Origin of the sequence: Pseudomonas sp. nanlin1, from assembly GCF_045571515.1 — a bacterium.
Lineage (GTDB): Bacteria > Pseudomonadota > Gammaproteobacteria > Pseudomonadales > Pseudomonadaceae > Aquipseudomonas.
Window position 1 is genome coordinate 2,001,359 of record NZ_CP124218.1, and the last position, 226,227, is coordinate 2,227,585.

The window sequence follows — 226,227 nt, forward strand, 5'->3', positions numbered from 1 at the left end:
TGTGTCTGACATTCGGCGCTATGTCGCCATGGCCGCGAGCCAATGGAGCCGCACGGATTATGCCCACAACGAGTGGTTTTTTGGTGCATCCGAGCTGCCGAGATGGTTGGGTTATTCACTCGGATTCCAGCTGGTTAAAAGATATCTGCTGGAGCATAAGGGCAGCAGCTCTGCCAGCCTGGTGGAGATGGAAGCAGAGGCATTTCGGGGGATGCTCGGAATTATCTAGATACTGCCCGCGTCGCTACACCGGCAGTTTCCGTAACTCTCCACCTTCCTGTTCTAAACGTTGCAGATACGCCGAGGCCCCCAAGACTTCGGCAGAAGCCTACCGAGTATTAGTTTTGAATCCTGCACACTTTGCGTTTTTCTCTCACACCAATGTGAAAGCGCTTTTTGACCACCCGCGCACAATCGACGACGAACAAATATTCGCCTGTGCCCGCCAAGGTGGGGTGATTGGGCTGACGGGTATAGGCCTATTCTTAGGTGACGCATCCGCTTCTGTGAACGCCTACATTCGACAAATCGACTATCTGGCAGAACGCATTGGCACAAGCCATATTGGGATAGGTCTGGACACCGAGTTGCACCCCGAGCATAAGGATTTGCCAGAAGGTGAAGAGGAGGGCGATTGGTGGCCGATTGAGCGCTATGGCCAGATGAATGGGCATACTCAGTTGCAGCCTGAGGCACTGGGCGAGGTCGCGCGACAATTAACGCGCTTGGGTTATTCCGATGCGGATATCCACGCGATCTACGGCAATAATTTTATGCGTATTGCAAAGGCAACTTGGCCTCGACCTTCACCATGAATGAATCGCTTCATGGGTGATTCCTGTGGGTGCATTCAGATAAATCTGGGTTTTTGACCTTCGGCTAAGCATCGGCGGTCCACCCTAGACAAAAAGCAGCGCTCAAGCGCTTAGGGTATGTCCACTAGGAACACTCATCATGAACGATCCTTTCAATCTCTCTCGATTTGTTGATGCACAGCGCCCGGTTTTCAGCCGAGTCATGGATGAGCTGCACGCAGGCCGTAAGACGAGCCACTGGATGTGGTTTGTATTTCCACAGCTAAAGGGGCTGGGCATGAGCGAAACGGCGATGCGCTTCGGCATCACTGATAGCTTAGAGGCTCAAGCTTATCTGGAGCACCCGGTGCTCGGGCCGCGCCTTGTGGAGTGTGTCCAAGCTCTGCTCAAGCATGGCGATTCCAGCGCCCTGCAGATTCTCGGCTCGCCTGATGATCTTAAGCTGCGCTCGTGCCTGACATTGTTCAACGATGTCCAACCTCTACTACCGTTGTTTCAGCGGGCGCTTGATCAGTTCTTTGGGGGGAGGCAGGACGACAGAACAATTCAGTTGCTGCGTGGGCTTGGGTAGTGATTTTGCAGAGCCTCAACGGCGTTGCTGATTGTCAGCAGTCCTAGCTATCAGCCCGCATGCTGATTTTTCATAGAAGCGTTGACCCAATTTTTCAACATGATCGATCGACTTCTGCCGGTCGAGATACATTCAATGCATTTCCTTCGTAAGCGGATGGCGAACACACCTAGGGGAGAGCGCACGTTCGGCGACTAATCGGCCTGATGAAGCGATTTGCGGACATAACCTTGGGCTCGACGTGGGAAGATGGTTATCTGAGCTCTGAGAGCTTTCTGTCGTCGAGCGCGGGATTCCAGCGTGGCCGCCCCTCATCAATCATTGAGCTTAAATCCCAGATGCATTCGTCGCCGACATCCGCCATTCAGAAATGGCAAATAGAATTTTCCAAAAATGGTCGCGTAAAGTGTTGGACGCTAATGGAGCGCTCGACTTGGCAATTGCTGGAGGCGGGGGGCCTGCTTACATGCCCCATCGGCGAAGCTAACGACGACCCGAGCTTTCAGAACGCATATGCCTGGATGAAGGACTCGATGGCCAGCGCTGGGATACTTGCACCCGAGCCGGGCATATCTCCCTGGTGGTGCTGGGTAAGGCGTGAGGAGAACCATCCCGAGCCTTACATTGAGGACACGGAAGGTCTACATGATCCGGTGGTGCTTGAGCTGTCTGTTCCATCAGAAGAGATCGTGCTGTCGTGCTTCGACCTTTGGCATTTTGTACTCAACAAGTGCTACGTCTCGGCGTCGGAGCTTGATGAGCAGGGTTTTGATCAGGCTCAGGAGCGTGCAGAGGAGGGCTCCGATGCGGCGCTGCAACTCCAACGGCGGATGCGGAAATCGTGGTCGGCAGTATTTGAGCTTGACCAAAACGCGGTGGACATGGGCGCGTTTGAAGCGAAGAGTATCCAAGGTTGCTTTTGGACTCTGAGGTTATCCGACGTGACGTCCATCGTGGAGCGAGACGTTCTCTCGTCAAATTACCAACCTTAAGTTTTCTGGGTAATCTGGTTACGACATCTTGGGCGGGCTTCGAGAGAGAGGCACTCACGAAAACATCGTAACCTTCCGGCCAAGTCATCTACGTGAGCAAGTAGGCCCGTAGTTGGTAAGCGTCCAGCCAACACGTATTCCGAACTCGCATATTCGAGACCGACGGCGTCCGCACATGCACCTAAGGGCGATATGAGATTTGAAAGACGTTCTTACGCGTTTGCCGACGCAGATGGCGAGTGAAATTTACGAACTGCTGCCGCATAAGTGGCATTTGGTTTACTCTCGCAAGGCATAATGCCTGGTCGCACACGATCGGGGGAGGTATCCGTAGTAACTACATCGTTACCGCTGAATGACACCAATGCCTGCATGGCCGCCGGTATGGCGGTGTTAGGGGCATCCACCCGAGCCCAGGACGCTTTCGGTGATGTACATGCAAGAGTGTCACCTTAGTGTTCGTGTCCACGCGTCTGTGGATTGGTTGATGGAGCACTCGGCAGCATATTCTCATGTGCGGCCGTAACCAGTTGGCGGCGTGCCTCCAATCGCTTGCGTGTTATACGACGGCTTCATCGGTGATCGTTGTGCCTGCGATGGTTTCTGCGAAATCACCGCCGAACAACCGCGCGGCAGTTTCAAAACCCGCCTGCCGTTCACCCTCCATTACCCGCCGCGCCGCTTCCACTGCGGCGACAGGGGTAAACGAATAGCCGTTGACGGTTTCGATCCGCGAACGCGCGATTTCGCCGTAGGCCCCTACAACTTCCGCAACTGCGCGGGCTCTGTGCGCATCTCGATGTGCAACGTCGGGCCCGTCAGCCAACTGCGCGAGATCACCCTCTGGAAAGGCCTCGCCGGAAATATGTACGTACATGGCGATATTGGCGATGCCTGTGGAGCGCCATGCAGTCACCAGATCACCAAAAGGCAACGGTGCACAGAGCACGGGTCCGTCGCCAAAATCGAAGTAACGAGGTTGTATTTCTGGCGTTAAAACGAGTTCGCCGTCCACTCGCGACAACTGGCCCGCGCCGATAATTTCGCTGACGCTTTTAGCAGAACCACGCGACATGGAGCCAGGTACTTGCAACGCTATGCTCAGGGTGTGAGGCTTAGCGACCCGTGCCGCGACATGCACAGCCAAGCTGTCGGTCGTCACAACGTCCCAGCCAACGCCAGGCAGCAACATGACACCGGACTTTGCCGCCTTGGCACCAAGCCGTTGCGCAAGGCGGTAAACGTTGATCTCTGCGGTGATATCCAGATAGTCGATGCCAGAGTTGATGCAGGCATTCATTAGGGCCTCTGCTGTTTGCGCGAATGGCCCCGCGAAGTTCAGCAGAACAGAGATGCTGTCCAAATACCGTTCGGGTTGGTCATTGAGGGTGAATACCCTGTACGGTACGTCTAGCTGTGTAGAAAACGCCTTCAAGGGCTCGGCGTTACGCCCAGCGATTTCGAAATTCAGTCCCAACGCCTTAGCGCGTTCTGCCGCCATGCGGCCGGTATAGCCAGTGGCTCCGTAGATTAAAAGTGTGCCCATGAGGGTGACTCCGCTGTGGTTTAGATGAGCTACCACAGTAGAGCGTGGCGTGGGCGCGGGCGAAGGCATTCCTACCCCGGACTTGCCTGTTCCTACCTTTCGCTTATTACGCAAAAAACGACGGAGATCACCATGTTGGCCAAGGACACACCACTGAACGAGCTGCGACGCCTAGCTTCGAAGGCAGAGAACCGTATGACTGAAACGGGCATTCCCCGCGTCTCGATGATTCAGGGGGATGTTCCCAAGCATTTGCTGGCTGCCGTTTACGCGCCCATGATCAACTTCATTTTGCAGGGCAGCAAAGCGATGACCGTTGGCGAGCGCACTTTGCGCTACGACCCGGCCACGTACTTTGTGATGTCAGTCGATTTGCCCGCCGTGGGCACCTTGCATCCTGCACCAACGGGGGAACCGTACCTCGCTGTTAGCCTGACACTCGATCTGACGGTGCTTTCCACATTGATGTCTGATCTGCCAAAAAGCACCGAGATTTTCGAAGACAACGCAGGGTTTTCAGTCGCAGCCGTTACGCCGAAATTGATGGATGCGTGGGTACGGATGTTGGGCTTGATGGAGACACCTGATGAGGTCGCGGCCCTGGCCCCGATTTACGAGCGTGAAATTCTCTTTCGGGTGTTACAAGGGCCTCACGGCTGGATGTTACGAGACATCGCTGCACCGGACACCGCTATGGCTAAGGTCAGTGTGGCGATTCAGCACATACGCAACGACTTTGCCGACCCTATCCGCGTAGAGAGCCTTGCCAGCAAAGCCGCCATGAGCGTGTCGGCGTTTCATCGCCACTTCAAATCCATCACCACCCTAAGCCCATTGCAGTATCAGAAGCGGGTTCGGTTACTTCAGGCGCGAACCCTGATGATGACCAACCCCGGCAGCGTCAGCAGCGCCGCTTTCGAAGTGGGTTATGAAAGTGTCAGCCAATTTACCCGTGATTACACGCGTGTTTTCGGTCTGCCGCCTGCGCGAGATACCGCCAGAATTCAAGCCGAGGTCAAGCCGTTCAGGGCTGAGTGAGTGATACAGGCGTACCGCGAAAAAAGTGCGCGATGATCCATAACGAGCCGCACAAAGTTCCCGCTGCGCCAACCCAAACGGCGCTCGTCAAGCCGTAATTATCGACGGTGATTCCGCCAACTAATGCCCCAGCGCCCATAAATAACTGGCCCATGGAGACGAATAGCGCCGCAGCACTTTCCAAGTGATTAGGCGCAGCGTTGAAAATCCAGCTCTGGATCGCGATAGGTAGCATCCCAAAGCCGAAGCCCCACATCACGACTGCGAAGGTGACAACTGCTGGATTTTTTCCTAGGGCCGCTAACAACAGCATCGAACAGCCCAGAACCAATGATGTACTCAATACTGCCAGGCGCAGATTTCGTCCGACCCACCAACCGCAAAACAGATTGCCGAGAATCCCGGCAATGCCGTAGGTGAGAAGTAGCACACTGAGTGCGCTGGGTTCAACGCCGCTCACCTCTCCCAAGTATGCGGCGAAATAGGTGTAAGCGCAGAACTGCCCGGTAAAAATCAGCGCCACGGCCACCAGACCAAGTTGCACGTTAGGTATCTTCAATACGCTTGGAACGTGCTTTAACCCTGATGACGGCTCGGGACGGATAGCTGGAAGAAGCCTAACCAGTGCCAACACCAGCAACGCGGCTAAAACAGCTGACACCGCAAAACTCATGCGCCATCCAAACAAAGCACCAAGCATCGTTCCCGCTGGTACGCCGACAACAGTGCCCAACGTAACGCCTGAAAAAACGATGGATGTCGCTTTCCCCACCGCGTCAGGCCGTAGCCGCGCACCGAGCGAAACACCAATTGTCCAAAAGCCACCGACTGCAATACCCAGCACAACACGGCCTAGCAACAGTAACGGCAAACCATTTGCGCAGGCGATAAGCGAGTTGGAAACGACGAGCAAACTGAGCAATACCCAGAGGACATGGCGGCGGTCAAAGGCGTTGGTAAGACCGATGGTCAACAACGCAGAGCAGGCAGCCACCACACCGGGAATAGTGATCATGAGACCTGCCTGTCCCTGCGTTATCCCCAGATCGTTGGCGATTTGCGGCAGTAAGCCCACGGGCAGGAACTCCGCCGTGACCAGCGCAAAAGCGCCAATGCCGATGGCGGCCACTGCACTCCATGGTGCCGGAGCAGGTGGTAATGCTGAGGTGGTGTTTGAATCCACCAGAACTATTTGGGTCATGATTGAAGCCTTTTGGTAATACAGGCGCACACGGGTTGCGCCTGATGCGTATAAGGGGGCCGTTAGTAACCAACCCCACGCACGCCACCCGATGCTCGGATCGATTCACCAGTAACCCAGTGCGAATCCTCGGACGCCAGGAACACGGCCAATGGCGCGATATCTTCAGGCTCGCCAAAGCGGCCTAGCGGCGTGCCGGCGATCAGTTTTTCGCCAAACTCACCGTCGAAATTGCCTTTGGTGAGCGGGGTATTGGTGTGACCAGGCAGGATAGAATTGACGCGGATGCCTTTCGCGCCGAGTTCACGCGCCAAGGCAAAGGTCAACGTGTCCACAGCCCCCTTGGTTGCCGAATAGACGCTTGATGCCAAGTACGGATCGGTGCTGAGGATAGAGCTGATATTGATGACGCTGCCCTTGCCGTCAAACAATTTCACTGCCTCACGGACTGCTAGCAGATAACCCAAAACGTTGACGTTGAATTGATGATGGAACGCGTCCTCGGTAAGGTCTTCAATCATCTGAAACACCGCAACACCCGCGTTATTTACCAGAATATCCAGGGTGCCGAACTCAGTGGCAACAGTTTCGAACAAGCGCGTTACATCAGCGCCTTTGCTCATGTCCGCTTGAACTGCGATGGCTGTGCCGCCGTTCTCTTGGATGAAAGCAACAACTGCGTCTGCCTCCGGCTTGCTTGAAGCGTAATTGATAACAACCGTAGCGCCTTGCGCGGCTAATGCTTTTGCGATACCTGCGCCGATACCTTTGGAGGCGCCGGTGACAACGGCAATTTTTCCTTCAAGTTTCATGGGGTGACCTTCTTAGGTTGACTGATGATTTGCAAAGCTCGCGACGGTTAAGGGTTCAGCCCTTTCCGCCTACCAACAGTATTCAGTCAACGTCCGATCAAACCTTTGCCGGTTCCTATCCAATCCTTGCCTGTTCTTATCAGCGCGCTTGCGCGATGCTCGGGGATACGCCATGTTGCGACCATGACTAATCCTCTCATCACACCCATGGATGAACTGCGCAGCATCGTCATGCGTGCGCAACACACCTGGACTGAAACCGGCCTGCCGCGCGTGGCCATGGTCAAAGCAGAAGCATGTGCCAGTAGGGTTTACCAGCCCATGCTGCACATTGTTCTTCAAGGCGAAAAAACGCTGACTATCGGTGACCGAGTTCTGAACTACGGCGAGGCGACCTACTTCGTGGTGCCGGTGGACGTGCCAGCTACCGGTGAGATTTACCCGAGCGGGCCGCAGCAGCCTTACCTGGCACTGAGTTTGGACTTGAACACAACAGTTATTGCGTCTCTGATGGAAGGCAGTAGTACAGAAGCCGCGCAAGTGCCGGCCAAGTGCTTTGCACCTGTGCCCGCATCGTCAGACATGATCGACGCTTGGCTGCGTATGCTGCGGCTGATTGATCGCCCGAATGAGGCTGCGGTTCTAGCACCGATGATTGAGCGTGAAATTCTATTCCGCGCATTGCAGGGCCCACTGGGTGCGGTGTTGCGTGAACTCGCTCGTCCTGAAGGACGCCTTGTGCAAATTCGCCGCGCCACCCAATGGATTCGCGAGCACTACACCGAGCCCTTTCGCGTGGAGCCGCTCGCCGCCATGGCCGATATGAGCGTGGCAGCCTTTTATCGACATTTCAAAGCTGTCACGACGATGACGCCCATCCAGTACCAAAAAAAACTGCGTTTGCTAAAAGCGCGCTGGCTGCTGCTGTTTGAAACCCAAAATGCCTCCTCCATCGCATTTACCGTTGGCTATGAAAGCGCTTCACAATTTAGTCGGGAATACACTCGTTTATTTGGTTTTCCTCCAGCTCGAGATGCAGCCAGATTCAGATCGCCAACAGATGGGATCAACGTAGACACGACGCAAATGCCGTAAGCTAGCTGATGACACATGGTCTTGTGCGTCGGCGCAAGGTTGGCTCTAAATAATGTCTACCCTTGACGCACTATCAGTCCTTCACATCGCGGCTACCGGCCAAAAGTGTTTAAAAATCTTCGCCAAAATTGATTTGCGCGAGCCTGTGCTAAATCTGACATTCATCGGCACTACACAGTCTCTTTGGGACTGAGTCGCTAAGGTATTGCCTAGCCTAAACTTTGGCTAGATGACTTTGCCGGACGCATACGCGGGTGCTGGATCTCAACGCAGATATTCGACGATGCAGCTTGCGAGTTTGCTCCGGCCAGCTGCATGGGTAACGGAATAAATGCGGGTTGCAGCGCCGTGCTTTTCTGCGCCTGCACCCGAATCCATTTATGGACGAGGTTTGCATTGAGGCTATGGCTGAGTGCGATGCTGGCAATCGAAGCGCCGGGCTGGACACACTCTTGAATGACCTGAGCCTTGAAGGATTTGGAATAGGAACGGCGTGTTGGCTGCATGAAATATTTGCTTAAAAGTCTAGAACTGGTGCCCACTTAAATTTAAGTGCACACCATGTCTTGGCTTTGCGGGGCTGGGTAGATGAGTTGCCCGGACGGTTACTGACATTGTTCAACGACCGCACGCTGATTTTGCATAGAAGCGTTGACCCAATTTTTCAACATGATCGATCGACTTCTGCCGGTCGAGGCACATTCAATGCAATTCCCTGAACAGACTTAACCTGAAACCAGTGCAATGCATATGCCGTAGAGGCGCTCAGAGTGCCTGAAACTGCTCAAGCAGCAGGTCTTCTTCCGCGCGCTTATCCACTAGCGATGCGTCGAGCTCTGAGTTAATGCCAGCTAGCATCTTGCTTCGATTCACACCCAGCACGTCGGCCTTATCAACCAGGTACACCGCCATGGTGGAGATAATACCTGTGGCCGCCCCGACGATGACTGCGGTAGCGGTGTCGGCAAATGGTACGAGGAAGGGGACCATCATCATCGACTTGCTGACAGCTTCTTCCAGCAGCACGCCACCTACGATGATGCCGCCCCCCACTAGCACCTTAGATGCCTCGTGGATGCCCTCTCGAAGCCCCATCCCCTCAGGCCGGACAATCAAAGCTTTGCAAGCCCCAACCAAAGCATTGCCACCTTCGCGGATCATACGAACAGCCCGCTTGGCAGTGGTCAGAAAAGCATTGATCAGTACAGTGACAAGGTTCGCCAGGAAGCCGCTGATAAAACCTCCAGCTGCGGCAGAAAGCACAGCTTTCCATTGCTTAGCCACTCTTAGCCCGATCCGCTTTAGGCGGCGCTTGAGTTCAGCGAATACTGAATTGCCATCGGCTCGGCCGTTGTTGTACCAGTCCTTGACCTCATCAAATATCCCGGCAAACAATTCGACCAGGATGGCCCCCATGGCGGCCTGAAATGCCGCGCGGCCACCGGCAGTAACGCTGGTCTTCAAGCAGTCATTTCGAAATTTTGGGCTCCGATAGTAGGCGTCGTTGATCTTCTTCTCGTTGGCCGCCCGCGCCTTCCTATCAGCCTCAAGCAACAGCTCCGGATTTGCAGCAATCTTTTCTTGCTCTTTGAGCTTGGCGAGTTCGTCTTTTTGCTTTTGGCTCATAGGCTCGCCGGCATCTGCCTTCGCCTGTAGCCTTGCTTGTTTCTTGGCTCGCTTTTCTTTCGTCTGTTCTAGCCACTGCACGTATTCAGTGGCTGTTTTGGTGCCCATGGCCGAGTTTGTTGAGTACGAAGTGATCTGCAGGTTTGTGGATGAGTTCGCCAGGTCTACGCCATCCAATCCTGCAAGGATTCTGCCGGCATCGTTGTGAATTTCTTCGGCGGCGATGACATGGTCAATGCTATGGCTGTCACTACGCTGGGAGCTCATTTGCTCGCCGGTGTAAGCATCCGTCACATTGCCTTCCACCCGATCGCGCGTGCTGTCCTGGCTCATCTTTTTATACGCTGGGTCACGGTGGTGATAGTCCTCCTTAACCCTCTGGGTGTACTCACCCCTGTCCGCGTACTTCTGAGCGGCCTCATCAGTGGCATACACGCCAGCCCGGGCGTTGTGGACCGTATCCACAGTGCCGCCAGTCTTATCGTAGGCACTGAGCATTTTCCCAACGCCAAAAGGCCCAGCGATTGCCTGGAGCGCTGATCGACGCGTGTCAGAGAAAAGACGCTCTATGCGCTGTGAGTGAAAGGCAAGCTCAAGCTCGGAGAGTCTCGCTGAAACTGCAGTTTCGGCAACATCAGTGAGAGCAAAAAAGACAGGCTCCTTGAGGAATGCATGGGCGAGGAACCGTTCATCTACTGGCGCACTCAGGACCCTCTGCGAGTCAGATGGGGAGGGCAGGGCAACAAGTGAAGTAGCACTACGGATTTGTGCAAGCAACGCTTGGGTCAAGCGGAATCGGTCGGCACTTACGCTCATCAGCCAGGCCTCAACCAATGGATCGCAGCAGATGCCATTCCGAACGGAATGATGAATGGGTTTGCGCGTTGGCCAAGTGCTTGGTCTGCATGACCAGGTCTACGAGCTCATCGAACAGCTTCCAGTTTTCGGCTGAGCCGACCTTAGCGGCAAGGGCATAGGCGGTGTTGATAGATTGAGGGGAGGCTATGGCCTCTTGAATCTTGATCCGCACAAAGCCTGGCATATAGGCCTCGGAAACACCGAGGAGGTATGCCTTAATCATAGCTACGTCATCATCGTTGACAGGCCCGAATGTGGCCGCGCAGGCAACGCCGATGGTGACGCAGGCGAGGGTGATCTTGTGGCCCCTTTGGGACTCAGCGTATTTGGCCAGCATTTCTGCTGTAGCCACTTTATTTTTCTGCCGCAATATTTCCTGGCGAGCCTTCTCTGCGGCCTCACCTTTTGCTTGGCCGGCGTCGTGGGCGCTCTTATTGGCGCTTCGGTTCAACCAAAGCATGGAGGGTACCGTCACACAGGCGGCAACGGCCGCTCCACCCACTATCAAAGCAACCTTGCCAGCAGCTTGAGCGACCATGACCAATCCGATGAATGATGAGATGGGCCACTATCTCACCATTCTGAGCCATTGAATAGCCACTATCTGGCGGCTAAATCCAAGACTAAAACCTTAAGCACGCCTATTGCTCGGTTAGCCGCTTTTTAGTCAATGGTGTGCATCTGGTTACCAGGAGTATTTGACGCTGGTTAGCAGCGTACGCCGCATCCCTGGGTAGCACTCATAAGAATCGTCACAGGTGGCCACATACTCGGTGTCCAACAGGTTTTGTGCATTGACCGAGACGGTCACGTTTTTGTTGATCGGGTAGCTGGCGCCCGCATCGAACAGCGTGTAGTTGTCGATGTGGTAGGTATTGCCGTTGTCGCCATATAGCACGCCGGTGTAACGGGCACCGCCGCCCAGGCTCAAGCCTTTGAGGGGGCTCTCGTTGAAGGTGTAGTTCAACCAGGTGGACGCCATGTGCCTGGGCACGTTGGCCGGGCGTTTGCCTTCGTCGCCGCTATTGCTCTTAGTGATTTCGGCGTGGGTGTAGGTGTAGGACGCGATCAGATCCCAGTGCTGATCAAGCCGTGCCTTGATCTCGGCTTCGATGCCGCGCGATTCTTGTTCGCCCGACGCAACGGTGAAGCGGGTATTCACGCCGCCGACGATTTCCGTCGTCAGCACATTGGTCTTGGTCAGGTCGTAAGCGGCCAGCGTCATCAGGATGGCATCGGTGGGCTGGTACTTCACCCCCACTTCCCATTGATGCGCCATGCTTGGATCGAACGCATTGCGGTTGCGGTCCGTGCCGGTGTTGGGGGTAAACGACTCGGCGTAGCTGACGTAGGGGGCCAGGCCGAACTCGGTGAGATAGGTCAGGCCTAAGCGACCGGTGAAGGCAGTGTCTTTCTGGTTGGAGGGGTCGCCTAAATGGTTGTCCAGGGCGTTGCGAACATAGTCATAGCGCCCCCCGGCCGTGACGATCCAATGGTCGTCGAACTTGATCTGATCTTGAATATAACCGCCGACCTGTTCGACGGTCTGGTCGTAATCAATCGAGTTCAGGCTGTTGGCGGCGTTGGGGCGAGTGATCGCCAGGCCATACTGTGGCGCGTTCAGGTTCAGGTCTGGGGCTTGGGTGCGCCAGCGCGAGATATCGGCGTCTTGCCAGGTGTAGTCGACGCCCATCAACAGGGTGTGGCTGAGCGGGCCGGTGGTGAAGTCGGCCTGCAATTGGTTGTCCAGGTTGAACGTGTCCATGTGCTGGTCGAAGCGGTCGGCGACCCGCGTCACGTTGCCGGTGTTGGTGTCGACGGCGGTGGGTAGCAGATTCTGGAAGATCAGGTCGACCTGTCCGTAGCGGGCGTTCTGACGGAACTCCCAGGTGTCGTCCAGCCGATGGCGGAACTCGTAGCCCAGGCTGAATTGTTCTTGGTCCAGATGGTTGAAGCTGTGATCGCCCATCAGCGTATTGGTGGTGTGGCCGTTCGGCGTGCTGTAGGCGAACAGCGAACCGCCGTTCGAATCGCGCATGAAGTCACTGCGCAGGATCAGGCTGGTGTCTTCATCCGGCGCCCAGGTGAGGGACGGCGCGATATACAAGCGGTCGTCTTTCAGCGCGTGGCCGTCCGCATAGTCCACTTGGGTATCGGCTTCTCGGGCCAGGCCGACCACTCGGTAGAGCAGGTGTTGATCGTCACTCAGCACACCACCGATATCAAACTGGGCTTGCAGGCGATCATGGTTGCCGCCGGTCAACTGCACTTCGTTGACGTGATCGGCCTCGGGTTTCTTGCTGACCCGGTTGACGATGCCGCCCGCATCCCCTTGGCCGAACAGGCTGGAGGCCGGGCCACGTACGACGTCTATGCGGTCCAGTGAGTAGGGTTCGCTGCGGAAAAATGCGTAGCTGTTGTTTTGCTGACGCAGCCCATTGAGGTAGTCACTGCTGGCCTGGCCGTTGAAACCGCGAATATACAACCAGTCAAAACCCTTGGGGTCCAGGCCGTAGGCCTCCACCTTGACACCGGGTACGTAGCGCAACGCGTCGGTGACGGTCTGCGCGCCCTGGGCCTGCATTTGCTGGCGGGTTATCACCGAGATCGATTGTGGGATTTCGATGATCGGTGTATCGGTTTTGGTACCTGCGCTGCTGCGGGTGGCCACGTAACCGTCCACTGGACCGGCCGCGGACTCAATCGATTTGCCGGTGATGTTCGTGGGGTCCAATTGAACTGTTGCGTCGACGACAGGGATCAGCGAGTAGCTGCCATTACTCAGCAGCACGGCCTGCAATTTGCTGCCGGCCAGCAGCTGGCGCAAGCCTGAGTCGACTGTGTAGGCCCCGTGTAAACCAGGCGAGCGTTGCCCTTGTGCTTGGGCAGGGTCGAACGAAATATTGACTTGCGCCTGGGCTGCAAACTGCGCCAGTGCGGTGTTGACCGAGCCGGAAGGGATATCGAACTGGCGGGTCGCGGCCGTCTGCGCCCAGGCGGGCTCGGTAACCGTGATTAAGGTCAGCGGGGCCCCCAGGGCCATACCGAGCAGCGTGCGGCGCACGATACGGGTCAGTGAAGGCGGTCGTTGAGTGGTTGGCTTGTGTACGGACATACCGTTTCCTTTCGCCCAGTGGCAGTAGAGTGAGAGCGGCGTCTGATACGCCTCTATCTACCAAGTCGAATGAGAACTTGAATCAACAACCCCTGCCGAGCATTTATTTTCTGACGCTTGTTCAGACCGACTCCACACGCGTCCAATAGCGACTCAATTGGCGGATGCGCACAGGCAGGGTAGAGGACAGGTTTTCCAGGATCGTATCGATATTGTTCAAATGAAACGCCCCCGAGATACGCAGTGCCGCGACCTGCGCCTGGCAGCCCAGGTGCCCAGGACGGTAGCGTTGGAGTTCCAGGATCAAATCCTCCAGGCGCCAGTTGTTGACCACCAACATGCCGTGGGTCCAGGCATCGGCGTTGGGGCTCGCAGGCTGCACGTCACCCATTTGGCCCTGGCTGAACCACACCTGCTGGCCCGCCTCCACCCGCACTGACGGCGTGCGTGTTGCGCTGCGCACTTGGACGGCATGTTCAAGCACACAGACCCGGGTTTGAGCGTCTTCGCGACGTACAATAAAGCGTGTACCCAACGCGTGGATACTGCCTTCGCGGGTGTGCACCACAAAGGGCCGAGCCTGGGTATCACGCGCGGTTTCTACAAGGATTTCCCCGCTAAGCAATTGCAGTTCGCGAAGGCTTGGGCTGAAGTGAATATTCATCGCGGTGGCGGTATTGAGGCGTACCTGGCTGCCATCTTCCAGGTACAGGCTTTTGCTTTCACCTGTGACGGTGCGCTGGTCTGCCACTAGTGACGGCAGTGCAGTGTTGCGCCAGGCAAACGTGCCGGTACCACCGGCCGCAAGCAATAGCGACAGTACCTTGAGCACTTCACGCCGCTTGACCCGTGCGCTGTTGAGCGTCTGCCGAGCGAAACCGGGGCCGACCCGATCAAAGCGTTCCTGCAGTTGGATCAGCCGTTCCCAGGCCTGACGATGCCCGGGCGCACCCTCAAGCCAGCGCCGATGCGCTTCCTGCGTGGCCTCATCGGCGTCATCACATCGCAATTCGACGTACCAGCGCGCGGCGGCTTCAAGGGTCGCGTGATCCAGTGCCACGCCTTACTCCTCAGTGGCCAGCAGGCAGTGCATCAACGCGCGAACCGCGTGTTTCTTCACGGTGTTGACTGATACGCGCAGCTGTCGGCCGATCTCCACATAGCTCAAGCCATCCAATTGGGCCATCAGGAAAATCTGCCGAGTGCGAGCGCCCAGACCATTCAAGATCCGGTCGATCTCCAGCAAGGTTTCAATGATCAGAAGGCGTGTTTCCGGCGAGATATCCAGCGCTTCGGGTCGGGATGCCAGAGTTTCCAAATACGCCTGTTCTACCGTCCGGCGCCGGAACATATCGATCATCAGACTGCGCGCGATGGTGCTCAAATACGCACGTGGCTCGCGCAAATCAGGCGCCTTGCGTTGGTTCAGTACCCGCATGAAAGTATCTTGAGCCATGTCCGCAGCGTGATCGACACAGCCCAGGCGTTTTCGCAGCCAGCCACACAGCCAGCGATGATGATCGGCGTAAAGGGTATGTACGGTCTGTTGATGCAGGCGGTCGACGGAGGACATGGCTGAAACCTGGAGAGGCTTATATGATAATCAATCTCATTTTCATGTTTGCTGGATGATTTTGCAAGGTTAGAAATGGGGCGGGCTTCGTCGTTGCGGCTCAATGGCCACGATCCGTACGCGTATCGTATCCGTCCGGCCAAGTCATCTACCTAGCCCTGCGAGATCAAGGTATGCATCCGTGGAAGTCACTTTGTGTGACCTCGACGGGTATCAGCTGATGCGGCAAAGATTGATAATCTCACTGGCTGGCTACGCTCGGGTCATCTCAAATCAGCTTGAATCTCCCAACAATCCCACTCAAATCCTCAGCCAGTCGCGACAACTCATGGCTAGCACTGGTCGTCTGTGAGGCACCCTGTGATGACTTGATCGATAGATCACGAATATTTACCAAGTTCCGATCAACTTCCCGAGCGACATGCGCTTGTTCTTGTGAGGCGCTAGCTATAACTAAATTCAGCCCGTTTATTTCGCTGACAGCCGCGTTAATTTTGCTGAGGGCTTCGTTCGCGCCTTCTGCAATGACTAATGTACTGGCGGCCAGCTCCGTATTCCCTTGCATAGAGCCCACGGCTCGGTCAGTTCCGTTCTGGATACCGTTGACCAAGCGTTCGATTTCGCTAGTCGATTGTTGTGTCCGATGGGCCAACGCACGGACTTCATCGGCTACAACGGCAAAGCCTCGGCCCGCTTCGCCCGCTCGCGCCGCCTCGATGGCAGCGTTAAGCGCTAACAAGTTGGTTTGTTCGGCAAGGCCACGAATAACGTCCAGCACTTTTCCTATGTCACGGGACTGATCGGCTAACTCGCCAATCAGTTGAGAGGTTTTACCTATATCCGCACCCATATTGTCGATAGCCGTGACAGTTTTTTTGACCAGGGCGGAGCCCTCTTCGGCAGCAGCAGTAGCGCTACTGGAAGAGTGTGAAGTGTGCTCGGCGTTGCGAGCAACTTCTTCTACGGCACTGGTCATTTGATTGACGGCAGTGGCTGCCATGTCAATCTCATTTGCTTGTTTTTGCAGGCCATTGGCACCTTCTAGAGTGACGCTAGTGAGTTGGCCTGAGGCTATCGAGAGTTGGTTGGCCGATGAGGCGATCTCCTTCAAGGTTTGGCGCAGTTGCTGTTGCATGTTGCCGACAGCTGCGGCCACGCTGCTTTTGTCGCCTGCAACCACTTCGATGTGATTACTAAGGTCGCCTTGAGCGATTATGCGGGTAAAGTCAGCCACTGTACTGGGCTCGCCGCCAATAGACCGCAGGATACTGCGCGTGGTCATCAGTGTAACGATTACGCCTATGACGGAGATAAGCAGCGTCACGACGATGGCGATATTGCGCGTTTGACTGGCGTAGGCTACCTGCTCCTGAAACCGAAGCTCTGCCTGGCTCTTGCCCCGTTCGCGCAGTTGCTGGAGCGTCCCAAAGACCTGTTCGGCAAACGGTTTAACTTCCTCGCGATTGACTTTGGCTGCGGCGGGGATGTCGCCTGACTCGATGACGGTTGTCTGATGGCGCATTCCGTCCCGCAATTTTCTATAGTCGCTCTGTAGTTTTTCGAATGAGTCGCCCCCTGTTGTCTTGCTTCCCTCGGCAATTAATTTGTCGGTCAGTGTATCGATGCGGGCAAAGGCACTTTCGTTCTGTGCTTTCCATTGGGGGATCTGCACCGGGTCGCCGATGGCGATCATGCGCAGGATATTGATGTCTACGCGAGTCAACGCACCGTCAATACTGTTTACCACTTCCGTAGCCAGAAAGTCCTTATTAAATAAATCACCGACATTGTCGGTAGACTTTTTGAGGGCCTGGATCATGAAAACAGACAATGCGAAAAATACGAGAATTATGGCAAATGTCGAAATCATAAGGCGTCTTTTGACGCTAAAGCTTGCGCTAACGTCAACTTTCTGATTGATCATGGGGTGCCCCTGATAACAGACATGTAATTGCGGAGGATGCCTTGGCGGCATTATTAGCGAGTATCGGCTAGCGAGCACTGATCTTGAGGAGACCTGGCGTAGAAAACTTGCCAGTCCAACATCAATCAGTTAGCTGCCCCACTGATGTGGCAGCAGTTGTCCAATTCCACTCGCCCGTTGCGTCGGCAGAAGCGTGAGAACGTCATTCAAGTGAGCGTATGGGGCATGCCCGTTGATTTTGGCCGACTGGATAAGGCTCATCACCGCAGACGCGCGTTTACGTCGTAGGTGAGCACCACTTCGCGCAGCGCATCAACCAGCAGTTGCAACGGCACAGCACAGGCGCCAACCCACTGGGCCAGGGGCGAGCGAGGGATGGCAAAACCAGCCCGGCCAAAGATTCTTTCCTAGCGATACAGCGGCAAATGATCACCGTATTTGGCAACAACTACTGAAGCCAGCAGCCCGGCGGTGGGGATGCCTTTGTCGATGATCTGCGCTGGGACGGGCGCCTGGATCAGCGTTTCGCAGTCATCACAGACCCATTTGCCACGAGATTACCGACCTACTGCCGCACAGGTGGATGAGCATTTAACGATGCAGCCTCTGACGGGGCGCCGTACCAAAATCTGCCTAGTCGCCCGAATTGACGGCATTACCGTTAACCCGGACATAATAATTATCGAATTCGCCGCTTTCGACGAACAAGAAGCCATGGCGAGTGTAAAAGCGATTTGAAGCGCTTTCCTTGAGAGCACCAACCTTGATGGGTCGCCCGATCTCATCAGCCTCTCTGAAAATCTGAGTTAGAACTTCAGAACCGATTCCTGCTCCTTGAGCACTGGGTATCACATACAAGTGGTCAAGCAGAAGCTCGGTCTGATGGTCTTTGATAACGACAAAACCGACCAGATCACCTGATACTTCTATGCGGCGTGTGCTTTTAGCGTCGAATCCACCAAGAAATCGTTCGCGCGCACGATCTGGGTCGAATCGTCCAATCCGTTCAAGGCTCTCACGCATGGCCTCAAGCCTGATGGCTACCAGATCTTCCAGGTCGTTATTGGAAGCCGCGCATAAAACGATAGTGGAGTTTTGATCAGCGGAGGCTGGCATAACAAGCACCCTAAACATGGCCGGTTAGTCATTATAGAGAACAGAATCTGCATAACCACTACGACCTCTCTGCAATGGAGGCGATGGCTACATATCAGCTTGAGGGGGACTTGTTCGCCGGACGCTTGCTTACGAGTAACGTCTAAGTACTGGTTGAACCGAGCGCAACTCCGTTCGGCGACCCTCCCGTGCACAGCTCCCCGGCAATAGTGCAATCCAGCGAGCGGACACCAACTTCCAGCCGTCGCTGGCTCACTCCACATTCAATCCCAGCAAGGCTAATGATCATGTGGGAGTTGGGCAAGGACTGTATATCTCGAGCTCGTCGACTTTTTCGTTGATGACTCGAATGATAAACCCAGCCTGTAATACAGTCTTCTTCTCGACCTTTCTACCGGTCGGACGCTGAAAATTCCCTTCAGTGCCAACGAAGCTGCGTTGACCTCTGCTGTGTAGGTAATCGAAAAGCCGTGCGTTGAAACGCGTATTGATTTCGTCTTGGTCAGCCTGTAGTGGACCCAGCATTAAAGCTTCATTTTTGGTGAAGGCAAACAAAACGCCTTCCGCAGCTATGCCACCTTGGATTGACGTGCAGACCACATCTAGAGACTTGAGGGTGCGCGCTGCGACGTATCTTCCCTCGACCAAGTTAGCCATTACCAAGCCGTCAGGGGTCAGGACTCCAACTCCTTTTTCAGGCTGGCAACCAGGGACGCTACCGTAAGGATGGACACACCAGTTCATTCGGGAGGAGTCCAAGATAGTCGCCAGCGACAAGTCCTGCCTAATCCTCTCCTGCGCCTCTGGCGTGTCATGGCGCATGCTTGTGCAAGCTGTGAGGAGGGCGGCTACTGCTATCATCATCAGCGCTCGCATCACTGCTCACCCCCCAACTCAGACTGAGCCTGCTGCAGCAACGCATCCTCAAACGGCACCGGTACCGACTTTACCGCGCCATACAGATCCCGATAGCGCCAATAGCTCCCGCTATTTGCCAATACATACCCGCGTTCGACCACGCGGCGGCCGTCCAGCACGTACCTGAGTGTCTGCTGAGACGCGACGGCGGGGTCGGGGAGGGTCATGTCGGCGGCCAGTAGGCGCATGGCTTCGTCGATGCATTGGTCGAGGGCGGCGGTGACTTGGGGTAGGGCGAGGGTGCCGTCGTCGATGCACTGTTTGCCGCAGCGCCGGATCGGCTGGCTGGTGACTTCGATGCGCATGCGGTACAGGGCCGAGCCGGCGATGTCTTGCAGTTGCACTTGATTGACCAGTACGAAGCTGCCGCGATCGGGCGTGAGCATCAGTTTGGGCTCGATGGAAAGGCGGGCGCTGATGTTGCTGCTGGCCTGCTTTAGCCCAGCCGCCTGGGTGGCTTGCTGGAAGCGCTGTTGCAGGCGCTCCTGCAATTGCACGCCTGCCAGCAGGTCAGCCAGTGGCCGCGACTCTTTGATGGCTGCGTTTTCGGCGTCGCGTTGCAGGGCGCCACTGCCCATTTGCGTGTTGATCAGGCTGGCGACCAGCAGGCCGGCGAGCCCCGCGCCCGTGCCAGAAGCCGCGACCAGGTTGTGGCTTGACGACGCGGCCCGTTGAGCGGCCTCGGGGTCGACCACGGTGCTGGCGCCGACAAAGTTGCGCGGCAACTGCAGGTCCACTTTGACCCCGTGCGCTTCGACGTAAGTCACGGCGTCGCGGGATTTGAAACCGGCGGGGGCAGCCGGTTTCTGCGCGCAACCGGCGAGTGTCAGCAATATGAGCGCAGCCAGCGCTGTCGATGAAGGCCTCATTGTTCGAAGGGCGCGATCAGCTGTTGCCGGCTGCTGTCCATGGCCTGGTAAAAGGCGTTGGTCAGGTTGGCGTAGGTCGGCTCGTCCCATTCACCCTGAGCGGCCTGGAGGGTTGCAAATGGTTTGAACCACAACAATTTGTTGTCGGTAAGGTCGGCCACCATAGCTTGGCCACTGACTTGGGCCATGGGTACGCTGGTGGGTATCATGCCGTAATAGCTGCGGGTTGCGCCGGTGGCCATGACGTTGATCAGTAACAGACGATCAACGCCGTAAGTGGCTTTGATCGATGACAGGTCGCGTGCGATATAGCCTTCGCGGAAGGTGGTTTCCTTGTAAACGCTCAGGTTGACGGGCTCATTGATGCGCTTGGCTTTGTAGCCTTTGGCTTTCAACTTGGCGACGATGACATCCGGCAGTGTGTTGAGGTCGTTGACCTGCCACTTCTCGACATTGCCGCGCAGGCTGCTATTCATGCCGTTGTTGACGGCTAGGTCGAGCCACCCCTGATTGCCTGTCAGTGCCAGCCCAGGTGGCGGCACTGCCGTGGTCGCGACGCCGATGGTCTGCTCTTTGGCATCCCAGAACTCTGGGCCCAGTGCTACTGGAGGTTGCACGTGGGCGCAGCCGGTGAGGGTCAGGCAGGCCAGTAAAGTCAGGGCTGCCAAGGTACGCAAAGTGGGAAAAAGCATCTATCAAGTCCTTATGATTAAAAACGACGCTTGCTGTATCGGCAGCCTCGTGTTTTACACCAGTAACTAAATGATAAATTTGCGTTTTTTCCCACCGTGCTACTTACCGCTGATGTACCAACCCCCCCGCCGCATAAGTACGCTCTACCGTCCGATCGTCCCCCAGGGTCAACAACACAAACAGCACCTCGGCGAAGTCCCTTGCCTGGCTGAGGCGGTATTGCAACAGCGGCGTGGCGTGGTAATCCAGCACCACGAAGTCGGCGTCGCTGCCTGCTTGCAAGGTGCCGATGCGGTCCTCCAGGCGCAGGGCGCGGGCGCCGCCGAGGGTGGCCAGGTAGAACGACTTGAACGGGTCGAGTTTATGGCCTTGCAGCTGCATTACCTTGTAGGCCTCGTTCAGGGTTTGCAGCAGGGAGAAGCTGGTGCCGCCGCCGACGTCGGTGCCCAGGCCGACGTTGACCTTGAAGCGCTCAGCCTGGGGCAGGTTGAACAGCCCGCTGCCCAGGAACAAGTTGGAGGTGGGGCAGAAGGCGATGGCCGAGCCGGTTTCGGCCAGGCGTTGGCATTCTTCGTCGCACAGGTGCACACCATGGGCCAATACCGAGCGCTCGCCCAGTAGTTGGTAGTGGTCGTACACGTCCAAGTAGTTTTTGCGCTCGGGGAACAGGGCTTTGACCCACTCGATTTCTTTGAGGTTTTCGCTGAGGTGGGTTTGCAGGTACAGGCCGGGGTATTCCTCCAGCAGTTGGCCGGCCAGTGTGAGTTGCGCGGGGCTGCTGGTGGGGGCGAAGCGTGGGGTGACGGCGTAGTGCAGGCGGCCCTTGCCGTGCCAACGCTCGATCAGCGCCTTGCTTTGCTGGTAGCCGCTGTCGGCGGTGTCGGTGAGGTAGTCCGGGGCGTTGCGATCCATCAGCACCTTGCCGGCGATCAGGCGCAGGTCGCGTTTGTGCGCAGCGGCGAATAGCGCTTCTACCGATTCGGGGTGCACGCTGGCGAAGACCAGCGCCGTGGTGGTGCCGTTGCGCAGCAGTTCGTCGAGGAAGATTTCTGCCACGGTTTCAGCGTGGGCCGCGTCGGCGAATTGGCTTTCACAGGGGAAGGTGTAGTTGTTCAGCCAGTCCAGCAGTTGCTCGCCGTAGGCGCCGACCATGCCGGTTTGCGGAAAGTGGATATGGGTGTCGACGAAACCGGGGGTGATCAGGCCGTGGGGGAAGTGCTCCACCATCACGTCGCTGGGCAGTTGCGCGAGCAGTTCCGGGGCTGGGCCGATGGCGCTGATCAGGCCATTCTCGACGACCAGCAGGCCGTCGGCGAAGTATTCGTAGGAGGCGTCTATGCCCACTTCGGCCGGGTCGCCGAGGCTGTGTAAAAGGGCGGCGCGATAGGCCTTGGCAGTTGTCATTGCAGGTCTCATTGAGGGGTTTGGCTGCGCCGCGAGAGTGGCAGCAGTTGCGCCACGCTGTCGGTGCTGGCGCTGCCTTGGCCGAAATGGGCGTTGTAGGTGGCGATGATTTCAGCGGCGATGGACACGGCGATCTCGATCGGCAGCTTGCCTTTGACCTCGGCCAGGCCCATGGGGCAGCGCATGCGTTGGATCACCCCGGGGGCCAGGCCCCGGTCGCGCAAGCGGTGCTCGAACTTCATGCGTTTAGTGTTGGAGCCGATCAGGCCGAACCAGGTGAAGTCGTTGCGCTTGAGAATGGCGGCGGTGAGTTCCAGGTCGAGCTGATGGTTGTGGGTCATCACCAAGCAATAGCTGCCGGTGGGCAGGCGCTCGACTTCTTCCAGCGGGTCGTCGCTGTCGACCCGGGTCACCCCAGGCGGAATCAGTGCGGGAAATTCCTGCTCGCGCGAGTCGACCCAGCGCACCCGGCAGGGCAGGCTGGCCAACAGCGGCACCAGGGCGCGGGCGACGTGGCCGGCACCGAACACGGTGATCTGCGCCTGCACGTGGCCCATGGGCTCGAACAGCAGCACCGTGGCGCCGCCGCAGCATTGGCCCAGGCTGGCGCCGAGGCTGAAGCGCTCCAGGCGGGTTTGTTGGCTACCGCTGGCGAGCATCTCGCGGGCGATGTGCAAGGCTTTGTATTCCAGGTGGCCGCCGCCGATGGTGTCGTACAGCGCGCTGGCGCTGACGACCATCTTCGAGCCGGCATTGCGTGGGGTTGAGCCGCGGTCTTCGATGATGGTCACCAACACGCTGGCTTCGCCGCGCTGTTGCAGGTCGGCGAGGGCGCTGATCCAGTTGTTCATGCTAGGCCACCTCGGTTGGCGTGCTGGGCACCGGGCTGGGCGCCATGGCCTGGCGCATCTGCTCGCAGCCCCACAGCACCCGCTCCGGGGTGGCCGGGGCGTCGATGGCCGGTTGCAGGCGGTAGTCGGCCAGGCTGGCCACGGCGTCCTTGAGCGCGCACCAGGCGGCGATGCCCAGCATAAAGGGCGGCTCGCCTACGGCTTTGGAGTGGAACACGGTGTCTTCCGGGTTTTTGCGGTTCTCTACCAGCTTGATGCGCAGGTCCAGCGGCATGTCGGCCACGGCCGGGATCTTGTAGCTGGCCGGGCCGCTGGTGAGCAGCTTGCCTTTGCTGTCCCACACCAGTTCCTCGGTGGTCAGCCACCCCAGGCCTTGGATAAACCCGCCTTCCACCTGGCCGATGTCGATGGCCGGGTTTAGCGAGGCGCCGACGTCGTGCAGGATGTCCGCGCGCAGGGTTTTGTATTCGCCGGTGAGGGTGTCGACGATCACCTCCACGCAGGCCGCGCCGTAGGCGAAGTAATAGAAGGGGCGGCCGCGGGCCTGGGTGCGGTCGTAGTAAATCTTTGGCGTTTTGTAGTAGCCGGTGCTGGACAGCGACACCTGGCCGACATAGGCCTGTTGCACCAGCCCGGCAAAGCTGACGAAGGTGTCGCGCACGCGCACGTGACCATTGCGAAACTCTACGTCTTCTTCGCTGACTTGGTAGTAGCGTGCGGCGAACTCCACCAGGCGCTGCTTGAGGGTCAGTGCGGCATTCTGCGCGGCCTTACCATTGAGGTCGGCGCCACTGGAAGCGGCCGTGGGCGAGGTGTTGGGGACTTTGTCGGTGTTGGTGGCGGTGATCTGTATGCGCTCGATATCCACTTGGAACACCTCGGCCACCACCTGCGCCACTTTGACGTTGAGGCCCTGGCCCATCTCGGTGCCGCCATGGTTCAAGTGGATACTGCCGTCGGTGTAGATATGGATCAGCGCGCCGGCCTGGTTGAGAAAGCTGGCGGTGAAGGAAATACCGAACTTGACCGGAGTCAGCGCCAGGCCCTTCTTGAGGATAGGGCTGTGTGCGTTGAATCGCCGAATGGACTCACGGCGCCCAGCGTAATCGCTGCTGGCCTCCAATTCGGCGGTCATTTCTTCCAGCAGGTTGTGTTCCACGGTCTGGTAGTAATGGGTGACGTTGCGCTCGGTCTTGCCGTAATAGTTGGCCTTGCGCACCGCCAGCGGGTCCAGGCCCAAATGGCGGGCGATGCGGTCCATCACTTCTTCGATGGCGACCATGCCCTGGGGGCCGCCGAAACCCCGGTAGGCGGTGTTGGAGGCGGTGTGGGTCTTGCACCGGTGGCCGTTGATGGTGGCATCGCCCAGGTAGTAGGCGTTGTCGGCATGGAACATGGCGCGGTCGACGATCGACGCCGACAGGTCGGGGGAGTAGCCACAGTTAGCCGCCAGGTCCAGGGCAATGCCGTGCAGGCGGCCGTTGGCGTCGAAGCCGACGTCGTATTCGATATAAAACGGGTGGCGCTTGCCGGTCATCAGCATGTCTTCCACCCTCGGCAGGCGCATTTTAGTCGGCTGGCCGGTGAGGTGCGCGATCACCGCGCACAGGCAGGCCGGGCTGGCGGCCTGGGTTTCCTTACCGCCAAAGCCGCCGCCCATGCGGCGCATGTCCACCACCACTTTGTTCATCGACAGGTTCAGCACTTCGGCGACCAGTTTTTGTATCTCAGTGGGGTTTTGCGTGGAGCAATACACCAGCATGCCGCCGTCTTCGGTGGGCATTACCGACGACACCTGGGTCTCCAGGTAGAAATGCTCCTGGCCACCGATGTGCAGCTGGCCTTGCAGGCGCTGCGGGGCACTGGCCAGGGCCGTGGCTGAGTCGCCACGCTGGTGGGTGTGGCTGTCGAGTACAAAATGCTTGGCGCGCAGGGCTTGCACCACGTCCAGCACGGGGTCCAGGTCTTCGTATTCGATCACGGCGGCCAGGGCGGCTTGGCGCGCCGTGGCCAGGTCGGCTGCGGCCACGGCCAGCACCGGTTGGCCGACGAACTCCACCAAGTCGATGGCCAGCAACGGGTCGCCCGGCAGCAGCGGGCCGATGTCTTTCAGGCCGGGGATGTCTTGGTGGGTAATGGCGATGCGCACGCCGGGAAATTGGTAGCAGGGGCCGGTGTCGATGCTGAGGATGCGTGCATGGGCGCGGTCGGACAGGCGCGCATAGACATGCAACTGGTTGGGAAACTCCAGGCGGTCGTCGATATACACCGCCTCGCCCGAGACATGCTTATCGGCGCTGTCGTGCTTGACGCTGCGGCCGACCCCGCTGGTCAGGCCCTGGGCGAATAACTCGGCCAGCTCGGCCTGAGTACGTGGTGTCGCAAGGATATTAGACATAGGCGCTCACCCGGGTTTGCACGTGGGGCGTTTGCAGCTCGATAAAGTATTTGCGCAGCAGGTTCTGCGCCGTGAGCAGGCGGTAGGCCTTGCTGGCGCGAAAGTCCGACAGCGGGGTGAAATCCGCCGCCAGGGCAGCGCAAGCGCGCTCGATGCTGGCCTGCGCCCAGGGCTGACCGAGCAGTGCGGCCTCGCAGGCCTTGGCGCGCTTGGGGGTGGCGGCCATGCCGCCGAAGGCGATACGGGCGTCGCGTACAATGCCCTGTTCGATGTGCAGATTGAAGGCCGCGCACACGGCGGAAATGTCGTCGTCCAGGCGCTTGGACACCTTGTAGGCGCGAAAGGCCCGGGCTGGGTCCGCCCGGGGCACGATGACTTTCTCGATAAACTCGCCCGGCTGGCGCACGGTGATGCGGTAGTCGATGAAATAGTCTTGCAGGGCCACGGTGCGGGTGTTTGCGCCCTGGCGCAGGCGCACCTGGGCGCCCAAGGCGATCAGCAGCGGTGGCGAGTCGCCGATGGGCGATGCATTGCCGATATTGCCGCCCAGGGTGCCCTGGTTGCGGATTTGCAGCGAGGCAAAGCGCTGCAGCAGGGCGCCGAAGTCGGGGTATTCGGCGTTCAGCGCGCTGTAGCAGTCGGTGAGCGGGGTGGCCGCGCCGATCTCCACGCGGTCGGCAAACACTTCGATGCCGTTGAGCTCGGCGACATTGCCCAGGTAAATCATCAAGGGCAATTCGCGGTGCTGCTGGGTGACTTCCAGGGCCAGGTCAGTGCCGCCCGCCAGCAGCCGCGCCTCGGGGTGGGCGCTGTACAGCTCGGCCAGCTCGGCCAGGTGGGTGGGCACCAGGCAGCGCTTGTGGCCGTCGTTCAATTCGGCGCTGGCACTGGTGGCAAGCGCCTGCAAGCGCGCGATGGTCTGCGCCTGGGCCGCGTCGAACTGGTCAGCCGGGCGCTGCGGCGCGCACGCTTGTTCGGCGGCGGCCAGGATCGGCCGGTAGCCCGTGCAGCGGCACAGGTTGCCCGCCAGGGCTTCATGGGCCTGCCCGGCATCAGCCTGGCAGGTGTTTTTTTGCAGGGCAAACAGCGACATGACAAAACCCGGCGTGCAGAAACCGCACTGCGAGCCGTGGCAGTCGACCATGGCCTGCTGCACGCTGTGCAGTTGGCCCTGGTGCTTGAGGTCTTCGACACTGAGCAGTTGCTTGCCCTGCAGGGCGCTGACGAAGGTCAGGCACGCATTCAGGCTGCGATAGCGCAGGGCGCCCTCGTGTAATTCGCCGACCACTACGGTGCACGCCCCGCAATCGCCGCTGGCGCAGCCTTCCTTGGTACCCGGCTTGCCCGCGTGGTTGCGCAGGTAGTCCAGCACCGTGAGGTTGGGGTCCAGGTTGTGCTCATGGCGCAACGTCTGGTTCAAAAGAAACTGAATCACGGTAAGGCCTCGCGACACATATTTTAATAGGCGGCAGTGGGGTTGAATTTAGACAGCTGGGGCGGGGCGGTCAAATTTTTCTTGACCCCGCAGTCAGAAAGATCCCATTAGCGGGCGGTGATTGGCTCGGGGTTTACTGAAAAGATCGCAAGATCAGCGCTTGGGCCCTATTCGGCGGGGGTATCGCACGGCGGTTTTGCGCTACACTGCGGCGCTTTCATCGTTGACAGATTCCCGAAGGACCACCATGACGTTCAAGGCGCCGGACAGTCTCTCCGAGCAGATCGCCCATTACCTTGCCGACCGCATCATCCGCGGCGAACTCGCGCCCGGTGAGCGTATACAGGAGCAAAAGGTTACCCAGGCGTTGAACGTCAGCCGCGGCTCGGTGCGTGAAGCGTTGCTGATCCTCGAACGCCGCCATTTGATCACCATCTTGCCGCGCCGTGGCGCCCAGGTCACCGAGCTGACCCCGCACAAGGTGTTCAGCCTTTGCGCGTTGATGAGCGAAATGTACATCTTGCTCGGCCATGCGGTGGCCCAGGGGTGGCAGACCCTGGCCGACCTCGCGCCGTTCGTCGAGATCCAGCAGCGCTTGCAGGCCAGTTATCAGCGCCAGGACACCAAGGCTTTTGTCGATGAAAGTTTTAACGTGATGCGCGCCGCGTATCCGTTCGCCAATAACCCGTACCTGCAGGAAACCGTCGACAACTTGCAGCCGGCCATGAGCCGTGCCTACTACCTGGCCTTGGACCAGCGGCAGGCGTCCATGGATGAATACCTGGTGTTTTTCGACCGCTTGCTCGACGCGGTCATGGCCCGTGACACCGGCCAAGTGCGCGAGGTGCTCAGCGCCTACTGTCGACGCAGTTCGGAGCTGGTGCTCGCCGCTCTGGCGGCGCGTTAAGCATGCGCCTCAAATGCATTCGCCTGGCCGGGTTCAAGTCTTTCGTCGACCCCACCACGGTTAACTTCCCCAGCAATATGGCGGCCGTGGTCGGCCCCAATGGCTGTGGCAAGTCCAATATCATCGATGCGGTGCGTTGGGTGATGGGCGAAAGCTCGGCAAAGAACCTGCGTGGCGAATCGATGACCGACGTCATCTTCAACGGCTCCACCAGCCGCAAGCCGGTCAGCCAGGCCAGCATCGAGTTGGTGTTCGACAATTCCGACAGCACCCTGCTGGGGGAGTACGCGGCCTACGCGGAAATTTCCATTCGGCGCAAAGTCACCCGGGAAAGCCAGAACACCTATTACCTCAATGGCACTAAGTGTCGACGCCGGGACATCACCGATATTTTCCTCGGCACCGGCCTGGGGCCGCGTAGTTACTCGATCATCGAGCAGGGCATGATCAGCAAGCTGATCGAAGCGCGGCCCGAAGACCTGCGCAATTTTATCGAAGAAGCCGCCGGTATCTCCAAGTACAAGGAGCGCCGCCGCGAAACCGAAAACCGCATTCGCCGCACCCACGAGAACCTCGAGCGCCTGACCGACCTGCGTGAAGAGCTGGAGCGCCAGTTGGAGCGCCTGCACCGTCAGGCCCAGGCGGCCGAGAAGTACCAGGAATACAAAGCCGAGGAGCGCCAGCTCAAGGCGCAATTGGCGGCCCTGCGTTGGCAAGCCCTGAACGAGCAAGTGGCCCAGCGCGAGGCGGTGATCGGCGACCAGGAAGTGGCCTTCGAAGCTCTGGTGGCCGAGCAGCGCAACGCCGACGCCAGCATCGAGCGCTTGCGCGACGGCCACCATGACCTGTCCGAGCGTTTCAACCTGGTGCAAGGGCGCTTTTACTCGGTGGGCGGGGACATCGCCCGGGTCGAGCAGAGCATTCAGCACGGCCAGCAGCGCCTGCGCCAGTTGCAGGATGACCTCAAAGAAGCCGAACGCGCGCGCCTGGAAACCGAATCCCACCTGGGCCACGACACCACCTTGCTCGCGACCCTGGGCGAAGAGCTGGCCATGCTCGAGCCCGAGCAGGCTCTCACCAGCGCCGCCGCTGAAGAAGCCGCCGCGGCGCTGGAAGAGGCCGAAACCACCCAGCATGCCTGGCAAGAACAGTGGGACGCCTTTACCGCGCGGGCGGCCGAGCCGCTGCGCCTGGCCGAGGTGCAGCAGGCGCGTATCGCCCAGTTGGAGCAGTCCATGGAGCGCCTTGCCGAACGCCAACGGCGCTTGGGCGAAGAACACGCCCTGCTGGCGTCGGGCCCGGAAGACGCGGCGATTCTCGACCTTAGCGAACAATTGGCTAGCAGCGAGCTGCAGTTGGAAGAACTCAGCTATGCAGAACAGCAGCAGGTCGAGCAGTTGGAGCAATTGCGCACAGCCTTGCAGCAGGCCAACCAGGACCAGCAACAAGCCCAGGGCGAACTGCAACGCCTGAACGGGCGGCTGGCCTCGCTGGAGGCCTTGCAACAGGCCGCGCTGGACCCCGGCACCGGCACTAGCGAATGGCTCCGCGAGCAGCGACTCGAAGGCCGCCCACGCCTGGCCGAAGGCCTGCAGGTAGAGCCCGGTTGGGAGTTGGCCGTCGAAACGGTGCTGGGCGCCGACCTGCAGGCGGTGTTGGTCGATGATTTCGCCGGGCTGGACCTGGCCACGTTCAGCCAGGGTGACCTGCGCCTGCTCAGCGCCGGCCATGCCGGGCTGAGCCAGGCGGGCAGCCTGCTCGACAAAGTCGACAGCCCGGTGGATTTATCGCCCTGGCTGGGCCAGGTGAAACCGGTCGCCGACCTCGACAGCGCCCTGGCCCTGCGCAGCCAACTGCAGCCAGGTGAAAGCCTGGTCAGCCAGGACGGCTACTGGGTCGGCCGGCATTTTCTTAGGGTCAGCCGGGCCAGCGACGCCCACAGTGGGGTATTGGCCCGCGCCCAGGAATTGCAGGCCCTGGAGCTGGAACTGGCCAGCCGCGAAAGCGCCCTGGCTAGCCTGGAAGAACAGTTGCAGGCGTTGCGCGAACGCCAGGATGACGCCGAGCAGCAACGCGAGGCGCTGCGCCGCCGGCTGCAAGAAGAAGCCCGTCAGCAAGGCGAACTGAAAGCCCAATTGTCGGCCGCCAAAGCCAAGGTCGAACAACTCACCCTGCGCCGCAGCCGCCTGACCGAAGAGCTGGCCGAACTCGCCGAGCAACGCGCCCTGGAGCATGAAGAACTGGGCGAGTCGCGCCTGCACCTGCAAGATGCCCTCGACGCCATGGCCAACGACACCCAGCAGCGCGAGGCGCTGATCAGCGAACGCGAGGGCCTGCGTAGCGGCCTGGAACGCTTGCGCCAGGACGCCCGCCAGCATCAGGAGCGTGCCCATCAACTGGCAGTGCGCTTGGGCTCCCTGCGCGCCCAGCACGATTCCACCCAGCAGGCCCTGGAGCGCCTGGCGTTGCAGTCCGAACGCCTGAATGAAAAGCGCGAACAATTGAGCCTGGGCCTGGAAGAGGGCGAAGCGCCCCTCGAAGAGCTGCGCTTGAAGCTTGAAGAGCTGCTCGAACGGCGCATGAGCGTCGATGAAGAAATGCGTGCCGCGCGTATCCACCTGGAAGATGCCGACCGCGAGCTGCGCGACGTGGAAAAACGCCGCACCCAGGCCGAGCAACAGGCCCAACTGCTGCGCGGCCAGCGCGAGCAGCATCGTATGGAATGGCAGGCCTTGAGCGTGCGCCGTACCGCCCTGCAAGAGCAACTGCGCGAAGACGGCTATGACCTGCAGGGTGTGCTGGCCACCCTGGACGCCCTGGCCAACGAGAAAGAGGCCGAAGAAGAGTTGCAGCGCATCGACGCCCGGGTTCAGCGCCTGGGCGCGATCAACCTGGCTGCCATCGACGAGTACCGCCAGCAATCGGAGCGCAAAAACTACCTCGACGCGCAAAACGCCGACCTGGTCGAAGCCCTGGATACCCTGGAAAATGTCATCCGCAAGATCGACAAGGAGACCCGGCAGCGCTTCAAAGACACCTTCGATCAGATAAATGCGGGTATTCAGGCCCTTTTTCCAAAAGTTTTTGGCGGTGGCAGCGCCTATTTGGAACTGACAGGCGAAGATTTACTCGATACAGGGGTCACAATTATGGCGCGGCCCCCTGGCAAGAAGAACAGCACCATCCATTTGCTGTCCGGTGGTGAAAAAGCATTGACCGCCCTGGCGCTGGTCTTTGCCATCTTCAAGCTGAACCCGGCGCCGTTTTGTATGCTCGACGAGGTGGATGCGCCGCTGGATGACGCTAACGTAGGGCGTTACGCACGGCTGGTGAAGGAGATGTCGCAGACTGTGCAGTTCATCTACATCACCCACAACAAGATCGCCATGGAAATGGCAGATCAACTGATGGGGGTGACCATGCACGAGCCCGGTTGCTCGCGCCTGGTGGCGGTGGACGTCGAGGAAGCCATGGCCTTGGTCGACGCCTGACGAACAGGCAATAAACGCGGGGATTACGACAGACGGTGTAAAGTTTTCGTAGGGCGTGCTAGCTTAATGTAACTATTTCGTATGCGTGGGTAAAACGCCTGTCAGAACATAGAGTTGGCGCCACGTTTTAAAGGGGTTTAAACCCTTTATTTTTCAGCATTTTTTATAGAGGCACAGGATTAAATGGAAGTCGGTCTGCGCGAGTGGCTGATCCTCATCGGCATCATTGTCATTGCCGGTATTATTTTCGATGGCTTCCGCCGCATGCGCGGTGGCAAGGGCAAGCTCAAGTTTCGCCTTGATCGCAGTTTCTCCAACGTGCCCGACGACGACGCCGGCAGCACCGAAGTGCTCGGCCCGCCGCGGGTATTGGATGACCAGCATAAAGAGCCGCAGCTCGACGAGCAGGACCTGCCGTCCATGAGCGCGCCCGCCCGCGAAGCCCAGCCCAAGCGCGGCAAGCGCGAGCCAGGGCAGGGCGATATGAACTTCAAGCTGGACCTCGGCGAGCCCAGCTTTTCCAGCCGCGACAACGACTTCCCCGACGAAGACAAAGCGCCGAGCTTCAGCAGCAGCCCCGATAAAGATCTGCCGCCAGTCGAAGAAGTGCTGGTGATTAGCGTGATTTCCCGCAGCGAAACCGGCTTCAAAGGCCCGGCTTTGTTGCAGAATATTTTGGAAAGCGGCCTGCGTTTCGGCGAGATGGACATTTTCCATCGTCACGAAAGCATGGCCGGCAACGGTGAGGTGCTGTTCTCCATGGCCAACGCGGTCAAACCGGGCATTTTCGACCTGGACGACATCGACCACTTCAGTACCCGTGCTGTCAGCTTCTTCCTTGGCCTGCCCGGCCCGCGCCATCCCAAGCAGGCGTTTGACGTGATGGTCGCCGCCGCGCGTAAGTTGGCCCACGAGCTGGACGGCGAACTGAAAGACGACCAACGCAGCGTTCTCACCGCGCAGACCATCGAACACTACCGCCAGCGCATCGTCGAGTTCGAGCGCCGGGCGATGACCCACCGGCGTTAAGCGTCGTCCTTGTATTAATGAACAACAAAGGGCAGCTGCGGCTGCTCTTTTGCTTTTTATAGAGAACCCGCCCCATGAACGCCCAACAACGCATTCTCGAACTGCGTGCCGAACTCGACCTGCACAACTACCGTTACCACGTACTCGACGAGCCGAGCATTCCCGACGTCGAATACGACCGGCTGTTTCACGAACTTAAGGCCCTGGAAAGCGAGCACCCAGAGCTGGTCACCGCCGACTCGCCGACCCAGCGTGTGGGCAATGTCGCTTTGACGGCGTTCAGCCAAGTGCGCCACGAAATCCCCATGCTCAGCCTGGGCAATGCCTTCGAAGATGACGAACTGCGCGAATTCGACCGCCGCGTCACCGACGGCCTCGACCTGCCCAGCGGCGACCTGTTCGCCGCCGCAGCCGTGGAATACAGCTGCGAGCCCAAGCTCGACGGCCTGGCCGTCAGCCTGTTGTACCAAGACGGCGCCCTGGTGCGCGGCGCTACCCGCGGCGACGGCACCACCGGCGAAGACATCAGCGTCAACGTGCGCACCATCCGCAATGTGCCGCTGAAGCTGCAGGGCACAGGCTGGCCCGCGGTGCTGGAAGTGCGCGGTGAGGTGTACATGTCCAAGGCCGGCTTCGAGCGCCTCAACGCGGCGCAACTGGAAGTGGGCGGCAAAACCTTCGCCAACCCGCGTAACGCCGCTGCCGGCAGCTTGCGCCAGCTCGACTCGAAGATCACCGCCAGTCGCCCCTTGGAATTCTGCTGCTACGGCATCGGCCAGGTGTCCCACGACATCGCCAGCACCCACATCGGTAACCTGGAGCAGCTGAAAAAGTGGGGTATGCCCATCAGCCGCGAGCTGAAAGTGGCCAAGAACATTGAGCAATGCCTGGAATACTACCGCGACATCGGCGCGCGCCGAGCAGCCTTGCCCTATGAAATCGACGGCGTGGTGTTCAAGGTCAACAGCCTCGGTGCGCAGCGCGAACTGGGTTTTCGCGCCCGTGAGCCGCGCTGGGCCATCGCCCACAAATTCCCGGCCATGGAAGAGCTCACTGAGCTGCTCGACGTCGAGTTTCAAGTGGGCCGCACCGGCGCGGTGACCCCAGTGGCGCGCCTCAAACCGGTGAAAGTCGCGGGCGTGACCGTGGCCAACGCCACCTTGCACAACATGGACGAAGTGGCCCGGCTGGGCTTGATGATCGGCGATACGGTGGTTATCCGCCGCGCCGGTGATGTGATTCCGCAGGTCATGCAGGTGGTGCTCGAGCGCCGCCCCGCCGAGGCCCGCGCGGTACAGATTCCAGACGCTTGCCCGGTGTGCGGTTCCCAGGTGGAGCGCACGCAACTGGTCAAACGCAGCAAGGGCAAAGAGACCGTCAGCGAAGGCGCGGTGTACCGCTGCGTCGGCCGCCTGGCCTGCGGGGCCCAGTTGAAGCAGGCGATCATCCACTTCGTTTCGCGGCGCGCCATGGACATCGACGGCCTCGGCGAAAAAAGCGTCGAGCAACTGGTGGACGAGGGCCTAGTGGCCTCGCCTGCGGACCTCTATACCCTCGACTACGAGGCCGTGGTGGCCCTGGAAGGCTTCGCTGAGCTGTCGAGCAAGAACCTGCTGGCGGCTATCGATAACAGCAAGCGCCCCAGCCTGGCGCGGTTTATCTATGCCCTGGGCATCCCCGACGTAGGGGAAGAAACCGCCAAGGTGCTGGCGCGCGCGCTGGGCTCATTGCAGCGGGTCGGCGAAGCCTTGCCGCCGGTGCTGACCTACCTGCCTGACGTCGGCATGGAAGTGGCCTACGAAATACACCGATTCTTCGAGGACGAACACAACCGTACTGTGATCGCCCAGTTGCTCGAGCGCGGCCTGCAGTTGCAAGACGAAGGCGAGGTGCACCCCGAGTACGCCGCCAGCACCAGCCTGGCGGGGATGATCGCCAAGTTGGACATCCCCTTCGTCGGCCCCACGGGCGCGCAAAAACTGGTGGCCAAGCTCGACAGCCTGGAAAAGATCATCAGTGCCGACGGTATCGACCTGCGCCAGGCCTTGGCGGCCAGACAGGCTGATGCGGTGCGCGAGTATTTCCTGGTCCCTGAAAACGCGGCCCAGGCCCGCGCCGTAGAGGCGCAGTTACTGGCCTTCGGTATGCACTGGACCAGCAGCAAACGGGTGGTCGAAGGCCTGCCGTTGACCGGCCAGACCTGGGTACTGACCGGCTCGCTGGAGCAAATGAGCCGTGACGTGGCCAAGGAAAAGCTGGAAAGCTTTGGCGCCAAGGTCGCTGGGTCCGTGTCGGCCAAGACCCATTGCGTGGTCGCCGGGCCAGGTGCCGGCTCCAAACTGGCCAAGGCCAACGAGCTAGGGCTCAAAGTGTTGGACGAAGACCAGTTCCTCAGCTTCCTTCAGACCCTTTGAGCCCCGTGCGGGGGGGCGTGCTCCCCGCTATCTGACCCTTCATCTCACCACCCAGCACGCCGATGAAACCTTTTTCACACGGCCAGGCTCTAGTCTTCAGGCCGCCCTGGAGATCACCATGTATCAGTATTTCGAACAAATCAGCACCCGTATCGCAGCACCCTTCACCAAACCTGAAAACCGCCACAGCAAGGTTTGGGAATGCCAGTGTGGGCAGTCGATCTTCTTCCGTAACACCCAATGCCTGGCGTGCAATGCCGGCCTGGGTTACTGGCCTGAAGGCAACCTGTTGTCCGCCCTGGTCGCCGGCCCAGAAGTGGATACTTGGTCCCTAAGTGCTCGGCCCGACGCCGGAACATTCCGCCGCTGCGCCAACCTGCAAACCCCAGCCGCGTGCAATTGGCTGGTGCCCCATAGCGCCGGTGAAGGCGCGCTGTGCCTGGCCTGCAACCTGAACCGCACCATCCCTGACCTGAGCGTCGCGGAAAACCCCGAGCGCTGGTGCAAGGTGGAGACCGCCAAGCGGCGCCTGGTGGCCCAGTTGGTCAACCTCGGCTTGCCGGTGGTGTCGAAGAAGCAGGACGAGGCCACCGGCCTTGCTTTTGACTTTATCGGCATCGACCTGGAGGGCAACCTGCCCACCACCGGCCACGCCGAGGGCTTGATCACCCTGGACATCAAGGAAGCCGACGACGCCCATCGGGAAAAAGTTCGCGTACAAATGCGCGAACCGTACCGCACCTTGCTCGGCCATTTCCGTCATGAAGTGGGCCATTACTACTGGGACCGGCTGATCGCCGACACCCATTGGCAAGATGACTTCCGCCGCCTGTTTGGTGACGAAACCTACAGCTACGCCGACGCCCTGGAGCGCCACTACCAAGAGGGCGCCCCGGCCGACTGGCAGCAAGGCTACGTCAGCGCCTACGCCACCATGCACCCCTGGGAAGACTGGGCCGAAACCTGGGCCCACTACCTGCACATGATGGACGCAGTCGACACGGCGCTGGGCTTTGGCATGAGTGCACGGGAAATGGACCTCGACTACCTGCCATTCCCCCTCGAGACGCTCTACAACCCGCAACACCCCAGCGGCCCGGCGTTCCTTTCGTTCGTCAACGCCTGGATCGAGCTGGCCGGGATGCTCAACGAGCTGTCACGCGCCATGGGCCAGCCGGACTTTTACCCGTTCGTGTTGCCACCGGCGGTCATCGCCAAGCTGCACTTCATTCACCTGGTGATCCAGGAGAAGGGTGGCCGGGCTGACGAGGTGTTGCAGGCTTAAGGCGTTCGCCTACCTGGGCGTTTAGCTAGGTAGGCAACTCTAGCGTAGGACGTTTCAATCTCCCAAGGCCGTGGTGGGCATGGTCGTGGGGCTCAGCTGCAAGCTTGCAGCCAAGGAGATTGTGATGTCTAACAACGGCGCAACGTTGATCGACCATACCGATTTTGAAAAATTTCCCAATGAACCCTATAACGGCTGGGTTACCAAAAATGTCGGCTGGAAGTTGGAGCGCAAAACGGATGCCGGCGACACCTTTCTGAAGTTCAAAGAAGATTCCGAAGGCCCCATGTTGGCCCAATTACTGGAAAAGCCTTTCAGAGGCCTGATAATCGGGCGCAAGTATCGACTGGAAGTCAGGACCAAGGCACTGGTGGTCCCGAATGCTCACCCCACCCGGTTGGAATTTCGCCGCAAAGGCGGGGCGGATTGGTTTCTGAGGGGCGCCTCTGTAACCAATCCACTGTGGCACATCGTCGAGGGCACATTTACCGCTGACGCTGCCGAGGAGACTTTGAACATTGATGTGAGTAATGGATGGGACCCTGAGCTCCCTTATTCAAAAAAATTCTATTACCCTGCATTTTATTCAATTGAATTGTATTTAGAGCCCGCCTAAGGTCAGCGTCAGCCGCCGCTCGAAGCCAATTCGGCCACGATAGGCTTCGCCGGTGTCTTGCCAACCCAGAGCGGTGTACAAGCCCAAGGCGGCCGGGTTGTGGGCATCCACGGAGAGCTGCACGTAGCGAACGTCTGGCCACAGTTGCCGGACCACCCCCGGCAGCCCCTCCAAGCAAGCCCGGCCAATACCCTGACGCTGCACCCGCTGGTCCACCTGCAACGCATGCAAGGTACAGGCGCGCGGGTCGGCCCAGCCCGGCAGGTAGATCCCCCGTTTCAGCAAAAAGAACCCCCGTGGCACCCCGTCGGCCAGCAACACCAGCCCGCGCATCTCGTCCGGCTTGGCGGAGCTGAGGGTGTACAACGCACTGTAGATATCCCCGGAAAACGCCAGCTGCTCAGCGCTCACCTCTAAAGCCAGCAACTGCTCGTGCTCAAAGGCAGACAACTCGCTGTAGTCGCGTAAAACCGTGTGCATACCGACTGTAACTCCACTCATGCAAAGGCCTAAGCTGCCAGTTTTGCGGTCAGGCGGCAACTGGTGGGTGGCCGAGGGTCAAGAGCTCGGGGGCAAGGCCCCCTCCTACGGGATGTGTACGACGTCGCGTAGGAGGGGGCTTGCCCCCGATCTTCTACCCCACCCACCGGCCCAGCGCCTTATCAACCTGGCCCAACACCCCACACGCGTCTTCCAACAACAACTGCGCCGCCTCGGCCACCGGCCGTAAATCACAGGTGTCCGCACCTTCCAGGCTGGCCAATAGATTTCGCGCCAGGCGCAGGCGTTGTTCGGTGCATTGGAGAAGATCGGGGAGGGGGGCGTGGGTGTCGATATGCAGGACATTGAGCTTGCCGAATTCGGCATCAAGCGGGCAAAACCGGCCATCAGGCATGATGAAACTCCTGTAAGAGTCTTGGCCGCCACCTGTCGCTTCCACACAACGGGTGGCAGCTGTGCACAGGTGTGGAAGACCGGGTACAGGAACCGGCGCACCCGAAGGTGCCCTGCACACAGCCGCCATAGAACAGACACACCAACGCTGAGAAATGCGTTGGCGTGCTGATTGACGGTCATGCGCCTGTACCGGGCTTCCACACCCGATCGCTGATGAGCAGCGACGCCGGGACTATAAGCCCACAGCCAGTCCCAAGCAACCAGAGCCTAAGCCAAGTGCTTGATCCCCCATCAGATTTTTATCTGTAGTCAAAGGTTGTAACTTCTCGCCAGACCGGTACAATGGCCCCGCTCGCTGCCAAGCGAGTGGCGTTATGGTGACCCCACCGGTCCCCCCGCATCGATTACCCGTCAACCTGGTCAGATCCGGAAGGAAGCAGCCACAGCGGGAACATTGAGTGCCGGGGTGTGGCTGGTGGGGTTGCCTCCATCAAGCAAGCTGTTGAATTCCAAAGGCTTTCTCAGTAAAAAATCTCGAAGTGTGACAGCTTTTGAGTACACTTAAGTGGTGCACCGTAAGCGGCATGCTATCTCGTGCTAATTCTATATCCAATTCTTCAATGTCCTGTCCGCTTCTGACCGATATTTCAATTTGACGGTGAGCGCGCTGCTGCTTGATCCCGCACCCTAGTCCATGCGTCGTCTACAGGTCGCTTGATGGCAAAATGATTCGTATCCCGGTATTGTTAGGTCTAGACCTGACTGTCATCGAGGGAATGATGAGATTTTCTGAGCATTTCAAGCTTGGGCTGACGCAGCCCTATTTAGATTTTGTCGATATTCGTTTGGATACTGACGTTCCTGTATTCTTGGAGCCAACTGCAATCAAGTCTTTAAGTAGTCCATGGGGTAATGAATTATCATCCCTCCTCCAGACTTTCTTTGAAGAAGTTTTAACATTAATCCGCTCCGGAAATAATGATAAAGCACAAAAGCTACTTTCATCACTGAATGAACGAAATGAGTTCCATTTGGGCTACTCGGCAAATGAGTCTCGAGGGCATGGGTTTGGAAGTGGATCGGCCAAGAGCGTCTGGGGTGCCCTCAGTCAAAGTGAGGCTGTAAAAACCGGCTTGCTGAGAGACCTTGAGGACACCGCATTGCTCATTCCGGGCATAGGGACAGACATGATATCTGATGCAGTGTGCAATATTTTGCGTGGACCGCTTATAAGATATACGCAGGATATGTGTTCCTTTTACAGTGTCCCTTTAACTCCTGGTGTTGATTCTGGTCCTATATGGAATGCGGAGGCGGGGAAGTGGGAAACGGCTCTCGTTCCTTTGCCAATCACACCTTATGGAAAAGTGATTTTGGTTCCTAAGCTTCTAGTTCGTCAGCGCCTTAGCTACCGATTTGATGAATACTACCGAACCTATTTGCTACCTCAGATGCAGCAGGAACACTTAAGTGCAAGGTCAAGTCTTGTAGAGGTTTTGAGTAATGGTAGGGAGCGAGTTACGAAAAAGGCTCTTATGGAAAAATATGGACGTGATAAGTTGGCTGCTGTAAGAGAGACCCAGCTGCGTCCTAGGGTTCTGGATGAATATAGGGAGTTCAAAGAAAGTAACGTTTCCCCACCGTTGTCTCATGAGCAGCTTTCCGAGGTTGAGGGGGTTGAACCTCCTAATCTGGATTTGTTGGTGCTTGAAATGAAAGCCTTGGCTCCGGGGAGAAATGATGCGGACGCTTACGAAAAAGTAATCGAAAAAATCTTCTCTGTTATTTTCTATCCTTCTCTTTGTAATCCTAAGAAACAAGCTGTTTTGCACCAAGGTCGGAAACGGGTTGATATCACGTATAGCAATGAGGCAAAGAGTGGATTTTTTGCATGGCTGTCTCTTCATTACTGTGCTCCTTTGATATTTGTTGAGTGTAAGAACTACGGAAAGGAAGTCGGAAATCCTGAAGTTGATCAACTTTCCTCTAGGTTTGGGCCAAGTAGAGGGGAAGTCGGTATTCTGGTATGTCGGTCTCTCGATGATAGGTCGCTATTGCTGGAAAGATGCAAAGATACTGCTAAGGATAGGCGGGGTTATATACTTGTGTTAGAAGATAATGATATCGAAATTCTGGTGGGGATTTATAATAATGAGCGTGATAATATTTTTGAAGGCTTTAGGCGGCAGTGGAGTGATTTGATAAATTGATGCCCACGCTGTCTCCGATGGTGGACGGTAAAGTGGGTGATGCGGCTTCGGATTGCTAAAACGCTATATTTTCTAGTGTTCGGGGAGTTTGATGCCTGAAATACGAGGTGTGGCATGGCAAAGATTTCAGGAAATAGATACCTATATCGTATTATGAGGTTTGACCACGCTGTGCAGGTGCTAAAGGGCGAGCTTTTTTTTTCGCACCCGTCTCAGTGGGAAGACCCGTATGAAACGCATGTGAAACATAGCTATGATCATGCGATTTTTGCTCAGTGCTGGACTACAGCCAGTATGTCTGATGCAATGTGGAGGATATACTCACCTAATTTTCTTGGCGTTCGTCTTCGTACTAAGGTGGGGACGCTAACTCAAGCTATGCAAGCCTACACTGCGAACAATAAAGGTTTCAAAAGGAGGTTGGAAAAGGTTAGATACCTAGCGCAAGTGGATTATAAGAAAGAAACTGCCCAGGTCGAGGCTCTCATGGATGACAGTGAATTTAGCAGTCCTTCTCTAGGTGCTGATTTACTGTGCATCAAAAGATCGGCTTTTGAGCACGAAAGTGAAGTGAGGGCAATTCTATTCGATTCGAATGCCGACAGAGACGGTAGTGGTGTGTTGAAAGGGATAGTTGTCAATTTCGAAGGTGTTGATCTGATTGAATCAATATTGTTTGATCCTAGAGCTCCGGATGAACTTTGTAATGCCATGCGTCACTATATTCAAGATGTCTTAGGGTTTAAGGGTACGATTAGGAAGTCGAAGCTTTATACTGTTAAGTCTCGTTGAAAGAACTAAGGGTGTTGCTGAATGGCAAACCTGCGGAATGGTACGGTTTGTATGTGTAAATATGCATAACCGGTTCTAACGATATTAATTCATAAGTTATATTGAAGTTGGGTGCCGCATGATGGAGCAGGGAATGGTAAAGTTTGGGCACGATTTCACTAAATTTATCGATCCAAATTATTACGCTGACATCATTGCTAATAATGACGACGTTGGCAGTATTCTCCGCCTTCAACTCATTTCAGAAAGATTCCTAGAGGTGTATCTGTCAGAAAGAATACCTGATGAGAGCAAAAAATTTTTCCCAAAGGATAGGCGTGGTACGTGCCTAAAATACTTTAACGAAAAACTTATGGTTGCAATCGCATACGGACTACCTGCTCAGCTCGGTGAATCGCTGAAGTATCTGAATAAAGTCAGAAATGATTTCGGACATGATTTCGAAAAGAAGCTCAGTCAGTCAGAGCTTGATAACTATATCGTTCTAGCCGACAACTTTAAGCATAAAGCCGCCGTGCCGTACCTAGGAGAAGGACCCATTAAAGAAACGGTGATCCAATCTGATGGAAAGCGACTGACCATTGCTGATGGGTTGGCAGTTGGCTTTGTAATAGCTACATTTTGCTTAATGACCAAAGCGGGGCTATGGTTGGTAAGCGATCTCCAAGCGCGAGGAGAACTGAAGCTCGGCTAATGCTTGGAGTCACCCATCTTCTTCTTGGATTGTGAGCGCCGGTACTCTCAACGCCGTGACCATCATACAGCTTGACGGGTAGGGCAAAAGTAAGCTAAACAACAACGCGACAATTATGAAAATAAGTTGAGAAGCTTCGAGGTTCTGATGCAGAAACCATTAAAATAATGCTCTGGAGTCCCTGGTCTATGCCCTTCAGAAACTGCGGTTAGGATAGCTCTACACCTTCAAGTGCATGTTATCTTGCTGTGACCCACTGACAACGGAATATCTTATGTCTACTGTCTTCGATAAAATCATTCGCTATAAAGCTCGTAAGCTGGCTCGGGCTCACATTAAACGGGCTGTGGATGGCTTGAGGTACGGCGGGCATTTCAATTTCGAAGAATGCCAACGGGAAGTCGATAACAACTATTGGCAGCGGAAAAGTGTCAATCTCGTTTTCGACATGGCGTATGATGGCCCATGGTATCTGCTCGGGGCTAATGATGCCGTGAAGGGGCGGAGAAGGTTCGATGTTCCGGCGTATCTGAAGGGCTGGAGGAGCCAAATTGCGGACTTTAGTTTTGATGGGTGGGTAAATCCCAGAATCATTCAGCAATACGGCTGGATCGATCAAACGATTGGACAACAGTACATAAACACCAAGTACCAGCTTGACCAGTTGGATTGGGAATCTGCTCCCTACGACAAGAAAAACCGTGCTGGATAGAAACCTTGCCCCGCCGCCAGAAAAGTAGTGCGCTTGAGTTGGTGGTTGGTCCGTTGACTGGAAAAATAATTTTGGTGATTTTGCCTAACCCGCTAAGGTGCGAGGGGGCCTAATGAGCGCCGCCGCTTTCTGAAAATAACCTTCGGTGCTCAGGTGTCACAGTACCCGATTTGGACTGCAGAGACAGCACAGGTATCCAATCACGGCGCATTCGATTCTTTCTTGATCCTATACACCTTGGCTACACCACAGTCTGCCAGCTTGGCAATCTTGTTAGCAGACATGGTTGGATTCTTCTGCATTAGAGTTTGTACCTTCGCCCAGTTGGCAGCGTTCCGTCCTTTACCTGTTGGCTTCCAGCTAGGATCAGCTCTCTTCTTGTTCTCCAATCCCTGCCTGATAGGCTCCACGCGCTTCTCTCGATCCAGTAGTGCCATTGTTGCCATCAGATCGATCAGCATGTTGTTGATCACATCCATGATCTGCGTAGCGATTCCATTCGCTTCAACTAGCATGTGGCTGGTAGGTAAATCAGCAACTACCAGACTCAACCCTTTGGCCTTGCACCAATTGGGAAATGCAGAGAGTTTACGGAGCCCTTGTTCACCGTTACCGCAGAGATCCTCTTGTACTTGCCAGCCGACTCGACAACCTTTCGCAAACTCTTACCTTCGAACTCAGGGCGTAGGCCGAAGTGTTGAGGGCATCGGCTCAAACACTCTTTCAGCAGTCGTGCTTGCTGTGCGTCGAAGGCTTCAACAGGCATGTCGCCCATCAGTTCGAGCAAATCTCGTAATGAGCGTTCGACTTCGTGCGTGCTGACCTCACGCCACGCACCGCCACATTTCCCTTCATCTATATACCGCGACGACATGGTAGACAGAGCCGGACCATCAGCGATTGATTTCGCAGGCTTCGTTATGGGGTGGTGTGGGAGATTTATTAAGGGTATGGTTGGGCACCTATCTCGCCATTCAGTACAGCGCCTACGCAGCATTAGGATGTCTGTCAGAGGGTGCTCATACAGGTAGTTGTGTACTGGCTGGGCCAGCGAACTGGCGAGGAATAATGCAGTCTGACTGCTCTCGCAAGTTCAGGCACATACGCAAGGTGCGACGGTTTGGAAATAGATGTTTTGGCAATCGAAGGTTTAGGCAGTAGACCGGTTGGCGGCGGGCAATAGGCTATGGGTGGGGCACCAACGTGGATCAATGCTTGCCGCGCCTTGCGTTTTAAATGCTCGTGCAGTGCGTTCGCCCGGTAGACATCTTGCAACCTCAAAAGCCTGAAAGCCTTGTTACACAAGGTCCGCAACGATCAGCGGGCATGCTTGCATGGTCAGATCCGGAAGGAAGCAGCCACAGCGGGAACATTGAGTGCCGGGGTGTGGCTGGTGGGGTTGCCTCCATTCTGCTAAACCCCTTCCAATCCAAACTAATCCTGACTCTTTCACCCAGCGGTGATGCAAAGAGTGGTCAGCCCTGTTCCCGTTCTTGTCCTACCCGACTGCCACGATAGCAGGCCCCTGCGCGCGAGGCGTTCATGTTACGCCCGGCGATATGGCAAAAGGCTTACACGCCTTTCAGTGAATCAGCACTGTACGATTTTCTTACACTAGCGCAATCTAGCCACATCAACCGCAGCGCAGGAAGTGCCGCGGAGGTCAAGGATGATCACCATAGCCGGGATGGCTACCGACAGGATGTTGGAATGGTATTGATGAAAAAAATGACCCGCCTCGGCGGGTTTTTTTTGGTCGATACTTTTGTACTTAGCCTCAGCGCATTGCAGTGCTCGATTAGGCCGGCAGCGGCCCACAGTCACGATAGGCATCGATCAGAGTGTCAAACAGCGAGATGTCCGCGCGGCTTCTGGCAATCAGTTGAGCACCCGCTACGGCCGAAAATATCGCGCGCGCGCGGGTGTCGCTAGTGCTGGGCTCGCAGACCTTCGCCGCTACCAGCAGCTTGCTCAACCAGGCCACATTGACCTCTGTGAACGTTTGTATTTCCCGCGCCATCTCGGCGGGTAAATTATCGGTTTCGGCCCCCACGAAGCTGCCTAGGCACAGCCGGTTGTCCGCTTCCAGCGAGCGGCGAAAGATCTCCGGAAAACGCCCCAGCGCTTGCAAAGGGTCCGGGGTTTGCTCCGATATCGTCGCAAGCGCCGCTGCACCGTCTTCCCAGTAGCGCCTGGCGACGGCCACGCCGAGGTCAGCCTTGCTGGGAAAGTGGTAATAAATGCTCGCGGGTTTAATGCCCACTTGCTGAGCCAGGTCGCGAAAGTTCAGGCCGTTGTAACCCTGGGACTGGGCAATATTACGGGCGGCCATGAGGATGGCCTCCCGGGCATTGATGCTCATCGTTTTACCTTAATTGCTTTAGACGCCGTGTGCAGGATTATGCAGTGGGGCCGTCCAGTTCGGGTAGGCCGCTGCTGCGATCAGCGTAAGCCGCCTGAAAGCTTGGGCGTTTTTTCCAACGCTGCCAGTAGGTATCCAGGTGCTCGAAGCGCTCGTCCAGCGGGGTGGCGTTGACCGGGAATTTCGAGAAGGCAATGGCGGTGGCCAGGGTAATGTCAGCAAACGTGGGGTTGGCGCCGCCCAGCAGCCACTCACGGCCATCGGCCAAATGGCGATTGACCAGCGCGGCGTGGGTCAGTGCTTCTTTGCGGCAGTGCTCGCCCCAGGCCTCGTTTTTGGTCAATTCAAGCTTGAAGCCGAGGCCGGTGTGTAACACATGAAAAGCCGTAACGATGCGGTACAGGATGTGCACCCAAACACGGTTATCCCACATGTTGTCGAGGCCTTGCTCCAAAGCATCTTCACCCATGATTTTGCGACCCGGATAGGACTGATCCAGATAGCGCACGATCGCCGGGGTCTCCGATATAAAGCTGCCATCCGCAAGTTTTAGGGTCGGTGTTTCACCCCAAGGGTTCATATTCAAATGACGCCACCCGCGCTGCTCACCTCCAGGCGCCATGTCGTAGATCACTTCATCGAACTGCTCGGCAATGCCTTTTTCATGCAGGAACAGGCGTAGCCGCTGCGGGTTGGGAAATGCCGAAGGGGAGGTGAAGAGCTGCAGTTTGGAAGTCATGGCCATCTCCAGATGTTGGAATATCTAGCTAACGGTTGTTAGGTAGACAAACCATAGAGGCTCGATTGACTGCGGTCAATAGCCTACCTAACGGTTGTTAGGTGGTTCCGCTCAACGGTCATTTAGCCGGGAGCATCGCCTCGCTCCTCAATGCCCTTGCAAAAAAGCCCCGGCCTGGTCCAGCAACGCCAGCGGATCCGCCGCCTTGTGAATGTCCACCGACAGCAACTGGCGAAACTTACGCGCCCCGGGAAAGCCCAGGCCAAGCCCCAGCATGTGTCGAGTCACATGGTGCATATTGCCGCCACTGGCAATGTGCGCGGCGATATAGGGGCGCATTTGCAGCAACACGCCTTGGCGCGACGGCACCGGCTCTGTGCTGCCAAACAACAGCGGGTCGACTTGAGCCAGGAGATAGGGGTTGTGATAAGCCTCGCGGCCTAGCATTACCCCGTCGAACGTTTGCAGGTGCGTCTTGCAGTCTTCGAGGGTCTTGATACCGCCGTTGAGCACGATTTCCAGGTCGGGAAAGTCATCCTTCAAGCGCGCCACCACGTCGTAGCGCAGCGGCGGCACGTCGCGGTTTTCTTTCGGCGAGAGGCCTTCGAGAATGGCGATCCGCGCATGCACGGTAAAACTGCGGCACCCTGCGTCCCGCACCTGGCCGACGAAATCACACAACTGCTCGTAGCTGTCCCGGCCATTGATGCCAATGCGGTGCTTGACCGTGATCGGAATCGCCACGGCATCCACCATCGCCTTCACACAGTCGGCAACCAAGCCCGGATGGCCCATCAGGCAGGCGCCGATCATATTGTTCTGCACCCGATCACTGGGGCAGCCCACGTTCAGGTTCACCTCGTCATACCCCGCCTGCTCGGCCAGCTTGGCACAAGCGGCCAAGTCCCCTGGCGTGCTGCCGCCCAGTTGCAGCGCGATCGGGTGCTCGGTTTCGTCGTAGCCGAGAAAGCGCTGACGGTCGCCATGCAGCAGGGCGCCGGTGGTGATCATCTCGGTGTAGAGCAGGGTGTGGCGCGAGAGCAGGCGCAGGAAGTACCGGCAGTGGCGATCGGTCCAGTCCATCATGGGGGCAACGCTAAAGCGGCGGGACAGGGCTTGCGGTGGCGCTATGTCTGAGGGCATTGGGATCTGGGACGGAGATTGCGAAGGTTTAGCAGTTTATCAGAAATGGGTTAGAGGGGCTGGGGTAGATCGTGCGAGGCTAGATCAATATTAAATAAATCTGTCCCCTTTCCTCATGTAATGGCTGTACTAGGCCGGATTAACAAACGGTGGGAAGGGGCACATGCGCTCAGCAAGCGTGCCCGCAAACCCGGATTGGGGTATGCGCCGAGAAATGATAAGTCAGAGCTATACCACCAAGCTTGGTCAACTATGGACTGTGATCTGTCGATAGTCGGATTTATGTCCGCAATAGCTTTGCTGAGCAATCTGTCAGTATTTCAAATGTGGGTGAAGATGAATTAGTGGATGCCAAGTATATCTCTTCTATATGCAGTGAATGCCTCCCCAAGGAAAACTAATAGTGATTCTGTGGATTTGATTAGATTTTCACGTTTGACGGTAGTTCTTTTAAAGTTTTGGTGGGTGAGGGAGTGCCTTAGTTCTGCAAGAGACTCCATTGCAGTACTTTTAAATGCTAGTGTTTTTTTGTCCCGTTCCTCTCGGCTACAGTCAGGCGGGAGGTTGAAGGCTTCTCCAGAAAGTATCTCTGCGAAGCGTGTCCCAGAATACTTTAGCGCGGCACGAGCGCCAGTATTGTGGTTCATGTTCCAACTGAGTTGCGTTCGACAGTTTTCTAATAGCTCCAGTGGTGCTCCAGGGTAAGCGATTTGGTTTTTTAAATTAAAGATGTTTGCGATTGGGAAGAAAAACTCTAATAGTCTGTATAGCTCTAGGTACAGGTTTTCGTGTCGTTTAGATGTTATCAGTGAAAGTAATTGGAAGAAAAGCCAGTTGTGATCGGTTTCGGGAATAAGGAGTGCAAGTGCTATTAGCTCATCTTTGAAGATAAAGCTAGGGGATTCTGGGGGCTCGGCAGCTAGTACGACTCTGATGTATGTGGCTAGTAAATATTCTCTGGTGTTGTCTTCCGCGAGTCGAAATGCAGTTATCTTCGGGAAAAATTTCTGCAAGTCATCCTCAAATGTATCACCGTTTAATAGTCGGCTTGGGATGGGTCTTTTAAGTTTGAAGTCGCTGATGACTAAAAAGGCTGAGCTCTGTAAGAAATGTAGTTCTGTTTCAATAAGACCAAAGGCTGTCGGATCATATGTCTCAAAAAGTTGGTCGCTACTGGATATGCAGAAATAATTTTCATCATTAAGCTTGAAGTTTGACAAGAAAATTCCATCCAGTCTTTCAGCATCGCCCCAGTAGCAATTTTGAAAAAGCCGTACACCATTGTTACACAGCTCTCGAAAATCTGCGGATTCTCGATCACAAGGCACAGGCCAGAAAGCATCTATAATGCCTTCGTCAGAGTTTTTTTTGAGCCACTCCAAAAGAGGGCCCTTGATAAAAGTTATTGGGTTTCTCGTCATGCTGTCCGCCAGCATGGGTACATGCTGCCATTTTCAATTATACGATCAACATGTTTGAACAAAAATGAGAATGCGCGCAGGTAAAAATTTCGTTCAACTTCACCTATTCGGCTCGTTTTACCCCTGCCTGCATGAACTTCATTTAGAGTTTCGAAGTCTATAAAGTTTGCAAGATCTTGGGGTTCAAGGCTACTCATGAATTTGATAAGGGTATCCGCGTTACCCTTGACCTTTTCCATCCGCTCTCTAGCCTCGGAAACATCATAATCGAAGCCTGCGATACCTAAAACAGCTTCAGCTACGGCAACAATAAATCCAATTGATGCAGGGGCGGATGTAAAGATGTCTCGGCCAACTTTAATTCTATACTCTTCACTTGCTTCGATTACACCGCGTGAGACTCTGTCGAACTGTGCATCCATATCGACAAGCAAAGTTAATGCACTCAAGAAAAGAGGGAAATATTCTTCGTTAGACGCAGCATCAGTAATGTCAATCTTGGCGAACTCGTCAGCCATTTTGTCTTTTATGTCAACATCTATAGATCTTGATGTGAATGCGAGAAAGAGCTCAACCACTCTGGAACTTTTGTATGTTCCAGCTTGAGACCGTCTTGATGTATCCCCATTTGCAATAACGCGGATGTCAGCGATTTGCTCGCCGACTTTTTTGAGCAGTGGCTTGTAAAGCACGTCTAGTTGTCGTTTTAAATCCCAAGGTACTTGACCGGTGTTGAGCACAAGCATGCGATAAATTAAGCTGTCGACTTTATGAGATAGCCATATTTCAACTCGAACCAAGGCATCGTCTACTTTGGCTTCTTTTAAGGCTGTAGTTCTCTGCATGCCATCAATAATGCTGACGTCAAGGCTTTTGTCTTTAATAGTCGATATGAGGGTGTCAGAGTCATCAAGAACACTTAAAAAGTCATAGTCTTCAGGTGAGCAAACTACCCCGATAACAACTGGAGGAATAACCGCGCCTTGGCTAATGTCACGAACCAATCGATTCCTAATTTTGAGTCCAGACTTCGATTTTATCGCGGGTCGCTGACCGTCTAATCCACCGTCTTTATCGTAAGAGGCTTCAACCAAGTCCAAATATGAGCGGGAATTTACGGTAACCATAATGGACCAGCATTCGCTTCTGCCGTCCTTTAATTTGACTGCTGGTGTAGACATCTTGCCATCCTGTCTAGGTGTCGGTCGATTGAGTTAGAGCACAATCCTACGCTAGGTCAAAAGCAACAATCTAGCCGGCATCGGGTGAAAATGCGTCGTTGTCGATGGATGTAGCTCCCGGTTTAAGCTTTTTCTGTGTCTTGCTATCGGATTTCTGTTGAGAGTCGCCTCAAAAATGCTGTGAAGCGCTATGGGGCAGGCGAGACAGAATATGCTTAAAGTTTGCTAGAAGGACAGCGATCAAGTGTTTCGCGAGTAATGATTCTGGGAGGCAAGCAGAGTTCTATGTCCAATCCATCATGGGCGCAACGCTAAAGCGTCTGGAGGGCTCAGGCCCCGTGTTTACTGGGCTGTAGCGGAGTTTGTGTACCATTTTTCTCGACGTTTTTTAGTGCGTTTTAGGGCGTTTTCAGGCCGTTTTTAAGGCTCGGTGGTACGATGTACCACTTAAAAACTGATATGTACCACTTTCGATTAGGCGACCGTCGGGGAAAGAAAACTGGCTGATGGATCTGTGAGCTATAGGTCTCAGATCCGAATCAAGCGCAACGGGGTGCGAGTTTACCAAGAGAGCCAAATCTTCGCCCGAAAACAAGCCGCTCCGGCCTGACCGCGTAAGCGCGAGTCGCTGCTGGATGAGGCTGGCGCGGCCCAGCGGGCCAACACCACGGTTCACATCGTGCGGGTGATGATCATTCACCACCTCTTTGAGTGCGCCAAGGTTAAGCCGATGGGGCGCCGGAGCATACTTAATCGAGCACGTAAGCCTCAGCGTATTTGCTGGTCACGGTTGATCGCTCAGCGCTGGCCTGTGCCACGTAAATACCAGAAGCCGCAGAAATCTGGGGGCTTCTAGTATTTTGAGGGTTGATATTGCATGTGCTACGTCTGGGCATCAGCGCGGTAACGTTGTTCGGCCTTAGACTTTCTGAGCCAGTAGGCCGGGAGTCCAATCGCGGCGACGATATAAACCGTGAAATTCCAGAAATTCATCGCCAGTTGAAGAATGTCTCTGCGCCTCAGCGGCGCGTCACTCCGTCCAAACTGGATGACGTCCCAGCAACTGATTAGCACCACGGTGACGCACACAATGATGACGGTGAACCTAAACGTGTACGTACTCATCGCCCGTACATGAGCCAGCGCCTCGGCTCTCTTTTCAGGATTAGTATTTACCCACGCCAACAGCACGCCGAACCCGCTAACCACCGCAAAAATAGCCGCAACGGCAGTGAAAATAAAATTGGCTGTATTCATTACGTCAATCCTCCCTGAGAACTCAGCAGTATCGCATCCCAGGAGTTGCAAATGACAAGTGAACAACAGGCCCTGTTTGACATGCCCATCTGCCTTGCAGTCGTCTTCTCAGGAGGGGAACAGCCCCGAGCCGTTAAACCTCGCGCAAGCCCTGCGCCGTACTCAGATCAGTAACCAACACATCCACAAACCCGCCCTTGAGCGCGCCGCGAATCGCTTGAATCTTGCGCTGGCCGCCGGCCAGGGCCAGCACTCGCGGTACGTCGTGCAGCTTGGGCAGGGACATTGACACCACGAACTCTTCATCTTCATCGAGCACCGGTTGGCCGTTGGCGTCGAAGTAGCGCAGGCAGATATCGCCCACCGCGCCGCGTTCGGCGAGTACGCGCAGCATGTCTTCGGTGTAGTAGTTGCCGCTGTTGCGCAGCAACTGCGAAGGCTCCAGTTCGCCGATGCCGACGATGGCCAGGGTGACGCTGTCGAAGCGTTCGATGACTTCGCGCACTTCGTCCATTTGCATGATGCGTTCGCGGCTTTGCACCGATTGTTCGATGCTTTGCGACGGTAGCAGGTAGGCAGGGCAGTTGAGCAGGGTGGCCAGGCGCTGGGTCAGCAGGGTGGCTTCGAAGGCTCCCTTGTTGCCTACGCCGCCGAGCAGTTGCACCACTTCCCGGGCGGCCTGGCGGCTGGGTGGGCTGTGCAGGTGGCCGACCATGGCGCGAATGGTCGAGCTCCAGGATGAAATGCCGATGCTGTCGTCGGCATTCAAAGTGGTTTCCAAATAGTGAGCGGCGGCTGAGCCGATGGCCTGTTTGATGCTTTCTTCGTCGTCGGGCACGGTCGCTTCGACCACGATGACCCGGCGCACGCCGTAGCGCTGTTGCAGTTCGCGCTCCAGCTCCAGTTGCAGGCCTTGCGGGCGCATCACCGTGATCTTGACCACGCCCTCTTGCAGGGCGCGCTGCAGGGCACGGCTGATGAAGGATTGCGAGAGGTCGAGCTGGGCCGAGATCTGCGACTGTTTCAAGCCTTCCTCATAGTAGAGGCTGGCGATCTTGGTAATCAGACGTAGTTCTTCGATCTGGCTCATGACTCTCTCGATGACGGGCTTTACAGTACCAACAGTGCACTGCCGCCGGCATCATAACAAATACGCGGTGGCGGGCAGCGGCCACGGCTTAGGACATGATCAACCCGCCGTCGATATTGATCGCTTGGCCGGTCAGGTAAGCGGCGTCGTCGCTGGCGAGAAACGCCACCAACCCGGCCACGTCTTCGGGTTTGCCGGCGCGGCGCATGGGGATATTGCCGACCCATTCGGCCATCAACTCGCCCTTGGCGTACTGCTTGTCCTCGGTGCTGAGGATTTGCCCCCACACGCGGTCGTTGTAGTCCCACATCTCGCTTTCGATGATGCCGGGGCAGAAGGCGTTGACGGTGATGCCATGGCGCGCCAGTTCCAGGGCCAGGCTTTGGGTGATGCCGATCACGCCCATTTTGCTCGCCGCGTAATGGGGCGTGTAAATGAAGCCCTGGCGGCCCTGGCCGGACGAGGTGTTGATCAGTCGCCCGCTGCCTTGCTTGACCATGTACTTGGCCGCTTCCCGGCAGCACAGCCAGACGGCGGTGGTGTTGACCTGTAGCACTTTGTCGAAGTCGGCGCGCGGCATGCTGTCGAAGTGATCGATGGTGATGATCCCGGCGTTCTGCACCGATACGTCGATGCTGCCGAAACGTTCGAAGGCGGCGGCGTACAGCTCTATCACTTGCGCTTCGTCGGTGACGTCGACCGCCCGGGTCAGGGTCTGTACGCCGTGGCGGTTGGCGATTTGCTCGGCGGTGGCGGCCAGCCGCGCTGCGTCGTTGGACACCAGCACCAGGTTGGCCCCTTCCTGGGCGAAGCGTTCAGCGATGCCGGCGCCGATGCCGCGGCAGGCGCCGGTGATGACGAGGGTCTTGCCGGTGAATCGTTGTGACATGTCGCGCACTCCTGAGTGGGCTTACCAGCAGACGAAGCCACCGTCGACGATCAGGTCGACGCCGGTGCAGAACGATGCCGCCTGGCTGGCGAGAAAAATCGCCGGGCCGACCATTTCCTCAACGGTGGCCATGCGCCCCATCGGCGTGGTTTGCTCGAAGATTTTTACCTGTTCGGCCACTTCCGGGCGGCTGTTCATGGGCGTGGCGGTGTAGCCGGGGCTGATGCAGTTGACCCGCAGGCCCTTGTCGGCCCATTCCATGGCCAGGCTCTTGCTGAGGTGGATCACCCCGGCCTTGGACGTGTTGTAGTGGGCCTGCAGCAGGCCGCGGTTGACGATGCTGCCGGACATCGAGGCAATGTTGACAATGGCGCCCTTGCCGCGCGGCAGCATGACCGCCGCTTGCGCCTGGCAGCTGAGGAAAATGCCCGTGAGGTTGACGTCGAGCATGGTTTGCCAACGTTGCAGTTCCAGCGCTTCGGCCGCCTGGGCGTTGGCGATGCCCGCGCAGTTGACCGCCACGCTCAAGTCGCCAAGCTGCTGTTCGCAACTGGCCACGGCGGCGTCCAGGCTGGCTTTGTCGGTGACCGTGCCGCTCAGGGCCACGGCGCGCCGGCCCAGGGCCTGGATACGCTCTACGGTCTGGGCCACCCCGGCGCTGTTCGGCAGGTCGAAGCACGCCACGTCGGCGCCAGCCTGGGCCAGGCCCACGGCGATGGCCTGGCCGATGCCGCTGCCGGCACCGGTGACGAACGCCGTTTGCCCATCGAGACGAAAAATTTGCATACAGGCTCCGTTATTGTTGGATGTTGTTTAGCGGGTGCCGTGGGGCTTTAGCCCCTTAGGCGGTGGCCAGCTCCATGACCGTGACAGGTGTGGCTTCGCCGCGTTGCAAAATGCCCATTTGCCGGCCGCGGCTCATCACCATGACCCGATGGGACAAGCCCAGCACTTCGTCGAGGTCGGAACTGACCACGATCACGGCCATGCCGGTGGCGGCGAGCTCGGCGATCACTTCATAGATGGCGGCGCGGGCACCGACATCGATGCCACGGGTCGGCTCATCGAGAATGAACACCTTGGGGTTGCGCGCCAGCCATTTGGCAATGATGACCTTCTGCTGGTTACCACCGGAGAGGTTCGACACCGCCTGCTCGGGCTGGCCCTTGACGCCCAGGCGCGCGACAGCCTTGAGCGCGAAGTCGCGCAGGCTGGCCGGCATCACCCAGCCCTTGCCTTCGATCAGGTCGGTGTTGCCGTAGGCCAGGTTGTCTTCGATGCGGTGGCTGACGATCACGCCTTGTTGCTTGCGGTCTTCAGGCACCAGCACCACGCCGGCCTGGATCGCCTGATTGGGGTTGCTGAAGTGGCGATCCTCGCCCTCAAGCTGCAGGTGGCCCTGGATATTGTCCGCTGCCCCGGCAATCGCCCGCACCAACTCGGTACGCCCGGCGCCGACCACACCGGCAATGCCGAACACTTCACCGGCGCGCACGCTGAAGTCGATGTCGTGCAGGGCAAACTCGCGGCAGGTGAGGTTTTTCACCTGCAGCACCACCCGTGCGGACGGTTCACTCAATGTTGGGAAAATCCGCTCCAGGCTGCGCCCCACCATTTCCTCCACCAACTGGCGCACCGGAAGTTGCGCCGTGGCATGCACGGCGATCTGCCGGCCGTCGCGCAGCACCAGCACGCGGTCGGCGATACGGGCGATTTCTTCCAGGCGGTGGCTGATGTAGATAAAGGACACGCCCTCGGCTCTGAGTCGCTCGACCTGCTTGAACAACAGTTCGGTTTCTTCCCCGCCCAGAGCAGCGGTAGGTTCGTCGAGAATCAGCAGCCGCGCCTTGAGGGTCAATGCCTTGGCGATTTCCACCAGTTGCTGGGCCGCTACACTCAGGCCGGCCACCTTGCGCGACGCCGACACATCCAGGCCCAGGCGTTGCAGTTGCTTGTCGGCTTGGGCCTCGATGTACTCGCGGTCGACCCGGCCGTTGCGCATGGGCAACCGGCCGACAAACATGTTCTCGGCAATCGACAGCTCGGGCAACAGGCGAATTTCCTGGTGGATCAGGCCGATCCCGGCGTCCAGTGCCGCACCCGGCGTGGCCGGGGCATAGGGCTGGCCCAGCCAGGTCATGCTACCGCCTGCGTCCGGCTGCACCACGCCAGCAATGATCGAGGACAGCGTCGACTTGCCGGCGCCGTTCTCCCCCAGCAGGGCAAGCACTTCGCCGGGCTGGATGTCGGCATTGATGCCGCCCAGTACCTGTACACCCGCATAGTTTTTGCCGATGTTGCGCAGGCACAGGGCGGCCTCGCTGGCCGCCGGTGGTTCAGGAACGTTGGCTGTTAGCGCGTGCATGGTCACCGTCCGGCTCAAGGGTGCTGTTGGATGAAGGGCGCGACGTTGTCCTTGGTGGTCAGCACGGCAGGCAGCAGTTGTTCCTTGGGCACGGTCTTGCCAGCCTTGAAGTCGATGGCCGACGCCACGGCCAAGCGGCCCATGGCCTGAGTCTGCTGGGTCATGGTGGCCTGCAGCACGCCGCTGGACACCGCCTTGAGTGCGGCCGTGTCACCGTCGAAGCCGACGATGGTCACCGGGTGGTCGAGGTTACCCACTTTGACCGCCTGGGCGGCGCCAAGAGCCATGGCATCGGCGCGCCCGAAAAACACCGTGATGTTGGGGTCACGCTGGAGCATGTCCTGGGCCACCGCAAAGCCTTTGTCCTGGGCCCACTCGGCCGGCTGCTGAGCAACTACTTTGAGGTCGGGGAAGGCTTTGAGGCCTTCGTTAAAGCCTTTGGCGCGGTCGTTCTCCGGCGTGGTGCCGATCTGCCCTTGCAAGATCGCCACGCGGCCCTTGCCCTGGGTGACTTTGCCCACGTACTCGGCCAGGGCCTTGGCACCGGCCACGCTGTCGCTGGCGATAAAGGTGTCGCCCGGTGCGTCGGGGGCGTTGCGGTCGACGGCGATCACCGGGATACCCGCGGCCTTGGCCGCCTTGACGGGTACGCCAGCGGCGGTGGCGCCGGCCGGAATATAGATGAGCACGTCGATCTGGCGGGTGATCAAGTCTTCGATCTGGCTGACTTGGGTGGAGGAGTTGCCCTGGGCATCGACGGTAATGACCTTGACCCCCTTGGCCTTGCCCTCGGCTTCCACCGACTGCTTGATCTGGTTGAAGAAGTCGGCCTGCAGGTTGGCGACCGCCAGGCCGATGGTCAGGTCCTTGGCCTGGGCCCCACCGGTGATGGCGAGCGTGGCAGCGGATAGGGCGCACGCGAGCAGCAATTTACGGGTCTTGAACATGGCAATGACTCCTGGTTTTTATTGTGATGCTACGGGTATGAAGCGACGCTTAGGTGCGGCCATTACGGCGGCGTAGGGTGTCGAGGGTGACGGCCAAGGCGATGACCACACCGATCACCACTTGCTGAATGAACGGCGAGACGCCCAGCAGGTTGAGGCCATTGCGCAGCACGCCGATGATCAATACGCCGACCAGGGTACCGCCGATGCTGCCTACGCCGCCGCTCAGGCTGGCGCCGCCAATGACCACGGCAGCGATGGCGTCCAGCTCCATGGTCAGGCCAGCGCTGGGTTGTGAGGAGTCCAGACGCGCGGCCATGGTCACCGCAGCGATCCCCGCCAGGGCACCGCTGAGCGCGTACACCCAAAGGGTGATCTTGCGCACCTTGATGCCCGACAGCCGCGCCACTTCGGCACTGCCGCCGATGGCGTAGAGGTTACGCCCGCCGGCACGGTAGCGCAGGTACACCCAGGTACCGGCGGCGAGCAGCAGAAACAGGCCGACGGTGGCGGACATAAAGCCGAAATGGCGGACCGTTGCCAGTGAGGTGAACCACTCCGGAAAGCCAACGATCTGCTGGCCTTCGGTGAGAATATTGGCCAGCCCGCGCGCCACCGACATCATGGTCAGGGTGGCGATGAAGGCGGGCAGGCGGGCGTAGGAAATCAACAGGCCGGACACCAGCCCCGCCAGCATGCCGGTGCCAATGGCCAGGGGGATGGCCAGGCCCAGTGGCAAGCCGACGTCCTGATAGAGCCAGCCGAGCATCATCATGGAAAACGCCAGCACCGAGCCGACCGACAGGTCGATGCCGCCGATCACGATGACCGCCGTCATGCCCAAGGCAAGAATGCCCAGCACGGTGACTTGGTCGAGGATATTCAGGCCGTTGCGCACCGAGAAGAAGTAGTCGGAGCTGAAGGAAAAGACCAGTACCAGCAAAGCCAAGCCAATCAGCGGGCCGCCGATGTTGTTGGGCAGCAGTTTGACCAGGCGTGAGCCTTTGGCGCGTTTGCCGGCCGATGCGGGGTTGTCGGACTGAGGGACCGAAACGTTGCCATCCACAGGGTGTTCTCCTGATTATTTTTTTTGGAGTACGTGTGCTGGGTGCCTGCCGCGCCATTCAGAGGAGTGGTTTTGCCACTCATGAATAAATATGCGCAACTGAATTTAGATTCAGGTTCGGCTCGCCGTGCGTGATTGTCAAGCAATTTAATTATCGGCGCAGCCCCTTGACCGTCGGAGAAAAACGGCGGCTAAATACAAATATATTTGCAGCCGTGAATAAATATTCAAATAAAGCGATCCTGTTGCCACTCCCGCAAGGCAGCTCACGAGGGACAGTTCATGAATGCTTTCCAGTACGACGCCACACAGATCCGCGAGCGTGCCCGGTTGATTCGGCGGCACATCATCACCCTGAATGCCAACTCGCCGGCCGGTGGCCACACCGGTGCCGACTTGTCCGAAGCGGACATTCTCGCCACCTTGTACTTTCGGATACTCGACATAGCGCCCGAGCGCACCCAGGACCCTGAGCGCGATATCTACATCCAGAGTAAAGGCCACGGTGTCGGCGGCCTGTACTGCACCCTGGCAGAAGCGGGCTACATTCCGCTGGACTGGCTGGCAACCTATCAGCATTTCAACTCGCACTTGCCGGGCCACCCCGTGCGTCAGAAAACCCCTGGCATCGAACTCAACACAGGCGCCCTGGGCCATGGTTTACCGGTGGCGGTGGGGCTGGCGTTAGCGGCGAAAATGTCGGGCAGCCGGCGGCGCATCTATGTGCTGACCGGCGATGGCGAGCTGGCTGAAGGTTCTAATTGGGAAGCGGCCATGTGCGCGGCCAAGTACAAGCTCGACAACCTGTTCGTGATCGTCGACAAGAACAAACTGCAACTGGCGGGCTTGACTGCCGATATCATGCCGCTCGACCCGCTGGAGGTGAAATGGCAGGCGTTTGGCTTCAATGTCAGCGAGTGCGACGGCCACGACCCAGCACAGTTGATCGAGCAATTGGAGGCTATGCAGGGGCGCAGCGGTGCGCCGCAGGTGCTGATTGCCCATACCATCAAGGGTAGAGGCGTTTCGTTTATAGAGGCGCGCCCAGAATGGCACCACCGGGTGCCCAAGGGCGATGAAATCGCCGCTGCGCTGGAGGAGCTGAGCCATGTCTGAAGCCGAGCATTTCGCAAGTGTCATGACCGACGCTTTTATCGCCGCAGTCGACGCCGGAATCGACCTGGTACCGGTGGTCAGCGATTCCACCTCGACGGCCAAGATCAGCCCCTTCGTCAAACGCTTTCCCGAGCGCTTGGTCAACGTCGGCATTGCCGAACAGGCGCTGGTCGGCGTGGCGGCTGGGTTGGCCTTGGGCGGCAAGGTGGCAGCGACCTGCAACGCCGCGCCTTTTCTGATCTCCCGCGCCAACGAGCAAATCAAGGTGGACGTGTGCTACAACCAGGCCAACGTCAAGATGTTCGGCCTCAACGCCGGGGCTAGCTACGGCCCGTTGGCCAGCACCCACCACAGCATTGACGATATCTCGGTAATGCGCGGTTTTGGCCACGTGCAGATCTTCGCCCCGGCCGACCCCCTGGAATGCCGGCAGATCACCGACTACGCGTTGCGCCATGTCGGCCCGGTGTATATCCGCCTGGATGGCAAACCCCTACGCCCCCTGCATAACGCTGATTACCAGTTCGTCCCGGGTCAGGTCGATGTCTTGCGCCAGGGCGCCGATGTAACCTTGGTCGCCCTGGGCTCAGTGGTCCACGAGGCGTTCGATGCGGCCCAGTTGCTCGCTGAACAGGGTGTCGCGGCGCAGGTACTCAACTTGTCGTCGATCCGTCCGCTCAACCGCGAGGCGTTGCTTGAGGCCCTTAGCGGCAAAGGCGGGGTGGTCACCGTCGAGGAGCACAATATCAATGGCGGGGTCGGCAGCGTGGTCGCCGAAATACTCGCCGAAGCCGGGCTGGGCGTACCCCTGATTCGCCTCGGCATCGCCGACGGTGAGTACGCGGCGGCGGGTGGGCGCGAAGCTACCCGCGCCTTGCACGGCATCGACGCCGCAGGCATCGCTGCCGCCGCGTTGCGCTTGCGCTGAGGGCCGGGCCATGAGTGATCGCACGCCCTTGATTCTGGCCATCGATGAAGGCACCAGCAACGCCAAGGCGGTGCTGGTCAACCAAAGCGGTCAAGTCGTGGCGCGGGCCTCGCGGCCCTTGAGCCTGACCCATCCGCAGCCAGGTTTTTCCGAGCAGGACCCCGAGGCGATCTGGGCCGCCACCCTGGCCAGCATCGAGGAATGCCTAGGCCAGGTGGCGCGCCCCATCGATGCCGTGGCCATCAGCAATCAACGTGAGTCGGTGCTGGCCTGGAGCCGGCAGACCGGCGCCGCGCTGGCCCCGTGCATCAGCTGGCAGTGCCGCCGTTCCCTGCCGTTGTGCCGCGAATTGCACGCCCAGGGCCATGAGGCAGGCGTGCTGGCCAAGACCGGCCTGACCCTGGACCCGATGTTTTCTGCCGGCAAGATGCGCTGGCTGCTCGACCACCTCCCCGATGGCCACGCCCGGGCCGCTGCCGGGGAAATCTGCCTGGGCACCATGGACAGTTGGCTGCTGTGGAAACTCAGCGGCGGCCAAACCTTTGCCACCGACCCCTCCAACGCCGCGCGAACTCAGCTCTATAACCTGCACAGCGGTGACTGGGATAACGAGCTGCTGGCGTTGTTCGGTATTCCCCGCCAGGCGCTGGCGAAGATTCTGCCCAGCGCAGGGTGGTTCGCCGACACCGTGGCGCTGGGCCGGTTGCCGGCCCAGGTGCCGGTGCTGTCCATGATTGGAGATTCCCATGCCGCCCTGTACGGGCAGGGCGGTTTTCTGCCGGGGCGGGTCAAGGCCACGTTGGGCACCGGCTCGTCGTTGATGACGCCCATGGCGGGCCCGTTGGCGTCGGCCCATGGCTTGTCGACCACTCTGGCCTGGCACGACGGCACGGCGCCGACCTTCGCCATGGAGGGCAATATCGTCCACACCGGCGCGGCCGTGCAGTGGGCGGCCAACCTCTTGGCCGGCGCCGAGCCCCTGGACGCGCTGGCCGAGCAGGCCGCCGCGTTGCCCGACAACGGCGGCGTGTATTTCGTACCGGCGCTGTCCGGGCTTGGCGCGCCCCATTGGCAGGCCCAGGCCCGTGGGGTGATCTGCGGCCTGACCGAGGCCAGCTCGCGAGCGCATATCATGCGCGCGTCATTGGAGTCGATTGGTTATCAGATCCGCGATGTGTTCGAGGCCATGGAGCAGGACATCGGCGAGCCGCTCAAAGAGCTCTGGGTCGACGGCGGCGCCACGCGCAACCGCTGGCTCATGCAGTTTCTGGCCGACCTGTTGCAACGTCCGGTGATCCGCAGCCTGTCGCCGGAAGTCTCGGCCCTGGGCGCCGCCCACCTGGCCGGCAAAGCGTTGGACCTGTGGGCCGACGCACAGGCCTTATTGGAACTAGAGCGGCCCCGTGAGCGCTTCGAGCCTGATGCGCAGCGGCTGTTGCACGGGCAATATGAAGCTTGGCAACTTGCGCTGCGGCGGGCGTTGGTTGCATAGAGGCAGCATTGAGGTGTAATGGGTTTTCTCTGTGCTAGTAAGGCCCGCGGGCAATACCCAATTCGGTCACCACTTAGAGCGAGGCCGCTGCCTAGTATGAAACACTCCAAGTATTTGCAGACGATCACCCCGAACCCTATAGGGAATCAAATAAGACCATTTAGGCACAGCCCACTCTAGCGTGTTTTTGACCCGGCCCTCACGGCCCATCGTAGGAAATTGCGCGAGGTGGTCGACGCTCGCGAATATTGCATCTGAGAAATCATCTGCAGCCTTTGGATTTTCAAGTGCGATGTAGTTAGCTTCTTCTTCCAGATTTTTAAGGGCTTTCTCTAGCCACTCAACCCGCATCCGGCCCCCTGCGCCGAGCGCGCATTTCGGCAACTTGGGCATCGCTCGCGAACTTACCTTCGTCTGCTTCCTTCACCGCTTGTTCGATCTGCGCGGTCAAAGTCTTTTCATGCTCGATGTAGTCACGAAGAACATCCATTGCGAGAAAGCTCGCGCTCTGGCCGTGGGTCCTGGCGAGGTCAGCGAGAGAGTTAGATAGGTCTTCCGGAAGGTTCAGCGATATACCGGTCATGACAACCTCGGCTGTAAATGGGTGGTGATGGGGTATGTTACACCGTCAATTCCCATTGGGAACCGACAGGATGTCGCCTAATATCTCCGAAGCCGATCAGCAAGCAGCTATCACCGCAACAACCCCTCCATCCCCGCAAAAATTTGCGCCATGGCCTGCAGGTCGCGGCCAGGGCCGCCGGCGCAGTGGCCCCAGTCCGATTGCAGTACCTGCACGCGGGCGCCTTTGATCAGGCTGGCTTCATGCCGTGCGTCCTCGACGGTAAAGTACAGGTCGCTGCTGCCGGGCATGCTCAGGGTGCGTGCGCGGATGCAGGCGAGGGCGCTGGCCAGGCTGGCGCCGTTCGCCGGTGCGGCGTCTTGCCAGGTGCGCAGGGTGCACAGCAGATCGTTGGCGTCTTGTGCCAGGTGGTCGCTCTCCCAGTACTCGAGCAGCGCCTCGACAGTGTTGAAGCCCAGCTCACGGTACAGGCCGTTACGAAAGAAGGCCTGAGAGTAGGCCCACCCCGCATAGACCCGGCCAAACGCACGTAGCCCTGCGCGTGGCGGCTCGCTATAGCGCCCGCGTTGCCACTGGCTGTCGGCGCACAATGCAGCTCTGACGCCTTCGAGAAATACCCAGTTGTGCGGCCAGCATTGCGCCGTTGCGCAGATCGGTAAAATACGCTCGACCCGTTCCGGGTAGCGCATCGCCCACTGCAGGGCCTGCATGCCGCCCATGGACCAGCCGCACACCAACGCCAGCCGCCATTCGCCAAATAAAGCGTCCAGCAGGCGGTGCTGCGCGTCGACGTTATCGGCCAGGCTGACCCGCGGAAAATCCGCACCGCGTTGGCCTGCCTTGGCATTGCTCGGGGAGCTCGACCAACCGGCGCCAAACAGGTTGGTCAGCACCACGCAATAATCGCCGCTGGCCAATGGGCTGCCCGCACCAAGCAAGGGCAAGCTGCCCCAATGCGTACCACCGTAATAGCTCGGGATCAGCACAATGTTGTCGCCGGCCGAGTTCGCGCGGCCCACGACTTGATAACACAACCGGGCGTCTTCGATCACCTGGCCATTTTGCAGGGGCAGGTCGCCCAGGCTCATGAAGTTCTTTTCTGCTATCAACTCAATCATTTAGCTCATTCCTCTATGCGTCACGGGCGCTGCACGCCCGGTTCAGCCAGGCCTGGCCGGCCGATTATATATACACGCTGGCATGTATATTGAATGAAGGAATCGTGCCAAGGCGCCTGACGCCACGACCTTATTAGCGGAGATAGCCTGCAATGAGCCACAGCCCGGAAGCGCAAAAGCTGAAAAACACCCTCTTGGCCAAAGGGGTGAAATACGCCATGGCCAGCTACGTCGACCTGCATGGCGTGATCAAAGGCAAATTCGTCCCGCTCGCGCACCTGGGGCAGATGCTCAACGGTTCAGAGTTGTACACCGGCGCGGCATTGGATGGTGTGCCCCAAGACATCAGCGACAACGAAGTGGCGGCCATGCCCGATCCGGCCAGCGCCATTCAGTGTGCCTGGAATAAAGAACTGGCCTGGTTCGCCAGTGACCTCTACCTGGACGGCAAACCCTTCAGCGCTTGCTCGCGCGGCGCGCTCAAGCGCCAGACCGACGCTGCCGCAGCCATGGGTTACACCTTCAACCTGGGCATCGAGACCGAATTTTTCCTGTATAAGGACACCGCTGACGGCGGCTTCGAACCCCTCAGCCAGCGCGACAATCTGGCCAAGCCTTGCTACGACCCGCGCGGGCTGATGGACAACCTGCACATTGTTGGCGAACTGGTCGAGGCGCTCAACGACATCGGTATGGATGTCTACTCCTTCGATCACGAAGACGCGAACGGCCAGTTCGAGACCGATTTCAAATACGCCGACGCCCTGACCATGGCCGACCGCTTCGTCTTCTTCCGCCTGCTGGCCAACGAAATCGCCCGCAAGCATGGGGCCTTCGCCAGCTTTATGCCCAAGCCGTCGGCTGATCGTACCGGCAGCGGTGCGCACTACAATATGTCGCTGGCCGACCGCGAAACCGGGCGCAATCTGTTCGAGCCCGACGGCGACGATGTCCATGCATGCGGCGTCAGCCAACTGGGCTATCACTTTATTGCCGGGGTTCTCAAGCATGCGCAGGCCATCTGCGCGGTCATTGCGCCCACGGTCAACAGCTACAAGCGCCTGGTGCGCAAGGGCAGTATGTCGGGGTCGACCTGGGCGCCGGTGTTCGTCTGCTATGGCAACAACAACCGCACCAACATGCTGCGCATTCCTTCCCAAGGCAGCCGCGTCGAGTGCCGGGCGGCGGACATCGCCTGCAACCCTTACCTGGGCGCGGCGTTAATCCTGGCGGCGGGTCTTGAAGGCATTCGCGACAAGCTCGACCCCGGTTTGCCGCACCGCGAGAACATGTACAACTACAGCGAAGCACAGGTGGCCGAAATGGACATCGAATGCCTGCCGCGCAATCTCGATGAGGCTATCGACGCCTTCGAAGCTGACCCTTTGTCGCGCGAGGTTTTTGGCGACGATCTGTTCCGTGCCTTCATCGACTTCAAGCGTGATGAATGGACGGCGTACCACACCCATGTTTCCGATTGGGAAATACAGCGCTACCTGAAGTTCTTCTAAATCGAACGAGGTCAGACCATGTCCATCAAGCCCCTGAAGACGCTGCTCTGTGCAATCAGCCTGGTGATGGTCGGCAGCCTGCCGATCACTGCCAGCGCCGAAGCTAAACAACAGTTCAACCTGGCATGGAGCATCTATGCCGGCTGGATGCCTTGGAAGTATGCCGATGAGTCCGGGATCATGAAAAAGTGGGCGGATAAATACGGCATCAAAGTGAACATCACCCAGATCAATGACTATGTCGAATCGATCAACCAATACACCGCCGGCAAGTACGACGCGGTGGTGCTGACCAGTATGGACGCGTTGTCCATTCCTGCGGCGGGCGGGGTCGACAGTACGGCGCTGATCGTGGGTGACTATTCCAACGGCAACGATGGCATGGTCATGAAAGACAGCGCCGATATGAAGACCCTCAAGGGGCAGAAGATTAACCTGGTGGAGTTATCTGTCTCGCACTACTTGCTGGCCCATGCATTGGAAAGCGTCGGCCTGAGCGAAAAAGATGTGAAGGTGGTCAATACCTCGGATGCCGACATCGTCGGCAGCTTTGCCAGCGAGGATGTGCGCAACGTAGTGACCTGGAACCCGCTGCTCGACCAGGTCGCCGCCGTACCGGGCGTGCATCGAGTCTTCGACTCCAGCCAGATCCCCGGCCACATCAAGGACCTGACCTTGGCCAACAGTAAGACCCTGGCCGACAACCCAGCGTTGGGTAAAGCGTTGGTCGGCGCTTGGTACGAGGTGATGGGCATTATCGCCAGCCAAACGCCGGAGGGTGGCAAAGCCCGTGCGTTCCTGGGCGAGGCGTCCGGTACGGATCAGGCCGGCTACGAGTCGCAACTCAAGGGCATGAAAATGTTCTGGACCCCGGCCGACTCGCTGGCCTTTATTGAAAGCCAGCAAGCCTACAAAGCGATGGACAGCGTCAGGCAGTTCTCTTTCGCCCATGGGCTGCTCGGACAGGGCGCGGCGAACGCTGACTTTATTGGTATTAGCCTGCCCAATGGCAAGTTGCTCGGCGATGCCAACAACGTCAAACTGCGTTTCGATACCACCTACATGCAAATGGCCAACGACAAAAAGCTGTAGGTTGAGCCTGCCACGGCGGTGTCACTGCGCCGTGGCCATGCCCTTGAGCCGATGAAGAGTCTTAATGCGCCGAACCAAAGAAGATGCCGAAACCACCCGCCTGAAAGTCATCGAAGCGGCGCTTGAATTGTTCAGCCAACACGGTTATTCCCACACCACCTTGGCCATGATCGCCAATGCCGCAGGCTTTAGCCGTGGGCCGATTTATTGGCACTTTAAAAACAAAGACGAACTGTATGAAGCGGTGCTGCATTATTCCCAGGCACCCCTGGAGCAATTGGTCGCGCAAAGTTTGGCCCTAGAGGCAACCCCCATGGATGCGTTGCGCTATTTCTGCGAGCAATGGTTCACGTTGCTCCTGGAGAACCGCTGGCACCGCCAGTCGTTCGAGATTCTGCTGAACAAAACCGAACTCACCGCGCAGATGTCGGGCACGGTGCGCCGTGAGCGCAAGCTTACCCGCAAGATCGTCAGCAGCCTGGAACGCTTGATTGCTCACGCGCAAGACTCAAAGCAACTGCCCGCACAGAACAGCGAACAAAGCGCCGTACTGTTGTACACCGCGTTAATGGGCGTGACCCATACCTGGTTGGTCGACGCCAAGTTATTCAGTTTGAAAAAGAATGCACCGGAGTTCAGCGAGCGATTGTTAAGGTTGTTGCATTAATGTTCTCTTCGTCCGTAGGAGCGAGCTTGCTCGCGAAAAACCTCAACCATAACGCTGATTTCCAGAAAGAACGCGGCGCCTGTTAGGTTTTCGCGAGCAAGCTCGCTCCTACAGCAGGGGGCAGCGGCGTATGCGGGGGCAAAATTTTTTTGTTCCTGGCCGGCAAAATACTTCAGTTACCCCATTGCTTGCCGAAAACAAAATTTAACGACCCTCACTCTGTACAGGATTTGCCGTGAACTCATTACTCGGCTCCGTAAAAGGCATGTTGTTGCTCTTGGTGCTGGCTTGCAGCGTGGGGTTTGCTGCCATTTTTGTTGGCGGTGTCACGGCCTTCGGGCAAATGGACCGGGCCGCCGTGCTGATGGGGCAGGGTAAGGACGTGGTGGCCGATATCCTCCCACCGCCGTTGTACGTCATCGAAGCGCACCTGACGGTTTATCAATTAATTCGCCACGACATCAGCCTGGCGGAAGGTCTGGCCAAGCTGCGGGCACTGAGAACGGATTTTGATACGCGCAACGCTTACTGGCTCAGCTCTAATCTTGACCCCACCGTAAAGAACAGCCTGCTGGGCGAGCAAAAACAGGCGTCCGACGCTTACTTCAGCCGCCTCGAAAGCAACTTTATTCCCGCCCTGCAACAGGGCGATGAGGCCGCCGCCGCCAAGGCCTTCGATCAACTCAAACTGGCTTACGATCAGCACCGCACTGGCGTCGACAAGACTGTGCAAGTGGCCAACGCTTATGCCAACGCACAACTGGAGGACATGAGTACGACGTCCAGCAATGCGCGCTGGGTACTGGGGCTGGTGGGTGGGTTAAGTACCTTGATCGCCTGGTTGATTTACCTGTTCGTCGCCCGTCGAGTCAAAACCATGCTGGGGGCCGAGCCTGCCGAATTGCTAGCGGAAATGGCCCGCTTTGCGTCGAGCGATCTACGCAACAGCGCTCGCCCAGCGATTGCCGGCAGTGTGCTCGGTGGGCTCGCCGAAGCCCGGGCGCGTATTCGCGGCCTGGTCGCCGATACCTCTGCCGGGGCGGAGTCGCTCGATATTCAGATCAGCAGCGTCAGTGCCGCGCTCAGGCAGCAAAAGGCCAATTCGGTGCGCTTGGCCGAATCGGTGGTCACCACCGGCAACGCCATGGAACACATCACCGGCACCATCGGGCACATCGCTAAACAGGCCGCTGCGGCGCAAAACTCGGTAGGCGAGGCCGACCACCAGGCACGCGCCGGCGACAGCGCGCGCCTGGAAAGCCTGGAAAGTGTGCAGCGTCTGGCCGTTTCCAGCCGGGAAACCCAAGCGTCGGTCACCGACCTTGGCGATCAGTCGGACAAAGTCAGCGGCATCGTGCAGACCATTCGTGACATTGCCGGGCAAACCAACTTGCTAGCCCTCAACGCCGCGATTGAAGCCGCCCGCGCCGGCGAGCAAGGCCGAGGCTTTGCCGTGGTGGCGGATGAAGTTCGTCGGCTGGCGGCAAGCACCACGGTGGCGACCCGGGAGATCGAAGCCTTGATCGATTCGATCCGCGCCAGCATCGAAGGCGCCGTGCAATCGATCCACAACAGCGAGGGCGACGTGGGCCTGGGCATCGACACCGTGGTCGCGGCCGGGGAGGCGCTGGTGGGTGTGCAAGAGCGGATCGCGGTCGCGAGCGGCTCGATGCTCGACATCGTGGCAGCCACCAGCGAGGTCACCGATGCTTCGCGTCAGGTCACCGACAGTATGGAAGAAGTCGCGCAGCTGGCCGAAGCCGGTAACCGCTCGGCGGCCGATACGGCCGTGGCGGGCGAGGCGCTACAGAATGTCTCGCAGCGATTACGTTCGGCGATGAAGGCGTTTGTATTTTAAGCTGCAGCCGGTCGCATCCTACCAGAAGGTCAAACGCTCATGAGTCAAGCCCTGAGCCCAATTGCGCTGATCATTCTTGACGTTCAGGACGCTATCGATCGGCCGAACTGGAACGCAAAGAACAACCCCGGCTACCTTGGCGTGATCCAGCGCTTGCTGGCCTTCTGGCGCTCGAAGGGCTGGCCAGTCTTGCATATCAAACACGATGAACAAGCGCCTAGCTCCAGCTATTACGCCCACGGTCCCTGGAATGCAATCAAGCGAGAAGTAGCGCCGCTAGCGGGGGAACCGGTCATCGTCAAACAGCAAAACTGCGCCTTTATCGGTACCCAATTGCACGCCACGCTCACGCAGATGCGGGTTAAACGTTTTGTGCTGGCGGGGGTGGTGATTCACAACAGTATGGACGCCACTGTCCGTGCCGGAAAAGCGTTGGGGTACAACATCGTCTTACCCTCGGACGCCACGACAGCAGTACCTGTGGTCGGTGCGGATGGAAAGTCTTGGGACGCGCAAACTGTCTATGAACTGACCCTGGCAATCCTCGGTGATGAGTACGCTGATGTCGTGTCGGCTGAAGAACTGATTGACCAACTTGCCTAGTGGGCAAAAAGATCGGGCGCATGGGTAGGAGGGGGGGGCCGCGAGGCCGCAACAGCGGCCGTTTTCGGCCGCGGTACTGATTTTGGCTGCTGCAGGCGGATACCAAGGAACCACATCTGCTCTCGAACCACTCAGGGAGCACTCTCTCTCGGTTCACAGAGGCCATCCCATGCAGGTCAATCGTCCCCCCAGCCCCCTGGTGCCCCACTCACTCCAGACTGGCGCCACCCAAACTGCCGCGACCTCCAGAACCCGGGGTACGGAGGCGTCAACCCAGTCTAAGCTGCAAGATAAGCTGACCCCCCGCAGCAAAGACTACCTCGCCCGGCTGCGCAGCCATGGCACGTTGCAGCAGCGCGCCATGGCCAATGCCGCCCACCTGGCGCTGGAGAAGGACGCGTTCATGGCCAACCCGGGCCGGGACAAGCCGGTTTCCCAGTTCGGCACCAGCATGACGCTGGACGGTAACCCAGGGCTGCTGCTGGCCAATTTTATGCCCCATGACGACAAGCTTGAGCTGGCAGCCCTGGCTTTTCGTGCGCTGCGTCTGTTCGAAACCAACGTTAAAGACATGCCCAGGGTGGCGCTTGAGCACGCTCGCGAATTGCCCGAAGCGTCGGTCCAAGCACAGCCCAATCCATCGGCGGGAAAAGCCCCGGTGGAACGTTCGCCGGAGCGTCCCCAGGGCGATATCGCGGCAGAACAGAAAGCCTTGAAAAAAGAGATCGATCGCTTTCAGAGCCAAACCATGCACCGGCAGATGGCAAGCAAGTTGGCGGATATGCGGGTCGATGACGGCCGTTCAACCAGCCGTATGACGGCATTGCCGGTGGCCCATGCCACCGTCTTGGGCGCGACGGTGAAACAGCTGGTCACTTCGCCATTCAAGCAAATGGCAGGCAAACGTGCAGAAGCGCCAGCCTATCAGCCGCCAGTTGCGTCCGGTGCCGCCGGTGAGGGTGCGCCGAGCATTCCTAAAGATCAGCAATATCAGTTCAGTAACGAGGAGTTCGCCAACTTCTATGAGGACCACTGGCTGCAAGACCCGAAGAACTCTGGGGAAGAAGCCGAGGCCCAAGCGCCTAGCCCTGCGCAGGCCAGTGCGCGTGCCGCGCCGCAGGCGGCCGATAACGGGCGAGCGGCGCGGCGCCACGGGCAACTGTTCGGTAATGACCTGGCCGCGCAACTGCACGCCCAGTTGAGTCAACTTGAGCAGCCATCCTCGGCTTCCACAGAAACGCTGCCGCCAAGCCGGCGACATGGGAAAGTCTTCGAGGCCAACACCGTGCAGGGGTTGAACGAGGCGCTCAAGCGCGATGAATTCGCCAGTGGCCGGCGCACCCCGCCGACGCCCCCGCCTAAAGACTAAGCCAGGCGCGCTAGGCTATTCTGCACGTCTGCTTACTCTCCAGGACCTTGTCGAATGCTTTGCGCAACACGCTTGAACGGCAAGCCGCTGTCGAGTGAACACTCAGGCGTGGTGGTGCCGTGGTGGAGTTTTACCAAAACGGTGCTGGCAGCGGCTGCGCTGACTTTGGTACGGGACGGCCTGATCGAACTCGATGCATGTATCGAGCAAAGGCCGTTTACCCTGCGCCAGTTGCTCAAGCACCAGGCCGGGCTGGCGGATTACTCGGAGCTGGCGGCGTACCACGCAGCCGTCGCTGAAAAGCAGGCGCCATGGCCCGCCGCCGACATGCTCCAGCGCCTAGACGCTGACACCTTGCGCTACCCACCGGGTGCGGGCTGGCGCTATTCCAATGTGGGTTATCTGCTGATTGCCCAACTGATCGAGCGAGTCACGGGCCTGGAGATCGAACAGGCATTGGCCGAACGGATTTTTTTACCCTTGGGCTTGGCCCATGTGCGGCTCGCCAGAACCCCGCTGGACCTGGCTAACGTTTATCCAAGCGCCATGGCTTCCTATGATCCCGGCTGGGTCTATCACGGGCTACTGGTCGGGCCCCTCGCAGAGGCGGCCGCGTTACTGGACTTACTGTTGGCCGGGCCACTGCTCCCGGCGTCGCTATTGGACGCAATGCAAGAGGCTATTGTCCTAGGTGGCCCGCTGCCGGGCAGGCCGTGGGCGGCGCCGGGTTACGGCTTGGGTTTGATGATCGGCGCTAGCCATGCCGGGCCCAAGCTTACGGGGCATACGGGCGTAGGGCCGGGCGGGGTGATTGCGGTCTACCAGTGCACGCTGGGGCATAACACGGCGACCTGTGCAGTGTTCAGTGCTGAGCATCAAGAAGGCGAAGTCGAGGCCCAGGCGCTCAAGCGGTTGCTGGCCGTTTTGGGCCACGTTAGCCAGGGTGCAAACCCCAGTGCTTGAATCAATCACCCTGCAATCTGCCTGCAGCGCGGACATTCCCGAACTCCTGAGCTTCGTCCAGGCGGCTCGGGAACAGATGTTTCCCAAGCTGCATGACACGCCCATGCCCGCTGACCTTGCCGCGTTCGAGCAGGTGTACGTGACGGGCCCAGGGTATTTCTTAGTGGCCCGCCGTGCCGATAGTGTGGTCGGCGTGATCGGCTATCTACCCTACGACCGGCGTTTTGCAGGCATCGACTATGTCGGGCTGAACGCCGTAGAAGTGGTACGCCTGTTTGTCTTGCCCGAATACCGCCGCGTTGGGCTGGCGAGGGCGCTGTACCAGGCGCTGCAGGCCCACGCCCGGCAGAGCGGGGTCGAGGTGATCTACCTGCACACCCACCCGTTTCTCGCCGGCGCCGTTGAGTTCTGGTATCGGCAGGGTTTCGAGCTGATCAGGGTCGACCCTGATAGGCTGTGGCAGACCACGCACATGCAGGTCAGGGTAGCGATCTGATCGAGCCGCGATCCGCGCACCAAGCGTCGCTTTCACCCGCGCTGCAACCACGCCTTGGCAATCTCTTCCCGAGTGGTGAACCATACCCCTCCCTGTTGTTGCGCATACTCAATAAACCGCTTGATCGCGCGGACTCGGCCGGGCCGGCCGACCATGCGCGGGTGCAGCCCGATGGACATCATGCGCAGGCCGTCGGCGGCTTCTTCGTAGAGCACATCGAAGCTTTCTTTCATGTATTCGAGAAAGTCCGAGGCCTGGGACAGGCCCGGCGAGTTCCAGTAGCGGAAATCATTGACGTCGCTGGTGTAGGGCACCACCAAGTGTTGCTTGCCTTGTACTTCGACGAAGTAGGGGACGTCGTCGTTGTAGGCGTCGGAGTCATACAGAAAGCCGCCTTCCTCGGCCACCAGGCGGCGGGTATGCACGCTGGCGCCATAGCGGCAATACCAGCCCACTGGGCGCTTGCCGCAGGTACGTTCGAACGACTCGATGGCCAGGCGAATATGCTCGCGTTCCTGTGCTTCGGTCAGGCGGAACACTTCTTCCCATCGGTAACCGTGGCTGCAGATCTCATGGCCGAGGGCGACCGCGGCCTTGGCCACCTCAGGGTTTTGTTCGAACGCCACTGCGCAGGCATGGAAGGTGGCCGGTACCTTGGCCTGTTCGAGGATGTCGAGAATGCGCCAGATCCCGACCCGCGCGCCGTATTCGTACATCGACTCCATGGCCAGGTTGCGCACGCCTTCGGGGAATTGATAACTGCCCCATTCGGTCATGCTCTCTTGGTCAGGGTCGCCCATGGCCAGTGAGCGTTCGGAGCCTTCTTCGTAGTTGATCACGAAGTTGATCGCCAGCCGCGCGCCATTGGGCCAGGTACCTTGGGGGCGTTGCCGGCCATAGCCGACCAGATCGCGTTGGGGGAACGCCATAAGAACAGTCTCCTGCACAGTCACTGAGGTTGGGGTAACCGCTGAGCCTTGCTCAGCAGTCGATATGTTTCAGGGCTTCGTGATCGGGGCCGTCGAGGGTCTGGCCGTCGCGAAACGCCAGGCCCATGGCCAGGGTCTGCGCGACACAGAACGCGGCGGTTAGCGAGCGAAAACCCAACAGTTCGGCGTCGTTGACCTCGATCATCACACTGGCCTTTTGCCCAATAGGGCTAAGAATGCTGTCGGTCAGCGCCACAATAGGCGTGCCAGCGGCCACCGCCTGCTGGCACGCCTCCACGGTTTCCGTGGCATAGGGTGGAAAGCTCACGGCAATCAGCACATCGTCACTGTGCAAGGCGCCGACCTGCTCCCGCAGGCTGCCGCCCAGGCCGCTGATATGAATGGCCCGGCGGCCCACCCGGCTTAAGGCATAGCTCAGGTACGCGGCCATCGGAAAGGAGCGGCGCATGCCCACCACAAAAATGCTCCGGGCCTGCTGCAGCAAGGCGATGGAGCGCTCCAGCGCTTCCACTTGCTGACCCTCGGCCAGGTGCTCCAGCGAGACAATATTGGCCCGGCTGAACGCCGCGAGCATGGCGCCGACGTCGGTGGGGTCGTCCAACAGCTGTTCGCCGCGATAGTGGCGTATGCGCTCTTTGAAACTGCTTCGCCCGGCCTGCTGCAACGGTTGCTTGAACAGCTTCTGCAGGTCGCTGAAACCGGCAAAGCCCAGGGCTTGGGCCAGGCGAATAAAAGCCGAGGAGGGGATCCCCGCCTGCTTGGCCAACGCCGCCACCGTGTTCAAGGCCACCTCATGGGGGTGCTCGGTGAGGAAATGCGCGGCATCACGCTGCCGAGCCGTGAGGCGGTCCTGCTGTTCAACGATGACCGAACGCAGCTCGGCAAGGGTTTGCGGTAAAGGCATAAAAGGCTCGACAAAATCAGTGGGCAAGCAAGTCGTTGATCGCCTGGTCGAGGTGTTCGACCAGCCGATGCAGCTCATCAGCACTGTTGTAGTGGGCGATCGAAACCCGCACTACGCCGCCATAGGGCGCCAGGCCTAACTGTTCGATCAGCCTGCGCGCATAGAAGTCACCAAATCGGATGCCCATGCGGTGCTCGTCGACGCGCCGCACGATGGCTTCGGACTGCACGCCCTCGACCACAAAGCTGATGGTCGGCACTCGCTCGCCGTCGCTGACGCGGGCTTTGCCGATGATACGCACGCCGGGTTTGGCCCGCAGGAAACTCAGCAGGATTTCGGCGAGTAAGTCTTCTTGGCGTTCAAAAGCATCAAATGCGGCCTGCATCTGTTCACGCGGGCTGCCACTGGCCCCCAGGCGCTCGCCGATGTCCACCAGGTAGTCGCTGATGCCGATGCAGCCGTAGGAGAGTTCGTAGTTAAGGTTGCCCGGTTGCAGCTTGTATGGGATCACCTCCTGGCCGATGAAAAAATGGTTCAGGCTGGGCAGCGCCAGCAGGGCGTCGCGCTGGCCCCACAGCACGGCGAAGTGCGGGCCAAAGGTTTTATAAAAGCTGAATACGTAATAGTCGGCGCCGCTGGCCTGTACGTCCACCAACCGATGCGGCGCATAGGCCACAGCGTCGACACACAGTTTGCCGCCCACGGCATGCACCCTGCGCGCGACTTCGGCCACCGGGTTGACGCTGCCCAGGATGTTCGAGGCATGGGTCATGGCCACGTAGCGGGTGTTCGGAGTCAGCAGCCGGTCCAGGTCATCGAGCAGCAAATCCATGCTGTGGGGGTTGACCGACCACACCTTCAAGGTTGCACCGCGCTCTTGGCACAGGCGCAGCCATGGGCCGATATTGGCTTCGTGGTCGCAATTGGTGACGATGATTTCATCACCGGGGTTGATCGAAGGCGCGATAGCGCGGCAGAGGATCTGTAACAGGTGGGTGGTCGAGCCGCCCATGACACATTCTTCCGGGTACTGCGCGTTGATCAGTTGGGCGACCGATTGGCGCGCCTGCATCACCTTCTCGCCGGCAGCCACCGACTCGCTGTAGGACGCACCCAGTTGCACGGCGCTGCTGAGCAGATAGTCGCTGATGCGTTCGGCGACGGGGCGTAGCACGGCCGAGCCGCCGGCATTGTCGAGGAAGGCATACCCGTCGCGCAGCGCCGGAAACTGGCTACGCACGTAATCGATGTCCAAGGCATTTAACGTGTCATTCAAGGGTTAGCACTCCAGAGTCTGATCAGTGGTGCAGGATGGCTTGCAAAAACGCTTGGGTTCTCGGCTCTTGCGGGGCCGTGAAGAACGCCTGCGGGTTGTTCTGTTCGACGATGCGGCCGTTTTCCATAAAAATCACCCGGTCGGCCACTTTGCGCGCAAAGCCCATTTCGTGGGTGACCACCACCATGGTGACGCCCGAGCGCGCAAGGTTCTGCATCACATCCAGTACCTCACCGACCATTTCCGGGTCCAGCGCCGAGGTCGGCTCGTCGAACAGAATCACCTGCGGTTCCATGGCCATGGTGCGGGCAATGGCCACCCGCTGCTGCTGGCCGCCCGACAACTGGCTGGGGTACTTGTGGGCGTGGGCGGCCATGCCGACTTTCTCCAACAGCACCCGGGCACGCGCTTCGGCGTCGCGGCGGGCCATGTGGCGCACCCGCACAGGCGCCAGCGCAACATTGGCCAGCACCGTCAGGTGGGGGTACAGGTTGAAGTTCTGGAAGACCATGCCCACTTCGCAGCGAATACTGGCCAGCCGGGCCCCGGCTTCGACCCGTTGCTTGCTGACTCGAATTTCGCCGTCCTGGTATTGCTCCAGCAGGTTGATGCAGCGAATCAAGGTCGACTTGCCCGAGCCCGAGGGCCCCAGAATCACCACCACTTCGCCCTGTTCCACGCTCAGGTTGATATTGTCCAACGCCTGGAAGGCCCCATAGAACTTGGACATGCCTTCTATTTCGATCACCGCACTCATGGCTGGGTCCTCTGCGAGCTGTTACGCCGCTCGACCCAACTGACCAGTTGCACCAACGGCAGCAACAGCAGCAGGTACATTACGGCGGCGCCTACCAAGGGCGTCGGGTTGGCCGCCAGCGCCTGGGCCTGGGTGGCCTGCTTGAGCAAGTCAGGCATAGCGACCACCGACGCCAGGGCGGTGTCCTTCATTACGTTGATGCAATTGCTGGTCATCGGCGGCATGACGATGCGCAGGGCCTGGGGCAGGATCACATCACGCATGGTGTTGAAAAAACTCATGCCTTGGGCGGCGGCGGCTTCGAACTGGCCGCAGGGTATTGCCTCGATGCCTGAACGAAAAATCTCCGCCGAATAGGCGCAAGACACCAGGGACAAGGCCGCTGCGGCGGCCGCAAACGACGACAAGCGGATGCCCACGAAGGGCAGCGCGTAATAGATCAGTACCAGCAGCACCAGTAACGGGATCGAGCGCAGCACATCGATATACACCCGTGCCAACCAGCGCACCGGCGCGTAGCCGTACAAGCGCAGCATGGCCAACAGCAAACCGCCCAGCAAACCCAAGACGATGCTCACCACCCCCAGCAGGACCGTCACGCCCAGGCCACGGAGCATCATGGGCAACGCATCGACGAACACCTTCCAGTTGAAGAAAGTTTCTAGCAACTCCATCGTGATTCCTTGTGGCTAACGGCGGTGAGGGCGGGCTGAGCGGCGCTGCTTATCTAAGGACCGGCACCACTTTCACGGTGCTGGAATCAGCGCCGGCATCGGCGCCAAACCATTTCTTGTGCAAGTCGGCAATCACGCCTTCTTTCTTCATGGCGCTGATGATGTCGTTCACCTGGTCGGCCGCCGCCCAGCCCTTGGCATGCATCAACGAATATTTCTCACCGGTGGGGATACGCGCCACAACCTTGTACTGCGGCTTGTCCTTGATGTAGTACAGCACCGCCGGAATGTCGCTGACGTAGCCGTCCATGCGCCCCGAGGCCAGGTCGAGCATGGCGGGCGACAGCCCTTCGTAACGGGACACGTCGCCGAACTTGTACTCGGCCTGATGGGCGGCCACCCACATGTCACCGGTAGAGCCGGTGTCGACCCCGACCACTTTGCCCTGCATGTCTTGCAAGCCTTTGATCTTCGACTTGGTGAGCACCGACAACGACTGATCGCTGTCGTAGTACGGCTGCGCGAACGCCACCGACTCCAAGCGCTTGGGCGTGATGGTGATGGAAGAAATGGCGATGTCCGCCCGCTTGGACTGCACGGCGCTGAACAACCCGTTGAAGGGGATGTTGATGAACTCGACGCTCTTACCGGCGCGCTTGGCGACTTCTTTCACGACATCGACTTCGAAGCCGACGATATCGCCTTTGGCGTCCTGGAACTCCCAAGGCACGTTGCCCACATTGGCCCCTACGGTCCAGTCGGCAGCCCAGGTAGAGGCGGAAAAGGCGGTGGCCACGGCCATGCTCAAGAGTACTTTCACGTTCATGTATTGCTCCCCGATAGTCAGTGAATCCAACAAGGCGCCGCGCAGCGTGAGCCGGCCATTGGGGATTCAGACTAGGGCTGTGAATCATATAATTCAAGTTTTTATTTTATTGAATTAAATGCTTCAGAGTGGTGCGTGGCGGGGTTATTTTGGTGCATAGGCCGGGTGGCTGGCACATGTGGCGCGATTTATAAGAATCGCGCCAAAAATCGCGCCAAAGCCTGGCGCGATTCTATAAATCGCGCCAAAATCGCGCCATGTGTCTAGGAGTTGCGCCGTCACCATGCCGAATACTGAAGAACTCCGAGCTGTAATCCAGCAAGCGCCCCAGGGGCTGACCGTGGCTGAAATACTCACACAGCTCCCTCACTTGGCCCGCCGCACGGTACAACGGCTGCTCAGCCAGATGATCGATCACGGAATTATCGCGGCCCATGGCGAAGCCCGTGCGCGCCGCTATCTGGCCGCTGGCGTGAACTACGTGGCTGAGGAGCCCGATAGTTTTCCGGCCGCTATTGCGCTTTCCGCCGACAGTGCCGATATTCTGGCTTACATCGACCAACCGGTTTCTTCGCGGACCCCCGTGGGGTATCAGCGCGAATTCCTCGACGCCTACCTGCCCAACCGTACTTGGTATTTATCGGAATCGCTGAGGCGGCGGTTGCACAACATCGGCCGCACCTCTGATCAACCAGCACCTGCCGGGACCTATAGCCGGGCCATTCTGAACAGACTGTTGATCGACCTTTCATGGGCCTCCAGCCACTTGGAAGGCAACACTTACTCCCGGTTGGATACCCGCGAGCTGATTGAGCATGCTCGAGCGGCGCAGGGTAAGTCAGCGCTTGAAACGCAGATGATCCTGAATCACAAAGCTGCGATCGAATTACTGGTGGAAAACGTCGATACGGTTGAATTCAATCGCTACACGCTGATGAACCTGCACAGCGCCTTGGCTGAAAACCTGCTGCCCAATGCCGCCGATGAAGGGCGTGTACGGCAGCATGCCGTGGATATCAGCCAAAGCGCCTATCGCCCATTGTCGGCTGCGCAACCTATTGAGCATTTGCTCAGCGAAGTGCTGGAGAAAGCAGAGCAGATCAATGACCCGTTCGAGCAGTCGTTTTTTGTGATGGTGCATTTGCCTTATCTTCAGCCTTTCGCCGATATCAATAAGCGCACCTCGCGTTTGGCGGCCAACCTGCCGCTGTTCCGCGCCAACCTTTGCCCATTGACTTTCCTGGACGTGCCAGAGGTTGCCTACAGCCGCGCTATTTTGGGCGTATACGAGATGACCCGAGTGGAGCTGCTTCGCGATCTGTATGTCTGGGCCTATGAGCGCTCAGCACAAGAGTATCTGGTGATACGCCAGGAGCTGGCAGAGCCCGATCCGATTCGCCTGCTATGGCGCGAGCTGATCAAAAGCATTGTTCATGAGGTCGTGTCGCAGCCTGAAGAAGACCCGCTGGGTATCATCCAGCAGGCGGTCGCGATCAAGGTGCCCGAGGCCGAGCGAGGAGGGGTGAGCGCGGTGATCGTCGAGGAGTTGCAGCGCCTGCATGAAGGCGTATTGGCGCGCTACCGCCTCAGGCCTTCGCAACTGGTGACGTGGCGTAATCGGCAGGGGTTTAATGGGTAGGAGAGCCCCCTAGCTCTCCTCCGGCCAGCCCCCGTTCCAATAAGCCATCCCAAGCAGCCATCACGTGCGTCACCGCCGCGTCTATCTTCTCCAACGGCACCCCGTCGCGGGCCAGTACCGAAATGCCCAGCATAAAGCTGTCGAACACAGTCGCCAACGCATCAGCGACCACGCTGGGGGGCAGCTCGCCACTGGCGATGGCCCGTTCCACGCAGGCCACGATGCCAGCACGGTTGATGGCGCGGGCCTGAGCCAGCGGCGCGGAAATGGCGGCGCTCTCGGCTGAACAGGCGCTTAGCAGGCCCAGCGCGACCAGGCATCCTTTGGGATGGTCGGTTTCACACTGCATCTTCGCCGAGCGCCGCAGCGTGAGTTCGATCGCTTGCCTAGGGGGCAGGCGCGTATCGAACAGGGCGTCGGTCACCCGGCCATGGGTCTGCAGATAGCGTTGCATGACCTCTTCGAACAACGCCTGCTTGGAGCCAAACGCCGCATAAAAACTCGGTGCGGTGATGCCCCCGCCGATGCTGGCCTTGAGTTGGCTGAGCGACGTCGCGTCGTAGCCGTGCTGCCAAAACACGTGCATGGCTTGGGTGATCGCGACGTCACGGTCAAAGGTGCGCGGGCGTCCCATCTGGGCCATAGATACCTCCTAGTGGATGAAATAGATACTAGTCGATACATAAATCATTGACCAGCCAGCAATGCGCGCTTACATTTATACCGATCAGTATATTAATCGGAGCATGTCAATGAGCACAAACGAGCAGCCAGGCACGCAGTTGCCTGTCGGCGCCTTGCTGGCACTGGCGATGACCGGATTTATCTGCATTGTCACGGAAACCTTGCCAGCGGGTTTATTGCCCGAAATCGGCGCCGGCTTGGGTATCTCGGCGTCTTTGGCAGGGCAGATGGTGACCGTCTATGCATTGGGCTCGCTGCTCGCGGCGATCCCGCTGACCATCGCGACCCAGGGCTGGCGGCGGCGAACGGTGCTGCTGCTGACCATCGTCGGTTTTCTGTTATTCAATTCCATCACGGCCTTGTCTTCCCACTACTGGCTAACGCTGGTCGCGCGATTTTTCGCGGGGGTGTCAGCGGGATTGGCCTGGAGCCTGATCGCGGGTTACGCACGGCGCATGGTCATTCCCTCTTTGCAGGGGCGCGCGTTGGCATTGGCCATGGTGGGAACCCCCATCGCCCTGTCACTGGGTGTGCCGTTGGGCACCTGGCTGGGCGGGCTTATGGGGTGGCGCATGGCTTTTGCGTTGATGTCCGGGTTGACCGTGGTCTTGATCGGTTGGGTGCTGGTTAAGGTGCCGGATTACCCTGGCCAGGCTGCGTCTGCGCGGATGGCGTTACGAGAGGTACTGTGGAGCCCCGGCGTCGGCGCAGTGTTAGGCGTGGTCTTCACTTGGATGCTGGCCCACAACGTTCTTTACACCTATATCGCCCCTTTTGTGTCCATCGCCGGGCTGGCCGGTGACGTCGACTTGGTACTGCTGGCATTTGGCGTGGCCGCGCTGGCGGGGATCTGGATCACTGGGCATCTGGTCGACCGGCACCTGCGCATCAGCGTGCTGATCAGCCTGGCCGTGTTCGCGGCGGTGGCATTGATGTTCGGTCTGCTACCGGGGTCGGGCGTAGCGGTGTACATCGGTGTCTTCATTTGGGGGCTGACGTTCGGCGGCGCCGCTACGCTGCTGCAAACGGCACTCGCCGACGCCGCCGGGGCGGGCGCAGATGTGGCGCTGTCGATGAATGTGGTGGTCTGGAACAGCGCGATCGCTGGCGGTGGGCTGCTGGGCGGAGTGCTGCTCGGGCACTGGGGCGTCGTGGCATTTCCATGGGTGTTGCTGGCCTTGCTCTTGAGCAGCCTGGCCATTGCCCTGCGGGCACGGCGCCATGGTTTTGTTCAGGGCCAGCGGCGTGGGGCTCAGGGGTGAGGGCGCTGGGTAAGCCGGCTATGTTTACATTCAAGCCATTGACTGCGGGCTCGCAGCCTTTGAGGCGAGGCGTTTCTCCATGAATACACTATTGGGATCGTCTGTGTATTTATCGAATGGCCCACAACTCTGATAGCCACTGCGCTGATAGAACGCGATGGCTTCGTGTTGCAGGTAGCCAGTTTCGAGCATCAGGTGTAGGCAGTCTTGCCGGCGTGCTTCGTCTTCCAACGCTGCCAGCAGCTTTCTGGCCAAACCCTGCCCTCGGTAGTGCGGTTTTGTAAACATTCGTTTTAGCTCGCCGTGGGTCGGGTGCATGACCAATGCCCCGCATGCCACGGCTGCTCCATCCGTGGCGCGTGCAACCGCGAACAGCACATGGGGCGCGCACAGGGCGGCGAGGTCGATGCCGTGGTGGCTCTCTGCTGGGTACAGCGGGGTCTGGTAAGCGTCGAGCTCTTCAATAAGGGCGGTCACTTCTGGCTGGTCAGGGGATTCCAGGGAAATGGATGGGGCTACGCTCAAAAGGCCTGTGCTCCTCTTCGACCTCATAATTCACAAGACGCCTATACGATGTTGATTTACAACAGTTGCGCTTGCCGATTGCACATCCCCTAGGCCCATGGCAGTGACCAAAACGATCATAGTCAAATGATGAGGCCCGAGAGCTTTTGCAACCAGGCCATTCGGACAAGCGGATTCCGCGGCGCCGCTGCTGAAGTTATTGCACTGGTCAATACAGTAGGCGTTCGAGCAATTGTACAAAGCCATCTGGCGCTCACTTCGGCAGCGCAGCGCTGACGCTGGTCGCATCATCACGAACGCGACTGAACTGTACAGGCTGTGCGCTGACACAACCTAACACCCTATGAAGGAGTAACCCATGACTAACGAACCGTCCAATCAGCTCGACGCCGGGCAGTTGCACCAGCAAGTAGCCGAGCAGTTGGGCATCACAGCGCAAGAGCTGACCACCTGGATGATCAACGACATTGAGCGGGTGACCGAGGGTGGCGAAGACGTAGGCCATATGGTGGTGTTCCGTGAGTCGACCCCACCTGAGGTGCTGGACAAGGTCCAGCACAAGCAAAGCCAATTCACCGCGATGACCGGGGTGATCAAATCGTAGGAGGCAGGTGACAACCCGATCTCTTCATCTTCACGCCAGAACAGCGCGATACCCAAAGCCGGCCGCAGCGCGCCCAGGCACGTGGGGTAGGATGGGGGCTTGCCCCCGATCTTTTGATCTTCGCGCCAGAACAAGCGCCGCGATACCCGAAGCCGGCCGCAGCGCGGCCTCTCGGGGCCGAGGCCCCTCCTACGGGCGTGTGCGGGCGGTCTTTTTTTCGATGATCGTTGAGGCTTCGCTATAGGCGCTTTGGAAGGCCTGGCTGCCGATCCAATCCACCGCCGTGCTTTCCTCTTCGTCGTGGTAGATCCCACGGTAGGTGATGAGCAAGCCCATCATAAAGTCAGTCGCCGCGTCTTCGGACTCTTCAGAGACCACCAGCTCCAGCACGGGGTACTGCAGGAACACCAAGCACATCGCCAACAGGCTGATGTTTTCGCCTACCTTCATTGCCTCGAATAAGTCGTCGAAGTGCGCGGGGTCGAAGCCGTTTTCTTCGATGTCTTTGAAGTCGAACGTGCTCAGGTCGATCTCGACGTCATCGAACGGCTCGTTGATCAGCGGGTTGGCCAGTAACGGATGCACCCCGTTGGGCTTGGCTCTGCCCGAGCGGTTTTGCTTGGCCTTGGCTTTAGCGCGCTGGGCGCGTTTGTGTTGTTTGTCCGGGGAGGCCATGGGGCGTTCCTTTTTGGCGGCGCCATTTGTGTGGCGGGTGATAAGCGGCCGGTATTGTATTTAATCTTGAAGGTCGCCGGTGATCCGGCATATTTTATTTTCTAGCCTGTCCGCCCAGGCTTACTCTAACGGGGACTCAATCCCCGAAGGATAAAACGCCTGATGAAATACGCTTGGCTCATAACCTCAGCTCTATTGATGGCCGCTTGCAGTTCAGCGCCGTCTACTCCGAGCAAACCCAACGCCCAGGACGCCTCGCCGTTCTATGGCCGCTGGCAGGTGGCGGGGGTCGCCGTCTCTAACAGTGGAATACAGGCGCTGACCGATAACGACCCAAGCCTGATGGGCCAGCGCCTAAGCGTCAGTGAAGCGCTGTTGGCCTGGGAGCAACCGGTGGTCACCGGCGATACCTGCAGCAAACCGAGGTTTATCCAGACCGCCGCGCTGCCGTCGCTTGAACAGCAGGAGCGGCTCGCCAAGCTTGGCATGCAACCGGCCATCGCCTATGCAGTGGCGTGTCAGTCGGGCGATTGGGGGCCCGAGGGTCAGGGCAGCCCGACGTTTTTCCTCACCTCGCGCGGTGAGCTGGGCTTGTCCTGGTACGACGGCGGCATGCTCAAGCTGACACGTTCTAAATGACTGCCCAATAGCCGGGCGCCAGGTGCGCGCGTGCTATTGAGTCATCAAGTCACGCACCCGGCCGGCCAGGGTGTCGATCGCGAACGGCTTGGTCAGCACGTGCATGCCCGTTTCCAGATGACCTTCGCCGATGGCGGCATTTTCGGCGTAGCCGGTGATGAACAGGGTTTTCAAACCCGGCCGGACCTCCCGCGCCGCATCGGCCATTTGCCGACCGTTCATGCCGCCCGGGAGGCCGACGTCGGACACCAGCAGGTCGATGCGCACTGACGAGCGCAGCACCTTGAGCCCGGCCACGCTGTCTGCCGCTTCCAGCACCACATAGCCCTGGTCGCTGAGGATGTCGGCCAGGAGCATGCGCACCGAAGGCTCGTCATCGACTACTAGAATGGTTTCGCCAACGCCCGTAGAGACTGCGATGGTCTTGTCCTTGGCAGCGTCTGCCGTGACCGCAGCGCCCGCATACCTGGGCAGGTAAATGCACAAGGTCGTGCCTTGGCCGACCTCTGAGGTAATGCGCACCTGGCCACCCGACTGTTTCGCGAATCCATAGATCATCGACAACCCGAGGCCAGTGCCCTGGCCAATCGGTTTGGTGGTGAAGAACGGGTCGAACGCCTTGGCCACCACATCGGGGGGCATACCGCTACCGTTGTCACTGACGCTCAGCGTGAGGTAGTCGCCCTCGGGCACATCCAGCGCCCGGGCCGCCAGGGCATCCACCCAGTGGTTCGCCGTGGTGATGGTGATCTGCCCACCATTGTGCATGGCGTCACGGGAATTGATGCACAGGTTGAGCAGGGCGTTTTCCAGCTGGCTGGGGTCCACCAGGGCCGGCCATAGGTCATCGGCGCCGTGGGTGGCCAATGAAATGCTGGGGCCGACGGTGCGTTGGATCAGTTCGCTCATGCCCTCGATCAAGGCATTGACCTGGGTGGGGCGCGGGTCCAGGGTCTGGCGCCGCGAGAACGCCAGCAACCGATGGGTCAACGCGGCCGCCCGTTTAGCCGCGCCTTGAGCAGTTAGCAGATAGCGGTCAACGTCCATCAGGCGGCCCTGGGCGATCCGTGCACCCATAAGCTCCAAGGCTCCTGAAATCCCCGCCAGCAGGTTATTGAAGTCGTGGGCCAGGCCCCCGGTCAGTTGGCCGACGGCCTCCATCTTTTGCGACTGGCGCAGCTTCTCTTCAGCTTGCATCAGCTCTGCGGTGCGCTCGGCCACCCGCTGTTCGAGCGTGTCATTGAGGCTACGCAAAGCAGCGATGGCACGGTCGCGCTGGGCCTCGACCGAGCGGCGTTCTTCAACATCGATCAGCACGCCGGGAAAATTGACCGGGGTGCCGTCGGCCGCATGGTCGACGCGCCCGTTGGCCTCGATCCAGTAATACTTGCCGTCGACCCGACGTACCCGGTACTGGTGGGCGTAGGCGCCGCCTCTGGCGATGACTTCGTTGATGGCGGCGATCAGCCCGGCCTTGTCCTCGGGGTGGACGGTGGCGATCACCTGATCCAGGCTCAGGCCGGCGTGCCCCAGGGCGGGATCCAGCCCGAAGGCCCGGGCGAAGGCCTCGTCTACGGTGAAGCTGTCTTGGGTCAGGTCCCAGTGCCAGGTGCCGAAGATCGCGCCAGCGGCCAGCGCCAGTTGCACGCGCTCGACGTTTTCCCGTGCGATGATCTCGCTGCGGCGCAGGCGTTCTTCGTCGGCGCGGCGGCCGGTCACGTCGCTGAATAGGATCGCCAACTGGCGGTCGGCCCGTTCGCCCACCGGCACTGCGCGCACGTCGAACCAGCGCCCGAAGGCCTCGGCGTAACTTTCGAAACTGGCCGGGATGCCCGTCTTGGCCACTCTGCCATAGGTGTCGAACCAGAATTGTTCCAGATCCGGCGCGAACTCGGTGACCCACTTACCTCGCAGATTCACCCCGGCCTGCCGTTCGAAGGCCGGGTTGGCCTCCAGAAAACGGTAGTCGATGGGCTTATCATCGGCGTCGTATTTAACCTGCACGATGGCAAACGCGGCGTCGATCGTCTCAAGGATGGTCCGAAAACGATCCTCGGTCTGACGCAGCGCGGCTTCGGCCGTACGCAGGCGGGTAAGCTCGAGCATCGCCCCGATCATGCGCACTGCTTTACCCTTCTCGTCACGGATGACATGGCCGCGGTCCAGAACCTCGGCAAAGGAGCCATCGACCCGCTCGAAGCGGTACTCCTCGGTCCAGGACGATTCAACGCCCTCGATGACGGCGTGGATCGAGGCGTACACCCGCGCCCGGTCATCGGCGTGGATGTGCGCGAGCCACCATTGGCCAGTCATTTCCACCGTCGCTAACGGGTGGCCGTAAGCCTCTTCCAGGGCATCGTTCCACTGCACCAGGTTGGCGCTCAGGTCCCAATCCCAGATAGCGTCATTGGTGGCTTTGACCACCAGCCGGTAGCGCGCCTGCGCTTCTTCGAAGACTGCGCGCTGGTGGGCGTCTTCGCTGGGTAACGCGCGCCGGCTTTCCTGCAGATGTGCCTGGGCAACCTTCAACTCCGCGCGCAGGCGATCGTTTTCAGCTTGGAGTTGTTCAAGGGATAGAGGATTCAGGATGTCACCTAACCGAGCAGCGTAGCGTTTCTGCGCGGAAAATAGCATTTTTACAGGGCGCTGCCTAAGGAGTTCTCAAGGGGCGCGTAACCAACCGCCGGACGGCTCGTAGGGGTGTCCACGCCGACCCGCAGACCCCACCAGGCCCGTTGCGGCCAAGCCTACGTCTGCAAGCTCAGCCGGCGCTTCACGCGACCCGCGTGACCGTCAACACCACGGCCGCAATGCGTTCGGCATTGGCGTAGGTTTCGGTGTCTAATTCTTCGCCGAACACATCAGGGTCGACCTCTCGGTAGGACCAGGCAAACTCCGGCCGATCCACCACGGGCAGGGCGTGGGCGAGGAACAGGTCGACGCCGTCTACACAAGGCGCGCCGGTATAGAGCAGCAGGGTGCCGCCTAAAGTCAGGCGCGCCACCGCGGCTTCAGCGATACGTACGGACAACTCCGAACCCATACGCTCGCCGCCATGACGGTAAGCCCGTTGCAGGGTGTCCTGCATATAGGGCGGGTTGGCGACGATCAGGTCGAAGTCGCCGCCGACCCCCGTGAGAATATCGCTGTGCCAGGCCGATACGTTGGTCACCTCGGCCAGGGCAGCGTTCACCGCGGTGAAACGCAGGGCCGTCGGGTTGATATCTACCGCCGATACTTGCGCCTCGCGCCGCGCCCTGCCAATCAGAATCGCGCCCATGCCGCTGCCACAGCCGATGTCCACGGCAGTGCGAATAGGGTGCACGCAGTGGCTCAGGTGCTGCTCGATGGCTTGGGCATAGCGGTAGGTGTCCGGCCCGAAGAACACAGCGTCGTGGCCGACCGTGGGGAACGCCGAATGCACGAAGAGCAGGTCTTGCAGGCTGGACCAACGCACTGTGCTGCGCCACAGGCCGCCCTCGGCGCTGATTACGCCCCTGCTGGCCAGAGCGTCCAGCTCGGTTTTGGATAGCAGGTCAGCTTCGAATGGGCGGCTCCAACCGAACACATCCCGCAGGTTGCGCGCGCGGCGGTTGCCTGGGCGCGCGTTATTGCGCTCGTGGCTCAGGGGCGTGACGGTGACAAAGTGGTAGGCGTCCGCTTGCAGGCGGCGGCCCAGTTGCACCAGCGCCAGATCATGCCCGGCGTCATCGGTCCGGGCTGCAAAGTCAAAGCTAGCAGGCGAGATAGGCGTGTTCATAAAGCAAACCCACCTTTGCTCAAGGTGCCCGCAAATAGCCGAGTTGCTTCCAGCCCGCCGGGCGTTGGGTGCAAGGCGGGCGAGAGCTGAGGCAGCAATGTCGCCAGCAGCGGCGGGTGGCTCGGCAAATCGGCAGTGGCCACGGGCGTGTCGTTACGGTTGCGAAAACGGGCACGGAACGGGTTGTTGGGTTTGCCTGGGGCTTCGGCGCTCCAGCTGCCGGCGATCCAGTCGCGCAACAGCTGCATTTCGTAGCCGCTGAACACACCGAACATGGCCGCGCCTGGCCCAGCAATCAATTGCCAGAACCGGCACAGCTCGGGGTCCTGGTCGCGTTTGATCCAGCCTTTGTTTTCCAGGGTACGCAGAAATTCCGGGATCTGCCCGGGGGTGGCCAGCCACTCATTGACGGTGCGGCCTTCGAGCCGGCAATAGTCGGAGTGCATGTGCTGGCCGAAGCTGCGTTTGCGCTCGAGCATTTGCACCACTTCATGCTCAAGGTCGAAGCTGTCGATGATGGCCTTGGTGCCCACGCCCAGTTCGTTGAGGCGATAACCCGCGCGCACGCGCTGCAGAAATTCGTGCGGGTCGTCGGCCGCGAGCATAAAAGCCTCCACGGCCTGCACGGCTTTCTGCGCATGGCCCGTACTGGCGTTGTCGATGGTAACGTGCAAGGTGAAGTAGTAAGGGTCGATGCCCAGCTCGTTCAGTTCGAACGCGGTGATCAACAGATGCAGAGGCAACTGTTCATAGCCGAGGTTATAGCCGATCACCTCGGGCAAGAAATCTTCGCCCGCATAGGCTAGGGCCAACTGCACGGCACCGGCTACGTACAGCTCGTCGTCCAGGCCATGGGTGGGCGCACAGTCGTGCTCGGCGAGCAGGCTGCGGTACAGGGAAATATGATTGAGGCCCGGATCGCCGTCGCCCAGCTCTTCCAGGTAAGTGCGAATAAGCCCGTGGTAACGCAGGTCTTCAGCGTGTTTGAGGGTGCTGTACAGCCAGGCGCCATCCACTAATTTGGTTGGGGCTACGCGCTGCAAAAAGTACAGGGCATGGGCCGTATTACGGAAGAACTGTCGGGGTGCGCCGGCCCGCCTGGCCTGCAGATACTCGCCGTACTGGTCGGCCACCTGGGTAACGTTCGCCGCCACCCAGGCCGCGAAATCCGCCGGGTTTTGCGGTAGATCACAGGGCAAACCTTCGGTTGCGCGTAACTGCCCGCGCAAATACTCAGCCACATCGTAGCTGTCGAGCGGCCATCGGCCGGTACTCGTCAGCAACGCATGGTAGAGCGCAGCGGCGGTGGTGGGCTGCGTTGCAGCGCGGACGTCGGTGCGGGTCGGGGCGAAGCGGGTGAGGGCAGACATAAGCGCAACCGTGGTTTTCTAGGTATGTCACTTGGAGCCAGCGGCGCTGCGAGAAATTCCCGAAAATAAATTGCCAGGTACGAACGGTAGGCTTTGCGCGTTAGGCCGGCGCTCAGGCAAACGCCGCCACTTCATCCAAATGGTTCAGCAGGTCCAGCGCATCGTCGTAAACGCGCAACGCCCCGGCGCGCTCCAGTTCGCTGACATCGTAGCCGCCCGACAGCAAACCAATGCCGATGGCTTTGCCGCGGCGGGCGGCGAGCATGTCCCAGATGGCGTCGCCGATCACCAGGCACTCCGCCATGGGCGCGCCCAGCTTGTCGGCGGCGGCGATAAACAGGCTCGGGTCAGGTTTGCCCTGGCTGACGTCGTCGCGGGTGATCAGGTTGATGTCAGCCGGCTTCAGGCCTAGGGCCTTGAGGTTGATCTCGGCTGTGTGCATTTCGCCGCTGGTGGCGATGCACCAGCTCAGGCCTTCGCGGGTCAATGTATCCAACAGCGCGTTGGCGCCGGGCAGGGCGATGATCTGGTGCTGCAAGCGTTCATAGGCCTGGTCGTGCCGTTCACTGAGGCGCTGGGCTTGTGCTTCGCTGATGTCGATCCCGGTCTCGCGGGCCAGGCTTTTCAGCATCAGGCCACCGCTCATGCCGATTTTGCGGTGAATGCGCCACATGGCCAGGGGGATCTTTTCGGCGTCGAGGGCTTCTTTCCAGGCGGCGACGTTTTGGTAAACACTGTCGGTGAGCGTGCCGTCGAGGTCGAAGATAAAAGAGGTTTTTTCGCGCATGGGGAGGGCTTCCGAACGTGGCTTAGAGGCCAGTAGAGGACGCCAGGGATCCAATGGTTCCTGCTATTACCCGTGGGCCCTCATACGCGCACCCACCGTTGCCGCGCCCAACCGCTCAACAGGTCGACCGCCAACACCAACACCAGCATGCTCAGGATCACTGTGCTGGCCTGGGCCTCCTGGAACAGGCTGAGGTTGACGTAAAGCATCTGGCCCAGGCCGCCAGCGCCGACGAACCCGAGGATACTGGCCATGCGGATATTGTTTTCCCAGCGGTACAAGGTGTACGCCAGCAGTTGCGCCCAGAGGTTGGGCAAGGTCCCGTAACAGAATGCCATCCAGGCACTGGCGCCCTGCAAGCGCAGGGCGGCGGCGGGCCCGGGTGGGGTGTTTTGCAGCGCTTCGGCGAACAGCCGGCCCAGCACGCCGGCGGTGTGCAGCGCCAGGGCTAGGGTGCCGGCATTGGGGCCGAGCCCGGCGGCCAACACCATCAACACCGCCCAGACCAGTTCGGGAATCGCCCGCAGGGCGTTGAGCAGCAGTTGGGTCAGGCCTTGCAGGGGCCAGCCGCAGCGGCCAGCGGCCGGCAGCGCGAGAAACAACCCCAGCGCGGCCGCCAGTAAGGTACCTAAGGCTGACATCGCCAGGGTTTCCAGGGCGCCGTGGCCGATGGCGTGCAGGTGCGCTGCGCTTAAGTCCGGCTGGGCAAAGCGTAAGGCGTAGGCGCCCATCTGCGCCAGGCTGGCGCTGTCGGCCAGGGTGCGCAGGTCCAGGCCCAGGTAAACGAACGAGCTGACCACGGCCAGGCCAATGGCGCTCAGTACCGTGAGTGTGGCCAGGCGTTTCATGCCCACCTCGTGCGCAGCGCGCGGCTGAGCTGGTCGGCCAATAGCACCAGGACGAGAAAGGTCAGCAACATGCTGGCCACTTCAGCCCCGGCGAACATGCGCATGGACAGGTCGATCTGTTGACCAAGCCCGCCAGCGCCGACGAAACCCATCACCACCGAGGCGCGCACCGCGCATTCCCAGCGGTACACCGTGTAGGAGGTCAACTCGGCGCTGGCGCTGGGCATGATGCCGTACAGAAATGCCCCCAGGCGCCCGCTGCCGGACTGCAGCAACGCGTGGGCGGGGCGCTGGTCCACCGACTCGAAGATCTCGGCATAGACCTTGCCCAGCATGCCGGCATAGGTCAGGGCGATGGCCAGCACGCCCGCCGTGGGTCCCAGCCCCACGGCGCGCACAAACAGTAGAGCCCAGACGATTTCCGGCACGCTGCGCAGCACGATCAGCAGCCCGCGCACCGGCCAGCGCAGGCTGCGCCCCAGCCCGTTAGGCCGGCCGCCATGGGAGGCAGCCGACAACGACAGCGCGCGGCTGGCCAGCAGGCTCGCGGGAACCGCCAGCAACAGCGCCAAGGCCATACCGGCGGTGGCGATGGCCAGGGTTTGCAAGGTGGCATCGCCCAGCAACCGCAAGAACTCGGCATCGTGGGCCGGGGGCCAGAAACCGGCGACGAAGCTGCCCATGGCGCGCGTGCTGTCGGGCTGCAACAAGACCCACGGGTTCAACTCGGCCAACTGGATGCCCGGCCACAACAGGGCGATGGCCAACAGGCTGAGCAGCCCGCGCGGGACGGCCGCGGGGTCGCGCGGCGTGGCCTTCAGCATCGCGGCAAGCCTGGCGTGGGGTGGCTTTGGCTGGCGGCCGTGGGGGTCAGGTGTTCATTGGCATACAGCGCGTCCAACTGGCGCGGGTCGACCTCGGCGGTGGGCAAGTCGAACAGCACCCGCCCATCGCGCAAGCCGATGATGCGGGGGAAAAAAGCCAGTGCCAGGTCTACCGTGTGCAGGCTGGCCACCAGGGTCACCCCATGCTGCACGGCGTGTTCACACAGCAGGCTGAGGGTGTGTTCGGCCAGGCGCGGGTCCATGGCCGAGACCGGTTCGTCGGCCAGCAGCAATTCGGGCGCCTGGTACAGCACGCGGGCGATACCGACCCGCTGCAATTGCCCACCGGACAATTGCTGGCAGTGATCGAACAGCTTATCCGCCAGGTCGAGGCGCGCAAGCACCGCCTGGGCGCCGGCAATGTCCACCGGGTGGAGCAGGTTGAGCAGGCTTTTACCCAGCCCCCACTGGCCCAATTGCCCGGCCAACACGGCGGTTACCACGCGCTGGCGCGGTGGCAGCGGCGGTGCCTGATGGATCAGGCCGATACGGGCGCGCAAGCGCTGGCGCTGGCGGCTGGACAGCTGCCAAGGGCGCTGGCCGAGCACGTCCAGTTGGCCCGCACTGGGGGCGAAGGCGGTGGCGAACAGGTTCAACAGGCTCGACTTACCCGCGCCCGACGGGCCGATGATCGCCACCCGTTCGCCAGGGGCGATGTTCAGGTCCACGTGGTGCAGGGCCTGGGCACCGTTGCGATGGCGCAGGGCGATGGCGTCCAGGCGCAGGGTCATTTCAGCAGGTCGGCGGCGCGGGCGGCTTCTTCGATGCCTGTGTAGTTGCTCGGCTGGGTCTCGATAAAGCGGCTGGCGGCCTGCAGGTCGAGGATCGCCTTTTGCTCGGGGTTGGCCGGGTCGAGGGCGAGGAACGCGCGCTTGATCTTCTGCGCCAGGGCGGGGTCGAGGTTGCCACGCACGGTCCAGTTGTAGTCGAAGTAGGTGGGGGTGGTAGCGAACACCCGCACCTTGCTGGTGTCGACCTTGCCGCTGGCGACCAACTTGTCCCACACGCTGGCATTGAGTACCCCGGCGTCGACCTTGCCGGCCTGGACCCAGGCGGCGGTGGCGTCGTGGGCACCGGAGTAGGCGACGCGGCTGAAGAAGGTTTCCGGCTTGATGTTGTCTTGCAGCATAAAATAACGCGGCATCAAGCTGCCCGAAGTCGAGGACACCGAACCGAACGCAAAGGTCTTGCCCTTGAGGTCGGCCAGAGACTTCACACTGGGGTCGCTGGTGATGAATTTACTGGTGAATTTGGCGTCTTGTTCGCGCTGCACCAACGGCAGCGCGTTACCGGTCTTGAGGTTCACCTGAACGAAAGTGAAACCGCCCAGCCAGGCCATGTCCAGGCGATCAGTGGCCAGCGCCTCGACCACTGCCGGGTAGTCCGCGACAGGGACGAACTCGACCTTCATGCCCAACTGCTGCTCCAGGTATGCCCCCAGCGGCTTGAACTTGCGCAGCAATTCGGTCGGCGCTTCGTCCGGAATGGCAGACACCCGCAACACATCCGCCGCAAGGCTGGACAGGGCACACACGGACAAGGCAATACCAGCGGCCAGCGACAGAGCGCGCTTGAGCATGGGGTTCTCCAAGGGTAGTGGGGAAAAGTGTGGCGATTATAAGACCCCGGGCTGGAAAGGCCAGCATGGCAAGGTGAACCTGACATTCAACACCCGCACTTATGCGGTGGTGAAGGCTCACCCAGTTGTACGGTTTGTTTCTTGGCGATAGCTAGAGGGGCTGGCGCATCCGTCAGCAGAGGTGGGGCCTGTTGAAGTCCAACAGGTCAGGATTTTTTGATTCCATTAGTTGCTCGAACGCGCGCCACCCCTGTTGTTTAACAAACGCTGATTCGGTTTCATACAGTGGTATTAGCCAAACTAATACGGTTGGAGGCTCAGTCTCACCTAATAAATGCAGGTCGTCTGGAAATATAACTGGAATAGCCGCATATACTGAATTCATCATTGTGCCCGCGAATATAGGGACACTGGGCCCGACGACATCCCCTCTTAGCAAGGGTTGATGTTTGGAAAGCATAAATTCACAGAACGTTAAAATAGACGATGAAATGTGCTCTGGGTTTGCATCGTTCCAGCTGCAAAAGATGATTTCTTGTCTAATATCGCGCCCATCCGGCATTCGCAATGGATGATGGCTTAGGCCAAGTGTTACATAGGATATTGCCCCTTCGAATGGTTGGTCAGGAAACAGCGCTATTTGTATAGCTTCAGTCCTATCGGTCAGGTGCCGCACGCTTGATATCTTGTCGAGGTGCGTCACTAGCTGCTCAATCAAATTCATCGAAGTCTTGCTCCTGCGCGGCGATGAAAATATCCATTCTATAATCTGCCAACGGCTCGCTGGCTGTCACTACGCCATGCGCCACATCATCCCAAGTGTCTTTGAACGGACCCTCTCTGAACCAGACAGACTAGGCTAGAATTGCCCCCCGTTGCCAGCCTGCCGAGAATTGCCATGAACGAGCCCATACGCCTGACCCAATACAGCCACGGTGCCGGTTGCGGTTGCAAGATCTCCCCGCAGGTGCTGGACGTGATCCTGGCCGGTAGCGGTGCGCAGAACCTCGACCCCAAGCTGTGGGTGGGCAATGCCTCGCGCGACGATGCGGCTGTGTACGCCTTGGACGACGAGCGCGGGGTGGTGTCGACCACTGATTTTTTTATGCCGATCGTCGATGACCCATTCGACTTCGGCCGTATCGCCGCCACCAACGCCATCAGCGATATCTATGCGATGGGTGGCGATCCCTTGATGGCCATTGCGATTCTGGGCTGGCCGGTCAACCTGTTGCCGCCCGAGGTCGCGCGTGAGGTGATCCGTGGTGGCCGGGCGGTGTGCGACGCGGCGGGTATTCCCTTGGCTGGCGGGCATTCGATTGACGCCCCCGAGCCTATTTTCGGCCTGGCGGTCACCGGCGTAGTGCTGAAAAAACACCTGAAGCGCAACGACACCGCCTGCGCGGGTGACACCCTGTACCTGACCAAACCCTTGGGCATCGGCATCCTCACCACCGCAGAAAAAAAGGCCAAGTTGCGCGCCGAAGACATCGGCCTGGCGCGGGACTGGATGTGCACCTTGAATAAACCCGGTAGCCGCTTCGGCAAGCTGGCCGGGGTGAACGCCATGACGGACGTGACCGGCTTCGGCCTGCTCGGCCACCTGGTGGAAATGGCCGACGGTGCGGGCCTGACCGCGCGCCTGGAATATCAAGCGGTGCCGCGCCTACCGGGGGTCGACCACTACCTGGCCGAGGGCTGCGTGCCCGGCGGCACCCTGCGCAATTTCGCCAGTTACGGCGACAAGATCGCCGCCCTCACCGACGAACAGCGTGATGTGCTCTGCGACCCGCAAACCAGCGGCGGCCTGCTCGTGGCGGTCAGTGCCGAAGGGTTGGTGGAGTTCCTCGGCGTGGCTGCCGAGTTGGGCCTGGAGCTGACCCCTATCGGCACCCTGGTCGAGCGACAGACCTACGCGGTCGAGGTGTTCTGATGCGCGGCAACAGCAGCGACTACCGCGAGATTTTCCTCAACGATGTGCCGATGATGGACGCCCGCGCGCCGATAGAATTCGCCAAGGGCGCATTCCCTGGGGTGCACAACCTGCCGCTGATGAACGACCTGGAGCGGCAGAAAGTGGGCACCTGCTACAAGCAACACGGCCAGGACCAAGCGATCCGCCTGGGGCACCAGTTGGTCTCGGGCCAAACCAAGGCCCAACGCATCGAAGCCTGGCTGGCGTTCACCCAGGCCAATCCCCATGGCTACCTGTATTGCTTTCGTGGCGGCCTGCGTTCACAGATCGTCCAGCAGTGGTTGCAAGAGGCGGGCGTGCAATACCCGCGCGTGCTCGGCGGCTACAAAGCCTTGCGCACGTTTTTGCTGGAGACCCTCGACCAAGCCGTGGCCCAGTGCCAATTCATCGTGGTCGGTGGCATGACCGGCACGGGCAAAACCGACGTGTTGGCGCAATTGCCCAATCCGCTGGACCTCGAAGGGCATGCCAACCACCGCGGTTCCAGCTTCGGCAAGCGCGCCAGTGGGCAACCTGGGCAGATCGATTTCGAGAATAGCCTGGCCATCGACCTGCTGAAGAAGCGTGCAGCCGGTATCGAGCAATTCGTGGTCGAGGACGAAAGCCGTCTGGTGGGCAGTTGCAACGTGCCGCTGGCCTTGCATCAAGGCATGCAGCGCTACCCGATGGTGTGGCTGGAGGACCGCTTCGACAGCCGGGTCGAGCGCATTCTGCGTGATTATGTGGTGGACCTGTGCGGCGAGTTCGTGGCGCAGCAGGGGCTTGAGCAGGGCTTCGATGGGTTCGCCGAGCGCCTGCTGCAGAGCCTCGACCGCATCAGCAAGCGCCTGGGCGGGGCGCGCCATCAGGCGCTGCGGGCGATCATGCAGGAGGCCTTGCTCGAACAGCGGCGCAGCGGCGCCGTGGATGCGCACCGGGCATGGATCGAAGGCCTGCTGCGCGAGTATTACGACCCTATGTACGCCTACCAACGGCAAAGCAAAGAGGCCCGTATCGAGTTCGCCGGCGAGCAGGATGCGGTGCTCGCGTACCTGGCCCAGCGGCGCCGTAACTAAGGGCTGAGCCCGCCGCTGGGTTCAGCCCGCCATTGCCGCAGGTGCATGGACAAACGCCGCGATTGGCCCCGGCCGGCCCAGCAGATACCCCTGGGCCAGCGGGATGCCCAGGGCCTGCACCAGTTCCAGGTCTTCCGGCAGTTCCACCCCTTCGCACAGCACCTGCAGGTTGAACGCTTGGCCCAATGCCAGCAGTGCCGCCAGCACCTGACGGCGTTGTACGGGATCGCGAATCAACAACACCCCACGGTCGATTTTCAACCACTGGAAAGGTAGTTGCAGCAGGTAGGTCAGGTTGGCATACCCGGAGCCGAAGTCGTCCAAGGCTAAGCGGATGCCATGCTGGCGCAGGCGGGCGAAATTGCTTTGCAGTGCCGAGTCGATCCGCAATGACACCCCCTCGGTGACCTCAAGCACCAGGCGCGTGGGCGCCAGGCCGCTGCGGGCAAGGGTGTCCAGCAAGCGTTCGACAAAGGCCGGGTCGTCGAACTGGCGCGGCGAGATATTCACCGCGATGAATGTGTCGCCGGGCCATTGACTCGCCTGTGAACAGGCTTCATTGAGCACCCAATCGCCCAGTTCAGTGATCAGCCCGCAAGCCTCGGCCAACGGAATGAAGCTGGCGGGCGGGATGTTGCCATAGCGCGGATGCTGCCAGCGCAGCAGGCTTTCATAGCCCACCAAACGCTTGCCGTTATCGGCAAAGATAGGCTGCAGGTGCAGGTGAAACTGGCGCTGCCGCGCTGCATGCTCCAGGTCATGGGGCATTAATTGGTCGAGGTGTTCGAGGGTCGAGGTGGTATCCGCCAAGGGCTCCACCAGGCCCTGGCGGAACTGGTCGCGGCCGTGCCGTTTCGCGCTGTACAGGGCGCGGTCGGCAGAGTCCAGTAGGGCTTGGGCCGAATCGATACCGGGCAGGCCGCGCCAGGCGATGCCGATGCTCAGGGTCAAGTGGCGTTTGCCGTCCTGGCGGCCCAGGTGGGGAATGGCCAGGGCGCCAATACTCTCCAGCATTTGCTCGGCCAGGCGTTGCGTGGCTTGCGGGGTCGCGTTTTGCAGAATCACGATGAACTCTTCCCCGCCGAAGCGGGCGATCAACTGGCCGGGCGGCACCGCGCGCCTGAGGGCGCTGGCCACGAGGCAAAGGCACTCATCACCGGCGATATGGCCGTAGCGGTCGTTGTAAGCCTTGAAATAGTCGACGTCGAGTAACAACACCGCGGGCCCGCAGGCGCCGGCCGGCTGCTCGGCCCACAGCGACTCAAGGTATGGCCACAGGTGTCTGCGGTTGGCCAGGCCGGTCAGCGAGTCGGTCTCGGACAACTGCTGGAGGTTACGATTGGCCGTGCTCAAGTGTTCACTGCGCAATAGCTCGCGCAGGCTGTACAGGTAGCTGCGACGCTCCTGGCGGTGCAGCCAGTGGTTGGCCAACATGGAAAAGAACGCGGTGGCGCACGCGCTGGAAAAAATCAGGCTGAACAGGCTGGATGGCGCGTTGACCAGTAACAGGATCGAGCCCACCGTCAGCAGCATAAACCCATTGAAGATCAGCACCAGGCGCAGCGGGCTCTTAAGGCAGGTGTTGACGAAGATCAAAATCAGCGGCCAGCTGAACACCACCATAATGCGGTCCGCTTGTTGCGACGCCAGCACCGCGATGAATGCCGTGGCCAGGGCGACATAGAAGGGCACCAGGGCGATCAACTCGCGCAATGCTGGCCTGATTTTGCGGCGTAAAAGCATGACGGTGGCCAATGCGACCGGGGTGGCTACCCCTACGGATAGCGCAACGCTGACCGCGAAGGCGTCATTGAGGATCAGCCAGACCCAGTACAGAAAGCCGTTGTAACTGCAAACCCCGATCAGCAGAGCCAGGCTCAAGTGGCGTCGCCGGGACTCATCGATATCTTGCTGGTAGCGTGACTCAAGCAGGGCGGGAAACTGGCCGGCGCGTAGCGGCCCAGCAATCTCGGACTCAACGAGCTGGGCGAGGTGGGATCGGGTATTCATTAATGTCCTGGATGTGGGCAGAGGGGTCATCGGCGCATGCCACATCCAGGTGAGAGGGCGCCCTATTTAAAGCATTAACATCATAATGCCATCATCTAAATGAACTCAAATAGGGGGGGCTTCAGGCGCCCGACGAGCGGTCAGGCGCCCCGGCCCGACCGGCTCTTCAAGATTAACGCGGTTCGTGCAGCGGGCAGCCGTTGTGCCGCTCGCGAAACTTCGATGACAACTCGTAAGACGGTTTGCGCACGCGCATGATCCCACCCAGGGGGCGGTGGTCGGTGATGCCGTGCCAAGGGCTGAAAGCCATGGCTTCATCGATCTCCTGCTGGTTGTGCGCCGACCAGCTGTCTTGCGCCGCCACCTCTATGCGCGCCACGGTCACGAACGGGCTGAGGTCCTCGGGCCACACTACAGAGGCGTCTTCGATGGGTATTTTCTCAAGGTCGGTGGCCAATTGGATACGCAACTCCCACGCAGCGCCTTGTTCGCCAAAGTAAGCCTGGATTGCCTCGCGCAGGCCATCTGGGTGGCCGTCGAGGTCCACCGGCTGGTCAGTCAGGGCGGTCAAGGACGGCGACACCGGCACCACCGCCAGCTTGGCGTAGTAGCGCCCGTACAAAAAGGGCACAACGCTGTAATAGGTCTCGCCGAGGGGGTGGGTCATGGGGTGACCGCCCAGAGCCTTGAGCGTACCGCTTTCCCCACCTACTGCCTCCACCACCGATTCGGCCCCGCGTAACACGGCCGACAGCGCCTTCTTCAGCCCAGGCACCTTGTCGGTGGTCTTGGCCAGCATCTTCAGGGTTTTTAGAAAATCTTTCGGGGTGGCGGCGGTGAAAGCCTTGGCGTTTTGCATGACGAAGTCTTGGGTGACCTGGCCGGTACTGCCCGGCAGGCGCTCACCGCTGACGCCAACCAGCTTGATCGCCAGGCCTCGGGGGGTAGAAACCTTGTCATCGAGCAGGTCGCCGGGGTTGGTGGAGAAGCGCATGAACAATGGCAGGCTACCCGGCTTGGCGAAAACCCCTTGGGCAAGGGCCGGCGGCAGGTTGTCGAGGATATCGATCTGCCCGCGCAGCAGGCCGTGTGCCTTGGCGTGGACGCTGCGGATGGCGTGGCCGTTATCTGCGTAAGTCTTGTCGAGAATGCTCTGCATGGCCTCAGCCAATTCCTGGCTGGTCTGCGCTTCGTCGTCGGGCACCTGCTCGAAACTGGGGTCGAAAGGTAGGGGGACTGCTGCGGGAGTGGGGGCGTTCATTGGGTATCTCCAGGCATTGGCTCAATCACGGGGAATCGCCGATGCGCTGTTTATTTTGACCATCGGCTTAAATAGCTGACGCCATGGCTGAAACCCGGTTCCGCAGGGAGGACCAGCGGCTACTGGCCCTCGGGCGCCGCCCCTTTAGGCCTTGTGCAATGTCACCGGTATCGCTTTGGCGGCCGGTACTTTGCTGCGTTCAGCGTGGTGCCACAGGGGGACCAATGGGTTGCATTCTGGGTAGTAGGCCGCCGTGCAGCCTTCGGGAATGTCATACGCGACGATCTGCATGGGCCCCACCTCGCGGCGGATTTCAGGCTCGACGGCAGTGCGCAGCATGACCCAGTCGCCTGCGGCCAGGCCCAGGCGGGCGAGGTCGTTGGCATTGGCGAACACCACGCTGCGGGTGCCCTGTACACCTCGGAAGCGGTCGTTGTACCCATAGATGGTGGTATTGAATTGGTCGTTGCTGCGCATGGTCATCAGTTGCAGCACGTCACGTCGCTCAGCGTCACCTGGCAGCGCGCGGGGGGGCAAATCGTCATTCTCGTCCAGCCCTCGCGGCGCGACGAATTGCGCCCTGCCGGTTGCCGTTGGCCATTGCCGCTGACGGGCGGGCAGAGGGCGTTGGAAGCCGCCGGGTTGCCACATGCGGGTTTCCATGTCGTGGAAGATTTCCGGGTATGCCTGGGCGATGGCGGCGCGGGTCAGGGCGCTGTCGCGCCGCCAAGCCTGCCAGGGTATCTGCGAGCCCTGGCCCAAGGTGGCCTCAGCCAGGCCAGCGATGATCGCCACTTCCGAACGCAAGGTATCGGCGGCAGGCTCCGTGGTGCCCTGCCACGCGCGGATAAACCCGGTGCTGTCCTCGGTGGTGTAAACCTGCGCGATACCTTCCTGGCGGTCGATTTCGATCTTGCCCAGGCACGGCAACAGCCAACCGTTCTGCCCGGGAACCAGGTGCGTGCGGTTGAGTTTGGTTGCCACTTGGACGTTAAGGGCCAAGTCGGCCCAGGCCGCTTCCATGCGCTGGGAATCGGGCACGGCCCGCAGAAAATTACCGCCCAGGCTGATAAAACCTTTCACGCTGCCGTCCATGACACCTTGGCACGCGTCCACCGTAGCCAGGCCCATGCGCTCTGGCACTTTGAAGTGGAACAAGGCTTCCAGCTTGGCCACCGGGACTTTGCTGGGGTCTTCGGTGATGCCCACAGTGCGTTGGCCCTGCACATTGGAGTGGCCGCGCACCGGGCAGATCCCGGCGCCTTGCTTGCCAATATTGCCCCTGAGTAACAACAGGTTGACCAGCATCTGCACGTTTTCCACGCCGTGACGGTGCTGGGTAATGCCCATGCCGTAGATCAGCAGCACCCGCTGACTGCTGGCGTAAACCGTCGCAGCGGCTTCCATTGCCGTGCGGCTAAGCCCTGAACGGCGCTCGATGGCCGCCCACGGCTGCGCTTCTACGGCGCGGGTAAAGGTCTCGAAGCCCTGGGTGTGCTCGGCGATAAACCGGTGATCGAGTACGCTTGGCTTGCCCTCGGCCACGGCCTGCCGTTCCAACTGCAATAGATGCTTGGCAATGCCCATGACCGCTGCCGTGTCGCCGCCGATCGCCAACTGATGGTATTGCGTGCTGATTTGCGTCGACTCCGGGCCGAGCATCTCCCGTGGCGATTGTGGGTTGACGAAGCGTTCCAGGCCGCGCTCGCGCAGCGGGTTAAAGGTGATGATTGGCACGTGGCGTTTACGTGCTTCTTGCAACGGGTGGAGCATGCGCGGGCTGTTGCTGCCAACGTTCTGGCCGAAAAACAAGATGCAGTCGGTATGCTCGAAGTCATCCAGGGTCACCGTGCCGACCGGCACCCCAATGCTTTCCTGCAGCCCCACCGAGGTGCTCTCGTGGCACATGTTGGAGCTGTCCGGCAGGTTGTTGGTGCCGTAGGCACGCGCGAACAGTTGGTACATGAACGACGCTTCCAGCGAGGCCCGGCCCGAGGCATAAAACACCACTTGGTCGGGCTCCAGGCTCTGCAACTGTTGGGCGATCTGCCCATAAGCTTGTTCCCAGGTCGTGACCTGGTAGCGATCAGTCGCGGCGTCGTAGCGCATGGGGTGAGTGAGCCGGCCCTGTTTTTCCAGGTCATGGTCACTCCAGGTGCGCAGCTCGCTCAGGGTATGCTTGGCGAACAGCGGGGGCCCGGCCCTGAAGCGGGTCAGCTCCCAGGCCGTGGCCTTAGCGCCGTTCTCACAAAATTCGAGGGCATGGGGGTTGCCCGGTTTGGCCCACGCGCAACTGACGCACGCGAAGCCCTTGGCTTTGTTCTGACGCAGCAGCGCCAGCCCGCCCTTGTCTAGGGTTTGCTGGCGCCACAGGATATTCATCACCGAATGGGCTGAACCCCAGCCGCCCGATGCATGGTGGTAAGGCTTGTAACGGGCGGAGGGGTAAAGAAGCTGCACAGGGTGGTTCCTTGGCTGGATGTCAGGCGATGGCGGCGCCGGTGAAGGTGTCTGGAATGGGCGCTTCGATGGTCGGGCTACCCGGCGTCAGGATGACTTTGCGGCAGTCTTCCTGTTTCTTGTCGAAGATCTTGTAGCCTTCAGCCGCCTGCTCCAGCGACATGCGATGGGTCACGATCGCCTCCGGAGCCAGTTTGCCGGTCTCGATGTACTCCAGCAGTTCGGGCAAGTAGCGCTGCACGTGGGTCTGGCCCATGCGGAAGGTCAGGCCCTTGTCGAAGGCATCACCGAACAGGAAACCATGGATAAACCCGGCGTACACGCCCGGCACGCTGACCACGCCACCGCGCCTTACCGCCGCGATGCATTGGCGCAGTGCTTTGCCGCTGCTGCCTTCGATCTTCAGCGCGGTGAGGACCGTTTCAGTGGTGCTGCCCTTGGCTTCGAAACCCACCGCATCGACCACGCCGTCGACGCCGCGCATGCCCGGGGTCTGGCGGATGATGGTGTCAGCTGGATCATCGTCTTCGTCGAAGTTGATCGGGATCACACCGTAGGTCTGTTGGGCATAGGCCAGGCGGTAGGGGTGGTGGTCCACCATGAAAATGCGAGTGGCGCCGAGCATCTTGGCGACCGCCGCGCACAACAGGCCCACCGGCCCTGCACCATAAATGGCGATGCTGGAACCTTCGCCGATTTCGGTGTTTTTCACCGCCTGGAACGCGGTGGGCAGAATGTCGGAAAGGAACAGTACCTTTTCGTCCGCCAGCGTACCCGGCACCTTGAAGGGCCCGGTATTGCCTTTCGGCACACGCACGTATTCGGCCTGCCCGCCGGGGATACCGCCATACAGATGGCTGAAGCCGAACAGTGCCGCACCCGGTGGAATGGACTTTTTGTTAAGGATCGCGCCGCGCCCGGTGTTGGTGGTTTCGCAGGCGGCGAATTGGTCCAGCTGGCAGAAAAAGCAGCTGCCGCAGGCGATGACGAATGGAATCACCACACGGTCGCCCGGGCTCACGGCGGTAACGGCTGAGCCCACTTCTTCGACGACACCCATGAACTCGTGGCCAAAGATATCGCCGTGTTCGACGGTGGGGATCTTGCCTCGATAGAGGTGCAGGTCAGAACCGCAGATGGCGGTGGCGGTGACCCGCAGAATGATGTCGTCGGCGTCCTGCAAAGTCGGGTCGGGTACGGTATCAACTTTCACATCGTTGGCACCGTGGTACGTAAGGGCTCGCATGGCAATCTCCTGATTTGCGTGGCAGGTGCTGTGAGTAAAATGCCTAATCGCCAGTGGGCGACATTACGCACAGCACCTAGTGTTAAAAAGAGGGATAGCGGCGCGGGTTAGTTCAAGCCAAGTTACCGATGGCTAAACGCAGCCGGCGCAGACCTCATTGCGGCCATTCGCCCTGCCACATCAATTCTTCGACTTCCGGGCTCAACTGGTTGATAGCGCCCAGGTACTCGATCAATTCTGCGGCACGGCTGCCGCGCAAGCCGGCCGTGGTGACCTGGCCATCGGCAACGTAGGTGTAGATCCCCGAAACAGCGAAGGCTTTCAGTTGCGCGATATGCTGCGCTTGCTGAGCAAGACTGGCCTGGAACCGCGCTGAAGCGAAGAACTGGCGGCGGGCGATAGGGTTGAGAAAGGCGATTTCAGCGACGGCCAGGCGCTCACGGGCCGGGACGGCGATATGGTTCACATTGGGTGCAGGCGGGTGTTGGCCGTCATTGACCAACGGCGCGCACAGGTGCAAGCGCACTTTGATGATGCCCTCGGCGGCTGCGAGCATTTCCTGAAAGTCACCGGTCAGGTACTGCTGCAGATCGTCAAGGCTTTCTCGGGGGCTCAGATGCAGGTGAATCCGGTCGAAGTTATCCAGGCCGTTTTGCTGTTCATCCTGGCTGCGGTTGAGCAGGGTCAGGGAGCCCGCCGGCAGGTCATAGGCCAGGGTCTCCTCGAACATGTTCTGCTCGTCGCTGAACAGGATCGGGCTGGCGTCCTGGAAGACTTTCTGGTCTTGGGCGTTGGCAAAGCCGATCTCCACGCCGCCGTCGAGTTCGTAGTCCGTGAACTCGCTGATGCCATCGGCCAGCGGCCACAAGTGGGCGTCTTGTTCACGGTCGAAGTGGTGCTGAATGTACAGCCCCAGCCGCGGCAGGCGCGCGCACAGCGGGCCGTGAACGTCGCGCCAGTAGTGGGCAAAAATAGCGTGGGGGACGCGCTCGCGGCGCTTAACCGTGGTGTAGCTGTTCAGGGTGATCATGTAAGCCTCGGGCACGTGGGTCTGATTGCGAATAATTGGGATCAGCCTCGGGTGCCAGGGTTCAGCCGGATTCGATGACAAAGCGAACTGAGGTAAGATTTGCCATTCCTTACCGCTACCAGCAAGGGCGCCCATGGCCAACTCTGATCTGACCTTTATCCCTGACCCCGATGCGACATCCATTTCGTCCGATGTCGCCGGTTTCGCTGGCTTGTTGGTGTCCACCCAGGTGCCGACCCATGCCGACGGTAGCTTGAACCTGGGCAGCATCACCGAGCAGAGCGAGTGCACCCTGCAAGCGCTAAAGGTGGCCCTGGAAAAAGCCGGAAGCGGGCTGGACCGGGTGCTGCACTTGACCATCTACCTCACCGACATGGCCGACCGTGGCGCCTTCAACGAGGTTTACCAGCGCTTCTTCAGCCAACCGTGGCCGGTTCGCGCCGCAGTTGGCGTGGCCGCCCTGGCCGTGGAAGGTATGCGCGTCGAAGTGACGGCCATGGCGGCCAAAAGGTAGCCGCGCCCCCGTTAGTTCTGCACGGCCTGGACCGAGCCGCCGTCGACGCGTAGGTTGCTGCCGTTGATAAACGAGCCGCGCTCGGACACCAGCAGCGCAATGGCCGCTGCCACTTCCTCTACTTGGCCACGGCGTTTCTGCACGATGCCGGGGCGTTCCTCGTCAAGGAAGCTGGCGACCGCTTCTTCGAACGAAACGCCCAGTTGTTCGGCGCGCTGCTTCATCATGCCGTCGGTCATCGCGGTTTCGATAAACGCAGGCGACACGGTGTTGCACAGCACACCATGAGCGGCTTCTTTGTAGGAGAGGTTTTTCACAAACGCGGCCAGCGCGGCTTTGGCCACGTTGTAGACTGCCTCTTCCCAGTAGGGCTGCACGGCGTTTTCAGAGGTGATGCAGACCAGGCGCCCCCACTTTCGTGTGCGCATTTGCGGCACGGTGGCGCGGGCAATGCGTACCGCTGAGAAAAAATCGGTGCTCCAGGCTTCTTCATAGTCGGCATCGGCCAACGTCAGGGGGTCGCCCTTGGCGCCGGTGACGCCAGCGGTGTGCACCACGATGTCCACTTGGCCGAAGCGAGCTTCGGCCTGTTTGACCAGTTGGTCGACCTCATTCTGAACGGTCATGTCCGCAGCCAACAGCAACGGCTCGCCGGGCAGCCCTGCGCAGCTTTTTTCCAGGCTGTGCAGGTCGAGGTCGGTCAGGACCAAGCGTACGCCTTCTTCACCCAATAGCTTGGCCGTGGCCAGGCCGATGCCGCCACTGGCGCCGGTGATCAGCGCGACGCGCCCCTTGATTCGCAGATCCATACACACCTCGTTGACAGGCTTAAGAATATGGCCGCCGTGCGGCCTACCCGTGTCTGACCCGTGCCCGCAGAAGAGGCTCCGGGCACTCGACGAAAGGTGTTACAGCGTTTTGGCGAAGTCCAGAATCAGCGTGGCTAGGGCTTGCGGCGTCTGCAAGGGCATCAGGTGGCCAGCGCCGGGGATGACCGCCAGACGCCCGTTGGTAAACGCTGCCAGGGTGGTCCGGCGTTGTTCATCAGGGCCGGGCACTTGCTGATCATCGGCGCCGCACACCAGTAACACGGGATAGTCCAGTGTGCCCAGGCGCTGGCTCCAGTCTTCGCGGCTGCCGTGGTCGACCCAGGCGCGCCAGGCGTTCAGGTTGAGCCGTTGCGCATCGGCGATAGCGACCTCGCGGACGTTGTCAGGCAGGCGGTGGGCGCTGGATTGGTCGATGAACGCTTCGGCTTCGGCGCGGGACTTGCCATAGCCGCGCTGCTGATCGCGGTCAGCCTCGCTCATGGGCTGCGGCCCCGGCGGGGAGGGGGCCACCAGCACCAAGCCGGCCAGGTAGTCAGGTTGCCGCGCGGCGAGCACCGCAGCGACCTTGCCGGTCATGGAGTGGCCGACCAATACACACCGATCAACACCGAGTTCGCGCAGCGTCGCGTCCACTTGGTCGGCCATGGCGCTGACGCTATAGCCGTCCTGGTCAGCGGCATCACCGAAGCCTGGGGTGTTCAAAGCAATACAGCGGTGCTGGCCGTCCAGGTAGGGCAGGGTGGGGAACCAGGTGCGGTGTGAGCCGCCAAGAAAGTGCATCAACACCAGGGTGGGTGAGCCTTGGCCTTGTTGGCTATGGGCAAGCATAGGGTTTCCTCAAGAGGGGGTGGAAAGTGGAGAGCGTGGGCGCTGCTGAAGTTCCTGTAACTTGCGGCACTGAAGTACTGCGCCATGGAATTTTTTTCACGCCCCGCCACTGGCCGCGCTGGCCATGGGCGGCTAATCTTTCCCCCTGGGCTCGCGCCCAACCGGATGAGGCGATAATAAACGCGTCAGGTCCCACACCTTCTGGGTGTCGGCAATCTGATTGCCATCGATTTCTTTTATTGTGGCTCGGCCCGCGGGGCCGGCCTGATAAATGGATGCACACGACCAAGGGTACAGAACCATGTCAACTGAATCGAAATGCCCGTTCAACCATGCGGCGGGCGGCGGTACGACGAACCGCGACTGGTGGCCGAACCAACTGAATCTGAAAATCCTGCATCAACACTCCAGCCTGAGCGACCCAATGGGCGAGGGCTTCGACTACGCCAAGGCTTTCAAGAGCCTGGACATCGCCGCCGTCAAGCGTGACCTGCACGCGCTGATGACTGACTCCCAAGACTGGTGGCCGGCAGACTTCGGCCATTACGGGCCGTTCTTCGTACGCATGGCCTGGCACAGTGCAGGTACCTACCGCACCGCCGATGGCCGCGGTGGCGCGGGTGCCGGCCAACAGCGTTTCGCACCGCTCAACAGCTGGCCCGATAACGTAAGCCTGGACAAAGCCCGGCGGCTGATTTGGCCGATCAAACAGAAGTACGGCCGGGCCATCTCCTGGGCTGACTTGATTATCCTCACCGGTAACGTTGCCCTTGAGTCGATGAACTTCAAAACCTTCGGCTACTCCGGCGGCCGCGCCGATGTCTGGGAGCCCGAAGAGGACGTCTACTGGGGTGAGGAGACCACCTGGCTGGGCGGCGCTGAACGCTATGGCAAGCAAGGCGCCCAGGCACCGGGCGAGGGTACCTTGGTAGCCGAACCGGCACTGCATGGCAGCGAAGAAGGCCGCACCGACAGCCAGGGCCGCCATTTGGAGAATCCGCTGGCGGCCGTGCAGATGGGCTTGATCTACGTGAACCCCGAAGGCCCTGAAGGCCACCCGGACCCAGTAGCCTCAGCCAAAGACATCCGCGAGACCTTCGGCCGCATGGCCATGAACGACGAAGAAACCGTGGCCCTCATCGCCGGCGGCCATGCCTTCGGCAAGACCCACGGCGCCGGCCCGGCCGACCATGTGGGCGCCGAGCCGGAAGCGGCGGGGCTGGAAGAGCAGGGCTTGGGCTGGAAGAGCAGCTTTGGCTCTGGCAAGGGCGCTGACGCCATCACCAGCGGCCTGGAAGTGACCTGGACGTCCACCCCCACCCAGTGGAGCAACGAGTACCTGGAAAATATGTTCCGCTTTGACTGGGAACTGACCAAAAGCCCTGCCGGCGCTCACCAGTGGACGCCGAAAAACCATGACGGCTCCGCCAGCGTGCCGGACGCCCATGACCCCAGCAAACGGCATGCGCCGTCCATGTTGACGTCCGATTTGGCCCTGCGCTTCGACCCCGCTTACGAGCAGATCGCGCGCCGCTTCCTGGCCCACCCAGAACAATTGGCCGATGCCTTCGCCCGCGCCTGGTACAAGCTGACCCACCGTGACATGGGCCCGCTGTCGCGTTATCTGGGGCCTGAAATGCCCGCAGAAGAGCTGCTCTGGCAAGATCCTCTGCCCGAGCGCAACTACCCGTTGGTGGATGCCCAGGACATCGCAGCCCTTAAGGCTCAGGTACAGGCCAGCGGCCTCAGTGTGGCGCAATTGGTGGCTACCGCCTGGGCATCGGCTTCGACCTTCCGCGGCTCCGACAAGCGCGGCGGCGCCAATGGCGCTCGCCTGCGCCTGGCCCCGCAAAAGGACTGGGCGGTCAACCAGCCCGCTGAACTGGCGAGCGTGCTAAACACCCTGGAAGGCATTCAAGCGGCATTCAACCGTAGCGCCACGGCGGGCAAGCAGGTATCGCTGGCCGACCTTATCGTCCTGGCCGGTTGCGTAGGCGTGGAACAGGCAGCGAAAAACGCGGGCCATGCGCTCAGCGTGCCCTTCACCCCAGGTCGCACGGACGCCTCCCAGGAGCAGACGGACGTGGAGTCCTTCGACTTCCTGGAGCCTGCCGCCGACGGTTTCCGCAATTACCTCAAGGGCAACTACCGCGTCAGCGCTGAAGCGCTGCTGGTGGACAAGGCGCAGTTGCTGACCCTGACTGCACCGGAAATGACCGTGCTGTTAGGCGGCCTGCGGGTGCTGGACATTAACGCCGGGCACAGCCAGCAAGGGGTATTCACCCAACGCCCGGGGGTGTTGAGCAATGACTTCTTCGTCAACCTGCTCGACATGGGCACCCAGTGGGCGCCGGTGTCGGCGGCTAACGACGCATTCGAGGGGCGTGACCGCAAAACCGGCCAAGTGCGTTGGACCGCGAGCCGGGTAGACCTGGTGTTCGGTTCCCACGCGCAACTGCGAGCGATTGCCGAAGTCTATGCCAGCGCTGATGCGCAGGAGAAATTCGTGCGTGACTTCGTCGCTGTGTGGGCGAAGGTTATGGACCTGGATCGCTTCGATTTGGCCTAAAAAGATCGGGGGCGTAGGAGGGGCCTTGGCCCCGATCTTTTGATCTTCGGCCGGCAATCTTTGTGTGGGCGAGAAGATCGGGGCCAAGGCCCTCTCCTACATGCTTTTCAATACCTCCATCGCGCGTGTCGCATCGGCCTTGGCCACGAAAATGTGGTCGTGGTAGTGCCCGGCGACCACGTTACAGCTGATTTGCGCCTGGCCCAGGGCGCTGGCAAACGCCGCCGTCAGCCCCACCGCCGACAGCGCGGAGTGCACGTTGAGGGTGATCCACGCCGCGACGTAATCGAAGGGCAGCCCTAATTGCTCGGCATAGCCGTGCTCGACGATCACTGATAGGCCTTCGGCCTCACGGATGCTGGAGATCAATTGGTGCGGGTCTAGAACGCTGGGATCACTGACTGTGCTAAACACATATTCGCCAGGATTGAGCTGCGGGCTCATGTGTTCTAGCAGGTGCGCTAAGGAAGTTTCACCGTTCATAGGGCTCGTCGGAGTGGCTGAATGAAGCGCTGAAGCTTGCCATGCTTGCACGGGTTTGGCGTTGATTTGAGCCTATGACCCATTAGCGCAACTGATAACCATAGGGCACTGGAAATCAGCAGGCGGTAGGGTGTGGATTGTTAAGAGCTCGGGGGCAAGACCCCCTCCTACAACCAGTATCGCCGACCGTAGGAGGGGGGGGTGCCCCTGAGCTCGTGACCCTCTAACAGCCATCACAGCAGCTTTTCCAGCGCCGTGCTTAGCTGTGCAATGGTGAACGGTTTGCCTACGCATTGGTGGTGTGCCCAGGCCTCTGGCACGGCGCGCTGGCCGTAACCTGAGCAGAAAATAAACGGAATACCGCGCTGGTCTAGCACAGCTGCGACGGGGAAAGAGTTGCCGCCGATAATATTGATATCCAGTACGGCCATCTCATACTGCCCAGTCGAGGCTAGCGCTAGGGCCTCAGGTAGGCCGCTGGCATGGGCGACGATGGCATAGCCCAGCTCATCAAGCATGTCTTCGAGCAGCATCGCCACCAGGGTTTCGTCTTCGATGATCAGCACGCGTTGGCGGCAGTTTGCTGTGTGTTGTGCGGTCATGGGAGGCTCGTGGTGCGGTGCAGCCAAGGTATGAGGATCGAGCAGCGTAAGCCCGTGGCGGCAAAGTCCATATCGGCCACGCCGTTCAGTTCGCGCTCGATACTGCGTTGAATGAGGCGCAGGCCCACGCCTTTGTTCGGCGTATGAGCAACCACGGGCCCGAGGCGTTCGGTCCAGACCAGGCTGAACGTGGGTGGGGCGTCGGTCAGGTTCAGCGTCGAGTGAATCGTGACCTGGCCTGATGGGGTGGTAAACGCGCCGTGGTGCAGCGCGTTGCTCATGAGCTCATGCAGAACCATCGCTACCGTCAGCGATACCTTGGGCGTCAGCGCCACATCATCGCCCTGCAAGGTCACCCTGGCGGCACCGCAGACCGCGCGAGCCTGGTCTACCAGTTCGAATAGCTGAATGGACACCCAGGCTGTGCGTGAAAGCGAATCGTGGGCCTGGCTCAACGCCTGCATGCGCGCGTCGAAACGTGTGCGGAAGGACGCCAGGGAGTCTGAGCTGTAAGCGGTCAGTGTCGCAATTGCCTGAACCGTGGCCAGGGTGTTCTTTACCCGGTGGTTCAATTCATTTAGTAGCGTCCCACGGCCTGGATCGGCCTGCGCGAGCGCTTGCGGGCTATTATCAACAACCCGTGTCGCCTGTTTGCGCTGTTTCAGCGGGTGGCTATATTGCTCGTTGAGCGGCCCTACGTAGCGCTCCAGCCTGAAGCTGAAACGGCTGCCGGCGCCGGCTTCGCTGTGGGCCCAGAGCGCCCCACCGTGTGCTTCGATGATGCCGCGGGAGATGTACAGCCCCAGCCCATTGCCCCGGGAATTGCCTTCCTTGACCGACCAATAGCGCTGGAAAATATGCGGCAGGTGTTCAGCGGCGATCCCGACTCCATTATCGACAACGTTGAACAGCACGCTGTTCTCTTCGCCGATGACGTCGATATCGATGCGGCCCCCGTCTGCAGTGAACTTGATGGCGTTGCCAAGGAGGTTGGACAGCACCTGAAAAATTCGTTCGGCATCGGCATTGATGATTAAGCCCGGCGCGACTGTGCAATTGAGTTCTATGTTTTTTTGTGCAGTGAGGCTGACCAGCAATGCGCAAGCGTCCTCCAGCAGCGGTGCGACCTCCAGAGGCACGCAGGTCAAATGGTAGCGGCCTGCGTCGATCTTGGCGGTGTCGAGCAAATCTTCCAGCAGGCTGCTCATGCGTGTGGTCGCCATCTCTATGGTCCCCAAGGCGCGCTGGATACGGCGGTTTTCTACCAGAGCGTCGCTAACCGCCCATTTCTGCATCATGCCGCACTGCATGATGATGATCGACATCGGGTTGCGCAGGTCGTGGGACACCACCGCAACGATCTCATCGCGCAGACGCACCGCTTCTCGCTCGCGCTGTACCTGACGTGCCAGGTCGTTTTCCAGCGACGAGCGGCGCAGATCTTCGGCGGCGTACAAGTCAGCCCGTGACCAAGGCAGGGCGATACCGCTAACCTGCTGCTGCCACACCGCGAACGATTGGCGTGGGTGCAAACGATGGCTGGCCGTGCCCACACCGCTATGGCTGACATGGTGCTGTGGGTTGCCGCCCCAACTCATAGGTGATGCCAGTTGCGGGCGGAACCACATCACTGCGTTGTCCACCGGCTTGGGCAAAGTGAACGCAATTACGCCGCTGGCGACGCCCATGTAGTGGGCGCTGGCCGGGTAGTCGGCCTGCATTGAGTCGCCGTGGAAGATGCCTAGCCCCTGCATGCCTTGGACGTGTTCTTTCAATGCCTGGCGCGGCAGACCAACGTCCCGGATCCACACATGCAATGCGCGTACTTGGCCAGGCGTTGGGCATTTGCCGAACAAGTGCAGGCGGCCCTCGATTAGCACGGCGGCACCCTGGGCATTGGTCAGGGACAGCAGCCATTCGGGCCGGTTAACTAGTCCGTCGAATACATCACCCTTGGCCGTGACCATGGACAAAGACAGCTGTTTGAGCACATTGACTTTTACCTCTCGCTCCAACTGGGTTTGCGTGGCCACGATGGCCGTGATCTGCGCCGACAGCAATTGCCCGATCAGTGCACAGGCCTCGCGTATCTCCCGGGTGATCCATAGCGGGCGAGGGTGGCCGCAGGCGATCAGGCCCCACAGTGCGTTTTTACTGATAAGCGATATGCTCATCGATGAGCGCACGCCCATGTTTTTCAGGTATTCACAGTGCACCGGCGAGACACTGCGCAGGGTCGCGCTGCTCAGGTCCAGGGGCTGGCCCGTATCAGGTCGGTGGGGCGGGATCAGCGGGGCGGGGGTGTACTGGGTATCAGGAATGACGCGGACCCAGTTCTGCCGGTACAGCTCACGGGCCTGGGCAGGAATGTCCGAGCCGGGGAAGTTCAGGCCCAGGTAGTCGGGTAACTCGTCGCCTACCAGCGCTTGCCCAATGACCTGGCCATGGCCTTGGGGCTCTAAACGGTAAATCATCACGCGGTCAAAGCCGGTCAAGGCCTGGATTTCATGCACGCTAATATCGAACAGCGACTCCAGGGTGGTGGCAGCCTGCAGGTTACGCAATACCCGGGCAATCATTCTGGGCTGATCGCGCACAGGCTCGACAATCGGCTCCAGTTCCATGATCAGGATATCGTCGAGCCTATGCAGCGCCGCGCCCAATTGCCGCGTGCCGACGCTGACCTGCAGCGGCTCATGGTCGATGGCCAGTGGGCGGCTTATGGCCTGCTTTACCTGGTCCAGGTGCTGCGGCTGGAGCAGCACGGCCAAGGGTTGCCCCAACAGCGCCTGGGCGGGTTGGCCCAACAAGTCTATGCAGTTGGCACTGACCTGTTCGATCTGCAGGGTATCGGCCCTGAGAGTGAGCAGCACGCCATGGGGTTGGATAGCCCCCGGAATGCGGATCGGCTCATCGGCGCAACTGGCCAGGGCCGCTTCAAGATCAGGGACGGGTTGCTGCTCCGGTGTGTGATGACTCACTGGGCGACTCCATGCTCAATCACACGGGAGCAGCCGAGTGCCGCTCGCCGGGGCGTGCAGAATGAGTAACAAGTAGGTTCAAGCCCAGAGCGGGCGCGCGAGGGGCTGCGCTGATGCCGGGAAAGTCCGGCGTGAAGGCTAGAGTGGCTGCGGGTTACCCGCGCACATCATTCAACATAACAGGTGTGCATGCCCAAAGGGGGGTTAATCACAGATGCCTGGTGCGTTCAGCCGACCTGTCGGATTTTAAGCAGGCTAAGAAGCAGCTCGTGGTATCTGAAATTCAGAAGACAGGCCCTCTGATAATAGATCTTCCCAAGGGGGTAGACCTCATCCTACCGTTGCCCAGGTGAAGTAATTTGCGTGGGAGTACCGGTGATGCAGGCAGTGGATTTCAATTCGGACATGGGTGAAAGTTTTGGGCCCTGGAGCATTGGTGATGGGGTCGATAACGAACTGATGGGCTTTATCAGTTCGGCCAATATCGCCACCGGCTTCCATGCGGGCGACCCAGGGACCATGCGCCGCACGGTCGAGCAGGCCAAGCGCCGTGGGGTTGCCATCGGTGCCCACCCCGGTTTTCGCGACTTGGTCGGCTTTGGTCGGCGGCACATTGACGCCTCAGCCCAGGAGCTGGTCGACGATATGCTTTATCAGCTCGGTGCTTTGCGGGAAATCGCGCGGGTGCAGGGCGTCTCTTTGCAGCACCTCAAACCCCATGGTGCGCTTTATATGCATCTGGCTCGAGACGAGCAAGCGGCGCGCCTGCTGGTGGAAAATTTACAGCGCCTGGAGCCTGAACTGCTGCTGTATTGCATGCCCGATTCGGTGATATGGCACGTGGCAAAAGAACTGGGGCAACCGGCGGTGCGCGAGTTCTACGCCGACCGCGACTACGACCTCAGCGGCTCCATTGTATTCACCCGCCAAGTCCGGGCGCTGGACCCCGCCACGGTTGCGGCGAAAGTGCTGCGCGCCTGTCAGACCGGCCTGGTGCGCACGGTCGAGGGGGAGGATCTGGCCATTGAGTTCGATTCCATCTGCCTGCACAGCGACACCCCTGGGGCGCTGGACTTGGTCGAAGCGACCCGCTGGGCGCTGGATCAAGCGGGTATCGCGGTGCGTGCACCGCGCTGATCGCCCCCTGTGCTGCACCCTTGACCAATGGCTGGCGGCACGCCGCTGCGGAGATGATTGAGCATGAATAGGCCTGTGCGTTACAGCTTTGGTGCCGATGAGCACTTGTTCGCCGAAGTCAGCGAGAGCATGTCACTGGAGGCCTTTTTCAAGGGCATGGCAATCACCCGCGCCGTCGAGCAATTGCAACTCGATGGCGTACTCGACGTTTGCCTGGCCAACGCCTCGTTCCAGATTCGCTTCGACCCCGACCGCATCGCCCCCATGGCGTTGCTCGAGGCGGTCAAGGCTGCCGAGGCGGGCGCGGTCGCCGAACGCACTTTGCAAACGCGGATCATCGAGATCCCGGTGCTGTACAACGACCCGTGGACCCACGAGACCCTGATGCGCTTTCGTGACCGCCACCAAGACCCTGACGCCACTGACCTTGAATACGCGGCACGGATCAACGGTCTAGCCGGCGTCGAGGCATTTATCGCAGCGCACAGCGGCGCGCCCTGGTTCGTTTCGATGGTGGGGTTTGTCGCCGGTCTGCCCTTCATGTTTCAAATGGTCGAGCGCGAGCGCCAATTGCAGGTCCCCAAGTACCTGCGCCCGCGCACAGACACGCCTAAGTTGACCCTCGGCCATGGTGGCTGTTTCGGCTGTATCTATTCGGTACGCGGTGCCGGTGGCTACCAGATGTTTGGCGTGACCCCCGCGCCCATCTACGATCCCGAACAAAGCCTGGCCTACCTGAAAGCGCACATGGTGTTCTTTCGCCCCGGCGATATCGTCCAGTTCAAACCCATCGATCGTGAAACCTACGACCAGGCGGTCGCTGAGGTAGAAGCCGGGCGTTTCGACCTGCGTATTCGGCCGTTGGAGTTTTCCCTGGACGCCTTTCTCGCCGACCCCATCGGTTATCCCAAGTCGCTGCAGGAGGTGCTGGCATGATCAAGGTTATCAAACCGGGTTTGGCTACCTCTGTGCAGGACTTAGGCCGCGAAGGTTACTACCACTTGGGCATTCCGCCGTCGGGCGCTTTGGACCAGTACGCCCTCAGCGCGGCCAATCAGCTGGTTGGGAACCCCGCGGGAGCTGCGGGGTTGGAGTGCACATTGGTGGGCCCAGAATTGGCGTTTGCCATCGACACTTTAGTAGCGGTGTGTGGCGCCCATATGAGGCCCAAGGTCGATGGCGTCCACCAGCACCTGGACACTGCCTTTGTGGTGAAGGCAGGGCAGGTGCTGAGTTTCGATTTTCCCACAGTCGGCGCGCGTGCCTACCTGGCCGTGGCCGGTGGCATCGACGTGCCCCAGGTGCTTGGCAGCCGCTCGACCTACACCCTAGGTGCCTTAGGCGGTTTCCACGGGCGCCGGCTTGAAGCCGGAGACCAACTGCCGGTGGGCGAGGCCGGCGGTAAGGGCCGGGTGGGCGCGAGCCTGCCAATGGCCTTGCGCCGCACCCTCGGCGGTGCGGTGACCTTGCGGATGGTGCCGGGGCTGTACTACGAGCGTTTGAGCGATGCCGCCAAGTCGAGTTTTTTTTCCGAAGCCTGGACGGTGGGTTCCGAGGCCGACCGCATCGGCTACCGCTTCAAGGGCGGCAGCGCGCTGGCGTTCAAACCCCGCGAACAGCCTTTTGGTGCCGGCTCTGACCCGTCGAATATTGTCGACAGTTGCTACCCTATTGGCTCTATTCAGGTGCCGGCGGGCCTCGAACCCATCGTGCTGCACCGCGATGCAGTGTCCGGCGGCGGCTATGCCATGATCGGTACGGTGATCAGCGCCGACTTGGACCTGATCGGGCAAATGCAACCCAACCAGCGAGCCGGTTTTGTTGCGGTGACCCTGGAGCAAGCGCTGGAGGCGCGGCGTTCCTATAAGAAAAGGCTTGCGTGCCTGGCGCAGCTGTTCGCTTCCTGATTACCCCAGGGGCGGGCGCGCCGCCCCCTGTCGGTGGGCCTGGGATCCGCTCCCAGGCAGCCGCTGCGGTATTTCTATACCATCGTCTATCAAGCCGTCCCCCGTCAGGTCGATAAGCTGGCTATAGAGCCACGCCTTCCTGGGCGTTAGCCGCTGTTCGCGCATTTCTTGAGACTCTTCATGGATACCCTTTCCGCCAACGATCGTACTCAGGTGCTGCAGGACGCCACGCGCCAATTCTGGACCCACATTACCCCCATCGTGAAAATCGCGTTCGCACTTCACGTGGTGTTTTTTCTGCTGTTTCTGGTGCTGGATGTCACTGCGTTACTGGTGACCAACCTGTTCAGCATGCCGGCTTACGTCGCCTGTCTGGCTTGCATTCGCCGCAAGCATTACCGCCTGGCGGGTATGATCATGAGCGTGGAGATCATCGTGCACGCCTGTGTGGCGACGTGGATCCTGGGTTGGGAAAGTAATTTTTATCTTTATGTATTTTGCCTGTTGCCCATCGTGGCGTTCAGTTTTCAAACGGCGCCGGTCAGGCGCATTGGTCTAAACCTGGCGATTGTTACGATGGTGGTCAGCAGCTACATCCTGCGCGATCGTATGCACCGCGACACAGGGATTAGCCCGGCATTGTTGAACGGGTTTGGTATCGCTAACGTATTGACGGCCAGTTGCCTGCTGATCCATGCCACCACGCTGTCGGTGCGTTTTACCCTGAGCATGCAATACAGCCTGTTTCATTCGGCCTATCGCGACAGTCTGACCAACCTCTATACCCGGCGCCGGGTGCTGCAGCGGGTGCGGCAATTGGCTGAGCGGCCCAGTGGCAAGTCTATTGCGATCGTGCTGTTGGACGTGGATCACTTCAAACTGATCAACGACCGTCACGGGCATGACTATGGCGACGTTATCCTGCAGCGCGTGGCCGATGTAGTGATGACACAGGTGCGCAGCACTGACCTGGCGGCCCGGTGGGGTGGCGAGGAATTTTTGATTCTCATGCCCGATACCTCGTTGGACGAGGCCCTGCAGATCGCCGATCGTGTGCTGCAGCGCACGCGCGAGTGGGCGGGCCAGGTCGATAAAGATCCACACGAGGTGACCGCCACCCTGGCAGTGGTCACAATCGAGCCGGGCCAGTCTTTCCGCGATGCTTTGAATCAAAGTGACCGCTTGTTGTATTTGGGCAAGCAGCAGGGGCGAGATCGGGTCATGTCGATCAGGCAAGCGTATGGCGCGCCGTAAGCCTGGTTGCGCTGAGCCGGTGGTAAAAAAACGAAGCAAATCAAATGGAACCTCGTTTGGTCTGGATGGCCGAAGCTGCATATCCATTGCCCTAACGGAGTGACCCGCTGTGCTCAAATCCCTCGCCTATTCCCTGATGATCGCCGCTTCCCTTGGCCTGGCGGCTTGTGACAACAAAGCCGAGCAGAAAGCCCAGGACGCCCAGCAGCACGCCGAAAAGGCCGATGAAAAAATGGATGCCGCCCACGACAACATGCAGGAGGCAGCTGAGCACGATGCCAAGGCCAAGGACGCGGCGACGGCGGCCCATAAGGCACAAGCCGAAGAATCGCAGAAGTTCGTCCCTGACAGCACCGTGCCCAAGTCCATCGATTCCCCTGAGAAGAAGTGACCCTTCTGGTCTTTTACGGTAATAGTTTCTGCGGGTAAGACTTTCCACGGGCCCACGGTGCCGATGCTAATATTCGCCGCTTGTGTAACGTGGGCCTGGAGTCTGTATGTCGAACCCCGCAAACCGCTCGCAGGCCACTGGCTCGCTGGCGTTCATCAGCCGTTTTTTTGCCGCTGAGGCGGCCGGTGGCTTAGTACTAATGGGCGCGGCCCTGGCCGCCTTGATCGTCGCCAACTCACCGTTGGCGGCTGCCTATTTCGCCACACTGCACTTCAAGCTGGCAGGCTTGTCGGTCGAGCATTGGATCAACGATGGCTTGATGGCCGTGTTCTTCATGCTGGTCGGTTTGGAGATCAAGCGCGAAATGCTGGTGGGGCAATTGGCCTCGTGGAGCCAGCGTGCATTGCCCGGGTTCGCCGCGCTAGGTGGCATGCTAGTACCGGCGTTGATCTATGTGGCGTTCAATGCCGACAACCCGCAGACCCTGGGCGGCTGGGCGATCCCAGCGGCTACCGATATTGCCTTTGCTCTGGGTGTGCTGTCGTTACTGGGCAAGCGGGTGCCGGTGTCTTTGAAGATCTTTCTCTCGGCCCTGGCCATTCTCGACGACCTCGGCGCAGTGGTGATCATTGCGTTGTTCTACACCAGCGGATTGTCTGTGCCGATGCTGCTGGCGGCCGTGGGGGTCGTGGTGCTCCTGGTGTTGCTGAACCGGTCGGGGGTCAAACGGTTGTTGCCTTATCTATTGCTGGGCGCCGTGTTGTGGTTTTGCATGCTGCAATCGGGTATCCATGCCACGTTGGCGGGGGTCATCCTTGCACTGTGCATTCCACTGGGCGATCCCGACGCGCCGGGTCGCTCGCCACTGCAGTTCCTTGAAGAAAAGCTGCACCCCTGGGTGGCATTCGCGGTGGTGCCGATTTTCGGTTTTGCCAACGCCGGGGTCGCCCTTGGGGGCATCCGCCCCGCTGACCTGCTCGACCCTGTGCCATTGGGCGTGGCCCTGGGGCTGCTGGTGGGCAAGCAGGTGGGTATATTTGCCCTGGCCGTTCTGGCGATCCGAGCCGGGCTGGCACGGCTACCGGAAGGCAGTAGCTGGTTGCAGCTCTACGGTGTCGCCGCGCTATGCGGGATAGGCTTTACCATGAGCTTATTCATCGGCGCCTTGGCCTTCCCCGGCAGCCCCCACCTGATCGACGAGGTGAAGGTCGGTGTGCTGATGGGCTCTATCCTGGCGGCATTGCTGGGCGTCGTCATCCTACGCAGGGCAGGGCGCACAACCGGCTAACGACCTACACCATCGCGTAGGAGGGGGCTCGCCCCCGATCTTTTCCTTCTGCAAACAGCAATTTTTGCATACACCGCAAAACGGGCCGTCAGAAGGGCTGTGGTTCCCGTTTGAGCAGGTAGGTGTCCATGATCCAGCCGTGCTGCTGGCGTGCCTGCTCGCGGGTGCGGGCGATGCGTTCGGCGACTTCGTCCAGGGGGCCGGCGATCAGCAGCTCATCGGCCGTCCCCAAATAAGCGCCCCAGTAGATATGCAAGCCTTGCCCCAGCAGGTGCAGATACGCGTCGCGGGCATCGAGCATGACCAGCGTGCTGTCGCCCAGGGCCTGCGCCGAGGCAGCCAGGCGGCGGCCGGTGGTGATGGTGACCGCACCGGCGAGCTCGTTGAGGGGCACCTGGTGGCACGCAGTCAGTGCTTGCAGGCTGCTGATGCCTGGAATCACCTCCACCTCGAATGCCCCCGGGGCGTCGGCCAATAGGCCATCCAGAATACGCAGGGTGCTGTCATACAGCGTTGGGTCGCCCCACACCAAAAAAGCCCCACACTCGTTCACCCCCAACTGGTCGATCAATTGGCCGAACAGCGCTTGCTTGTCCTCGTTCAACGCCTCCACGGCGGCGCAGTAGTCATCGCTGCCGCGCGCCCATTCCGGGCTCTGCGCTTCAATCAAACGGTAAGCTCGATCCTGCACATGTTCGCGACAAAGTTGCCGCCGCAGGTCGGTCAAAAGTGATTTCTGCGGGCCTTTGTCGAGCAGAAAGAACGCATCGGCGCGGTTCATTGCCTTGACCGCCTGCAACGTCAAATGGTCGGGGTTGCCGGCACCAATACCAATCACGAGGATGCGTTTCATAGGGGCTCCATGGCGCGGCCGGTCAACCCAACGCCGTGTCCATAAACATCATGACGGCGAAACCTAGCATCAAGCCGAGCGTCGCTGGGGTCTGATGGCCGTTGCGATGGGTTTCAGGGATCACCTCGTGGGATACCACAAAAATCATCGCCCCCGCCGCCAGGCCCATGCTGATAGGGTAGGAGAGGGTGAAGCCGGTGGACAGGCCCAGGCCGATCAATGAGCCCAGCGGCTCCATCAACCCCGAGCCAACAGCCACCAGTGAGGCGCGCCCCGCACTCAGCCCGGTAGCGCGCAGCGACAGCGCCACCGCCAGGCCTTCGGGAATATCCTGCAGCAGGATCGCCAGGGTCAACGGCAGACCCACCGCCAGGTCGCCGTTGGACAGGCTCACACCAATGGCCATGCCCTCTGGCAAGTTGTGCAGAGTAATGGCCAATACGAACAGCCAGACTCGATGGATGCGCTGGGCATCCGGGCCCTGGCGGCCGCTGTTCTCGTGTTCGTGGGGCACGATGTTATCCAGGGCTAGCATCAGCAGCACGCCCAGGCCCAAGCCGATCACCACCACCGCCGCCGCCATCGGGCCGCTGCTGGTGTGTTCTTTTGCCGCTGCCAGCCCCGGCAACAGCAGGGAGAAGGAACTGGCCGCTAACATCATGCCGCCAGCAAAACCCAGCATGACGTCTTGGGTACGCGCCGCAATGCTTTTCATCAACACCGCAACAAGGGCGCCCAAGGCCGTGGCAACGAAGCCGCCCAGGCCGCCCAACAGTGCATAGCGGGTGTGCTGGGCATCGACGTGCACCAGCGCGTTATAGATGCTCCAGAGCATGATGACCAGCGCTATGGCTACCAGCAACGTAGCGCCGCTCCACAGCAGCGGATGGGTACGGAAACGGTCATTCCAGCTATGCGGGGTTGCGGGCGAAGCGTCTGAGGGCATGGGTAAGTCCATCGAGTTCGAGTGAGGTGAATAAGGTGGACCCTAACAGGGCGCCGAGGTTGCGGCGAGGTTGGATGTGGCTGCATGGCGCTACCCAATTGACGTCAAACCTATGGAATAGATAGACGTTTGTGTAGTGGCTTTCACCAGAAAAGTTCTTTTTAAATGATGCCCTGAAGGAAATTTATCGACGAACGGTCAGATAGCTGTAACGCTTTTGTACCGGGCGTTCCCAACTATTAGCGTACTAATTTATGGCATTGAGCCTTCATCCGTTGGCCGGAAAGCCATTCACAAATGCGAATACGACCTATATAAGTTCCTCGCCTTTCTGAACACTTGCGCGTGTTCAGATCCGTCAACCGATATGCAAAAGGCCGTCGAATGATCGATCTCGCAGTGTGGAATCTAAGCATTCCCGTAGGCTCACCGCCCAAGACCATTGAAACGCCCCGGCTCAAAGCGGGCTTTGAAGGCAAGTACTTCAATTCCGACGGCGGTAAGTTGTACTTCTGGACGCCTGTGACCGGCTCCACCACTGAAAACGCCAAATACCCCCGTACTGAACTTCGCGAAACCGACAAAACCGGTGCATTACGCAACTGGAAATATGGCGACGCCGACAGTAGTTTGACCGCGAACCTGGAAGTCACCCAGGTGCCTTCCTCGGGCAAGATCGTGATTGGCCAGATCCACGCGTATGAAAGCACCAAGCCAATGCTTAAGCTGGAGTACCAATACAGTGACGACCGCAAGACCGGCAAAATCGTCGCCAAGCTGCGCCGCACGCCGACGGTGTCCAAGAGTAAGGTGATCCTGATCGCCAACGACGTGCCGCTCAATACCCGCTTCAACTACAAAATCCACTTGAGCCCTAAAGGCGCATTGGGGATCAGCGCGCGGGGCGAGAGTTGGACATCCAAGGTCAGTTCCAAATGGAAAGACCGCTTGCTTTACTTCAAGGCTGGCGTCTACGCCCAGGATCACACTGGGTACACCAGCGAAGGCGGTCAGGTGACGTTTTATAAGCTTAAGATCAAGCACGAAAGTTAGTCGAACCAAAGTGTTCTGCAGTGGCTCGAACCCCAGAGCCCCTCGGAAACTGAGCCATGTCTGCGACCCCCCGTATCAAGCCGCTGCGTATTGGTGTACTGACCCACATAAAACACCCTATCCGCCAGCCCTTCGCGGGTGGGCTCGAAGCTTTTACCTGGGACGTCACCGTGGGTCTGCGCGAGTTAGGCCATGCGGTGACGCTCTTTGCCTGTGGCGCCAGCGCGCCAGAGCTGGACGCCGTGGAGGTGTGGTCGGGCGAGCATTACCGGGACGGGCGACGGCAATGCCTGAGCTCCGAATATATAGAAGAGCACCATGCTTATCTGAAGGTCATGCAGGGCATCGACGACTACGGCTTTGACGTAATCTTCAATAACAGCCTGCACTATGTTCCCGTGACCATGGCGTCGTTGATCCGCACGCCCATGCTCACGGTGTTGCACACCCCACCGTTTTTCGAACTGATCAATGCTTGCGCCGACGGCCGTCGCCGCGGGCGGTTTTGTACGGTATCGGCTGCCAATGCGCGCAATTGGCAGGCAGTGGTGCCCGGGTGCGACGTGGTGCCTAATGGCATCGACCTGCAAGCCTGGGCTCCACGGGGGGAAGTGGGCCAGCACGGCTTTTGGTCCGGGCGCCTGGTCGCTGATAAAGGCGCCCACTTGGCTATCGATGCCGCTCGCCAGGCCGGGTTGCCGCTGCGCCTGGCCGGGCAAGCCGTCGATCCGGCCTATTTCAAGGCGCAGATCGCCCCGCGCCTGGGGCCTGGGGTGGAATATCTAGGGCACCTCACACGCGAGGCCCTGGCCCTGGAATTGGCCGCAGCCGCCGTCGCCCTGGTGACGCCTTGCTGGGAAGAACCCTTCGGGCTGGTGATTGCTGAAGCGCTGGCCTGCGGTACACCCGTGGCAGCGTTCGATCGTGGCGCAGTGGCTGACTTGCTGACTGCCGAGACCGGCGCGCTGGCGCAGGCCGACGACGTTGCTGACCTGGCGCGAGCGATTGGCGTGGCCTTGGGCAAGTCCCGCAGTGCTTGCCGAGCACAGGCCGAGTTGCATTGGAGCCAGGCCCGCATGCTCGGGCAATACGAGCAACTGCTGGCCGAAGTGGCAGGCCAGCATGTCTGAACCGCATATCGGCTATTACGTCCACCATCAGGGCGCCGGGCACGCAACCCGGGCGCTGGCCATCGCCCGAGAGCTAAGTGGGCCCGTAACGCTGATCGGCTCGCACCTGCCTGACGGGCCGCTGCCAAGCCATATCGAACGGCTGTATCTGCCGGCTGATACCGCGCCGGGGATGCGTGTCGAGCAGTTCGACAGCCTCCATTACGCGCCGTTGGGCGTGCCAGGCCTGCGCCAGCGGGCCGTGTTATTGACCCAATGGATGCGTGACCACTGGCCGTGCCTGCTGGTGGTGGACGTGTCGGTGGAAGTGGCCTTGCTGGCGCGGCTGTGCGGGGTACCGACGATTTATATGCGCCAGCATGGCCAGCGCGATGACGCTGCCCACCTACAGGCCTACGCGTGCGCCGCTGTGCTGCTGGCGCCTTATCCGCCAATGATGGAAAGCCCGCTGACGTGCGCGACGGTGCGTGGCAATAGCCGCTATAGCGGCTGGATTTCCCGTTACGCGGGGGCTCCAGCGGCGCCAGCGCAGCGCGGTCAGGTACTGGTGATCAACGGCCATGGCGGCACGGCGTTCACTCACCAAGCCCTGGGCGAGCTGGCCGATGCGTGCCCTGACCAGCAGTTTCGCGTAGCCGGGCAGGTCAGTGGTGAGCCGCTGCCAAGGCCCAACCTGACTTACCTGGGCCCTGTGCCTGAGCCGTTGGCCGAGCTGCAGCGGGCCCATGTGGTGATTGGCAGTGCCGGGGACAGCCTGGTGTCAGAAGCCGCTTCATTGGGTTGTCGCTACATTGCTGTCGCCGAACAGCGGCCCTTTGCGGAACAGCAACAGCAAGCCCGTCGCCTGGATGAGTTGGGCCTGGCCGTGGGCTTAGAAGCCTGGCCTGAGGCCGCGCAGTGGCCAGCTTTACTCGCCCGAGCTCAAGCCCTCGACGGCCTGGCCTGGCAGCAGTGGGCTGACGCGCAGAGTGCGCGCAGAGCAGCGGCGATCCTGCAAGGCACGCTCAATGAGCTGTTCAGAAGCCCTGGTGGGCTTGGTTGAGGCAGGCCTGGGTTTCTTCCGGCAGGGGTGGCCTGAGGACGTCGAGGCGGTCGTCGTGCCAGGCGATCAAGCCACGCTCGGCAAAGTCTGCCAGCCAGCCTTCCATGGGCCATAACTGCCAGCGCGCATAGAAGCGCCGCGCATTGGCTACAATCGCCGCGAAATGATTGAGCGGCGGGTCATAGGCATCATGGTACTGGTGAAACGCCAGGGCGTCGGCGGCTCGTAGGGCCACGCCGCGCTTGCGGGCGCGAAATGCAAAGTCGGTGTCTTCGCCGCCATAGCCCACATAAGCCTCGTCGAAACCGCCTATGCGTTCGAACACCGCGCCACGGCAGGCGAAGTTAAGCGACCAGAACAAGTGGTGGGCCATGGGCTCGCCGGGCGCAGGGCGGTATTGACTCAAGGGGTGGCGAGCCGCCCGTTCGAGCAGGGCCGCTTCATCCCAAGGCATGTCAGCGCCGCCGGGGGGCAGGTAGCGCACCTCACCCATGTGCAACGCCTCGGGGTAAGCCTGCAAGGCTTGTCGATAATGCTCGAGCAAGCCGCTGGAGGCGATGCAGTCGACGTCGAGGAACACCCACGGGGCGTCGTCTTGCAACGGCCGCAGGCTATTTCTAGCCATGGCCAGGGGCAGCGCCTTACCGTGTTCGCCCACTTCCAGGGTGTGAATCGGGAAGGCGCTGCTGCTCAATGGCTGAGTAGGTTGGTTCATGAACACCACCCATAGCGCGTCGGGCCGCAGAGTCGAACCCTCCAGGCCGCGGATCAAGTTGCGCAAGTGTTCTTCACGGCCATGCACCAGGGTGACGACGTTCATGAGGCCAGTGTACCGAGCCCGCGCAAATAATCGCCGAAGCCTTCGCGGGCGCGGCAATCCAGGCGCGCGCTAGTGCGTACGCGCACCGAGCAGCTCCAGGCGATGCGCGCGCCGACGGCCTCCAGGCGGCGCACCAAGTGGACGTCTTCATGGCAGGTGAGGGCGGGGAAACCGCCCGCCAATAGGTACGCGTGGCTGGCAATGCCGAGGTTGGCGCCATGAATGTGCTGGTGGTTTTCCTGATCGAAGTAGGCCGCTTCGTAACGGCTGCGCACGTCTGCTGAATGCAGGCTCCAGTCATCGACTTCCACCACACCGCACACCGCATCTGCGCCGTAAGCCAGTTGGTTGGCCAGCCAGTTGCTGCTGACTTCGCTGTCGGCATCGGTGCAGGCGATCCAACGTGCGCCTTCTTCGATCAGGTAGCTGGCCCCGGTCGCCCGAGCGACCCCCACATTGCGCGCGGTAACCACCAGGACCTGTGTCAGGTAGCGTTCGGCGATCAATTGGGTGCCGTCATCACAGCTATCGAGTACCACCACGATCCGCACCGGCTCGCCACCCAGAATAGGGTGCTCGGCGGCTTGCAACACGCTACGCAGGCAGCGCTCCAAGTTGTCTTGCTCGTTGTGGGCAGGAATGACGACACCAATCATGGGAGTCCCTCTTTGGCTTAATCCGTAGCGCTTGTCCCATGCTGGCTTGCTTGGGCTCAATCGGCACAAGTCGGCCTCGTGCGATAGAGTCGACCTGTGGGATTCGGCAGAGGTTTCAAATGGATGATGAAGGGTCGTGCTTTTGGATCGCAAAGTGGCCAGGTGGCGCTAATGCGCCCAGCGTCAGGTCGGGCAAGTCACTAGGCCATTGTCCAGCCCCTGGCGGTCATTTCGGCTAAGCAGGCTGGCTTTGCCGTCACGCCAGGTCAGTTGCACGACATACACTGAGTCGAAGTCTGATGAGGCCCAGTCTTCGGTGATGACCAGTTTTTCACCGATAGCGCGGCGCGCCACGGTGTTGATCAACTCAGGCAGGTAGCCACTGGACCAGGCGGTGTAGACCACGGCATTGTGGTATTTGTCGCGCAGCAGTTCGTCGGCCAGGGCGCCGGTGTCGTTGGCGCCGTATTCGATGTTGACCGGTAAACCCAGTTTGATCGCGCTGGGGGTGATGGTCAGCAGCGGGCGTATATAACTGTAGGCATCGTCCGCAGCGCCTTCGGCGACGTGCCGGCCCGGGTCTGCGGCAAATACATAGTCGGCCTTGCCATACTTCTCTGGCAGCACCGTGGCCAGGTCGATGGAGCGGTTCAAGCCCTGGCAGTTAAGCTGGCCCAGGCCCTCGGCGGGCTTCTCGGCATGGCGCAGGAAAACCAAGGTCTGTAGCCCATCCTTGGTTGGCGCTTGCGCACGGTCGGTGAATGACAGCGCCATGGCGCTGCTGGCCAGCAGAACCGGCACGAAGATAAAGGCGTAGCGTCGAATAGCGTTCACGTAGGCCTGGGTCCCGGGCTGAAAAGGGGGTGAGGCGCTTCTCAGAGTGTGAATCACTCGTTCGGTTCGCCGCAGTGACCGAATCAGTGTAAGAGGGCATTACGGCTGCTTGATGACAGCCTGGTTCAGCTTTTCAAAGGCTGTGCGCGTGTGCTCGACCACGGTGTCCGGGGTCGCCAGGCTGAAGGCGAAGTAAAGGCCGTTGGCGAGTTCATCCAGGGTATAGACCCGCTCCAGGTCCTCGAACGCGATATGCATTTCATCGCACATGTGCCGCGCTTCGCGTTCGGGCATCGGGATCAGGTCAACCTGATGATTGAGCAGGCGGCGGAAGTTGTCGGGGTTGTTGGCTGACACCACCATTCGGCTAAACCCGCGGCTTTGCAGGTATTCCTGGCGTGAGTCGTCACGGACCACGCCAATGATGTACTGATGACCCTCTTGCAGGGTCTGCATATGCACGTGAGTGCGGTCGCGCAGGCGGTACAGGTATTGCTCGATGCGGTCCAGTTGCCCACCCCATTTGAATAGTTTTTCCCGGGCCGGGGTGCGCACGATAGGGTAGATCAGCACGCTTGCTTCACGCTGGGCGATGGCGTAGGCGCGGGCCCAGGGGTACAGGGTGATGTGGTAATCGGCGATCCCGGCGGCCTTGAGGCTGGCTTCGACCTGCTCGGTCGCCGAGCCTATTATTTTGCCGTCATGCATATAGCTGTAGGACGAGTCTTCGGTCACCACCTCCAATGACGCCGCCAGGCAGCCCCATGGGCTTAGGGCCCAGGTAAGCAAAAGCATGGCCGCCCGGTTCATTGCGCGACCCTGTCGCGGCCTTGCTGCTTGGCGCGATAAAGCGCCTGGTCGGCCCTTTGCAGCAGTGAGTCGAAATGCGTCATGTGCGCCTCCTCCAGTTGTGCCACGCCAATGCTAACGGTGATCCAGGGCGAGACCGGGGAGGCGCCATGGGGTAGCTGCCGCTGGTCCAGGGCCGTGCGCAAGCGCTCGGCAGCCTGTAACGCACCCGACAGGTCCGCGCCGGGCAGCAGTACCGCAAATTCTTCGCCACCCAAACGCGCGATCAGTTCACCAGAGCGGTTGAAGGTGCCTTTGAGTGTCTCGGCGATCTGCCGCAGGCATTCATCGCCGCCGGCATGGCCATGGCTGTCGTTGTAGCGCTTGAAATAATCGACGTCGCACATCAGCACCGCCAAGGGCTGCTGTTGGCGCCGGGCGCGTTCGAATTCAATATTTTTCAGCTCGTCGAAATGGCGCCGATTGGCCAAGCCTGTCAGCGGGTCGTGGCGCGACAAGCGTTCCAGGCGTTGATTGGCCGCCTGCAGTTCAGCCGTGCGCGCCTGCACCAGATCGGCCAGGTGGTCGCGGCTTGCGGCCAGGGCCCGCTCGGCTTCGCGCTGGCCGTCCAGGTAGGTGACCAGTTTGTCTTGCAGCGCGTTGACCCCGCTCTCCAACAGGGCCAGCTCGTCATTGGTTTTGCGCGACCGATCCAACAGCAGGCGCCGGCGCAGCGAGCGCGGGGACAGTTGGCTGAGGTGTTCGGCGATGTGTTGCACGTGCACCGTGACGGTACGGTTGAACATGGCCATGATCATTCCCGCCAGGGCCAGTGACTGGGCCACCTGGGTGATGATGATACTGGCGACGTCTTGCCATAAGCGTTGCCAGAGAATGTTCTCATCACCTTCGATGAGCAGCGAGCCGACCGTTTCGATCGAGCCAGGGTAGGGATGTACCACAAGGTTGCGTTGCAGCACGGGGGCGTAGCGGGAGGTATTGAAGTCGCTGCGCACCCGTTCGAGTATTTCCGGCTTGCGTCCTTCATTGATGATGCGCAGCTCCACGCGCCCGACCGGGGCGGCCTGGGCGACATTGTCCAGTTGGGTGAGCAACGACTCGCGGTCCACCTCCCAGACCGCCTTGCCCAGGGTGTATTGAAAGACTTGGTCGATCAGCCCCAGTTCGGTGTTCATGGTGGTCAGGTTGCTCTGCCAGGCAAACCAGGTGCGTGCTGCGGCCCCGACGAGGGTGAACAGCAAGGAAAACACCAGGGTTGCCAATACCAGCCGCCGCCCCAGCGAGCGCTCTCGCCAGCGCGGTCGAGGGCGTAGTGGGCCGGCGGTTTTTATAGCCATTTGCGCGCAATGGCAGCGTAGGTACCGTTGGCTCGCACGGTATCGAGGGCGTGCCGCAAGCGCTCGACTGTGGCGATGGGGGTGCCGAGGCTCACGGCCAGGTACATCCCATCACCGCCGCCGAGCTCCGGCAGGTTGAGGGCCTCGCTAATCAGATCGTCGGGGTTGTCGCCTGCTGCGCGGACGATATAGCGGGCGTTGAGTTCGTTGGCGATCCAAAGGTCGACGTGGCCCTGCTTGAGCTTCTCGTAGTTCAACTCGTAGCGGGTATTGGATTGCAGGCTAACGCCCAAAGCAAAATGGTGGGCCAGTAAAAACTGTTCGCCGGCGTCCTCTTTGACGGTCGCGACCTGATAGCGCCGGGCATCTTCCAGGCTGCGCAGCTCAATGGGGCGGCGGGCCAGGGTGAACAGCGCCCAGCGCGTCGGCGCAATCACCCCGACCCAATGGAACAGCGGCTCGCGCTGTGGGGTACGGACGATGGAATAGATCAGCACGTTGCTGTTGTGCTGCGCCAGGTCGTAGGCACGCGCCCACGGCATCGAGCGCAGAGGGGCTTCAAGGGCAGCCTGATGCAATACCGCTTGCACCACCTCGGTGGCCATGCCGGTGACTTCGCCGTTTTGAGTCATGTTGAACGGCGGCATCTCTTCCGTCACCCCGCGCAGCGCAGCCACGGCGCTGCTCGACGCGCTGGCACAGGCGAGAAACAGCAAGGCCACTAGGCGGTAGCGAACGATACGCAGTGAGGTCCATGTCATAAGGTGTCCTTTTGGACAACGGGGTGGTGATACGGGCCACTGGACCCTGCGATGTATGGCAGGCCTGTTCAACTGGCATGATAAGTATCGGCCTGGATCCATTAACCTTGAGAAGCGCTGCAAAGCAGGTAAGTGTGGACGTTTTTTAACAATTTTCCGCCGTTCGTCCATAGGAAATGGAATTTTCTGGCGTCCTGTCGTTCACACTCAAGTAACAGCACTACGGTCGTTCCCGCGACGGGTCGACAGCCGACGGATTATTATCATGAGTTCATTATTGATGGAACAAAAGGGTCCCGCGGGACCGCTGGTGCTTGTCGTCGAAGACGAGCCAGTCATTCGGGAATTCGTGTGTGAAATTCTCACGGATGAGGGGTATAAAACCCACTCTTTGGAGTCGGCTGACGAGGCTAAGCGCTTTCTTGAGCAAAATGCCCAAAGTGTTTCGTTACTGCTGACCGATATCCTGATGCCAGGCACAATGAACGGTGCTGACCTTTCCAACTGGTCGGGTGATACCTGGCCGCAAATTCCTATCCTGGTAATGTCCGGGCATGAAACGCCGGAAAGCTCGGGCGTAAGGCATAAAGTCGAATTCGTGCGCAAGCCCTGGAGTTTCGGCCAGATGATCGACGGGGTAGAAGCGGCTTTGAAACGTGGCAAGCAGCGCATTCAGGCCGGTGACCAGCCCCAGGCTGAGCTTACTCGCTGAAATCTTTCAGTGGGCCTCGGCCCAGAGGTCGGCCTGGCGTTCTTCAAGGCACTCAGGCCCACCCATCTCAAACTCCCGGCAAATCCACGGCCTTAGCTCGTAAATGCTGCAGCGCATGGTGTGCCGGTCCAGGGCTGCGCACCAACCGTCGTCCAGGCGGGCCATGGTCAACGAGCCCCATGCATCCTCCTCGATAAACCGCTCCGGCACCCCGGTGTCGCTGATCAGCATGACTTCCAGGCGACAGCATTTGGCGCTGCACGTGTCGCAGCTAACGCTGGCATCGTGCTCGGCTGAGGGAGCACTAAGGGGCAGGGCCTTAAGCGGGATCAAAGGTTCACCCATGGGCAATGATTGAAGGCCAGAGGGTACCGGTAGTCACGCCGTTCACAAAGCCTGGGCTGCACCCAAACCTACCGTTCATCGCACTTTTTCGTTTTTTGCCGCTCTATGCAATGGCAGGATGCGCCGCTCACGGGCATCCCCTTGCTTGAGTCGAGCCTCGATGCCCTCTGCGTTGTATTCCCCTGCCCGGCGTTTGCGCCACCGTCACTGGCTGGCCTGTGCCTTGGTCTGGCTGGTCAGTGGCTGCACTCAGCAGCAAGGCCAGGACATTGCCAACCAATTTAGCAAAGGGCGGCCTGAAGAGTTCTTTCAAACCAGTGTCGACCGCATGGCGACCTTGGAGATGCGCGATAACTTATCGAGCCTCTACTTATTGATGAACAAGCTCTACCAGCGCAACCCATCCCAATGGCGCAAGTCCGGCTTTTTACAGGCCAGCGAAGCCGAGCGCGAAGTGCGTCAGGCGATCGAGCAACAAAGGCCCATGCCTACCCTGGGTGGGCGCCGCGACCTTGCGGCCTTGAGCTATGCGCTGAGCCCGGATTTCAAAGGCGACCGCGTCGGCGCTTTTATCTATGCCATCGGTAGCATGTTGGTCACCGCCCATGGCGGGCGCACCGAGTTCTACATCACCGACACCATCGACCCCAAGTTCGTTAGCAATGCCGCGCGCAACATCGAGAAAGCCACTTGGTTACTCAGCCAACGGCAAAACAGCCAGGGCGAGCCTCTGCTGTTTTCCAATGAAATATCCGAAGAGGGCAGTAATCTGAGTTTCGCCGTGGAGTTTGGAAAAATCGTCGCGCGCCTCGACTTGCTGGCGCAAATGCTCGACGAACGCTACCGGCGTATCGGTCTCAACTACGCGCAAAGCCTGCTGTTTATGAACTTCTTGCCCGTGCAGTAGGCTCGCGCCCGCCAGCGCTATAGCCAATCGCTTACATGAACTGCGGCGTTCGGCTCTATGCACGGATGCCGGCAACCCCGTAATCTAGCCCCATCAACTGCAGAGCGGGAAGCTCGGCAGGATCAAGGAAGATCGACCATGGCCTGGAAGGCCGCCGACAGGGAGTTGGAATGGTCTTGGAAAAAACCCGCTTCGGCGGGTTTTTTGGTTTCTGCCCTGTGGAGGCAGAAGATCGAAAGGCTCAACTATTGCGCCCCCCGCCAGAATGACAGCTACCGTCATCGACGATGCCCGCGCTATACCGAGCGCCCTTTTCAGCCCGCTCAAGTAACCAACGCCGCTGCCGATACAGTAGGCGCACCTAGGTTACACCGAGGATGGGCGCTTGCATCGCGCTGTGCTCATTCGTTCACGTTCATTGAATGCCATGGAGGCCATCAATCTTGCAAGAGGCTGACCCTCGTGAAAAAAACCATCAGATTGTCTGTTTTTGCCGTTGGACTCCTATCAGCCCAGGTTGGGCTCGCCAGTAATTCTAGTTGGACGCAAACCCTCGCGGCGCCTAGCGTTTACGCTGCTGGCACTGAAAATTCCAACTTCTTTCCTACCTCTATTTCCATTCCCACGGAGGCTCTAGTGTCTTCCATCCGTTGGGAGGTTGGACTATACAAGAACGGTGCGACGAGGCACGAGTACCGCATCTGTTACGCGACACGTTATTCCACCACCTATGTTAAATGTTGGAACCTGTCGGGAAATTTGGCAGGGTCGACTGATTTTTTTAATGGTTTAGATGCGAGGGGTAGGTTTAAGATCACTGGAGTGCTAGCGGGGGGGACGTACCCTGTTCATCCAACGCATCGCAACACCCTGACTGTTAACTATCAGTACTGATAGCGCGTTGATTAATCGCCCATGGATGTAGTTCAGGCGATTTTAATTCCAAGGAGAGAATTGTGATCACACTTAATAATTCAATATCTCATTTGCCTACTTCGACACTCTCTAATAAAGTGGGTGCCACTCGGGTCAGCTCAGACATCGCGGAAGAATCCGCGACAGCGACCGCCGAGGACGCACAAATCTCCAGTTCTGCGATAGTTCTGTCATCTCTGTATGCCGTTGCTAGCGACTATATAAAAAATGAACATCTCACAGCCTATTCAGGCGCGGTGAACGGTAACGTTACTCCCGGCGCCTATATTGACGTAGGAAAATATAACGACTACTTATTCGAAAAAGCGGCTATGACCATGGTTGTCGCCGCTAAAGAAAAGGGCTTGGACTTGGCAAAAGAGGATGTTCTAGCACAGCTGAAAGATGAACATTCTGACATTGCCAGCATTCGCTTGGATGAGGCGAACCGTCAAAAAAAGCTGGGTGGGGATAATGTCTACTCAGATTTAACGACAGCCGACCTTGATAATTTTACCAAGGCGTTTATTGCGGCTAAAGAGAATGACCTTGATATCAACGAAGTCGAGGGGCTAGCTTTGCAGCGAGGTATACAGAACCGTTGTGGAAGTACTCTACAGGCCGGCGATCTCTACCCCTACGACTGGGACTTTAGCGAGACTGACCCAGAAAAAATCGCCGCCGCAAAAAACATCATGCCGGAGTCGATAATTCTTAAAGCCGAAGAGCTGAGGGCTAAACTTCAGGGAGATCTTGGCTTGGGAAGGGATTTTATAGAGTTCTTATTGAACCCGAGAATCGGACTGCGTGGTGCGACTGATGATTCGCTGACGTTTCTATCTAAGTTGGCCGATATCTATAACAGCAAATAGCTCGGCGTATCATTTTGGGCCTTAGCACCTCAAAATTTATCAGAAAGTGTGCTTTGATGAAAGCCACACTTTCCTGATATAGCAAATGAGACAGATTTTTATCCGTTTAACTTCATTGAATGCCATGGAGGCCATATCCCGCTAAAGGACCGCCTGCCGCTCTGCTGCGGGCGTGAAATTCCAAGGAGAATAGCATGGTCACTATCAATACCTTTAGTTCCTATACGCGCACGTCTCTTCCGGCTACCCAGGTTGATCCTATGGGTGTGGGCAGAGGAATGGTCGAGGGCAGTGCAAAAACGCCAGCCTCCATTGCCAGTGATACTCAGATATCAGGGCAAGCAAAACTGCTTTCATCGTTGTACGCGTCCGCAAGTGATTACTTGAAAGAAGAGTACCTCGAAGCCTACGCGGGGCCGGTCAAAGGTCATCACAGCCCAGGCGCTTATATCGATGTTGGCAAATACAATGACTACCTATTCGATAAGGCGGCTACAACGATGGTCGCGGCGGCCAGGGATCAAGGGGTTGCCCTGGAGAAGGCGGATGTCCTGGCGCAGTTAAAAAGCGACCATATAGACATGGTTAATATCAGAATGGATGATGCCAGTCGAAAGCAGAAACTTGGCGCAACTGTTGATTTTGCTTACTTGACAGATTCCGATATTGATAATTTTACCAAGACTTATATTACGGCCAAAGAGAACGGGCTTGATCTTGCTGAGGTTCAGGTCCTGGCGTCAAATCGAGGTCACCAAAATCGTCATGGAAGCGCTTTACAAGCTGGGGATATTTACCCCTACGACTGGGACTTCAGCGAGACTGACCCAGAAAAAATCGCTGCTGCAAAAAACATCATGCCGGAGTCGATCACCCTAAAAGCCGAGGAACTCAGAAGTAAGCTTCAGGGCGATCTCGGTTTGGGAAGCGACTTTATAGAGTTCTTGTTGAACCCAAGAATTGGCCTGCGTAGCGCCACCGATGCTTCGTTGACGTTTTTATCCCGCCTGGCGGATATCCATAGTCAACAAAAATAGATCAATAGGGCCGTGCCGATGAGCCCGGCCCGCCCAACCCAGCAGAGTTTGCACCCTTAAGTTGCTGGGGCAGGCGGGACCCAAAGGTTATTGCGGCAGCGCGGCGCCCTTGGGCCACAGCAACCACACTTGCCCCTCTTGTTTCATATTGCCCGCCAGCTCTCCCGCGGCATCGCCTGTGCCCCAAAACAAGTCTGCGCGCACTTCGCCGTTGATCGCACCGCCGGTGTCCTGGGCGGCGACCGGGCGTACCACGGGGCTGCCGTCCGGGCGTGTGGTGGAGAGCCAAAGCAGGCTGCCCAAGGGGATTACCTTGCGGTCGATGGCCACGCTGTAGCCGGGGGTCAAGGGTACATTGAGGGAGCCACGGGGGCCTTCGTTGCTGCTGGGGCGCAGGCTGAAGAATACATAGCTGGGGTTGCTCGCCAGCAGCTCGGGCACTCGTTGTGGGTTAGCGATGGCCCAGTCGCGGATGCGCCCCATGGACACCTCTTCTTTCTTCAACTGGCCCTGTTCCACCAACCAACGGCCCACGGGTTTATAGGGGTGGCCGTTTTGGTCGGCATAACCGATGCGCAGTTGCTCACCGTCATCGAGCTGGATTCGGCCCGAGCCTTGGATTTGCAAGAATTGCAGGTCCATCGGGTCGCTCAACCTTTTCAGCTCGCTCAAGTAACCAACGCCGCTGCCGATACAATAGGCGTACCTAGGTTACACCGAGGATGAGCGCTTTCTTCGCGCTGTGCTCATTCGTTCACGTTCATTGAATGCCATGGAGGCCATCAATCTTGCAAGAGGCTGACCCTCGTGAAAAAAACCATCAGATTGTCTGTTTTTGCCGTTGCAGTACTATCAGCCCAGGTTGGGCTTGCGAATCCGTCTAGTTGGACGCAGACACTCCTGGCGCCCAAAGTCTACGCAGCGGATACTGAAAACTCTAACTTTTTCCAAACCCCTACATCAATTCCCACGGGGAGCGTTGTATCGTCCGTCGCATGGAATATTGGCCTTTATGCAAACGGCGCTACGGTTCAGGCATTCCAAGTTTGTTATGCAACTCGCTACTCCTCAGCCTATGTCAAATGCTGGGATGCGTCCGCCAACCGGGTGGGATCCACCGAGTTTTTCAAAGGTGTAGACGCGAAAGGTAGATTCAAGATCACAGGCATAATGGTAGGGGGGACCTATCCGGTTTATCCGAGACACAGTAATACGATCACGGTGCATTACTCGTATTGATAGAACATTAAAAAACCTTTGGTTCTATGTCAGAGATTTTGTATCTTCAGGGAGAAGGTCGTGATCAACCTAAATACTTCGATGCCCCATTCGCACGCTTCTACGGTGAGTGCTGAGATTCACACGAATCGACGTGACTCGAACATCGCTGTTCACGCAAGCGTTGCGCAAAATTCAGCCAATGCTACGCAGATCTCAGAATCTGCAAAATTGCTTTCCTCTTTGTATGCCACTGCAAATGAATATGTGAAAGATGAGCATCTTCCCGCTTTTACCGGGCCGGTCCAAGGTAATATGCCGCCCAGTGGTTACGTAAATGTAGGTAAATATAACGATTATCTTTTTGATAAGGCGGCGTCGACGATGATTGCGGCGGCTAAGGACAGTGGCATTAGTTTGGATAAGGCCGATGTCGTCGCCCAGTTAAAAAGTGATAATGCTGAAATCGCAAGTATTAAGCTGGATAATGCAAGTCGCGTGCATAAATTAGGCTCTGGTAGTGTGATGGCGGACCTGACATTATCAGATCTGGATAATTTAACCGAAACTTATATTGCTGCCAAAGAGCATGGGCTTGATCTGGCTGAGGTCGGGGGGCTGGCGCTGAGGCGAGGTATTCAGAATCATTATGGAAGCACGCTACAAGCCGCAGACGTATTCCCTTACGACTGGGATTTTGCCGAGACTGACCCAGAAAAAATCGCTGCTGCAAAAAACATCATGCCGGAGTCGATCACCCTAAAAGCCGAGGAACTCAGAGGTAAGCTTCAGGGCGATCTCGGTTTGGGAAGCGACTTTATCGAGTTCTTGTTGAACCCAAGAATCGGCCTACGTAGCGCCACCGATGCTTCGTTGACGTTTTTATCCCGCCTGGCGGATATCCATAGTCAACAAAAATAGATCAATAGGGCCGGGCCGATGAGCCCGGCCCGCCCAACCCAGCAGAGTTTGCACCCTTAAGTTGCTGGGGCAGGCGGGACCCAAAGGTTATTGCGGCAGCGCGGCTCCCTTGGGCCAGAGCAACCACACTTGCCCCTCTTGTTTCATATTGCCCGCCAGCTCTCCCGCGGCATCGCCTGTGCCCCAAAACAAGTCTGCGCGCACTTCGCCGTTGATCGCGCCGCCGGTGTCCTGGGCGGCGACCGGGCGTACCACGGGGCTGCCGTCTGGGCGTGTGGTGGAGAGCCAGAGCAGGCTACCCAGGGGGATCACCTTGCGGTCGATGGCCACGCTGTAGCCGGGGGTCAAGGGCACGTTGAGGGAGCCACGGGGGCCTTCGTTGCTGCTGGGGCGCAGGCTGAAGAATACATAGCTGGGGTTGCTCGCCAGCAGCTCGGGCACTCGTTGTGGGTTAGCGATGGCCCAGTCGCGGATGCGCCCCATGGACACCTCTTCTTTCTTCAACTGGCCCTGTTCCACCAACCAACGGCCCACGGGTTTATAGGGGTGGCCGTTTTGGTCGGCATAACCGATGCGCAGTTGCTCACCGTCATCGAGCTGGATTCGGCCCGAGCCTTGGATTTGCAAGAATTGCAGGTCCATCGGGTCGCTCAACCAGGCCACCACCGGCGCGTTTACGCCTTGGCGGGCAATCGTAGCGGCGTCATCGTAGGGCTTGAGGGTACGGCCTTCGACCCGGCCGCGCAGGCGCTTGCCTTTGAGCTCCGGGTATAGACTGTCCAGTGCGACCACCACTAGGTCGTCCGGCACACCGTAGACCGGCACGTTATCGCGCTCGCTGCGGGTGTGGCTGCCGCGGTAGACCGGCTCGTAATAGCCGGTTATCAGGCCATGGGCGCCTTTTTCCGCTGAGCGCAAGCCGTATACCTGCAGTTGTGCCTCGAGAAACCCGCGTACCGCCTGGGGTGTGCTGTCGACGGTGCTGGCAGCGGCGCAGGGGGCTTTCCAGATGGCGTCGTTGGCCAGGCGTTGGCAGGCTGAGCGCCAGGCGGCGAAACCAGCCAGCAGGTCGGCGTCGCTCACGGCGGGAAGGTCCTTCCAGCTGGCCGGGGCGTAAGTTGCCACCGGTTTGACTTCGGGTTTCGGCGCGCCGCCATCGCAGGCTGCGAGCAGAACAAGGGCCGGGACTGCGCACAACAGCAGTTTGCGCCAGGGGCTACGGGGTTCGGACACCTAAGGGTTCCTCGCAAGAAGTCGTTGTTAAAAGGGCGTTAGCTTGGTGAAACTCGACGACCCCGTCAAACCCCAGTGCTCGATTCACCTGCGCGCCCGGCGGCATTGCCCGGTAGAATCGCCCTTCGGATAGGCAGTGGAGTCGACAGCGGTGGAGTTACGACAGGGCTTCCTTTTGACCCGGCACTGGCGCGATACGCCGGCGGGCACGGAAGTCGAATTTTGGCTGGCCACTGACCAGGGGCCGCAACGCTTGCGGGTGCCGTTGCAAACCGCCGTGGCGTTTATCCCGGCCGAACAGCGCAGTGTGGCCGAGGCGGCGTTGCAGGGTGAGCGCGACATCGAACTGCGCCGCCTGGCCCTGCGCGACTTCCAGCAGCGGCCGGTGCTGGGCCTGTACTGCCGCCAGCAACGCCTGGCGCAGCATGCTGAAACCACCCTGCGGGCCGCCGGGGTCGAGGTGTACGAAGCGGATATTCGGCCCCCCGAGCGCTACCTGATGGAGCGGTTCATCACCGCCCCCGTGCAGTTTCATGGGCAGCCGGGGGAGGGCGGCCTGCTGCTCGAGGCGCAGATCAAGCCTGCGCCCCACTACCGGCCAACGTTGAAACTGTGCTCGCTGGACATCGAGACCAGTGAGCGCGGCGAACTTTATTGCATCGGCCTGCAAGGCTGTGGCCAGCGCCAGGTGTACATGCTCGGGCCGACCCCGGCAACGCCACCAGATGTGGATTTCCAGCTGACTTACTGCGATACCCGGGTGCAATTGCTCGAGAGCCTTAACCAATGGCTGGCACAGCACGACCCGGACGCCATCATTGGCTGGAACGTGATCCAGTTCGACCTGCGCGTGTTGCACCAGCAGGCCACCAGCCTAGGCGTGCCTCTGCGTCTGGGGCGCGGCGGCGAAGTGATGACCTGGCGCGAACAGGCTTCAGGCAAGCATTACTTCGCCGGTGCCGCCGGGCGTTTGCTGATCGATGGTATCGAGGCGCTGCGCTCGGCGACTTGGAGTTTCCCCTCGTTCAGCCTGGAGTCGGTGGCCCAGACGCTACTGGGCGAGGGCAAGGCCATCGACAATCCGTACCAGCGGATGGATTCGATCAACCGCATGTTCGCCGAGGACAAACCGGCACTGGCCCGCTACAACATTACAGACTGCGAACTGGTCACGCGGATCTTCGCCCACACTCAGCTGCTGACCTTCCTGCTGGAACGGGCCAGCGTGACCGGCTTGCCGGCCGATCGCAGCGGCGGTTCGGTGGCAGCGTTCAGCCACTTGTACCTGCCACTGATGCACCGCCAGGGCTTCGTTGCGCCCAATCTGGGTGAGCGTGCGCCCGAAGCCAGCCCGGGCGGCTTTGTCATGGACTCGCGGCCCGGGCTGTACGAGTCGGTTTTGGTGCTGGACTACAAAAGCCTCTATCCCTCGATCATTCGTACCTTTTTGATCGACCCTATCGGCTTGGTCGAAGGCCTGCGCGAACCGGATGACGCCAGCTCGGTGCCAGGGTTTCGCGGTGCCCGGTTTTCCCGCACCCGGCATTGCTTGCCAGCCATCGTCGAAAGCGTCTGGCAAGGCCGCGAAGCCGCCAAGCGCGAGCACAATGCCCCGCTGTCGCAGGCGTTGAAGATCATCATGAACGCGTTCTACGGGGTATTGGGTTCCAGCGGTTGCCGCTTCTTCGACCCGCGCCTGGCCTCGTCGATCACCCTGCGCGGGCACCAGATCATGCGGCAAACCCGCCAGTTGATCGAAGACCGCGGCTATCAGGTGATCTATGGCGATACCGATTCCACCTTTGTCTGGCTCGGCCGCGCCCATGGTCAGCAGGAGGCCGCGCAGATCGGCCAGGGGCTGGTGCAAGCGGTCAATCAGTGGTGGGTCGAGCATCTGCAGGCTGAATACGGCCTGGCCAGTGCTTTGGAACTGCAGTATGAGACGCACTTTCGGCGCTTTCTCATGCCGACCATTCGAGGTGCCGAGGAGGGCAGCAAGAAACGCTATGCCGGTTTGGTCACCCGCGCCGACGGCAGCGACGAGATGGTCTACAAAGGCTTGGAAACCGTCCGCACCGACTGGTCGCCCCTGGCGCGGCAGTTCCAACAGGCGTTGTACTTGCGTATTTTTCAGCGCAAACCGTACCAGGATTACCTGCGCGACTATGTTCGCCAGACCTTGGCCGGCGAATTGGACGCGCTGTTGGTTTACCGTAAACGCCTGCGCCGGCCCCTGGACGACTACCAACGCAATGTCCCGCCCCACGTCCGTGCCGCGCGCCTGGCGGACGCCTACAACGACCGCCACGGCAGGGCCCGGCAGTACCAGAACGGCGGTTGGATCAGCTATGTGATCACCCTGGCCGGGCCCGAACCGCTGGAAGCGCGACAGTCGCCGATCGACTACGACCACTATATAAGCCGCCAACTACAACCCGTCGCCGATGGCATTCTGCCGTTCGTGGACGACGACTTCGCGACTTTGGTGGGTGGCCAGATGGGCCTGTTCTAGTGGTGGGCCACCACCGCCTGATTACGCCCCTGCGCCTTGGCGCGGTACAGGGCTTTGTCGGCGCTGTTGAGCAGGCTGTGCAGGTCGCCGTCTGCCGTTAGGCTAGCCACGCCAAGGCTGGCCGTAACCCGGTGGACGGTTTCGGTTTCCAGGCTGGCGATGGTCTGCACCAAGCGTTCGGCCAAGGCCTGGGCGGCGTCAATTGAGGTATCGGGCAGCAGCATGGCGAACTCTTCGCCACCCAGCCTGCCGCACACGTGCCCGTTACGACAGGCACTGGTGATCACCCGGCCCATCTGCCGCAGCACCTGGTCGCCGACCTGGTGGCCGTAGGTGTCGTTAATGTGTTTGAAGTGGTCCATGTCTAGCATCAGCGCGCACAACGGCAGCCGGTTGCGCCGGCAGTGCTCATACAAAGGTTCGGCCAACGCGAAGAACGCTCGGCGATTGTTAAGTCCCGTGAGCTCATCGGTTTGCGCGGCGTAGTGGGAGCGCTGATGCGCCTGCTCCATTTCACGGGTCAGGCGGAAGGCTTTCTCCAGGGCTTTGGACAGCTTGCGCGCGGCGCCGGCGACGAACGAGGCAAACACCAGGGTGGCAAAGCCAATGCCCATGGGCATGGGCGTGCCCTGCAACAACAGCCACAAGGTGCACGGCAGTAACACCAGCGCCATGGACACCAAGGTCATATAGCGGTACGCCGAATAACAAGATACCGCCGCCACCGACATGCCCACCGTGAACAGCATGACCAACGCCTGGGACGCCAGGTCGCCGGAAGGAATCAGCGCCAGCGCGCCCAGGCCCCAGATACCGGCAGACACCACCAGGCTGACCCAATAGGTGCGTTCCCAGCGCTGCGGGGTGCGCTCGCGCTCATGGCTGCGAAAATAGCTCAGGAACATCGCGCTGCGCAGCAGCGTCGAGGCGGTGAGCAGGGCCAGCCAGGTCAGCATGGTGCTGCGGTCGAGGCGGTTCCAGCACAGCCAGCAGAGCATCAGCGCAGCCAGGAAACTACCCAACACGGCCGAATAGGACTGGCGGAACAGCTGCTGCAGGCGGTCCGTGTGCACTTGCTCGGCAATGGACACAGTCAAGGGGTGTACGGGGTCAACGCGATCCATTGGGTCCGCCTGGGTGCTGCCGAAAAAAAGCGCGATTGTGGCAGCACGCCACTAGCGCGAAAAGCGGAATTTCGCCCGCAAATGCGCGTCGCTTGGCAATTTTTTCATACAACCCTTGGCAATGTTCGCTGAAGTACCTTGAAACGTATCCCTCGGAACAAGCCCAAGCAGCGTCGAGTCGGTATTGCTAGCCCATTACCCAGACGAGCCTACTCGCCAATGATCGATACTCGCCCCCATGAACTCCTGTTCGACCACTATGATCCGGCCGACGAACCACGCCGCCAGGCGCTGTTTGCTTTGGGTAATGGGGTGCTCTCCTGGCGCGCGGGCGCGGTGGATGCCCCGGGCCATTATCAGGGCCTTTACCATGCAGGTTGGTACGACAACGCGCCGCGCCAGGTCAACGGCACAAGCGTCGGCCTTGAGGCACTGGTCAATCTGCCGGATCCGTTTGGTTTGAGTGTGTCCGTAGAGGGTGAGCAGTGGTTCGACCTGGACCAGGTGCCGTTACTGGGCTACCGGCAGACGTTGAACCTGGACCTGGGCGAAGTGCACCGCAGCCTGGAGTTTCTTCTGGGTGACCAACTCGTGCAGGTGAACGAGACTCGCCTGGTGAGCATGCACCAGCCTGACCTGCTACTGCTGCGCTGGGAAGTGCGCGCGCCCTCGGCAGACGTTGATCTGCACGTGCGCAGTGTCCTCAACGGCGGGGTCGTCAACGGGCTGGTCGAGCGTGATCAGGCTTATGAAGGGCAGCGCTTGCAAGGGCTGGTTTTCAGCCATGACGCCGCAGGTCACGCCGCCGTGGTCGCCCACTTGCACGAGCCGCAGCGCAAGGTGCAAGTGCAGCGGCAAATCGACCTGTCACTGGCGCATACGCCCTGGCAGACTACCGTGGAACCGCGCCGAGTGGTGCAGCACAGCCGTTGCCGGGTCGCCCAAGGGCAGGCGTTAACCATTGATTTGTACGCTCAGGTCACGCTCGATGGTGCGCCCGCGCAGCCCCGGCGCGGCCAGTTCGCTGATTTGCGCGATGCGCACTGGCAGGCCTGGCAGGCGTTGTGGCGGCAGATGCCGCTGCGCCTCGACGACCCGGCGCTGGAGCGGACGCTGAATTTCGCCGCCTTCCACTTGCTGCAAACGACTTCACCGCTGAGCGTCGGCCGCGACCAAGGCTTCCCGGCTCGGGGTTGGCAGGAAGGCTATTTTGGCCAGATATTCTGGGACGAAATCCTCGCCTTTGGGTTTCTGGGCAGCCACTTTCCGGAACTGGCGAGCCACCTGCTGACCTATCGCTATAAACGCCTGGACAGTGCCCGTCAGGCAGCCCGTGCCGCCGGCTACCAGGGGGCCATGTACCCCTGGCGCAGCGCGATCGACGGCACCGAGCAGACCCCGCCGTTCCAGTACAACCCCCTTTCGGGCCGCTGGATGGCCGACCCTACCTACTTGCAGCGGCATGTGGGCGCGGCGATAGCCTACGATGTCTGGACGTTGTTCCTGGCCACTGGCGACACCCAACTGCTCGCGGGCATGGGCGGCGAGATCCTGTTGGAGGTGGCGCGCTTTTGGAGCAGCATTGCCGAGTACGACCCGGGCCGTGACCGTTATGTCATCCGCGGCATTATCGGCCCTGACGAGTATCACACCGCTTACCCGGGCGCCACGCAACCGGGCCTCGACAACAATGCCTACACCAACGTCATGGCGGCCTGGACGCTGCACCGCGCGCTTGACTGCCTGCAGTTGCTGCCCGCCAGCGACGCTGCCGCGTTGTCCGCGCGTCTGGGCCTGAGCACTGAGGAAACCCGCCACTGGACCACGCTGACTCGGCGCCTGTACGTGCCCTTTATGGACGACGGTGTGATGAACCTGTTCGAGGGCTACGAAAAGCTTGCACGGGCCCCCGCCGGTTGGTCCGAAGACGGCATGCCACGCCTGGACTGGCTACTTGAAAAACGCGAAGACAGTTGCAACCACTACCAGCTCACCAAGCAGGCAGATGTACTGATGTTGCTGCACCTGTTCGCACCCGCTGATTTGATCGGCCTGCTGGGGCACCTGGGCTATGCGTTCGATCTTGATGCCTGTGAGCGCACGGCGCGTTTTCACATGGAGCGTATTACCCATGAGTCGAGCCTATCGGCCATGGTCTGCGCGGGCGCCTTGACCCACTACGCGCCTGAAGAGTCTTGGGCGAATTTTCGCCAATGCCTGAGCACCGACCTGCATGCACCCTCCGACAGCGGCACGGTGGAGGGCGTGCACCTGGGCTCCATGGCCGGGTCGCTGGACGTGCTGCAGCGTCACTACCTGGGGCTACGCCCAGCGCTGGATGGCCTGCATGTATTTCCGGCACCCCCGGCGGGGCTTCAGCGCGCCGAGGTGCGCGTGCAATACCGCGGCAGCGGCGTGTACGTGCAATTGCAAGGGGAGCGCCTGCGCCTGACCCTGGACGCCGAGGCGGCCAGTATTGATATCGTTTACCACGAGGGCCGCCATACCCTGCAGGCAGGGGCCAGCCTGGAGCTGGCTGGTTTTCGTCAGCCTGGGTGACGTTGAAAAGATCGGGGGCAAGGCCCCCTCCTACGGGCGGCGGCACATCTGCCCCCAATCTTTTGCTCTAAATAGCCTAACGCTGGGCTGACTTGTATTTCAGGCAGCCGTCTAAAAAGCTCTGGCGCACGGCGGCGGGTTTGGCTTTCGAATGGCTGTCGTAGGTCTGCTCGGTGATGCCCATGGCCATCATGTGCATCCAGGACTTGCTGAATTTATAGCTGTGCAGCTTCTGCCTGGCGGCGTACAGGGACACGCCCGAGAGTTTCAATTCCTGCGCTCTGGCAGCGGTGCCAGCGCCCCAACTGCACACGTAGCGATCGTTGGCTTTTAATTCTTTGGCTTGCACGGCTGCCGCGCTGCACGCCAGGGCGACGGAAAACAGTACGATCCACTCACTGCGCATTGATTCAAGCCCTAAGCGTCTGAAAATGAAGCGATTTTGACGACGCTCTGCGCGGTTCGGGGCCAGTATATTGCCTTCTCTGCAAAAAAGATTTTCGCCAGGCTCCAGGGCGACTGTTTGACGTTTGCCGGGCGCTGCTGTCCAACCCCCCATCATCATCAGCCACAGGGGTCGGCATGAATAGTTTGCCTGAGGGGTACCGCGCGTTGGTCATTGGTGCGACCGGCACCATTGGCGCCGCCTTCGTCGAGTTGCTGAGCGCGGACCCACGCTGTGCGCAGGTGGTTCGCCTGGGCCGTAAAACCGCGCCGGCATTGGACCTGACCTTGCCCGAGAGTATCGCGGCGGCAGCCCACGCTTGGGCTCAAGGGCCTGGTTTCGACTTGATCGTGCTGGCCACTGGCATTCTGCACAGGGCTGAGTTCATGCCCGAAAAAAGTCTCGAAGCCCTGAACCCGCAGCAGCTCCTCGATACCTTCCAAATCAATACCGTCGGCCCGGCGCTGGTGCTCCAGCACTTTTTGCCGTTGCTGCGGGGCGACGGCCTGATGGCGGTGCTGTCGGCTAAAGTCGGCAGCATCGACGACAACCGCCTGGGCGGCTGGTACAGCTACCGGGCGTCCAAGGCCGCGCTGAATATGCTGGTCAAGACGGCTTCCATCGAAGTGGCTCGGCGTTGGCCGGGCAAGCGCCTGGTGGCCCTGCATCCGGGCACCGTGACCTCGCCGTTGTCCAAGCCCTTCCGCCCCGAAGCCCGCCCGCCACGGGAGGCAGTGGCTGACATGCTGGCGGTGTTGGACGGTCTGGTTGCGACCGACAATGGCGGGTTCTTCAGTTATGCAGGTGAGCGTTTACCCTGGTAGCCATCACCCCAAGCGTTGGACCGCCACAGCACCGAACACCTCCACCGGTTCCTGTAAATTCCCCAGATAGCGCGGGTGAAACAGGCACAAGTCGACCGAGGGCCGGAAGTCGGCCACGTTGACCTCTTCCAGGTGGTCCAGGTGGCGACTGTTGGCCAGCAGCGGCGCGGGCACTAAGCCCAGGCCCTGGCCGTTGGCGACCAGGCCCAGTTGCAGGTCGGTGCCGAAGGTTTCCAGGTTGATCTGCAGCGCTAATCCCTGTTCGGCCAAAGCCCGTTGCAGGCCGGCGCGGAAGCCGCAGCCGTCCGGGTTGAGTACCCAGCCGCGCTGGTAACAGTCTTTGAGTTTGTAGGTGCGTTTAGGCGCACTGCCTTTGGCGGCCACCACCCGTAATGGCATGCGCCCGATGGTGCGGCTGGTAATGCCTTCGGGGAATATTTTGCCCGCCGGGAACAGCGCGGCGGCGGCATCCAATTCGCCGTTTTCCATCTTGGCAATCAGGTGGCTGCCCCAGCCACTGATGACCTGGGTACGCAGGGCTGGGTATGCCGTACGAATCTGCCCCAGGGCTTCGAGCAGAATGACGTCGCCGAGGGTCTGCGGCACGCCTAGGCGCAACACCCCGCTGGGGGCGCCGTCATTGGCCACCAGTTCGCGGAGCGAGTCGATCTCGCGCAGGATCGCTTTGCATTGCTCGTACACGCGCAGGCCCATGGGCGTGGGCTTGAGCGGTTTGGTCTGGCGGTCGAGCAGGGTGGTGCCCAGGTCCTGCTCGAAATTCTGCAAGCGCCGGGTGATCGCCGGCTGGGTCAGTTGCAGGGCCTCGGCCGCCAGGTTGGTGGATTGGCAGCGGATGACGGCGACAAAGGCGTCCATGTCATCGATTTTCATGGTCAGAACTCACAGAGGGCGACGGTGGATCATGCTCATATAACATAATCCTGCCGCCCGATCATGTGTAGCCTGCAATTGCGGTCATTCCGCCAGGGACGGTTTCTCCCAAAGATTGATACCGCCTTCCTGGGCAAACCCATCGATTTCGGCCAGCTCTTGCGCGGTGAACGCCAGGTTGTCCAATGCTTTGACGTTTTCCACTATCTGTTCCGGGCGGCTGGCACCGATCAGCGCCGAGGTCACCCGCGGGTCGCGCAGGGTCCAGGCCAGGGCCATTTGCGCCAGGCTTTGGCCGCGGCGCTGGGCGATCTCGTTCAAGGCGCGCACGTGGGCCAGGTTTTGCTCGCTCAGGTGCGAGGCCTGTAACGAGCCGCCGCCGGGCCGGTTAACCCGCGAGTCTTGGGGCGTGCCGTTGAGGTATTTGTCGGTTAATAGGCCCTGGGCCAGGGCCGTGAACACAATGACCCCGGCGCCGCTGGCGTCGGTGGCGTCCAACAGGTCGCGCTCGATCCAGCGGTTGAGCATGTTGTAAGCCGGCTGGTGGATCAGCAGCGGTACTTTCCATTCACGCAGTAGCGCGACCATTTCCAGGGTTTTGGCCCCGGAATAGGAGGAAATGCCGATGTACAAGGCCTTGCCTTGTTGCACGGCGGTGGCCAGAGCGCTGGCGGTTTCTTCGAGGGGGGTGAGGGGGTCGAAGCGGTGCGAATAGAAGATATCGACGTAGCTCAGGCCCATGCGCTGCAGGCTCTGGTCGAGGCTGGCCAACACGTATTTGCGCGAGCCGCCGCCCTGGCCGTAGGGGCCCGGCCACATGTCCCAGCCGGCCTTGGTGGAGATGATCAACTCATCGCGGTACTGGCTGAAGTCTTCGCGCAACAGCCGGCCAAAATTGCTCTCGGCGCTGCCGTAGGGTGGGCCGTAATTGTTCGCCAGGTCGAAATGATTGATCCCCAGATCGAACGCAGTTCGTAACATGGCGCGCTGGGTGTCGAGGGGGGTGCTGTCGCCGAAGTTGTGCCACAGCCCCAAGGACAGGGCAGGGAGTACCAAGCCGCTGCGCCCAACCGGGCGATAGGGCATTTTTTCATAACGTTGGCTGTCGGCCAGATAGGTCATGGGAGTTCCGTGCTGACGATTGGGTTGGCCTTGAAGCATAGATGATGCGTGAATCAGCGGGCGAAAAAGATCATAGTAGCTGGCCGCTGCCGCCCTAGGGGTGTCGATCAGGCGCCACGGAACGCCCGCACTGGCGGCGACTCAAAACAATTCAAAGCGACCAGCAGAGCTACTATTAGGCCATGAGTGAAAAACCAGCGGATACACCGTTCGACGTTCCTGGGCTGATGGGTGTAAGCACTCCGGACGCGGCGGAGCGACTGCAGTTGGCCCTGGACGCGGGTGCGATCATCGGCACGTGGGTTTGGCACATCCCCAGTGACCAGATCTGGGCCGATGAACGTTTCGCCCGAGCGTTTGGCTTGTCGCCCCTGGAATGCGCACAAGGCTTGTCCTTGCAGCAGGTGACCGCCTCGATTCATCCCGACGACCTGCACCGGGTCAACAGCGGTGTCGAGGAGGCCTTGAGCCGCCTTGGTGCTTACCGCTGCGAGTATCGGGTGCTGCACCGTGATGGCATCTACCGCTGGGTAGAGGCCAATGGGCGGGTCGAGACCGACGCACAAGGCCAGCCGCTGCGCTTTCCGGGGATACTGATCGACATCGAGAGCCGACGCAGCGCCGAAGCCGACCGCGATCGCGTCACCGAGCTGTTGCACACCTTTAGCGCCGCCATCCCTGGGGTGGTGTACGCCAAGGACCTGCAAGGGCGCATGTTGGTGGCGAACCAGGGCACCACTGCGCTGATCGGCAAACCGGCGGAGTTCTACCTAGGCAAGACTGACCTGGAATTTCTCGACGACCCCGAGCAGGCCCGGGCGATCATGGCAACCGACCGGCGCATCATGGACTCGGGCATTGCCGAGCAGGTGGAGGAAGAGGTGACTTTACCGGACGGTTCGGTCGCCACGTGGTTGTCGGTCAAGGCCCCACTGATCAATGAAGTCGGCGAACGGGTCGGCCTGATTGGCTCCTCCATGGACGTGACCTTGCGCAAACAGGCCGAAGCGGCGGTCAAGGAGCTCAATCAGACCCTGGAGCAGCGCATCGTAACGGCCATTCGCGAGCGTGAAGTGGTCGAAGAAGCGCTGCGCCAATCGCAAAAAATGGAGGCGGTGGGCCAATTGACCGGTGGCATCGCCCATGATTTCAATAACCTCTTGGCGGGTATTTCGGGCAGCCTGGAGTTGGCCAAGATGCGCATGGGCCAAGGCCGGGTGGAGGACGTCGAGCGTTATCTCACTGTGGCCCAAGGTGCCGTGCAGCGTGCGGCGGCACTGACCCATCGATTACTCGCATTCTCACGTCGGCAGGCCTTGGCGCCGCAGTTGACCGACGTCAATGCTTTGATCGATGGCATGGAGGAGCTGGTGCGCCGCAGTGTCGGCCCGGCCATCGACCTGCAGGTACATGCGGCCCCCGATCTATGGGCCACTCTGATCGACCCGGCGCAGTTGGAAAACGCCCTGCTGAACCTGTGCATCAATGCCCGTGACGCCATGCCCGAGGGCGGTCGGATCAGCATCGCGACCTGCAACGAATGGGTCGAGCCCTGCGGGGGCGGCGAGGATGACCTGACACCGGGCGAATACGTGGGCATCCGCGTCACAGACACGGGCACGGGGATGAGCTGCGAGGTCGTGGCCAAAGCGTTCGAGCCGTTTTTTACCACCAAACCGGTGGGCGCCGGCTCCGGGCTTGGGTTGTCGATGATCTATGGCTTTGCCCGTCAATCCGGTGGGCAGGTGAGAATCGTCTCAGCGCCCGGTGCAGGTACGTGCGTGTGTTTGCACTTGCCGCGCCACGCGGCGAGTCTCCAGCCAGCGGCGCCGCTGGGCGCAGACTTCGCCCCGCCGCTAGACGGGCAGGGTGAGACGGTGCTGGTGGTCGATGACGAAGCGTCCGTCCGCATGCTGGTGGTCGAGGTGCTGGAGGGCATGGGCTACCGCACCCTGGAGGCCGCCGATAGCCAGAGCGGGCTGCGCGCCTTGCAGTCGGATGCGCGCATCGACTTGCTGATCACCGACCTCGGCCTGCCGGGCGGTATGAACGGCCGACAGATGGCCGAGGCGGGGCGAGTCGGGCGAACCAGCTTGCCAGTGCTGTTCATTACCGGCTACGCCGAAACCTCGGTGCTCGACCAATGTCACCTGCAACCGCGCACCCAAGTACTGACCAAACCGTTCTCGTTGCAAGACCTGGCCGCCCGCATCAGCACCTTGATCACAACACGCTGAAGGCTCTGGAACGGCCCTTAGCGAATGTTTTTTTGAAAAAAAAGGCCGGCTGGTAGCGATCCGCCACGCTGTTCCTGTTACCATCCCGCCCCCAACGCAACACTGCGCTAACGTGTCGCGTTGACGGGCATTCGGTATCCAGCGTCATGCACGCTGCGCAGGCCCCCTCTTGAAAGGCACGCTGCTGCCGATACAAAGCCCGATGGCGCTCTCATGACCTGGATCAAGATAAATTGCGTCTGCATGTGTCTTGGGTCTCGGGTCGGTCGTCGAAGGCTGTGCCGGAGGGGTTTGATCGAGTGGTTCGGCTGGGCGGGCAGCCCCGTTCACCGAGCGAGCCTGATTGACGTAAGAAAAAAGCACCACCTGAATCAATGTTACTCAAGCAGCTGAAGCCAATGACCAACAACAAACTCAGCTCGGCAGGGACATGAAAGTGAGGCCGCAGGCAGTGCCGCGGCCTTGTAGGTCCACCCAGCAGTCCTGCGAAGTGCGGGGAACCACGGCGCTGCCGTGGCCAGGGCACTTCGTGGCAAGAACGGCGGGCGGATGACCTTCTATCCTATGGATGACACACATGTTTAAGAAACTGACGGTACTGCTGGGCGTGGCCGTGGCGATGGGGCTCAACCCCGCGCTGGCCGCTGAGACAAAGAAAGTCGACGTGCTGCTGATCGGTGGCGGGATCATGAGTTCGACCCTGGGCGTTTGGCTCAATGAGCTGGAACCCGGCTGGTCGATGGAAATGGTCGAGCGCCTGGACGGTGTCGCTGAAGAGAGCTCCAACGGCTGGAACAACGCCGGTACTGGCCACTCCGCCCTGGCTGAGCTGAACTACACTCCCGAGAACAAAGATGGCCAGGTCGAAATCCCTAAGGCTATCGAAATCAACGAAGCCTTCCAGATCTCCCGCCAGTTCTGGTCGTGGCAGGTCAAGAACGGCGTCTTGAAAAACCCACGTTCGTTCATCAATTCCACCCCGCACATGAGCTTTGTCTGGGGCGATGACAACATCAAGTTCCTCAAGAAGCGCTACGAAGCGCTGAAGGCGAGCCCGTTGTTCGCCGGCATGCAGTACTCCGAAGACCCTGAGCAAATCAAGCAGTGGGTCCCACTGATGATGGAAGGGCGTGATCCGAAGCAAAAGATCGCGGCCACCTGGAGCCCGATCGGTACCGACGTCAACTTTGGTGAGATCACTCGCCAGTTCGTCGCGCACCTGCAGAAGCAGCCTAACTTCGACCTGAAGCTGTCCAGCGAAGTGCAGGACATCACCCGTAACGAAGACGGCTCGTGGCGCGTCTCGTACAAGAACTTGAAAGACGGTACCAAGACTGAAACCGACGCCAAGTTCCTGTTCATCGGCGCCGGCGGTGGTGCTTTGCACCTGCTGCAGAAGTCGGGTATCGCTGAAGCCAAGGAATACGCGGGCTTCCCAGTGGGCGGTTCGTTCCTGGTTACCGACAACCCGTCGATTGCCGAGCAGCATTTGGCTAAAGCCTACGGCAAAGCCTCGGTTGGCGCGCCGCCGATGTCCGTACCGCACTTGGACACCCGTGTGCTGGACGGCAAGCGCGTGATCCTGTTTGGGCCATTCGCAACCTTCTCGACCAAGTTCCTTAAAGAAGGTTCTTACCTCGACCTGCTGACCACCACCACCACCCACAACATTTGGCCGATGACCAAAGTGGGCGTGCGTGAGTACCCGCTGGTCGAGTACCTGGCAGGCCAACTGATGCTGTCGGACGATGACCGCATGGCGGCGTTGAAAGAGTACTTCCCGAACGCCAAGAAAGAAGACTGGCGTCTGTGGCAAGCCGGCCAGCGCGTGCAGATCATCAAGCGTGACGAAGAGAAGGGCGGCGTGCTGAAACTGGGTACCGAAATCGTCGCTTCCAAGGACGGCAGCATCGCCGGCCTGTTGGGCGCCTCGCCAGGTGCATCCACCGCCGCGCCGATCATGCTCAACGTGCTTGAGAAGATCTTCAAAGACAAAGTCGCTACCCCTGAGTGGCAGACCCGTCTGAAAGAAATCGTGCCGAGCTATGGCACTCAGCTCAACGGTTCGCCTGACCGCGTTTACCAAGAGTGGAGCTACACCAGCCAAGTGCTGCAACTGACCCCGCCACCAGTAATTGGCCAGGGCGCAACCGCTGCACCTCAGGCGCCGGCAGCTGCTAAACCTGCTGCCCCGCGTGAAAGCAACGCGGCGCAAGACATGGCGCTGTAAGCCTACGCGGTAAACTGAAGCCCCACCTGGTTATGCCAGGTGGGGCTTTTTTTTGAGGCCGGCCCCCGCTAACGACACCCACCATTGATCGCTTCTATGGGCGTAATAGACAAATGCGCTGAACATTTTCTCTCAGCCTTGGGTCGACTGTTTAGACGCTGGTGATGGCCGTACAGCGATCACCCTTATGTGACCCTATGATTGGAGATCTACAATGTCGGTAGCTAACGTCAAGCAAGAACTCAAAACCGTTTCGAACGTGAAAGCCAAGGCCCATAAAGGCGAAGACACCCGCATCGAAAACCAGGCCGAAGTTGGCCAGGCCCTCGCTGTGCTGCTGTCGGATGTGTTCGCGTTGTACATCAAGACCAAGAATTACCACTGGCACATGAAGGGGTCGCATTTCCGCGACTACCACCTGCTGCTGGACGAGCAGGCTGCGCAGTTGTATGCAATCACCGATATGATTGCTGAGCGTGCCCGCAAGATCGGCGAGCCGACCATTCGCTCCCTGGAGCAGATGGTGCAACTCAAGCGTTTGGCGAGCAGTGAAGCCACTGAGCTGACCGCCGAGCAAATGCTCACCGAGCTGCACGACGACAACCAGTCCCTGGCCGCCTACATGCGCTCCACGCACACCATCACTGATGAGGCCAACGATATTTCTACCACTAGCCTGTTGGAAGAGTGGGTAGACCAGGCCGAAGAGCGTGCATGGTTCTTGGGCCAGACCATCGGCCAGTAACCAGCACTAAGCAGTACCTGGAAGAGGGGCAGGGCAGCGATGCCCATGCCCCTTTTTTTATGCTCGTAGCTGCGGCGCAACATTAAAAGATCGGGGGCAAGCGGAACGCCGCCCGGCCCCCTCGTACCAGTGTATGGCGGCACCCAAATATCGAATATGCCGCTGACCGTAGGAGGGGGCCTTGCCCCCGAGCTCTTGATCTATACCAGGATATCCGCAGCCGAGCGGATCTCGGCCTTTATGCGGGTACCCGTAGCAGCTTCCTCGTTGGAGAACCCGTCGTATTCGCTGAGCACGCCAAAGTCCAACCCGGTCAGCTGTTCGATCGAGCGGATGCTGCGTTGATAGGTACGGAACCGCCCAAAGATGATGTCCAGTTGGCCCAACTCGCTGGATTGATCGATCATATAACCGGTCGCCGATGGCCGGCCGTCGTCGTTCATGAACGCGATGACTTTCCAATACGCCTCAGCAATACCCACCCCACGATACGTTCGATCACCTTCGCCAAACACAGGCCCGGTGATGACGGAAATTCGGCTTTTGGCCACTCGGGCGTTTTCCAGCACGAAGTCTTCCAGGCTTAGCCAGGTCTTTTGGTTGAACGCCGACATCTGTGGGGCGCAGTTGGTGAAATGGAAGGTGTCTTCATTGGCTTGCTCGGCCAGTTCACCCCAATTGGGGTCCTGGCGCCGCACCAAATGGCCGCGGTCGAGTAGATTGTCGGCGTACAGTTCTTCCCCCAACTGCGCTTCCTGGGGGATACGGCCGTCGTAGAACCAGCGGTCATTGCTGCGCTCCACGGCCACTAGTGACTGCCCCTCAATGTTCACTGCAACAAACATTGCCATCTTGCGTGAGCGTGACATCACCACCGAGAAGTGCGTGTAGTCCAGCCGGTTATCGGGGCTGCCGGGTATGGGCAACACATCGGCAGTGGGTTGCGGTAAGGGCACCTCGAAGGTGTCGAGAAATGCCGAGTCATAGCCTTGCCGCCCCGCGAAATGGGTCGGCTCGTGGGTGCGCCCGGCCGCGCGGGCGAGGGTGGCGGTGGGGCGTGGGCCGAGCAGCCGATACATGTCGGCCAGGCGTGTAGGTGTGGGCATGCGAGGCACTCCAGTAAGGGTTACTGGAGTGTAGTGCAGGGTGATGACAGTTCAAAAGATCGGGGCAGCGGCGGCGATCTTTACCCTATCGGCAGTTCGCCGGTTACGATGGCGGTAACGATAAAAATGGCGAACATCGGCAGTGACCACTTGAAGAACTCTTTTTGGTACTCGCCAAATGTCATTTCAGTGCGGTTCATCAACAAAAACAGCCACGCCACGGTGGGGCTCGCGTAGCGCAGCGCCTGGCCCATGAACGACGCCACGCCGATCTCCGTGGGGGTGATGCCGAACTGGTAGGCGATGGGCGCCACCACCGGCAGGATGCCGAAGTAGTAGGCATCCACCGGTAGCGCATAGCAAGCCAGCGCGCCCAGAAAGGCGAAGATCAGCGCCGTATGACTGCCCATGGATTCCGGGATCAGACTAGCCATGTGCTGAGCAACGGCGCTGGACATGCCGCTGCCATTGAAGATGCCCAAGAAACACCCCGCCGCCAGGATGATCGAGGCGACCGCGATAGCGTCACCACCGTTGGCGGTGATGCGTTCGCGTTGCTCCACGGCGCTGTAGTTGACCGTCAGCGCCAGCGCGGTGCCCAGCATAAACACGATGGCGCCACTGGCCCAGCCGGCGATCAGGATCACCAGCATGCCTAGGGTCAGCGCCAAGTTGAACAGAAACAGCTTGGGCCGTTTCAGTTCTTTGTCGTGTTCTTCGATCACCGTGACCATCTCGGCGATCTGCTCGGGGGTTACGATGGCTTTCTCGCCATGCACGAAGCCCAGGCGTTTGCGCTCCTGCATACCCATCAGGTAGGCCATGAAGAACACGTAGATAAACGACACGCCCAAAATTGGCAAAATCGCCACGAACAGCGTGTTCACTTCCAAATTCAATACCGCCGCCGCTCGAGCCAGCGGGCCGCCCCATGGCAGGCAGTTGCCCAGCCCACAGGGGAGGATGATAAGCATGGCCAGGTTGGACAGTTTCATGCCCATCTGGCGGTACAACGGCAGGAACGCGGTGGTGATAATCAAGATGGTGGTAGTGCCGTCGCCATCCAGGGTTACCACGGCAGAGGTCAGCGCCGTGACCAGAATGATCTTCAGCGGGTCGCCGTTGGCCTTGCGAATCAAGTAGGTGCATAACGGGTCGAACAGCCCGACGTTCATCATCAGGCTGAAGTACAGCACCGCGAACAGGATCATCACGGTGGGGTTCACCGTGCCGATGGACACCTTGCCGTTGCTGCCTTGCGAGTAAAACAGGCCTTCGCGGATCCAGGTGACCAACGTGTCGACCGGCACGCCACTCCACAGGCAGGCCATGAGGCCCGCTACCAGCGACACCACGATCAGGCCGGTGAACGGCGAGAGTTTTTGCTTGATGACCAGTAGCAAAAACGCTGTGATCAAGCCATAGCCCAAGACTGTCAGCATCTGAATGTCTCCACTTTTTTGTTTTTATAGTGAGTGCAGCGGTACAGCACGGGGCCAGTGCCGGCCCCGCTATGGCGGTTCAGCGGCCTTCGAGCAGCTCAGTCACCCATGCCGGGGCCAGCGGCGGTAGGGGTTCACCGCTGGCGCGGCAGCGGGCGTATTCGTCGATGACCGCCCGGCGCTGGGTTTCGTAGGCGTTTTTCTTCTCCGAGGCCTGCAGCACTTCTTCCAGGCGTGCCCGAGGCACGACCGTGACGCCGTCGTAGTCACCGAAAACCAGGTCGCCCGGCGCCACCTCGACCCCGGCACAGGTCACGGGGCTATTGATTTTGCCAGGGCCTTGCTTGGCCGGGCTGCGTTGCATGATGCCCTTGGCGTAAACAGGTATCGACAACCGGGCCAGGCCGAGTTTGTCCCGTACACAGCCGTCGATCACCAGCCCGCTGAGGCCTACGGCTTCGGCCGCACCGGCCATAAGGTCGCCAATATAGGCTCGGCCGGGGTAGGCCTTGCCCGCAACCACCAGCACATAGCCCGGCTGGCCCTGGTAAATGGCCACGTGAATGGGAAAGTTGTCGCCGTCTTCGGTGTCCACGGTGTAGGCGGTGCCGAGCATGACTTTGCTTTCATCCAGGGGCATCAAGCTGGCGTCCATGCAGCCGTTGCGGGGGATCCCCAGGCTCTGCATGCCGTCGCACAGTTGCGCCGGGCTGAGGGCGCGCAAGCGTTCGAGCAGGTGCTCGGGGATCAGCTCGGGCAGGGCGTGGTAGTGTTCGGTATTCATGGCAGTAACCTCAGGCGTGATTGGCAAGGTGCTTGATCGCGGCGGCGTAGCCCATGTCGCTGGCATCGGCGCCGAGCAGGCTGTGCCAGTTGTGCTGGGCGAGTGCCGCGAGCCGCGCTTGGGTCGCTTGCGACAGGCTGGCGTCGACCCCTAGGGCCTGTAGGGTGGTGACCACGTCGGCCATTTCGGCGCTGCGCCGCTCAGCGTGCAGCAGGGTCCGGGCGCAGAAGGTGTTGGCTAACTGTTCCACAGTCTTGCCATTGAGCGAGTCACCCAATGTGGTAACCAGGCTGTCCAGTACGCCAAAGCGTTCTGCGGCCACGAACGATTCCAGCAGCAACTGAGGCAGGCCTTTCATCACCACGCTTTTGAGCATCTTTAACGCTGAAGCCGCGCCGGGCTCGGCGTCCAGCACGCTCAGGCGCATGCCCAGCGGGGTGAAGCGTGCAGCGAAGGCGGCGGCGCCGCTGCCGGCCAGGAGCATCGGTACGGTATGGCCGTTGCCGGGTACCGTGCCCATAACGGCACAGTCGCAAAAACCTACGCCGCTGGCCCGCGGTAGTTGCTCGATGGACTGCTTGACGGTGGGGGCGGCCGAGTTCATATCGACGTAGGTCTGGCCTGGGCGTAACAGCGGCATCAGGCCCTGGGCAACCGCCAACGCGCTGCTGGCGCTGGTCAGGCAGACGACAAAACGCGCATCCGCGCAGGCCTGTTGCGCGCTATCGAACAGGCTGACGCCTAATTCGGCGGCGCGTTGGCGAATCAGGGGGCCCTTAGCCGGGTGCTGTGCGTTGGCATCATAAGCGCCGAGGCTGATATCGCCTGTTGAGCGCAACCCTCGGCTGATGTGATAGGCGGCTTCGCCGAAGCCAATAAAGACCAGTTCCATGGGCGTTCCTGTTTTGTGATTGTTATGCAGGAGCTAGAGCAAGGGCTGTGCCAGCAACGCCATCATGGCGCTTTGAGGTGCTGTCAACCAGGTTAAATTCTTTACATATCAATGGGTTGATTAATTAACTGGGGCTCTGTGCGTGCGGGCAGGGGCGAAACATTTGGCGTAGCGCTATTGCAAAACATTGCATTGCATTTCACTCGAGGAATAGCATCGCAATGAATACCCAATAATAAGGTTCGCCATGCAGGGCAAAATCGCTGTTATATCGCCCTCGACCCAACTCACCGCCCGCTTTGAAGCCTTGCTACGTCATCGTGGCATTCCCTTGATGCTGGTTCAGGCTTCGCAAACCACGGCGGTAGCGTTGGCGCGGCAGCTGATAGACGACGGCGCCCGGGTGATCATCAGCAGGGGCAGGACCGCGCAGTTGCTCCGTGAGCAGTTGCGCGTGCCCATCGTTGAGGTCCGGCATACGTTTTTCGATTGCGTGAACGCCTACCGCGAGGCCCGCCAGGTCTCGGCCAAGGTGGCCTTTCTGGCCACCTCGCAGGGTTACTTGAGTATTTTGCAAAAGTCCAAGGCGTTCCTGGATGAGGTCACCCTCTGCGCCATCGACCCCTTCGATAGCCTTGCCGCCACCGAGGCCAAACTCGACGCGTTGCAGGCGCAGGGCATCGAAGTCGCCATTGGTGGGCTTTCGTTGCAACAGGCGGTGGTGGCGCGGGGGATCCACTACATCATGTCCGATGCCGACACCGACGCGGTCAACGACGCCATCGACGAAGCCTCGCATCTGTTGCAGATCGAAATCGAACGCGGGCAAAAAAGCCTGGAGCTGCAAAGCCGCTACGAGATGACCCGGTCGATCCTTGACTGCGTCTCTGAAGGCATCTTCAGCATCGACCTGGACGGCGTGATCACCAACCTCAATAGCGTGGCGACCGCCTACCTGGGCAGCCTGGCCGTTGGCGATACAGTGCACGAGCTGATCGGGCGCGATTACTTCACGCCGGTGCTGGCCGGGGGCAAGCCGTTGCGCGGCGGCTTGATCAAGCTCGGCCGCCACTCGCTCACCCTGAGCATCGCGCCGATCACGCTGGGCGAGCAGGTGATCGGCGCGGTCGCGACCTTACAGACCCAGACCGAGATTCAGCACATCGAGCAAAAGATGCGCCGGCTGCTGGCCCGTACCCACCGGGCGGAACGAACCTTCGACGATATCATCGGTAGCAGCCCGGCCCTGGCGCGGGCCAAGGCCTTGGCCCTGCGCTACGCCGCCGTGGACAGCACGGTGATGATCGAAGGGGAAACCGGTACCGGCAAAGAACTGTTTGCCCAGAGTATCCATAATGCCTCGAAGCGCCGCCATGCCCCGTTCGTGGCGATCAACTGTGCAGCCTTCGCCCCCAGTGTTTTGGAGAGCGAGCTGTTTGGCTACGTCAAAGGCGCCTTCACCGGGGCCCTGGCCGAGGGCAAGGCCGGTATCTTCGAATTGGCCCACACCGGGACCATCCTGCTCGACGAGATCAGCGAAACCTCCGCCGATATCCAGCTCAAATTGCTGCGCACCTTGCAGGAGCGCAAGGTGATCCGCATGGGCGACGACAAAGTCACCCCCATCGATATCCGTATCATCACCGCCAGCAATAAACGCCTGCCGGCCCTGGTGGCTCAAGGGCTGTTCAGAGAAGACTTTTACTACCGTATCTGTGTTCTAAAACTGACCCTGCCTGCGCTACGCGAGCGCCGCGAGGACATTCCTGAGTTGTTGCCGGTGCTGCTCAAAGGGCTGCAACTGCCTGATTGCCGCCTGGCCCCCGGAGCCCTGGCGCGGCTTGCCGATTACCCCTGGCCGGGGAATATTCGCCAGCTGAGCAACATTGCCGAGCGCTTGGCGGTGATGAGTGACGACGGCCAGGTGGACGAAGCGCTGGTGGCTGAAACCCTCGACGATACTTTCCCCGACCCTGCGGGGCGAGCCATGCCGGCCGCACCCTTGGGCGAGCAGGCCAGGTTACTGCGGGCGTTGGCCAATGCCCGGGGTAACCGTCGCCAGGCCGCCCAGGCCTTGAGCATCAGCACCACGACCCTATGGCGCTGGATGAAAAAATATAACGTTGACGGCGGGCGATGAATGGCAGTGATTGCGATTTAATATCATGTAGCCTCGGTCGATAGATTGGTAACGCGCCTACATTCCCATAGGCGCCTTATCACGAGGTTTATCATGCTTAAAACGTCACTGAGGGCCCAGGTACTGGCATTACTGGGTGGTGGCCTTTTGATTCTGCTGTTGATTGCCCTGGGCAGCTTCAAGTTTCTGTCGGGCGGCTTGGCCGACTACAGTGCTTTGGTGGCAGGCCCCCTGAAGGCAACGGAGCTGGTCGACCGCGCCAACGTTCAGTTCAAAACCCAAGTGCAGGAATGGAAGAACGTCCTGTTGCGTGGCAAGGACCCCAAGGCGCTGGATAAATACTGGGGCCAGTTCGAACAGGAGGAGCGCGACGTCCAAGCCACCTTGGCTGAGTTGGCCGCACTGGCGGGTGTGCCGGCCGATATCCAGGCCAGTGCAGGCAAGCTGCGCAGCGAACATGCCAGCCTGGGTGCCGCTTACCGCAAGGGCCGGGATGCCTTTGTCGCCAGCGGTGCCGACGCCGCGGCCGGTGACCGTGCGGTGGCCGGTGTAGACCGGGCCACCAGCGAGCAGCTCAATGGTTTGGTCCAGACCCTGCGTAAACAAGCCGATGAGCAATCGGCGCTGATTAACGCGCACGGCGCGCAGACTATTACCCTGGGCATCACCATCATGCTGGTATCCGGTGTGCTGGTGGGCTTGTTCAGCCTGTGGTTGATCAACCGTAATCTGGTCACGCCGATTCGCAACTTGATCGACTACGTGGCCCGCCTGAGCGAGGGTCGCTTCGGCGAAAGCGTGGTCAGCCACCGCCAGGATGAATTAGGGCGCCTGGCGTTGGCGGCCAACACCCTGCGCGACTTCCTCGCCGACACCTTCAACCGCCTGCAGCGCAGCACCTCGGACCTGGACAAAGCCAGCGGCGAGCTCAACACCATTGCGGCTGTCATGTACCAAGGCACCCAAGAGCAGTTCGAGCGCACCGACCAAGTGGCCACTGCCATGCAGGAAATGTCTGCCACCGCCCAGGAAGTGGCGCGTCACGCGGCCAGTGCGGCGACGGCCGCCGATGAAGCGGATCAGTCTGCTCGCCTCGGTGAGAGCGCCATGCAGGCGACCATTGGCACCATCACCAGCATGCGTGGCGAAATTGTCGCGACCGGTGATGTGATTCGCCAGCTGCGCAACGACAGCGGCCGCATCGGTAAGGTGCTAGAAGTGATTCGCGGCATCGCCGACCAGACTAACCTGTTGGCCCTCAACGCGGCTATTGAAGCGGCTCGAGCCGGGGACGCCGGGCGGGGCTTTGCAGTGGTGGCCGATGAAGTGCGTACATTGGCGCTACGTACCGCGTCGTCCACGGCGGAGATCCATCAAATCATCGACACCGTGCAGACCGGCGCCGTGAACGCGGTGCGCGCTATCGAGACGGGGCAGGCGCGCAGTGACGAAGGCGTGGATCAGGTGGTCAAGGCCGGTGCGGTATTGAACCGCATCACCCTGGCGGTGGAGGCGATCCGCGACATGAACCGCCAGATCGCCACCGCCGCCGAAGAGCAGAACGCTGTGGTCGAAGACATCTCGCACAACCTGGTGGAGATCACCGCGATTGCTCACACCAACCAAGACAACGTTGGCCGCACCAAGGCGGCCAGTGAGCACCTGCATGGGTTGTCTGGGCAGCTTTCCGAGGTCACCGCACGCATGAGCGCTTAAAGCGATAACTCGCGGTCTTTGATGTCCGCGATGGGCCCTAGGACCGATCCGTCGAACTCGGCCAGGGGCTGCTGCGCGCGGACCTTCGCGGGTAGGTCTGGGTTGGCCAGGGCGCCTTTACCGATGGCAATCAGGTCGGCGCCATCGTCCAGCGACGCGCTGGCGCGGTCTGGTTCGTGCAGGGCGCCGTTGGCGATGAGGGTGACGCCAGGCGCATAGCGCCGCGCCAGGTTGACCAGGCTGGCGTCACCGCCCGGGAAGGCCGGGGCCCAGGCTTTGTGCTCGGTAATATGGATAAAGTCGACGCCGGCGCCTGCTACACCGCTGAAGATGATTTCGGCGGCGCGTTCGGCTTCGGGCCATTTGTGTTCCAGGTCATTCACTTTGCCCTGGGACAAGCGCACACCCAGCGGAACATGCGGCCCTATCTTAGCCCGTACCGCTGCGATGACCTCCAGCACCAGAGTCAGCCGCCCTTGCAGCCCCTGGCCCCAAGCGTCGTCGCGCAGGTTGGTGTAGTCGGTGAGAAACTGGTCAAGCAGGTAGCCGTTGGCGCCGTGCAGTTCGATGCCGTCGAACCCGGCAATGTCGATGGCCCGCGCCGCCGCTTGGGCAAAGCTGCTAAGCACCGTGGCGATGTCGTCCGCGCCCATGGCCTGGGGCACCGGGTAGCGCCCGCTGCCATGGTAGAAGCCCAGTTGTTCACCCTTGGGCTGGACCGCCGAGGGCGCCTGGGTGTGGTCTTTGAAACGGTTGTGCTGAGTCAGGGCGCCGGCATGCATAAGCTGCGCGAACATCAACGCCGAGCCTGCGTGGACCCGCTGCAACACGGGCTGCCAGGCCCGGGCCTGGGCGTCGTCGCTAAGGCCCGGTTGGCCTTGGTAGCCCTGGGAATAAGCCTGGTCGATGTACACCCCTTCACTGATCAGCAAGCCGAAGCCGCCTTGGGCGAAGCGCTCGTAATAGGCGGCCATACGCTCGGTGGCGCTGCCCTCGAGGGTGGCGCTGATGCGGGTCATGGGGGCCAGCACGAAGCGGTTGGGGATGTTCGCCGTGTTGATCGTCCAGGGGCTGAAAAGCTTGCTGTGTCGTTCGTTCATGGATCGCTCCCAAGGGGTCGCTGCCGCAGCGGCGGGGGTTGGCGAGTCGCTGTCGCGCGCCAGGTTAGCAATAGATGACCCAGCAGCGGCCGCCCAGTTCAGTCAAAAAAAGTATCACCCGCGGTCTGTTATCGTGCTGGCAGGCCAGGGCGCTATCCGCGTAAGGTGCGCCCTACAATAAAACCCAGCGAAGGATTTTTGACATGAGCCTACCCCGCGCAATGGTCTTCGGCGAAGCCTTGACCGATATCGTCCAGGGTGTCCCGGGGCAGTGGCAGGGCTTTCCCGGCGGTGCGCCATGGAACGTGGCGCGGGGCCTCGCCCGCTTGGGTGTGCGCAGCGCATTCGGTGGCTCCATCAGCTGCGACTCCCTGGGTGACGAGATCGCCTGGCAATCGGAAACCGCAGGCTTGGACCTGCGTTTTCTGCAACGGGTCGACGCAGATCCGCTGGTGGCGATCGTGCCGTCGAGCCGCCCCCCACGGTATTTTTTCGCGGGCGAGGCCGATCTGCATTTCGACCCGAGCCAGTTACCCGAGGGCTGGCTCGGCGCTGCGCAATTGTGCCATTTCAGTTGTATCAGCCTGGCGCGCGAACCGTTGGCGGCCAGATTAGTGGCGCTGGCCGAGCGGGCCAAAGCGGCGGGCAAGGTGATCAGCTACGACCCGAACTGGCGCAACCTGATGGATGAGCGCTATCGCCGCGACACCTTCCCGCGCATGGTGGCCCTGGCCGACGATTTAAAACTGTCCGACGAAGACCTCAAGCACATCTACCCGGGTTTGGACGAGGCGCAGGCTTTGGCTGAACTGCGCCAGCTCAACCCGCTCGCGCAAATTCTGTTCACCCGGGGCGAAAAGGGCCTGGTGCTGTACACCCCTGAGGGCCAGGTGTACCAGCAAGCCGCGATTGCCGTGGACGTAGTCGACACCGTCGGCGCCGGCGATGCCTGCATGGCCGGCTGGTTGGCGTCTGGCTTGCTGGACATTCAGGGCTTGCCTGAGCGCTTGCGCTTCGCTGCGGCCTGCGCGTCGATTTCGTGCCGCAACGCCGGCGCCTATGCGCCGGCGCGGGTGGATGTCGAGGCGTTGCTAGAACAGCTTGGCCAGGCGTAGATTGAGCCGCGCGTTTTCCTTGAAGCCTTGTTCGACATCGAGATCGCGGCCCAGCACTGCTTGCACTTGCACCGACGGTGTCAGCCAGTGGGTCAAGCTGAGCCGTACATAGGTGCTGCTCAACGCATCGTCCTGGCGGGTCCCATCCACGCTGCTGCGCGCGCCATGAATATGGCCGCCGCCTAGGCCTACCTGGGTGCCGGGCAGCATGCTGTAGCGCAGGTACGCTTGGTACTCGTAGCGGGCCTGCTGCTTTTGCGCAGTGCCGCCCGCGCCGAAATCATCGTTGCGGCTGAACCAGGAAACGTCGGCGGCGCTGTCCAGGGCCCAGCGCTCATTGAAGTGATGGATATACGCCGCCTGGAGCAATAAGCGCCAGCGGTTTTCCCCGAGGTTCAACGAGTCATCGCGCTGGTAACTGCCGGTAGGTAGATAAACATAGGGGCCCAGGGAAAATACGTCGGCGTTGGCCGTGGCCAGGCTCCATTTGATGGGTGCGCCCAGGATCAAGTCGCCGCTGCCGGTGGTTTGCCCCAAGCCGCTGGCGTCGCCGCCCGCGTGCAAATGGCCATAGGGCAAAATGAACTGCGGCTCGATGACCGTCTTGTCGCCTAGCGCAATGGAGTGGATATAGCGCAGCAGGCTCACGTCACTTCTAAGGCGAAAATCTGAGCTGCGCTGGCCATCGCGATAGAACGCTGAACTCTGTGCGTGTTGGTAGTACAGCAGCCATGCATGGGTGCCCGCTGGCAAGGGCTCATAATCACCTGGGCTGATTTCCAGGGCGCTGGCGCCGCTGCTATAGGCCCATGCACCGGCGGCCACAAGGTGCGCCGCGAGCCGAAAATTGGACAGTCGAGTCATGCTGGCAGTCCTCAGGCGCGGCCGATCAGGCCGGTGGCGGGGTGGCAGTTCAGGTATTCGAAGTACTGGGCGGCGGCCGGGATCACGGCGACTTCGTGGTACAGCCGCAGCTGGATATCGAAGTTCAGGGTCTGCACGTACTGCATGAAGCCGCCAAAGATCGCCACGTGGGTCGGATGGGTCTTGGCCCAGCTTTCCAACTGGGCCAGCTCCTGGAAGTAGGCCAGGCCAAAGGTTTTCTCCAGTGGGGTGCCGGTTTGTGGGTCCAGCACCTGCATGAAGCGGCAGTTGAGGCAGCCAATGGCGCCGCCTTCATCGCGCAGGAAGGTCATGCCTTTTGCCAATGTGGGCTGCACCTCGCCGAGGTAGAGGTGGCGCTCGTGGCCGGTGGTGGCCGACCAGTCCTGCCCGGAGCGGATCAGGCACAGATTGTCGCGCCCGCTGACGCGTACGCGTCGGCCGCTGGGCGCTGGCATCGGCACGTGGCTGCCCGCCAACTCCTCGCGTTGGGCAATGGCCAGGCGATCCCGGGCGCTGCCCCAGTAGCCGTGTTCAACGATAGGCGCACTCAAATGGCTGGCGAGGTGGCCAATGCCTTCGGTGACTTGGGCGGACGAAAATACGGTCTCGAAGCGATCGGCCGTCGGGCATACCACTTCGATAAACCAGCCCAGGGGGCCGGTTTCCCGCGCGCTGTCCTGCCACCAGCGGTTGAAGCCTGACCCTTCACGCCAGCGCTCGAAGGCTTGTATGTCAGCCCAATAGGCAATCGCGACGGTGTTGTGGTAGCCCGCGGCATCGGTACAGCAGGCGGCGTCCCAGTGCCCAGGGGCGTTATCGCCACGCAAGCGTGTGGTGACCTCGGCCAACGCGCTGAGTGGCACCGGTTGCTCGCCTTGCACGCCGAAATATGCCATCACCACTTGACCGATCAGCGGGTCAAAACGAGCCGCCCAGGCCGGGTAGGGCGGTTGGTAGTGGGCAGGGGTGGCGGCCGGGTGCAAACGAGGTTGTTGCAAGTGCTTGGGGATGGCGGATTCCACGTTACACCTCCAGGTCTACGGCATCTGCCGGGTCTTCCATCGCGACGACGAGCGCGGGGCTGGCCATGGGCGGGCTGGCAAAAGGCACGACGCAGGGGTTGGGTGTGCGATTGAGCATCAGCCGAGTGACGTCGGGCCGGGAGTAGTGCCCGGCAGGGTCGGCGGCGGTCTTGGCAGAAATCAGCGCGGCCGGGTCCAGGGTGGCGAACAATAGACCTTCCTCGTGTTCGCCCAAGGCAGGGGCCAGGTCGCTGCCATCCGGGCCGAAGATGCGCGCATGACCACCACCGGCCTGCAGCAGGCTATGCTTGGCATCGCTGTCGCACAGCAGCTCAATCATCTCAGCGGAAACCAGGGCGCAGGGCGCGAGTACAAAACACTGGCCTTCGGCGGCGTATACCCTGGAGGCGGCGATGTTGACCTCTGGGCCCAGGGCCGCGGTTGCCTGGCGATACAGGCTGAAGCTGGGCCAGGCCGCCACATGAATCTGTTCGTTCTGCGCGTACAAGGCGTATTTGGACAGGGGTTGCAGGTGCTCCCAGCAGCACAACGCCCCCAACATGCCTAATGGCGTGGGGTAGACGTTGAGCGATGCGCCGTCCCCCTCGCCGAACAACGTGCGTTCGACATGGGTGGCTTTGAGTTTGCGGCGTACGCCAACGGTTGCCCCTTGGTCATCGATGATCCACTGGCCGATGTATAGGCTGCCCTGGGCCCGCTCACTGTAACCGAGTACCACGTAGATACCGGCCTGGCGCGCGGCGTCGCTGATTCGTTGCGCTTGCGCACTGCCCAGGACCAGCGAGCTGTGATGATAACGATGGATCAGCGGCATATTCCAGGCGGGGGCATCGAGCCAGAGAAACCATGGGTAGCCGGGGATCCAGGTTTCCGGGAACGCGATCAATTGCGCCCCGGCAGCGGCGGCTTGTTCGATCAGGGCAATGGTTTTATCGACCGTGGCATCCAGGTCGAGAAAGACCGGGGCGGCCTGTACGCAGGCGACTTTGACGGGTTCATGCATGGCTAAAGGCTCAGGTTGGCGGGGAGTTACAGGCTAAATCGAGGGCTTTATCCGCCAGTAGGACCAGACGGAACGGATACTTGTCTGGTTGCGCCAAGCTACCGAGCCTGGTGTTGGAATTGCATGGGCTGTTGCCTTAAGCGATCAAACCGTTTCCAAGCCGCGCAGCGAGGGCCTCCCGTGACCATGCATTTCCATACCGATAGCGTCGCGGTGGGTGAGCGCCTGGCATTCTGGCAAGAGGTCGTCTGCAACACGTTTGTCGAGCTTGACTGCAGTTTCCCCAGCCCGGGCCATTTCCACGGCCACTTGCAAACCCACGCGGTGGGCGGCCTGTCGGTGGTCGAGGTGGGCGCGGCCGCGCAACGGGTCACTCGCGATGCGCGGCGCATTGCCCGCAGCGACGACGAATACGTCTTGGTCAGCCTGGCCCTAGAGGGCCGCGCCAGGGTGATGCAGGAGGATCGCGAAGCGGCGCTGGAGGTGGGTGATTTCGCCATTTACGATACACGCAGGCCTTATCAACTGCACTTTGACGGTGCGTTTCGGCAAACCGTGGTGCAGATCCCTCGGGCTCGGTTGCAAGCACGGCTGGGGCATTTGGAATACCTGACGGCCCTGCCGATGTCGCGCGGTAACCCGCTGGAACGCCTGGTGTTCGATTTGTTAGGCGGCTTAGCCGGCGTGGAGGGCCGCCTGGCCGCGCCGCAACAGGAGCGTTTGGCCGAGCAAAGCCTTGACCTGCTGGCTATGGCCCTGGGCGAGCGCAGTTGCGGTGGGCTGGCGCAAGCGTCGCGGCGCTCGGCGCTGTTGCTGCGCATCAAGGACCATATCCAGGCCCACCTGGGGGACAGTGAGCTGGACTTGGCCAGTGTCAGCCGCAAGTTTGCTGTCAGCGTGCGTTATATCAGCCGACTGTTCCAAGACGACGACACGACGTTTGGGCGCTACCTGCTGCACCAGCGTTTGCAGCGTTGCGCCCGTGACCTGCGCGACCCTGGCCAGGCCATGCGGCAGATCAGTGAGCTGGCCTACCGTTGGGGCTTCACCGATATGGCCTATTTCAGCCGGGTCTTCCGAGCCAGGTATGCCGCGAGTGCCAGGGAGTATCGGGCCGATATCGCAACGCGCTAGCCCGCGAAAGCGGGCAAAAGAGTGTTCCTGCAGGCTCGACAGTGGTAAATTCCGCGCCCATGAACCTTGTCCGAACCCACCGCGTGCGCATTGCCTGGATGCTGTTTGCTTTCATCCTGTTCAATGGGCTCGTCTGCAGTTTCGGCCATGGGCAGATGCTCGCTGGGTTAGCCAATAAAGCGTCTCCCGTCGAGCACGCGGGTATGCAGCACGGCGCCATGCATCACGGCGATCATTCAGCCATGCCCGGCATGGCCCACAGCATGGACATGTCCTCCAGTCTGAAATCGCTGTCAGGCGACTGTGCGTTCGCTGGCACCTTGCCGCTGGCGTTGGTCTGCTTCGTCGCTCTGGCCTGGCTGTTGCGCAGCCGCCGCGCGCCAGTGCCGTGCTTGCCCACGGGCTGCACGCGGCCGCCACGGGCGATCTTGCCGACACTCAACCCGCAAGCCCCCTGATAGGCCCCAGTGGCCACGCGGGCGTTGCTCGCGTTGAACAAAAACCTATCGACCCTGCACCTTGGCGCGGCTGTTCTGTGCCGGGTGCATAGCTGTTTGGTGAGACCTCATGTCAGATACCCCTCGCGCGCCACTGCCACCTGCGGCAGGCGCCTTGACGGCGTTGCTGCGCCGTCTGCATTTTTACATTGGCCTATTCGTAGGCCCGTTTATTCTGGTGGCTGCCCTCAGCGGCGTGCTCTATGCGCTGACCCCGCAGATCGAAAACCAGTTGTATGCCCGAGCCCTGCACACCGATAGCCGTGGCCCCGCCTTGAGCCTGGCCGAGCAAGTAGACATCGCCCGGCAATACGTCGGCCCAGACCTCGGCGTGGCCGCGGTGCGCCCGGCCCCCGCCGCAGGCGACACCACGCGGGTGATGTTCAGTGCCCCGGCGTTGGGCGACTCGGCCCATCGGGCGGTATTTATTGACCCGGCCAGTGGTGCCGTGCGCGGCGATCTACCGGTGTACGGCACCAGCGGCGTACTGCCGTTGCGTACCTGGATCGACTATTTCCACCGTGAGTTGCTGTTGGGCGATATCGGCCGCTTGTACAGCGAACTGGCCGCGTCCTGGCTATGGGTGGCGGCACTCGGCGGCGTGGTGTTATGGGCCGCTCGTCGCCGCCGAGGTCGCGCGCGAGGTTTGCGCGCCGTGCATTCGAGCCTGGGGCTGGGCCTGTTACTCGGCTTGTTGTTTTTTTCCGCCACCGGGCTGACGTGGTCGCAGTACGCAGGGGGCAACATCGGAGTACTGCGCGCCCACTACGGTTGGTCGACGCCCAGCGTGGCCACCGCATTGGCGCCGGGGCAAGGGATGTCCATGCCTATGGGCGAGCACGCCGAGCATCACATGGGGGCAGCGCCCACGGCTGCGGTGGCTCTCGATTCAACGCTGTTCGACCGGGTTCTGGCCAAGGCGCGTAGCGCAAATATCGAGGCGGCCAAGCTGGAAATTCGCCCGGCCTCGCGCAGCGACAAAGCGTGGGTCGTGGCAGAGATCGACCGCAGCTGGCCCAGCCAGGTCGACGCGATTGCCATCGATCCCAGCAACCTGGCGGTGGTGGACCAGGTCGAGTTCGCCCAGTATTCTTTGCCCGCGAAACTGACCCGATGGGGCATCGATGCGCACATGGGGGTCTTGTTTGGTTTGGCCAACCAACTGGTGTTGGTGGCGTTGGCCAGCGGTTTGCTGGTGATGGTGGCGCTCGGTTACCTGATGTGGTGGCGGCGCCGGCCAACCCTGGCCAAGCAACCGACCTTATTGGATGCGTGGCGCCAGTTGAGCCGAGTGGCTCAGGCCGGGGTGCTGCTGGTCGCGCTGGCGCTGGGGCTGGCATTGCCCGTCTTGGGCTGGAGTTTGTTGGCGTTGCTGGTCTGGGACGTTCTGCTGAGCAGGCGCGCCAATGGCCGCAGCGCCTCGGTCAGCGGCCTCGGCGCACAGGGGCCGGGGCCTTTATAAACCGCGAAAGAACTGCGCTACGCGACCCGCTGGCAGGTCATCGATGCTGGCGGGGTTCCAGCGTGGGGCTTTGTCCTTGTCCACCAGCATGGCGCGCACGCCTTCGATCAGTTCGCCTTCAGCGAACCATTGATGATCCAGGTGCAGTTCCATGGCGAAGCAGTCTTCGAGGCTGCAATGGCGGCCGCGGCGCAGCAGCTCCAGGCTGACGGCCATCGCCAGGGGGGAGCGGGCACGCATGATCATCGCGGTCTTGCGCGCCCACTCCTGGCTGTCGGCGACGGCGACTTCCTGCAATTGTTCGATCATGCTGGCGATGTCTGGCAGGCCGAAAAAATGGTCGATGGCCGAGCGCAGGCGGTCGATGGGTGGGCGCGGCAGGGCTTGTACGCCGATCTTGGCCAGCAGACCCTGCAGGTCTTTCAAAGGGAAGTCGGTCCACACCACGCGGTCCAGACGCTCGTCAAGCAAAGCTAGGCGTTCGCTGTCGACGTACCAGTCGGCCAACCGACAGTACAGCGCGTCGGCCGCTTCGATTTGCGCCCCGGTCAACCCTAGGTAAGTGCCCAGTTCGCCAGGTACCCGAGACAGGAAGTAGCTGGCGCCGACATCGGGAAAATAACCGATGGCCGTTTCCGGCATGGCCAGACGGCTGCGCTCGGTGACGATGCGCAGCTCGGCGGCCTGAGCCAGGCCCATACCGCCGCCGAGGGTCAAGCCGTCCATCAAAGCTAGTACGGGTTTGCGATAGTGATGCAGGCACAGGTCCAGCGCATATTCTTCAACGAAGAAGGTCTCGTGCAGGGTGCCGCCACTGGTGTAACTCTGGTGCAGGCTGCGCACGTCGCCGCCGGCGCAAAACGCTTTGTCACCGGCACCGCGCAAGACCACCGCATTGATATGCGGGTCCAGGGCCCAGGCATCCAGATAACCGCGCATAGCCCGGACCATGTCCAGGCTCAACGCATTGAGCGCTTCGGGGCGGTTCAGGGTCAGGTGGCCGACACGGTTGCGCACCTCACCGTAGACCTGGGCGTCCAACTTGATCGGCGCTGGCTGGCACGCTGGAAAAGCCTCTGCAATCATCACTAAGTCCCTGTTTATTTTGAATTTTCCATTAATTAGCGCAAAACCTGGGCGATCCTGACAGCCGCTACGGTAACTTTCAATGGATAAATTCGCCTGTCCTGACTGCAAAAATTCTTGTTCAGCCGGTAGACCTGCGTTTCAGGCCATGGTTCGACCTGTATGCCTCAGTAGCTCGGCAAATTCAGTCGCCCTGTGGCACTGAAACGCGAAGTCCCGAACAACCCGCCCGCCAGCTTGCCATTTAACTCATAGGGTAAATCGTTGAGGCTCTGGCCAGGGTTCAGGCCCACGGCCTGGCGCAATGCCGAGAACGCCGAAATACTCACAGGCACCACCAGGACCGCCTCGGAGAAACGCTCGATGCGCCCCTCTTGATCACTGACCCCGGACGCCAGGGCGTGGCCATTGACATCCAGACTCAGAGCGATGCCGGTGTAGTCGATGGCCGTTTCATTGGGGTTCTGCAGGCGCAGCTTCACAGCAAAGCGCACTTCCAGTTCCTGAGCGGGCAATGGCTGGATGCCCACCACGGTGATGTTCACCGGATCATGGGGGCTGAACGACGCGCAGGCGCCCAACGCAAGGCTTAATAAAACGGCGAGGCAAGGGCGGAGGAGGGTACGCATAGTCGCTCTCTAATCTGAGGTGGTGTGGGCCGATAAGCGTCGGACCGCGCGGTCTGCGGCGCGTTCGTTTACATAGGGCAGGCGAATCGGTGAGTGCTGTTGTTACATACTGAATTATCTTGCCGGGTAAAGCCGTTGACCAATAGAACCCTCGCCGAGCTAGGCTATCCAACGACCATCGACCTAGGCCACGGGGGAGCGTTATTGATGATTGCGCCATTTGCAGGCCTGGCAATTGCCCTGTTGTTCAGTGCGGGCCTGGCGGCTGAGCCGTCGCCCGTTGCGGCCGGGCTACTGGCCGCCAGCGATACGTCCAACCCTTATAACAGCCCTATCCGGCGCAGCAACCCCAACAGTCGCCAGGGCACCGCACCCAGCACGCCGCCGGTGCGTGGCGTGAACCCGCAATTGACTAACCCGCGCCCACCCACCCTGGAAAACCGCGGTATCGGTAATGGCGAGAACTTGCGGCGCGCGCCGGGGAGTACGTCCAGCCCCAAATCTACCGATAACCGCTCCCCTCGGCAGACGCCCTGAATGGCCGGGCGCGGCTGAATTCCCTTCGATCCTGCAAAAAGGAAAGCTGCATGTTGCGAAAAACCCTGTTGGCCACGCTTTGTGCCACTGCTTTGTTGAGTAGTTCCTGGGCGACCGTCGCTACGGCGGCCGTCGCCTCGGCTACGGTCGAAAAGGCCGATAGTGAATTGGGCCGTCTGAACATCACCACGGTCGCCAAAGACCTCGAATACCCTTGGGGCCTGGCCTTTCTGCCCGACGCCAAAGGCATGCTGGTCACCGAGAAAACCGGCAATCTGCGGGTGATTGGCGCAGACGGTAAGGTCTCCGCACCCCTGACCGGTACCCCGAAAGTGTGGGCGCAGAAGCAGGGTGGTTTGCTCGACGTGGTGCTGTCACCGGACTTCAAACAGGACCGCATGGTCTACCTCTCGTTCGCCGAAGGCGGCGGCGAAGGTGGCAAGGCTGGCACCGCAGTAGGGCGTGGGCGCCTGGCTGAAGACCTGAGTGGGTTGAGCAATTTCCAGGTGATCTTCCGTCAAGAGCCCAAGTTATCCGTGGGTAACCACTTTGGTTCCCGGCTGGTGTTCGACCGCAACGGCTACCTGTTCATCGCCTTGGGTGAGAACAACGACCGGCCGACTTCGCAAGACCTGGACAAACTGCAGGGCAAAATCGTGCGCCTGTTTCCTGATGGCAAAATCCCTGACGACAACCCCTTTGTTGGCAAAGAGGGCGTGCGCCCTGAGATCTGGTCGTTCGGCCACCGCAACCAGCAGGGCGCCGCGCTCAACCCCTGGACCGGCACCCTTTGGACCCACGAGCATGGGCCCAAAGGCGGAGATGAGTTGAACATCGTGGTGCGCGGCGGCAATTTTGGCTGGCCCCTGGCGACCCACGGTATCAACTACGACGGCAATCCCATCCCCGAAGCCAAAGGTAAAACCGTCGCGGGGACGGTGCAGCCCCATCATGTGTGGGAAAAATCTCCGGGCATCAGCGGCATGGCTTTTTACGACAATGACCGCTTCAAAGCCTGGCAGCACAACTTGTTCATTGGTGGCTTGGCCTCTGAAGACCTGATTCGCTTGCAGTTCGACGGGGACAAAGTGGTGCACGAAGAGCGCCTGCTGGCCGACCGCAAAGAGCGGATTCGCGACGTGCGCCAGGGCCCGGATGGCTTTCTCTACGTGCTGACCGATGCCAAGGACGGTGAACTGCTGAAGATCGGCCTGGAGTAAACTGGCGGATTGATCGCTGAGCGACCTTTCCGATGCCCGAGCCCCTCGATTCGCCCCTGGCTGCCTACCGGCGCGCGTGCCAACAGCCAGGCTTTCACCCCGACCCGGCGCAATCCCGGGCGGTCGACGCCCTGCAGAGTTGTTTCGCGGCCCTGAGCCTAGGGCCGGCCCAGGGCGTCTACCTGTGGGGCCCCGTAGGGCGCGGCAAGACCTGGCTGATGGACGCCTTTTACCAGTGCTTAACGGTCCCTGCCAGGCGCCAGCATTTTCATCATTTTATGGGCGACGTGCACCGCCGCCTGGCCTTGCTCCACGGCACGCCGGAGCCATTGGCGGCGTTGGCAGCGCAATTGGCGGTGGAAATCCGCGTGCTGTGTTTCGATGAGTTTTTTGTCAGTGACATCGCCGATGCGATCATTCTCGGGCGATTGCTCCAGGCAATGTTTGCGGCCGGCGTAACGGTGGTACTGACCTCCAACCAAGCGCCCCGGCAGCTGTACGCCGATGGCTTCAACCGCGAGCGTTTTCTCCCAGCGATTGCCGCGATTGAACGGCATATGCTTGCGGTGGCCGTGGATGGCGAGCAGGACCACAGGCTGCACCCCGGTGCGCCGATCCAACGCTACTGGCAACGCCCGCCTGGCCAGCCCAGTAAGTTCGCTGAGCTGTTTGCCGAACTCAATACCGAGCAGCTATGCAGCACCGGCCCCTTGGCCGTTGGCCACCGCCTGCTACAGGTCGAGCGCGCGGGCCAGCGGGTGCTGTGGTGCCAATTCGCCGAACTGTGCCAGCGACCCTTTGCTGCCATGGACTTTATGCAATTGTGCGATCGCTTTGAGGTCATCCTCCTCAGCAGCGTGCCATGCCTGAGCGCCGAGCCGCGCCCGGCGAAGATCGCCCGAGGCACTGAGGATGCCGCCCTGCGCGTGGCGGCGGGCGACCGAGCGCTGCCGGCCCTTTCGGTGCATGACGACAGCGTACGGCGGTTTATCGCGCTGGTTGACGAATGCTATGACCGCCGGGTGCCGCTGTACCTGGAGGCCGAGGTGGCCCTGCCAGCCCTGTACAGCGAGGGCTACCTGGCCTTTGCGTTTCGTCGCACGCTCAGCCGCTTGCAGGAGATGCAAAGCGGGCGATTCGCTTCAGCCCAGTACCCGTAGCGGCGTACCCGCATGCCAGTGCTGGATGTCTTCGATCATCTGGCTATAGAACAGCTGGTAATTGTTGTGGCTGACATAGCCGATATGCGGTGTGGCCAATACATTGGGTAATTGCCTGAAAGGGTGTGCCAGGGGCAACGGCTCCTCATCGAAGACATCCAGCCCCGCACCCGCTAGGCGCCCGGCGCGTAGGGCCGCCACCAGCGCGGTTTCATCGACGATGGGCCCGCGTGCGGTGTTGATCAACAATGCCGAAGGCTTCATCCACGCCAAGGCCTGGGCGTCGACCAGGCCGCGGCTGCGTTCACTTAGCACCAGGTGCACCGACAGCACGTCGGCGCGTTCGAACAACTGCTGCTTGCTGACCCGCTGTACGCCCACCTGATCGGCGCGTTCCTGGGTCAGGTTCTCGCTCCAGGCAATCACCTGCATGCCAAACGCCAGGCCAAACTTTGCGACTTTTTCGCCAATACTGCCCAGGCCTAGTACCGCGAGGGTCTTACCATGCAGGTCGCCACCCAGGCCTAGCTGCCAACCGCCATTGCGCAGGTCGGCGGCTTCGCTGGGGATCTGCCGCACCAACGCCATCAGCAGCGCCCAGGTCAGTTCGGGCGCGGCGTGTTTATAGCTGTCGGTGCCACACACCGCCACGCCCAGACGCTTGGCCGTGGCCAAGTCGAGGGCGGCGTTGCGCATGCCGCCGGTGACCAGCAACTTGAGGTTCGGCAGGCCCAGCAGCAGGGCTTCGTCGAACCGGGTGCGTTCGCGCATCACGCAGATGACGTCGAACCGCGCCAGACGTTCGATCAGCGTGGCAGTGTCGGCCGGGTAGTCGCGCAGAAAACTGACCAAGCCAATGCTCGCCAGGGGCGACCAGTCCACTACCGATTGCGCCACGCCTTGCCAATCGTCGATTACCGCAATATGCAGAGCCACCCGTGCCTCCAGAACCTAGTTAGGATTGAGCCAGCGTAGCAGCGCTAGATGAAAACGCTCAGGGTCTTCCATCTGTGGCGCGTGGCCTAGGCCTGGAAACTCCACCAGCGTGCTATTAGGTATCTGCGCCTTGGCCTGTTTGCCCAGCACTTTGTAGTTGCCCAGCCGCGCCTTGAGCTCCGGGCTGGCGATGTCGCTGCCGATGGCGGTGGTGTCGGCATCGCCGATCAACAGCAGGGTAGGGACCCGCAGGTCTTTGAATTCGTAGACCACTGGTTGGGTGAAGATCATGTCGTAGATCAACGCCGAGTTCCAGGCCACCTGGTTGTGCCCTGGGCCGCGATTAAGGCCGGCGAGCATGTCGACCCAGCGGTCGTACTCGGGCTTCCAGCGGCCGCCGTAGTAAGTGCTGCGCTCATACTTGCGAATACCTTCGGCGGTGACCTGACTCTCTCGGGTGAACCACTGGTCGACCGTGCGGTAGGGCACCCCAAGGGCCTTCCAGTCTTCCAGGCCTATGGGGTTGACCATTGCCAGGCGTTCGACTTGCTTGGGATAGAGCAGGGCGTAGCGGGTTGCCAGCATGCCGCCGGTGGAGTGGCCCACGATGATCGGCTGCTGCACACCCAACTGCTTGAGCAAAGCGTGGGTATTGTGGGCCAGTTGCTGAAAGCTGTATTGATAGTGTTCGGGTTTGCTGGAGGTGCAGAAGCCGATCTGATCCGGAACCACGACTCGGTAGCCGTCGTCACTGAGGGCCTTGATCGAACTCTCCCAGGTGGCGCCGCAGAAGTTCTTGCCATGCATCAGCACCACGGTGCGGCCGTTGGGCTTGCCTTGGGCCGCCACGTCCATATAGCCCATCTGCAGGTCTTTGCCTTGGGACTCGAACGCGTAATGGTGCAGGGTGTAGGGGTATTGGAAACCCTGCAGCTCAGGGCCGTAGCTAGGTTCCGGGGTTTGGGCCTGGGCGCTGCAGGCCATCGACAGGCCGGCTAACAAAGCGCTGGTACGCAGCATGCGAAACTTCCTCTGGAAAACGGCTATCACGGGCGGGGGTATTGGGCGATAACCTGGCTCTGACCATCGCGGGCCAGCCCGATCACGTCGAAGGGTTGCTGCTGGCCGCCCACTTCCATACCTGGCGAGCCCATGGGCATGCCTGGGACGGCGATGCCGCGCAGGTCTTGGCGAGCGACCAAAGCTTTAACCTGTTCGGCCGGCACATGGCCTTCGACGAACTTGCCGTCAATCACGCCTGTGTGGCAAGAGCCCAACTGCGGGGCCACACCCAAGCGCTGCTTGACCGCAGCCATGTCGGCCTCGACGTGGTCACGGACCTCGAAACCATTGGCCTGCAAATGTTTGATCCAGTTTTTGCAACAGCCGCAGTTGGCGTCGCGGTGGACGTCGATGGTGAGCGGTTCGGCGGCGTGGGCGAGGGAGGACAATAACAGCGTGGCGAGCAGTGAGGTTTTGAGCATGGCGGAGCCCGTTGAGATGGTCGGTGAAAGGTCTGACATTAACTTAGCCTGTTTGACAGTCAACCCGTTCAGGCAAAGGTATCAGCTTGTGTCTTCGAACCGGGCTCGCCGTAGATCTGCGGATACACTCATAATCACGCTTCACGTCTTTTCATCGGAGCCACCGTGCCAGCCCCTGCGCCGAAAGACACCATCGCCATGCCCATGGTGCGCGAAGCCTTACTGCAGAGCTGCCCTGCGTTCGAGGAGCGCGCACGCCTGCTGCTTGCGGTAGGCATTGACCCGCGGCTTCTCGACGATCCCGACGCGCGCGTACCGGCCCAGGCTTACGCCCGCTTATGGCGGCGCCTAGCGCGTTATTTGGACGACGAGTTTTTTGCCATGGACCCACGCCCTCTGCGGGCCGGCAGCCTGGCATTGTTGTGCAAAGTGGCGATGGCGCAACCCACCCTGGCCCAGGGGCTGGAAACCGGGCTAGAGTTTCTGTCGTTGATGTTCGGTGGTTTCAGCGCGCGCCTGGTGCGCCAACAGGGCCTGGCCGAGATCGTTCTGGATGAAGGCCAGCAGCCGCCGCTGCGGCCGTTCGCTTACTTTACTTTGTGGATGATTGTGCACGGGGTGGCCTGCTGGTTGGCTGGCCGGCGCATTCCGATCCTGGCCGTCGAATCGCGCTGCGCCGAGCCGGATTACTGCGATGACTACCGGGTGATGTTTTCGGAAAATCTGCGCTTCGGCCGGCCGCGCACGCGCATCATTTTTCCCGCCGAGGGCCTCGATGCCCCGTCGCGCCGCAGCGAGGACGAGCGCCGGCGTTTTCTGGCGCGGGCACCGGGCAATATTTTGGTCAAGTACCGCGACCCCGACAGCCTGGCCAGGCGTATTCGCCAGCGCCTGCGCGGGCTCCCTGCCCAGCACTGGCCGGAAACCGAGGGCCTGGCGCAGAGCCTGCACCTGTCGGCCTCGACCCTGCGCCGCCGCCTGGCCGAAGAGGGCCAAACCTACCAGGCCCTGAAAGATCGCGTACGTAAAGAGTTGGCCGTGGCCTGGCTGGCCGAGGCTGAGGTGAGCTATGGCGAGATCGCCGAGCGCTTGGGCTTTGCCGACACCAGCTCGTTTTACAAAGCCTTCCGTAAATGGTTCGGCGCGAGCCCAGGCCAGTACCGCCAATTGATCCTCAGCAGTGGCCAAACCAGTCAGCTCAATTGAATGTTTTGACCATTGCCGGTTGGCGGCCACAGCGCCTAGTCTGGCTTACAACAAAAAAAAGGACTGTGGCGATGCGCGACTACACGGCTGCGGTGGCGGCCTTCGACTATCAGAGCGCTGCTGATGCGGCGCTGTTCGGTAATTTGCAGCGGCTCAACGCTTGTGTCGAGTGTTGTGACCGTCATTTGCGCGACGATCCGGTGGCGTTGTATTGGGAAAACGCCGAAGGCGCGAGCGCCAGCTACCGCTTCAGTGAACTCCACGAGAAAGCCTGCCGTTTCGGCAACTTTCTTCTGGCTCAGGGCGTGCGCCCTGGGGACTGCGTGGCCGGGCTGCTGCCGCGTAATGTCGAGTTGTTGGTGACGGTGCTCGGTACCTGGCGCGTCGGCGCGGTTTACCAGCCGCTGTTCACGGCGTTCGGGCCCAAGGCCCTGGAGCATCGCTTGGGCTGCTCGGCCGCCAGGCTAGTGGTCACCGACCGGGCCAACCGCGACAAGCTCGATGGCTTGCCCGATTGCCCGCTGGTGGTCACCGTTGATGCCCAGCACAGCGGCCCCGGCGAGTTCGACTTCCATGCGGTGCTGCGTGAGCACTCAACGGATTGCCCTGCGGTATGGCTCGATGGCGAGGCGCCGATGCTGCTGATGTGCACCTCTGGCACAACCGGCGCAGCCAAGCCGCTGCAGGTCCCCCTTAAAGCCATACTGGCGTTCCAAGGTTATCTGCGTGATGCCATCGACTTGCGCCCGCAAGACCGTTTCTGGAATTTGGCCGACCCCGGCTGGGCCTACGGCCTTTACTACGCAGTGATCGGCCCTCTGGCCCTGGGCCACGCCACCACCTTCTACGAGGGGCCGTTTTCGCTGCAGAGCACCTGCCACATCATCAATAAATACGCTATTAGCAATCTGGCTGGTTCGCCCACGGCGTTTCGGTTGCTGATTGCAGGCGGCAGCGAATTTTCCGATCCGATCAGGGGCCGCTTGCGTGCGGTGAGCAGCGCTGGCGAACCCTTGAACCCGCAGGTTATCCGTTGGTTCGCCGAGCAGTTGGGGGTGGTCATTCATGACCATTATGGCCAGACCGAACTGGGCATGGTGCTGTGCAATCACCATGGCCTAAGCCACCCGGTGCACCTGGGGGCGGCCGGGTTTGCTGTGCCAGGGCATCGCATCGTGGTACTCGACGAGCAGCTACAAGAGCTCCCGGTGGGCCAGCCTGGCATCCTCGCGGTGGATCGCACACAGTCCCCGTTGTGTTGGTTTCAGGGCTACATGGGTATGCCGACCAAGGCTTTTCAGGGCAATTACTATTTGAGCGGCGACACCGTCGAATGGAGCCCCGACGGCAGCATCAGCTTCGTCGGCCGTAGTGATGACGTGATCACCACGTCCGGCTACCGGGTCGGCCCATTCGACGTGGAAAGCGCGCTGGTCGAGCACCCCGCGGTAGTGGAGGCGGCGGTGATCGGCAAGCCCGATCCGCAGCGCACCGAAATCGTCAAAGCCTTTGTGGTGCTGGGCGCGGGCTACACGGCCAGCCCCGACTTGGCCGAGGCGCTGCGCTTGCACGTGCGTGAGCGCCTGGCAGCCCATGCCTATCCCCGGGAAATAGAATTCGTCGATGCCTTGCCGAAAACCCCCAGCGGCAAATTACAGCGCTTCCTCCTGCGGCAACAGGAAGTGGCGAAACAACAGGCCTTGAGCGCCTAAGCGAGGTTGTGATGCAAATCGAAGGCAGCGTATTCATGGTCAGCGGCGGCGCTTCGGGGCTGGGTGCGGCCACCGGCAAAATGCTCAGCGAGGCCGGTGCCCGGGTGATGCTGGTGGACCTCAACGAGCCCGCGCTAACCGCCCAGGCCGAGGCGTTGGGAGTGGCCTCGGTGGTCGCCGACATCACCGATGAAGCAGCGGCCCAGGCGGCTGTGGCGCAGACCCTGGCGAGGTTCGGAGCATTACACGGGCTGATCAATTGTGCGGGTATCTTGCTCGGCGAAAAAATTCTCGGCAAACAGGGGCCCCACGGCTTGGCCAGCTTCGCGCGCATGATCAACGTCAACCTGATCGGTACGTTTAACCTGTTGCGCCTGGCGGCTGCGGCCATCGCCGAAGGGCCCGGCGACGCCCAGGGCGAGCGCGGGGTGATCATCAATACCGCATCGGTGGCGGCATTCGACGGACAAATTGGCCAGGCCGCGTATGCCGCGTCGAAGGGCGCGGTGGCCAGCCTTACTCTACCGGCAGCGCGCGAGCTGGCGCGTTACGGGATTCGCGTGATGAGCATCGCGCCGGGGTTGTTCGAGACACCCATGGTGGCCGGTATGACCGATCAAGTGCGTGCTGGGCTGAGCGCCGGGGTGCCGTTTCCGCCGCGCCTGGGGCGGCCCGATGAGTACGCCGCGCTGGTGCGCCATATCATTGAAAACAGCATGCTCAACGGCGAAGTGATCCGCCTCGACGGCGCGTTGCGCATGGCCGCGAAATAGGAAGGTTTTCATGCACCAAGACCCGATTGTGATTGTCAGCGCCGTGCGCACCCCTATGGGTGGCTTTCAAGGCGCGCTAAAAAGCCTCAGCGCACCCCAGTTGGGTGCCTTGGCGCTGGCCGCTGCGGTGGAACGCGCGGGCCTGGCGGCCGACAGCGTAGAGCAAGTACTGTTTGGCTGTGTGCTTGCAGCCGGTTTGGGCCAGGCGCCGGCACGTCAGGCGGCCTTGGCCGCCGGGCTGAGTACCGCAACGGCCTGCACCACCCTGAACAAGATGTGCGGCTCGGGCATGCAGGCGTTGATGCTCGCCCACGATCTGTTGTTGGCTGACAGTGCCAGGGTGGTGCTGGCCGGTGGTATGGAGAGCATGTCCAATGCGCCGTACTTGCTCAGCCGTGCCCGCAGCGGTTACCGCATGGGCCATGGCCAGGTCATCGACCATATGTTTCTCGACGGCCTGGAAGACGCCTACGAGCCCGGTCGATTGATGGGCACTTATGCCGAAGACTGCGCCGAGGCCCAAGGCATCAGCCGCGAGGTGCAGGACCAGTTCGCTGTAACCTCCTTGAGCCGCGCTCAGCAAGCGATCACCGCCGGGCTGTTCCGGGCGGAGATCGTGCCGGTGCAGGTGTTGGACGGTAAGCAGGCGCGCCTCATTGAAGACGATGAGCAGCCGCCCAAGGCCAACCTGGAGAAAATTCCCCAGCTCAAGCCAGCGTTTCGCGAGGGCGGCAGTGTGACGGCGGCCAACTCCAGCTCGATCTCCGACGGTGCCGCGGCCTTGCTGCTGATGCGCCAGGGCACGGCGCGCCAGCGCGGGGTGCAGCCCTTGGCGTTGATCCATGGGCATGCGGTGTTTGCCAGTACCCCGGCGCTGTTTCCCCTGGCGCCCATTGGTGCCATCGAGCAATTGTTGCGGCGCACAGGCTGGGCCATGGAGGAGGTGGATCTGTTTGAAATCAACGAGGCGTTCGCCGTAGTCACGCTGGCGACCATGGGCGCCTTGGGGTTGCCTGCGGACAAGGTCAATGTGCATGGCGGTGCCTGCGCCCTGGGCCACCCCATTGGCGCTTCGGGTGCGCGCATTCTGGTCACCCTGCTGCACGCACTGCGCCAACGCGGCCTGAAAAAAGGCATCGCCGCCATCTGCATCGGCGGTGGCGAGGCCACGGCCGTGGCCATCGAATGCGTGTATTGAAGGCTCAAGCAAAGGAACCGTTATGTTAGCCAACGACGAACAACTGCAAATCAGTGAAGCGGCTCGGCAATTTGCCCAAGAGCGCCTGCGGCCTTTTTCCGAGCAGTGGGACCGCGACCACAGCTTCCCCCGCCAGGCGCTGGCGGAGATGGCCGAACTGGGATTCTTCGGCATGTTGGTGCCGGAGCAGTGGGGCGGCTGCGACACTGGCTACCTGGCCTACGCTATGGCCGTGGAAGAAATCGCCGCCGGCGACGGGGCCTGTTCGACCATCATGAGTGTGCACAATTCGGTGGCCTGCGTGCCGATCCTCAATTTTGGCACCGAGGCGCAAAAACAACGCTACCTCACGCCCCTGGCCAGCGGAGCCATGTTGGGCGCGTTTGCTCTCACTGAGGCCCAGGCTGGCTCCGACGCTAGCAACCTGAAAACCCGCGCACGCCGTGAAGGCGACCACTATGTGCTCAACGGCAGCAAACAATTCATTACCTCGGGGCAAAACGCCGGGGTGGTGATCGTGTTTGCCGTCACCGATCCGGCTGCCGGTAAACACGGCATCAGCGCCTTTCTGGTGCCCACTGACAGCCCCGGTTACCAAGTCGTCAGGGTCGAGCATAAGCTTGGCCTGCACGCCACCGACACCTGCCAGATCGCCTTCGATAACCTGCGCTTGCCCCTCGACAGCTTGCTCGGCGAGGAAGGCCAGGGCTATCGCATTGCCCTGGCCAACCTCGAAGGCGGGCGCATTGGCATTGCTGCGCAGGCGGTGGGTATGGCGCGGGCGGCGTTCGAGGTGGCGCGCGACTACGCTCGCGAGCGGCACAGCTTTGGCAAGGCCCTGATCGAACACCAAGCGGTGGCCTTCCGTCTGGCCGATATGGCCACCCAAATTGCCGTCGCCCGGCAAATGGTCTGGCACGCCGCGGCCCTGCGCGACGCCGGCCGGCCGGCGTTGACCGAGGCCTCGATGGCCAAGCTGTTCGCCTCCGAGATGGCCGAGAAAGTCTGCTCTGATGCCCTGCAAACCCTGGGCGGCTATGGTTACCTGAACGACTTCCCGCTAGAACGGATCTACCGTGATGTGCGTATCTGCCAAATTTATGAAGGCACCAGCGACATCCAACGCCTGGTGATTGCCCGTAACCTATAAAAGGAGCCGCCCATGAGTTTTGAAACGATCCAGCTGCAGGTCCACGGCCGCGTTGGCCTGATTACCCTTAACCGGCCCCAGGCCCTGAATGCGCTTAACGCGCAGTTGATCGACGAACTGAACCAGGCCCTGGATCGCCTGGAGGCCGACCGCGACATTGGCTGTATTGTCCTGACCGGCTCGGCCAAGGCGTTCGCCGCTGGCGCCGATATCAAGGAAATGGCTGAACTGCGGTATCCGCAGATCTACATCGACGACCTCTTCGCTGAAAGCGACCGCGTTGCCGCCCGGCGCAAGCCCATGATCGCCGCAGTGGCCGGTTTTGCCCTGGGCGGTGGCTGCGAACTGGCATTGATGTGCGACTTTATCCTGGCGGCCGATAATGCGCGGTTTGGCCAGCCAGAGATAAAACTGGGCGTGCTCCCGGGGATGGGCGGCACCCAGCGCCTGACCCGCGCTGTGGGTAAAGCCAAAGCCATGGAACTGTGCCTGACCGGGCGTTTGATGGACGCCGAAGAAGCGGAACGCTCAGGTCTCGTTGCCCGCATTGTGCCGGCCGAGCGCCTGCTCGAGGAGGCCTTGGAGGTGGCTGCGCAGATCGCGGCCAAGTCCTTGCCGGTGGCCATGATGGTCAAAGAAAGCGTCAACCGAGCGTTCGAGGTCAGCCTGGCCGAAGGCGTGCGGTTCGAGCGGCGGGTGTTTCATGCCGCCTTTGCCAGTGAAGATCAGAAAGAGGGCATGGCCGCGTTCATCGGCAAGCGTGAGCCGCATTTCAAAGGGTACTGAGCCATGGCCGGGGGAGAATGGGGCTGATCGTTGGATCGTCGCGAACCTTGTGGACGCGCAGCGCTCAAATGGTCAAGCTTGTAAACTTTCTTTCACCCGACAACGACCTATGGGTCCTGAGCCAGTCAACCATGAGCAGTCGCCAAGAAGCCGACGTAGAAGCGGGTTCACCCGCTTTCGGTAATTCCGTGGAGCTGGCGCTGGCCTTGAAAGCCGGCGGTTTCGGCACTTGGAACCTTGCGCTGGAAAACCTCCAGCTAGCCTGCTCGGCCACCTGTAAGCAGAATTTCGGCCGCGACCCCGCGCGGCCCTTCACTTACGCCGACCTGCTGGCCTGCATTCACCCCGACGACCGCGAGCGCATGGCCCGTGCGGTGCAGGCGAGCATTGCCGAGGGGGGCGACTACGACATCGAGTACCGCATTATTACCGCCACGGGCGAAGTGCGCTGGGTGGCGGTGCGCGGCCAGCCGTTATTGGGCCCGGAGGGTCAGGTGACGCGCATGGCGGGGGTGTCTCAGGATATTACCGAGCGCAAGCGGCAAGAATTGCGGCGTCTGGCCCTGGCCGATTTGAGTGAACGTATTCGCGACGTTAGCGACCCCGCGCAATTGGCGTTTATCGCCTCCGAAATCCTCGCGCGAACGTTAGAGGTCAGCCGCGCTGGCTATGGTTGGATCGACCCGGTGGCCGAAACCATTGTGATCGAGCGCGACTGGAACCACCCAGGGGTCGATAGCCTGGCAGGCGTCTTGCGTTTTCGCGACTACGGCCATTACATCGAAGACCTGAAGCTGGGCCAGACCGTGGTGGTGGCCGACGCTTATTTCGACCCGCGCACGGCGGGCTCCGCTGACTCCCTCAAAGCCATCAGTGCCCAGGCGTTTATCAACATGCCGGTGCACGAAGAGGGCGGGCTGGTGGCGCTGCTGTATCTCAATCATGCCCAAGCACGCGCGTGGCCCGAGGCGGACATCGCCTTCGTTCGCGAGGTGGCTGCCCGCACGCGCACCGCCGAAGCCAGGCGGCGCGCCGAGATCAACCTGCGGGCGCTCACCGAGTCGCTGGAGCAGCAAGTCAATGCCCGTACCCAGGCTCTGATGGCCACCGAAGAAGCGTTGCGCCAGGCGCAAAAAATGGAAGCGGTGGGGCAACTGACCGGTGGGGTAGCCCACGACTTCAACAACCTGCTGACGGTGATACGCTCCTCGGTCGACCTCTTGGCCCGCCCTGGGTTGTCGGAAGAGCGCCGTCGGCGCTATGTCGAGGCGATTTCCAGTACCGTGGCGCGGGCTTCGAAACTGACCAGCCAATTGCTCGCCTTCGCCCGTCGTCAGGCCTTGCAGCCGGAAATATTCGATGTTGGGGCCAGCGTCACAGCGATTAGCGACATGCTCGCCACCCTGGTCGGCTCACGGGTGACTATTGATATGCAGATTCCCTCGCGGCGTTGCCTGATCCACGCCGATCACAGCCAGTTCGACACGGCGTTGGTCAACATGGCCGCCAACGCCCGTGACGCCATGAGCGGGCAGGGCACTTTGACCGTTGCCCTCAAGCCCGTCAAAAGCATTCCCGCCCTGGGGGCAGAAGCCCTGCGCCCCGGCCCGTTTGTGGCCGTCACCCTGACTGACACGGGCAGCGGTATCGAGCCGGCCGACCTTGAGCGCATCTTCGAGCCGTTCTTCACCACTAAACCCTTTGGCCATGGCACTGGCCTCGGGTTGTCGCAAGTATTCGGCTTTGCTCGCCAGTCCGGTGGCGACGTGCAAGTTCACAGCCAGGTCGGCCAGGGCACCAGCATGACCCTGTACCTGCCGCAGGCCCACGACGCCCAGGCGTGCACCGGCCCCGAGGACGCCGAGCCGCAGGGGGTGGAGGGCAATGGCATGAGCGTGTTGGTGGTCGAGGACAACCCCGAGGTGGGGGTCTTCGCTGCGGAGTCGTTGCAGGAACTGGGTTATCAGGCGGTCTGGGTCATTTCGGCGGAGGCGGCCTTACGCACGCTGGAATCGGACTGGGCACGTTTTGGTGTGGTGTTTGCCGATGTAGTGATGCCGGGCGGGAGTGGGCTTGAACTGGCCGATGAAATCCGCCAGCGCTACCCGGAGCTGCCGGTGGTGGTCACCAGTGGTTACAGTCATATTTTGGAGCAGCATGGCAGCTGCGGTTACCCATTGATGCAGAAGCCTTACTCGGTAGAGCAGTTATCGCGTGTGTTACACGATACCGTCAGCCTGCACCGGATGCGCTTTGGCGGTTGAGCCTGGAACAAAGATCGGCGACGGGACCTGGGCCGATCTTTTTTTACGACCGTTAAAGTAATGTTATATAGTTGCTTTTTTAGTCTTTTCTTCCCGGATGCCAGCGCCCCATGACCCCCTTTACCACCCGCAGTTTGCTGCTGATGTTGAGCGGCCCTTCAATGCTCGTCACTGCCGCCGAACAGGACGAGGCCACCGGCTTCATCGCCGACAGCCATTTGACTGTACTTAACCGCACTGTCTACGACCGGCGGGATTATCACCATGGCTCGCTCAGCAACGGTGCGCGCAACGGGTTCAAGCCCAGGGCGGCGCGCAGCGACTTGGCTGAAGAATGGGCCTATGGGCTAATGGCCGATTTCGCTTCAGGGTTTACCCCGGGCACCGTAGGCGTTGGCCTGGACGCCCATGGCTACTATGGCCGCACCCTGGACTCCGGCGGCGGGCGTGCCGGCAAGGCGCGCTTGGTCGGCGTCGATAACGACGGCCATCCCAAGGATGACTTCAGCCGCGCCGGCGCGGCGCTGAAGTTGCGCTGGTCCTCGACTGAGTTGCGCTACGGCGAGCAAAGGGTCAAAACCCCGGTATTTGGCTCCTCCGACAGCCGGCTGTTGCCTGAAACTGCTACCGGGCTGTGGCTCCATAGCCGGGAATGGAAGTCCACGCAGTTGTCCGCTGGCCATTTCACCGGCAGCACCGACCGTAACGCGAGCAATCATGATCGCGGTTTTGTGGTGAATTACTCCAATGGCCGACAAGGCAACCACTTCGATCTGGCCGGGGTTCGTTACAACGGCCTGCCGGGCCTGAGCGCGAGCTTTTTCACCGCCCTCTACGAAGACACCTGGCGCCAGCACTATATAGGCAGCACCTATGTGTGGGCTTTGAGCCGGGAGCAGGCGTTGACCTTCGACCTCAACCTGTATCGCAGCGAGGATCAGGGCCAGGCGCTATCGGGCCAAATCGACAACACCGCCTGGAGCCTAATGACCACTTGGGCCAACGGCTTTCATCGGTTTGGCGTGGGATACCAGAAGATCGACGGCGACACGCCGTTCGACTACGTGACCCGCGGCGCGATATTGCTCGGCAATGCGGTGGCATTGTCCGACTTCAACGCGCCCAATGAGGCGTCTTGGCAATTGCGCTACGATTTCGACATGACCGCCTTCGACTTGCCTGGCTTGACCCTGGGGGCAGCCTACGTACGTGGCAGCGGTATTGATGGCAGCCATGTCGACCCACGGGGCGGCTACGCTTATCTGGGCTATGGACGCGGTGGCAAGCACTGGGAGCGTGACCTGCAAGCGCGCTATGTGGTGCAGTCGGGGCCGGCAAAAAATCTATCGGTGACCTTGCGCCACGCGTTGCACCGAGGCAATACGGCGGAGGCTGAACTGGATGCTCAGCAGCTTAGGCTGGCGGTCGAATACCCGTTGGGGGTCTGGTAACGACGCTCATTAAAGTGGCCGGCGCCATCGCGCCAGCCCCTCCAGGGTTTTACTTGGTGACCGGTACGATATCAATGATGGTGCCGTTGGTGATTTCGATCAGCACGTACTTGTCGTTCACCAGCGCCCACTGCGTATCTTCTTTCGGCGCGGGGAGGCCCTTCTGTTTCCAATTGGAAATCGCATTTTCCTTGCGCCGGTATTGGTCGGAAATTTTGTCGCCTTTTTCCAGGCTTTCCGCTTCCACACCGGGGGATTTAACGTTGACGGTGGGCTCTTGGGCGGCTTGCACCGGCAAGCTGCCTGCAGCCATCAAACCCGCAAGGGCCATACCGGCAAAAAGGGCTTTCATGTTCATAGACTGCTCCTGGGTGGTTTCTACTGCTCGTACCAGATCAGACTTCAGCGCCCGGCAATCATTCAAACCTTTACCAGTTTCAAGCAGCCCGCACGCTAATGAAGGCGCAGCCCTGTGGAGCTGTCGAACGAATGTGCGCGCCTTTGGCGATCACTTCCTGGGCCAGTTCTGCGTCGGGGATGTGCAGCAGCCACGGCTGAGTCGAGCCGGGAAGCGGCTCGGTTACCGTGCGCAGGGTGTGGAGAAAATGGCTCATGTCCGGCAGGTAGGTGGCGAACCCATCGCCTTTAAGGGCCATGGTGGTGAACCCCAGACGTTCGCAAATATGCGCTTTGGCGGCAATTTCGTCACGGTCAGCCTGACGTGATTGTTCGATATGGCCGGCCAGCTCAGGGTCGGCCAGGGTATTGCCATGGATCATGACCGGGCCGCTGTCCCAAGCTTCGCTGGGGCAATCCTTGGCTTGCGGGCGCAATGGGATGTTTGGGTTGATTTCCATCGGGTAGATGCGGCACACCAATGGGCGGCGCAGGTAGATCGCGCAGCGGTTATCTTCGAGCAGATTGCGGCAGCGCCCGCTGTTGAACGCGGCAAAAGTGATGGATACGTACACCTGGGTGCTACCGCACTCGATCGCCAGCGAGCGCCGGCGGGCATGCTCCAACTGCGCGGGTGACAGGTCGATGCCCTGGCGTAGCGCCTGGTCCATGAACGCCTCCAACAGGACGATCACTTGGCCGCCGTCCTCGGCCCACATCTGGGCTTCCGCCAGGGTCAGGGGGACATGATGATCGGTACAGCATTTGCCACAACTGGTGCACGAAAAACGTATCGTCATCGGTATTGAACCCTGTGGGGGGGGAGGCGCCGGTGGGCACCGGCGCAGCGTGAATATCCTTCGCCAAGGGTACTACTTGAGCATCAAGGCATCCAACTGCTGCATGCCTGGCTTGTGTTCGATCGGCGTATAGGTCGGCAGGATTTTAATGGCATGGAACGCCACGGTGTTGTAAGGCACGCTTACCTCGGCCTGGCCCGCCAGGGCCGGGTGGCTGGCGATCAACTGGCGAACCTCTTCGATGATCTGGCTTTGTTGCTCCTGGGGCAGGTCAGCGATAAAGCTGATGGAGCGAATGCGGTTAACGATCACATTATCCGGGGTACCCCGGTGGTGATGTTGGAAGTGGCTTTCCTTGGGCATGCTGAAACCACCGCAGGGAAACATCTTGCGCCATTCGCCATCGTAATAGCGCGGGTGATCGCCCGCGTGCCGGGCAACAATTTTCGCCAGCTGCGCGACCCAGTCCTGGCTGGCATCGCGCAGGTTCCAGATCAGCCCCAGACGCCCGCTGGGCTTGAGGACTCGGTGAATCTGCGCCATGGCCTGTACATTGGCGAATAAGTGGAAGGCCTGGGCGCAAACGACAGCATCGATGCTGCCGCCCTCGACATGGTGTTCCAGCTCTTCGGCGCGGCAACTCAACAGGCTGAAGTCACCCGCAGCTACCGGCGCGCTGCGCGCCTGAATTTGCTGCATAAGGGCGTCACGCATGGCTTTTTCCGGTTCCACGGCGGTGACCTTGGCACCGATGTCAAGCAAGCGCTGGGTGAATTTGCCGGTGCCTGCACCGAGGTCCAGCACGCGCGTGCCTTTTTTGATTTCCAAGGTCTTGCGCAACCAACCGTCGACCTCGGGAGGGTAGCCCGGGCGCCCGCGGGTATAGGCGTCGGCGGATTGGAACGCCCCGGTGACCGTTGACCATTGCAGCATGCTCGACAAACTTTTCATGATCGACCCCTTTCTCAGTGGCTCGGCATTTTTGTTCTGGATGTCGCGGCGCGGCCAGGCGGTCGCGCCTTATGCCAAGCTTAGTTCACCTTCGGCCAGTATGCAGGCGGGGGCAGGGCGGACGGCGTTACAGGCTCGAGCGCAAGGGGATCGGCTCGCGAGCGGCTTGGCCGGCATCATCTTGCAGCCCGACCATTTCATCATGGACGGCGGCCTGCACCAGGAACAACTGCACACCGTCGAGCCCGGACAGCAATTTGCGCGCTTCCTCAACCGAGGCCACGTGCAGGGTGGCGCCATTGCTCTCGGCCACTGGGGTCGAAATATCGCTCGCCAGGGCATGCATTACGTAAGACCCGCCCTCCATCGATACCAGATTGATCTCGGTCACACTGCCGTCTTTGACCTGTTTGGCCAATTCATGAAGGTTCATGGTGGGTCGCCTGTTGTGGTTAATGTAAAGAGTTGACCTTGGTGGGGGCGTCCAATTCAGTTTTTCCTGGGGGCACGGCCATACAGGGGCGCCATTACGATTCCTTGAACTTGCAGGTCCATCGGGCCCTCCTAACTCGCACACGCCAGCACCCGATGAGGTACCCATGAATACGTTAATAGAAGAGACACAAATCGACACCGCCGATCTGCGCAGCGCCACTGAAATCTGGCTGGTCAAACCCGGCGCTGTCACCGCCCACGAAAACGACGGTGAGCGTCGCTGCCTCTGGCGCGGTGGGCCGGTAGTGAGCCATGACATGCTCAGCGAAGGCACCCACGCGCAGAATGTGCAGCGGTTTTACCTGGCGGTCGCCGATCTGCACAACGACCAGCACGTAGAGGGTCTGATTGCCCGGGTCCAGCTGCGGTTGCGCCAATATGGTCTGGAGGGTGAGTTTCTGCCTTCTGAGCAGGGCGCCGATTGAAACGGGAGTGCTGACATTGGCGGTTTAAGCCAATCGCCTCTTGGCCTCGGGCTCAGGGTCTTTTAGGCTGGCGGTTCGGGCCCGCGCTGCGCGGGCCGTCATGACCGCGCGCCGTCTTGGCGTGCCGCCTTGGAGACTCATCCCATGAGCATTACCCGTTACGGCACTGGCGCAGTGGGCGCCGGTGGCCAACCCCTGCCGTTCGCCCGCGCCGTTGCCGCCGATGGTTGGCTGCATGTGTCCGGCCAGGTCGCCATGGAAAACGGCGAAATCATCGACGGCGGTATCGTCGCGCAAACCCACAAAACCATGCAGAACCTCATCGCTATTCTCGAAGAAGCCGGGTACGGCCTTGAGCATGTAGTGCGCGCCGGCGTCTGGTTGGACGACCCGCGTGATTTCTGGAGCTTCAACAAGGTCTTCGCTGAATACTTCCCCAGCCACCTGGCCCCCGCCCGCGCATGTGTGCAGGCGTCCATGAGGGTCGACTGCAAAGTCGAGATCGATTGCGTCGCGTATAAAGCGCCATAGACCGAAACACTCCGGAGGCCCCATGAGCGCCATTCACTGGACCGTAGAAAAAGGCTGGGCCGCGCCGGGCGCGCGCTTGGTCAGCGACGTCAGCCTGCCCGCGCTGGTGCTGCACCGTAGTGCCGTGGAACACAATATCCGCTGGATGCAGGCATTCGTAGAAGCTAGCGGCGCGCAACTGGCCCCCCATGGCAAGACCAGCATGACCCCCGCGCTGTTCCAGCTTCAGCTGGAGGCAGGCGCGTGGGGCATGACCCTGGCGACTGCGGTGCAAACCCGCGCCGCCTATGCCCATGGCGCGCGGCGGGTGTTGCTGGCCAACCAGCTGGTGGGCGCGGCGAATATGGCCTTGATCGCCGAGTTGCTGGCTGACCCGGACTTCGAATTTCATTGCATGGTCGACCACGCAGACAACGTGGCAGCCCTTGGGCAATTCTTCGCCGAGCGCGGGCTGCGCCTGAACGTGATGATCGAATACGGCGTCGTTGGTGGCCGCTGCGGCTGCCGTAGCCCGGATCAGGTGCTGGCGCTGGCCGAGGCCATCGCCGCCCACCCGGCATTGGCGTTGACGGGCATCGAGGGCTACGAAGGGGTGATCCACGGTGCACAGGCCGAGGGGGACATTCGCGCCTTCGCCCGTTCCATGGTCGACCTGGCGCTGGTTCTGCAGGCCCGCGGTGCCTTTGCCTTGGAGCGGCCGATCGTCACGGCCTCGGGCTCGGCCTGGTACGACTTGATTGCCGAGGCTTTCGATGCGCGCGCGGCACGGGGCGATTTTCTGGCGGTGTTGCGGCCGGGCAGTTACGTGGTGCATGACCACGGCATTTATCAAGACGCGCAGTGCGCCGTGCTGGCGCGCCGGGGCGACCTTGACGATGCGCTACGCCCGGCATTGGAAGTGTGGGCCCACGTGCAGTCGCTCCCCGAGCCAGGCCTAGCTGTTGTCGCACTGGGCAAGCGCGACGTGGCCTTCGATGCCGGGTTGCCCAGGCCGTTAAAGCGCTATCGGGCAGAGGTCGAGCCGCCGCTGGGCGATGATGTAAGTGCCTGCCGCGTCACCGCGTTGATGGACCAACATGCATTTATGTCGGTGCCTGAGGGCTGCGAGCTAAGCATCGGCGACATCATTTCGTTCGGCACCTCGCACCCCTGCCTGACATTCGACAAATGGCGGATGGCCTGCTGGGTGGACGACGAGTTTCGGGTGTTGGAGGCATTCCCGACGTTTTTTTGAACGCCCGTCGGCACCCGCTTTGCGTCAGCCGCCAGCCTGCAGAGCATTCAGGCGCCGCGCTGTGCCTCACAGCGGTAATGCATGCTTTTATCCTCCCGCGCCGCATTGAGCTCCTGGGCGCGGGCCTGGCAGTTGGCGACACGCTTGGTTTCGGGCACTGATTTGTCCTCAGCCCAGACGAATTGCGGTGGCATACAGGTTTCCAGGTTTGGGCTGGTACACACCACGACGTTAAGGAAAAAAGCGGGAAGACTCATTGGCAACTCCTGTCGTTGATCAATAGTGCCGGGGGCGGTCAGCGAACGACTGCAATCGCCCCTGAATAAGATACGAACTGCCTCCAGGGCGAAACATTAACATCTGAAAATAATGCTGCGAAGTTTTCGTGTAAATTTTTTGACGTCATTAACTACATGATAGTTATCTTTTAAATCATTCACTTAAGGGGCCTGCTGGCGTAGACGCTACTGGCACATTGCTCATAAACTTCCTCCGCACCTGTCAGCCTTCACCCCCTCCATAAGGCTTGCCCATGAACCTGCCCGAGCACGCGCTATCGCGTCCCCCGCCGATCCCTGCGCCGTTACGGCCTGCTTTCAATGCCTACGTACTCAAACACTACCGGGGGTTTCTGCTCGCTATCAATCTCATCGCGGCAGCCGCCTTCATGGCCTATGTCATCGCCGATGCGTTACTCATTCCCGACATGGCCCAAGCCTCGTTGATCACCCGCCTGAGTATGGTGACCCTGGGCCTGTTCGATGTATTTATCCTGTTTCGCTACAGCCGCAATGTGGTGCTGTTGGATCAACTGATGCCGTTTCACGACATCCTTTCCACCGTGGCCTGGTTCGAACTGCTCAAACACAGCACCTCGCCAGACGTGCCGAGCTTTGTATTCGCGTCGGTCATCTTCATCATTCTGTGCAACTTGGGCGTCAGGGTTTCATTAAGGGGCACGCTGGTGTGTTCCCTGTTGATCGTCGCCTTGACCCTGGGCAACGTGGTGCTGCTGCACCCTGGCGATGCCAGGTCGGTACTGGTGTTTAGCGTGGTGTATTTGCCGGTGGTCGCATTCAGTCTATTTATTGGCTGGCACAACATCATGGGCGTACGCAGGGCCTTTTACGCCGACCTCGAGCAACAACGGCAACAGTTCGAGTTATCCGCCTTGAACCTGCGCCTACAAGCGCTGGCCGTCACCGATGCCCTGACCGGCGTAGGTAACCGCCGCGCCTTCGACCTGCGACTGGCGCAGCACTGGGACGCCCTACAGGCGCAAGGGCAGGGCTTCGCCTTGTTATTGCTGGACATCGACTACTTCAAACCCTTCAACGACCACTACGGCCACCCAGCTGGCGACCTCTGCCTGATTCGAGTTGCCACTACCCTGGTCAACTCCCTCGACCCGGCACAATCTCAGATATTCCGCTACGGTGGCGAGGAGTTCGCCATCCTCGTGCCGGTCACCGACCCCCTGACCCTCAGCCGCATGGCCAACAGCCTGGTGCAAACCCTGGCCGACCTGCGCATCGAACACCGGCACCGCATCGACGGCGACGACGGCATCACCATCAGCGTCGGCGCCGCCCTGGCGCAATCCCCGGAAGTGGTCGAAGCCCACGATTTGATCGAACTGTGCGACCGCCTGCTGTACCAGGCCAAACAGCAAGGGCGCAACCGAGCCTGCGTGTAGGGCCTTGCGCGTAGAAGCTCCCCCCGTCGTCTTCGATGCCGCGCTATCGCGCCGCAAACCGGGGATGTGTCTACCGTTGAAGGTGTGCGCGGGGCCGTAACGAAGAACTCGGGGGCAAGACCCCCTTCTACGATCAGCGACATATTCGATATATAAATCTACCGCTGACCGTAGGAGGGGGCCTTGCCCCCGAGCTCTTGACCTTCCCCACACCCGCGCAGTACCTCCAGCCCCCGCCTAAATATCCCTCACGCCCCCTCGTCTAAACCCCTGACTTCATCCCCCTGCGCCCCGTTTGCCCCAAGGAGACACCATGTCATTGTTCGGTATGCTGGTCCGAGCTTCGCGCACGCTTTTGTACGTGGCCGTGGCCACCAGCCTGGTTTGTGGCTTGGCCAATGTGGTGTTGGTGGCGCTGATCAATCAGGCCCTTAACGCGCCCCTTGAGGGGCTGGGTGGTTATGCGCTGCCGTTTGTGCTGGCGATTGCCGTGGTGATGGGCACTCAGGTGCTGTCGCGGGCGATGTTTGCGCAGTTGAGCCAGCAGGGCTTGGCGACCTTGCGCGTGCATATCGCGCGGCACGTGGTGGCGGCGCCGCTGCGGCGCCTGGAGCAGACCGGGCGGGGGCGTATTCAGGCGGCTTTGGCAGATGACACCACCACGCTGTCGAACTTTTTTACCGGTTTTCCGACGCTGGTCACCAGCTTGGTGGTGGTGCTCGGGTGCTTGGGTTATCTGGCGTATTTGTCGTGGTCGATTTTTTTGGTGTCGGTGTTGACCATCGGCCTAGGCTCCCTGGGCTATCACCTGTGCCATACCCATATGCTCAAATATTTCCGCACGGCGGGCAGCAGCCAAGATGAGTTGTTCGGCCATTTCGATGCGATGGTCTCAGGTGCCAAGGAACTGAAGTTGAACCGCGGCAAAGCCCGGCGTTTTGTTGAGGAGGTTTTGGTCTCGGCGGTGGAGCGGGTGCGCTACAACCGGGCCAAGGGGCTGGTGCTGTTTTCCATCACGGGGGCGTGGGGCCGCTTGTTGTTTTTGGTGCTGATTGGCCTGGTGTTATTTTTGCGCCTGTGGATGCCGGCCGATGCGGCCGTGATCACCGGTTACGTGATGGTGTTTCTGTACATGATGGGCCCGCTGGAAGGGGTGTTACTGAGCCTGCCACAGTTGAGCATGGCCCAGGTGGCCAGTGCTCGTATCGAATCCACCCTGGACGAGTTGCGCGCCGAGGTGGAAAACGACTCCCGCCCATTGGCCACCGGCCAGCGCGGTGTCACCCTGGAGTTACAGGCGCTGACCCATGGTTATTTCAATGAGCGCGAAGACGAAGTGTTCACCCTGGGCCCGATCAACCTGACCCTCAAGGCCGGTGAAACCACCTTTCTGGTGGGCGGCAATGGCAGCGGCAAGACCACCCTGGCCAAGCTGATAGCCGGTTTGTACACCCCGGAGAGCGGGCACATCAAGGTGGACGGCCGGCAGCTGGTGGCAGGGGAGTGGGGCGCTTATCGGCAGCTGTTCTCGGCAGTGTTCGCCGACTTTCATTTATTTGACTCGCTACTGGAAGCGCCGGATCCGGCCTTTGATGCCAAGGCGCGGGAGTGGCTAAGCAAATTGCATCTGGAACATAAAGTCAGCGTCAGTGAAGGGGCGTTCTCTACCCGCGATCTCTCCCAAGGCCAGCGCAAGCGCTTGGCGCTGATTGCGGCCTGCTTGGAGAACCGCCCGGTGATTGTTTTCGACGAATGGGCGGCCGACCAGGACCCGACCTTCCGTGACGTGTTCTACCGCGAGCTGCTGCCCCAGTTGCGTGCCCAGGGTAGGACCCTGCTGGTGATTTCCCATGATGATCGTTACTTCCACCTGGCCGACCAGTTGATCAAGCTCGAGCGCGGGCAGATCAGTGAGCGCGAGGTAGCCCCGCCGCTTACCGAAACGGCCTAGGTCCAGGCCATCAAGCGCCGCTAAAAGGGCCTAAATCCATAGGCCCGCCAACCGTATAAGTTGTATTCGGTAGCCCACGCACTACCGACCCTCCCATTCCTGTCTGGAAGGAATCGACGACATGACGCAACACGCCCCTTCGCCCTCGGTACATGACGTAATCGGTATCGGTTTTGGCCCCTCCAATCTGGCGTTGGCCATCGCTTTGCAAGAACGTGGCGAGCAGACCGGTCAGGCGCTCAAGCCTCTGTTTCTGGAGCGCCAGGCCGATTACCACTGGCATGGCAATACCCTAGTGGCGCAGAGCGAGTTGCAGATTTCCTTCCTCAAAGACTTGGTCACCCTGCGCAACCCGTCCAGCCCTTACTCTTTCGTTAACTATTTGCAGGCCCACGGCCGCCTGGTGGACTTTATCAACCTGGGCACCTTTTACCCGTGCCGCATGGAGTACAACGATTACCTGCGCTGGGTGGCCACGCAGTTTTCCGCCCAGGCCCGTTTGGGTGAGCAAGTGCTGCGCGTCGAGCCCGTGCACGAGGGTGGGCGAATCCGCCGGCTGCAGGTGATCAGCCGTGACGTGCACGGCCGCGAACAGGCGCGCCTGGCGCGCTCTGCCGTGGTCAGCACCGGCGGCACGCCGAAGATTCCCCTGGCGTTCACGCCGTTCAAGGACGACCCACGGGTGTTTCACCACGCCCGCTACTTGTCGGCCATGGCCGGGCAACCCTGCAGCCAAGGCAAGCCCATGCGCATCGCCGTGGTGGGGGCAGGGCAGAGTGCAGCTGAGGCATTCATCGATTTGAATGACAGCTACCCATCGGTGCAGGTGGACATGATCCTGCGCGCCGCCGTGTTGAAGCCGGCCGATGACAGCCCATTCGTCAATGAGATCTTTGGCCCGGACTACACCGACCTGGTGTTCAACCAGCCGGAAACCGAGCGCGAGCGGCTGATCCGCGAATACCACAACACCAACTATTCGGTGGTGGACCTGAACCTGATCGAACGTATCTACGCCATTCTGTATCGGCAGAAGGTCTCGGGCCAGCCTCGGCATGGCTTCCTGTGCCGGCGCTCGATCGAATCGGTGGAGTCGCTCGATGGCCGCTTGCACCTGCAATTGCGCGATCTGGCCACGGGCAGCCACGAGTCCCGCGGCTATGATGCGGTGATTCTGGCGACGGGCTACGAGCGCCGCTCTCACCGTGAGCTACTGGCGCCGCTAAAAGACTACCTGGATGATTTTCGCGTCGATCGCAGCTACCAGCTGCTCGCCCGCCCTGAGTTGGAAACGCCCATCTTTATCCAGGGGTTTAGCCAGCACTCCCATGGTTTGAGCGATACCTTGCTGTCGGTATTGCCGGCCCGCGCTGGAGAAATTGCCCAAGCGCTGGAGTTGCAGTTGGCGCGGGTGAATCTGAGCAGCGAGCATAGGCGCCACAGCACAGCGGTTTAAGACCGGGACAAGCCGGCCGATAGAGGGGATGGCCGCCAAGTCGTGGGTCTCCGATGCACCGTAATGGGGCGGGCTGTGCGACCAAAGGTTGCACCGGGAGTCTAAAGCCGCTGTAAGGATGGCCGATATCATGACAATATTGATATCAAACGGCCATCTTGTTAGGAATAAGGTGCCTTGAGTGCCCGCTTGCACGCCTGGATGGCGTGGGTGGTCTATCGCGAGTTCCCTCTTGAGCAATTCCCGGCACTACACGCTGCACTTGCAAAATGTGCTGCGCCTGCCCAATTTACTTGCCCACGGCTTTGCTGCCGTGGCGTTTCCGTTGAGCGTGATCCTCAATCCTTACTTGCAGGGCGTTTCGGTTGCCACCGGCTGGTTCGGTTATGCCGGCATGTTGCTCTGCAGTGCCGTGATGCTGCTATCCCGGCGTTTTTTATTCTGGCGTCTGTCGTTGAGCATCTTTGTGGTGTTCGAGGGCCTGGCTTATATCTCGCTGATCGACGCTATGGGCGCCCCCGGGCGCGTTTGGTTGCTGCCGGTGGCGGTGCTGATCTGCCTGGGGGTCACGGCGTTCTTTTCCCATCTGTTCGATTACCTGCTCAGTTGCATTTGCGTGTGGGCGATGGTGTTGTACGGCCGGCATGACTTGATCGTGCCGTCGGTGGATACCGGGCTGCTGTACCTGTTGATCGGCATGACCCTGGGCATGGGCGCCTTGCTCAGCATGACGTTCCTGCGCGCCTTGCAAACCACCCATGCCCTCACCGAACGCTACCGGACCCTGGCTGAAACCGATGGCCTGACCGGGTTGGAGAACCGCCGTTCGCTAATGGCGGCATTGGACAAGGCCTGTGCGGAAACTGATGGGCAGAGCCTGCACATTGCCATGTTGGATATCGATGACTTTAAGGCGATCAACGACCGCTACGGCCACGCGCAAGGCGATGCAGCCTTGACCTGGATGGCCGATGCCTTCCGCCGCTGCATGGGCCAACAACGCTATGGTCGCCTGGGCGGCGAGGAATTCGGCGTGTTGTTTCGCGGGCGTAGCGATATGGAGGTGCAAACGCAGTTGCAGGATTTACTGAGCACCGTGCGCGGCGAGTCGACCCTGGGGTTCAGCTTTACCTTCAGCGGAGGCATCGCCACCTGGGGGCCAGGGGCCGATTCCACCAGCTTGCTCAAGCAGGCTGACCAGCAGTTGTACCTGGCCAAACGGGCAGGCAAAAGTTTGGTCTACTGGAACGAAACGCCCGTCTGCCGGTAGGAGGGCCCTTGGCCCAAGTAGGAGGGGCCTCAGCCCCGAGCTCTCGATCTTCAGCCCCAAATACCGCATCAAGGCAAAAGATCGGGGGCGGCCCCCTCCTACGCATCGGATGTGCAGGGGGCTCGGCCCCAATCTGTTATCACAGCGTCCCGCCAAATATCGGTCTGCGCCGAGATTTCCTGAACTGTTTGCGCGCAGCGGCTTCTATCCCTAGACGTCGCTGATCGTTGCAGCCTCAGGATTTCCAGCCCTATCCTTTATTTTCGAGCGTTCGACCATGACAGACCTATCATCCGGCATCAAACTTCCCGACACCGAGGGCACGCGCCCAGCCAGTCGCGTCAGCGAGGGCCTGCCTTATCCGTTAGGTGCCACGTGGGACGGTTCAGGTGTCAACTTTGCGATTTTTTCCGCCAACGCTACCAAAGTCGAGCTGTGCCTGTTCGACATCGACGGCAATGAAGAAATCGAGCGTATCGAACTTCCGGAGTTCTCTAACGAGATCTGGCACGGTTACTTGCCCGACGCCCGTCCTGGCACGCTCTACGGCTACCGCGTTCACGGCCCGTATGACCCCGCCAATGGCCACCGCTTCAACCCCAATAAACTCTTGATCGACCCCTACGCCAAACAGATTTCTGGTGAGTTGCAGTGGGACGATGCTTTGTTTGGCTACACCGTGGGCCACCCCGATGGCGATCTGTCCTTCGACGAACGTGATAGCGCGCCGTTTATGCCGCGTTGCCGAGTAGTCGACCCGGCATTCACCTGGGGCACCACGGGTAAGCCAAACACCCCGTGGGACAAGACTATTTTCTATGAAACCCACGTTCGCGGTTTCACCATGCAGCACCCTTCCGTACCGGAGTCGATCCGTGGCACGTTCGCCGCGTTGAACGAGAACGACGTGGTGGAATACATCCGCGACCTGGGCGTGACCTCGGTCGAGCTGATGCCAATCCATTATTTCCTCGATGACAACCATCTGTTGGAAAAGGGCCTGCGCAACTATTGGGGCTACAACACCCTGGGCTTCTTTGCACCCCATGCGCGTTATATGGCGGGGCAGTCGATCAGCGAGTTCAAGATCATGGTCTCGCGCTTCCATAAGGCTGGCCTGGAAGTGATCCTGGACGTGGTGTACAACCACACCGCTGAAGGTAACGAGATGGGCCCGACGTTGTCCCTCAAAGGGATCGACAACGCCAACTACTACCGCCTGATGCCCGACGATGCGCGTTATTACATCAACGACACCGGCACCGGTAACACCCTGAACATGAGCCACCCTTGCGTGCTGCAAATGGTCACCGACTCCCTGCGCTACTGGAGCACGGAGATGGGCGTGGACGGTTTCCGTTTCGACCTGGCGACCATTCTGGGCCGCGAAGCTCATGGTTTCAGTGAGGGCGGTGGCTTCCTCGACGCTTGCCGTCAGGATCCGGTGCTGGCTCAGGTGAAACTGATCGCCGAACCTTGGGACTGCGGCCCTGGCGGCTACCAGGTGGGCAACTTCCCGCCAGGCTGGATGGAGTGGAATGACAAGTTCCGCGACATTTCCCGGGCCTTCTGGAAGGGCGAAGACGAGCAACTGGGCCATTTCGCCAAGATCTTCCTGGCCTCTGGCGACCAGTTCAACCGCCGCGGGCGCAAGCCAGCGTCGTCGGTGAACTTCATTACTGCCCACGATGGCTTCACCTTGAACGACCTGGTGTCGTACAACGACAAGCACAACGAAGCCAACGGCGAAGACAACCGCGACGGTCACTCCGACAACAAGTCGTGGAACTGTGGCGTGGAAGGCCCGACTGATGATCCCGAGATCGTCGCACTGCGCTACCGCCAAATGCGCAATTTGCTCTCTACCTTGTTCCTGGCCCAGGGCACGCCGATGCTACTGGCCGGTGACGAATTCGCGCGCACCCAGGGCGGCAGCAACAATGCGTACTGCCAAGACAGCGAAATCGGCTGGATCGACTGGAACATCAGCGAGAAGAGCACCGAGCTGCTGGAGTTCACTCGCTACTTGATCGACCTGCGTCGCCGCTACCCGATCCTGCACCGTAATCGCTTCTTCACTGGCGACTACAACGAAACCCTGGGCGTGAAGGACGTCAGCTGGATCCAGCCCAATGGCGAGGAGATGGGCTCGGAGCAGTGGGAAGATGGCAACAATAAGTGCATGGGCATCTTGCTCGATGGGCGTGCTCAGCCAAGCGGTATCCGCAAGGCCGGTGCCGACCATTCGCTACTGATCGTGGTCAACTCCCACTATGACATGGTCGAATTCACCCTGCCGTCGGTACCCCAGGGCGAGCGTTGGATGTTGCAACTGGACACCAACCAGGAAGAATTCGAGCCCGGTGACACGTTTAACTTCGGCGACCAGTATCAAGTCACTGGGCGTTCAGTGTTGATGTTCGAGCTGGGTGTAACCAAGAAGAAAAAACGCGGCTAACGGCTGTGCGGTAAAAAAAGGCCTGGCGCAATGCCGGGCCTTTTTGTGGGTGCTGTCCCGTCCTGAATAAGGTTTACACCTTCTGACCTTTCCTCAGGAGGACTTAATGGATTCGGGTAAAAGGCGCAGCCAACGCGATTACACGCTAGCCTTTAAATTATCGGTCGTAGACCAGGTTGAAAAAGGCGAGTTGAGTTATAAAGAAGCCCAGCGACGCTATGGCATCCAAGGCCGGTCGACGGTGCTGGTCTGGTTACGAAAGCACGGTCGACAGGATTGGAGCCAAGGCGCATCAATTCGAGAGCCGAGGATCAGGTCCATGACCGAGCCAACCCTCCCGCCGTCACCCGAGCAGCGGATTAAAGAGCTTGAAGAGCAACTGGCACTGAGCAATCAGAAGGCCCAGTTCTTTGAAGCTGTCGTGAACGTCTTGAAAAATGACTACGGTGTTTCCGTCGTAAAAAAGCGACCCGGCAAGTCCTCTCACAAGGGCAAATCCAAGACCTGAGTATTAGCAGGGCTTGCCTCTTCATGGGTATTTCGCGCCAAGCGTATTACAAGCGCAATCGCGCTTTTGACGCGAGAGTCCGCCAAGACCAAGAGGTGATGGACTTCGTCCTGGAAAAGCGGCGTCGCCAGCCTAGGCTGGGAACGCGCAAGCTGCACTACTTGATGAGCGTCGAAGCTCCTGCGTCGTTGTGCGTGGGTAGAGACCGTCTGTTTACCATCCTTCGTGATGCGCGCGAGCTGGTTCCGCGCAAACGGGCTTATCACAAGACCACTCATAGCCATCATCGCTTTCGCCGGCATTCCAACCTGCTCAAAGCAGGTCCGGAACAAGTTGTGGCTAGTGGGCCCGAACAGGTCTGGGTTGCAGACATAACCTACCTGCCTACGCAGGAAAGCGTGGCCTACGTGAGCCTTGTGACAGATGCGTACTCACGCAAGATTGTTGGCCATCACGTGCATGAAAGCCTGCATACCCAGTCGGTGATAAAGGCACTGGAAAAAGCGGTAAGAGAGCGAAAAACCGATCAGATACTGATTCATCATTCAGATCGCGGCGCCCAGTACTGTTCCGACCTCTATCAGCGGCTGCATACCAGGTATGGAATCCGGTGCTCGATGACTGATGGCTATGACTGCTACCAGAACGCTATGGCCGAGCGGGTAAACGGGATATTGAAGACTGAGTTTCTACTCAATCGGCCTAAAGACTTGGCAGATGCAGTGAAAATGGTGGATGAATCGGTGCAGATCTACAATAGGGAGCGGCCACACTTATCCCTGAAATACAAAACGCCCGATGCGGTGCATCGGGCGTTTTGAGCGTGAAACAGGTGTAAACCTATTTCAGGACTAGACATGCCTTAAATATAGCTTCCGACTTTTTGATCGTGATCGGTATTGCCAGAAGATCAAAAGATCGGGGCTGAGGCCCCTCCTACGCACCCGTCGTAGGAGGGGGCTTGCCCCCGATCTTTTGTCTCATCCCTCAGTGCGTCAGCCCTGGCACCGTCACTTGCCATTGCCCCAGCAATAAGCGCGCAGCCGCAAAGCTGATGAGGGTCGCTAATGTCCACAACACACTGCCGCCCAGGATGATGCCCAGCGCGATCTGGTACGCCAGCCAATTTTTGCTGCGTGGTTTGCGTCGCGGTTTGAATACGGCGGGTTGGTCTAGGTCCGGTTCTGCTCGCAAATCGTCGTTCATGGGGCTCCGCTGCTGGTTTCAGCAAAAAGGGAAGGGGCGATGGGGCGATATTAGCCTAGCCAGGGGGCTGGCCTAAGATCTTTCTGCCATCGCTCGACAGCCGATCAGTGCCGGCCTGACTCATCGCTTCCCTAGGCCGGGCTCGATGGTTACAGTGGATGATTTCCAGGAGGACGCCCTTATGCCACGCAATGCTGCCCGCTCGATGGCCGTTGCGACCCTGCTGGCCCTGTGCCTCGGTTGCGCTCACCCGAACGCGAATCAGCCTGAGCCCAGCCCGTCGGTGGCTATCGACTACGCCCAGCAGCGCTACGCCGATACCGCATTCGTGCACCCTACGCTAGTCGGGCAAGCCCAGGCCGCGCGCTTTCGCCAGGACATCGATGCCTGCGATCGGAGCGCGCAGAAGCGTTACCAGAACGCGCTAGAGAATGCCGCCAAGTTGCAACAGATCTATGGCCAGCGCCTTACCCCTGAAGCATTGCAGCAGATCAAGCAAACCGAGGTGACGTGGTGCATGGCGGGCGACCCCAGGGCGCGCACGACCGGCAAGGGCTGGCGCCTGCGTTGAAATTTTCAGAGCGTTATTTGCGGAAAGTATCTATGAAGAATGTTGTTACGTCGTGGTGGGTGGGCTTGGTTATGGTGATGGCGTGTCAGGCTCAGGCCGCTGATCTCGAAGCCGGGGAGAAACTCTTCACGCGAGTGTGCGGTGGCTGCCACAAGGTCGGGCCTTCAGCACGCGCCGCTTTCGGCCCTGAGCTCAACGGTATCTTTGGGCGCCGCGCAGGCAGTACCGAGGGCTATGTGTATTCGCCTGAAATGAAAGCCTCGGGGATTGTCTGGGACCGCGAAAAACTCACCGCCTTTGTCGCGGATCCCAGCGAGGTGGTGCCCGGGACCAAAATGCGCCTTTGGGGCATCAGCGATGCCGAAAAAGTGGATAACCTGCTGGCCTACTTGGCGACCTTCAAGTAAGCAGCACCGGGGCGGTGTGGCCGCCCCAGTGGTCGATCAGCGAGTCAGGTCGGCTTGCAAGCGTGCACCGGCGTAAGCCTGTGCTTCTTCTGCTTTTTTAACCACCGCGGCGGTGCCAAAGAACTCATGGGTCACCCCTGGGTAGACCTTGCGCTCAACGCTAACCCCAGCGTTGCGCAAGGCCTGCTCCAGTTGCGCGCCGTCGTCACGCAATGGGTCAATTTCAGCATTGATCAAGGTTACCGGCGCCAAGCCCTTGAGGTTAGCGTGGACCAGATCCAAACGAGGGTCTTGTAGGTCGCTGGTGTTCTTGGTCACGTTTGCGACAAACCACAACATCATCGGCCGGTTCAGCGGCATGGCATCGGCATACTGCAGGTACGCCGGGGTATCGGTCTTGGTTTGCGCGACCGGGTACACCGCCAGCACATGGCGTGGGGCAGTCAAACCGGCTTTGTGAGCGGCGACGGCCGTGGCCACCGCGAGATTTCCCCCCGCGCTTTCTCCGGCCAGGCCCAGGCGCTGTGGGTCACCTTTAAGCGAGGCGGCGTTTTGGCTGAGCCAGCGATAGGCCGCGAGCGCGTCATCGTGGGCAGCGGGAAATTTGTTTTCCGGGGCCAATCGGTAGTCCACCGAGACCACGATGGCGTTAGCCTGTTTGGCCAGACCACGGGCGCCGCCGTCATACACCTTACGGTCAGCGAACACCCAGCCACCGCCGTGGAAATACAACACCACCGGGAACGGGCCAGTACCGGCGGGGGTGTAGACCGTCGCCGGCATACTGTTGCCGGCCGCGCCCGGGATGCTGATCTCCTGGGTGGTCACCCCTGGCACCAAATCAGTCGGCTCGCTGGAGCGCTTCTGGTCGGCGAGCACACCCTTCACCGCGTCCGCGATGGTGGGTTGCTGGCGGGCTTCGGCGGGGCTGATTTTTTCGACCGCTTTGGCATCGAAGCTGGCGAATTTGTTCAGCACCTTTTGCATATCCGCGTCAGTGCGCAGCAGGCTTTTCGTGCTGCTCACAGCCAATTCGGAAACGGAGCGTTTTTCCGGGTCACGGGCGCAGCCGCTCAGGCCCGCGGCCAAGCCGGCAACACACAGGGACAGCAGCGCAGCTGAACGAAGCTTGGAAGGTATTGGCATTGTTATCTCTCGCGCATAGGAATGGGGATACCCTTATTTGGTGCGCGCGCGAGTAGGCGGTGTTCAAAGCAAAATGACCTTGTGCCGACCGACGGTCAGTCATCCATTGCCGGTTAGTCTGAGGGTATCAAGTGGTAATCCAGCAGAGGGTTTCTCGGAGCCCGGACAGCTTTCCATCACTCCACCAACAACAATGACGCATCAAAGCCCAGGCGCAAGTTGCCCCAGTGACGGCCGTCGATAAAGAACGGCACGTCGATCTCGGTCATGATTTCTCCGGTGTCGCGCAGGTAGGTTTGCAGCAGGAAACGCTGGGTATTGCTGGCGGCGCGCAGGCCGGTGGGGTCGCTGAACATGCGTTTATTGCGGCACACGGGCAGGTCGACTTCGCGGTTGCCTGTCGGTGTTTTCGAGACCCAGCTGTTGTTTACCGGGCAGTAGCCTTTGGTGTCGACGATAAACGCCACCTTGCCCCCCGGGGTGCCCTTGGCGAGGATGTCGATCTCTTGCTGGCAGACCTGGGCGAAGCGTTCGGTGTAGGCGGTCAGGTATTGTTTGGGGTCGGTGTTGGGGATCATCCGGTAGGTCTGGTCGAACAGGTTCAAGCCACCCTTGTGCAAGGCGTTCAGGTGCTCCTGCAAGCGGTCGCGGCACTGGCTGGCACGGGTGATCGCCGCGTCCAGCGCGCCGTGGCCGAGGACGAAACGGCCGAGCAGGGTTTGCACCCGCTCGGCGACGCCGGAGAGGTCGCGGGTGGCGGTCGCCGAGTGCTGCATGCGCTGATCGATGGCTTGGCTGTCCGCGTAGATCTGGGTGACACGGTCGTTGATACCGGTATTGCTGTCGGCGAACTGCTGTATATGCTCGGCGATGTCAGCCAGTTTGCCGCTGGTGGCTTCGAAATCGCCAATCATGCTCTCGAAGTGCCCGGAAGCGCGCTCCACCACGTTTTGCGTTTGGCGCGCGCTGTCGCTGATCTCTGCGGTTTGTTGGTGGGTCTTGCTGACTTCCAGCAACATTGCATCGATGTTGCTGGAAATATCGTCAGTGGCGCGGCTGACGTTCTGCGCCAAGGTGCGTACCTCATCGGCGACCACAGCGAAACCGCGGCCGCTCTCGCCGGCGCGGGCCGCTTCGATGGCCGCGTTGAGGGCCAACAGGTTGGTTTGCGAAGAGATCTGCTGGATCAAGCCGACGATGGACTTAATGCTGGATGAACGCTGGTTCAGCGCCGACACCAAGGTCCCGAACTCACTGAGGCGGGTGGATATCTCGCTGATCTTACCGGTCACGTCGAGCAGTTCGCCGTAAGAGTTGCGGGCCATGCTGAGGTTCTGCGCGGTGGTGCTGGAGATACCCTGGGTTTGCAGCGAGACCTCTTCGATGCGCCCAACGGCGGTGTTGCTTTGTTCCATGACCTCTTTGGCGAAGCGCGCCTGGTGGGTCGTGCTGTCGCTGGAGTCGCTGATGTTTTTCAGCGACCGCGCCGACTCGACGGCAATATGCACGGTCAGGGCTTGAACGTTGCTGATGATTTCCCGTTGCTTACCCAAGAAGCGATTGCAGGTGTTGGCCAGGGTGCGGATTTCGTCGTGGGTGAGCAGGGGCAGGTCTTTGGACAAGTCACCTTCGCCATTGGCCACTTCTTCCAGGGCGCGGGTCATGTTGTTGACCGGGCGCACGATCAGGTGCCGGAAGTACCAGACCATAAAACTGACCAGCGTCAAAGTAAACAGAGTGCTGGCCAGGATAAAGTTGTTCAATAGGTCGAGGCGGCTTTCGATCTGGCTCAAAAGGGCTGGGTCCAGCGCTGCGCCGCGCAAGGGCTGGAGGATCTCGCCGCGCAGGTTCAATGCCACCCAGTAGAGCAGTGCACTGACCAGTACGAGCAGGAACAGGCTGGAGAGTTTTTTGGTCAGGCTATCGAAAAATTGCTTCTCGATAGACTCGTAAACCGTCTTCCACATCTGCATGCCGCTGCTCCTGGGCAGTTAAATTTTGAAATAATTCAACTTCGATCCTTAAAAATCGACCGCCGGTGGCAAACCTTTAATCAGCTGATGAACCCAATGTGACGGATTAAGTTTTACGCCTCGGGCGCGAGACCACCGATTCAATATTTTTCCGGCCAATTAGCCCCGGCTGTGCGGGTTGCGGCAGCAACCACTTGTACATCACCAGGCAATCCACCAGCCCCAATTGACCGTGACGATAGGCTTTGGGCAACCGGCCCACCACCTCGAAGCCTAGCTTTTGCCACAGCGCTACCGCCACTTCATTGCTGCTGACCACCGAATTGAACTGCATGGCCATAAAGCCCTGGTCACGCGCCAGTTGTTGCGAGTGCTCGCACATCAACCGGGCCACGCCCCGGCCACGGGCGGCCGCGCTCACCATATAGCCGCAGTTGCACACGTGCCCACCGGGGCCGGCCGCGTTGGCCTTGAGGTAGTAGCTGCCCAGCAGGGTGCCTTGCTCGTCCTCGGCGATCAGCGTGTGCAGCGGGTAGTCGAGCCATAGGGCCTGTGCCTGTTCGCGGGTGGTGCTGGGCTCGTAGGCATAGGTTTCGGCGGCACTGACCACGGCCTGGAAAGTGGGCCAGAAACGGTCGAAGTCGGCGGCGGTCATGGGGCGGATATGAATCATTGCGGGCTCTTGGCTAAGCGTCGATGGGGTGCGCGGGTCACTCGCGTTCGTATTGGTCCAGGGTGTCGCTGGCAATCTGCCGGCCCAGGGCGATGAGTTCCGGGGCTTTGTAGAACTCAAAGAAACGGCATACCCGTTTGGGCACATTGATGAGGATGTCCGGTGGGTAGCCGGCGATCTTGTACTGCGCCAGCGACGTTTGCATGACTTCGAAGCTCTGGTTGATCAAGTCCAGCAATGAGGCAGGGCCGACGTTGTCGACGATGATCGAACCTGTGGCCGAGGCGGGCGCGCCAGGTGCTTGCGGCGCAGCGGCGGGTTGTTCGCCCATGGGCAGGGAGATATCACCCAGCCACGGGTTGGCGCTGGCTGCCGCGGGTTTAAGCACGTTTTGCTCGATGCGCAAGATCTGTTCGGCCTGGCGGCGGCGAAACGGCAGATGCGAGCCCAGGGAGGTCATCAAACTGTCGAAACGGCTTTTGAACGCCGCTGGGCGCTCTATAACGGGCAAGGTGTAATGCTTTTGGTTGGTCGAGTTGAGGTTGACCGCAATGATCAAATCGCAGTGGCTGGAGACCACCGGTACGATGGGCAGCGGGTTGAGCAGGCCGCCATCGACCAGCGTACGGTTGCCTTGCACCACGGGGGTGAACAAACTGGGGATCGCCGCCGACGCGCGCATGGCTTGGTGCAGGCAGCCTTCCTGAAACCAAATCTCCTGCTGGTTGGTCAGGTCGGTGGCCACGGCGGTGTAAGGGATGCGCAAGTCTTCGATATTGATCTCGCCGACAATCTTGCGGATCTGCCCGAATACTTTTTCACCACGAATAGCACCCAGGCGAAAGCTCACGTCCACCAGGCGCAGTACATCGAGGTAGTCCAGGCTTTCGATCCAGCGGCGATATTCCGGCAGCTTGCCGGCGGCATACACGCCGCCCACCACGGCACCCATGGAGCAGCCTGCGATGCAGGCGATGTCGTAGCCACGCCGTTCGATCTCCTCGATCACGCCGATATGCGCATAGCCGCGGGCACCCCCGGAACCGAGGACCAGGGCAACTCGTTTTTTCTTGGCGGGCACTGCTCTTTCCATTTGCGGTCAGGGGCGTTAACAATGCACGCTAGCGCGTCCGGGAGCAATATTGGTATGGGCGCCGATGGGCACTTTTGCCTTGCCCTGACGTCTTAGCCAGCACCGTTATCGTGTATTTCTAGAAGGTATCGACACATGAAAGCCTGGATCTGTGTGCCCTTGCTGGCAGTCGCGCTGCTGACAGGTTGCGCTGGCAAAACCGCCTACCGAGAAACCTGCGCCACCCAACTGGACGCCGCCTGGAGCGAACTGGACCTGGCCAAGGCTGAGGGCCTGGCTGGCACCGTGAGTTACTCCAAGGCACTGTCGTTACTGACGGGCGCTAAAACCCAGCAGCAGTTCGAGGTGTACGACGGCTGTATGCACAAAGCCGAGAAGGCTCGCTTTTATATTCGTGAGTCGCGCGCAGGGCGTTGAGTCAGTTCATGGGCCTGGGCGTGGGGTGACAACCTGGCGCCAGGCGGTCTGCAGCGAAGTGACGGCCGCGTCGCACTCGGCTTGATGCTCCATCTAAAAAGGAATTTGCCCCATGCGCAGCCCACTCGACACCTGCCTGCAGGCGATCAATGAAGTCCTCCTGGGCAAGGAAACTCAGGTGCGCTTGGCCCTGACTTGCCTGGTGGCCAATGGGCACTTGCTTATCGAAGATTTGCCGGGCATGGGCAAAACCACCCTCAGCCATACCCTGGCCCGGGTACTGGGGCTGAGTTTTCAACGTATTCAGTTCACCTCGGACCTTCTGCCTGGGGATATTCTCGGCACCTCGGTGTTCGACAAGGACTCCGGCCAGTTCGTCTTTCATCCTGGGCCGATCTTCTCCGAGCTGGTGCTGGCGGACGAAATCAACCGCGCGACCCCCAAAAGCCAAAGTGCGCTGCTGGAGGCGATGGAGGAGGGGCAGGTCACCATTGAAGGGGCTACCCGCCTGCTGCCCCGGCCATTTTTCGTGATCGCCACACAGAACCCTTCCACCCAGGGCGGCACCTTTGCTCTGCCCGAGTCGCAGCTAGACCGCTTTTTGATGCGGCTGTCGTTGGGCTACCCGGCCAAGGCGGCGGAAAAGGCCTTGTTAATGGGCGAGTCGCGGCGCGAGCAGGTGCCGCGTATGGCCGCCATTCTTACCCATAGCCAGTTGGCTGCGATCCAGGCCCAAGCGCGTCAGGTGCGGGTCAGCGATGCCCTGGTGGACTATGTCTTGCGCCTGGTGGAGGCGACCCGCAATGAGCCGCAGTTCGCCTGGGGCCTTTCGCCACGGGCGAGCCTGGCATTGCTCAGTGCCGCGCGCGCCTGGGCCCTGTTGTTGGGGCGTGATTATGTGATCCCCGAGGACGTGCAAGCGGTCTTGCCTTCGGTGGTGAGCCATCGCTTGCGCGAGCGTGCCGACCCCACCGGGCAGAGTGGCGGTAGCCTGGTGCAATGGTTGCTGCGCGAAGTACCGGCCCTTTGAGCAACGCGCTAGGCCACGCCTGGTTGCGCTGGCAGCAGCGGCGCGCGGCGGGCGCTGCGCGCATCGAGTTGGACGGTAAGCGGCTGTTTATCCTGCCCAGTCGCAGCGGCAGCGGTTTCGCCCTGGTGTTGCTGCTCAACTTGCTGGCCGCGATCAACTATCAGAACAGTATGGTGTACGCCCTGGTGTTTTTGCTGGGGTCGGTATTTGTCGTGGCTATTTTGCATACCTACCGCAATCTGGCGGGGCTGGTGATCAGCGCGGCGCCGGTGACACCGGTGTTTGCCGGCGAGCACGCACGTTTTACCCTGCGTCTGGAAAGCCAGGGCCGTGAACACCAGGCTATCGGCTTGGGCTGGAGCGCCGGCGTTGCGCAATATTTCGACGTGGCGGCGGCCCATGTGCAGGCGCTGGAGCTGAGCCTGCCCAGCGCCGCCCGTGGCTGGCTGGTCGCGCCACCCATACGTATTCAAAGCGGTTTCCCCCTGGGGGTGTTGCAAGTCTGGAGTTGGCTCGACACCCAGCAAGCGGCCCTAGTCTACCCACAGCCCCTGCAAGGCGAGCTGCCGCTGCGTGGGGTCAGCCGAACCGACAGCGCTGCGGCCAGCCAACGCCTGGCCGGCCCTGGGGTCGATGACTTTCAGGGGCTCAAGGTTTATCAGCCCGGCGACTCTTGGCGGCGCATGGACTGGAAAGCCTGGTCGCGGGGCGACGGCTTGCTGATCAAAGACTTTGCCGACCACGCCGCCGAGGAGCTGGCGCTGGATTTTCTCGCGCTGGGGGGCGATGTCGAGCAGCGCCTTTCCCGGCTGTGCTACTGGGTACTGGAGTTGTCGCGACGTGAGCAGCCGTTCGCCCTCGACTTGCCCGGCCAGCACCTGCCCGCCGCCAGCGGTATCGCCCATCGCGACGCCTGCTTACGCGCGCTGGCGCTCTATGGGCAACACCCGTGAACCAGTTGATACCCCGGGCTAGCCTGACCTGGCTACTGCTGGCGCAGGCGCTGGTGATGGTGCCGTTTTGGCCCCATGTGCCGCCCTGGATGATCGGGTTATGGCTGTTATGCACCGGCTGGCGGGTGCAGATGTTCCGTATGCGCGCACCCGTACCGGGGCGGCTGCTCAAAGCGTTGTTGTTGATACTGACTGCGGGTGGGGTCTACCTGACCCGTGGAAGCCTGATTGGCCTGGACGCGGCCGCGGCGTTGCTGGTGGCAACGTTCGTCCTGAAGATGCTTGAAATGCATTCGCCACGGGATGCTCGGGTGCTGATTTTCCTCGGCTTTTTTTGTGTGGCGGTGGCCTATCTGTTCGATGCCAGCCTGCCCTGGGCGTTATACAGCCTGCTACCGCTCAGTGCGTTGCTGGCGGCCTTGATCGGCCTGCAGCAGACGCGCCTGATCAGCCAGCCGCAGGCGACGTTGCGCCTGGCTTTGAGCTTGATGGCCCAGGCCTTGCCCCTGATGTTGCTGTTGTTCGTGTTTTTCCCGCGGCTGGAACCGCTCTGGTCGCTGCCACTGCCCAGCACTGAGCAGGCACGAATCGGCCTCAGTGACAGCATGAGCCCGGCCGACGTGGCCGAGCTGGGCAATTCCACCGAGGTGGCCTTTCGTGCCAGTTTCAGCGGGCCGCTGCCTGCCAAGCGCGAGCTGTATTGGCGGGCGTTGAGCCTGGAGCGCTTCGATGGCCGGCGCTGGAGCCAAGCCGAACAAACCCAGTTTTTGCCGTCGCCCACGTGGGAGAAACGTGGCGATGCGCTGCGCTACCAGATCATCCAGCAGCCCAGTGGCAAACCTTGGCTGTTCGCCTTGGACATGGCCGAGATCAATCTGCCGGATGCCCGCCAGCTGAGCGATTTCCGCTGGCAGCGGCGGCGCCCGATCGACCAGGCCCTGCTTTATACGGTCAGCTCTTGGCCGCAGGCCCAGCGCGGTGCCGAGCTGAGTGAGGCGAGCCGGCGCATGGGCCTGCAATTACCGCCCCAGGGCGATCCCCGCAGCCGAGCGTGGGCACAAGAGTTGAAGGCCCGTTACCCGCAGCCCGCGATGATGGTACAGGCGATCCTGACGTACCTGAATACCCAGCCGTTCTATTACACCCTCAAACCCAGCGTGCTCGGCACGGACAGCATCGATGAGTTTCTCTTCGACAGCCGCCGTGGTTTTTGCGCCCATTACGCCGGCGCCATGACATTTGTCCTGCGCGCCGCAGGTATCCCGGCGCGGATGGTGGTGGGCTATCAAGGGGGCGAGGCCAATCCGGCGGGTGACTACTTGACGGTGCACCAATACGACGCCCATGCCTGGGTCGAATACTGGCAGCCTGGGCAGGGTTGGCGCAGCGTCGACCCCACCGCAGCAGTGGCGCCACAACGCATCGAGCAAGGCCTGGCCCAGGCCCTGGAGGCCGATGAAAACTTCCTCGTCCAAGGCCGCAGTGGCTTTGCTGGCCTGCGCGGTTTCGAGCGCTTGCGCCTGGAATGGGACAACCTCAACTACAACTGGCAGCGCTGGGTGCTCGGCTACCAGGGGGACACTCAGCTGAGCTTTCTGCAGCGCTGGTTCCAAGGGCTAGAGCAACTGGTCCTGCCCCTGGGGGGTGTGACGATTCTGTGCGTGCTGGCCCTGGCGCTGCTCAAGCCTTGGCGCCGGGCTAGCAATGCGCAACTTCGCCAGTATCACGCGTTCGAACGTTTGTTAGCGCGGCGCGGGCTAACCCGACGGGTGGGCGAAGGGCCGCTGGATTTCGCCGCGCGCGCCGCCGCCCAGTTGCCTGCTCAGGCTGAGGCCATTATGGGCTTCGCCGAAGCGTTCAGCGCCCGTCAATATGCTGGGCAGGCGGTTTCCAGTGAAGACCTCGAACGACGGCTCAAAGCCCTGCGACGCACCCTGGGTAAACAGGCTAAATAGAGAATTGATAAAGGATGCATGATGGTCAACAAACTCATTGCCCGGCTGATTGGACTGCACGTTAAATTAATGGCGTGCCAGGCCCGCCTGGAGGCCGAGACTGACCCGGAGGCCCTGCACGACCTGCGCACCACGGTGCGCCGTTTGCGCAGCCTGTTGCGGCCCTTGCGCGGCATGCCGGGGGTGGATCGGCTGGAAGAGGCCGCCCGGCAAGTAGGCCAGGTGACCACGCCGTTGCGTGATCTAGAGGTGCTGGCTACCCATCTACAAGCCCAGGGTTTTGCGGCGGCTGCGGCGACCCGTCGCCAGCAGCTGCGGGGCAGCTTTCCTAACGTGGCTAAATCTTCCGAGGTGCTGAGCCTGTTGCAACTGCTCGATGCCTTTCCGTCATTTCTGCGCGCGGCCCAGCGCCAAGGGATCTTGCGGGGGGCGAAAGCTAGAGTTGCCAAGCGCTTGGCCAAGCAATGGCGAACGCTCAATGCGGCACTGCGCGATCCAGCCCACGACCGGCACCGCGTGCGTTTGCTGATCAAACGCACGCGTTACGCTGCTGAAGCCTATCCTGAACTGGAGCCACTGGCCCCAGCGTTGGTCAAGCGTCTTAAATCGGCCCAAGCTGCCCTAGGCGATTGGCATGATCACTGGCAGTGGCTGGCCCAGGCCGCGCAGCAGTCTGACCTGGCCGCCTGCGTGCCGGGCTGGCGCAGCCGTTTAGCAATGGCTGAGCAGCGCGCCGACCGGGTCTTGGAAAAGCTTCGGCTAGCGGTGAATTAACGGGCTTTGCGCTGCAACACGCCAGCGGCAACCAGGCCGATCGCGCCGACGCTGAGCTGCGCGGCACTCAGGTCGTCCAACCCCGACACCACCAGCAGCACCGAGAGTACCGCCAGAGGAATAGCGATCAGTTGTTGACCCTGGCGGGCGCTGGACCAGTTGAGGACGTTACGAGAAATATTTTGCATGTTAAGCACCCCTGTCGTGTGATTCGCTGCGGCCCTGCCGAAGCTGATGGGTTAACGATAGAGCCGCAGGGAGTGGGGGTCGAATGGACTGTTGCTATGGCTGCCATAGTTAGAGTTTTAATTGGCCGATGGCCTGGTTCAGCGCACGGGCCAGGGCGGCCAATTCGTCGCTGGTGCTGGCGCTGTCGAGGGTCTGGCGCACGGTTTGCTCGGTCACGTCGCGGATACTCAGTACCGAACGGGTCATGTCTTCGGCCACCTGGCTTTGCTGGTTGGCCGCCACCGCGATCTGCACATTACTTTCACGCATCTGGGTGACTGCACCGGTGATTTGTTGCAGCGCTTCGCCTGCTTCCATGGCTTGGGCGACGCAATCGTCGGCCTTGAGCGAACTCTCCTGCATAAAGTCCACGGCATCGCGGGTACCTGCCTGCAAGGCGCTGACCATCTCGGTGATTTCGTCGGTAGACGCCTGGACCCGCTTGGCCAGGTTGCGCACCTCGTCAGCGACCACCGCAAAGCCACGGCCCAATTCACCGGCGCGGGCGGCTTCGATGGCGGCGTTCAGGGCCAGTAAGTTGGTCTGCTCGGCGATGCTGTGGATCACCCCAACCACGCTGTTGATCTTCTGACTGCCTTCGGCCAGGTGCTGGATCATTTCGGCGGTTTGCTGGACGCCGGCCGACAGCCCGGTGATCGATTGCTGCACCCTTGCAACCACCGCTTGGCCGCTACCGGCCAGGGCATCGGCGCTTTGCGAGAGGTCGCGGGTGGCACCTGCATGCCCGGCAATGTGGTAGACGGTCGCGGACATCTGGTTGATCGCGGTGGCGGCTTGGTCGGTTTCGCTTTGCTGCCACAGCATGCCTTGGCGTACCTGGGCCATGGTCTGCGCCAAGCGTGCGGCGCCGCTGTCCAGTTGCGCGGCGCTCTGGGCAACGGTGCCGACCACGCGCTGGTAGCCAGCTTGCAGCGCATTAAAAGCGTGTGCCATCTGGCCCACTTCGTCACCGCTGGTCACCGCTGCGCGCGCGCTCAGATCACCGCTGCGTTCTACATGCAACATGACGTCTTTGAGCGTGTTGAGCTGGCCGAGCAGGAAGCGAATGAGCAACTGGGAAGCGCCCAGCATCAATAGCGTCAGTACGCACACGGCCAGGGCGTACTGCGCGGCGCGCTCGTGGATCAGCTCGAGCAAAGTAGGCGCTGGGGGCAGGTCGGCGAGCACGGCCCGTCCCTGCTGCTGCCACTGCTGCTGGGCTTGCGCCACCTCGTGCAGTTGCTGGACACGGCCCTGGCGCTCGGTTTCTATGGCGTAAAGCACCAACAGTAGGGTGGTGAGCAGCGCGACCGTGTTGACCGCCCAGAACTTATATTTGAGGGAAAGGTTGCTGATCCAGGCAGACATGGTGGGCTCGCGGCGGATAAGGGGCATGGTGCCATCATTTTCCGCCGTATAACTACCCCGGTTATTGACCTGTGTCAGGCAAGCCGAAGAACGCTCGGGCACACGCTGTGGTATGGGCGGCCAAATCGGCTTCGCTCTCTTGCCGGTGCAGCGCCAGGGTGCGCAGCACTTCCGTCAGGTAGGCCGGCTCGTTGCGCCCGCTCTTGGGCTTGGGCCGTAGGCTGCGGGGCAGCAGGTACGGCGCGTCGCTTTCGAGCATCAGGCGCCCGCGTGGAATGTCCTTGACCAAAGGGTGCAGGTGCGTGCCGCGTCGCTCGTCGCAGATCCAGCCGGTAATGCCGATGTGCAGGTCCTGGTCCAGGTAGCTGAACAATGCTTTGCGTTCGCCAGTGAAGCAGTGCACAACGGCGGCGCTCAGGTGGTCGCGAAAATCCTTGAGGATATCCAGCAAACGCTCACTGGCCTCGCGTTCATGGAGAAACACCGGCATGCCCAGTTCGGCCGCCAGTGCCAAGTGCTCCTGAAGCACCTTCTCCTGCTGCGGGCGCGGTGAAAAATCGCGGTTGAAGTCCAGCCCGCATTCGCCCACGGCTCGCACCCGTGGGTGTTGCAGCAGGCCGCGCAATTGCCCGGCGGTGTCGCTGTTCCATGCGCTGGCGCTATGGGGGTGGATACCTGCCGTGCAGAAGAGTTGCGTGGCACGGTCGTCCAGGCTTTCACACAGCGCCAATGACTGCTCGCTGCCGGGAATATCGGTGCCGGTCAGCACCAATTGACAGACCCCAGCGGCCTCGGCGCGCTGGAGAATTTCGCGGTGGCGTTGGGCGAAGCTTTCGTGGCTCAGATTGACGCCGATGTCGATGAGTTGCATGGTGCTACCTCAGGTCGCAGGCTGCAAAGCATACCAGAGCTCGGGAAGTGTGAATAAAACCAAGAACTTCAATACCTTATGAATGTCTGTTGCGCTGGGTCAGGTAGCGGCCGGAGTTTGGATGACGCGTTTCTCATTGATGATGCTGGCGTTTTGCTTGAGCTTGACCCTGGGCACGCCAGCCGATGCCCGCCTGGGCGGCCCGGCAGAGGCCACGCCGAGCGCCAAAACCCGCGATCTGGCGCAGATTCGCGCGAGCAAGGTGCTGCGGGTGTTGGTCAACCAGAGCCGCAATAGCTCCGGGGAGGTGCAAGGGCAATCCATTGGCGTCGAGTACCATCGGCTGCACGCCTTCGAGCAGTACCTCAATGGTTATCAAAGCAACGGCCAGCGCCTGACGCTAAAGATCATACCGCGCCCCAAAGAGCAGTTGCTCACGGCCTTGCAGCGGGGTGAAGCCGACCTGGTGGCACCGGGTGAGTTGATCGAGGTAGCGGCCGGCCATGCTGTCAGCGCCAGCGACCCGGTGTTAGCCAATGTGCCGATGATCCTGGTCAGCGCTAAGGGTGCACGCCGCTACTCGCGTATCGAGCAGCTCTCCGGCAAGACCCTCGCCCTGCCCAGCGGCAGTGCGGCCGCGCAGGCGTTGCAGGGCCTTAATCAAAAGCTCGCACTGCGCAAGCTGGCACCAATCCGCTTCGAATGGATCGACCCGAGCCTGGCGGTGGAGGACGTGCTGGAAATGGTCCAGGCGGGCATCTACCCGCTCACGGTGGTAGAGCAGCCGATTGCCGAGCGCTGGGCCAAGGTCATGCCCAAGTTACGCCTTGATCGGCGCGTGGTGATCAGCAGCCCGGCGCCCATGAGCTGGTACGTGCGCCGTGACGCCGCCATGCTGCGCGCCAGTGTTGACCGTTTTTTGCAAGGCTATCGGCCGCCGGATGACCAAGACGCCGCTTTTGCCCGGGTCTACCGGCGCTTGTACCAAGTGCACGACCCCTTGGCCCGCGGCGACCGCCAGCGCCTGGAAAAACTGCGGCCGGTGCTGCAGCGCCATGCCCGCGAGCAGAATATGGACTGGCTTAACCTCGCGGCGCTGGCTTTTAAAGAGTCGGCACTCAACCCCTCGGCGCGCGGTGCCAGTGGCGCTACCGGGCTGTTGCAAATCACCCCGGCGGCTGCGCAGCGGGTGGGCGTGGGCAATATCCAAAGCGTTGATAACAACGTGCAGGCCGGGGCCCGCTACCTGGCGATGATTCGTCGCAAATTTTTCGCCAACCCCAAGCTCAATGAGCGTGAGCGCATGGCCTTCACCCTGGCCGCCTATAACATGGGCCCGGAGCGGGTCCAGGCGATGCGCGGCGAAGCAAAGCGGCGCGGTTTGAACCCGGACAAATGGTTTTTTCAGGTGGAGCGCGTCGCCATGGAACAGGTGGGCATGGGGGTGGTGACCTTTGTCAGCAGTGTGAACAAGTATTACCTGGCATATGACCGGGAGCGATCGGTACTGGAGCCGGCCAATGGGAAAGTGGTCCTAAACGAATAGATCTAATTTGTAGATCCTTAATAGTGACTTAATGCGGCTTTATCATTCTTTAATTGGATTAATATGCCGACACACAAACCCTGCCTAATTCTTGCCGTTGAAGGATCGTCTTTATGAAAGCCATGCTTGCTCGCCTGACCCATACCCGTGCTGGTTACGGCCTGACCCTCGTGCGCCTATGCGTCGGTATCATCTTTATGGCCCACGGCTCGCAAAAGCTCTTCGGCTTGTTTGGCGGCTACGGGCTCAGCGGTACGGCGCAGTGGATGGAAAGCATCGGCTTGGCTCCTGGGCTGCTGATGGCGTTGTTGTCGGGCAGTGCCGAGTTCTTCGGCGGCCTGGCTCTGGTGATCGGTTTATTGGTACGCCCGGCAGCAGCGGCATTGGCCGCGACCCTGGTGGTCGCCATCGCCACGGTGCACCTGCATAACGGCTTGTTCATGGCCAACAACGGTTACGAGTTCGCCCTGGCGCTGCTCGGCGGGGCCTTGGCAGTATTGGTCGAAGGGGCAGGGCGTTGGTCTCTGGACCGGGCGATCACGCGCTGAAGTTGACACGCTCGGCTGAACCCCTCTAGGATGCCCAGGCGCCGATTTAGACAGCTACTTGCGGGGCGCCTGGGGGCCTTGGTTCCCGAAGTACCGCTAAAGCGCTGGTTCGGTGATGCCTCCCACCGCTGCCCAGCAGCTTCTGCTCCTTTGAAGCGGGTGAGGCCGAGAAGTCATCATGAGTGTTCCACGTCCTGTCGTTTGCTTGGCGCCTGCACCGGTTAGCCTAACCCCACGTACCCCTCGTATCTTGTTGATGGGCCGGCACCAGCCGACCCTGCTGCGCTGCCTTGACGGCTGGCCACGGCGCCAGGGCAAGGCGGGCGCGTTCACCGCGCAATTTCTCGACGATCAAGCATCCCTCGCGGGCTTTGCCGACCGCCAGTTCGACCTGGCGGTGGTGCAAGCGCCCAGCCCGGAGCGCGCTGAAGAGGTGATCAGGCAATTGCTGCGGGTGGCTCGCCAGGGGTTGATTACGTGGCGGTGAATCCTGCGAGCGCTGAAGATCATCACTCAATTTGGTACCAGCCCTGAGTTGACTCAATACTTCCAAGTGACAGACGCGGTGAAGTTTCTGGGCGCGCCATAGTTGGTGGAACCCGCGGATTGATACAGCGACAGCAGGTATTTACGGTCCAAGACATTATTCATGTTCAGGGACGTGCTCCAGTGGTCGTCGATATCATAACTGGCCATTAAGTCCACCACGGCGTAAGCGTTCTGCTTAACGGCGCTGTTGTTGTCCAGTTCGGTTGCGCTTTGCCACTGAACACGGGTCCCGACCTTTGCTTGAGGCAGGCTGGGAAGGCGATAGGTGGCACTGGCGCGTAAGGTGTGGGTGGGGATGTATTTACGAGCTTCGTCTCCATCGTCGTCTTCGATGCGTACGAAGGTATAGCCTCCCGTTAGTTCAAGGCCAGGCGCAGCCTCCCCGGAAGCTCCCAGTTCAATGCCTCGACTTTTAACGTTTGTGCCTCGATACAGGTATTGGCCGCCCACGATCTCCCCAGTGAGCTCCGCCACATTTTGCTGGTCTGTTTTGAACACCGCAACCGTTACGGTTAGTCGCTCATCGAGCAGCAGGCCTTTTACGCCGGCTTCCATGCTTTTGCCTTCAAGTGGCAGGATCACTCCGCCGCCCGTGCTCCGTACGTACTGCGGCTTAAAGATTTCTGTCCAGCTGGTGTAAAGGCTCCATTGCGGGGTCAGGTCATAGACCAAGCCGGTGTAAGGCGTGACCTTACCGTGCACTCGGGTATTGTGCGGTGATCCATAGCCAGCCCCATCGCCATCGGCACTGAGCATGCGGGCCCCGGCAATCCAGTGCAGGTCATCGACAATGCTAAATCGCGCCCCGGCGAACAGGCTTTTTTGTCGGTCGGTAAACAATTGGGTGTTGCGATCATCGGTGTAGTTCAGGGCCGGTTGTGCGACATTGCCGGCCAGTACATCCGCGAGGCTCTCGATCTGATTGCCTGATACATCTCTATAGTATCCACGTTCGTCATGGTGGGTTCGCCCGTAGTTGGCGCCCAGGGTCAATTCATGTTCCCGTCCGAGGAGCGTGAAAGGGCCAGATAACGTTGCTTCACCTACTACTTGGTGCTCAGTACTGACTGTGCGGTTGATGTAAGCATTGACGGTGGTGGCAGTGGCGGGGATGGCATACAACATCTTGGTATCGGAGTCCTGACTCATACCTGTCAGGGTAACGGTGCTGGCCCAGCCATTGTCGAACACGTGGGTCAATTCGGCAAAAGCGCGCTGGGTTTTGACGTTCCAGTAAGTCCATGGTTGGCCGACGCTGGAGCTGCGACTGCTGTAGTGAATTCGATTGCCATCAGCACCTGCAATCGGCAGTGCGCCCCAAGTGCTGCCGTTCGAGTAACTATTTTGCTCGGTAAAACCGACGGTCAGGGTATCGGCGTCGGATAGGTCGAATGCCAACAAGCCCGAGGCCCCGTTAACCTCGCGACCGTATTGGTCAAGGTAGGAGTTACCTTTGGCGTGGGAGGCAATGAAGCGTCCACGTACATTACCGCTTTCTGTCAACGGGCCGGCCACGTCCAGAGCCAACCGGCGGTTGTCCCAAGAGCCGACGCTGCTGTCGATTTTTGCCTGGAAGGTATCGGTAGGGCGTTTGCGGATAAGGTTAACCGTGGCGGAAGGATCGCCGGCACCGCTCATTAGCCCGTTTGCCCCATGCAGTACGTCAACCTGCTCGAATTCGGCCATGTCTTGATCGCCGACCAGCACGCCACCGGAGAAGGGCAGGCTCATGCCGTCGTATTCAAAGTTTTCAATCTTGAAGCCGCGCGAAGTGAAGGCGGTTCGATCGGTTTCGAATTGCTCGACGGTGATCGATGGGGCGTTGCGCAATGCGTCTTTTACACTGTTGAGTTTGAAATCGTCGATTTGCTCGCGGGTAATCACGGTGATTGCCTGCGGCGTCTCTTTAGCGCTCAGGCCCAAGCGCGTGGTACTGGAGGCTGCCTTGCCTTGGTAACCCACGTTCTGACTGAATTCGGGCGAGGAATAATCCTGGATCTGAGTAGGCGCCAGGCTGACTTCTCTGCGGGCCGGCTGATTCGTGACTGGGACGAGATATACCGTCACTGCATCAGTGCGTGCAAAGGTGTAGCCGCTGTTGTGCAGCAGCGTCGACAGGCCGTCTTGCGCGGAGTAATTGCCCACCACTGCAGTGCTGCGTAGGGCTGTGTCGAGATTTCCGTCCAAGAGCACGTTCTGCCCGGATTGTTGGCTGAACGCCAGCAGTGCTTGCCGCAGCCCCTGGGCGGGGATGTTTAGCGGCAATTTCTCTATTGAAGCCGCCGTAGCCTGAATGGCCGCCCCGTGAGCCTGCCAGCCACTAACGAGCAGTGTGCAAGCCAATGCGGTACCAAGAGCATGACGTTGCCAGCGGTTTTCAATTCTCGAGCCTTGGGGGTGTTGCGTGGCCATTCAGGTTGCTTCCTTTGAGAGCGCAAAAATATGCGAATACCAATCAGTCAGGTTAAGACGCACGGGCAATCGCAATTCCTGAAGGCACTGTGAAGAATTTATGAACGGCTCATAAAGCCGCGTCGAAGGCTCACTGCCTGGGCAGGGAGCTTATGAAAAATCACCAGAAGGTGGTCGGTGGGCTCAGGCGGGATAGATCAGAGTGACCATGTCGGTGTAACGAACCACGCGTACCGCAAGTGCCTTGGTGATCGCATCGAGCATGTGTTCAGGCCGGTCAATATTGAGAATTAAACTCAGCCGTCGGTCAGCGAGTGGCTTGTCCATGATGAAGATTTTCCCTTTTCGCCAACGTCGCAACTCATCCACAACAGTCAGCAGCGGCTTGTCAAAGAACACCAGCCGTCCGCCCCGCCAGGCGAGTATCTGATCGAGCTCTGCTCGTTGAATTTCTCCGGTTCGGTTCATACTAAAACGCAGGGACAGACCTTCTGCCAAGTCAGTCCGTTGATCAGCGGTTACTACGCTAACGGTTTTGCGACTCACAGCGACAAGCGTCGAGGAGTGGTCACATGACAGGCAAAACTCGCCTTCGCGGGTAAGCACCTGGCCGCTCTTCGTGCTCACCTTGAATTCATCTCCCACGCTAGGCGCAACGCTGAAAAACGCCTCGCCGTGAAGCAGTTCTACCGAGCGCTTAGCCGATGCAAAGTCCAGGTTCAGCGCTGTATTCCCGGCAAGGTCAACGCTCGATCCGTCAGGCAGGTTCACCGTACGCCTTTCTCCAACCGACGTGCGGATGTCGGCGAATGACAACTGCATATCTGTAAGCCAAAACGTCGATGCGCCTGCAGTGACTGCCAGCGCACTGGCGGCTACCCCGAGCCCTACGAAGCGGCGCCGCGACAGCTGAGCGTGCGGGGCCGGCATATCAGGCGACAACACCAGTGCTGATGCTGACCACCAATCTTCGAGTTGAGCGTACGCCTGGGCATGTCTCGGGTCTGCTTTGAGCCACACCGCCAACTCCTCGCGCTCGGCCTGAGTTGGCGATCCGCCCTGGAGCAGCGCAAACCAGGCGCTGGCTTGATGGCTGATGTCATCAACGCGGGGAGCAGAGGTGAGCTGCGAGGGATCGGCACTCATAGGGTGATCAGTTCACATTGGCGGACGGCAATTGGCTGATTGTAAACCAGCGGGTACCTGTAAGGCTGGCGATGCGGTGTTTGCTGCCAGCGCAGGGTATTCATTCGGACATACCGATCTTCAACAAGTCCAGGGCTCTGACCATACGACTATAAGCTGTCTTTGCGGGAATACCGAGGCGTTGGCCAATTTCGACGTAGGTCAGGCCTTCCACTCGCACCATCAAGAACACCTCGCGACAGGTCGCGGGCATATTCTCAATCACATCGTTCAAGGCTTTCAGCTGCTGATTGGCAATAGCCGCTTGCTCGAGTGTGGGTGTCGACTGCTCAAAGCTACTGCTCGTTTGCTGATCCAGTGGCTCGCCTTTGCGATGCGCTTGGCGCCGGGTGTGATCGATAAAAAGATTGCGGGCGCTAGAGTATAGGTAGGCCCGGAAATTGGCGATCGGCGTGCGGCTCATATGTTCAGAAAGACGAATGAACGTGTCTTGCGTCAGGTCGGCAGCTGTCTCTTTGCAGCGCAAGCGGCGATCCAGATAATCCTGAATCTCACCACGGTGTGCGAGATACAACGCCTTCAGATCTGGGCCGGACATGAAGCAACCTCAAAGGGGAGGGAAGCAAGCGCGGCAAAATACCACAAATGAGAATCGTTTGCGATATTCGCAAAGGTGTTCAGTTTGGGAGGCCCCACTGACAACTAAGTGGGTTTAGAAGCGCCTGGTGCCAATGAGCTCGTCTAAAACGCGGTTAGGAATACGGAAAGGGATTGAAGCGTGGTCTTCGCCCGGTTCGACGATGAAGCCGCTGCGCAGTCCAAATTGCGACAACCCCTGCAGGCGTAACTGCAAAGCATTGGCATCCTGGATCATTTGAACGGAGTCACGCTCTGCCATCAAGATGGTTAGGCTATTGTGGGTCAGGTCCACTTGCCCTGCGAGGGTACGCCGGGTGAATGCACGTTCAGGTGCCAATAGATATTTATCCTGCCACCAAAGGCTCGGACTCACGGCCACTATATGTTGGAAAAGGCCGGGCCGAGTGAAGAGGGTGTATACGCCGAGCATTCCTCCAAAAGAATGCCCTACCAGGCTGCGTTGGTCCTGGTTGACCTTAAATTGCTGGGAGACCTTAGGCATCAGGCGCGTTTCGATAAAGTCGAGGAATAGATCTTGTCCGCCCTGTGGCGGCGTATTGCGATTCTGCGGCGCAGGCGGCGACATGTCGAAGGCTCTACGTACGAAGTCCAACGGCGTCGTGCTCGGGTAACCGATGGCTATCAGGACAGCGCCGCGCAACCTCGCCTGTGCACGCTTGGCGGCATGAAAGGCAGGGAAGTAAGCGTTTCCATCAAGCAAGTAAATCACCGGGTAACCCGTAGAGGGGACGTCGCCCTCTGGGAGGCTGATCATGATGCGGTACTCACGACCTTCGGCACTGGTCATTGCCCACTGCTCGGTTGCGTCGAGAGTGACCGGTGCTGCCTGGAGAGCCGTGGCTGCGCTCAGGAGCAATGCGCTCCAAAGTGCTAAGAAAGTGCGAGTCATAATCCCTGATATCCTGGACTTCATCGTAAAGCTGGCGTGTCCTGACAGCCGATCACTGCGCTATATATAGCCAATGTGTGATCGGGCATATCACCCTCCGAGCGTTATGTGGATTCAGTCTTTTCGTAAGAAATGGACTCTATGTACCACAGCGCCTCGCCCGTAGGTGTTTGGACGACCACCTCATCTCCCTCTTGCTTCTTCAAAAGCGCGCGTGCCATTGGTGAGTCAATCGAGATGTAGTCGTTTCGGCCATAGATTTCATCGTAGCCAACTATGCGGAATCGCTTGCCCAGCCCCTCTTGGTTTTCAATGTCCACCCATGCCCCAAAGAATACTTTGCCTTCTTGTTCAGGCGAATAATCGACAACTCGAACGTCCTCCAAGCGCTTACGCAGATACCTGACTCTTCGATCAATTTCTCGAAGAAGCTTCTTGTTGTATTGGTAGTCCGCATTCTCGCTTCGATCCCCCAGAGAGGCGGCCCACGCGACCTTCTGCGTGATTTCAGGGCGGTAGGTTCGCCACAGATGATCCAGTTCCGCTTTCAAGGCGTTATGGCCTGCACGAGTAGTAATGTTGGTTGGCAACACAGGCTTCCTATAATTCTTGACGGGGCTGAGGATCCGCGGCGCCTAACCTAAATAGGCGGCGCGGCGCATCAAAGATAAGCCAAACTCTTTGCACTAGCCCTCGCGCAGTACCGTCAATGGGCTCGCATTCAGCGCGCGGCGGGTGCCGAACACACCGGCACCGCCCACCAGCAAGGCACCGACCACGGGGAGCAGCAGCAACCACGGGTGTGGGCTCCAGGTCAGGTCGAATGCGTAGCGGTACAGCGCCAGGCTGATCAACTCCACTCCCAAGGCGGCCAGCACGCCACTGGCGGCGCCGAGCAGGCCGAACTCGATGCGCCGTGACTTCACCAGCAGGCGCCGGTCGGCCCCCAGTGCGCGTAACAGCGCGCCTTGGCGGATGCGCTCGTCCAGGGTGGCCTGCAAGCCCGAGAACAATACGGCCAGGCCGGCGGCCAGGACGAACAGCAGTACGAACTCCACCGCCAAGGTGACTTGCGCGAGAATGCTGCGCAATTGCTCCAGCAAGGCCTCCACTTGCAGAATGCTCACGGCCGGGAATGCTCTGGACAGCTCAATGACCTGGCGGTCACTACCTGGGGGCAGGTAAAAGCTGGTGAGGAAGGTCGTGGGCAGGTCTTCCAGGGTGCCGGGCTGGAATATCATGAAGAAGTTGGGTTGAAAGTTGTTCCAGTCGATCTTGCGCAGGCTGCTGACCACGGCTTCGCGCTCGACCCCGGCGATGTTGAAGGTCAGGCGGTCACCCAATTTTATCTTCAGGCTTTCAGCCACGTCGGCCTCCACCGAGACGCCAGGTGGGCTGCCTGCCACGGGGGGGGCTTGCCACCATTGGCCGCTGGTCAATTGGTTGCCGTTTGGCAGGTTAGCGGACCAAGTGATGCTCAAATCGCGCTGTACCGCACGTTCGCCGCGGGAGTCTTTGTCGACCAAGTCTTGCACGGGCTCGCCGTTGATATTGGTGAGGCGCCCTGGAATTACCGGATACAACGGCGCCGCCCGGGCGGAAATGGCTTGCAATTGTTGTTCGAAGGCCGGTTTTTCCGATGCCAGAATGTTCAGTGCGAAGTAATTGGGGGCGTCGGCGGGCAGTTGGTTTTTCCAGGTGTCGAGCAGCTCGCCGCGCAACAGGGCGATCAATGACATGGACAGCAGAATCAGACCAAACGCTAATGCCTGGCCCGCGGCGGCTAGCGGGTAGCGCAACAGTTGCCCCAGGCCCAGGCGCCAGGCCAGCGGAGCCCCAGCGAGCAGGCGGCGCAAGCTTTGCAGGGCCAGAAGTAGCACGCCGCCCAGCAGCAGGGCGGCGAGCAGGCCACCGGCCAGCAGCGCAAAGGTGAGGAGCAGGTCCAGGCTCAGGCGCCACATGATCAAGCCCAGGGCGAGCAGGGCGGTGCCGTAGACCAGCCAACTGCTGGCAGGAATCGGCAGCATGTCGCGGCGTAATACCCGCAGTGGTGGCACGCGGCCTAATGCGGCCAAGGGCGGCAAGGCAAAGCCGGCCAACGCCACCAAGCCGGTGGCGATGCCGGCCAGGGCCGGCAGTACACCGCCACTGGGCACCACCGATGGCACCAGGCCGTCGAGTAAGAGGAACAACACCCACTGGGCCAGCCAGCCCAGCACCGCGCCACTGATACAGGCCGCCAGGCCTAGCAGCGCCAACTGGAAGCAGAAAATCAGCAGCGCTTCCCGGCGTGACAAGCCCAGGCAGCGCAGCAGCGCGCTGGCGTCGAAACGCCGCGCGGCGAACCGGCTGGCCGACAAAGCCACAGCCACTCCTGACAGCAGCACCGCTACCAGGCTGGCCATGTTCAAGTAACGTTCGGCTTTGCCCAGTGCGCCGCCGATTTGCTGGTTACCATCACGGGAGTCGCGGATGCGTTGGTTGGGGGCCAGCCCGGCCTCGATGGTTTGCTGGTAACTCTCGAGGTATTCCGGGTTGCCACGCCACATGTCGCGGTAGGTCACCCGGCTACCTGGGCGGACCACTCCGGTCGCTTCGAGGTCGTCGAGGTTCATCATGACCCGCGGGGTGAGGCTGTAAAAATTGCCGGCCCGGTCCGGTTCGTAGGTCAGAACCCGGGCTAGGCGCAGGGTTTTAGTGCCGACATCGATGCTGTCGCCGACCTTGAGGTTGAGCGCCACCAGCAAGCGTGGTTCGACCCACGCTTCACCGGGCGCCGGGCGCGAGCCGGCGGTCTCCTGGCCTTGGGGTTCGGCCGCGCTGCGCAATTCGCCACGCAGCGGGTACTGTTCATCGACCGCTTTGATGCTGGACAGCTGAATGCCATTGTCGGTGGCAATTACACTGGAAAATTCCACCACTTTGGCGTGGTCCAGGCCCATGTCGCGGCCCGTGCGTACCTGTTCCGGGCGCGCCGGGCTGGAGCCCTGTAACACCAAGTCGGCGCCGAGGAATTCGGTGGCGCGCAGCAGCATTGCGCCGTTGAGGCGTGCGCCGAAATAGCCGATGGCAGTGCTGGCGGCCACGGCCACCAGTAAAGCGAAAAACAGCACTCGCAATTCACCCGCACGGGCGTCGCGGAGCAATTGGCGGGCGGCCAGGGTAAACAGGCGTGACAACGGCAGGCGGGCCATCAGGGCTCCAACGGCGCGACCAGGCGGCCGGCATCCAGGCGAATGAGGCGGCGGCAGCGATGGGCCAGCCGCTCGTCGTGGGTCACCAATACCAGAGTGGTACCACGTTCTTTGTTGAGGTCGAACAGCAGGTCGCTGATGCGGGCACCAGTATGGCTGTCCAGGTTACCGGTGGGCTCATCGGCGAACAGCACCGCTGGATGGGCCGCGAAGGCACGGGCAATGGCCACTCGCTGTTGTTCGCCACCCGACAACTGCTTGGGCGAATGGCTCAGGCGTTGGCCTAGGCCAACCCGCTCGAGCAACTCACGGGCTTGTTCGCGGGCGTCTTTACGGCCTTCCAGTTCCATGGGCAACATGACGTTTTCCAGGGCATTGAGGCTGTCGAGCAGTTGAAATGACTGGAACACGAAGCCCACGTGCTCGGCACGGACCCGCGCGCGTTGGTCCTCGTCCAGGCCGCTGAGGTCGTTACCGGCCAGGATCACGCTGCCAGCACTGGGTAAGTCGAGGCCGGCCAGCAGGCCGAGCAGGGTAGACTTGCCCGAGCCTGAAGCGCCGACGATGGCCAGGCTGTCGCCTTTGCTCAATTCCAAGGACAACGCATGCAGGATGGTCAATTCACCTTCCGCGCTGCTGACCACTTTGCTAAGGTTCCGAGCTTCTAGAATGCTTGCGCCCATGGAGAATCCGATGCGAGTGTGGTTATTGAGTGCCGGCCTGGCCCTGAGCTTGTTGGCTCAGGGTGCAATGGCGGGAACCGTATTAGTAGTGGGCGATAGTATCAGCGCGGGTTTCGGCCTGGATACCCGTCAGGGGTGGGTTGCCTTATTGGAGCAACGGCTCAAGCGCGAAGGGTTCGACGATAAAGTGGTCAACGCCTCCATCACCGGTGACACCAGTGCCAGCGGCGCGGCGCGGCTGGGGCCGCTGCTTGCAGCGCATAAGCCGGCGCTGGTCATTGTGGAATTGGGCGGTAACGACGGCCTGCGCGGGCAGCCGCCAGCGCAATTGAAACAAAACCTTGCGTCGATGATCGACGCCTCCCAGGCGGCGGGTGCCAAGGTGCTTTTATTGGGCATGCAATTGCCGCCGAACTACGGTGTGCGTTATACCACGGCCTTCGCCAAGGTCTATGGTGAACTGGCCAGCGAGAAGTCGGTGCCTTTGGTGCCGTTCTTCCTTGAAGGCGTCGGTGGTGTGCCGGAGCTGATGCAAGCCGATGGCGTGCATCCTACCCAGGCGGCCCAGGGCAAGTTGTTGGAGAATGCCTGGCCGGCCCTAAAACCCTTGCTTTGACGCTTTTCTAGCGGCGGGCTTTCGGCTAATGTGGCGCCCCCTGTTTGGAGCCACTAATGCCGCGTCCTGTCTGGTCCCTGTTCGCTTACCAACTGATCGAGCCCGATGAGCAACTTGACCTGTTCGCTTGCCAGGAGCAACGCGTGCACCTGCTTGCCCGGCAGTTGGAACTGGGCGGCTCGATCGATCGCACATTGTGTGGCACGTTGTTACCAGCACAGCCTCGGCGCCTGGTGGTGCACAAGGGCATTTTTCGCGATCAGCGCCTGTGTAAGCTGTGCCGAGCCATTCTATTTGCCCAGCGCAAAGGCACCCGGCCGGTGTGGCCGGAGCTGCAGTCGAGCCCATAGGGGCACTGGAGTCTAGCGGGCTGCGGTGTACAATCGCGTTTTACCCCGTTTAGTACCAGCGAAGGATTTTCGGATGGCGTCGCGTTTTCCCAGCATTACCTGCTGCCTGTCCCTGGCCGCGTTGTTGGCCAGTGGTTCGGCCGCTGCCCTTGAGTTTGCATTGCCGCCAGCAGGCGAAGACATCATTGGCGAAGTTCGGGTGATAACCGCCAAGTACGAAGACACTTTCGCCGACATCGGCACCGCCAACGACCTGGGCTACCTGGAGATGGTGGCCGCCAACCCTGGGGTCGACCCTTGGTTGCCGGGCGCAGGCACTGAAATCGTGTTGCCGACCCGCTTCATACTGCCGCCGGGGCCGCGCGAGGGGATTGTCATCAACCTGGCTGAATACCGCCTTTATTACTATCCCAAAGGTGAAAACGTCGTCCACACCTACCCGCTGGGTATCGGTCGAGAAGGTTGGGGCTCGCCCATCGCCCAGACCAAAGTGATCGCCAAAACCGCCAACCCCACCTGGACACCCCCGGCGTCCATCAAGGCTGAGCATGCCGCCGATGGCGACCCCTTGCCCAATGTGGTGCCGGCCGGGCCAGACAACCCCTTGGGCCCTTTCAAGTTCACCCTGGGCGTGCCTGGCTACCTGATTCACGGTTCGAATAAAAAGTTCGGGATCGGCATGCGTACCAGCCACGGCTGTTTCCGCATGTTCAACGATAACGTGTTGGAGCTGGCCAAGATGGCTCCCGTGGGTACGCCGGTGCGCATCATCAGCGACCCGTACAAGTTCGGCGTCAGCGGTGGCAAGGTTTATCTGGAAGCTCACACGCCGCTCGACGACCAAGGTGCGCCGTCAGTGGTGGACAAGCACACTGCGGTGATCAACGCGCTGCTCAAGCGCCAGGACCTGGCAAACAACCTGCAAATGGACTGGAACACCGTGCGTGACGTGGTGGCGGCTGAAGACGGCATGCCGGTAGAAATCGCCGTGCCCAATGCGCCCATTGTTTCGCAGGTTCCGGGTGCTTCCGAGTAAGGCTACTGTGGCGGGCCATCGGTTGCCCGCTGCGGGTTCCGGCTCGCACAAAAAAGCCGCCCCTTACTGAGTAAGGGGCGGCTTTGGAGAACAATCCCTAGGGATTATTACTTGCGGCTAGCTTTTTCAAGCATGCGCAGAGC

The 226,227-nt window shown here is 60.3% G+C and carries 205 protein-coding genes, 1 other RNA gene and 7 pseudogenes (2 of these 213 only partly in view); 97 read left to right on the forward strand and 116 right to left on the reverse strand.

Annotation, left to right across the window (positions count from 1 at the left end):
• The 4 genes from QCL65_RS09445 to QCL65_RS09460 form a co-directional block, all read left to right on the forward strand.
• On the forward strand, positions 1–229 hold the 3' portion of the coding sequence (locus tag QCL65_RS09445; protein ID WP_407315953.1) for a DUF2268 domain-containing putative Zn-dependent protease. Its footprint begins 416 nt before the window's first position; only the last 229 of its 645 coding nucleotides appear in the window; the start codon falls outside the window, past its left edge; the stop codon is at positions 227–229.
• A 115-nt stretch (positions 230–344) separates the two neighbouring features.
• A complete protein-coding gene (locus tag QCL65_RS09450; RefSeq protein ID WP_407315954.1) occupies positions 345–815 on the forward strand; it encodes a membrane dipeptidase in 471 nt (156 codons plus the stop codon).
• Positions 816–954: 139 nt separating this feature from the next.
• Entirely contained in the window at positions 955–1,386 is a 432-nt protein-coding gene (locus QCL65_RS09455; RefSeq protein ID WP_407315955.1) for a DUF1810 domain-containing protein, read from the forward strand.
• Positions 1,387–1,616: 230 nt separating this feature from the next.
• A complete protein-coding gene (locus tag QCL65_RS09460; RefSeq protein ID WP_407315956.1) occupies positions 1,617–2,378 on the forward strand; it encodes a DUF3841 domain-containing protein in 762 nt (253 codons plus the stop codon).
• A 559-nt stretch (positions 2,379–2,937) separates the two neighbouring features.
• Here the strand turns inward: QCL65_RS09460 and QCL65_RS09465 are convergent.
• Positions 2,938–3,924, reverse strand: a complete 987-nt coding sequence (locus tag QCL65_RS09465; RefSeq protein WP_407315957.1) for a saccharopine dehydrogenase family protein — start codon at positions 3,922–3,924, stop codon at positions 2,938–2,940.
• A gap of 132 nt (positions 3,925–4,056) precedes the next feature.
• Between QCL65_RS09465 and QCL65_RS09470 the strand changes: the two genes are divergently transcribed.
• On the forward strand, positions 4,057–4,962 hold the full coding sequence (locus QCL65_RS09470) for an AraC family transcriptional regulator N-terminal domain-containing protein (RefSeq protein ID WP_407315958.1): 906 nt from the start codon (positions 4,057–4,059) through the stop codon (positions 4,960–4,962).
• Here the strand turns inward: QCL65_RS09470 and QCL65_RS09475 are convergent.
• Together QCL65_RS09475 and QCL65_RS09480 are read right to left on the reverse strand one after the other, a co-directional pair.
• Positions 4,949–6,193 (reverse strand): MFS transporter, encoded by a 1,245-nt coding sequence (locus tag QCL65_RS09475; protein ID WP_407315959.1) that lies wholly within the window; start codon positions 6,191–6,193, stop codon positions 4,949–4,951. The two genes, QCL65_RS09470 and QCL65_RS09475, sit on opposite strands and share 14 nt — an antisense overlap.
• Before the next feature lie 32 nt (positions 6,194–6,225).
• On the reverse strand, positions 6,226–6,975 hold the full coding sequence (locus QCL65_RS09480; protein WP_122386417.1) for an SDR family NAD(P)-dependent oxidoreductase: 750 nt from the start codon (positions 6,973–6,975) through the stop codon (positions 6,226–6,228).
• A 207-nt stretch (positions 6,976–7,182) separates the two neighbouring features.
• On the opposite strand from QCL65_RS09480, the gene QCL65_RS09485 reads away from it, so the two are divergent.
• Complete coding sequence (locus QCL65_RS09485) at positions 7,183–8,070, forward strand: AraC family transcriptional regulator N-terminal domain-containing protein (RefSeq protein WP_407316761.1); 888 nt, start codon at positions 7,183–7,185, stop codon at positions 8,068–8,070.
• Positions 8,071–8,279: 209 nt separating this feature from the next.
• On the opposite strand, the gene tnpA is transcribed toward QCL65_RS09485, so the two are convergent.
• From tnpA to xdhA, 18 genes and pseudogenes are all read right to left on the reverse strand, one after another.
• A complete protein-coding gene (gene tnpA, locus QCL65_RS09490; RefSeq protein ID WP_407315960.1) occupies positions 8,280–8,576 on the reverse strand; it encodes an IS66-like element accessory protein TnpA in 297 nt (98 codons plus the stop codon).
• A gap of 259 nt (positions 8,577–8,835) precedes the next feature.
• Complete coding sequence (locus QCL65_RS09495) at positions 8,836–10,512, reverse strand: hypothetical protein (protein WP_407315961.1); 1,677 nt, start codon at positions 10,510–10,512, stop codon at positions 8,836–8,838.
• Positions 10,513–10,522: 10 nt separating this feature from the next.
• A complete protein-coding gene (locus QCL65_RS09500) occupies positions 10,523–11,092 on the reverse strand; it encodes a hypothetical protein (RefSeq protein ID WP_407315962.1) in 570 nt (189 codons plus the stop codon).
• A 147-nt stretch (positions 11,093–11,239) separates the two neighbouring features.
• Entirely contained in the window at positions 11,240–13,669 is a 2,430-nt protein-coding gene (locus QCL65_RS09505; protein ID WP_407315963.1) for a TonB-dependent siderophore receptor, read from the reverse strand.
• Positions 13,670–13,790: 121 nt separating this feature from the next.
• Positions 13,791–14,729 carry a FecR domain-containing protein gene (locus QCL65_RS09510; protein WP_407315964.1) on the reverse strand — a complete coding sequence of 313 codons (939 nt, stop codon included), beginning with the start codon at positions 14,727–14,729 and terminating at the stop codon, positions 13,791–13,793.
• Positions 14,730–14,732: 3 nt separating this feature from the next.
• Complete coding sequence (locus tag QCL65_RS09515) at positions 14,733–15,242, reverse strand: sigma-70 family RNA polymerase sigma factor (protein WP_407315965.1); 510 nt, start codon at positions 15,240–15,242, stop codon at positions 14,733–14,735.
• A 268-nt stretch (positions 15,243–15,510) separates the two neighbouring features.
• Positions 15,511–16,524: a methyl-accepting chemotaxis protein gene (locus QCL65_RS09520; protein WP_407316763.1), complete on the reverse strand. Its 1,014-nt coding sequence runs from the start codon at positions 16,522–16,524 to the stop codon at positions 15,511–15,513.
• A gap of 111 nt (positions 16,525–16,635) precedes the next feature.
• Positions 16,636–17,217, reverse strand: a pseudogene (locus tag QCL65_RS09525) (MCP four helix bundle domain-containing protein); the annotation flags it as partial.
• Between the two features lie 78 nt (positions 17,218–17,295).
• Entirely contained in the window at positions 17,296–17,427 is a 132-nt protein-coding gene (locus tag QCL65_RS09530) for a transposase domain-containing protein (protein ID WP_407315966.1), read from the reverse strand.
• 17 nt (positions 17,428–17,444) lie between these two features.
• Positions 17,445–17,720: pseudogene (locus QCL65_RS09535) on the reverse strand (transposase); the annotation flags it as partial.
• A gap of 79 nt (positions 17,721–17,799) precedes the next feature.
• On the reverse strand, positions 17,800–18,282 hold the full coding sequence (locus QCL65_RS09540; protein WP_407315967.1) for a GNAT family N-acetyltransferase: 483 nt from the start codon (positions 18,280–18,282) through the stop codon (positions 17,800–17,802).
• A 285-nt stretch (positions 18,283–18,567) separates the two neighbouring features.
• Positions 18,568–18,939, reverse strand: a complete 372-nt coding sequence (locus QCL65_RS09545; protein WP_407315968.1) for a hypothetical protein — start codon at positions 18,937–18,939, stop codon at positions 18,568–18,570.
• A 218-nt stretch (positions 18,940–19,157) separates the two neighbouring features.
• Entirely contained in the window at positions 19,158–20,069 is a 912-nt protein-coding gene (locus tag QCL65_RS09550; protein WP_407315969.1) for a hypothetical protein, read from the reverse strand.
• On the reverse strand, positions 20,066–20,761 hold the full coding sequence (locus QCL65_RS09555) for a hypothetical protein (RefSeq protein WP_407315970.1): 696 nt from the start codon (positions 20,759–20,761) through the stop codon (positions 20,066–20,068). The genes QCL65_RS09550 and QCL65_RS09555 overlap by 4 nt, the downstream gene beginning before the upstream one ends.
• A gap of 103 nt (positions 20,762–20,864) precedes the next feature.
• Positions 20,865–22,166, reverse strand: coding sequence for a guanine deaminase (guaD, locus tag QCL65_RS09560; RefSeq protein ID WP_407315971.1), 1,302 nt, complete (start codon positions 22,164–22,166; stop codon positions 20,865–20,867).
• 8 nt (positions 22,167–22,174) lie between these two features.
• Positions 22,175–23,017, reverse strand: a complete 843-nt coding sequence (gene xdhC / locus QCL65_RS09565) for a xanthine dehydrogenase accessory protein XdhC (RefSeq protein WP_407315972.1) — start codon at positions 23,015–23,017, stop codon at positions 22,175–22,177.
• 1 nt (position 23,018) lies between these two features.
• Positions 23,019–25,415 (reverse strand): xanthine dehydrogenase molybdopterin binding subunit, encoded by a 2,397-nt coding sequence (xdhB, locus tag QCL65_RS09570; protein WP_407315973.1) that lies wholly within the window; start codon positions 25,413–25,415, stop codon positions 23,019–23,021.
• Positions 25,408–26,850 carry a xanthine dehydrogenase small subunit gene (xdhA, locus tag QCL65_RS09575; RefSeq protein ID WP_407315974.1) on the reverse strand — a complete coding sequence of 481 codons (1,443 nt, stop codon included), beginning with the start codon at positions 26,848–26,850 and terminating at the stop codon, positions 25,408–25,410. Before xdhA ends, xdhB begins: the two co-directional genes overlap by 8 nt.
• 247 nt (positions 26,851–27,097) lie before the next feature.
• Here xdhA and QCL65_RS09580 point away from each other — a divergent pair, with 247 nt between their 5' ends.
• The 6 genes from QCL65_RS09580 (at position 27,098) to QCL65_RS09605 (ending at position 36,592) form a co-directional block, all read left to right on the forward strand.
• On the forward strand, positions 27,098–27,757 hold the full coding sequence (locus QCL65_RS09580; protein WP_407315975.1) for a GntR family transcriptional regulator: 660 nt from the start codon (positions 27,098–27,100) through the stop codon (positions 27,755–27,757).
• A 2-nt stretch (positions 27,758–27,759) separates the two neighbouring features.
• Complete coding sequence (gene smc / locus QCL65_RS09585; protein WP_407315976.1) at positions 27,760–31,248, forward strand: chromosome segregation protein SMC; 3,489 nt, start codon at positions 27,760–27,762, stop codon at positions 31,246–31,248.
• Positions 31,249–31,431: 183 nt separating this feature from the next.
• Positions 31,432–32,277, forward strand: a complete 846-nt coding sequence (gene zipA, locus QCL65_RS09590) for a cell division protein ZipA (RefSeq protein ID WP_407315977.1) — start codon at positions 31,432–31,434, stop codon at positions 32,275–32,277.
• Positions 32,278–32,351: 74 nt separating this feature from the next.
• Positions 32,352–34,691, forward strand: coding sequence for an NAD-dependent DNA ligase LigA (ligA, locus tag QCL65_RS09595; RefSeq protein WP_407315978.1), 2,340 nt, complete (start codon positions 32,352–32,354; stop codon positions 34,689–34,691).
• Between the two features lie 118 nt (positions 34,692–34,809).
• Positions 34,810–35,976, forward strand: coding sequence for a putative zinc-binding metallopeptidase (locus tag QCL65_RS09600; protein WP_407315979.1), 1,167 nt, complete (start codon positions 34,810–34,812; stop codon positions 35,974–35,976).
• 124 nt (positions 35,977–36,100) lie between these two features.
• Entirely contained in the window at positions 36,101–36,592 is a 492-nt protein-coding gene (locus tag QCL65_RS09605; RefSeq protein ID WP_407315980.1) for a hypothetical protein, read from the forward strand.
• On the opposite strand, the gene QCL65_RS09610 is transcribed toward QCL65_RS09605, so the two are convergent.
• Both QCL65_RS09610 and QCL65_RS09615 read right to left on the reverse strand, forming a co-directional pair.
• Complete coding sequence (locus QCL65_RS09610) at positions 36,578–37,072, reverse strand: GNAT family N-acetyltransferase (RefSeq protein ID WP_407315981.1); 495 nt, start codon at positions 37,070–37,072, stop codon at positions 36,578–36,580. The two genes, QCL65_RS09605 and QCL65_RS09610, sit on opposite strands and share 15 nt — an antisense overlap.
• Before the next feature lie 154 nt (positions 37,073–37,226).
• Positions 37,227–37,487, reverse strand: a complete 261-nt coding sequence (locus tag QCL65_RS09615; protein ID WP_407315982.1) for a hypothetical protein — start codon at positions 37,485–37,487, stop codon at positions 37,227–37,229.
• Positions 37,488–37,873: 386 nt separating this feature from the next.
• On the opposite strand from QCL65_RS09615, the gene ffs reads away from it, so the two are divergent.
• From ffs to QCL65_RS09640, 5 genes are all read left to right on the forward strand, one after another.
• An RNA gene (gene ffs / locus QCL65_RS09620) (signal recognition particle sRNA small type) lies at positions 37,874–37,970 on the forward strand.
• 244 nt (positions 37,971–38,214) lie between these two features.
• Positions 38,215–39,699 carry a hypothetical protein gene (locus tag QCL65_RS09625; RefSeq protein ID WP_407315983.1) on the forward strand — a complete coding sequence of 495 codons (1,485 nt, stop codon included), beginning with the start codon at positions 38,215–38,217 and terminating at the stop codon, positions 39,697–39,699.
• 114 nt (positions 39,700–39,813) lie between these two features.
• A complete protein-coding gene (locus tag QCL65_RS09630) occupies positions 39,814–40,491 on the forward strand; it encodes a DUF2971 domain-containing protein (protein WP_407315984.1) in 678 nt (225 codons plus the stop codon).
• Positions 40,492–40,609: 118 nt separating this feature from the next.
• A complete protein-coding gene (locus QCL65_RS09635; protein ID WP_407315985.1) occupies positions 40,610–41,185 on the forward strand; it encodes a hypothetical protein in 576 nt (191 codons plus the stop codon).
• 274 nt (positions 41,186–41,459) lie between these two features.
• Positions 41,460–41,897 (forward strand): hypothetical protein, encoded by a 438-nt coding sequence (locus tag QCL65_RS09640; protein WP_407315986.1) that lies wholly within the window; start codon positions 41,460–41,462, stop codon positions 41,895–41,897.
• 200 nt (positions 41,898–42,097) lie between these two features.
• Here the strand turns inward: QCL65_RS09640 and QCL65_RS09645 are convergent.
• The 4 genes and pseudogenes from QCL65_RS09645 to dusA all read right to left on the reverse strand — a co-directional run.
• Positions 42,098–42,460: pseudogene (locus tag QCL65_RS09645) on the reverse strand (resolvase); the annotation flags it as partial.
• Between the two features lie 1,235 nt (positions 42,461–43,695).
• Positions 43,696–44,259, reverse strand: a complete 564-nt coding sequence (locus QCL65_RS09650; protein WP_407315988.1) for a TetR/AcrR family transcriptional regulator — start codon at positions 44,257–44,259, stop codon at positions 43,696–43,698.
• Positions 44,260–44,296: 37 nt separating this feature from the next.
• A complete protein-coding gene (locus QCL65_RS09655; protein WP_407315989.1) occupies positions 44,297–44,998 on the reverse strand; it encodes a glutathione S-transferase family protein in 702 nt (233 codons plus the stop codon).
• Between the two features lie 147 nt (positions 44,999–45,145).
• Entirely contained in the window at positions 45,146–46,141 is a 996-nt protein-coding gene (dusA, locus tag QCL65_RS09660) for a tRNA dihydrouridine(20/20a) synthase DusA (protein WP_407315990.1), read from the reverse strand.
• Positions 46,142–46,267: 126 nt separating this feature from the next.
• Here dusA and QCL65_RS09665 point away from each other — a divergent pair.
• A pseudogene (locus QCL65_RS09665) lies at positions 46,268–46,415 on the forward strand (DUF4113 domain-containing protein); the annotation flags it as partial.
• A gap of 67 nt (positions 46,416–46,482) precedes the next feature.
• Here QCL65_RS09665 and QCL65_RS09670 read toward each other — a convergent pair.
• From QCL65_RS09670 to QCL65_RS09710, 9 genes are all read right to left on the reverse strand, one after another.
• A complete protein-coding gene (locus QCL65_RS09670; RefSeq protein ID WP_407315991.1) occupies positions 46,483–47,577 on the reverse strand; it encodes a hypothetical protein in 1,095 nt (364 codons plus the stop codon).
• Positions 47,559–48,743 carry a hypothetical protein gene (locus QCL65_RS09675; protein WP_407315992.1) on the reverse strand — a complete coding sequence of 395 codons (1,185 nt, stop codon included), beginning with the start codon at positions 48,741–48,743 and terminating at the stop codon, positions 47,559–47,561. Before QCL65_RS09675 ends, QCL65_RS09670 begins: the two co-directional genes overlap by 19 nt.
• Before the next feature lie 882 nt (positions 48,744–49,625).
• On the reverse strand, positions 49,626–50,000 hold the full coding sequence (locus QCL65_RS09680; protein WP_407315993.1) for a hypothetical protein: 375 nt from the start codon (positions 49,998–50,000) through the stop codon (positions 49,626–49,628).
• A gap of 133 nt (positions 50,001–50,133) precedes the next feature.
• Positions 50,134–51,090 carry a sugar-binding transcriptional regulator gene (locus QCL65_RS09685; protein ID WP_407315994.1) on the reverse strand — a complete coding sequence of 319 codons (957 nt, stop codon included), beginning with the start codon at positions 51,088–51,090 and terminating at the stop codon, positions 50,134–50,136.
• 88 nt (positions 51,091–51,178) lie between these two features.
• On the reverse strand, positions 51,179–51,979 hold the full coding sequence (locus QCL65_RS09690; protein ID WP_407315995.1) for an SDR family oxidoreductase: 801 nt from the start codon (positions 51,977–51,979) through the stop codon (positions 51,179–51,181).
• 21 nt (positions 51,980–52,000) lie between these two features.
• Complete coding sequence (locus QCL65_RS09695) at positions 52,001–52,765, reverse strand: SDR family oxidoreductase (protein ID WP_407315996.1); 765 nt, start codon at positions 52,763–52,765, stop codon at positions 52,001–52,003.
• 55 nt (positions 52,766–52,820) lie between these two features.
• The gene (locus tag QCL65_RS09700) at positions 52,821–54,344 is read right to left on the reverse strand and encodes a sugar ABC transporter ATP-binding protein (RefSeq protein WP_407315997.1); all 1,524 of its coding nucleotides are present in this window, start codon (positions 54,342–54,344) and stop codon (positions 52,821–52,823) included.
• 14 nt (positions 54,345–54,358) lie between these two features.
• On the reverse strand, positions 54,359–55,291 hold the full coding sequence (locus tag QCL65_RS09705; RefSeq protein ID WP_407315998.1) for a sugar ABC transporter substrate-binding protein: 933 nt from the start codon (positions 55,289–55,291) through the stop codon (positions 54,359–54,361).
• A 49-nt stretch (positions 55,292–55,340) separates the two neighbouring features.
• On the reverse strand, positions 55,341–56,285 hold the full coding sequence (locus QCL65_RS09710) for an ABC transporter permease (RefSeq protein WP_407316765.1): 945 nt from the start codon (positions 56,283–56,285) through the stop codon (positions 55,341–55,343).
• Positions 56,286–56,639: 354 nt separating this feature from the next.
• On the opposite strand from QCL65_RS09710, the gene QCL65_RS09715 reads away from it, so the two are divergent.
• Genes QCL65_RS09715 through QCL65_RS09725 form a run of 3 tightly spaced genes read left to right on the forward strand, consistent with a single transcriptional unit; the run spans position 56,640 to position 59,893 of the window.
• On the forward strand, positions 56,640–57,473 hold the full coding sequence (locus tag QCL65_RS09715) for a transketolase (RefSeq protein WP_407316000.1): 834 nt from the start codon (positions 56,640–56,642) through the stop codon (positions 57,471–57,473).
• Positions 57,466–58,401, forward strand: coding sequence for a transketolase family protein (locus QCL65_RS09720; protein ID WP_407316001.1), 936 nt, complete (start codon positions 57,466–57,468; stop codon positions 58,399–58,401). Before QCL65_RS09715 ends, QCL65_RS09720 begins: the two co-directional genes overlap by 8 nt.
• Positions 58,402–58,411: 10 nt before the next feature.
• Complete coding sequence (locus QCL65_RS09725) at positions 58,412–59,893, forward strand: FGGY family carbohydrate kinase (RefSeq protein WP_407316003.1); 1,482 nt, start codon at positions 58,412–58,414, stop codon at positions 59,891–59,893.
• 66 nt (positions 59,894–59,959) lie between these two features.
• Here QCL65_RS09725 and QCL65_RS09730 read toward each other — a convergent pair whose 3' ends face one another.
• From QCL65_RS09730 to QCL65_RS09740, 3 genes are all read right to left on the reverse strand, one after another.
• Positions 59,960–60,244: a type II toxin-antitoxin system RelE/ParE family toxin gene (locus QCL65_RS09730; RefSeq protein ID WP_407316004.1), complete on the reverse strand. Its 285-nt coding sequence runs from the start codon at positions 60,242–60,244 to the stop codon at positions 59,960–59,962.
• On the reverse strand, positions 60,234–60,476 hold the full coding sequence (locus QCL65_RS09735; RefSeq protein WP_407316005.1) for a CopG family transcriptional regulator: 243 nt from the start codon (positions 60,474–60,476) through the stop codon (positions 60,234–60,236). Before QCL65_RS09735 ends, QCL65_RS09730 begins: the two co-directional genes overlap by 11 nt.
• Positions 60,477–60,586: 110 nt before the next feature.
• Positions 60,587–61,594, reverse strand: a complete 1,008-nt coding sequence (locus tag QCL65_RS09740) for an alpha/beta fold hydrolase (RefSeq protein ID WP_407316007.1) — start codon at positions 61,592–61,594, stop codon at positions 60,587–60,589.
• A gap of 152 nt (positions 61,595–61,746) precedes the next feature.
• On the opposite strand from QCL65_RS09740, the gene glnT reads away from it, so the two are divergent.
• From glnT to QCL65_RS09780, 8 genes and pseudogenes are all read left to right on the forward strand, one after another.
• A complete protein-coding gene (glnT, locus tag QCL65_RS09745; protein WP_407316008.1) occupies positions 61,747–63,105 on the forward strand; it encodes a type III glutamate--ammonia ligase in 1,359 nt (452 codons plus the stop codon).
• 18 nt (positions 63,106–63,123) lie between these two features.
• A complete protein-coding gene (locus QCL65_RS09750) occupies positions 63,124–64,197 on the forward strand; it encodes a putative urea ABC transporter substrate-binding protein (protein WP_407316009.1) in 1,074 nt (357 codons plus the stop codon).
• A 64-nt stretch (positions 64,198–64,261) separates the two neighbouring features.
• Entirely contained in the window at positions 64,262–64,864 is a 603-nt protein-coding gene (locus QCL65_RS09755) for a TetR family transcriptional regulator (RefSeq protein WP_407316010.1), read from the forward strand.
• Between the two features lie 1,354 nt (positions 64,865–66,218).
• Positions 66,219–66,722 (forward strand): annotated as a pseudogene (locus QCL65_RS09760) (methyl-accepting chemotaxis protein); the annotation flags it as partial.
• Positions 66,723–66,761: 39 nt separating this feature from the next.
• Positions 66,762–67,325, forward strand: a complete 564-nt coding sequence (locus QCL65_RS09765) for an isochorismatase family protein (RefSeq protein WP_407316011.1) — start codon at positions 66,762–66,764, stop codon at positions 67,323–67,325.
• Positions 67,326–67,494: 169 nt separating this feature from the next.
• Positions 67,495–68,694 carry a hypothetical protein gene (locus QCL65_RS09770; RefSeq protein ID WP_407316013.1) on the forward strand — a complete coding sequence of 400 codons (1,200 nt, stop codon included), beginning with the start codon at positions 67,495–67,497 and terminating at the stop codon, positions 68,692–68,694.
• Between the two features lie 54 nt (positions 68,695–68,748).
• Positions 68,749–69,657 carry a serine hydrolase domain-containing protein gene (locus QCL65_RS09775; RefSeq protein ID WP_407316014.1) on the forward strand — a complete coding sequence of 303 codons (909 nt, stop codon included), beginning with the start codon at positions 68,749–68,751 and terminating at the stop codon, positions 69,655–69,657.
• Entirely contained in the window at positions 69,650–70,153 is a 504-nt protein-coding gene (locus tag QCL65_RS09780) for a GNAT family N-acetyltransferase (protein WP_407316016.1), read from the forward strand. The genes QCL65_RS09775 and QCL65_RS09780 overlap by 8 nt, the downstream gene beginning before the upstream one ends.
• 32 nt (positions 70,154–70,185) lie before the next feature.
• On the opposite strand, the gene QCL65_RS09785 is transcribed toward QCL65_RS09780, so the two are convergent.
• From QCL65_RS09785 to QCL65_RS09810, 6 genes are read right to left on the reverse strand one after another with little or no spacing between them, the layout of a single operon-like run.
• Complete coding sequence (locus QCL65_RS09785; protein WP_407316017.1) at positions 70,186–71,082, reverse strand: allantoinase PuuE; 897 nt, start codon at positions 71,080–71,082, stop codon at positions 70,186–70,188.
• Positions 71,083–71,134: 52 nt separating this feature from the next.
• Positions 71,135–72,007 carry a MurR/RpiR family transcriptional regulator gene (locus QCL65_RS09790; RefSeq protein ID WP_407316018.1) on the reverse strand — a complete coding sequence of 291 codons (873 nt, stop codon included), beginning with the start codon at positions 72,005–72,007 and terminating at the stop codon, positions 71,135–71,137.
• A 16-nt stretch (positions 72,008–72,023) separates the two neighbouring features.
• Positions 72,024–73,283: a cysteine desulfurase-like protein gene (locus tag QCL65_RS09795; RefSeq protein ID WP_407316020.1), complete on the reverse strand. Its 1,260-nt coding sequence runs from the start codon at positions 73,281–73,283 to the stop codon at positions 72,024–72,026.
• Positions 73,284–73,305: 22 nt separating this feature from the next.
• The gene (locus QCL65_RS09800) at positions 73,306–74,040 is read right to left on the reverse strand and encodes an amino acid ABC transporter ATP-binding protein (RefSeq protein ID WP_407316021.1); all 735 of its coding nucleotides are present in this window, start codon (positions 74,038–74,040) and stop codon (positions 73,306–73,308) included.
• Positions 74,037–74,714 (reverse strand): amino acid ABC transporter permease, encoded by a 678-nt coding sequence (locus QCL65_RS09805; protein WP_407316022.1) that lies wholly within the window; start codon positions 74,712–74,714, stop codon positions 74,037–74,039. The genes QCL65_RS09800 and QCL65_RS09805 overlap by 4 nt, the downstream gene beginning before the upstream one ends.
• A 49-nt stretch (positions 74,715–74,763) precedes the next feature.
• A complete protein-coding gene (locus QCL65_RS09810) occupies positions 74,764–75,540 on the reverse strand; it encodes a transporter substrate-binding domain-containing protein (protein WP_407316023.1) in 777 nt (258 codons plus the stop codon).
• A 283-nt stretch (positions 75,541–75,823) separates the two neighbouring features.
• Between QCL65_RS09810 and QCL65_RS09815 the strand changes: the two genes are divergently transcribed.
• Positions 75,824–77,179, forward strand: coding sequence for a Fic family protein (locus QCL65_RS09815; RefSeq protein ID WP_407316025.1), 1,356 nt, complete (start codon positions 75,824–75,826; stop codon positions 77,177–77,179).
• On the opposite strand, the gene QCL65_RS09820 is transcribed toward QCL65_RS09815, so the two are convergent.
• Complete coding sequence (locus QCL65_RS09820; protein ID WP_407316026.1) at positions 77,169–77,822, reverse strand: TetR/AcrR family transcriptional regulator; 654 nt, start codon at positions 77,820–77,822, stop codon at positions 77,169–77,171. The genes QCL65_RS09815 and QCL65_RS09820 overlap by 11 nt on opposite strands.
• Before the next feature lie 109 nt (positions 77,823–77,931).
• Between QCL65_RS09820 and QCL65_RS09825 the strand changes: the two genes are divergently transcribed.
• The gene (locus QCL65_RS09825) at positions 77,932–79,125 is read left to right on the forward strand and encodes an MFS transporter (protein ID WP_407316028.1); all 1,194 of its coding nucleotides are present in this window, start codon (positions 77,932–77,934) and stop codon (positions 79,123–79,125) included.
• Positions 79,126–79,155: 30 nt separating this feature from the next.
• Here the strand turns inward: QCL65_RS09825 and QCL65_RS09830 are convergent, their stop codons facing one another.
• On the reverse strand, positions 79,156–79,650 hold the full coding sequence (locus QCL65_RS09830) for a GNAT family N-acetyltransferase (RefSeq protein WP_407316030.1): 495 nt from the start codon (positions 79,648–79,650) through the stop codon (positions 79,156–79,158).
• 358 nt (positions 79,651–80,008) lie between these two features.
• On the opposite strand from QCL65_RS09830, the gene QCL65_RS09835 reads away from it, so the two are divergent.
• Positions 80,009–80,254, forward strand: coding sequence for a hypothetical protein (locus QCL65_RS09835; protein WP_407316031.1), 246 nt, complete (start codon positions 80,009–80,011; stop codon positions 80,252–80,254).
• 189 nt (positions 80,255–80,443) lie between these two features.
• Here QCL65_RS09835 and QCL65_RS09840 read toward each other — a convergent pair whose 3' ends face one another.
• Positions 80,444–80,929: a hypothetical protein gene (locus QCL65_RS09840; protein WP_407316033.1), complete on the reverse strand. Its 486-nt coding sequence runs from the start codon at positions 80,927–80,929 to the stop codon at positions 80,444–80,446.
• Positions 80,930–81,091: 162 nt separating this feature from the next.
• On the opposite strand from QCL65_RS09840, the gene QCL65_RS09845 reads away from it, so the two are divergent.
• Positions 81,092–81,568, forward strand: coding sequence for a hypothetical protein (locus tag QCL65_RS09845; protein WP_407316034.1), 477 nt, complete (start codon positions 81,092–81,094; stop codon positions 81,566–81,568).
• A gap of 33 nt (positions 81,569–81,601) precedes the next feature.
• Here QCL65_RS09845 and QCL65_RS09850 read toward each other — a convergent pair whose 3' ends face one another.
• From QCL65_RS09850 to QCL65_RS09890, 9 genes are all read right to left on the reverse strand, one after another.
• Positions 81,602–84,202 (reverse strand): PAS domain-containing protein, encoded by a 2,601-nt coding sequence (locus QCL65_RS09850; protein ID WP_407316035.1) that lies wholly within the window; start codon positions 84,200–84,202, stop codon positions 81,602–81,604.
• Positions 84,203–84,341: 139 nt separating this feature from the next.
• Entirely contained in the window at positions 84,342–85,328 is a 987-nt protein-coding gene (locus QCL65_RS09855) for a methyltransferase (protein ID WP_407316036.1), read from the reverse strand.
• Entirely contained in the window at positions 85,325–86,698 is a 1,374-nt protein-coding gene (locus QCL65_RS09860) for an iron-containing redox enzyme family protein (RefSeq protein ID WP_407316038.1), read from the reverse strand. Before QCL65_RS09860 ends, QCL65_RS09855 begins: the two co-directional genes overlap by 4 nt.
• Positions 86,699–86,810: 112 nt before the next feature.
• A complete protein-coding gene (locus QCL65_RS09865; RefSeq protein ID WP_407316039.1) occupies positions 86,811–87,485 on the reverse strand; it encodes an HAD family hydrolase in 675 nt (224 codons plus the stop codon).
• Between the two features lie 80 nt (positions 87,486–87,565).
• Positions 87,566–88,333, reverse strand: a complete 768-nt coding sequence (gene phnE / locus QCL65_RS09870) for a phosphonate ABC transporter, permease protein PhnE (protein ID WP_407316040.1) — start codon at positions 88,331–88,333, stop codon at positions 87,566–87,568.
• Positions 88,330–89,157, reverse strand: a complete 828-nt coding sequence (locus QCL65_RS09875) for a PhnE/PtxC family ABC transporter permease (protein WP_407316042.1) — start codon at positions 89,155–89,157, stop codon at positions 88,330–88,332. Before QCL65_RS09875 ends, phnE begins: the two co-directional genes overlap by 4 nt.
• Positions 89,151–89,948 (reverse strand): phosphonate ABC transporter ATP-binding protein, encoded by a 798-nt coding sequence (locus QCL65_RS09880; RefSeq protein WP_407316043.1) that lies wholly within the window; start codon positions 89,946–89,948, stop codon positions 89,151–89,153. The genes QCL65_RS09875 and QCL65_RS09880 overlap by 7 nt, the downstream gene beginning before the upstream one ends.
• Entirely contained in the window at positions 89,945–90,796 is an 852-nt protein-coding gene (locus QCL65_RS09885) for a putative selenate ABC transporter substrate-binding protein (protein WP_407316044.1), read from the reverse strand. Before QCL65_RS09885 ends, QCL65_RS09880 begins: the two co-directional genes overlap by 4 nt.
• Positions 90,797–90,968: 172 nt before the next feature.
• Positions 90,969–91,520: a suppressor of fused domain protein gene (locus tag QCL65_RS09890; RefSeq protein WP_407316045.1), complete on the reverse strand. Its 552-nt coding sequence runs from the start codon at positions 91,518–91,520 to the stop codon at positions 90,969–90,971.
• A 174-nt stretch (positions 91,521–91,694) separates the two neighbouring features.
• On the opposite strand from QCL65_RS09890, the gene selD reads away from it, so the two are divergent.
• Both selD and mnmH read left to right on the forward strand, forming a co-directional pair.
• Positions 91,695–92,729, forward strand: a complete 1,035-nt coding sequence (gene selD / locus QCL65_RS09895; protein WP_407316046.1) for a selenide, water dikinase SelD — start codon at positions 91,695–91,697, stop codon at positions 92,727–92,729.
• Entirely contained in the window at positions 92,729–93,826 is a 1,098-nt protein-coding gene (gene mnmH, locus QCL65_RS09900; protein ID WP_407316047.1) for a tRNA 2-selenouridine(34) synthase MnmH, read from the forward strand. Before selD ends, mnmH begins: the two co-directional genes overlap by 1 nt.
• Before the next feature lie 21 nt (positions 93,827–93,847).
• Here mnmH and QCL65_RS09905 read toward each other — a convergent pair whose 3' ends face one another.
• From QCL65_RS09905 to QCL65_RS09925, 5 genes are all read right to left on the reverse strand, one after another.
• The gene (locus QCL65_RS09905) at positions 93,848–95,836 is read right to left on the reverse strand and encodes a putative bifunctional diguanylate cyclase/phosphodiesterase (protein ID WP_407316048.1); all 1,989 of its coding nucleotides are present in this window, start codon (positions 95,834–95,836) and stop codon (positions 93,848–93,850) included.
• A gap of 172 nt (positions 95,837–96,008) precedes the next feature.
• A complete protein-coding gene (locus tag QCL65_RS09910; RefSeq protein ID WP_407316049.1) occupies positions 96,009–97,097 on the reverse strand; it encodes a catalase family protein in 1,089 nt (362 codons plus the stop codon).
• Positions 97,098–97,241: 144 nt separating this feature from the next.
• On the reverse strand, positions 97,242–99,557 hold the full coding sequence (locus QCL65_RS09915; RefSeq protein ID WP_407316051.1) for an FdhF/YdeP family oxidoreductase: 2,316 nt from the start codon (positions 99,555–99,557) through the stop codon (positions 97,242–97,244).
• 22 nt (positions 99,558–99,579) lie between these two features.
• Positions 99,580–100,803, reverse strand: coding sequence for a zinc-dependent alcohol dehydrogenase (locus QCL65_RS09920; RefSeq protein ID WP_407316053.1), 1,224 nt, complete (start codon positions 100,801–100,803; stop codon positions 99,580–99,582).
• Positions 100,804–100,957: 154 nt separating this feature from the next.
• Entirely contained in the window at positions 100,958–101,833 is an 876-nt protein-coding gene (locus QCL65_RS09925) for a hypothetical protein (protein ID WP_407316054.1), read from the reverse strand.
• Positions 101,834–101,966: 133 nt separating this feature from the next.
• On the opposite strand from QCL65_RS09925, the gene QCL65_RS09930 reads away from it, so the two are divergent.
• On the forward strand, positions 101,967–102,347 hold the full coding sequence (locus QCL65_RS09930) for a RidA family protein (protein WP_407316055.1): 381 nt from the start codon (positions 101,967–101,969) through the stop codon (positions 102,345–102,347).
• Positions 102,348–102,358: 11 nt separating this feature from the next.
• Here the strand turns inward: QCL65_RS09930 and QCL65_RS09935 are convergent, their stop codons facing one another.
• Together QCL65_RS09935 and QCL65_RS09940 are read right to left on the reverse strand one after the other, a co-directional pair.
• Positions 102,359–103,156 carry an SDR family NAD(P)-dependent oxidoreductase gene (locus QCL65_RS09935; protein ID WP_407316056.1) on the reverse strand — a complete coding sequence of 266 codons (798 nt, stop codon included), beginning with the start codon at positions 103,154–103,156 and terminating at the stop codon, positions 102,359–102,361.
• A gap of 99 nt (positions 103,157–103,255) precedes the next feature.
• The gene (locus tag QCL65_RS09940; protein WP_407316057.1) at positions 103,256–104,005 is read right to left on the reverse strand and encodes an alpha/beta fold hydrolase; all 750 of its coding nucleotides are present in this window, start codon (positions 104,003–104,005) and stop codon (positions 103,256–103,258) included.
• 301 nt (positions 104,006–104,306) lie between these two features.
• Here QCL65_RS09940 and katG point away from each other — a divergent pair, with 301 nt between their 5' ends.
• Complete coding sequence (gene katG, locus QCL65_RS09945; protein ID WP_407316058.1) at positions 104,307–106,574, forward strand: catalase/peroxidase HPI; 2,268 nt, start codon at positions 104,307–104,309, stop codon at positions 106,572–106,574.
• Between the two features lie 96 nt (positions 106,575–106,670).
• On the opposite strand, the gene QCL65_RS09950 is transcribed toward katG, so the two are convergent.
• The 3 genes from QCL65_RS09950 to QCL65_RS09960 form a co-directional block, all read right to left on the reverse strand.
• Positions 106,671–107,057, reverse strand: a complete 387-nt coding sequence (locus QCL65_RS09950; RefSeq protein ID WP_407316059.1) for an ACT domain-containing protein — start codon at positions 107,055–107,057, stop codon at positions 106,671–106,673.
• Positions 107,058–107,290: 233 nt separating this feature from the next.
• Positions 107,291–107,659 (reverse strand): response regulator, encoded by a 369-nt coding sequence (locus QCL65_RS09955; protein WP_407316060.1) that lies wholly within the window; start codon positions 107,657–107,659, stop codon positions 107,291–107,293.
• Entirely contained in the window at positions 107,656–110,640 is a 2,985-nt protein-coding gene (locus QCL65_RS09960) for an ATP-binding protein (RefSeq protein ID WP_407316061.1), read from the reverse strand. The genes QCL65_RS09955 and QCL65_RS09960 overlap by 4 nt, the downstream gene beginning before the upstream one ends.
• 378 nt (positions 110,641–111,018) lie before the next feature.
• On the opposite strand from QCL65_RS09960, the gene QCL65_RS09965 reads away from it, so the two are divergent.
• The 6 genes from QCL65_RS09965 (at position 111,019) to nhaA (ending at position 116,617) form a co-directional block, all read left to right on the forward strand.
• Positions 111,019–111,777, forward strand: coding sequence for a 5-oxoprolinase subunit PxpA (locus tag QCL65_RS09965; protein ID WP_407316062.1), 759 nt, complete (start codon positions 111,019–111,021; stop codon positions 111,775–111,777).
• A 63-nt stretch (positions 111,778–111,840) separates the two neighbouring features.
• The gene (locus tag QCL65_RS09970; protein ID WP_407316063.1) at positions 111,841–112,713 is read left to right on the forward strand and encodes a 5-oxoprolinase subunit B family protein; all 873 of its coding nucleotides are present in this window, start codon (positions 111,841–111,843) and stop codon (positions 112,711–112,713) included.
• Complete coding sequence (locus QCL65_RS09975; protein WP_407316064.1) at positions 112,710–113,684, forward strand: biotin-dependent carboxyltransferase family protein; 975 nt, start codon at positions 112,710–112,712, stop codon at positions 113,682–113,684. The genes QCL65_RS09970 and QCL65_RS09975 overlap by 4 nt, the downstream gene beginning before the upstream one ends.
• 180 nt (positions 113,685–113,864) lie before the next feature.
• Positions 113,865–114,938: a diguanylate cyclase gene (locus QCL65_RS09980; protein ID WP_407316065.1), complete on the forward strand. Its 1,074-nt coding sequence runs from the start codon at positions 113,865–113,867 to the stop codon at positions 114,936–114,938.
• 109 nt (positions 114,939–115,047) lie between these two features.
• Positions 115,048–115,329 (forward strand): hypothetical protein, encoded by a 282-nt coding sequence (locus tag QCL65_RS09985; protein WP_407316066.1) that lies wholly within the window; start codon positions 115,048–115,050, stop codon positions 115,327–115,329.
• 106 nt (positions 115,330–115,435) lie between these two features.
• Positions 115,436–116,617: a Na+/H+ antiporter NhaA gene (nhaA, locus tag QCL65_RS09990; protein WP_407316067.1), complete on the forward strand. Its 1,182-nt coding sequence runs from the start codon at positions 115,436–115,438 to the stop codon at positions 116,615–116,617.
• 88 nt (positions 116,618–116,705) lie between these two features.
• Here the strand turns inward: nhaA and cobF are convergent, their stop codons facing one another.
• Positions 116,706–117,470, reverse strand: a complete 765-nt coding sequence (cobF, locus tag QCL65_RS09995) for a precorrin-6A synthase (deacetylating) (RefSeq protein WP_407316068.1) — start codon at positions 117,468–117,470, stop codon at positions 116,706–116,708.
• A gap of 22 nt (positions 117,471–117,492) precedes the next feature.
• A complete protein-coding gene (locus QCL65_RS10000) occupies positions 117,493–118,305 on the reverse strand; it encodes a ZIP family metal transporter (protein WP_407316767.1) in 813 nt (270 codons plus the stop codon).
• Positions 118,306–118,800: 495 nt separating this feature from the next.
• On the opposite strand from QCL65_RS10000, the gene QCL65_RS10005 reads away from it, so the two are divergent.
• The 3 genes from QCL65_RS10005 to QCL65_RS10015 are packed head-to-tail and all read left to right on the forward strand — an operon-like array spanning position 118,801 to position 121,641.
• A complete protein-coding gene (locus QCL65_RS10005; protein ID WP_407316069.1) occupies positions 118,801–119,469 on the forward strand; it encodes a polysaccharide lyase family 7 protein in 669 nt (222 codons plus the stop codon).
• A 56-nt stretch (positions 119,470–119,525) separates the two neighbouring features.
• Positions 119,526–120,599, forward strand: coding sequence for a glycosyltransferase (locus QCL65_RS10010; protein WP_407316070.1), 1,074 nt, complete (start codon positions 119,526–119,528; stop codon positions 120,597–120,599).
• Positions 120,592–121,641, forward strand: a complete 1,050-nt coding sequence (locus QCL65_RS10015; protein WP_407316071.1) for a hypothetical protein — start codon at positions 120,592–120,594, stop codon at positions 121,639–121,641. The genes QCL65_RS10010 and QCL65_RS10015 overlap by 8 nt, the downstream gene beginning before the upstream one ends.
• Here QCL65_RS10015 and QCL65_RS10020 read toward each other — a convergent pair.
• The 6 genes from QCL65_RS10020 to QCL65_RS10045 all read right to left on the reverse strand — a co-directional run bounded on the left by QCL65_RS10020 (position 121,616) and on the right by QCL65_RS10045 (position 126,859).
• Positions 121,616–122,461: a glycosyltransferase family 2 protein gene (locus tag QCL65_RS10020; RefSeq protein ID WP_407316072.1), complete on the reverse strand. Its 846-nt coding sequence runs from the start codon at positions 122,459–122,461 to the stop codon at positions 121,616–121,618. The genes QCL65_RS10015 and QCL65_RS10020 overlap by 26 nt on opposite strands.
• A complete protein-coding gene (locus QCL65_RS10025) occupies positions 122,458–123,117 on the reverse strand; it encodes a glycosyltransferase (RefSeq protein WP_407316073.1) in 660 nt (219 codons plus the stop codon). The genes QCL65_RS10020 and QCL65_RS10025 overlap by 4 nt, the downstream gene beginning before the upstream one ends.
• 183 nt (positions 123,118–123,300) lie before the next feature.
• Complete coding sequence (locus tag QCL65_RS10030; protein WP_407316769.1) at positions 123,301–123,891, reverse strand: histidine phosphatase family protein; 591 nt, start codon at positions 123,889–123,891, stop codon at positions 123,301–123,303.
• Positions 123,892–124,050: 159 nt separating this feature from the next.
• The gene (locus QCL65_RS10035; protein ID WP_407316074.1) at positions 124,051–124,746 is read right to left on the reverse strand and encodes a substrate-binding periplasmic protein; all 696 of its coding nucleotides are present in this window, start codon (positions 124,744–124,746) and stop codon (positions 124,051–124,053) included.
• Between the two features lie 11 nt (positions 124,747–124,757).
• Positions 124,758–126,098 carry a GGDEF domain-containing protein gene (locus QCL65_RS10040; protein WP_407316075.1) on the reverse strand — a complete coding sequence of 447 codons (1,341 nt, stop codon included), beginning with the start codon at positions 126,096–126,098 and terminating at the stop codon, positions 124,758–124,760.
• Complete coding sequence (locus QCL65_RS10045; protein WP_407316076.1) at positions 126,089–126,859, reverse strand: substrate-binding periplasmic protein; 771 nt, start codon at positions 126,857–126,859, stop codon at positions 126,089–126,091. Before QCL65_RS10045 ends, QCL65_RS10040 begins: the two co-directional genes overlap by 10 nt.
• Before the next feature lie 265 nt (positions 126,860–127,124).
• Here QCL65_RS10045 and QCL65_RS10050 point away from each other — a divergent pair, with 265 nt between their 5' ends.
• Positions 127,125–127,571, forward strand: a complete 447-nt coding sequence (locus QCL65_RS10050; protein ID WP_407316077.1) for a response regulator — start codon at positions 127,125–127,127, stop codon at positions 127,569–127,571.
• A gap of 6 nt (positions 127,572–127,577) precedes the next feature.
• Here QCL65_RS10050 and QCL65_RS10055 read toward each other — a convergent pair whose 3' ends face one another.
• Positions 127,578–127,916, reverse strand: a complete 339-nt coding sequence (locus tag QCL65_RS10055; RefSeq protein ID WP_407316078.1) for a YkgJ family cysteine cluster protein — start codon at positions 127,914–127,916, stop codon at positions 127,578–127,580.
• A gap of 160 nt (positions 127,917–128,076) precedes the next feature.
• On the opposite strand from QCL65_RS10055, the gene QCL65_RS10060 reads away from it, so the two are divergent.
• From QCL65_RS10060 to QCL65_RS10070, 3 genes are all read left to right on the forward strand, one after another.
• A complete protein-coding gene (locus QCL65_RS10060; protein WP_407316079.1) occupies positions 128,077–128,823 on the forward strand; it encodes a hypothetical protein in 747 nt (248 codons plus the stop codon).
• 956 nt (positions 128,824–129,779) lie between these two features.
• Entirely contained in the window at positions 129,780–130,610 is an 831-nt protein-coding gene (locus QCL65_RS10065; protein ID WP_407316080.1) for a hypothetical protein, read from the forward strand.
• A gap of 194 nt (positions 130,611–130,804) precedes the next feature.
• A complete protein-coding gene (locus tag QCL65_RS10070) occupies positions 130,805–131,647 on the forward strand; it encodes a hypothetical protein (RefSeq protein WP_407316081.1) in 843 nt (280 codons plus the stop codon).
• 87 nt (positions 131,648–131,734) lie between these two features.
• Here the strand turns inward: QCL65_RS10070 and QCL65_RS10075 are convergent.
• A pseudogene (locus QCL65_RS10075) lies at positions 131,735–132,301 on the reverse strand (MltA domain-containing protein); the annotation flags it as partial.
• A 645-nt stretch (positions 132,302–132,946) separates the two neighbouring features.
• On the opposite strand from QCL65_RS10075, the gene QCL65_RS10080 reads away from it, so the two are divergent.
• Positions 132,947–133,786: a hypothetical protein gene (locus tag QCL65_RS10080; protein WP_407316082.1), complete on the forward strand. Its 840-nt coding sequence runs from the start codon at positions 132,947–132,949 to the stop codon at positions 133,784–133,786.
• 87 nt (positions 133,787–133,873) lie between these two features.
• On the opposite strand, the gene QCL65_RS10085 is transcribed toward QCL65_RS10080, so the two are convergent.
• Positions 133,874–135,019: a murein transglycosylase A gene (locus QCL65_RS10085; protein WP_407316083.1), complete on the reverse strand. Its 1,146-nt coding sequence runs from the start codon at positions 135,017–135,019 to the stop codon at positions 133,874–133,876.
• A gap of 151 nt (positions 135,020–135,170) precedes the next feature.
• Between QCL65_RS10085 and QCL65_RS10090 the strand changes: the two genes are divergently transcribed.
• The gene (locus tag QCL65_RS10090; protein WP_407316084.1) at positions 135,171–137,531 is read left to right on the forward strand and encodes a DNA polymerase II; all 2,361 of its coding nucleotides are present in this window, start codon (positions 135,171–135,173) and stop codon (positions 137,529–137,531) included.
• On the opposite strand, the gene QCL65_RS10095 is transcribed toward QCL65_RS10090, so the two are convergent.
• A complete protein-coding gene (locus tag QCL65_RS10095) occupies positions 137,528–138,655 on the reverse strand; it encodes a diguanylate cyclase (RefSeq protein WP_407316085.1) in 1,128 nt (375 codons plus the stop codon). The genes QCL65_RS10090 and QCL65_RS10095 overlap by 4 nt on opposite strands.
• 219 nt (positions 138,656–138,874) lie before the next feature.
• Here QCL65_RS10095 and QCL65_RS10100 point away from each other — a divergent pair, with 219 nt between their 5' ends.
• Positions 138,875–141,214, forward strand: a complete 2,340-nt coding sequence (locus tag QCL65_RS10100) for a glycosyl hydrolase family 65 protein (RefSeq protein ID WP_407316086.1) — start codon at positions 138,875–138,877, stop codon at positions 141,212–141,214.
• A 76-nt stretch (positions 141,215–141,290) separates the two neighbouring features.
• Here QCL65_RS10100 and QCL65_RS10105 read toward each other — a convergent pair whose 3' ends face one another.
• Positions 141,291–141,620, reverse strand: a complete 330-nt coding sequence (locus tag QCL65_RS10105) for a hypothetical protein (RefSeq protein ID WP_407316087.1) — start codon at positions 141,618–141,620, stop codon at positions 141,291–141,293.
• A 176-nt stretch (positions 141,621–141,796) separates the two neighbouring features.
• Here QCL65_RS10105 and QCL65_RS10110 point away from each other — a divergent pair, with 176 nt between their 5' ends.
• Positions 141,797–142,483: an SDR family NAD(P)-dependent oxidoreductase gene (locus QCL65_RS10110; protein ID WP_407316088.1), complete on the forward strand. Its 687-nt coding sequence runs from the start codon at positions 141,797–141,799 to the stop codon at positions 142,481–142,483.
• A gap of 3 nt (positions 142,484–142,486) precedes the next feature.
• Here QCL65_RS10110 and QCL65_RS10115 read toward each other — a convergent pair whose 3' ends face one another.
• Together QCL65_RS10115 and mgrA are read right to left on the reverse strand one after the other, a co-directional pair.
• The gene (locus QCL65_RS10115) at positions 142,487–143,374 is read right to left on the reverse strand and encodes a LysR family transcriptional regulator (RefSeq protein WP_407316089.1); all 888 of its coding nucleotides are present in this window, start codon (positions 143,372–143,374) and stop codon (positions 142,487–142,489) included.
• Between the two features lie 84 nt (positions 143,375–143,458).
• The gene (gene mgrA, locus QCL65_RS10120; protein WP_407316090.1) at positions 143,459–144,496 is read right to left on the reverse strand and encodes an L-glyceraldehyde 3-phosphate reductase; all 1,038 of its coding nucleotides are present in this window, start codon (positions 144,494–144,496) and stop codon (positions 143,459–143,461) included.
• 182 nt (positions 144,497–144,678) lie between these two features.
• On the opposite strand from mgrA, the gene QCL65_RS10125 reads away from it, so the two are divergent.
• From QCL65_RS10125 to QCL65_RS10135, 3 genes are all read left to right on the forward strand, one after another.
• Positions 144,679–146,733 (forward strand): ATP-binding protein, encoded by a 2,055-nt coding sequence (locus tag QCL65_RS10125; protein ID WP_407316091.1) that lies wholly within the window; start codon positions 144,679–144,681, stop codon positions 146,731–146,733.
• 577 nt (positions 146,734–147,310) lie between these two features.
• A complete protein-coding gene (gene mqo, locus QCL65_RS10130; RefSeq protein WP_407316092.1) occupies positions 147,311–148,963 on the forward strand; it encodes a malate dehydrogenase (quinone) in 1,653 nt (550 codons plus the stop codon).
• Between the two features lie 214 nt (positions 148,964–149,177).
• On the forward strand, positions 149,178–149,708 hold the full coding sequence (locus tag QCL65_RS10135) for a Dps family protein (protein WP_407316093.1): 531 nt from the start codon (positions 149,178–149,180) through the stop codon (positions 149,706–149,708).
• Between the two features lie 200 nt (positions 149,709–149,908).
• Here QCL65_RS10135 and QCL65_RS10140 read toward each other — a convergent pair whose 3' ends face one another.
• The 4 genes from QCL65_RS10140 to QCL65_RS10155 form a co-directional block, all read right to left on the reverse strand.
• The gene (locus QCL65_RS10140) at positions 149,909–150,814 is read right to left on the reverse strand and encodes a DNA/RNA non-specific endonuclease (RefSeq protein ID WP_407316094.1); all 906 of its coding nucleotides are present in this window, start codon (positions 150,812–150,814) and stop codon (positions 149,909–149,911) included.
• An 80-nt stretch (positions 150,815–150,894) separates the two neighbouring features.
• Positions 150,895–152,256, reverse strand: a complete 1,362-nt coding sequence (locus QCL65_RS10145) for a CitMHS family transporter (RefSeq protein WP_407316095.1) — start codon at positions 152,254–152,256, stop codon at positions 150,895–150,897.
• 79 nt (positions 152,257–152,335) lie between these two features.
• Positions 152,336–153,040 carry an RraA family protein gene (locus QCL65_RS10150; protein ID WP_407316096.1) on the reverse strand — a complete coding sequence of 235 codons (705 nt, stop codon included), beginning with the start codon at positions 153,038–153,040 and terminating at the stop codon, positions 152,336–152,338.
• A gap of 10 nt (positions 153,041–153,050) precedes the next feature.
• The gene (locus QCL65_RS10155; RefSeq protein WP_407316097.1) at positions 153,051–153,932 is read right to left on the reverse strand and encodes a DUF1932 domain-containing protein; all 882 of its coding nucleotides are present in this window, start codon (positions 153,930–153,932) and stop codon (positions 153,051–153,053) included.
• Positions 153,933–154,179: 247 nt separating this feature from the next.
• Here QCL65_RS10155 and QCL65_RS10160 point away from each other — a divergent pair, with 247 nt between their 5' ends.
• From QCL65_RS10160 to QCL65_RS10170, 3 genes and pseudogenes are all read left to right on the forward strand, one after another.
• The gene (locus QCL65_RS10160; protein ID WP_407316098.1) at positions 154,180–156,072 is read left to right on the forward strand and encodes a sigma 54-interacting transcriptional regulator; all 1,893 of its coding nucleotides are present in this window, start codon (positions 154,180–154,182) and stop codon (positions 156,070–156,072) included.
• A 672-nt stretch (positions 156,073–156,744) separates the two neighbouring features.
• Positions 156,745–156,855 (forward strand): annotated as a pseudogene (locus QCL65_RS10165) (hypothetical protein); the annotation flags it as partial.
• 228 nt (positions 156,856–157,083) lie between these two features.
• Positions 157,084–157,788: a methyl-accepting chemotaxis protein gene (locus QCL65_RS10170; protein ID WP_407316771.1), complete on the forward strand. Its 705-nt coding sequence runs from the start codon at positions 157,084–157,086 to the stop codon at positions 157,786–157,788.
• On the opposite strand, the gene QCL65_RS10175 is transcribed toward QCL65_RS10170, so the two are convergent.
• The gene (locus QCL65_RS10175) at positions 157,785–158,888 is read right to left on the reverse strand and encodes an NADH:flavin oxidoreductase (protein ID WP_407316099.1); all 1,104 of its coding nucleotides are present in this window, start codon (positions 158,886–158,888) and stop codon (positions 157,785–157,787) included. The genes QCL65_RS10170 and QCL65_RS10175 overlap by 4 nt on opposite strands.
• A gap of 203 nt (positions 158,889–159,091) precedes the next feature.
• Between QCL65_RS10175 and QCL65_RS10180 the strand changes: the two genes are divergently transcribed.
• A complete protein-coding gene (locus QCL65_RS10180; protein WP_407316100.1) occupies positions 159,092–160,003 on the forward strand; it encodes a carbohydrate kinase family protein in 912 nt (303 codons plus the stop codon).
• Here QCL65_RS10180 and QCL65_RS10185 read toward each other — a convergent pair.
• Genes QCL65_RS10185 through QCL65_RS10195 form a run of 3 tightly spaced genes read right to left on the reverse strand, consistent with a single transcriptional unit; the run spans position 159,980 to position 162,934 of the window.
• Positions 159,980–160,867: a transporter gene (locus tag QCL65_RS10185; protein WP_407316101.1), complete on the reverse strand. Its 888-nt coding sequence runs from the start codon at positions 160,865–160,867 to the stop codon at positions 159,980–159,982. The two genes, QCL65_RS10180 and QCL65_RS10185, sit on opposite strands and share 24 nt — an antisense overlap.
• 11 nt (positions 160,868–160,878) lie before the next feature.
• Positions 160,879–161,910 carry a phenylacetaldoxime dehydratase family protein gene (locus QCL65_RS10190; RefSeq protein ID WP_407316102.1) on the reverse strand — a complete coding sequence of 344 codons (1,032 nt, stop codon included), beginning with the start codon at positions 161,908–161,910 and terminating at the stop codon, positions 160,879–160,881.
• A 1-nt stretch (position 161,911) separates the two neighbouring features.
• Positions 161,912–162,934 carry a nitrilase gene (locus QCL65_RS10195; protein ID WP_407316104.1) on the reverse strand — a complete coding sequence of 341 codons (1,023 nt, stop codon included), beginning with the start codon at positions 162,932–162,934 and terminating at the stop codon, positions 161,912–161,914.
• Positions 162,935–163,114: 180 nt separating this feature from the next.
• On the opposite strand from QCL65_RS10195, the gene QCL65_RS10200 reads away from it, so the two are divergent.
• The 3 genes from QCL65_RS10200 (at position 163,115) to QCL65_RS10210 (ending at position 166,027) form a co-directional block, all read left to right on the forward strand.
• Entirely contained in the window at positions 163,115–164,068 is a 954-nt protein-coding gene (locus QCL65_RS10200; protein ID WP_407316105.1) for a helix-turn-helix domain-containing protein, read from the forward strand.
• A 59-nt stretch (positions 164,069–164,127) separates the two neighbouring features.
• Positions 164,128–164,526, forward strand: coding sequence for a DUF2946 domain-containing protein (locus tag QCL65_RS10205; protein WP_407316106.1), 399 nt, complete (start codon positions 164,128–164,130; stop codon positions 164,524–164,526).
• A gap of 109 nt (positions 164,527–164,635) precedes the next feature.
• Positions 164,636–166,027 (forward strand): PepSY-associated TM helix domain-containing protein, encoded by a 1,392-nt coding sequence (locus QCL65_RS10210; protein ID WP_407316107.1) that lies wholly within the window; start codon positions 164,636–164,638, stop codon positions 166,025–166,027.
• Here the strand turns inward: QCL65_RS10210 and QCL65_RS10215 are convergent.
• Complete coding sequence (locus QCL65_RS10215) at positions 166,022–167,113, reverse strand: enoyl-CoA hydratase/isomerase family protein (RefSeq protein WP_407316108.1); 1,092 nt, start codon at positions 167,111–167,113, stop codon at positions 166,022–166,024. The genes QCL65_RS10210 and QCL65_RS10215 overlap by 6 nt on opposite strands.
• 167 nt (positions 167,114–167,280) lie before the next feature.
• On the reverse strand, positions 167,281–167,742 hold the full coding sequence (locus QCL65_RS10220; RefSeq protein ID WP_407316109.1) for an LEA type 2 family protein: 462 nt from the start codon (positions 167,740–167,742) through the stop codon (positions 167,281–167,283).
• A 207-nt stretch (positions 167,743–167,949) separates the two neighbouring features.
• Here QCL65_RS10220 and QCL65_RS10225 point away from each other — a divergent pair, with 207 nt between their 5' ends.
• The 3 genes from QCL65_RS10225 to zapE are packed head-to-tail and all read left to right on the forward strand — an operon-like array spanning position 167,950 to position 170,659.
• Positions 167,950–168,279 carry a hypothetical protein gene (locus QCL65_RS10225; protein WP_407316110.1) on the forward strand — a complete coding sequence of 110 codons (330 nt, stop codon included), beginning with the start codon at positions 167,950–167,952 and terminating at the stop codon, positions 168,277–168,279.
• Between the two features lie 50 nt (positions 168,280–168,329).
• Positions 168,330–169,499: a PQQ-dependent sugar dehydrogenase gene (locus QCL65_RS10230; protein WP_407316111.1), complete on the forward strand. Its 1,170-nt coding sequence runs from the start codon at positions 168,330–168,332 to the stop codon at positions 169,497–169,499.
• Positions 169,500–169,531: 32 nt separating this feature from the next.
• Entirely contained in the window at positions 169,532–170,659 is a 1,128-nt protein-coding gene (zapE, locus tag QCL65_RS10235) for a cell division protein ZapE (protein WP_407316112.1), read from the forward strand.
• Here zapE and QCL65_RS10240 read toward each other — a convergent pair.
• The 3 genes from QCL65_RS10240 to QCL65_RS10250 form a co-directional block, all read right to left on the reverse strand.
• Positions 170,642–171,595 carry a D-2-hydroxyacid dehydrogenase family protein gene (locus QCL65_RS10240; protein ID WP_407316113.1) on the reverse strand — a complete coding sequence of 318 codons (954 nt, stop codon included), beginning with the start codon at positions 171,593–171,595 and terminating at the stop codon, positions 170,642–170,644. The genes zapE and QCL65_RS10240 overlap by 18 nt on opposite strands.
• 15 nt (positions 171,596–171,610) lie before the next feature.
• The gene (locus QCL65_RS10245) at positions 171,611–172,579 is read right to left on the reverse strand and encodes an alpha/beta fold hydrolase (RefSeq protein ID WP_407316773.1); all 969 of its coding nucleotides are present in this window, start codon (positions 172,577–172,579) and stop codon (positions 171,611–171,613) included.
• Between the two features lie 62 nt (positions 172,580–172,641).
• Entirely contained in the window at positions 172,642–173,118 is a 477-nt protein-coding gene (locus tag QCL65_RS10250) for a DUF411 domain-containing protein (protein WP_407316114.1), read from the reverse strand.
• A gap of 159 nt (positions 173,119–173,277) precedes the next feature.
• Between QCL65_RS10250 and QCL65_RS10255 the strand changes: the two genes are divergently transcribed.
• The 8 genes from QCL65_RS10255 (at position 173,278) to QCL65_RS10290 (ending at position 183,619) form a co-directional block, all read left to right on the forward strand.
• Positions 173,278–174,285 carry an AraC family transcriptional regulator gene (locus QCL65_RS10255; RefSeq protein WP_407316775.1) on the forward strand — a complete coding sequence of 336 codons (1,008 nt, stop codon included), beginning with the start codon at positions 173,278–173,280 and terminating at the stop codon, positions 174,283–174,285.
• Between the two features lie 71 nt (positions 174,286–174,356).
• Complete coding sequence (locus tag QCL65_RS10260) at positions 174,357–175,997, forward strand: AMP-binding protein (protein ID WP_407316115.1); 1,641 nt, start codon at positions 174,357–174,359, stop codon at positions 175,995–175,997.
• A gap of 11 nt (positions 175,998–176,008) precedes the next feature.
• Positions 176,009–176,770, forward strand: coding sequence for an SDR family NAD(P)-dependent oxidoreductase (locus tag QCL65_RS10265; RefSeq protein ID WP_407316116.1), 762 nt, complete (start codon positions 176,009–176,011; stop codon positions 176,768–176,770).
• Between the two features lie 10 nt (positions 176,771–176,780).
• Positions 176,781–177,968, forward strand: a complete 1,188-nt coding sequence (locus tag QCL65_RS10270) for an acetyl-CoA C-acyltransferase (protein WP_407316117.1) — start codon at positions 176,781–176,783, stop codon at positions 177,966–177,968.
• Between the two features lie 22 nt (positions 177,969–177,990).
• Complete coding sequence (locus QCL65_RS10275; protein WP_407316118.1) at positions 177,991–179,118, forward strand: acyl-CoA dehydrogenase; 1,128 nt, start codon at positions 177,991–177,993, stop codon at positions 179,116–179,118.
• A gap of 12 nt (positions 179,119–179,130) precedes the next feature.
• Positions 179,131–179,904 (forward strand): enoyl-CoA hydratase, encoded by a 774-nt coding sequence (locus QCL65_RS10280; RefSeq protein WP_407316119.1) that lies wholly within the window; start codon positions 179,131–179,133, stop codon positions 179,902–179,904.
• 131 nt (positions 179,905–180,035) lie between these two features.
• Positions 180,036–182,168 carry a PAS domain-containing protein gene (locus QCL65_RS10285; RefSeq protein WP_407316120.1) on the forward strand — a complete coding sequence of 711 codons (2,133 nt, stop codon included), beginning with the start codon at positions 180,036–180,038 and terminating at the stop codon, positions 182,166–182,168.
• Positions 182,169–182,278: 110 nt separating this feature from the next.
• Positions 182,279–183,619 carry an OprD family porin gene (locus tag QCL65_RS10290; RefSeq protein ID WP_407316121.1) on the forward strand — a complete coding sequence of 447 codons (1,341 nt, stop codon included), beginning with the start codon at positions 182,279–182,281 and terminating at the stop codon, positions 183,617–183,619.
• 49 nt (positions 183,620–183,668) lie between these two features.
• On the opposite strand, the gene QCL65_RS10295 is transcribed toward QCL65_RS10290, so the two are convergent.
• From QCL65_RS10295 to QCL65_RS10310, 4 genes are all read right to left on the reverse strand, one after another.
• A complete protein-coding gene (locus tag QCL65_RS10295; protein WP_407316122.1) occupies positions 183,669–183,977 on the reverse strand; it encodes an RcnB family protein in 309 nt (102 codons plus the stop codon).
• Positions 183,978–184,056: 79 nt separating this feature from the next.
• Positions 184,057–184,815, reverse strand: a complete 759-nt coding sequence (locus QCL65_RS10300; RefSeq protein WP_407316123.1) for a YkgJ family cysteine cluster protein — start codon at positions 184,813–184,815, stop codon at positions 184,057–184,059.
• A gap of 72 nt (positions 184,816–184,887) precedes the next feature.
• Positions 184,888–185,766, reverse strand: coding sequence for a class I SAM-dependent methyltransferase (locus tag QCL65_RS10305; protein WP_407316124.1), 879 nt, complete (start codon positions 185,764–185,766; stop codon positions 184,888–184,890).
• A gap of 127 nt (positions 185,767–185,893) precedes the next feature.
• Complete coding sequence (locus QCL65_RS10310; protein WP_407316125.1) at positions 185,894–186,199, reverse strand: DUF6482 family protein; 306 nt, start codon at positions 186,197–186,199, stop codon at positions 185,894–185,896.
• 166 nt (positions 186,200–186,365) lie between these two features.
• Between QCL65_RS10310 and QCL65_RS10315 the strand changes: the two genes are divergently transcribed.
• The 3 genes from QCL65_RS10315 (at position 186,366) to QCL65_RS10325 (ending at position 188,451) form a co-directional block, all read left to right on the forward strand.
• On the forward strand, positions 186,366–186,686 hold the full coding sequence (locus QCL65_RS10315) for a hypothetical protein (RefSeq protein ID WP_407316126.1): 321 nt from the start codon (positions 186,366–186,368) through the stop codon (positions 186,684–186,686).
• Positions 186,687–186,830: 144 nt separating this feature from the next.
• Positions 186,831–187,217, forward strand: coding sequence for a RidA family protein (locus QCL65_RS10320; protein WP_407316127.1), 387 nt, complete (start codon positions 186,831–186,833; stop codon positions 187,215–187,217).
• A 22-nt stretch (positions 187,218–187,239) separates the two neighbouring features.
• Entirely contained in the window at positions 187,240–188,451 is a 1,212-nt protein-coding gene (locus QCL65_RS10325) for an amino acid deaminase (RefSeq protein ID WP_407316128.1), read from the forward strand.
• Positions 188,452–188,498: 47 nt separating this feature from the next.
• Here QCL65_RS10325 and QCL65_RS10330 read toward each other — a convergent pair whose 3' ends face one another.
• Positions 188,499–188,708 (reverse strand): hypothetical protein, encoded by a 210-nt coding sequence (locus QCL65_RS10330; RefSeq protein ID WP_407316129.1) that lies wholly within the window; start codon positions 188,706–188,708, stop codon positions 188,499–188,501.
• A 275-nt stretch (positions 188,709–188,983) separates the two neighbouring features.
• Between QCL65_RS10330 and QCL65_RS10335 the strand changes: the two genes are divergently transcribed.
• The 6 genes from QCL65_RS10335 (at position 188,984) to QCL65_RS10360 (ending at position 198,611) form a co-directional block, all read left to right on the forward strand.
• Positions 188,984–190,147 (forward strand): diguanylate cyclase domain-containing protein, encoded by a 1,164-nt coding sequence (locus QCL65_RS10335; protein ID WP_407316130.1) that lies wholly within the window; start codon positions 188,984–188,986, stop codon positions 190,145–190,147.
• A 313-nt stretch (positions 190,148–190,460) separates the two neighbouring features.
• Positions 190,461–192,098 (forward strand): cyclic peptide export ABC transporter, encoded by a 1,638-nt coding sequence (locus QCL65_RS10340; protein WP_407316131.1) that lies wholly within the window; start codon positions 190,461–190,463, stop codon positions 192,096–192,098.
• 121 nt (positions 192,099–192,219) lie between these two features.
• Positions 192,220–193,554, forward strand: a complete 1,335-nt coding sequence (locus QCL65_RS10345; RefSeq protein ID WP_407316132.1) for a lysine N(6)-hydroxylase/L-ornithine N(5)-oxygenase family protein — start codon at positions 192,220–192,222, stop codon at positions 193,552–193,554.
• A gap of 232 nt (positions 193,555–193,786) precedes the next feature.
• A complete protein-coding gene (locus QCL65_RS10350) occupies positions 193,787–194,824 on the forward strand; it encodes a GGDEF domain-containing protein (protein WP_407316133.1) in 1,038 nt (345 codons plus the stop codon).
• A 277-nt stretch (positions 194,825–195,101) separates the two neighbouring features.
• On the forward strand, positions 195,102–197,282 hold the full coding sequence (glgX, locus tag QCL65_RS10355; protein ID WP_407316134.1) for a glycogen debranching protein GlgX: 2,181 nt from the start codon (positions 195,102–195,104) through the stop codon (positions 197,280–197,282).
• A 106-nt stretch (positions 197,283–197,388) separates the two neighbouring features.
• Positions 197,389–198,611, forward strand: a protein-coding gene (locus tag QCL65_RS10360; protein ID WP_407311676.1) for an IS3 family transposase whose coding sequence is annotated in 2 segments (ribosomal slippage) — positions 197,389–197,740 and positions 197,740–198,611 — 1,224 coding nt in all. Because the reading frame shifts where the segments join, the coding sequence is not laid out codon by codon here.
• 166 nt (positions 198,612–198,777) lie between these two features.
• Here QCL65_RS10360 and QCL65_RS10365 read toward each other — a convergent pair.
• Positions 198,778–198,996, reverse strand: coding sequence for a hypothetical protein (locus tag QCL65_RS10365; RefSeq protein WP_407316135.1), 219 nt, complete (start codon positions 198,994–198,996; stop codon positions 198,778–198,780).
• A gap of 181 nt (positions 198,997–199,177) precedes the next feature.
• Here QCL65_RS10365 and QCL65_RS10370 point away from each other — a divergent pair, with 181 nt between their 5' ends.
• Positions 199,178–199,567: a hypothetical protein gene (locus QCL65_RS10370; protein ID WP_407316136.1), complete on the forward strand. Its 390-nt coding sequence runs from the start codon at positions 199,178–199,180 to the stop codon at positions 199,565–199,567.
• A 71-nt stretch (positions 199,568–199,638) separates the two neighbouring features.
• Positions 199,639–199,974 carry a c-type cytochrome gene (locus QCL65_RS10375; RefSeq protein ID WP_407316777.1) on the forward strand — a complete coding sequence of 112 codons (336 nt, stop codon included), beginning with the start codon at positions 199,639–199,641 and terminating at the stop codon, positions 199,972–199,974.
• Positions 199,975–200,010: 36 nt separating this feature from the next.
• On the opposite strand, the gene QCL65_RS10380 is transcribed toward QCL65_RS10375, so the two are convergent.
• The 4 genes from QCL65_RS10380 to QCL65_RS10395 form a co-directional block, all read right to left on the reverse strand.
• A complete protein-coding gene (locus QCL65_RS10380) occupies positions 200,011–201,120 on the reverse strand; it encodes an alpha/beta hydrolase (protein WP_407316137.1) in 1,110 nt (369 codons plus the stop codon).
• Positions 201,121–201,296: 176 nt separating this feature from the next.
• On the reverse strand, positions 201,297–203,093 hold the full coding sequence (locus tag QCL65_RS10385) for a methyl-accepting chemotaxis protein (protein WP_407316138.1): 1,797 nt from the start codon (positions 203,091–203,093) through the stop codon (positions 201,297–201,299).
• 106 nt (positions 203,094–203,199) lie between these two features.
• The gene (locus tag QCL65_RS10390) at positions 203,200–203,766 is read right to left on the reverse strand and encodes a GNAT family N-acetyltransferase (protein ID WP_407316139.1); all 567 of its coding nucleotides are present in this window, start codon (positions 203,764–203,766) and stop codon (positions 203,200–203,202) included.
• Between the two features lie 37 nt (positions 203,767–203,803).
• The gene (locus QCL65_RS10395; protein ID WP_407316140.1) at positions 203,804–204,847 is read right to left on the reverse strand and encodes a patatin-like phospholipase family protein; all 1,044 of its coding nucleotides are present in this window, start codon (positions 204,845–204,847) and stop codon (positions 203,804–203,806) included.
• A gap of 147 nt (positions 204,848–204,994) precedes the next feature.
• Between QCL65_RS10395 and QCL65_RS10400 the strand changes: the two genes are divergently transcribed.
• The 5 genes from QCL65_RS10400 to QCL65_RS10420 all read left to right on the forward strand — a co-directional run bounded on the left by QCL65_RS10400 (position 204,995) and on the right by QCL65_RS10420 (position 209,988).
• Entirely contained in the window at positions 204,995–205,276 is a 282-nt protein-coding gene (locus QCL65_RS10400; protein ID WP_407316141.1) for a hypothetical protein, read from the forward strand.
• A gap of 112 nt (positions 205,277–205,388) precedes the next feature.
• Positions 205,389–206,306, forward strand: a complete 918-nt coding sequence (locus tag QCL65_RS10405) for an AAA family ATPase (protein ID WP_407316142.1) — start codon at positions 205,389–205,391, stop codon at positions 206,304–206,306.
• Positions 206,276–207,259, forward strand: coding sequence for a DUF58 domain-containing protein (locus QCL65_RS10410; protein WP_407316143.1), 984 nt, complete (start codon positions 206,276–206,278; stop codon positions 207,257–207,259). The genes QCL65_RS10405 and QCL65_RS10410 overlap by 31 nt, the downstream gene beginning before the upstream one ends.
• On the forward strand, positions 207,220–209,214 hold the full coding sequence (locus tag QCL65_RS10415) for a DUF3488 and DUF4129 domain-containing transglutaminase family protein (protein WP_407316779.1): 1,995 nt from the start codon (positions 207,220–207,222) through the stop codon (positions 209,212–209,214). Before QCL65_RS10410 ends, QCL65_RS10415 begins: the two co-directional genes overlap by 40 nt.
• Positions 209,215–209,235: 21 nt before the next feature.
• Positions 209,236–209,988 carry a CHAD domain-containing protein gene (locus QCL65_RS10420; protein ID WP_407316144.1) on the forward strand — a complete coding sequence of 251 codons (753 nt, stop codon included), beginning with the start codon at positions 209,236–209,238 and terminating at the stop codon, positions 209,986–209,988.
• On the opposite strand, the gene QCL65_RS10425 is transcribed toward QCL65_RS10420, so the two are convergent.
• From QCL65_RS10425 to QCL65_RS10435, 3 genes are all read right to left on the reverse strand, one after another.
• Positions 209,985–210,176 carry a hypothetical protein gene (locus QCL65_RS10425; RefSeq protein WP_407316145.1) on the reverse strand — a complete coding sequence of 64 codons (192 nt, stop codon included), beginning with the start codon at positions 210,174–210,176 and terminating at the stop codon, positions 209,985–209,987. The genes QCL65_RS10420 and QCL65_RS10425 overlap by 4 nt on opposite strands.
• 109 nt (positions 210,177–210,285) lie before the next feature.
• Entirely contained in the window at positions 210,286–211,584 is a 1,299-nt protein-coding gene (locus QCL65_RS10430; RefSeq protein ID WP_407316781.1) for a methyl-accepting chemotaxis protein, read from the reverse strand.
• Positions 211,585–211,645: 61 nt separating this feature from the next.
• Entirely contained in the window at positions 211,646–212,455 is an 810-nt protein-coding gene (locus tag QCL65_RS10435; RefSeq protein ID WP_407316146.1) for a TatD family hydrolase, read from the reverse strand.
• A gap of 121 nt (positions 212,456–212,576) precedes the next feature.
• Between QCL65_RS10435 and QCL65_RS10440 the strand changes: the two genes are divergently transcribed.
• The 3 genes from QCL65_RS10440 to QCL65_RS10450 all read left to right on the forward strand — a co-directional run bounded on the left by QCL65_RS10440 (position 212,577) and on the right by QCL65_RS10450 (position 215,036).
• Positions 212,577–214,001, forward strand: a complete 1,425-nt coding sequence (locus QCL65_RS10440) for a transglycosylase SLT domain-containing protein (protein WP_407316147.1) — start codon at positions 212,577–212,579, stop codon at positions 213,999–214,001.
• Positions 214,002–214,114: 113 nt separating this feature from the next.
• Positions 214,115–214,549 (forward strand): DoxX family protein, encoded by a 435-nt coding sequence (locus QCL65_RS10445; RefSeq protein ID WP_407316148.1) that lies wholly within the window; start codon positions 214,115–214,117, stop codon positions 214,547–214,549.
• 178 nt (positions 214,550–214,727) lie between these two features.
• Positions 214,728–215,036 (forward strand): class I SAM-dependent methyltransferase, encoded by a 309-nt coding sequence (locus QCL65_RS10450; RefSeq protein ID WP_407316149.1) that lies wholly within the window; start codon positions 214,728–214,730, stop codon positions 215,034–215,036.
• Between the two features lie 53 nt (positions 215,037–215,089).
• On the opposite strand, the gene QCL65_RS10455 is transcribed toward QCL65_RS10450, so the two are convergent.
• The 7 genes from QCL65_RS10455 to QCL65_RS10485 form a co-directional block, all read right to left on the reverse strand.
• The gene (locus QCL65_RS10455) at positions 215,090–217,510 is read right to left on the reverse strand and encodes a TonB-dependent siderophore receptor (protein WP_407316150.1); all 2,421 of its coding nucleotides are present in this window, start codon (positions 217,508–217,510) and stop codon (positions 215,090–215,092) included.
• A 183-nt stretch (positions 217,511–217,693) separates the two neighbouring features.
• Positions 217,694–218,656 carry a FecR family protein gene (locus QCL65_RS10460; protein ID WP_407316151.1) on the reverse strand — a complete coding sequence of 321 codons (963 nt, stop codon included), beginning with the start codon at positions 218,654–218,656 and terminating at the stop codon, positions 217,694–217,696.
• Positions 218,657–218,756: 100 nt separating this feature from the next.
• A complete protein-coding gene (locus tag QCL65_RS10465; RefSeq protein ID WP_407316152.1) occupies positions 218,757–219,254 on the reverse strand; it encodes an RNA polymerase sigma factor in 498 nt (165 codons plus the stop codon).
• A 114-nt stretch (positions 219,255–219,368) separates the two neighbouring features.
• On the reverse strand, positions 219,369–220,205 hold the full coding sequence (locus QCL65_RS10470) for an alpha/beta hydrolase (protein ID WP_407316153.1): 837 nt from the start codon (positions 220,203–220,205) through the stop codon (positions 219,369–219,371).
• 104 nt (positions 220,206–220,309) lie between these two features.
• Positions 220,310–220,795, reverse strand: coding sequence for a transcription elongation factor GreB (greB, locus tag QCL65_RS10475; protein ID WP_407316154.1), 486 nt, complete (start codon positions 220,793–220,795; stop codon positions 220,310–220,312).
• Positions 220,796–220,891: 96 nt separating this feature from the next.
• The gene (locus tag QCL65_RS10480; protein ID WP_407316155.1) at positions 220,892–223,399 is read right to left on the reverse strand and encodes an ABC transporter permease; all 2,508 of its coding nucleotides are present in this window, start codon (positions 223,397–223,399) and stop codon (positions 220,892–220,894) included.
• Entirely contained in the window at positions 223,399–224,082 is a 684-nt protein-coding gene (locus QCL65_RS10485) for an ABC transporter ATP-binding protein (RefSeq protein WP_407316156.1), read from the reverse strand. Before QCL65_RS10485 ends, QCL65_RS10480 begins: the two co-directional genes overlap by 1 nt.
• Positions 224,083–224,092: 10 nt before the next feature.
• On the opposite strand from QCL65_RS10485, the gene QCL65_RS10490 reads away from it, so the two are divergent.
• The 3 genes from QCL65_RS10490 (at position 224,093) to QCL65_RS10500 (ending at position 226,084) form a co-directional block, all read left to right on the forward strand.
• Positions 224,093–224,698 (forward strand): arylesterase, encoded by a 606-nt coding sequence (locus tag QCL65_RS10490; RefSeq protein WP_407316157.1) that lies wholly within the window; start codon positions 224,093–224,095, stop codon positions 224,696–224,698.
• 56 nt (positions 224,699–224,754) lie between these two features.
• Positions 224,755–225,048, forward strand: coding sequence for a hypothetical protein (locus QCL65_RS10495; RefSeq protein ID WP_407316158.1), 294 nt, complete (start codon positions 224,755–224,757; stop codon positions 225,046–225,048).
• Positions 225,049–225,121: 73 nt separating this feature from the next.
• A complete protein-coding gene (locus QCL65_RS10500; protein WP_407316159.1) occupies positions 225,122–226,084 on the forward strand; it encodes a L,D-transpeptidase family protein in 963 nt (320 codons plus the stop codon).
• Positions 226,085–226,191: 107 nt separating this feature from the next.
• Here QCL65_RS10500 and QCL65_RS10505 read toward each other — a convergent pair whose 3' ends face one another.
• On the reverse strand, positions 226,192–226,227 hold the end of the coding sequence (locus QCL65_RS10505) for an Lpp/OprI family alanine-zipper lipoprotein (protein WP_407316160.1). It continues 216 nt past the right edge of the window; 36 of the gene's 252 nt are visible here — the last part of the coding sequence; its start codon lies off the right edge, out of view — the gene reads right to left on this strand; its stop codon occupies positions 226,192–226,194.

What these genes read in the sequence shown, in the direction of transcription:
- QCL65_RS10300 (WP_407316123.1), bottom strand. Translation starts at nt 184,815, where the DNA reads ATGACGATACGTTTTTCGTGCACCAGTTGTGGCAAATGCTGTACCGAT.
- QCL65_RS09650 (WP_407315988.1), bottom strand. Translation starts at nt 44,259, where the DNA reads ATGAGCATCAATGCCCGGGAGGCCATCCTCATGGCCGCCCGTAATATT.
- QCL65_RS09920 (WP_407316053.1), bottom strand. Translation starts at nt 100,803, where the DNA reads ATGCGAGCCCTTACGTACCACGGTGCCAACGATGTGAAAGTTGATACC.
- QCL65_RS10045 (WP_407316076.1), bottom strand. Translation starts at nt 126,859, where the DNA reads ATGACATGGACCTCACTGCGTATCGTTCGCTACCGCCTAGTGGCCTTG.
- QCL65_RS09930 (WP_407316055.1), top strand. Translation starts at nt 101,967, where the DNA reads ATGGCCAACTCTGATCTGACCTTTATCCCTGACCCCGATGCGACATCC.
- zipA (WP_407315977.1), top strand. Translation starts at nt 31,432, where the DNA reads ATGGAAGTCGGTCTGCGCGAGTGGCTGATCCTCATCGGCATCATTGTC.
- QCL65_RS09950 (WP_407316059.1), bottom strand. Translation starts at nt 107,057, where the DNA reads ATGAACGGTGAAACTTCCTTAGCGCACCTGCTAGAACACATGAGCCCG.
- QCL65_RS10470 (WP_407316153.1), bottom strand. Translation starts at nt 220,205, where the DNA reads ATGACTCGCACTTTCTTAGCACTTTGGAGCGCATTGCTCCTGAGCGCA.
- QCL65_RS10310 (WP_407316125.1), bottom strand. Translation starts at nt 186,199, where the DNA reads ATGAACCTTCATGAATTGGCCAAACAGGTCAAAGACGGCAGTGTGACC.
- QCL65_RS09615 (WP_407315982.1), bottom strand. Translation starts at nt 37,487, where the DNA reads ATGCCTGATGGCCGGTTTTGCCCGCTTGATGCCGAATTCGGCAAGCTC.
- QCL65_RS09890 (WP_407316045.1), bottom strand. Translation starts at nt 91,520, where the DNA reads ATGAATTTGATTGAGCAGCTAGTGACGCACCTCGACAAGATATCAAGC.
- QCL65_RS09520 (WP_407316763.1), bottom strand. Translation starts at nt 16,524, where the DNA reads ATGACCACGCGCAGTATCCTGCGGTCTATTGGCGGCGAGCCCAGTACA.
- QCL65_RS10070 (WP_407316081.1), top strand. Translation starts at nt 130,805, where the DNA reads ATGGTCACTATCAATACCTTTAGTTCCTATACGCGCACGTCTCTTCCG.
- QCL65_RS10365 (WP_407316135.1), bottom strand. Translation starts at nt 198,996, where the DNA reads ATGAACGACGATTTGCGAGCAGAACCGGACCTAGACCAACCCGCCGTA.
- QCL65_RS09695 (WP_407315996.1), bottom strand. Translation starts at nt 52,765, where the DNA reads ATGCAAATTTTTCGTCTCGATGGGCAAACGGCGTTCGTCACCGGTGCC.
- QCL65_RS09610 (WP_407315981.1), bottom strand. Translation starts at nt 37,072, where the DNA reads ATGCACACGGTTTTACGCGACTACAGCGAGTTGTCTGCCTTTGAGCAC.
- QCL65_RS09955 (WP_407316060.1), bottom strand. Translation starts at nt 107,659, where the DNA reads ATGACCGCACAACACACAGCAAACTGCCGCCAACGCGTGCTGATCATC.
- phnE (WP_407316040.1), bottom strand. Translation starts at nt 88,333, where the DNA reads ATGAAACGCCTGGCCACACTCACGGTACTGAGCGCCATTGGCCTGGCC.
- QCL65_RS10485 (WP_407316156.1), bottom strand. Translation starts at nt 224,082, where the DNA reads ATGGGCGCAAGCATTCTAGAAGCTCGGAACCTTAGCAAAGTGGTCAGC.
- QCL65_RS10440 (WP_407316147.1), top strand. Translation starts at nt 212,577, where the DNA reads ATGACGCGTTTCTCATTGATGATGCTGGCGTTTTGCTTGAGCTTGACC.
- QCL65_RS10220 (WP_407316109.1), bottom strand. Translation starts at nt 167,742, where the DNA reads ATGCGTACCCTCCTCCGCCCTTGCCTCGCCGTTTTATTAAGCCTTGCG.
- QCL65_RS10495 (WP_407316158.1), top strand. Translation starts at nt 224,755, where the DNA reads ATGCCGCGTCCTGTCTGGTCCCTGTTCGCTTACCAACTGATCGAGCCC.
- QCL65_RS10455 (WP_407316150.1), bottom strand. Translation starts at nt 217,510, where the DNA reads ATGGCCACGCAACACCCCCAAGGCTCGAGAATTGAAAACCGCTGGCAA.
- QCL65_RS09790 (WP_407316018.1), bottom strand. Translation starts at nt 72,007, where the DNA reads ATGCCTTTACCGCAAACCCTTGCCGAGCTGCGTTCGGTCATCGTTGAA.
- QCL65_RS10465 (WP_407316152.1), bottom strand. Translation starts at nt 219,254, where the DNA reads ATGTCCGGCCCAGATCTGAAGGCGTTGTATCTCGCACACCGTGGTGAG.
- QCL65_RS10140 (WP_407316094.1), bottom strand. Translation starts at nt 150,814, where the DNA reads ATGCCCACACCTACACGCCTGGCCGACATGTATCGGCTGCTCGGCCCA.
- ligA (WP_407315978.1), top strand. Translation starts at nt 32,352, where the DNA reads ATGAACGCCCAACAACGCATTCTCGAACTGCGTGCCGAACTCGACCTG.
- QCL65_RS09775 (WP_407316014.1), top strand. Translation starts at nt 68,749, where the DNA reads ATGCTTTGCGCAACACGCTTGAACGGCAAGCCGCTGTCGAGTGAACAC.
- QCL65_RS09705 (WP_407315998.1), bottom strand. Translation starts at nt 55,291, where the DNA reads ATGTTCAAGACCCGTAAATTGCTGCTCGCGTGCGCCCTATCCGCTGCC.
- QCL65_RS09880 (WP_407316043.1), bottom strand. Translation starts at nt 89,948, where the DNA reads ATGACCCTGCGCCTGGACGCCATCGCCCTGCGCCATCGCAACGGTGCC.
- QCL65_RS10270 (WP_407316117.1), top strand. Translation starts at nt 176,781, where the DNA reads ATGCACCAAGACCCGATTGTGATTGTCAGCGCCGTGCGCACCCCTATG.
- QCL65_RS10100 (WP_407316086.1), top strand. Translation starts at nt 138,875, where the DNA reads ATGATCGATACTCGCCCCCATGAACTCCTGTTCGACCACTATGATCCG.
- QCL65_RS09675 (WP_407315992.1), bottom strand. Translation starts at nt 48,743, where the DNA reads ATGTCTACACCAGCAGTCAAATTAAAGGACGGCAGAAGCGAATGCTGG.
- QCL65_RS10255 (WP_407316775.1), top strand. Translation starts at nt 173,278, where the DNA reads ATGCCCATGGTGCGCGAAGCCTTACTGCAGAGCTGCCCTGCGTTCGAG.
- QCL65_RS09810 (WP_407316023.1), bottom strand. Translation starts at nt 75,540, where the DNA reads ATGAACGTGAAAGTACTCTTGAGCATGGCCGTGGCCACCGCCTTTTCC.
- QCL65_RS09470 (WP_407315958.1), top strand. Translation starts at nt 4,057, where the DNA reads ATGTTGGCCAAGGACACACCACTGAACGAGCTGCGACGCCTAGCTTCG.
- QCL65_RS10030 (WP_407316769.1), bottom strand. Translation starts at nt 123,891, where the DNA reads ATGGCGCTGTCATTCACCGACCGTGCGCAAGCGCCAACCAAGGATGGG.
- QCL65_RS09690 (WP_407315995.1), bottom strand. Translation starts at nt 51,979, where the DNA reads ATGTCACAACGATTCACCGGCAAGACCCTCGTCATCACCGGCGCCTGC.
- QCL65_RS09550 (WP_407315969.1), bottom strand. Translation starts at nt 20,069, where the DNA reads ATGAGGCCTTCATCGACAGCGCTGGCTGCGCTCATATTGCTGACACTC.
- QCL65_RS10050 (WP_407316077.1), top strand. Translation starts at nt 127,125, where the DNA reads ATGAGTTCATTATTGATGGAACAAAAGGGTCCCGCGGGACCGCTGGTG.
- QCL65_RS09625 (WP_407315983.1), top strand. Translation starts at nt 38,215, where the DNA reads ATGATTCGTATCCCGGTATTGTTAGGTCTAGACCTGACTGTCATCGAG.
- QCL65_RS10095 (WP_407316085.1), bottom strand. Translation starts at nt 138,655, where the DNA reads ATGGATCGCGTTGACCCCGTACACCCCTTGACTGTGTCCATTGCCGAG.
- xdhB (WP_407315973.1), bottom strand. Translation starts at nt 25,415, where the DNA reads ATGTCTAATATCCTTGCGACACCACGTACTCAGGCCGAGCTGGCCGAG.
- QCL65_RS10170 (WP_407316771.1), top strand. Translation starts at nt 157,084, where the DNA reads ATGTCTGCCACCGCCCAGGAAGTGGCGCGTCACGCGGCCAGTGCGGCG.
- zapE (WP_407316112.1), top strand. Translation starts at nt 169,532, where the DNA reads ATGCCCGAGCCCCTCGATTCGCCCCTGGCTGCCTACCGGCGCGCGTGC.
- QCL65_RS10135 (WP_407316093.1), top strand. Translation starts at nt 149,178, where the DNA reads ATGTCGGTAGCTAACGTCAAGCAAGAACTCAAAACCGTTTCGAACGTG.
- QCL65_RS10375 (WP_407316777.1), top strand. Translation starts at nt 199,639, where the DNA reads ATGGTGATGGCGTGTCAGGCTCAGGCCGCTGATCTCGAAGCCGGGGAG.
- QCL65_RS10305 (WP_407316124.1), bottom strand. Translation starts at nt 185,766, where the DNA reads ATGAAAAGTTTGTCGAGCATGCTGCAATGGTCAACGGTCACCGGGGCG.
- katG (WP_407316058.1), top strand. Translation starts at nt 104,307, where the DNA reads ATGTCAACTGAATCGAAATGCCCGTTCAACCATGCGGCGGGCGGCGGT.
- QCL65_RS10345 (WP_407316132.1), top strand. Translation starts at nt 192,220, where the DNA reads ATGACGCAACACGCCCCTTCGCCCTCGGTACATGACGTAATCGGTATC.
- QCL65_RS09455 (WP_407315955.1), top strand. Translation starts at nt 955, where the DNA reads ATGAACGATCCTTTCAATCTCTCTCGATTTGTTGATGCACAGCGCCCG.
- QCL65_RS09505 (WP_407315963.1), bottom strand. Translation starts at nt 13,669, where the DNA reads ATGTCCGTACACAAGCCAACCACTCAACGACCGCCTTCACTGACCCGT.
- nhaA (WP_407316067.1), top strand. Translation starts at nt 115,436, where the DNA reads ATGTCGAACCCCGCAAACCGCTCGCAGGCCACTGGCTCGCTGGCGTTC.
- QCL65_RS10410 (WP_407316143.1), top strand. Translation starts at nt 206,276, where the DNA reads ATGGTTGCTGCGCGAAGTACCGGCCCTTTGAGCAACGCGCTAGGCCAC.
- cobF (WP_407316068.1), bottom strand. Translation starts at nt 117,470, where the DNA reads ATGAAACGCATCCTCGTGATTGGTATTGGTGCCGGCAACCCCGACCAT.
- QCL65_RS09700 (WP_407315997.1), bottom strand. Translation starts at nt 54,344, where the DNA reads ATGCACGCGCTAACAGCCAACGTTCCTGAACCACCGGCGGCCAGCGAG.
- guaD (WP_407315971.1), bottom strand. Translation starts at nt 22,166, where the DNA reads ATGACAACTGCCAAGGCCTATCGCGCCGCCCTTTTACACAGCCTCGGC.
- QCL65_RS09545 (WP_407315968.1), bottom strand. Translation starts at nt 18,939, where the DNA reads ATGGCTAACTTGGTCGAGGGAAGATACGTCGCAGCGCGCACCCTCAAG.
- QCL65_RS10460 (WP_407316151.1), bottom strand. Translation starts at nt 218,656, where the DNA reads ATGAGTGCCGATCCCTCGCAGCTCACCTCTGCTCCCCGCGTTGATGAC.
- QCL65_RS10390 (WP_407316139.1), bottom strand. Translation starts at nt 203,766, where the DNA reads ATGATTCATATCCGCCCCATGACCGCCGCCGACTTCGACCGTTTCTGG.
- QCL65_RS10015 (WP_407316071.1), top strand. Translation starts at nt 120,592, where the DNA reads ATGTCTGAACCGCATATCGGCTATTACGTCCACCATCAGGGCGCCGGG.
- QCL65_RS09630 (WP_407315984.1), top strand. Translation starts at nt 39,814, where the DNA reads ATGGCAAAGATTTCAGGAAATAGATACCTATATCGTATTATGAGGTTT.
- QCL65_RS10285 (WP_407316120.1), top strand. Translation starts at nt 180,036, where the DNA reads ATGAGCAGTCGCCAAGAAGCCGACGTAGAAGCGGGTTCACCCGCTTTC.
- QCL65_RS09580 (WP_407315975.1), top strand. Translation starts at nt 27,098, where the DNA reads ATGACGTTCAAGGCGCCGGACAGTCTCTCCGAGCAGATCGCCCATTAC.
- QCL65_RS09640 (WP_407315986.1), top strand. Translation starts at nt 41,460, where the DNA reads ATGTCTACTGTCTTCGATAAAATCATTCGCTATAAAGCTCGTAAGCTG.
- QCL65_RS10040 (WP_407316075.1), bottom strand. Translation starts at nt 126,098, where the DNA reads ATGGCTATAAAAACCGCCGGCCCACTACGCCCTCGACCGCGCTGGCGA.
- QCL65_RS10055 (WP_407316078.1), bottom strand. Translation starts at nt 127,916, where the DNA reads ATGGGTGAACCTTTGATCCCGCTTAAGGCCCTGCCCCTTAGTGCTCCC.
- QCL65_RS09860 (WP_407316038.1), bottom strand. Translation starts at nt 86,698, where the DNA reads ATGTCTGCCCTCACCCGCTTCGCCCCGACCCGCACCGACGTCCGCGCT.
- QCL65_RS10315 (WP_407316126.1), top strand. Translation starts at nt 186,366, where the DNA reads ATGAATACGTTAATAGAAGAGACACAAATCGACACCGCCGATCTGCGC.
- QCL65_RS09600 (WP_407315979.1), top strand. Translation starts at nt 34,810, where the DNA reads ATGTATCAGTATTTCGAACAAATCAGCACCCGTATCGCAGCACCCTTC.
- QCL65_RS10450 (WP_407316149.1), top strand. Translation starts at nt 214,728, where the DNA reads ATGAGTGTTCCACGTCCTGTCGTTTGCTTGGCGCCTGCACCGGTTAGC.
- QCL65_RS10150 (WP_407316096.1), bottom strand. Translation starts at nt 153,040, where the DNA reads ATGAATACCGAACACTACCACGCCCTGCCCGAGCTGATCCCCGAGCAC.
- QCL65_RS10280 (WP_407316119.1), top strand. Translation starts at nt 179,131, where the DNA reads ATGAGTTTTGAAACGATCCAGCTGCAGGTCCACGGCCGCGTTGGCCTG.
- QCL65_RS09755 (WP_407316010.1), top strand. Translation starts at nt 64,262, where the DNA reads ATGCGCCGAACCAAAGAAGATGCCGAAACCACCCGCCTGAAAGTCATC.
- QCL65_RS10010 (WP_407316070.1), top strand. Translation starts at nt 119,526, where the DNA reads ATGTCTGCGACCCCCCGTATCAAGCCGCTGCGTATTGGTGTACTGACC.
- QCL65_RS09715 (WP_407316000.1), top strand. Translation starts at nt 56,640, where the DNA reads ATGAATGCTTTCCAGTACGACGCCACACAGATCCGCGAGCGTGCCCGG.
- QCL65_RS10320 (WP_407316127.1), top strand. Translation starts at nt 186,831, where the DNA reads ATGAGCATTACCCGTTACGGCACTGGCGCAGTGGGCGCCGGTGGCCAA.
- QCL65_RS10370 (WP_407316136.1), top strand. Translation starts at nt 199,178, where the DNA reads ATGCCACGCAATGCTGCCCGCTCGATGGCCGTTGCGACCCTGCTGGCC.
- QCL65_RS10160 (WP_407316098.1), top strand. Translation starts at nt 154,180, where the DNA reads ATGCAGGGCAAAATCGCTGTTATATCGCCCTCGACCCAACTCACCGCC.
- QCL65_RS09495 (WP_407315961.1), bottom strand. Translation starts at nt 10,512, where the DNA reads ATGAGCGTAAGTGCCGACCGATTCCGCTTGACCCAAGCGTTGCTTGCA.
- QCL65_RS09820 (WP_407316026.1), bottom strand. Translation starts at nt 77,822, where the DNA reads ATGGCCCAGATGGGACGCCCGCGCACCTTTGACCGTGACGTCGCGATC.
- QCL65_RS10405 (WP_407316142.1), top strand. Translation starts at nt 205,389, where the DNA reads ATGCGCAGCCCACTCGACACCTGCCTGCAGGCGATCAATGAAGTCCTC.
- QCL65_RS10005 (WP_407316069.1), top strand. Translation starts at nt 118,801, where the DNA reads ATGATCGATCTCGCAGTGTGGAATCTAAGCATTCCCGTAGGCTCACCG.
- QCL65_RS10480 (WP_407316155.1), bottom strand. Translation starts at nt 223,399, where the DNA reads ATGGCCCGCCTGCCGTTGTCACGCCTGTTTACCCTGGCCGCCCGCCAA.
- mnmH (WP_407316047.1), top strand. Translation starts at nt 92,729, where the DNA reads ATGCGCGGCAACAGCAGCGACTACCGCGAGATTTTCCTCAACGATGTG.
- QCL65_RS09875 (WP_407316042.1), bottom strand. Translation starts at nt 89,157, where the DNA reads ATGCTGAAGGCCACGCCGCGCGACCCCGCGGCCGTCCCGCGCGGGCTG.
- QCL65_RS09835 (WP_407316031.1), top strand. Translation starts at nt 80,009, where the DNA reads ATGACTAACGAACCGTCCAATCAGCTCGACGCCGGGCAGTTGCACCAG.
- QCL65_RS10420 (WP_407316144.1), top strand. Translation starts at nt 209,236, where the DNA reads ATGGTCAACAAACTCATTGCCCGGCTGATTGGACTGCACGTTAAATTA.
- QCL65_RS09940 (WP_407316057.1), bottom strand. Translation starts at nt 104,005, where the DNA reads ATGCTTGCCCATAGCCAACAAGGCCAAGGCTCACCCACCCTGGTGTTG.
- QCL65_RS10275 (WP_407316118.1), top strand. Translation starts at nt 177,991, where the DNA reads ATGTTAGCCAACGACGAACAACTGCAAATCAGTGAAGCGGCTCGGCAA.
- QCL65_RS09465 (WP_407315957.1), bottom strand. Translation starts at nt 3,924, where the DNA reads ATGGGCACACTTTTAATCTACGGAGCCACTGGCTATACCGGCCGCATG.
- QCL65_RS10110 (WP_407316088.1), top strand. Translation starts at nt 141,797, where the DNA reads ATGAATAGTTTGCCTGAGGGGTACCGCGCGTTGGTCATTGGTGCGACC.
- QCL65_RS10225 (WP_407316110.1), top strand. Translation starts at nt 167,950, where the DNA reads ATGATTGCGCCATTTGCAGGCCTGGCAATTGCCCTGTTGTTCAGTGCG.
- QCL65_RS10245 (WP_407316773.1), bottom strand. Translation starts at nt 172,579, where the DNA reads ATGGCCTGCAGCGCCCAGGCCCAAACCCCGGAACCTAGCTACGGCCCT.
- QCL65_RS10290 (WP_407316121.1), top strand. Translation starts at nt 182,279, where the DNA reads ATGACCCCCTTTACCACCCGCAGTTTGCTGCTGATGTTGAGCGGCCCT.
- QCL65_RS10430 (WP_407316781.1), bottom strand. Translation starts at nt 211,584, where the DNA reads ATGTCTGCCTGGATCAGCAACCTTTCCCTCAAATATAAGTTCTGGGCG.
- QCL65_RS09850 (WP_407316035.1), bottom strand. Translation starts at nt 84,202, where the DNA reads ATGCTATTTTCCGCGCAGAAACGCTACGCTGCTCGGTTAGGTGACATC.
- QCL65_RS09680 (WP_407315993.1), bottom strand. Translation starts at nt 50,000, where the DNA reads ATGAATACAGCCAATTTTATTTTCACTGCCGTTGCGGCTATTTTTGCG.
- QCL65_RS09800 (WP_407316021.1), bottom strand. Translation starts at nt 74,040, where the DNA reads ATGAGTGCGGTGATCGAAATAGAAGGCATGTCCAAGTTCTATGGGGCC.
- QCL65_RS10445 (WP_407316148.1), top strand. Translation starts at nt 214,115, where the DNA reads ATGAAAGCCATGCTTGCTCGCCTGACCCATACCCGTGCTGGTTACGGC.
- QCL65_RS10025 (WP_407316073.1), bottom strand. Translation starts at nt 123,117, where the DNA reads ATGATTGGTGTCGTCATTCCTGCCCACAACGAGCAAGACAACTTGGAG.
- QCL65_RS10400 (WP_407316141.1), top strand. Translation starts at nt 204,995, where the DNA reads ATGAAAGCCTGGATCTGTGTGCCCTTGCTGGCAGTCGCGCTGCTGACA.
- QCL65_RS09865 (WP_407316039.1), bottom strand. Translation starts at nt 87,485, where the DNA reads ATGCGCGAAAAAACCTCTTTTATCTTCGACCTCGACGGCACGCTCACC.
- QCL65_RS10115 (WP_407316089.1), bottom strand. Translation starts at nt 143,374, where the DNA reads ATGAAAATCGATGACATGGACGCCTTTGTCGCCGTCATCCGCTGCCAA.
- QCL65_RS09980 (WP_407316065.1), top strand. Translation starts at nt 113,865, where the DNA reads ATGGATACCCTTTCCGCCAACGATCGTACTCAGGTGCTGCAGGACGCC.
- QCL65_RS10125 (WP_407316091.1), top strand. Translation starts at nt 144,679, where the DNA reads ATGAGTGAAAAACCAGCGGATACACCGTTCGACGTTCCTGGGCTGATG.
- QCL65_RS10210 (WP_407316107.1), top strand. Translation starts at nt 164,636, where the DNA reads ATGTCAGATACCCCTCGCGCGCCACTGCCACCTGCGGCAGGCGCCTTG.
- QCL65_RS09720 (WP_407316001.1), top strand. Translation starts at nt 57,466, where the DNA reads ATGTCTGAAGCCGAGCATTTCGCAAGTGTCATGACCGACGCTTTTATC.
- QCL65_RS09540 (WP_407315967.1), bottom strand. Translation starts at nt 18,282, where the DNA reads ATGCCAGCCTCCGCTGATCAAAACTCCACTATCGTTTTATGCGCGGCT.
- QCL65_RS09770 (WP_407316013.1), top strand. Translation starts at nt 67,495, where the DNA reads ATGCAGGTCAATCGTCCCCCCAGCCCCCTGGTGCCCCACTCACTCCAG.
- QCL65_RS10490 (WP_407316157.1), top strand. Translation starts at nt 224,093, where the DNA reads ATGCGAGTGTGGTTATTGAGTGCCGGCCTGGCCCTGAGCTTGTTGGCT.
- QCL65_RS10180 (WP_407316100.1), top strand. Translation starts at nt 159,092, where the DNA reads ATGAGCCTACCCCGCGCAATGGTCTTCGGCGAAGCCTTGACCGATATC.
- QCL65_RS10060 (WP_407316079.1), top strand. Translation starts at nt 128,077, where the DNA reads ATGCCCTCTGCGTTGTATTCCCCTGCCCGGCGTTTGCGCCACCGTCAC.
- QCL65_RS09655 (WP_407315989.1), bottom strand. Translation starts at nt 44,998, where the DNA reads ATGACTTCCAAACTGCAGCTCTTCACCTCCCCTTCGGCATTTCCCAAC.
- QCL65_RS10145 (WP_407316095.1), bottom strand. Translation starts at nt 152,256, where the DNA reads ATGCTGACAGTCTTGGGCTATGGCTTGATCACAGCGTTTTTGCTACTG.
- QCL65_RS09485 (WP_407316761.1), top strand. Translation starts at nt 7,183, where the DNA reads ATGGATGAACTGCGCAGCATCGTCATGCGTGCGCAACACACCTGGACT.
- QCL65_RS10155 (WP_407316097.1), bottom strand. Translation starts at nt 153,932, where the DNA reads ATGGAACTGGTCTTTATTGGCTTCGGCGAAGCCGCCTATCACATCAGC.
- QCL65_RS10230 (WP_407316111.1), top strand. Translation starts at nt 168,330, where the DNA reads ATGTTGCGAAAAACCCTGTTGGCCACGCTTTGTGCCACTGCTTTGTTG.
- QCL65_RS10185 (WP_407316101.1), bottom strand. Translation starts at nt 160,867, where the DNA reads ATGACTCGACTGTCCAATTTTCGGCTCGCGGCGCACCTTGTGGCCGCC.
- selD (WP_407316046.1), top strand. Translation starts at nt 91,695, where the DNA reads ATGAACGAGCCCATACGCCTGACCCAATACAGCCACGGTGCCGGTTGC.
- QCL65_RS09740 (WP_407316007.1), bottom strand. Translation starts at nt 61,594, where the DNA reads ATGATTGAGTTGATAGCAGAAAAGAACTTCATGAGCCTGGGCGACCTG.
- QCL65_RS09530 (WP_407315966.1), bottom strand. Translation starts at nt 17,427, where the DNA reads ATGAGCCTTATCCAGTCGGCCAAAATCAACGGGCATGCCCCATACGCT.
- mqo (WP_407316092.1), top strand. Translation starts at nt 147,311, where the DNA reads ATGTTTAAGAAACTGACGGTACTGCTGGGCGTGGCCGTGGCGATGGGG.
- QCL65_RS10380 (WP_407316137.1), bottom strand. Translation starts at nt 201,120, where the DNA reads ATGCCAATACCTTCCAAGCTTCGTTCAGCTGCGCTGCTGTCCCTGTGT.
- QCL65_RS09935 (WP_407316056.1), bottom strand. Translation starts at nt 103,156, where the DNA reads ATGGATCTGCGAATCAAGGGGCGCGTCGCGCTGATCACCGGCGCCAGT.
- QCL65_RS10335 (WP_407316130.1), top strand. Translation starts at nt 188,984, where the DNA reads ATGAACCTGCCCGAGCACGCGCTATCGCGTCCCCCGCCGATCCCTGCG.
- QCL65_RS09785 (WP_407316017.1), bottom strand. Translation starts at nt 71,082, where the DNA reads ATGGCGTTCCCCCAACGCGATCTGGTCGGCTATGGCCGGCAACGCCCC.
- QCL65_RS09805 (WP_407316022.1), bottom strand. Translation starts at nt 74,714, where the DNA reads ATGGAGTTGCTAGAAACTTTCTTCAACTGGAAGGTGTTCGTCGATGCG.
- tnpA (WP_407315960.1), bottom strand. Translation starts at nt 8,576, where the DNA reads ATGCAGCCAACACGCCGTTCCTATTCCAAATCCTTCAAGGCTCAGGTC.
- QCL65_RS09910 (WP_407316049.1), bottom strand. Translation starts at nt 97,097, where the DNA reads ATGAACGCCCCCACTCCCGCAGCAGTCCCCCTACCTTTCGACCCCAGT.
- QCL65_RS10205 (WP_407316106.1), top strand. Translation starts at nt 164,128, where the DNA reads ATGAACCTTGTCCGAACCCACCGCGTGCGCATTGCCTGGATGCTGTTT.
- QCL65_RS09975 (WP_407316064.1), top strand. Translation starts at nt 112,710, where the DNA reads ATGATCAAGGTTATCAAACCGGGTTTGGCTACCTCTGTGCAGGACTTA.
- QCL65_RS09925 (WP_407316054.1), bottom strand. Translation starts at nt 101,833, where the DNA reads ATGATCACCCTGAACAGCTACACCACGGTTAAGCGCCGCGAGCGCGTC.
- QCL65_RS09480 (WP_122386417.1), bottom strand. Translation starts at nt 6,975, where the DNA reads ATGAAACTTGAAGGAAAAATTGCCGTTGTCACCGGCGCCTCCAAAGGT.
- QCL65_RS10340 (WP_407316131.1), top strand. Translation starts at nt 190,461, where the DNA reads ATGTCATTGTTCGGTATGCTGGTCCGAGCTTCGCGCACGCTTTTGTAC.
- QCL65_RS09685 (WP_407315994.1), bottom strand. Translation starts at nt 51,090, where the DNA reads ATGAGCCAGATCGAAGAACTACGTCTGATTACCAAGATCGCCAGCCTC.
- QCL65_RS10425 (WP_407316145.1), bottom strand. Translation starts at nt 210,176, where the DNA reads ATGCAAAATATTTCTCGTAACGTCCTCAACTGGTCCAGCGCCCGCCAG.
- QCL65_RS09735 (WP_407316005.1), bottom strand. Translation starts at nt 60,476, where the DNA reads ATGACCGGTATATCGCTGAACCTTCCGGAAGACCTATCTAACTCTCTC.
- QCL65_RS10295 (WP_407316122.1), bottom strand. Translation starts at nt 183,977, where the DNA reads ATGAACATGAAAGCCCTTTTTGCCGGTATGGCCCTTGCGGGTTTGATG.
- QCL65_RS09970 (WP_407316063.1), top strand. Translation starts at nt 111,841, where the DNA reads ATGAATAGGCCTGTGCGTTACAGCTTTGGTGCCGATGAGCACTTGTTC.
- QCL65_RS09670 (WP_407315991.1), bottom strand. Translation starts at nt 47,577, where the DNA reads ATGCTGGCGGACAGCATGACGAGAAACCCAATAACTTTTATCAAGGGC.
- QCL65_RS09845 (WP_407316034.1), top strand. Translation starts at nt 81,092, where the DNA reads ATGAAATACGCTTGGCTCATAACCTCAGCTCTATTGATGGCCGCTTGC.
- dusA (WP_407315990.1), bottom strand. Translation starts at nt 46,141, where the DNA reads ATGCCCTCAGACATAGCGCCACCGCAAGCCCTGTCCCGCCGCTTTAGC.
- QCL65_RS10195 (WP_407316104.1), bottom strand. Translation starts at nt 162,934, where the DNA reads ATGCATGAACCCGTCAAAGTCGCCTGCGTACAGGCCGCCCCGGTCTTT.
- glnT (WP_407316008.1), top strand. Translation starts at nt 61,747, where the DNA reads ATGAGCCACAGCCCGGAAGCGCAAAAGCTGAAAAACACCCTCTTGGCC.
- QCL65_RS09730 (WP_407316004.1), bottom strand. Translation starts at nt 60,244, where the DNA reads ATGCGGGTTGAGTGGCTAGAGAAAGCCCTTAAAAATCTGGAAGAAGAA.
- QCL65_RS09725 (WP_407316003.1), top strand. Translation starts at nt 58,412, where the DNA reads ATGAGTGATCGCACGCCCTTGATTCTGGCCATCGATGAAGGCACCAGC.
- QCL65_RS10330 (WP_407316129.1), bottom strand. Translation starts at nt 188,708, where the DNA reads ATGAGTCTTCCCGCTTTTTTCCTTAACGTCGTGGTGTGTACCAGCCCA.
- QCL65_RS09765 (WP_407316011.1), top strand. Translation starts at nt 66,762, where the DNA reads ATGAGTCAAGCCCTGAGCCCAATTGCGCTGATCATTCTTGACGTTCAG.
- QCL65_RS10260 (WP_407316115.1), top strand. Translation starts at nt 174,357, where the DNA reads ATGCGCGACTACACGGCTGCGGTGGCGGCCTTCGACTATCAGAGCGCT.
- QCL65_RS10265 (WP_407316116.1), top strand. Translation starts at nt 176,009, where the DNA reads ATGCAAATCGAAGGCAGCGTATTCATGGTCAGCGGCGGCGCTTCGGGG.
- QCL65_RS09855 (WP_407316036.1), bottom strand. Translation starts at nt 85,328, where the DNA reads ATGAACACGCCTATCTCGCCTGCTAGCTTTGACTTTGCAGCCCGGACC.
- mgrA (WP_407316090.1), bottom strand. Translation starts at nt 144,496, where the DNA reads ATGACCTATCTGGCCGACAGCCAACGTTATGAAAAAATGCCCTATCGC.
- QCL65_RS10175 (WP_407316099.1), bottom strand. Translation starts at nt 158,888, where the DNA reads ATGAACGAACGACACAGCAAGCTTTTCAGCCCCTGGACGATCAACACG.
- QCL65_RS09605 (WP_407315980.1), top strand. Translation starts at nt 36,101, where the DNA reads ATGTCTAACAACGGCGCAACGTTGATCGACCATACCGATTTTGAAAAA.
- QCL65_RS09515 (WP_407315965.1), bottom strand. Translation starts at nt 15,242, where the DNA reads ATGTCCTCCGTCGACCGCCTGCATCAACAGACCGTACATACCCTTTAC.
- QCL65_RS09500 (WP_407315962.1), bottom strand. Translation starts at nt 11,092, where the DNA reads ATGGTCGCTCAAGCTGCTGGCAAGGTTGCTTTGATAGTGGGTGGAGCG.
- QCL65_RS10020 (WP_407316072.1), bottom strand. Translation starts at nt 122,461, where the DNA reads ATGAACGTCGTCACCCTGGTGCATGGCCGTGAAGAACACTTGCGCAAC.
- QCL65_RS09555 (WP_407315970.1), bottom strand. Translation starts at nt 20,761, where the DNA reads ATGCTTTTTCCCACTTTGCGTACCTTGGCAGCCCTGACTTTACTGGCC.
- QCL65_RS09635 (WP_407315985.1), top strand. Translation starts at nt 40,610, where the DNA reads ATGATGGAGCAGGGAATGGTAAAGTTTGGGCACGATTTCACTAAATTT.
- QCL65_RS10000 (WP_407316767.1), bottom strand. Translation starts at nt 118,305, where the DNA reads ATGCTCTGGAGCATCTATAACGCGCTGGTGCACGTCGATGCCCAGCAC.
- QCL65_RS10215 (WP_407316108.1), bottom strand. Translation starts at nt 167,113, where the DNA reads ATGATTGCAGAGGCTTTTCCAGCGTGCCAGCCAGCGCCGATCAAGTTG.
- QCL65_RS10385 (WP_407316138.1), bottom strand. Translation starts at nt 203,093, where the DNA reads ATGCAGATGTGGAAGACGGTTTACGAGTCTATCGAGAAGCAATTTTTC.
- QCL65_RS10435 (WP_407316146.1), bottom strand. Translation starts at nt 212,455, where the DNA reads ATGCAACTCATCGACATCGGCGTCAATCTGAGCCACGAAAGCTTCGCC.
- xdhC (WP_407315972.1), bottom strand. Translation starts at nt 23,017, where the DNA reads ATGAACAACTGGATCAGCGCCCTCGCCGACCTGCAACAGCGCGGCGAA.
- QCL65_RS09965 (WP_407316062.1), top strand. Translation starts at nt 111,019, where the DNA reads ATGCAGGCAGTGGATTTCAATTCGGACATGGGTGAAAGTTTTGGGCCC.
- QCL65_RS09825 (WP_407316028.1), top strand. Translation starts at nt 77,932, where the DNA reads ATGAGCACAAACGAGCAGCCAGGCACGCAGTTGCCTGTCGGCGCCTTG.
- QCL65_RS10500 (WP_407316159.1), top strand. Translation starts at nt 225,122, where the DNA reads ATGGCGTCGCGTTTTCCCAGCATTACCTGCTGCCTGTCCCTGGCCGCG.
- QCL65_RS10250 (WP_407316114.1), bottom strand. Translation starts at nt 173,118, where the DNA reads ATGTCAGACCTTTCACCGACCATCTCAACGGGCTCCGCCATGCTCAAA.
- QCL65_RS10035 (WP_407316074.1), bottom strand. Translation starts at nt 124,746, where the DNA reads ATGCTTTTGCTTACCTGGGCCCTAAGCCCATGGGGCTGCCTGGCGGCG.
- QCL65_RS09885 (WP_407316044.1), bottom strand. Translation starts at nt 90,796, where the DNA reads ATGCTCAAGCGCGCTCTGTCGCTGGCCGCTGGTATTGCCTTGTCCGTG.
- QCL65_RS10325 (WP_407316128.1), top strand. Translation starts at nt 187,240, where the DNA reads ATGAGCGCCATTCACTGGACCGTAGAAAAAGGCTGGGCCGCGCCGGGC.
- QCL65_RS10105 (WP_407316087.1), bottom strand. Translation starts at nt 141,620, where the DNA reads ATGCGCAGTGAGTGGATCGTACTGTTTTCCGTCGCCCTGGCGTGCAGC.
- smc (WP_407315976.1), top strand. Translation starts at nt 27,760, where the DNA reads ATGCGCCTCAAATGCATTCGCCTGGCCGGGTTCAAGTCTTTCGTCGAC.
- glgX (WP_407316134.1), top strand. Translation starts at nt 195,102, where the DNA reads ATGACAGACCTATCATCCGGCATCAAACTTCCCGACACCGAGGGCACG.
- QCL65_RS09905 (WP_407316048.1), bottom strand. Translation starts at nt 95,836, where the DNA reads ATGAATACCCGATCCCACCTCGCCCAGCTCGTTGAGTCCGAGATTGCT.
- QCL65_RS09750 (WP_407316009.1), top strand. Translation starts at nt 63,124, where the DNA reads ATGTCCATCAAGCCCCTGAAGACGCTGCTCTGTGCAATCAGCCTGGTG.
- QCL65_RS09815 (WP_407316025.1), top strand. Translation starts at nt 75,824, where the DNA reads ATGCCGAATACTGAAGAACTCCGAGCTGTAATCCAGCAAGCGCCCCAG.
- QCL65_RS09840 (WP_407316033.1), bottom strand. Translation starts at nt 80,929, where the DNA reads ATGGCCTCCCCGGACAAACAACACAAACGCGCCCAGCGCGCTAAAGCC.